Source organism: Streptomyces sp. ASQP_92 (genome assembly GCF_025399895.1).
Classification (GTDB): domain Bacteria; phylum Actinomycetota; class Actinomycetes; order Streptomycetales; family Streptomycetaceae; genus Streptomyces.
The window spans coordinates 115,344-346,029 of the sequence record NZ_JAODUA010000004.1; the positions used below are offsets into that span (position 1 = coordinate 115,344).

The following is a 230,686-nucleotide window of genomic DNA, read 5'->3' on the forward strand; positions in this document are numbered from 1 at the left end:
CGACTTGAGAGCATCGCCCTGCGCATGGGGGAACAAGTCGCGCGATGACCGTCGGCGATCCCGCCGCCCCCTCTCCGCCACGACGACCAGACAACTGGGCTCGGCATAACACTTTTTGCCCGCGAGATGCATCACTGAGCAATCCTCCGGGCGGCGCCACTTTTCTGTTACGAGACCGCGGGTTCGGAAGCCTCCCCTCAGTGGGGTGCTCTCCCCGCCGCTCACCATGACGTGGCGGCGTGGCGGGTTCCCCGAACTCCCGTTGGCGTATCCCCTGAAGAAAGCGGCCCCATGACGCGACACATCCACGCCCCCGGGGCGACCGGGTCACATGTCCCGCTCCGCGCCCGACCCGCGACGTATCCACCCGTACCGGCCGACGCCCACACGATCACGGCACCGTGCGTGCCCCAAGGCTCCCGAGGAGAATCATGAAGGGCATGCACCGGCTCGGCCGGCGTCGCCTGACATTGACGACAGGACTGTCGGCAGTGGCGGTGGTCGCCGGTGTCGTGACGCTGCTCCCCAGCTCGGCCGGAGCCGCCGCCCTGGGTACGCAGGCGGCCCCCTCGGGCAGGTACTTCGGCACCGCTGTGGCCGCCGGCAGGCTCGGCGACTCGACCTACGCGGGCATCCTCGACCGGGAGTTCAACATGATCACCCCGGAGAACGAGATGAAGTGGGACAGCACCGAACCCTCCCGCGGCACCTTCACCTTCGGCCCCGCCGACCAGATCGTCAACCACGCCACCGCACATGGGCAGCGCATGCGCGGCCACACCCTGGTGTGGCACTCACAACTGCCCAGCTGGGTCCGCTCCATCGGCGACGCGAACACGCTGCGCAGCGTGATGAACAACCACATCACCACCGAGATGAGCCACTTCAAGGGCAAGGTCTACGCCTGGGACGTGGTCAACGAGGCCTTCGCCGACGGCTCCTCGCAGCACCGCGGTTCGGTCTTCCAGAACGTGCTCGGCAACGGCTTCATCGAAGAAGCGTTCCGCACCGCCCGGGCCACCGACTCCTCGGCCAAGCTCTGTTACAACGACTACAACATCGAGAACTGGACCGACGCCAAGACGCAGGGCGTCTACAACATGGTCAAGGACTTCAAGTCCCGCGGCGTGCCCATCGACTGCGTCGGTCTCCAAAGCCACTTCGGCGCCGGCGGCCCGCCCGCGAGCTTCCGGACCACCCTGGCCAACTTCGCCGCCCTCGGCGTCGACGTCCAGATCACCGAACTCGACATCGCCCAGGCGTCACCGACCGCCTACGCCGACGCCGTCAACGCCTGCCTGGCCGTGGCCCGGTGCGCCGGCATCACGGTATGGGGCATCCGTGACCGCGACTCCTGGCGCAGCGGCGAGAGCCCCCTGCTGTTCGACAACAACGGCAAACCCAAGCCCGCGTACACCGCCGTCATGGATGCCCTCAGGACCGCCCCCGGTACCACCCCCGGCGGCGGGGCCGGTTCCGGCGGGGAGATCAAGGGTGTGCCCTCCGGACGCTGTATCGACATCAACGGCTCCACCACCGCCAGCGGCACCCAGGCACAGCTGTGGGACTGCAACGGACAGGCGAACCAGGCCTGGGCCTACACCCCGGGCAAACAGCTGATGGTCTACGGCACCAAGTGCCTGGACGCCAAGGGCTCCGGCAACGGCACCGCGGTGGTCATCTCGGACTGCGACGGCAGCGCCCGTCAGCAGTGGACCATCAACACCGACGGCACCATCGCCGGTGTCCAGTCCACGCTGTGCCTCGACGCGGTCGGTGCGGCCACGGCCAACGGCACCAAGATCCAGCTGTACTCCTGCTGGTCCGGCGGCAACCAGAAGTGGAGCGGCCCCTCGGGTACGCCGACCCCGACGAAGCCCGCGCCGACGGGTGGCACATGCGCCCTTCCGTCGACATACCGGTGGACGTCGACGGGTGTGCTGGCGCAGCCGGCGAACGGGTGGGGCGCGGTGAAGGACTTCACCACCGTCACCTACAACGGCAAGCACCTGGTCTACGCGTCGAGCGTGTCGAGCTCGTCGTACGGTTCCATGGCGTTCAGTCCGTTCACCAACTGGTCGGACATGGCCTCGGCCCGCCAGACCGGGATGAGCCAGTCCGCTGTGGCCCCCACGCTCTTCTACTTCGCGCCCAAGAAAATATGGGTGCTGGCCTATCAGTGGGGTGCGTGGCCTTTCATCTACCGCACGTCGAGCGACCCCACCAACCCCAACGGCTGGTCCTCGCCGCAGCCCCTGTTCACCGGCGGCATCCCTGGCGGCGCGCCGATCGACCAGACCCTGATCGCCGACGACCAGAACATGTATCTGTTCTTCGCCGGTGACAACGGCAAGATCTACCGGGCGAGCATGCCGATCGGGAACTTCCCCGGCACCTTCGGTTCGACGTACACGACGGTCATGAGCGATACGACGAAGAACCTGTTCGAGGCGCCTCAGGTCTACAAGGTGCAGGGCCAGAACCAGTACCTCATGATCGTCGAGGCTCGGGGGGCGAATGAGCAGCGTTACTTCCGCTCGTTCACGTCCTCCAGCCTGAGCGGGTCGTGGACGCCGCAGGCCGGCAGTGAGAGCAACCCCTTCGCGGGCAAGGCCAACAGCGGCGCCACGTGGACCAATGACATCAGCCATGGTGACCTGGTCCGCAACAATCCCGACCAGACCATGACCGTCGACCCCTGCAATCTGCAATTCCTCTACCAGGGCAAGTCCCCCACCGCGAGCGGCCCCTACGACCAACTCCCGTGGCGGCCGGGTGTCCTGACCCTTCAGCGCTGAGCTGATCTGCCCGTCCACGGCGATCGTGATGCGGAGCGGCCTGCCGGAGCGGAGACGAGCGGTCCACGGCTCGGGCAGCCGCACCCGCTGAGCGGTACTCACCGCATCGAGGAACCCCAGTCGTGCGTCGGCTGGGGTTCCTCTCCTCTCTCCTCCGCGTATTCGTGCGGCCCGGTCGGCGAGGGTCGTCGCCGTCGCCGGTGAACCGTACGGCGCGGGCGGCAACCTTTTCCGGAGCGGCGGCAACTGACGGGTGACACCAAGGCGATCACACCCACGGGTCGTCCAGCCCCGCAGGCCGCGGCGCACCTCTGATCCCGGCGGTCGCACGGGCAGGGCCGAAGCAAGGAGCAACCCCCATGAACGAGATGGATCCCACGGCCCATGGCCGCAGCGGGCACAGGCGCGCAGCGGGCGGGGGTGTGAGACGTACGCGTGGGCGCCACCGCCGGCGCTGGACCGCGCTGGGTCTGGCGCTGGGCGTGCCCGGCGTCCTCGGTCCCTACCTGCTGTTCGTGCAGGCCTCCTCGGAGGCCGCGACGGTGGATCCCGACACCTATTACACGTTGGTGTCCGTCCGCAGCGACAAAGCGATGGCCGTGCCCGGAGCGGACACCTCGGACGGCGCCTGGATACGGCAGTCGAGCCGCGTGGCCGGTGCCGCGAGTCAGCAGTGGCGGCTACGGGCGGTGGGGGACGGATACGTCGAGCTGGAGAATCGCGGCAGCCACAAGGTCCTCGGAGTGCGGGGCGGCTCCACGCAGCCGTCCGCCGCCGTCGAGCAGCAGACCGACCACGGTTCCGCCTCGCAGCAGTGGAAGGTCGAGGACGCGGGTGACGCCGCGGTGAAGTTCGTCTCCCGGACGAGCGGCATGGTGCTTGACGTGTGGGGAGGCTCCGTCGGCGAGGGTGTGCCGCTCATCCAGTACGCCGACCGGGGCAGTACCAACCAGCAGTGGCGGCTGGTGAAGGCGTCCGGCTCCGGCGGGTACACCTGGCACAACGCGCAGATCGTGGGCGGTGGTTTCGTCACCGGGCTGGTCTTCAACCCCTCCCGCAAGGACCTGCTGTACGCGCGCACCGACGTGGGCGGCGCGTACCGCTGGGACCCGACCGCCGGCCGGTGGACCTCGTTGACCGACTGGATCGGTGGGGCCGACTGGAACCTGCTGGGGATCGAGAGTCTGGCGACCGACCCGGCCGACCCGGACCGGGTGTACCTCGCGAGCGGCAGCTACACCAACGGCTGGGCGGGCAACGGCGCGATCCTCCGCTCCTCCGACCAGGGCAGGACGTTCCAGCGCACCGACCTGCCGTTCAAGCTGGGCGGCAACGAGGACGGCCGGTCCATGGGCGAGCGGCTGGCCGTGGATCCCGCCCACCACGGCACGCTCTATCTGGGCACGCGCAAGAACGGCCTGTGGCGCAGCACCGACTACGGCGTGACCTGGAGTCAGGTGAACGGCTTCCCGGTCAAGGACGGTGCGAGCAGTGGAGTCGGCCTGTCCTTCGTGACGTTCGGCCCGGCCGGCAGCAGGACGATCTACGTGGGCGTGGCGGACAAGAACACCTCCCTCTACCGCTCCACCGACGGCGGCAGCACCTGGCAGGCCGTCCCGGGCCGGCCCTCCGGCGAGCTGCCGCAGCACGGTGTGCTGTCCGGCGACGGCTCCCTCTATGTGACGTACACCAACACCCCGGGCCCGAACGGGGTGACGGGTGGGTCGGTGTGGAAGTACACGCCGTCCACCGGGGCATGGAAGAACGTCTCGCCGTCCAGCGGCACCTACGGCTTCGCCGGGCTTGCCGTCGATCCGCAGCACCCGTCCACGGTGATGGTCACCACCCTGGACCGGTGGTGGCCTTCGGACGAGGTGTACAGGTCGACCGATGGGGGTGCCTCCTGGAAGGCGCTCGGCGCGACCTCGAAGCGGGACAACTCCGCGGCGCCGTACGTGGGTTCCGGTATCGGGCACTGGATGGGCGCGCTGGCCATCGACCCCTTCGATTCCGGGCATGTGCTGTACGGCACCGGGTCGGGGATGTGGGGCAGCCGCGATGTCACCGCGGCCGACCGCGGGGGCGCCACGCACTGGACGGTCCCGGCCGAGGGACTGGAGGAGACCGTCGTGCTCGCACTGGCCAAGGCGCCCGGCCTCCCCCTGATCAGCGCGCTCGGAGACATCGGTGGGTTCCGGCACGAGGACCTGACCAAGGTGCCGTCCAAGGCACTCACCGAGCCGCTGTTCACCAACACCACGGGCATCGACTTCGCCCAGGCGAAGCCGGCGTTCATGGTCCGGGTCGGTCTCGGCGGCGCGCAGCACGGCGCGTACTCGATCAACGGCGGAGCCGACTGGACGCCGTTCGCCGTGCCTCCCGTCGGCGGTGTGGGCGCCGGAACCGTGGCGGTCTCCGCGGACGGCGGCACCGTGGTGTGGACGCCCTCGGGCCAGCACCCGTTCTACTCGACCAACCGGGGCTCGGCCTGGGCGCCGGTCTCCGGGCTGCCGAAGGACGCGACCGTGGTGGCCGACCGTTCGGCGGGCAACACCTTCTACGCCCTCAGCGGCGGCACCCTGTACGCCAGCACCGACGGCGGCAGGCACTTCACCGCCCGGACCACGGGGCTCGCCGAGGGCCGGCTCAGGGCGGTTCCGGGCGCCACCGGTGACCTGTGGATCGCGGGCGGGAGCAATGGGCTCCAGCACTCGACCAACGCCGGGGCGAGCTTCACCAAGCTCGGCGGCGTCGAGCAGGCGAGCGCCATCGGCTTCGGCAAGGCGGCGCCGGGCGCCGGCCACCAGGCTCTCTACCTCAGCGGAACGGTGAAGGGCGTCAGCGGGCTGTTCCGTTCCATCGACGGTGGTTCGAGCTGGCTGCGGATCAACGACGACCAGCACCAGTTCGGCGGCAGCGCGATCACCGTCGTCGAAGGCGACCCCGATGTGTACGGCCGGGTCTACCTGGGCGGCTACGGCCGGGGCGTGGTGTACGGCGACCTGTCCTGATCGCCTTGCGCCGGGGGCGGGCAGCGGCGTGTGCCGCCGCCCGCCGCGGTCGCGGCGATGCCGGAACCGGACCGGCAACCTTTTCGCCTCCGGCGGCCACTGAAGAGTGCGACGTCGACTCGATGCAATGAACGGATGGGCATGAGGACAACGAACCACCGCGCCCCGCGGCCACGGCGCGGACGCGGGCAGGCCTTCGGCATTCCGTTGGCGGTGTTGGCCGTCGGGGTTCTGGCCTGCGTGGGCGTCACGCTCCTCCCCAGCAGCGGCGCCGATGCCGGGCATCACACGGAGGCATCCGTCGCGGCTGCCCCGGCGAGCGTCCCGTCCCGTTCCGGTTCACCAGCCACGGCGCTCGGTGCCGCCACAGCATCGGCGCTGCCCCGCCCGGCGAGCCCGCGGCCGTCAGTCACCGGCATCCCGAGATCCGCCGCCTCCAGCACCCCTCGGCCGGCGTCCCTGGCGGGGCGGATCAAACCCGGGGTCGCCTACCGGGGAGTCGCGACCTCCTATGCCGCGGGGGACGGCGGGGGCTCCTGCCTGTACGGTCCGTCCAGCGATCTCATGATCGCGGCGATGAACCACACCGATTACGAGTCCGCCAAGGCGTGCGGGGCACATGTGCTGGTTCGCGCCGCCAACGGGTCGTCCATCACCGTGCGGATCGTCAACGAGTGCCCCCTGCCGTGCGCGCCCGGCCAACTCGACCTCAGCACACAGGCTTTCGCGAAACTGGCCGCGCCCTCCCTCGGTCGGATCCCCGTGAGCTGGACGCTGCTGAGCCCCGCCGCACCCGACATGATCTCCATCCGGTACAAGACCGGGTCCACCCGCTGGTGGTGCGGCATCCAGGTCATCGGCCACCGCAACCCGGTGGCGGCGCTCGAACTCAGAACAGCCGACGGCTGGCTCCCACTGCCCCGCACCGACTACAACTACTTCCTCTCCCCTGGCGGCAGCGGATGCGGCGGGGCGATCAGGGTCACCGACATCTACGGAGAACGACTCACCATCGACAAGATCGCGCTCAAACCCGACGTCGCGCAGCCGTCCGGCGTCCAGTTCACCCGGCGTTGACCGTGCTGCCCACCCACCATCACGGCTCCGCCCACGGGGGCGGCCACCATCCGGCCGCGCCGGCGTCCACAGGTGCGCTCGAGCCGGCTGTCACCGCGCACACCACAGGGAGAGGGCGACCGAGGGAGATGCTCCTCGATGACGCGTCCACGGAATTCCACGACTTCTTCGAACGCCACTACGCCGAACTAGCCCGTCTCGCCCACCTCCTGACCGGCGAGACGGACGCGGCCGACGATCTCGCCGCGGACGCCCTGGTCGCCCTGTGGCAACGCTGGGACCGATTCCGTACGGCCCACCACCCGCTGGCCTACGCCCGCGGCGTGGTGGCCAACCTGGCGCGCGAGCGGATCCGCAGCGCGGTCCGCGAGAGACGCCGGGTCGCGCTGTTCTGGTCCCGCAGCCCCCAAGAAGTGGACCCACCGGACGTGGCGGCCGTCCTGGACGTCCGTGCGGCGCTCGCCCGGCTGCCGTTCCGGAAACGGGCGTGCGTGGTGCTGCGCCACGCCTTCGACCTCTCGGAGAAGGACACCGCGATGGCACTGGGCATATCGGTCGGTACGGTGAAGAGCCAGACCTCTAAGGCAATGGCCGAGCTGGAACGCGCACTCGGCATCAGCGCGGCCCGGGAACTGACGCAGGGAAGGAGGACTCGGTGAACGAGGAGATCAGCCGAAGGCTGCGCGAGACCGCCGAGTCCCACCAGCCCGACCGCGCAAGGATGTTGGTGCGTATCGAGCGCGGCACGACCGGCGCCACCGTCCGGCACCGCACTCCCCCGATCACGAGATCACGGCCCAAGGCCGCCCTCGCCGGTCTCGTCACCGCCGGCATCCTGGCCACCGGCGGGGTCGCCGTCGCGGGCATCGTCGCAGGCCCGTCACCATCGGACACCGCTCCCGCGGTCCCGCCTCCGACCGTCCCCTCGCCAACCGCCACCCCGCGTCCCGCGCCGTCGGCGTCCCCCACCCCCACCGGCCCAACCCAGGCCCCCACACCCCGGACCAGTTCGCGTCCAGCTCCGCTCCCCAGCAGCCGGGCCCAGAACGGTCCGCTGTGGTCGGCGAGTTCGATGGGCCCGGACAACAACATCTACTGGGCCCAGAGCGACCTCATCCTCAAGACGGCCCAGCCGCTCACCTCGCTCACGGTGGAACTGCGCATCGCGCAGACTGGCGGAGTCAAGAACACCGGCAACTGGCGGACCCTGCCGAGCGACGACTTCACCGTCACGGTCCAGGAGGCCGACGGCGTACTGGTGTACCGCTGGGTCCTCAAACCCGGCCGCACCGTGCCGGCCGGACAACATGAGTTCGCCGCCCAGTACAACCACGCCATGGGCGCGCGCAGCACCACCGCCGACAACTACCGCGCCGACGCGCACGCTTCGCGCGGTCCCGCCTCGGTCTGGGGAGGATTCCCCGCGACACGTTGAGGCCGGCGGCAGTCCGGCCCGGAGCGCCGGGGGCCGGCCGTCACCGCCGCTGCTGTTCGACGATGCCCGCCCAGTCATCCGCTCCGCGACCGGCGGCGATCGCATCGTCGAAGACAGTACGCAGCAGTTCACCGACCGGCAGGGAGACGCCTTGATCGGTCGCCGCATCGAGCGCGAGGTGGAGGTCCTTGCGGCCCAGGGCCGTGGTGAATCCGGCCGGCTGGTAGCGCCGTTCGGCGATCATCGACCCGTAGCCGCTGTAGACCGGTCCCGGGAAGAGCGTCGACGTCAGCAGCTCCACCAACTGCCCGGGGTCGACACCCGCGCCCTCGGCGAGGCTGACGGCCTCGCCGAGTGACTGGATCGCGCACGCGATCAGGTAATTCCCTAGGATCTTCACGATGTTGGCCTGCTCCGGGCGGTCGCCCAGCCTCCAGGTCCGCGAGCCGATCACGTCGAAGAACGGCTGCACACGGTCGAGCAGCCCATGCTCGCCGGCCGCAAGGACATTGAGTGCCCCGGCTTCGGCGACCGGAACACGGCCGAAGACCGGGGCCGCGACATATCCGACACCGTGCTCGGCGTGCGCCGCGTCGGCCCGGCGCGCCAGGTCGGCACTCACCGTGGCGAGGTTGACGTGAACCGTCCCGCCCGGGGTCTGAGCGAGGACACCGGAGTCGAGGAACGTCTCAGCGACGGCCCGGTCGTCGGACAGGACCGAGAAGACCACGGGCGTCCGCATGGCCTCGGCCACGGAGGCGGCACGACGGGCGCCCAATGCGACCAGTCCGTCCGCGGGTTCATCGGAGCGGTTCCACACCACGACGTCGTGGCCGCTCTTCAAGAGATTGCGCGCGATGGGCCGCCCCATGGCTCCCAGACCGATGACTGCAATGCCGCTCACGCCGATCATCCCTTCCATCGAACCGTCCAAGACGGTTCAAGCGTGCCATGGCGTTACGATCGAAGCGAACCGCCTTAGGTGGTTCGGCGCGTGTCGTTGCTCACCGGGGAGGCTGGAATGACCGAGGACGTACGTCGTGTGTTCCGGATGGACAACGAGGTTCTGGCGTTCCGGTTCACCGCCACCGTCAGCGATCGCGCGGGCCGGACGCCGAGGGAGCGGCTGACCGATGCCGCACGGCTGAAGTTGTGGCTGGGAGCGGCGGGGCTCGGCGTCACTGAGGTGTCGCCCACCGGCCTGAAAGACGCCCTCGAACTGCGCGAGGCGATTTACCGGATCGGGTCGGCGATCGCCGCCGGTGAACGGCCGCGATCCAAGGACGTCCACATCCTCAACACGATCGCTGCGGCCGGGCACGCGAAGGCCGCCCTGGAACACGAACGCGCGGGATGGCATTTGACGAAGACGACGCCTGTCCGTGACGCCCTCGGGGTCCTGGCCACGGACGCCATCCGCATCCTCGGGGGCCCCGAACGCGACCGCATCAAGAACTGTGAAGGCCCGGGATGCGCGGGGCTGTTTCTCGACACCAGCCGGGGCGCCAACCGCCGCTGGTGCTCGATGAACACGTGCGGCAACAAGGTCAAGAAGTCACGAAGCGCCGCGAGGTGACGGAGGGGGACGCGTCAGCCGCGATCAGGCCGCGGCAACGATGGCCGAGGCCGCCGGATCCCGCCGGGCTTCCCATGGATCCGGGGCGCGGTCGCCCACACGGCTGAAGGCGTGTGGGCCGAACAGGTGGATACAGCGCGCCACGCGTGAGGACATCACCGGTGGTGTCGAGGCTGGGCCCGCTCTCCGCCCCCTTCGACACCTCACCAGGAGGTGCGCACCTCCGTGCGCCGATTCCTCAAGGCCGCATGCGCTGCCCTGGCCACCGCGGCCTGTCTGGCCGCCGCCGTCCCCGCCGCATCCGCAGCAACCGCCCCCTCCCCCGACGGCGCCGCCGAAGCGAGGACCACACGGTCGCCCGCGCCGCTCATCAGCCTCGGGGCCGTCAACTTCGGTGCGGCGCTGCTGGGTTCACTGCCCGATCCCGAGCGCTCCCCCGCCGGGGCCAACGACTTCTCGTGCAGGCCGGCCCCTGCCCACCCGTACCCCGTCATCCTGGTCCACGGCACCTTCGAGAACGCCTACGACAACTGGAGCGCACTCGCCCCGCGCCTCAAAAAGGCCGGGTACTGCGTCTTCGCCCTCAACTACGGCGAGGCCACACCCCACGCCCTGATGAAAGCCGTCGCCCCCATCTCCGCCTCGGCCCGGCAACTGGCCGCCTACGTCGACAAGGTGCTGACCGCCACCGGCGCGGAGAAGGCCGACCTCGTGGGCCACTCCCAGGGCGGCGGACTCCTGCCCCAGTGGTACCTCCGCTTCGACGGCGGCGCCGCCAGGGTCCACCAGCTCGTCGCCATCAACCCCAGCAGCCACGGCACCACCATCCTCGGCCTGGCCCACCTCGCCAACGCCGTCCTGGACGTGGCGGGACACGCCGGCAAACCGCTCGGCCTGGACAGTCCGGCCGCCAAGGACCAGACCGTCGGCTCCCCCGTACTCCAGAAGCTCTACGCCAACGGCGACACCGAACCCGGAGTGGCCTACACCACCATCGTCACCAGAACCGACGAGGTCGTCACCCCCTACACCCACCAGTTCCTCACCACCCAGCCCGGCGCCACCGTCGACAACGTCCTCCTCCAGAACGTGTGCCCACTCGAACTCACCGGCCACCTCGGCAGCCCCTACGAACCCAACGTCCACCAGCTCGTCCTCAACGCCCTCGACCCCGCGCACGCCACCTCCGTGCAGTGCGCCCTCCTGACAGTCCCCCTATAACCGCCCCGCCCCGCGCCGGGCACCCACAAACAGGCCGAACGCGCGCCTGCACAGGCTCTAGACCGAGACGCGCTGGGCCGCGAGGGAGGCGACCTCTTCCAGCTGGGCGTTCAGCTCGTCGGCCAGGCCCTCGGGCGCCTGGAAACCGTCCGGCCCGAGCAGGGCGTTGATGCCGGGGACGGCCACGCGGCGCTCGGTGGGGAGCATGCCGAGCCGCGTCAGGACGGGAAGCAGCATCTCGGCTGCCGGGGCGCCGCCGGTGGGACCCGCGCTGTAGCTGAGCAGGGCGACCGGCTTTCCGGCCCACTCCTTGTAGAGAAAGTCGATGGCGTTCTTGAAGGGCGCGGTGAAGGCGCCGTTGTACATGGGCAGGACGAAGAGGAACGCGTCGGCCGAGTCGACCAGGGCGCTCCACTCGCGGGTGTGCGGGTGGGCGTAGACACCGCTGGAGGCGTACTCGGGCTCGTCGAGGAAGGGCAGGGCGATCTCGGCAAGGTCGACGGAGGTGACCTCGAAGCCGCCGTGGGCACGGGCCTGGGCGCCGACCCATGCGGCGAGCGGGCGGCCCGAGGAGGTGGGGCGGGTGGCGGCGGAGACGATGTGCAGGTTGATCATGGGTGCGAACTCCCGTGAGGCGTAAACGAAGAAGGACAACCGTCTAGTGGTTGACGTGTCACCAAGCAAAGCCGCCAGTGCGTGATATGTCAACCAGGTAGATGACGTATCACCAACTTGTCTAGAGTGACCCCATGACCCCCTCTCCGAAGCCCGCACCGCGCTGGCTCACCGAGTCCGAGCAGCAGGCCTGGTACGCGTGGCGGCGGATGTTCCCCCTCGTCAACGCGGACATCGCACGTGATCTCACACAGGACAGCGGGCTCTCGGAAGCGGACTACGACGTGCTGTCGGTCCTCGGCTCGACCGACGGTCACCGCATGCGGATCAGCGCGCTCGCCGAGCTGATGCAGTGGTCGCGCAGCCGTCTGTCCCACCAGCTCACCCGCATGGAACAGCGCGGCCTCGTCCGCCGCGAGGAGGTGGCGACGGACGCCCGCGGTGCGGAAGTCGTCCTGACCGCCGAGGGCATCGAGGCGATCACCACGGCCGCCCCCCTCCACGTCGCATCGGTCCGCCGCCATCTGGTCGACCTCCTCACCCCCGAGCAGCTGCGCGTCCTGGCCGAGGTCGGCGAGCTGTTCCGTACCCGCAGGGGGATCGCCCGCAAGGGACCACCGGGCGAGGCGTGACAGAGAGCCTGTCGTGGAACAACCGGTCCGCCGGGAGATGTTTGAGGAGGTGCGGCCCTGGCAGACTTGGTCGCGAGCCGCGATCACCTCGCGTTCACAGAATCGGCCGCGTGGCCGCATTGCGGGTAAATGCGGCAGGGCGGCTTTCGCCGGCTAGGGAGATGGACGTGACGGGTCACGACGTGGGGGACGCCTCCCATCCAGGTCCTGCGACGGTGTCGGGCGCTTTCCTCGGCGCAGCTCTGGAGGACGTGCGGACCGCCGTCGTCGTCATCGACACCGACGGTCGCATCCTCTCGACCAACAGCGCCGCACACACCATGCTTGGTCACCGCTCCGAGGAGTTCCGGGGGCAGGACCTGCACGACCTGCTGCACCGCAACAGCCACGGGCACCCCGTGCCGCGCGTGCGGTGCCGGCTGAGAAGAGCCCTCCTGGCCGGCGTCACACAGCACGGGGAGGCGGAGTGGTTCGCCCGCAAGGACGGCACACTCGTCCAGCTCTCCTGGCTCAGCACACCGTGGTCGTCCGGATCGGGTGAGAGCGGCGCCTGGGTGGTGCTGTACGAGGCTGGAACCGACGCCGCGGACGGGCTGGACGATGTGCGTCCAGCACCTCTCACCGAGCTGGACCGCCTGGCCCTGCTGGCCGAGACGACCACACAGCTCACGTCCACCTTGAATGTGGACGACGCGTTGCGTCGCCTGGCGTCCCTCACCGTGCCCCGGCTCGCCGACTGGGCGGTGATCGATCTGCTCACGGATCAGGACGAAGTGCGGCGCGCTCTGGTGATGGAGCACAAGGAAGGCGTTCTCATCGAGCGCGAGGACCTGCAAGGCCCCATGCCTCCCGTGCTGGAGGACTCCCCCATGCCCCTCTCCCGGGCCCTGCGTGGGGCCGCGTCCTCACTGGCGGGCCCGGCCACCTATCAGGGCCCTCCCGACTCGGGCATCGCCGTGGAACAGGCCCGCCTCTTCACCGAGACCGGAATGCACTCCGCGATCATCGCGCCCATCCGGGGCCTGCGGAACGTACTCGGAGCCCTGACCCTGGGCCGCGCGGAACGGCCCGACGCCTTCACCTCCACCGACCTGCCGCTCTTGGAGGACATCACCCGCCGCGCGGGCCTGGCACTGGACAACGCGCGCCTGTACGAGCGCCAGCGCAAGGTCGCCGAAACCATGCAGCGCCACCTGCTGCCGCAGCTGCCGCAGGTGCCGGGGATACAGATGACGGCCCGCTACGTGCCCGCCCCGCACGCCTCCTACGTCGGCGGAGACTGGTACGACGCCTTCGCCCTCACGGAAGGCACCCATGCCCTGGTCATCGGCGATGTCGTCGGGCACGACCTCACGGCCGCGGCGGGAATGGCGCAGGTACGCAACATGCTGCGCGCCTTCGCGTGGTCCCGGCCACGGGACGCTCCCAGCGCCGTCGCCGCCCAGCTCGACGAAGCCCTCAAGAACATAGCCGAAGTGCCTATGGCCACCATGATCCTCAGCACCCTCGCCGTGGGGGACGACGGATTGTGGCGACTGCGCTGGACGAACGCCGGCCACCCTCCGCCCCTGCTGGTCGGGCACGACGGTCAAGCCCGCTACCTCACCGAAGGGCACGGCATTCTGCTGGGAGCCGGACTGAACACACCCCGCCCCGACGCAGTCACCGTCCTGCCACCTCGCAGCACCGTCATGTTCTACACCGACGGCCTGGTCGAGTCACCGCACCACTGCATCGACGACGGCCTGGACCGACTGCGCCGCCACGCGGCCGCCCTCGCCCACCGCCCCCTGGAATCGTTCTGCGACCTGCTCCTGGAGCAGATCCGCCCGAGCGACAATGACGACGACGTCGCCGTGCTCGCGCTGCGTACCCCCGCGGCCGGCCCAACAGATCAGGCGCCCGTGAACCTCCAGGTGGGTGCCCGCGACGAAGAGCTGCCCGGGGTCGGCGCCGCAGTTCCCCTGGGACTTGGCGGTAGCGCGATGGACCGGCGTCCTCACGGGGTCTCCTGGCTCAGCCGAACCTCTGGCAGGTACAGGTGATGTCAATGGGCCTCTTGGTCGTCCATGTATCGCCTTCGGCGCCGAAGTGGCGCTCGGTCACGGTGTCTTGACCGATGGTGGCCCTGCAACTCACCCCGGAATGCTGCGACTTGGCATGTCCGCACGCACGACAGGTGTCGCCGGTGTTGGGCCGCCAGCCGACGGGGTAGAACCCTCGGCAGTCGCAAGGGCCGTGGCCCTCCTCACTGTCGCAGTGGCCCTCCAAGTGGACCGTCCAAAGATGGCGGCACCGGCACCTCAACACATGATCGTCGCTCATTTCCCTCCGTCGCTTGCCCGTGCGGGCCCGGGTGGTCCGGCTGGTCAGCCACCAGAGTGCCAGCAGGAGGGAGGCCCTGGACAGGGTTTCTCAGGGGCCGACACTCGACGGGAGAGAGCAGGCATCGACCTCGAACCCGCCCTGGCTCGTGGGCGGCTCTCCCCGACACGACCCCGTCACGAGTTCATGCGGGCTTTCGCATCGCCGAGCAGATGCGCGACCCCCACCGACAGGCCATGGCCGATGTGGTGATCGAGGGCTGCGTTGATTGTGGGTCCCCTCCCTGCCGGATGTGCTCAAAACCGTGGCCGGGCCCCCACCATTGGCCTCATCATGCCGCTGCGACCGCGGACTTGACGAGCACACGGGTCCTCTGGGGAGCGATGTGTTGTGCGGGTGAGCAAGGGAAGCCTTTGGCACTCACGTTTACGGCCGCCACACGGCACGTACCGTGCTGATTCAGTAAGCCTGTTCATCGCCATCATGCTCTGCCCGTATCCGGCGGCGCTCCGGTCATTGGTGAAGGACACGGCCCGAGCCACCCCAGTCTGATGATCACGGTTGTCACACCCAAGGGTGACCAGCCCCACGCTCAGCTCGACTTCCTTCTCGGCGACTCGCTACGAAGAGCACTCCATGGCAGAGATCAACGAAGGGGTAACGATGCGCGCGCAAACGAAAAGACTGAATGTGGGCCTCGCGGCGCTGGCCGTACTTATTGCCATGCCGTCCGTTCCGGCCGCGGCGGCCCCAGGTCAGGAGCCCTGCCGCATCAACGCCGACGCCGCCGTCATCCACGTCGAACCGTCGAAGCGCGCCGCCCGGGCCGGCATCGGCTACCGCGATCAGAAATGCCTCTTCCACGGCTACACCCGGGATGTCGCCTGGGCGCACATCACGATGAAGGGCTCCGGCGTGGGCGGGTGGGTGGATCGCCACCTGATCTCCACTGCCAAGGAACAGCTCGCCCCGAGCTTCTGATGCGACAGGTTCCTCTTTTGATCGCTGCGTGCAGCGCGCTGCTCGCCACGGGGTGCGTCACGTTGTCCCCCCAATCCGCCCGGCACAACAGCCAGTTCGTGCCGACGGGCAACCGTGTCGAAACCGGGGCTCACGGGCCGGCGTGGCCCCAACCCGTGCAGCCACCCGCACGCGAGACCCTGGCCCCCGCCTACGGTCCCGCGCCCGACGGACCCACGACGGGCACACCCGCATCAGGCAGCACCAAGGCAGCGGGCCGGGCCCGTCGTGACCGCAGGCAACACGAGGCAGCCCCTCCTCGTCACCACACCAAGGAGCAGCACGCGGCCACCGACCGCTCAGCGCCCGCGCCCCATCCCCGCACCGCCCACCCCACGCCCACCTACGACGCCCGGGCCGTTTGCTCCTGGGCGCAGGGCACCGGGCTCGGCTCCTCCATCGTCCAGGCATGCCGCGAGCAGCTGAGCGGCCACTGACCCCTGGATGCGACCAGGACCACCTGTCTGCGAGGTGAGGGGCGGAGGCGGTGATGCTTCGAACTGCCAATCCCTGGTTGTCAATTGTTGCTGATCCAACGAGTCACATCGCTCGTTCTCCGCAGCCTCGCGGTCTCGGCCAGGTCGGCCACCACGCACACCGCATGCGTCCCCAGCGCGGGCGTTGGGCTGCCCACCGCGATACAGGTCGCTCCACTCGCCCTGGCGGCTTCGATGCCCGCGGCGGAGTCCTCGAAGATCACGGTCTGCGTCGGCGCTACCCCAAGGCGGCGACATGCAAGGAGGTAACCCTCGGGATCGGGCTTGCCGTGGGTGACGTCGTCAGCCGTGACGAGAGTCGCGAAGTAGGCGTCGATCCCCAGCCGGGCCAGGTGGTGGGTCGCATAGGCGAGGCCACCGGAGGTGACGAGAGCGGCGGGGATGCCTTCGTCGTGAAGCCGTTCCAGCAAGGTGCGTGCGCCGCGCATGAGCGGGGCCTCCGGCAGATCCCCCGCCTCTTCGAAGCGGCGTAGATCGCGACGGATGTCGTCCTGCGTCACGCCGGGCCCGAACCGGTGGAACTGCTCGGCGATGACATCCGCGCTGCGGCGCCCACCGAACGAGGTGAGCAGATCCGGAGTGCTGGCGATGCCGTGCGCGGTGAGGAGTCTCTTCCACAATTCGCGGCTGCGGGGTTCCGAGTCGATCAGAGTGCCGTCGAGGTCGAAGAGCGCCGCATCGGCCGTGAGGGGAGAAGGGATGGGACCTGGCAAGGGTTGGTCCTTTCGAATCGGGGCGGGGGCGGGGCTGGGTGTACGACCCCGGTGTGGGGATGCACCTTGTTGCCCGTGTCGTGTTCGGCGGAAGTGACGGGTGCAGGGGCGGCGGGGTGTCAGCGAGGTGGTGGGCGGCCGGAGTTGGTGGACACGACCGACTCCGGTGCTTCGACGGCCTCCATCGGCCGGGCAGGAGCTGGGTAGGTGTCGACCTCGGTGTCCAGTGCTGTGTGCACACAAGCGAGCCCTACGTGCACACAGGTGGGCTCGGCCATTCCGCGGATCAGGACGGCCACCATGGACCCGTTCGCCGCGAGGCTGTCGACGAGTACGCGGTATGTTCCGGAGGAGCATGAAGTAGCCCGCAACCAGGCCAAGTTGGCCGATGAACGCGGCCAAGCTCCATGGCCAGGCGGCCCCGGGGCGTTGTGCCACGGCCGGGTCCCGCACGGCGGCACCCTCTGAGCGGGCCACGTGCGAACAGAGTCCTCACGTGCGGTCCTTGAGAGAGGCAGTGAAGCCGGCCGAATCGTCGGAGTCGCTGTGGGCGCCACGGCCGGCATGGGGAGGGGCAGCGTCCGACCCGGCAACCGCGTGGTTTCGGCCGGTGGTGAGCAGGGTTGCTCCGAGCAGGGTCGCGAGAACCTGACATGCGGCGACCGCGAACAGGAGCGCGCCGGTACCAATAACGCTGACCGCGCCCGCAACGGCCGCGCCCGCGGCGGCGGTTGTGCTCTTCAGCCCGGCGCCCAACGTGAAGATCTGGGTGCGGAACGCCGTCGGCGCGTACCGTTCCCAAGCGGCGAGCAGCGCGCTGAAAAGTGGTCCTGTACACGCCCCGGCCAGCGCGAAGAGCGCCGCCGTCACCCCGAGCGCCGGATTGGTCGCGGCCAGGGCGAGAGGCAGCCCGGTCGCCCACCAGGCAGGCCAGCACCACGCGCTCGGGATGGGTGCCGGTCCAGGGCCGTACGGCATAGACGACCGACCCCATGAGCGCACCAACCGCGAACGCGGTCATCAGACCACCCGCTGCCCATCCCGCGGCGTACCGCTCGGCCAGCAGCGCGGTCAGTACGGGCAGGGCGCCGATGCCGATCTGGCCGACGCAGCTGGCCCATGTGACGGCACGCAGGGGCGGGTTCCTGACCAGTTCCAGCAGCCCGCCCGCAATATCTGCCCGGCGCAGCCGAGCGGAGCCCCCGGTCCGTGCCCTCCGACGGGCGAGGGGCAGCGTGAGCAGGATCAGCCCCGCGAGCACGGCGGCGGCCGCGAGTACGACAAGGGACGTCTCCGGGTTCACCGCCGCGGACGTGGCCGCGGCAACAGCCGGACCAAAGATGCCCGCCAGGTTGTACGAGGCCGAGTCGATGCTGAAGGCGGTACCCAGCCGGTCGGCCGGGACCAGTTCCCCGAGAAGGCTCGTCAGGCCGCCGGTGACAAGGGGGGCACAGCATCCGGCCGCCGCGCTGAGGGCGAGGGCGTAGACGGCGGGTAGGCGACCGACCGCGAGTGCGGTGGCGGCCAGACCGAAGCCGTAGGCGATCAAGCACGACGCGTGGAAGAGCGCCGTCGATGACGGACACGGTCCGCCAACGCGCCGAGCAGCGGGGCCGCCACGACGTGCGGGATCATGAGCGCCGCGACCAGCGCGCCGCCCAGGCCCGCGCTGTGCGTACGTCCCAGTGCGAGCAGGACGAGGGCGATGCGGGCGCCTTCGTCGGCGAGTCGAGCGGGTACGGCTACTGCTAAGTAATGCGCCAGGCGAGAAGCGGTCCGGGCGGGTTCGGCCGTTGTGGACATGTGCCCTCCTGCCGGGCTACGGGCGAGGTGCGATGGTGTCCCGGATCCGTTTGTACGGTGAGGGACTCGGTCTCGACGTCACCCCTCAAGGGTCTGATTCCACGATCTTGCTGATACATGCCGGGGAGCGCCACACTGTGGTCGTGGACTTCACTTTCGTCAGCGACGACCTGGCTCTGGACTTCGCCGCGACTTTGACCTGGCGCACCAGCTACCCCATCGAGCTTCTGGCCGAGCCGGCGGATCTGGCCGCCTGGGCCACCCAGTCGGGCCTGACCGAGCGCCCCGGCCGCGTGAGCCGCGCGGCGCTCGACCGCGCCCGTCTGCTGCGCGAGGCGATCTACCGTACGGCCGCCGCGGCAGAACGAGGGGACGAAGCCGACGCCGCTGACGTACGACTGATCCGCGACGAGGCCCGCGGCTCCCAGGTCACGGTGGCGCTCATCGCCCTCGGCGAGAGCGAGCGACGAGGCGACATCGGGGCGGTGCTGGCCACGGTCGCGACCCGGGCCGGCGAACTGTTCGGCGGCCCGAACCGACGTCTCGTACGCCACTGCGCCGGCGAAAGCTGCACCCGGTTCTTCCTGGACCGCTCGCGCACAGGAAGTCGCCGGTGGTGCGACAAGTCGTCGTGCGGGAGCCGGGCCAATGCCTCGGCCTATCGCCGCCGCAAGTCCACCGCGCTTCCTCCCGGGGGCAAGCAGGACCGCTGACCCGCGCCCCTACGCGGCCGCCTGGAATCGCCGACCGCTTGGCCGACTTCCTCACCCACACTCCGCGCCGCAGCCCGATCGAATCGGCCTTCGCCGTCACCGAGTTGCACGACGGCCACCGAGCGACCATCGGGTCACTCCGACTGATCAGCCGGTCGGTGTCACACGGCATACCCGCCTTCGCCGTGCGCATCGAAGCGGAAGGCAAGTCACTGGTGTACTCCGGGGGCACGGCACCATGCCAGAGCCTCACCGAACTGGCCGAAGGATGCGACGTGCTCTTGTGCCAAGCCGAGAGCGCACAGGCACCGACCGAAGGCAACCAAGTGCATCACACACCTGAGGACGCCGGCGAGACAGCCCGCACGGCGAGGGCCGGCCGACTGATCGTCACGCACGTCGGCCGCTTCCTCACGCCGCAGCAAGCGGTATCGCGTGCCTCGGCACGGTTCGACGGCCCCGTCGACTACGCCGCGCCCGATACCACCTTCCCGATCGGCTAGACCGAGGTCGCCCCGTCGGCGGCCGCCGACTGCCCCCCAGCGGGCGGGCCCACCGTGGGCCCGGATGGGGCGGGCCGGAAGTCGTCACCAAGGGGACGGACCGAGTGCCGCGTGCTCGAACAAGTGGGTTTCAACTGACCTTCTCCATACGGGAGTTGGGCCGTCGGTCCCTCATCGAACGTGCTTTCACGGGTCCGCTCCTCAAAACGCACATCGGCGCCCCGCAGATGCGCTTAGCTGTCGCCCTGCATCCCTCGCCCATCTGCTGGAGGCCTCCATGCATGTGCTGTGCCCTGCACCCGCCGGGGACGGACTTCGCGTACATCGCCCTGCTCACGCCTCCTGTTCGGCGTGCGGGGCCGTGGGGCCCGGCCGTACGCGATCGGAGAGTTGCCGATGAGTGTGTGGCGTGCGCGGATGACGGAACCCGCGGTCTCGGCAGCGGAGCAGGAGTTGTTCGGCGGGGCGCTGCGTTACGACGCGGCGTGGTCGGAGCACGAGCGGACACGCGTGGAAGTGACGTTGCTGTCGGCGTTGCGGTCGATGCCGCGTCTCGTCGGGGCGACGGTGAAACGGGCGTGGCGGGCGGACCGGTCAGGACTGGTGGTGCTGGGCATCGCGGAGATCGGCCAGGGCATCGCAGCAGCGGTCGGACTGCTGATCGTGAATACCGTCATGCACGCGCTGCTGGGCGGCGGGAGCGCGTCCGATCGGCTGCATCAGGCGTTACCAGCGGTCGCGGCGGGGGCGTGTGCGGCGGTGGTGCGGTCGTTGCTGGCCGGACTGTCCACGTCACGGGCGGGTCGGCTGGAGCCGCTGGTGGAGCGAATCGCGACCGTCCAGTATTTGCGGGCCGCGGCCGAGGTGGAGCTGGAGGCGATCGAGGACCCGCAGTTCAAACGGCTCATGGATGTGGCCCAGTTCGGGGTGGACGCTTCCCGGAGGATGATCTCCGCGTGCATCGCGGCCCTGAACGGGGTGATCAGCCTGGTGTCGGCGGCGGGCGTGCTGAGCGTCCTGGACGTACGGCTGCTCCCGATGCTCCTGCTGATCGCCGCCCCTCGGGCATGGGGAGCGATGCGGGTCGCGCAGGAGCGCTACGTTTCCCGGCTGACATGGATCGAGCATGTACGGGCATCTCGGCTGCTCGGCAATCTGCTGACCGAGCGGACGGCGGCGCAGGAAGTCCGGGTGCACCAGGTCGGGCCCTACTTGCTGACCAAGTACGAGCAGATGGCGGAGAGCGCCGAGTCGGAGCAGCGTCGTCTGGCGACCCGCAAGGCCATGATCGAGCTGGTCGCGGCCGGCTTGTCCGGCCTGGCGACGGCACTGACGTACGCGGCGGTGTACGGGATGATCACCGCCGGGTGGATGAGCCTCGCGGTGGCGGGCACCGCGATCCTGGCGATCCGGTCCGGATCGGCGTCACTGGGTTCCCTGGTGATGAACCTGAACCAGTTGAACGAAGAAGCCCTCTACGTCCGCGATCACGAGAACTTCGTGACCGGCGCCGCCAGACGCGCGCTCCCCACCGGAGGTGCCCCGCTCGCGCCCAGGCTCGGCGCGGTGGAACTGGAGAAGGTCTCCTACCGGTATCCCGACCGTGAGCAGGAGGCGCTGCACGAGGTGTCGCTCCGGCTGGAGATGGGCCGGGTGATCGCGGTCGTCGGCGAGAACGGGTCCGGCAAGTCCACGCTGATGAAGGTCCTTTCAGGCCTGGTGAACCCGTCATCCGGCACGATCCGCTACGGCCGACAAGACGTGGCCGACGTCGACCGCCGCGACGTCTTCGGACGGGTCGCCGTGCTCACCCAGGACTTCCAGAGGTGGCCTCTGACGGCCGCGATGAACCTGCGTATCGGACGGCCCGAGTACCAGCACTCCGAAGACGGGCTCACGGAGTCGCTTCGTCACGCGGACGCGGACCGCCTGTGGGAGAAGTTCCCGGCCGGCTGGCAGACGCTGCTCGGGAGAATGTTCCGGGGCGCCGCGGACCTGTCGGGGGGCGAGTGGCAGCGCATCGGCCTTGCCCGCACCCACCGGCGGACCGTCACACAGGACGCGGACAGCCTTCTGATCGTCGACGAGCCGACCTCCGCCCTCGACCCGGAGACCGAGATCGAAGCATTCCGCCGGGTACGCGCCCTGGCCTCGCCCCACCGCGTGGTCGTCCTGGTCACCCATCGCATGTCCGGGGTGCGGCACGCCGACGTGATCCACGTCCTGCACCAGGGGTGCCTGATCGAGTCAGGCAGTCACCAAGAGCTGATGGCCCGGCCCGGCGGTCGCTACCGGGCCATGTTCCTGGCCCAGGCGGCCGAGTACACCAACGCCCCGGACGACGACTCCGTGCCCCGCCCACGCCCGAGCACACGCTCCTCTCATGAGCAGCCGCAGTGAGGGTGGGGCATCGCGCGGGTCTGCACGAGGCGCTGCTCGCCACGGTGGAAGCCGAGCGGGTGCTGTTGAACGTCCACCCGGGCGGCAGCGCAGCGTCAGCCCCCTACCGGGCGTGGGGGTACCGCCCCGGGGGCCGGGCGCGGCCATGGGGGACGGGCACGACCATGGGGGACGGGCACGACCATGGGGGACGGGCACGGACCTCCGCGACGTGATGTTGCTCGACTTGCGCTGAAAGCGCCGCCCCGTCGGTGCGTTCCCACCCTCGACGACTCACCCGGCGCGGCACCTGACTGCGAGGTTGCCAGGGCGGCCGGGACTTCGACCTGGGGTTGAGACCGACGGAAGGCCATGGCGCTCCCGGACAGCGATGGTGTCGGAGTACCAGCGTGCCTGACTGTTGTCACGTTCAAGACCATCGGGCCCTGAGCTCCGGAGGGGTGCGGGGCGGTCGGGTTCGCGGGGGTCGCTATCTCGTGTGCGGTGGCGCCGGGGGTGTCGTATGGTGAATCGGTTCCTGTGCCGAGGTGTCGGTGGCAGTGACCGGACTCCCGTTCCATCTGTGTCGATCTTGAGGTGACCTATTAACCAGGCCATGTAGTCGTCCGCGTTCCCCACGTGCTGAGTTGTCGCACGTGTCCGGGGGCGGACGTCGCGCCGGCCTGAGTTGCGTCACCCTCCTCCGTTGTCTGTTTCCCCGGGTGCGGCTCTGCCGTCTGCCCCGGGTTTCGTGTTCTCCGGCCCCGGTGCGGCTGTCGGCAGGGCTCCCCCGATCCCTCTGGATCAGGAGTTCCCGTCATGTCTTCCTCCGCCCTCGAAAACGAGCCCCAGCACACCACCGAGCCACCGGGGCACGCGGTACCCCACCACCCGAAAACGGCCCTGGCGGCCCAGATCGCCTTCTTGGTGCTGCTGGTCGCCGAGCTCATGGACATCCTCGACCAGTCGGTCGTCCTGACCGCCCTGCCCGCGATCCAGGAGTCGACAGCTGCCGGGCCGGCCGCCGTGCAGTGGCTGACGACCGGATATTCGCTGCCCGTCGCGATCGGGCTGATCACCGGCGGGCGCCTCGGGGACCTCTACGGCCGGCGCAGGATCCTCCTCATCGGCACCGTCGTGTTCACCGCGGCCTCACTTCTGTGCGGCCTCGCCAACGGTCCCGGCCTGCTGATCGGCGCCCGGGCGATCCAGGGCGCGGGAGTGGCCCTGATGATTCCGCAGGTCCTGGCCACCCTCCATGTCACCTTCGAGGGGCAGAACCGCAGCAAGGCCTTCGGGCTGTACGGGGCGGTCCTCTCTCTTGCCAACGTCCTGGGCCCGGTGCTGGGCGGCCTGCTCACCGAGGCCGACTGGTTCGGGCTGTCCTGGCGGCCGATCTTCCTGGTCAACGTGCCCGTCGGCCTCGCCGTGATCCTGCTGGGGCGCAGGTTCATCCCCGAGTCGACCGCCGGGAAGGCGGGCCGGCTGGACCTGACCGGCATGCTGCTGTCCGCATTGGCCGTCGTTCTGATCGTCCTCCCGCTCAGCGAGGGCCATCTTCACCACTGGCCGCTGTGGTGCTTCATCCTGCTCGGCACAGGCCTCCTCGTCCTTGGCTTCTTCCTGCGTCACCAGCAGCGCAAGCAGGACGACGCACCCCTCGTACCGCTGTCGCTCCTCCGGGGCAGGCAGTTCTCCGGCGGACTCTTGGCGCAGCTCGTACTCGGCCTGCTGTGCGGGCTGTTCTTCATGACCTGGACCCTCTACCTCCTGCGCGGGCTGGGAATGAGTCCCTTCCACGCAGCCATCGCCTTCGTTTTGCTCTCCCTCGGAGAGCTGGCCGGCGCGACCGTCGCGGCGAAGAGCGGCGGACGCTTCGCCCGCCGGTTGCCCCAGGCCGGAGCCCTCATCGCGTTCGGCGCGATGGCCGCCTATGGGCTCCAGATCGAGCGGGCTCACGCGGACCTGACGCTCATGGCAATGACAACTCCGGTGGTCCTGATCGGCTTCGGCCTCGGCATGGTCAGCGGGCCGCTCGCCGACATGTCGCTGGCCAGGGTGCCGCACGGGAATGCCGGGGCCGCTTCGGGCCTGTTCAATACCGCCATGCACCTGGGCATCGCCCTGGGTACCGCGCTGACGGCCCTGGTGTTCTTCGCCGCCACCAGCGGTTCACCCGACGCCGAACTCAACCGCGATGCGTTCGCCTCCGTGCTGTGGTGGGTCGGCAGCTTCCTCGCCCTGATGTGGGCCCTGATGTTCTGCCTGCCCAAGGAGTCCAACAGCGTGGCGAGTTGAGCGCCTGGAGCCCGGCCGATGCGTTCGGCCGGGCCCCAGGGGCTCGGCCTTCCTCCGAGGAGCCGGGTACACACCGGGGCGCAGGAGCCGGTGTGCCCCTGCCGTCGGACGTTACGGACCCGGCCAGCGCCAAGGGCGTCCCCTCGGTCCGACGAGACGACCGTCGGCCATCGGCCGGGCCCACATCTCAGCCCCATGATCGGGATGGTTGGCCCGGTGGGTTTGGCATCTCCGGAAGGGGACATCCGTGGGGTGTTGCCATGCGGCCGGGCTCATCACATCGAGCGCGGCTCGTTTTAGTTGGTGAGTGAGGGTGTGCATATGCGTGAGGGACTGACGGGGCGACGTTCGGAGACGGCCGGGCGGCCCCAGGTGACATCAGCACCGCAGTGGCAGAACTTGTTCTTGGCACCCGCATGGGGGGACGACATCGCTGAGGACGTCGACACCGACTGGCAGCGGGTATCGGATGCCGCCCCGGTGACGCCCCGGCGCCGGGGCGGGCGCCGACACGGTGTGCCTGCTGCCTGACTGGGGGCCGGGCGGGCCTGGTGGCGGTGATCATCTAGTTCGGCAGCGAGCCGGGGCGTGCTGGCTGTGCCCTGCGTAGGCTCGCTGCCGCGGCCGTTTCGAAGCCCGGCATCATGCCGTGAAGGGCTTCTGCCGTCGCGCGAGCGTCCAAGTCGCGTGCCGAATGGCGGCATTGGGGACTTGGGGCTCAGAGCGGAGGGAGTCACCAACCCCTACGACGCCGACGCCAACAAAGGCCGCGTCACCGACGTCAGCCGCAATAACGCCTGAGGGCCGACCATGCGGCCTCCCCCTTCTCCGTCACCGCGTCGTTCTGGTCGCCCCACTCACGCCGCCGCTATGCGGGCGGGTCGGCCGATCGGGCAACTGCCGGATGATGGCTGCGACGCTCTGGGCCGATGGCCGATGGCCGATGGCCGCGGGCCACGGGCCGCAGGCCACGGGCCGCAGGAATCAACTGCCGGCTGGGCACACTCCCCCACATGCGGGTCCCGCCTCGCCCCCCAGGAAGATGCCAGCACCCTCCTGCCCGTCGGACCAGGAGACCTGATCAGCGTGCACCCTCCTGCCCATCGGATCAGGTGACCTGATCAGCGTCGCGCCGTCGGCCAGGCCGCCAGTGCCAGTTCGACGGCTGCGGTCAACTGGGCTGCTGTGGCCCCGTCTTGGGCTCGTTGCGACAGTCCCTGGAGGACGGCGGCGTAGTAATCCGCCAGGGCCCGAGGGCTCGCCTCGGCGGGCAGTTCCCCAGCGTGCTGTGCCTCCCGCAGTCGCGCCTCGAACCCGTCCACGTTCTTGTTGCGCAGATCGCGGAGGAACTCTCGCACCCCCGCATCCAGCGGGGTGACATTGGTTGCCGCGCTGATGGTCAGGCAGCCGGCCGGGTGCGACGGGTCCGGGTAGATGACGGCAGCCTCGCGCAGGATGCGCGCGAACGCCCCGTACGCTGTGGCCTCCTCCTGGAGCGCCACCCCCGCGAACGCACCGACAGGCGACCGGCCATAAGCGTCGACCACTTCCTCGAACAGGGACTTCTTGTCACCGAAGGCCGCGTACAAGCTCCCTGAGCGGATCCCCATCGCCTCGGTCAGCTCACCGATGGAAACGCCCTCATAGCCGCGTTCCCAGAACAGGCGCGTGGCCGCGGCGAGTGCAGCCGCGCGGTCGAAGGTGCGCGGGCGGCCGCGCTTGGGTGTCTCGGTCATGCGGCACATTCTAGAACGCTCGACCAAAAAACCGTGGTAGCTTCTTTCTTGGTCGATCACTCAACAAATGAAAGGCGGCCAACCACCGTGAGCATGCAGCGACTTGAAGGAAAGACCGCACTCGTCACCGGAGGCAGCAGGGGCATCGGACGCGCGATCGCGGAGCGGCTCGCCCGGGACGGCGCCCTTGTCGCACTCACCTACGCCCGCGACGAGAGCGCGGCACACGACACCGTGGACCGCATCCGAAAGGACGGCGGTCAGGCCTTCGCCCTCCACGCCCAGCTTGGCAGTCACGGCGACGCCGCCGCGCTGTGGTCAGCCTTCGACGCCCAGATCCCGCGCCACGCGCCCGAGCCGAGCGTCGACATCATCGTCAACAACGCCGGCATAGGACGCAGTGCGGACCTGGCAGCCCTGACCGAGGACGGCTTCGACGAGGCCTTCGCCGTGAATGTGCGCGCACCATTCTTCATCGTGCAAGAGGGGCTGAAGCGGTTGCGAGACGCCGGCCGGATCATCAACATCTCCAGCGGTGCGGCCCACCTGGCCATGCCGGAAGCCATCGCCTACGGCGCCACCAAGAGCGCCCTGGACAACTTCACCCTCAACCTCGCCAAGGAGCTGGGCGCCCGGGGCATCACAGCAAACTCGGTCGCGCCCGGGATCATCGACACGGACGCCAACGCCGGATGGCTGCGCGGCAATCCGGAGGCCGAGGCCAACGCGGCATCCCTGGCCGCACTGGGCCGGGTCGGACAACCGGAGGATGTCGCCGACATCGTGGCCTTCCTCGCCTCCGACGACGCGCGTTGGGTCACCGGCAAGGTGATCGACGCAACCGGCGGCTCCGGTCTGTGACCCTTGCCCCCGAATTCGCACCCCCCATAGCGACCTCCTCGCCGAGCGGACAACCCGCCCGGTCCGGTCAGACCGTCTTGACGACCGCGCCGGCGCGTTCGAGGGCCGTCACCTCGTCGGCGGGCGCCGTGGTGTCGGTGACGAGCGTGTGCAGGAGGTCCACGGAGCCCACATACGCGTAGGCGGTGTGACCGAGCTTGGAGCCGTCCGTCGCCAGGACGGTGCGGCGCGCGGAGGCGATGCTCGCCTTTTTCACTGCGGCGTCGTCGAGGTCGTAGGCGGTCATACCGTCGGCGGCGGTCAGGCCGCAGCAGCCGATGACCGCCGTGTCGAAGCGAAGAGCCGCCAAGGAGGCGAGAGTCAGGGGGCCGGTCAGGGCTCCCTCACCGGTGCGGGGCTGTCCGCCGGGCACGACGAGCTTGGCCGGGCCGGGTGTTTCGCCGAGCAAGTGGATGGCTTGCAGGGAAAGGGGCAGCACGGTGACGGGCCGCTCCCGAAGGAGGCGGGCGACCTCCAGGCAAGTGGTGCCGCTGTCGAGCAGGACCGTCTCGCCGTCGGCGATGAGCGCGGACACCTCGGCCGCGATCCGGCGCTTCGCGTCGACCGCCTCATGGGCCCGCAGCGCGAAGGGGGGTTCCTCGCCCCTGAGCAGCAGGGTGCGCGCCCCGCCACGGACACGTTCCAGAACGCCCTGCCCGGCGAGGATGTCCAGGTCGCGCCGGATGGTCATCTCCGAGGCTCCCGTCAGGCCGGCGAGGTCCTGGACCGTGGCGGCGCCGGAGTCCCTGACGATCTTGGTGATCAACCGGTGCCGATTCATGCTGCTGCTCATGCCGAAATTGAACACCACCTCATAACAAACAGGAAGAGCGTTCGTTCATGGCTGTTTCGAACATGCAGACTGTTCGTTATGGTGTCGGCATGGAACGTTCGGTTCGAGCCGCCCGCGCGGCGACCTATGTCTACTTCGTCCTGTGCGGCACCTTGATGGGCGCGTGGGTGGTGCACATCCCGGCCGTCGAGGAACGCGTGGGCATCAGCCACGCGACACTGGGCGGCCTGCTGGTGCTGCTGGGCGCCGGGGCCTTCGCCGGTATGCAGGCGGCCGGGCCGTTGACCGACCGTCTCGGCGCACGCGTCGTGATGCCCGTCGCCGGTGTGCTGTGCGGCGCGGCGCTGGTCCTGCCCGGCCTCGCCCGCGATCCGTGGACGCTGGCCGGAGCACTGCTCGTCTTCGGCTTCTGCAACGGTTGCCTGGACGTGAGCATGAACGCCCACGCCGTTCACGTGGAGAGGGCGTACGGCCGGCCTGTCATGTCGGGCTTCCATGCCACCTTCTCCGTCGGTGGCGTGCTGGCCTCGCTGCTCGGAGCATGGACCGCGAGCGCCGGCCTGGACCCGGTGACGAGCATGGGCGCCATCGGAGGGGCGAGCATCGTGATCGCCCTGGCCTCGGGACGCGCGCTGCTGCCCACCGCCCCCGCCTCCACTCGCTCCTCGGAGGACGAGGACGAGCAGGGCGAAGCGTCCACCCCTCTCGGGCGCCGCAGCGCCACCGGGCGTGTCTGGGTCCTCGCCGTGCTGGCTCTGATGGTCATGCTGTGCGAGGGCGCGGCCAACGACTGGAGTGCCCTGCACCTGAAGGACGTCCTCGGCGCACCGGCCGGCACAGCGGCCCTGGCGTACGGCACCTTCACCGCGGCCATGACCACCGGCCGACTTCTCGCCGACCGTCTCGTCGCGCGTTTCGGTTCCGCGGCGATCCTGCGCTACGGCGCCGCAACCGCCGCCGTCGGCATCACGACCGTGGCACTGACGCCGTGGATGTGGGCAGCGTTCGCGGGGTGGGCACTGTTCGGCCTGGGCCTGTCCGGTTGCGTCCCGCAACTGTTCAGCGCCGCCGGACATGCCGACCCCGAGGCCGCCGGGGCCAACGTCTCGCGCGTGGCCGGTCTCGGATACGTCGGCATGCTGGCCGGCCCCGCCGTCATCGGCTGGCTGACCCACCTCGTCGCCCTGAACTACGCCTTCGTCCCGCTGATCCTGCTGTGTGCAACTGTCGCCGCGGCGGCCGGAATCCTGCGCACCTCATCCGACCGCACCCACGAGAGCGAGCCGGCACACAGCGGTCCCTGACTGCCTGTGCGGCACGGATCCTGACCTCCGTGCCGCACAGGCTTCTCGCCACATCGCCCATGCACCCACCGCGACGCCACATCAACCGGCCGCCGAGACGGACCGTCTGCCACGGCTGCCTCAGGCAGGCGGCTGACGTACGCGGACGTAAGTGTTGGGGGGCCTACCGCATCATTTGGCGCCCAACGCTTCACTGGGCGCCTACCGCTTCTTGCGCCACGCGATGACGAGCGGAACGACAATGCAGACAACCGCCAGGGCGAAAAGAACAATTCCCAGTGTTCCACCGGGCGTTACCGAGGTACGCGCAAGGATCATCACTGACTCACTTCCACTTCCGGTGAGGGGCGGAATGACCGCCTAACGGTTCTTGGAGCGAAACGCGGCCCACACCGCGAGGCAGAAGGCGTCGACGCCAACGGCCACCATGAGTACGGGCCACGCTGCGCCCCAGCCGCCCTTGAATCCCAGAACGACCGCGAGCGCGTAGAGCAGCGCGGACATGACGATCACGATGACGGCGTTCCGCCTGACGGCGTTTCTTGATCCGTAGGCATGTTCAAACATTCTCGCCATCACGCTTCCCTTCGTCGTACGTCGTCCATGATTACGCTTCTGCCGAGGGGCGGAGAAGTGTGTTCTCCGCCCCTCGGGAGGACCGGCCGAACCAGCAACGCTGCTGGCAGGGCCGGCTGAACTCACTGAATCCGTGGGCTACTTCAGGGAGTCCTCAACCTTTCCTGAGACGTAGTCACCCGCGGCCGTGCTGGCATAGGCGCAGCCGACTTCGAGTGCCACCGCACCCGTTCCACCGGTGGGCAGTCCGGCGAAGCCTGCCGCGAACTGGCAGCCGCTTTCGATGGCGATGCCCGTCGCTATGCCTGCCGCCTGTCCCCACAGCGCGTCGGTGTCGCCCTCGAGGCCACTGGAGACCGCGTCGGTGACGTCCTTCACGTCTCCGGGCAGATCGGTGAGGCTGTAGAGGCCGCGCGGGTCGATGCGGTTGACGGGGTCGCCCTCGGCGTACAGGTAGGGGTTCTTCTCCTGGCCGGAGGGGTCGGGCTGGGTGAAGCGGCCGATGTTGGGGTCGTAGTAGCGGGCGCCCAGGTGGTAGAGCCCGGTCGGGTCCTGGTGGCCGCCGGCGAAGCGGTAGGGCTGCGGGACGGTCTCGGTGGTGGTGCGGGACACGCCTCGCGGGCTGTACGTGTACGTGTTGATCTTCGCCCCGGACTGGTCGGCGAGGCCGATCACCGAGCCGAGCGCGTCGGTCAGGTAGTAGTAGGCCTTGCCCCCGGTCGTCATGGAGTTCAGGGTGCCCCCGGGCTCCCGGTTGAATCCGGTGTCGACGCCGCCGGTGGTCTCCGCCGACAGGCCCAACGGGCCGTTGTGGAAGGTGGTTTGGCCCAGCTTGGTGCGCTCCGACTGGTCGGTCGAGGCGTACTGGCCGTCATAGGTGGTGCCGCCCACGGCAAGGGACTTCAGCTGGGAGTAGTCGGACCACTTCTCCGCGGTACGGGTGCCTTCCGGGGTGGAGGCCCCGGCGGTTTCGTTGCCGGCCTTGTCGTACGACCAGTTGGTGGTGGAGCCGTTCTTGCCGGTGATCTGCTGTGCGCCGTTCACCGTGTACGTGGTGCCGCGCGGGCAGCCGGGGTCGGTGCCCTGGGAGGTGAGGTTGCCGGCGAGGTCGTAGCAGTACTGCCAGGAGGAGTTGAGGGTGGTCCCCTTCTCCTCCTTGGCGTAGGAGAAGCGACCCGCCACGTCATAGGTGTACGACGTCTTGAGTCCGGCCAGGACGTCGGTGGCGGTGCGGATCTTCGAGCCGTCGGTCGCGCCCCCGGTCCCGTAACCGTAGGTGTAGGTCAGATGCGTGAGCGTGCCCTTGGGCGAGGTCGTCTTGATGGTGACGGGACGGTTCGAGTTGTCCACGTCCACGCTCTGCACGGTGTTGCCGGGGTACGTGGTGCTGGTGCGGGTGTCGTTGTTGTTGTAGCCGTACGTCGTCTTGCGCCCGGCCTGGTCCTTCAGCTCGACCAGGCGGTTGGCCTTGTCCCAGGTGTAGTCCAGGACGCCCGAGGGATCGGTGTAGGTGTCGACGTTGCCGTTGGCCGTGTAGGCGAGGACGGTCTGCGAGCCGTCCTGGAGGGTGCGGATCGTCTCGCGGGACAGCGCATCGAACTGGTAGGTCTGGGTGCCGGTGCGGTCGGTGCGCGTCGTCAGGTTGCCGTCGCCGTCGTAGGTGTACCGGACGGTGTCGTAGCTGCCGGTGTCGACCTTGATGACCCGGTCCCGGTCGTCATAGGTGTAGAGGGTGGTGACGCCGCGGCCGTCCTTGGAGTCGGTGACGCGACCCAGCGCGTCGTAGTGGTACGTCACCTTGCCGATCTGGGTGGGCGGGGTCACCGAGTCCAGGTTGCCCCGGGTGTCGTAGTGGAACGACGTCACCGAGTTCTGGGTGCCGCTCAGCTTCGTGGTGGCCTTGCAGCGCTGGCCCTGGAAACCGCCGCAGGTCGGGGTCGCCGGGTTGTAGTCGATGGTCGCGGAGCCGCCCCCGGTGCCGCTCTGCGCCACGGAGATCGTGTTGCCCACCGTGTCGTACCCGTAGTCCGTCTTGTCGCCGTCGGCCGAGGTGGCCGATGCGGGCACGTCCCGGCCCGCCTTCGTCGACCAGCCCGCCACCGTCGAGGTCGCCCCTGTCGGCAGTTTGGCGGAGGTCGGGTTGCCGCGGGTGTCCCAGCCGTAGGTGGTCACATTGCCGTTGCCGCCGCCCACCCCCATCGCGTCCGTCGCCGTCTGTGTGAGGTGGGCCTTGTAGGACTTGGACCGCTCGTGGGTGAGCGCGTCGGTGACCTTGGTGACCTCCCCGTCCCCGTTGTGCTCGAACGTGGTCGCGTACGTGAGGGGATCGGTCACGGTGGTCGTGCCCGCGCTGAAGCGGCTCGACGTGTCGTAGGAATAGGTGTAGGTGGGGGCGTCGCCGCCCGACCCGCCGAGTTCGATGAAGCGCCGCATCGAGGTGACGCGGCTTGCCGAGTCGTAGGTGAACACCGTCGCCCTGGACTCGGGCGTCGTCACCTTGATCAGCCGTCCGTCCTCGTCGTAGCCGTAGGACGTGGCGTTGCCGCTGGTGTCCCAGGACCGCAGGAGGCGGCCGGTTGTCGAGTCGGTGTCGTACTTGACGCTCCGGCCGCTGTTGTCCGTGGCGGTCCAGAGCGTGGCGCTCGTCTTGACGAGGTTGATGGTGCGGCCCGACCGGTCCTCCGTCAGCTTGAAGCCGGCGACATAGCCGTCAGTGTCCTTGTTGGCGGCGACGGAGATGGTGCCGTTGTTGCGGTCGGTCACCTTGGTGAGATCCCCGGACGCGTCGTAGGTGTCCTTGGAGCCGGACTTGCGGTCGGTGAGGGTGTAGGTGCCGTCACTGTTCTTCTTGAGGTCCTTGTCGTACCCGTCAGGCGTCGCGAGCGTGCCGTCGGCGTTCTTCGTGAAGCTGACGGTCGCCCCGGACGAGTCGTACCAGATGACTTCGCTGGTGAACCCGGTGTCCAAGCGGCGCTCGTACCCGGTCCACCAAGGGCCTGAGATCTGGCCGAAGGGAGCGTCGAAGGAGTTGTAGGTCCGGGTCAGCTGCAACGAGTCACCGACGCCGGCGATGTCGAAGTCGGTGGCGGCCAGCATCAGGTTGCCGGTGGAGTAGTCGATCCGCCCCACCAGTGAGTCGGTGATGCGGAAGTCGAAGATCTGGTGCCACGGCACAGCGCCCTGCCCCTCGGGCACGTACACCTTCACCGAAGGTGCCAGAGCCCCGGTGGCCTTCTGGCCCGCGAGGCGGGACTTCTGCCCGGCTTCCCACTGCCGCTGTTCGGGACTTGTCGCCGCCTTGCGCCGGTTCTGCGGTGGCTTGTTCTTCCCCACCTGCACGGCCGGCATGGTGGCGCGGCCCTTGTTCTGCCCCCACACCGAACCCTGCCCCGGGGCGGGGGCGGCCGCCAGCGCCGGCAGGGCGGACGCGCCCAGACCCAGCACCACGACAGAGGCGATCAGAGAATGTCTGGCTGTGAGACGCGCACGCCGAAACGGCATGCCGAAGGTACGCGAATGCACTGTCTTCCCCCCGTGTAGGAAGTCACACCTGGCAACCCCAACGGTCACCAGGGGCACACACATTCGCACAGGACTCACACAGAACTGCCGCCCCTTCCCCGGAAGTTGAGGCGCATCCCCGCAGGAATCGGCCCCTCCCCTTGCCGCTCTCATCGCCGGCCAAGAAGGGTGTATCGGACGATCCGCAGCGATACGCGGTCGCTGTTCCGGTGGGCATCGCGGCAAGCGAGACCAACACATCGGCTGAAAACCGCCCCCCGTCATCTCACGGGCCGCCTTGGACCGATGCACTCAGGGCGGCGACGGGATCTCTTTCTCCGCGAGGGCCGGGGCGCGGGGCATCAGGCGGAAGGTCGCCTCCTGGGTCTGCCGCCACTGCCACTGCCGGTGCCACTGCCGTTCAGGGGGATCAGGGTTTCCAGGTGGGCGCCCTTGACCCAGGCGCCGAGCAGGTCGCGGTGGACGGCCACGATGTTCTGCCGCAGGGCCAGGCCCATGGCGTCCTTGGTGAAGGTGCGGCAGGTGGTGACGAACAGGGCGACATCCGCGCCGTGTTCGAGGCGTGCGGTGCCGACGAACTTCTGCATGTCCTGCGACGGCACGCTGCGGTGCGGCGCGTACTTCTTGCACTGGACGACGAGTTTGCGGCCATCCGCCAGGTGGCCGACGACATCGGCGCCCAGGTCGCCGCTGCGGCCGCTGACGACGACCTTCGTGCAGCCGTCCCGGCGGCACAGTTCGGCGACGTACGCCTCGAACTCCTGCCACGACAGCGCGTCGACCTGCGCCATCGACAACTCCCGGGCCCTCGCCTCCTCCTGAGCCCGCCATTCGCGGTCCCGTGCGACCGCTGTGCGGTGCGCCCGCCACACCACCCATCCGGCTGCGCCCACCACGGCCACCGCCAACACCGTCACCAGGACCGGCCAGACCGTCGACCAGTGCGCGGCCAGCCACACCACCGCGATCGCCCCAAGGATGGAGCTCCACCCCTGGACTTGCCTGCGCGTCCGCTTCCTCATACGCAGAAGCCGTCGCTGTGCCGCCATGACTCCCCCACTCCCCCACCCTGCTCCGCAGTCTGCAAGCCCTTATCGCGGCCAGGCAAGAGGGCCTCTGTCCCGCGCGGCCGATCACATCGTTACGGCCCGCTGCCAGCGGGAAGGCAATCCCCCAGGCACACCGGCTGATCATCTCCCGACCCGCCTCGAAGCCACATCAGGCTGCCCGGCGTACCGTCCGCCGGGCGGGGTACCAGTTGGATCGCCGTACCGCCCTTCACCGCAGTGGCTCCCGGCCGTCATGCGCTTGGCCGCGCGAAGGGATGAGCCTCGTGAGGGTGGGCACACGACCCTCATGCACGGACACCATGCGCGTCCCGCCAACTCGCTCTTCGGCCTGATCCCCGCGACCGGCTCCTCCTCGGACGGACGAGCCGGCGTCAAACATTCAGGACCGGGCCGATTCAGGTTCACCGGTCGGCTGCGACGAAGGATCCTCGCGTACCGGGCGATCGACTTCCTGTCCACGCACATCCCAGGCGCTTCGGGCCCCGGCGAGGAGTGTCTGCTCCTCGTCCACATACGCCAGGTCGTCGGGCAGATTCACTATCAGTACTGCGACCGCTGCACCGAGGGGATCATCACCGCCGTCACCATCGACGAGCGATTCCGCAGCGCGGGCCTCGGCACCCGAGCACTTTCACATCTCCGCTCCTGTCACCCCGGCATCACCTGGGCCAGCACACCGAACTCCCGGATCACACGCGACCTTCTGCGCCGCATGCGCATCCCCACGGTCCCCGGGCAAACGCCGTGCGCGTGCGTACAACAGCCACTCTCCGGAGCGCCCCAGACCACATCTTCGTGACCGGCCGCCCCCTGGTTCCGGACGGCATGTCCGCCTCGACCAGGGGGCTGTAGACGTCGGTGTCGTAGTGCAGGGTGTCCTGCTCGGTCGTTCCCGTGGCGGTCACGACCTGTGCGGTGTCGCCCGGCGCGGCCCCAACTGATCCTGGCCCAGGCGGGTTTGCAGGCATGGCCGCAGTGCCCGCCAGCCATCGCTGTAGTGCTCTCGGACGCGCCGACAGACCGCTGATCAAGGGCATGCCTCCCGGCCTTTCCCCATGGCCGGGAGGCATGTGCAATTAGGCCCGGAGGTACGGCGGCTGCGCCCAGGAAGCGAATCCGGGTGTGGGCGGCGTGGGGTCGCACGGTCCGCGTTTCCAGCCTGGTCTGCGCGTGCCCCGCCCTTCTTCCGACCGCACCCGAGCCCATGCCGGCGAGGTGCGTGGACGCTTGTGGCCCAGGCCTCTTTCGGTCAGTGATCATGCCTTCCGCAGCGGCGGAGCGCCGAGCAGAGTTGGTCTTGCCACCGCACGCAAGACCTGGTGGCAGGTCGGCTCAGGTGACCGCTGTTCCTGCAGGACAGCTGTCGACGGACCCTCCGCCGTGTGCTTGGCCGCTGCCTTCTCTCTGGCAGTGCCGCCCTCACACGCCCACGAACTCCTCTCAACGACAACGCAATGGGGAACAACCATGCCTACGCACAAGACGACGACCCGTACAGCCTCTCTGTTGCTGGTCACGGCGATCGCTTCGGTCAGTCTCGTGACCGGAACCGCTCACGCTGACTCCGTCCAGTCCAGCTGGCAGTCGGTGACCTCGACCGGCACCTTGGGCAAGGGCGCGGCCGCAGGGGGCCAGGTGACCCGTCAGCAGGTGGTGGACCGCGCGAGGGACTGGGCGGTCAACGCGGTTCCCTACAGCAGAAACGGCCTCAACTCTCCGTACAGTTGGTACTCGGACGCCGCGACGGGCGGTCGCTACCGACAGGACTGCTCGGGACTGATATCGATGGCCTGGCAGCTGCCCGACAGTCGTAACACCTGGTCACTGCGCGACGTTTCGACGCAGATCAGCCGCTCGGACCTGAAGCCCGGCGACGCTCTCAACAACACCGACACCCACGTGATCCTTTTCGCCGGATGGAAGGACCAGTCGGCCGGCACGTTCTACTTCTACTCCGAGAGTGGCCGCAGCGTGCCCACCCAGCGCTACGTCGGCGACTTCAACGCCAGGATGCTGTCGGGGCACCCGACGAGCGGGTACCAGGCGTACCGCTACGACAAGATCGTCGACGGCTCCGTCACCTCGGACCCGGGCGGCAACCAGCCGAACGCGACTCCCGCCGTCGCATCCATCACCGGCCCGGCCAGCACCGCGATCGTGACCGGCGAGATCCCGCTGACCGCGTCGGTCGCCGAGAGCGTCGGAACCCCCACCGGTGCGGAGTTCTTCATCGACGGTGAATCCGCGGGCGTTGTCGACGCCTCCAGCGCCAACTACGCCGTCTCCCTTGACACCGCCGAACTGTCCGACGGCCCTCACACCCTCACCGTCCGGGCCAAGAACGGCGCAAGCCAGGCGGGTCCGATCTCGGCCGCCCGGGGGTTCTTCGTCGCCAACAAGGCGGTGCCGACCACGACGACCGGTGACTTCAACGGCGACAAGAAGGACGACATCGCGGTCCTCTACAACAACGGCCAGAACGCGGCGGGCAAGAACATCACCGCGCTGTGGACGTTCACCAGCACCGGAAACGGCTTCGGCGCCCCGGTCAAGGCCTGGGACAACGACAACGCGAGCACCGGCTCCTGGAACGCCGACCGCAGCAAGCTGACCGTCGGCGACTTCAACGGCGACGGCAAGGCAGACGTGGGCGTCCTCTACAACAACGGCGAGTCGGCCACCGGCAAGAACATCACCGCGCTGTGGACGTTCACCAGCACCGGAAACGGCTTCGGCGCCCCGGTCAAGGCCTGGGACAACGACGACACCACCACCGGTTCATGGAACTGGGACCGCAGCAAGCCCGTTGCGGGCGACTTCAACGGCGACGGCAAGGACGACCTCGGCGTCCTCTACAACGAGGGCCAGGACGTCGGCGGCGTCAACCACACCGCCTTCCACATCTTCTACGCCTTCGACGGTGGCATCCACGGACCCAAGCGGGCCTGGGACAACGACGACACCACCACCGGTTCATGGAACTGGGACCGCAGCAAGCCCGTCGCAGGCGACTTCAACGGCGACGGCAAGGACGACCTCGGCGTCCTCTACAACGAGGGCCAGGACGACAAGGGCGTCAACCACACCGCCTTCCACGTCGGCTACGGACGCGCCGACGGCATCACCGCACCAGAGCGAGCCTGGGACAACAACGACACCACCACCGGTTCGTGGAACTGGGAGCGCAGCAAGGCCGTTGCGGGCGACTTCAACGGCGACGGCAAGGACGACCTCGGCATCTTCTATGACGGCGGCCAGGACGGCGCCGGCGTGAACCACTCCGCCTTCCACATCGGCTACGGACGCGCCGACGGCATCACCGCACCCAAGCGAGCCTGGGACAACAACGACACCACGTCCGGTTCGTGGAACGCCGATCGCAGCAAGCTCGTGGCCGGTGACTTCAACGGCGACGGCAAGGACGACCTCGGCGTCCTGTACAACAACGGCGAGGACCAGCAGGGCAAGAACAACGCGTCGCTGTTCACCTTCAACGGCCGCAACGACGGTACGTACGGCATCTACGGGCCGGTGAAGGCCTGGGACAACAGCGCCTCCGGCAGCTGGAACTGGTACCGCAGCGACCTGGGCTGACCCCCTTCAGGGCTGCCGACGGTCCTCGCACCTCGAACGGGTGCGAGGGCCGTCGGCGAAGCGGCTCGGCAAGGTCGCACGGGGAGCCGCCTGTTACCCCGAATCCGCACAGGACGACGAGGGCTGCCAGTAGCGGCGGCTCGACAGGCGCTCCCGACTCCCCATATTCCTTCCGGCCGCCCCATCGGGCCGCCGCTCGCCACCAGGACTTCGTATGCCCCTCCCCCGCAAGCCCGCGGCGCTCATCACCCTCACCGCCGGCCTCGCCCTGTCCCTCATTGCGGCAGGCCCCGCGTCGGCCGCATCAGTGAGCACTTGGGACCGGGTGGCCCACTGTGAAAGCACCGACGACTGGAAGATCGTCTCTGCCAACGGCCTCTACTATGGCGGGCTTCAGATCAGCAAGCCCACTTGGGACGCGTACGGTGGCCAGAAGTATGCTGCCTACCCCCATCAGGCCACCAAGCAGCAGCAGATCCTCATAGCGGAGAAGATCCTTCGGGGTTCTGGTGCGAGTCAGTGGACCTGCGCGCGCGAGGCCGGCCTCACCAACGACGGAATCGACCCGTACCCGAGCCCCGTCCCGCCGGTCTCCGCCGTCACCGCCCCCGATACCCGTACCGTTCACGACGGTACGGTCACATTCTCCGCATCGGTGACTGATCAGGTGGGCACGCCGGTTTCCGCCACCTTCCTGGTCGACGGCGGTGACGTGGGCACGGTGACCGGATCCGGACCGACGTACAGCCTTGGCTTCGACAGCACAACGCTCGTGGACGGGCCGCACACTCTGGAGGTTCGCGCGGTCAATGACGCGGGCCAGACCGGACAGCCCTCGTCGAAGACGACCTTCTTCACCGCCAACCGCGCTGCGGCCACACAAACCACCGGTGACTTCAACGGCGATGGCAAGGACGACATCGCCATCCTCTACGGCAACGGACAGCAGACCGACGGCACCAACCAGACCGCCCTGTGGACCCTCCTCAGCAAGGGCACGGCCGGCTTCGCCGACCCGGTCAAGTCCTGGGACAACCTCGCTTCCGGCAGCGGCTCCTGGGACTGGAACCGCTCCAAGATCACCACGGGCGACTTCAACGGTGACGGCAGAACCGACATCGGCGTCCTCTACAACAACGGGCAGCAGACCAACGGCACCAACCAGACTTCTTTGTGGACGTTCAGCAGCAACGGCAGCGGCTTCGCGGCCCCCGTCAAGGCATGGCAGAGCACCGAAAGCTGGAACTGGGACCGTTCGAAGCTCACCGCCGGGGACTTCAACGGTGACGGCAAGAGCGATGTCGGCGTGCTCTACAACGTGGGGGAACAGGCGGACGGTTCACACCAGACGGCACTGTGGACGTTCACCAGCACCGGCAACGGCTTCACAGCGCCGCAGCTGAAGTGGGACAACAACGACCGCACCACCGGATCATGGAACTGGGACCGCTCCAAGGTCGTCGCAGGCGACTTCAACGGTGACGGCAAGAGCGACGTCGGCGTGCTCTACAACAACGGACAGCAAACCGACGGCACCAACAAGTCCGCCCTGTGGACCGCCACCAGCAACGGCAGCGGCTTCGGCGCACCGGTGAAGAAGTGGGAAAGCTCCGGCAGTTGGAACGCCGACTCCTCCAAGGTCACGTCCGGCGACTTCAACGGCGATGGCCGCACCGACGTCGGCGTTCTCTACAACTACGGGCAGGATGCCCAAGGAACCAACCGCACCGGTCTGTGGACCTTCACCAGCACGGGCACGGACTTCGGATCCCCGACGACGCAGTGGGACAGCAGCCGCACAGGCTCCTGGAACTGGTACCGCAGCGACCTGGCCTGAGGACCCGGATCCCAGCGCCTCGCCGCCGACTGAGATGCCCAGGAACACCGGCTGGTGGCCTTGGGCGTCTCGGCATGTGTTCGTCGGTCAGCGATTCTGGGTGCGGTCCGGGGAGTCCTCCGGCCGGTCTTGGGTCGTAGGGGCGGACTCCGTATGCCGGCCGTCGCCACAGCGGGGCAGGAAAGGGTGAATCCCCACGCGCTGCCCCTCGACGACTTCTCCACCGAGGTGATGCATCCGCTCTCGCAGGACCCACCCCGCGCGAAATCCTCGTGGACAACGTCCGCATGCACCGCTGGGCCGAGCGCGACGGCACGTACACCGGCCCGGTCGCCCAGCGCTCCCGGGCCCTGGCCATGCTCCCCCGCCGACAGGGCTGACGCCTGCCCGTTCCGATTCCCCAAGTACCAGTCGGCGAAGCGGTGTTCGTGCCCGGTGAGATTCTCGTCGGGGGTGGGAGTGAAGGCGGTGGAGTCCGGGCTGGTGGTGGTGTGGGCTCTTTATCCGCCGGTCACCCTCCCGGCCTCCCTATATTTCCCATCGAATTACTAGGGAAGCATTGACGGTCCGCCGATCCGGTGCGCAGGATGGGCCCATGGCCCCCTCACAGCAGCGACTCGTTCGCCGACTGCACGTCGACTTCGGTCACGTCACCAGTGCCGCCTGTTGCCACGCGTAGAGCACTGCGCTCACACGTGTCGGCCCGTAACAGGCGGTTGGGTCAAGGGACATACGCGGCTTCCCGAGCAGCGCGCGGTCCCAACGCCCCCTCTGCCTGACCATCTTGAGGAGACCACCGCCATGGGCGTTGCCACCGCGCCGTCCGTTCACGTTGACGTTCCCGTTCCCGTCACGGATGCCGACCGGATCGGGCCCAGCGGTGCGCACTGGCCGCGAGTGGCCCGCGAGACCGCCGACGATCTGGCCACGGACGCGGCGGCCAGGGAGCAGGCGGGCAAGGCCCCTTTCGACGAGGTGTCCCGTCTGCGTGAGGCGGAGTTGCTGACGCTCCTCATACCGCGCGAGCTCGGCGGAGGCGGTGCGGACTGGCCCACGGCCTGCGCCGTCGTCCGGGAGATCGCCGCCGCCGACGGCGCGGTCGGTCAACTGCTCGCCTGTCACTACTTCCTGTCGTGGAGCGCCCGGCTGTTCTCCGCGCCCGTCCTGGCCGCCGAGATCGAGCGGCAGACCGCGGCACAGCAGTGGTGCTGGGGTGGTGGACTCGGTGGCCAGGAGCTGCCGTTGACACTGACCAAGACGTCCGGTGGTTATGTGCTCGACGGCCGGCAGAGCTACGCCACCGGGGTCCTGGTCGCCGACCGTCTCGCCGTGCGGGCCGAGCGCGCCGACACGGGCGAACCCTTCGCGGTCGTCGTCGATGCCGCCCGTCTCGGCGTAGGGATCGACGGCGACGCCGACACCTTCGGCCAGCGGCTCGCGGCCGGCGGAAACGTGGAGTTCGATGCCGTGCCCGTCGCCGCCCACGACGTGCTCGGATCCCTGTCCACGGACGAGGACGTCCTGTCGCCCCGGGCCGCTCTCGCGTCGCCGATCGGGCGCCTCCTCTCGGCCCAGCTGCTGCTCGGCATGACCGAGGGGGTGCTCGCCGAAGCGCGTGAGTACAGCAGGAGCCACTCCCCCTGGCGTCCGGACTGGCCGATCGGGTCTCCCCAGGACCCGCAGGTCCTGACCACCTACGGAGAACTCACCGTCCTCGCCCGCTCCGCCTCCGCCCTCGCCGACCAGGCGCTCACAGCCGTGCACACCGGGCTGGCACGCGACGAGGATCTGACCTTCGACGAGTACGCGGAGATCTCCGTCCTGGTGGCCGTGGCCGAAGCCGCCGCTTCCAGGGCGGCGCAGGAGTCGACCACGCGCGCCCTGGACGTCATCGGCGCCCGTTCCGCGTCCGCGCGGCTCGGCTTCGACCGCTTCTGGCGCAACGCCCGGGCCCACACGCTGTACGAGCCCATCGCCCCGCGGCTTCGCGACGTCGGGGACTACTTCCTCAACGGCGCGCACCCTCCATTCGTCCTGCCTGTCCGCCCGTGAGGATCCGGAGCCACGCACGCGCGACGAGATCGCCGCCCACGCCGATCGGCACCGTACGGAATACTGCGGACATGAGGATCTCAGCCAGGGCCGACTACGCGGTGCGCGCCGCATTGCAGCTCGCCGCGTCACCGGATGCCGCGCCGCTGAAGGCCGAGGCCATCGCCGACGCCCAGAACATCCCGCACAAATTCCTCGAAGGCATCCTCAACGACATGCGCCGGGGCGGTCTCGTGCTCAGCCAGCGTGGCATCAACGGCGGTTACCGGCTGGCCAAGCCCGCCGAGTCCATCAGCATCGCCGACGTCATACGTGTCGTGGACGGTCCGCTGGTGTCCGTGCGCGGCGTACGCCCTCCGGAGCTGTCCTACACCGGGCCCGCCCAATCACTGCTCCCCCTGTGGATCGCACTGCGTTCCAACGTGCGGGAGATCCTGGACGGCGTATCCCTGGCCGATGTCGCGTCGGCCCAACTCCCGCCGTCCGTCGCCGCGTTGGCCGACGCTCCCGGAGCCTGGACCAACCCCTGAGGCGTCGAACCACTCACTGCTGGACGATCTCCTCCGCACCGAACCGCAGGGCGCAGTCCCACGTGTCGATGTCGCTGAACATCAACTGCACCAATTCGATGGACCACTTCCAGTCACAGTTCTTCACCCCGAACAGCGCGGCCAGCGTGTTCCTCAGGGGCATACCGATGTAGCGCCGCTTCAGACCCACGCGGGACGGGACTCGTACCGAGCCGAGATCCTCCGCCGTGACGTGGCCCCGTTCCACCAGCCACTCCTCGATGAAGGACTGGGTCACCGGCTGGCCCTTCTCCTTTGCCGCCTCCACGAGAGTGGTGCGCACGGCGTCGGCGGCGCCCGCTTCACCGAGGCCTGCCAGCCACTTTCCGAGCTCGGGGCGGAGGGCGAACGAGGTGTCGTTCGTCTGCCCGGAACTCTGCTGCTTGCGCCACGTGTCGATCTTCTCCATCGCGGCGTACTGCTCGTCGCCCGTGAAGTCGTCGTGGTCGGGGCCGCCGCCGAAGTTCCCCAGGTTGGCCGCTTGTCTGCCGGGCGAGCCGCTGCTGCTGATCATGGTGGCGTTGGACGTGCCGTCGGACTTCGGGAACGAGCCGGCCATGGTGTAGATGAGGCCGTTGAGGTCGTCCGGCGAGCTCAGGTCGAGGCCCATCTGGTCGGCCGTCGTGATGACGTCGTAGTAGTACAGGTGCGCGCCCGACTCCTTGATCGCGTTCTGTACGGTCTCGCTGAGCAGCACACTCTCGACGGAGTTCTCGACCACGTCGACGCCACCGAACTCGGCGAGCAGACCCGCGTGGGCCTCGCCCACGTTCCCGAGCCCGACCTGCCCGGTGACCCGGTCGCCCTTCAACTCCGTGAGCACCTGCCAGGCCTGCGCGAGGACGCGCTTGTCGGCGTCCAGGTTGTGGATGACCAGGCTGTCGAACCGGCCCTGGAACAGGGCGGCGACCCGTTCGAGGCGGGCGCGCAGCACTTCGGCCGACTCGCCCGTACGGACGTCGAACTTGTACAGGATCTCGTAGCTGTCGCGCGGCAGTCCGGCCAGCACCTCGGAAACGATCTCGGTGTTGCGGTAGCTCTCCGCCGTGTCGAAGCGCCGGTACCCCGCGTCGACGGCGCTGGTGAGCTGTTCCTTGCTGCGTCCGTCCACACCGAAGACCAGCCACGGCTTGGCCGTCTCGGACTCCGGGGAGTCGGCCGGCATCCGGGCGATCACCGGGGAACCCTGGTGCGTGGGGCCGGCAGCGGGCACGGTGGCGCGCTGGACCGGCGGCGAACCGGCCATCACCCGCCGGGCGTTGGCCTCCGCCGCGCGCTCGAACGTGTCCGAGGGATCCGAGACGCGCAGGCCGTCGCCCCGGTCGGTGCCGGTGACCGGCCCTTGGCGCTGCTGGATGACGTGGGTCAACTCGTGGGCCAGCGTGTGCTTGTCGGCACCGCTGTCGCCGATGACGACGTGGTCACCGCTCGTGTAGGCACGCGCCCCGACTTCGGCGGCCGATGCCTTGGCTTCGGGGCCGTCATGGATGCGTACGCCGGTGAAGTCGGCGCCGAGGCGGGCCTCCATGTCGGTACGGGTGTGGTCGTCCAGCGGACGGCCGGGCGCACGCAGCACATCGTGGACGGCCGAGCGTCGCTGCACCGCCGGGGCCTCTGCCTGACCGTGCTCCCGCTGCACTCCGCAACCGTCCGTGAGGACGTGCTGCTCCTGGGACCACCCGTGGCCGGAGTCTCGCAGCATCTGCACCACCGCGGCGTTGCCCGCGGCGCTCTGGAGTGCGAGGAGCCCGGTGGGTATCGCGCCCTCCGCGGCCGTTGGCGTGGCCGCGCCCTTGCGGGGCGTCCTGCTCCGGGGCGTCTGGGCCTGCTCGTTGGCGTGCATGGGGACCTCTCACGGGCGCGAGCCGGGACTGGGTTTCCCAGCCTATAGCCCGGCCTCTGGGCGGAGTAACTGCCCGTGAAATTCAGCCAATTCACCCCCAGACGTGCGGCCGGCCCCCTGAGGCGTTGTGATGAGTGGAGTCACCACGCTGCCGCAAGGGGCCCGCCTCGGCGAGTCCTCCCTGTTACCAGGGGTACCAAGCGCCGTTGTACCACTGCTCGTTGGCGTCGTCGTTGTGGTGATCCATGTCGAAGTCCGGCCAGTAGTTCTCGTTGTGGTTCTTCGGGTACGTCCAGATACCGGCGGACTCGTCGCAGATGTAGTCCCAGTAGCAGATGGACTTCACCGGCACATTGCCGAAGTCACGGTCGGAGCCCGAGAGCGGGGGGCCGATGACCCCGCCGAACGGCGCGGCGCTGCCGTTGGTCCCAGGACCACCCTGCCGCTTGGGGTCGGCGAGGAGGATGGCGTTGACGTTGCCGAACGTCCTCCAGTTCTCACTGATCCACACGTGCACCACGGCGGCGCCCATGGAGTAGCCGCCCATCTTGACGTGCTGCCACGGGCACGCGGCACGCTGCTCCCGTACCAGCCGGTTCAGTTCACCGACGCCCTGCCGGACGCTCGGGCCGCTGGGAACCTGGCTGAAGTAACTCACGTGCTGCTGGATGTTGCCGTGGAACCGGTCGTTGTCCCACGTGCTCCACGTGCCCCCGACGACGATCGTGTAGGTGCCGTCGCACGGTGCCGTTACCGCCTGGGCCGGGGATCCCTGCGCCAGTGAAAGCCCGGATGTCAGCACGAGAGCGGCTAACGCGGCCGCGATCCTGCCTTTTCGCATGCGGTTCTCCCTGTGTTGTGGGCCTGCCCGTCTGCCGCCCGACGCGGTGCACGGTCGGCCGAGTTCATGAACGACCGTGGCAGTGGTCGATGAAATCCCACTGAAACCCGCGAGCCGACGCCGAGTTGGGCGCCGGTCGTCAGCGGGCCACCCCGAGACACAGGGCACGCACGACGTCCGCCACCTCTCCGGCGCACTCGTTGGTGAAGAAGTGGCCGCCCCGGAACGTGTGCGTCCGGAGGGTGGCGGTCGTGTGCCGCTGCCACGCCTGGACGTCGGCGGGGTTGGTGAGGGGATCCGAGTCCCCCATGAGGGCGATGACGGGACACTCGATGGTGGCCCCGGGCTCCGGCCGGTAGCGGCCGTGGGCCGCGAGGTCGCCGCGGATGACGGGCAGGAAGAGGCCGCGCGCAACGGGATGGTCCAGGAGCCGGGAGTCGTCGCCCAGCGACCGGAGCAGTTCGACCAGCGGCTGGTCCGGGTCCCCGGTGCCGTCGCCGGGCGGCGCGATGGACGGCAGCCTGAGCCGGGACGGCGCGGGGTGCCCGGAGGCCACGAGGACGAGCCGCCGCTGATCGGCCGTCCTGCGGATGACCTCGTACGCCACGGCGGCTCCCAGGCTGTGCCCGAACAGGACGACGGACCCGCCCTCGTGCCACGCGGCGAACGCCTCGGCCAACTCGTCCGCGAGGGCGTGCACATCGGTGAAGGGCGGGCTGGACCGGCGGTCCGCCCGGCCCGGGTACTGCACGCAGGCCGGCCGCGCGGTGTCGGCGAGCCGGCCGGCCAGGCCCTGGTAGGAGTCGGCCGAGCTCCCCGAGTGCGGGAAGAACAGCAGCTGCGGGGACCCGGCGGGCGCCGTGGTGGGGAAGGGGCGGATGTGCGGGGCCAAGCCGGACGCGGTGTCAGATCGCATGGAGGCGTTCGAGCGTCCGCTTCAGCTCCTCGCGCAGGGTGCGCCCGGCGGTTTCGGCGTCCGCCCGCGCGATGGCCTCCACCAGCAGGGTGTGCCCGTCGTCGCCGTGGTTGGGGTCCCCCGAGCGCAGGTTGAGCAGTTCCACCAGGTCGATGAGACCCTGGCGCAGTACGGGGACGAACTCGGCGAACAGGCCGGTCAGTACGGGGTTGTGGGCGGCGGCGACCATGGCCGCGTGCAGGGCGATGTCGGCGTCGACGAACTCGGCGTTGCCCGCCTCCGCGGCGTCGCGGCGGTCGGCCAGCGCCTGGTTGAGGGCGACGAGGTCGTCGTCGGTGCGGCGCTGCGCGGCCATCTGCGCGGCCTCGACCTCGATGAGCATGCGCACTTCGTACACGTCGGTGACGGCCGCGCGCCGCAGGCTCGTGGGCCAGTCCTCCTGGGGCTTGGTGGCGATCACGAAGACCCCGGCGCCCTGGCGCGGCTGCACGAGACCCGCGCCGGCCAGCGCGCGCAGGGCCTCGCGCACGGTCGAACGCCCCACGCCGAGGATCTGGGCGAGCGCGTTCTCGCCGGGGAGCTTGGTTCCGACGTTCCACTCCCCCTGGGTGATCTGCTCGCGCAGCCGCTCAGTGGCCTGCTCGACCAGGGGAGTTGGCCGCAGTGCGCCCAATGGCATCCGACGTTCACCTTCGCTTTCACATCTCGGGTTGTCTGAGGTGTTGGATTGTGGTTACTGTACCCGGCATGTCGCTGTGCGAGCTTCTTCTTCTCGGTTGCCGCTGCGGGGCCTGAATCGACCGGCACCCCGCAGCGGGTGTCGAGACGTGCCGGTCACCAGTTGGCCGACCGAAAGTGGTTCCGTCTCATGGCTTCACCCCACACCCAGGCTTTCGCCACGCTGCGCACCCCGTCGGGCCCCGTTCCCGCGGGCGCTCCGGCGTGGAACCCGCAGCGGCCGAGCGCGATGCGGCACGAGCGGTACCGGCCCGCGCACGACCGGGTCGCGCTGCCCCTGACGGACCGGACCTGGCCGTCGCGCCGACTGGAGCAGGCCCCGCTGTGGGTGCCGGTCGATCTGCGCGACGGCAACCAGGCGCTGGCCGAGCCCATGGACACCGAGCGCAAGCGCCGGATGTTCGACCTGATGGTCACCATGGGCTACAAGGAGATCGAGGTCGGCTATCCCTCCGCCAGCCAGACCGACTTCGACTTCGTACGCCACCTCGCCACCAGCGGCGCCGTGCCCGAGGACGTGACCATCTCCGTCTTCACCGCCGCCCGCAATGACCTGATCGACCGCACCATCGCCTCCATCGAGGGGCTGCCGCGCACCGTCGTCCATCTCTACACCGCCACCGCGCCGGCCTGGCGCGACGTGGTCCTGGGCCGCTCCCGCACCGAGCTCCACGGGATGATCCTGGATGCCGCCGGTTACCTGATGCGGCGCGCCGAGGAGCAGAAGGGGGCCGACATCCGGTTCGAGTTCTCCCCCGAGGTCTTCAACCTCACCGAACCCGACTTCGTCCTGGAGGTCTGCAACAGCGTCACCGAGCTGTGGGACGCCTCCCCGGACCGGCCGGTGATCCACAACCTCCCGGCCACGGTGGAGATCGCCACGCCCAACGTGTACGCGGACCAGATCGAGTACATGGACCGCCATCTGGCGCGGCGCGACGCGGTGATCCTCTCCGTGCACCCCCACAACGACCGCGGCACGGGCGTGGCCTGCGCCGAACTCGCCGTCCTGGCAGGGGCGCAGCGGGTGGAGGGGTGTCTGTTCGGCAACGGCGAGCGGACCGGCAACGTCGACCTCGTCACGCTGGCGCTGAACCTGTACGCGCAGGGTGTGAACCCCATGGTCGACTTCTCCGACATCGACGCGGTGCGCGAGGTGGTGGAGCACTGCAACCGGCTGCCCATCCATCCGCGCCACCCCTATGTCGGCGAGCTCGTGCACACGGCCTTCTCCGGGACCCACCAGGACGCCATCTCCAAGGGCATGGCCCACCACACGAAGCGGGCGGCGGAGCTGGGCGTCCCGGCCGAGGAGGCGCCCTGGGAGGTTCCGTACCTGCCGATCGACCCGAGTGACATCGGGCGTACGTATGAGGAAGTCATCCGGATCAACTCCCAGTCCGGCAAGGGCGGCATCGCGCATCTGCTCCACACCCACCACGGCCTGGACCTGCCCAAGGGGATGCGGCCGGACTTCTCCGGCGCGGTACAGCGCGCCACCGACGCGAGCGGGCAGGAACTCTCGCACAAGGACCTGTGGGACCTCTTCCGCACGCACTACATCGCGCCGGCCCAGGACGGTCCCCTCGTCCTGAACTCGTGGAGCACCACCGAGACCGGGCCGGGTGAGCACCGGTTCAGCTGCGTCCTGAGCGCGAACGGTCAGGAACGTTCCTACGAAGGCACCGGCAACGGGCCGCTGTCCGCCCTCACCCAGGTCCTCGGCAGCGCCGGCGTCACCGTCGACATCCTCAACTACGCGGAGCACGCCACCAGCGTGGGGCCCGGCAGCCCCGCCGTCGCGTACGCCGAGTGCCGGGTGGACGGGGCCACGTTCTGGGGCGCCGGCTGGGACACCTCCATCCTCGCCGCGTCGGTGCAGGCCGTGCTCGCCGCCGTCAACCGGGCCGGACAGGCCGGACGGTGACCGACTCCCCGGTGTCCACCGCTCCCCCCGTGCTGCGTGTGGACGGTGTCGATCTCGTCCGCGACGGCAACCACATCCTGCACGACGTGTCCCTGACCGTACGGCCCGGCGAGCACTGGGCGTTGCTCGGGGCCAACGGCGCCGGGAAGAGCACCCTGCTGGGCCTCCTCGGCGCGCTCACTCATCCGACGCGGGGCACGGTCGAAGTCCTGGGCCACCGCCTGGGCCGGGTCGACATGCGCCAACTCCGTTCGTACGTAGGGCATGTGGACCCGCGCCACGCACTGCGCACGCCGCTGCGGGTCCAGGACGTCGTGCTGACCGGGCTGACCAACACCGTCGAACGCGTACCGCGCTGGAACCCGACGCCCGAGCAGGTCGCCACGGCCGAGCGCCTCATCGACCTGCTCGGTCTGGGAGAGCGGCGCTCCGCGCGCTGGCCCACGCTGTCCCAGGGCGAGCGGGGCAGAGCTCTCATCGCCCGCGCGCTCATGCCAAGTCCACGGCTGCTGTTGCTGGATGAGCCCGCGACCGGTCTGGACGTCGCCGGCCGGGAACAGCTCATCGAGCGGATCGACACACTCCAGGGGACCCATCCGGAGCTGTCGTCGGTACTGGTCACCCATCATCTGGAGGAGCTCCCTCCCGGCACGACGCACGCCATGCTGCTGCGGGACGGTCGCTGCCTCGCCTCCGGTCCGGTGGGCGCGGTCTTGACCAGTGATCAGGTCAGCAAGTGCTTCGACCATCCGATCCACCTCGACCGCGCCGACGGCCGGTGGAGTGTGCGAGCCCGCCGCCCGTCCATGCCGTAACCCGGCCGACAGCGGTCCGCCGGTGGGTGCGCCGACCTCGCGCGTCCCACCGGCAACACCCCTATGGCTGGGCGCCGTTGCGGCGCCGAGCCATCAGAACAGCGCCTTCTCGGCCCGCTCCACGGCGTTCTGGGCCAGGTCCCAGTCCCCGTCGAAGTGGTCGGCCAGAGCGTGCAGCCAGCGCTCGACGCCGAAGCCCACACAGCTCGTGGAGGCCGTACCGCCTCCCGCCAGCGTGATGGAGCAGCGCTCGCCGAAGAACGCGAAGTGGGCGTTGACCGAAGCGATGGCCATGCCCTGGTAGACGTACTCGTGCTTGACCGGGACGACCTGCTGGAAGGTGGCGCGGTCGCCGCCCTGGTCGTAGAAGGGGTCGGAGGCCGCGCGGCGCTCCAGCGGCAGGCCGATCTCGTCCGCCAGCGCGCCGACGAAGCCCCCGGATCGTTCGAGGTGGGCCGCCACCTGCTCCGGGGTTCCGAGGGCCACCACCTCACGCATCCGGAAGGCCTTGAGCCGGCGGAGCCCGTCGAAGTGGTCCTCGTTGCGGAAGCACTGCCCCAGCAGGGTCACCAGCTCGCCCTCCCGCGGAACCTGACGGTTCCGGTAGTGGAGGTAGACGCCGTAGCAGGCGCTGGAGGGCAGGGCCAGTGCGGCCGGGAGGAGGGCCTGGGGGCCGAAGGACCCCGATGCGGCCGCCTGCTCGATCCCTTCCGGGCCGGCGGCTTCGACATCCAACGCCCCCGCTACGAGGGCGAGTTGGGGGAAGTTCTGGTAGACGTCGAGTCCGGCGAGGTCGGCGACCGGCAGCAGCGGGGGCACCGTCACCGCCGTCGCCCCGATGGTTCTGGCCCATCGCGCGTAGATGTGGTCCAGCGTCTCGGCGAGACGCGTGGGCTCTGCGTCCAGCGATGCCAGGCCCTCTGACGCACTGACACCTGTTGCGATGCTCATCGAAGTTCCTCCACATGGGGTTGCGGCATCCGACGGGAGAGGCGCGCGGCGCCTCGAAGGGCGCGCGGGCACGGACGGGGCGGCGTGGCTGCCGGGACCAACGCACCTGAACAGCAAGGACTTTGCTGCCGCCCACATCGCTCGCTAAGGTAACACCTCTGAGGACCTGAGGACCTGAGGTCAACCGCCACTACACGGACGGAACGAACGGTTCGGATGAAAAAAGGGCAACTCGGCTTCTTGGCCGGTACACACGTGGTCAACGACCTTTACCAGGGCGCGATCCCCGCGATGCTGCCGCTCCTGATGTCACAGCGGCACTACAGCTACGCCGCGGTCTCCGGTCTCGCGTTCGCCGCCAGCGGCGTGTCCAGTCTGTTCCAGCCGCTGTTCGGGCTGCTGTCCGACCGCAAGCCGCGCTCCTGGCTGGTGCCCGTCGGGTTCGGAACGGCGGCTTTCGGCGTGGTGACGGCGGGTCTGGCCGGCACCTACCTCCTCACCTGGCTCTGCGTCGCCCTGGCGGGCATCGGCATCGCGGCCTACCACCCGCCGGCCACCAGCCAGGCCCGTGCGGCCGGTGGCTCCTCGCAGAAGGCCATGAGCGTCTTCTCCGTCGGCGGCACGGTCGGCGGCTCCCTCGCTCCCGCGCTGGTCACGCTGGTGATCGGCTCGCTGGGGTTCTCGAGCAGTTACCTCCTGGCGATCCCCGCCCTGGCCATGGTGGCGCTCTGGGTGCTGCGCGGGCCGTGGATGCGCTGGCGCGGATACACACCGGCGGCGCCCCTGGTCACCGGAGTCGCGGCCGGCGCCGGCGCGCGGGGCGGCGGCCGCACCGACGACTGGCGTGCCTTCGCGCGCCTGGTGGTCGTCATCATCGGCTGGTCGATCCCGTTCGTCACGGTCACCTCGCTGGTGTCCCTGCACGCCCAGCGCGACCTCGGCCAGTCCGCCGGGGCCGGCGCCACCGTCCTCACCTGCTACACGGCGGCCGGAGCGGTCGGCACCCTGCTCGGCGGCTGGGTGGGTGACCGCTACGGGCGGATGTCCTCGGTCCGGATCGGCTATCTCGTGGCCCTGCCCGCCCTGTTGGGGATCGCCTGGGCGCCGGTGTTCCCCGTGCTGGTGCTGAGCACGGTGGTGTTCGGCGCCGCGATGTTCCTGCCGTTCGCCGCCCAAGTGACCCTCGCCCAGGACTACTTGCCCAACCGTCCGGGCACGGCCAGCGGTCTGACCCTGGGCCTCGCCATGGCAGCGGGCGGTCTGTGCTCTCCCTTCTTCGGCTGGCTGGCCGACCGGGCGGGCCTGGGCGCCACGTTCTACGCACTCCTCGTCGTCTTCGTCGTTCCCGTCGCCCTGGCGCTGCGCCTGCCCGACCACAAGGCCGCCGCGCCCGAGCCCCCGTCCCCCGCGGCGGCCGACGCCACGGAGTTTTCCCGGAACACCTGAGGAAACCTCGCCCTCGTTATGCCTCCGCCACCCCCAACTGTCCAGTATTTGAAATGGCGTTGAGCAGGGCCGGAAGTACCACGTACGGTCGAAACAGATTCGGGAAACGCCGCCGAATGAAAGCCCACGGCCGGCGCTCGACTTTTACGTACCGTCAATTCGGCATGCGAGCACAGGGGGACCGATGAAGATTAACTGGGATGACCACGAGGAACTGAAGGCCGAAGGAATCGCGCTGGCCCGACGCTTCGCGTTCGGCCAGGAGATGTCCTGCCTCAAGGTCGTGGCCGACCAGTCCGGTGACCTGAACCTCCCGCCGCACTGGCACGAGAACGAGCAGTGGGTCGTAGTCACCGAAGGCTCCATTCGCTTCGTCTGCGAGGGGACCGAGTACGAACTCAATTCCGGTGACGTGGCCTACATCCCGGCGCGTTCACGGCATACGGCCACCTTCGTCGGAGAAGAGGGCGCCGTTCTCCTGGAATTCTCCGCCCCGCCGCGGCTCGACCTCGCCCCCGGGTCGATCGTCCCGTCCTCGATGAAGTTCGACTGAGCCGGGCAACGGCCAGCAACTGCATCGAACGGGGGTATCGATCATGAGCAGCATGTACGGCTCGACCAACGGGGAGGCGACCATCCATGACGCGTTCACGCGTGTGGCGCGCCAGTTCCCCGATCGCCCGGCCGTGGTCTCGGCCGCCGGCCCGACGACCTACGCGGAGCTGGCCGCCGAGGCCCGCCGCATCGCCCACCACCTGACCGGCCTCGGGGTCCGCCCCGGCAGCATCGTTCCCGTGGTGGCCCGCAGGTCGCCGGAGCTGACCGCGGTCATCCTCGGCATCCTGATGGCCGGCGGCGCCTACGGAATCCTCGACGTGCGGTGGCCGCCCGCGCGGATCGCCCAGTTCACGCACACCATGGACGCCCCGGTCGTCCTGGCGGACCCCGCGGGATCCACCGGTCTCGAACAGGCGGCGATCGACCACCTCACCTTCGACGAGCTGCGGGACCCGTCGGCGCGCCAGGGCGCCCCGTCCGGGCCGCTGCCCACGGTCGAACCCGACGCCTGCGCCACGGTCTTCTGGACCTCCGGAAGCACGGGCACCCCGAAGGCGGTGCTCTCCCCGCACCGGGCGACCACCCGGCTGTTCACTCCCGAGCCCTTCATGGAGTTCGGCGAGAGACCGGTGATGATCCACGCGGCCGCGGTGGCCTGGGACGCCTTCACCCTGGAGTTGTGGGGCATGCTGCTGACCGGCGGCACCGCGGTCGTCCACGAGGGCGACCTGCTGCTGCCACCGGCGATCCGCGCGTACGTCAGCGACTTCGGCGCGACCCACCTCTTCCTCACTCCGTCGCTCTTCGACGTGATCGCCGACGGCGACATCGACTGCCTCGCCGGTCTGCGCGCGGTGCTCCTCGGAGGAGACAAGCCGTCGCCCGCGAGCTGCCGCCGGCTCTTCGAGGCCCACCCCCACATGGAGTTGTACAACGGGTACGGCCCTGTCGAAGCGTGCGTGTTCGCCACCACCCACCGCATCACGGCCGCCGACACCGATGCGGCGGGCGGCATTCCGGCCGGCCGTCCCGTGCCCAGCACGGATCTCCATGTCGTACGGGACGGCACCCTCGCGCCCCCCGGCGAGACCGGCGAGATCGCCATCGCGGGCGCCGGACTCGCTCTCGGCTACCTGAACGCCCCCGAGCAGACCGCGGCCGCCTTCACGAACGTGCTGGTCGACGGCGAGGAGCGCCGGGTGTACCTGACCGGCGACCAGGGCTGGATCGACGACTCCGGCCGCCTGCGCTTCGCCGGCCGCACGGACGCCCAGCTGAAAGTCGCCGGGCACCGGATCGAGCCCGCGGAGATCGAGTCGGCGGCGCGCTCCCTGGGCAGCAGGCGCTCGGTCCTGATGCCGATCCCCGACCGCAGCGGAACCCCGCGCATCATCCTGTTCGCCGAGACGCCCGACACCGCCATGACGGAACAGGACATGCAGGGCCGGCTCAGAAAGCTGCTGCCCGCCTACATGGTGCCCGCCAAAATCCACTTCGTCTCCGCGATGCCGCTGCTGGAGAACACCAAGATCAACAAGCGCGAACTCTCGGCGCGTTTCGGCTACGTCTCCTGAAGCCGATTCCCCTCCGCCCGCGCCACCCTTTCCCACTGTCATCTGGCGATCCCGCATACAGGGAAGGACTCTTGTTTTGAGTACGCAAAGCCGCACGGAAGAGAAGTTTTCCTTAGCGCTGGAATCCATACAGAGCAAGCGCAGGATCGAACGGGTCATGGAAGCGGCGAACGCCCTCCTCGACAGGTATACGAAGCAGTACGAACCCGAAGAGCGCCTGCGCCTCGCCTTCGAACTCATTCGCCGCAATTTCACCGAAGAAGTCTCCCTTTCATTCGGTGACATCTCCTTCACGACCGATGAGAAGAACTCCGGCGGAGAGAGTGGCGGCAAGACCTCGTTCCGCTGCGACATCGTCGGTCCCGAAGGACGCTCGGGAACACTCACAGCATTTTACACAGCCCCCGGTTCCATGGGGCTCACGGATTCCGAATGGCTCGATGCGATGCGTCTGCTGGCCGGTATCAGCGGCTTGGGCGTCGGAGGGTACGTCACGTGCTCGGGGTAAGTACCGAAGAAATTCCCACGAGGCCGTCGGAAAACCCCGCGAGCCTGCTGGCGAGACCTTACTGGTACCGGGACTTGCCCCCGGGCACCGATGTGCACCGGCTCGACGAGGGGCTGTTCACCGTCACCGGGAACGCCGCCGTCCACGAGGTGCTCACCCACCCCGGGATCGTGGCCGAGCACCCGCTCAAGGCCAGCGCGCGGGCCTTCGGGCCCAATGTGCTCGATGCCGACGGCCCCGCCCACCGGGCCTTCCGCGCCCTGCTGGCTCCCGTTCTGTCCGCGGGCCGGATAGCGGAGTACAAGCAGACCCTGATGCCCCGGCTCATCGACGCGCTCGTGGACGCCGTCGCCGGGACCGAGACGGACGACTTCTACAACTCCTTCGCCCACAAGGTCCCTTACGGCATCGTGTGCACCATCCTCGGCATCGACCCGGCCCTGGAGGACCGCTTCCACGCGCTGACCCGCCCGCTGGCCCGGCTCCTGGACTATCCCACCGAGGAGACCGCCCAGACCCATGCCAATGTCAGCGAGCTGCTGCGGCTGATCGAGGAGCAGCGCGCCGGCGAAGCGGCCGACCCACGGTCCCTCCTGGAGACCATCGAACGGACCCGCGACCGCAAGGGCATCACCCTCACGGACAGCGAAGTGCGCTCGACGGCCCTGCTGTTCTTCCTCGCCGGTACCGAGACCAGCAGCGCGTTCATCACCTCGCTGGTGTACTGCATGGGCCGCTCCATCTTCGGCCTGGACGAACTCCGCGACGAAACGGCCCGGGACGAGTTCATCGAAGAGGTCCTGCGGCTGTACCCGCCGGTGCAGACGATCGTCCGGTTCGCGGCCGACGACGTGACGGTCCAGGGCGTCCCCATCCCACGGCACTCGGCGGTCCTCGCCTCGGTCGCCGGGGCCAACCGGGACCCGCGGATGTTCGACAACCCCGACCGGTTCCGGACCGGCAGGAGCCTGAAGGGCTCGATCCCCTTCGCGGTCGGGGCGCACGCCTGCCCGGGAGCGATGCTCGCCAAGGCGGAGTTCTCGCTGCTCATCGAGAGGCTCGTCGAGCGCTGCTCGGAGGTGGTCATCACCCGGGACCAACGGGCCATGGAGAGCCAGTCGTTCGCCCACCCGGCCGGCTTCTCCGTGCAGTTCAAGACCAAGTAACCGCATGACAAGCAAGAGAAAGAGGAAGCCGTGGAAAGCAAGATAGCGCTGCTCCGTGAGTGGCTCGGCGACCTGCACGAGGAGCCCGTCACCATCCAGGGCGACACGGACCTCGTCGAGTCGGGCGTGGTGACCAGTCTCCAGTTCGTCCAGATGGTGATCGAGATCGAGCGCCTGCACGGACAGAAGCTGGACCCGGGCGTCATCAACATCGAGTCCATGCGCACGCTCGACGCCATCAACACGACCGTGTTCCAGGCTGCCTGATGGGTTCGGACACGTCCCGTGTCGCGGTGGTCTCCGGTACCTCGTCCGGGATCGGTGCGGCCGTCGCGACGGAGTTCCTGAACCGGGGCTACACCGTCGTCGGCCTGTCCCGGCGGGGGAACCCCACGCTCGCGCAGGAGAAGGGCTACGTCGACTGCCTGGCCGATCTGCGGGACGACTCGGCCGTGCGGTCGGCGCTCGACTCGGTGTCGTCCACGACGGAGGGCGGTGTGCGAGCCGTGGTGCTCAACTCCGGTGTCTCGCCGGACCCGGTCGACCTCCGCAAGCTGGACTGGCAGGTGGCGGCCGACGCGTACGAGAACAACGTGCACACCGCCCTGAGCCTCATCCAGGCGACCGCCCCCCTGCTCGGGCGCGGCGGCGACGGTTCGCTCACCTTCGTCGGGGCGAGCCTGGCCAACGGCTACCAGCCCGACCGGTGGGCCTACGCGGCCAGCAAGGCCGCGATGACCGCCCTGATGCGGGCCTGCTCGGCCGAGTTCGCCGACGACGGCGTCGTGGCGAACGAGGTGCGCCCCGGACCGGTGGCAACTGCCATGACGCTGGCCGGACTTGACGGCGAAGTGAGCGACCAGGTCATCCGCGCCATCAACGAGGGCTTCGGTACGGACTGGCTCAAGGCACCGCGCACCGTGGCCGAATGGATCGTCTCCATCGCCGAGTTCCCGTCGAACGGGCCCACGGGCCAGGTCTTCAACTACAGCCGCAAGGTGCTGTGACCGGCCTCCCCCGCTTTCTTCTCACTCCGAGAAACCCATTCCGTAATCCTGAGAAAGGCATACAGCCATGTCCAACTACCCTTCCTCCGAGCAGCTCCTCGACCTGTTCAACTGGGCTTCGCCCGCCATGCTGGTGACCGACGCCGACGGCCTCGTCGTGCTGGCGAACAAGGCCGCCTCGGAGCTCCTCGCGGACCAGGCCGCCGCCGGCACCAAGCTCGCCGACGCCCTGGGCATCGACGGCTACACCGCTCTGCTCGCGGCCGGTGAGCCGGTCGAGAACCTGGACGCCACCTTCGTCAACGCCGACTTCCCGTCCGGTTACGCCAATGTCGGTTTCGGCGAGGTCGAGGGCAGCACCTACGGTTTCTGGGCGCTGCGCCCCGTCACGACGCACCCCACGCCCTCCTCGCAGGCCGGTGAGGGCAACTCCACCGCGCAGGCCTGGATCAACCAGGTCGACCGGTCCAGCGCGGCCTACACCCCGGTGGGCGACGACGCCGTCAAGTTCATCCAGGCGTTCTACGACACCTGCCCCGTCGCCATCCACCTCATCGAGGAGGACGGCACCGTCGCCCACGCCAACTGGAAGGACATCGCGATCGTCGGTGCCAGTGAGCAGCCGGACACCTACGTCGGTCACCACATCCGCCACATCTACGCCGACCAGGAGGTCGTGGAGGACTTCCTCGGCCGCTGGGGCGAGGACGCGCCGATCATCGACTTCCGCGCGGACTTCCTCAACAAGGGCGAGCGGGTACCCGTGGTGATCTTCTCCACCGCCAAGGTCGAGGACAACAAGCTCAAGAACACCCGCTGCTTCGTCTTCCCGGACAGCCACCCGGACCGCAAGCGCGACAAGGTCAAGGCGCTGGACCTCAACTTCTGATCCCAGCACACCACTTGTGCTGTTCGTCGCGAAACCCGGGCCCCGGCGGCCACTCGCCGCCGGGGCCCGGCCCTGCCCCGGAACCCTTGACTCATCTGGAGCACACCATGGCTGACACCACCACCGGGCGGGGCCGCTGGCTCAGCGGCTGGGATCCGGAGGACGAGGACGCCTGGGACAGAGGCGGCCACCGCATCGCCCGCCGCAACCTGATCCTGTCCGTTCTGGCCGAACACATCGGCTTCTCGGTGTGGACCCTGTGGTCCGTCCTCGTCCTGTTCATGTCCCCCGCCATCGGCCTCGGCTTCAACCCCGGCGAGAAGTTCCTCCTGGTCGCCACGCCGACCGTCGTCGGCGCGCTGCTGCGGCTGCCCTACAGCTACGCGGTGACCCGGTTCGGCGGGCGCAACTGGACCATCTTCGCCACCTCGATCCTGCTCGTCCCCGCGCTGCTCGCCCTGTACTTCGTCCAGCGCCCCGGCACTCCCCTGTGGGTGTTCCTGGTCATCGGCGCCACGGCCGGCGTCGGCGGCGGCAACTTCGCCTCGTCGATGACCAACATCACCGCGTTCTACCCCCAGCGCCATCAGGGCTGGGCCCTCGGGCTCAACGCGGGCGGGGGCAACCTCGGGGTGGCGGCGGTACAGCTCGTCGGACTCGCGGTCATCTCCCTCGCCGGCAACACCCACCCCTCCTACGTCGCGGCCGTCTATCTGCCCCTGGTCGTGGCCGTCGCGCTGCTCGCCGCGTGGAAGATGGACAACGTCGACGCCGTACGGACCGAGCCGGGTGCCCAGCGCGAAGCGGCCCGCCACCGTGACACCTGGTGGATCTCCCTGCTGTACATCGGCACGTTCGGCTCCTTCATCGGCTACGGCTTCGCCTTCGGCCTGGTCCTGCAGAACGAGTTCGGCTCCACCCCGCTCGAGGCCGTCGGCTACACCTTCCTCGGGCCGCTGCTCGGGTCGTTCTCGCGCCCGCTGGGCGGCCGGCTGGCCGACCGCAAGGGCGGCGCCCGCGTCACGTTGTGGAACTTCCTCGGCATGGCCGCCGGCACCGTGGTGCTCATCGTCGCCGCGAGCATGCACTCCTTCGCGCTGTTCATCGGCGGGTTCACCGCCCTGTTCGTACTCAGCGGCATCGGCAACGGGTCGACGTACAAGATGATCCCGGCGGTGTTCGCCAAGAAGGCCGAGGACGAGGTCACCTCCGGCCACGACGCGAGCGGGGCCTTCGCCCGCGCCCGTCGGCTGTCGGGCGCGGTCATCGCGATCGCCGGTGCGGTCGGCGCGCTCGGCGGCGCCGCCATCAACTTCGCGTTCAAGCTGTCGTACACGAACGGCTCCAGCTCCGGCATCCCGGCCTTCGTGGTCTTCCTCGGCTACTACGCCCTGTGCGTCGCGGTCATCCGGTTCGTCTATCTGCGTCCTGTGTCCACGGGCGGCGGGCATGCCGCGAAGAGCGCCAAGAAAGCCAGCCGTGTCTGAACTCCCCCCGCCGCAGCGGGAGGTGGCGACCCACTGCCCGTACTGCGCCCTTCAGTGCGGCACACGCCTGGGCGGTGACCGGGAGACCGGCGTCGTGGTGCGGCCCGCCGACTTCCCGGTCAACCGGGGCCGGCTGTGCCAGAAGGGGTGGACCGCGCCCCAAGTCCTGTCCGCCACCGACCGGTTGACCCGACCGCTGGTCCGCCGACGCGACGGCCGGCTCGCCGGTGCGTCCTGGGACACCGCCCTGGACACGGTGGCCGAGGGCCTGCGCCGGATCCGTGCCGAGCACGGCCCGGACGGCGTGGCGGTCTTCGGCGGAGGCGGGCTCACCAACGAGAAGGCGTACCTGCTGGGCAAGTTCGCCCGCGTCGCCCTGGGGACCAGCCAGATCGACTACAACGGACGTTTCTGCATGTCGTCGGCGGCCGCGGCGGGCAACGCGGCCTTCGGCGTGGACCGGGGCCTGCCGTTCCCGGTGACCGACCTCCGGGGCGCGCAGACGGTCCTGCTGGCGGGCGCGAACGTCGCCGAGACGATGCCGCCGCTGATGCAGCACCTCGACGGCGCCGAGCTGATCGTCATCGATCCGCGCCGGAGCGCCACCGCCCAGCGGGCCGCGCTGCACCTGCAACCCGCGCCGGGCTCCGATCTGGCTCTCGCGCTCGGCCTGCTGCACATCGCCGCCGTGGACGGTCTGCTCGACCGGAACTACATCCAGGACCGTACCCAGGGCTTCGATGCCGCGCTGCGGCGGGCGATGGACTGGTGGCCGGAGCGGGTGGAGGCCGTCACCGGAGTGCCCGCGAGCGACCAGCGCACCGCCGTGCGCATGCTCGCCGAGGCGCGCAGCGCCTATGTGCTGACGGGCCGCGGGGTGGAGCAGCACAGCACGGGCACCGACACGGTGGCGGGCTTCATCAACCTGGCCCTCGCGCTCGGCCTGCCGGGCCGTACGGGCAGCGGATACGGGTGTCTGACCGGGCAGGGCAACGGCCAGGGCGGCCGCGAGCACGGGCAGAAGGCCGACCAGTTGCCCGGATACCGGTCCATCACCGATCCGGCGGCGCGGGCCCATGTCGCCGGAGTCTGGGGCGTGGCGCCGGACGCCCTGCCGGGTCCCGGGCGCAGCGCCTACGAGCTCCTGGACGCCCTGGGCACCGACCAGGGCCCCCGGGGACTCCTGGTATTCGGGTCGAACCCGGCCGTCTCGGCCCCCCGCTCGGCGCGCGTGGCCGAGCGGCTCGCCGCCCTCGACCTGCTGGTGGTGGCCGACTTCGTGCCGTCCGAGACCGCGCTCATGGCCGACGTGGTGCTGCCCGTCCCCCAGTGGGCCGAGGAGGAGGGCACCCTGACGAGCCTGGAGGGACGGGTGCTGCGCCGCCGCGCGCTCCTTGCGCCGCCGGGGCAGGTACGCAGCGACCTCCAGGTCCTGCACGACCTCGCGGTACGCCTCGGCGAGCCCGCCGGCCGCTACCCCACGGTCCCGCGCGATGTCTTCGACGAACTGCGCGCCGCTTCCCGTGGCGGCAGGGCCGACTATTCGGGGATCTCCTACGACCGTCTCGACGCCGGGGAAAGCCTGCACTGGCCCTGCCCGGACGTGCCCGGCCCGCACCCGGGCACTCCCCGGCTCTTCCTCGACCGCTTCGCGCACCCCGAGGGCAGGGCGCGGTTCATCGCGGTGGAGCATCAGGGGCCGGCGGAGGACCTCAGCCCCCGCTATCCGCTCCACGCGACGACCGGCAGGGTCCTCGCGCACTACCAGTCGGGGGCGCAGACCCGCCGTGTGGCCGAACTCAACGAGGCCGCACCAGGGCCGTTCGTCGAGATCCACCCCGACACCGCGCTCCGGTCCGGGGTGGCCGACGCGGGCCTCGCCCGGATCGTCTCCGCGCGCGGCAGCATGACGGCCCGCGTCCGGGTGGATCCGACGATGCGCCTGGACACCGTGTTCGCGCCCTTCCACTTTCCCGGCGAGGGCCGGGCCAACCTGTTCACCCACCCGGCTCTGGACCCCCACAGCGGCATGCCCGCGTTCAAGGTGTGCGCCGTGCGGATCGAGCCCGTGCCAGGAGTCGCGCCGTGAATCGTGTCCTCGTCCTCGGCAACGGCCCGACAGCGCACCAGTTCGCGGACCGGCTCCGCCACCACGGGCACGAAGGGCCCCTCACTCTCCTGGGGACCGAACCCGGGGTCACCCACCACCAGGCGTTCCTCGACGCCCTGCTCGCCCCGGCGGACCTCCGGCTGCCGCCCCCGCCCGGCCTCGACGTCCGCACCGACACTCTGGTGACCGGCATCGACCGCGCACACTGCCGGGTGCGTGCACTGACCGGTGGCGCCGAGACCGTCTTCCCGTACGACACGCTGGTCCTCGCCTTGGAGGCACGCCCCTCGCTCCCCCGCCTTCCCGGCATCACCACCCCCGACGGACGCCTCGCCCCCGGGGTCGTCCTGCCGGGGACCGCGGCCGACCTCGACCGGGTCGGTGGCGAGAGCGCCGTCGTGCTCGGCGACGGCCCGCAGGCCGTGGAGTGCGCGAGCGCGCTGGCCGCCCGCGGCACCAGGACGACGCTGGTGTGCGCCCGCCCCCACCCCATGGAGGAGCGCCTGGGCGAGACCTGTGCCGCTCTGCTCAGCGAGGAGGTGGCGCGGGCCGGAGTCACCGTGCTCGGTGGCCGCACCGCCGTGCGGCACACCCCGGGCCGGCTGCACCTCGACGACGGAACCGTCCTGCGCGCCGACACCCTGCTGCTGTGCCCCGACACCGTCCCCGATGTTCAACTCGCCCTCACGGCAGGCCTGTTGACCGGCAGCGGGGTCGTTGTCGACGCTCAGCTACGCAGCAGCGACCCCCGCATCCATGCCGTCGGACCCGGCGCCGAACACGACGGGCGGGCGACGCAGGGCTCCGCTGCCGCCTTGGAGCAGGCCGACGCCGTCGCACGCATCCTCACCGGGCGGGGCGGGATGCACCGGGCGGCGCCGCCCGTGCTTCGGCTGCGCACCCGCGCGGCGGACGTGTGCTGCATAGGTTCGCCGGCCGACTTCGACGGCCCGGACACCCGCCTCGTCACCCTCGCCGACGCGGTCGAGCGACGGTACGCCCGGCTCGCGCTGCGGGACGAACGCGTCGTCGGCGCCGTTCTGTTGGGCCTTCCGCAGGCCATTGCTCCGATCGTGCGCTTCCATAGCCGGGGACAACAACTCCCCTACGACGTCTTGGGGTTGCTCCTGGGATGGCCGCCCAGGCCCGCGTCCGACGCGGCCGAGCCGGACGCCCAGGCGCTGGTGTGCCTCTGCAACAGCGTCACGGAGAATTCCCTGCGCCAGGCCTGGCAGGAGGGCGCGCGCACTGTTGCCGCACTCGCCACGGCGACCCGCGCCACGACGGGGTGTGGCGGCTGCGGCGACCGCGTACGTGAACTGTGCGCGGCATGGGCCCCCGGGCGCCGTACCGAACTGAAGGAAGCAGCGTGACCCGGACACTCGTCGTCGTCGGCCACGGCATGGTCGGACACCAACTAGTTGACCGCATAAGGTCCTTGGACCCCCAGGGCACCTGGCGGATCGTGATCCTGGGTGAGGAGCACCACCTCGCCTACGACCGCGTCTCCCTCTCCTCGTACCTGGACGGCAAGAGCAAGGGCGACCTGACCCTCGCGGGACCGGACCTCCTCCAGGACACCAGGGTGGAGATACGCCTCGGCTCCCCGGTGGTGTCCGTCGACCGTACGGCCCGCACGGTCAGGACCGCCTACGGCGACGACATCGCGTACGACGCCCTGGTGCTTGCCTGCGGCTCGCGCCCGTTCGTCCCCCCGGTCCCGGGGCGCGACCTCACGGGGTGCTTCGTCTACCGCACCTTCGACGACCTCGATGCCATCCGCGCGAACGCCCGCCCCGGACGCCCCGGCGTGGTGATCGGCGGCGGCCTGCTCGGCCTGGAAGCGGCCAACGCGCTGCGGCTGCTCGGGATGCGCCCGCACATCGTGGAGACGGCGCCACATCTGATGCCGGCCCAGCTCGACCCGGGCGCGGCGCGCGTCCTCCACCAACAGGCGTCCGACCTCGGCCTGCGGCTGCACTGTTCCACGGCCACCGCGTCGATCGAGGCCCACCCCGACGGCACGGTGCGTGCGGTGCGCCTCTCCGACGGAAGCCTCCTGGAGAGTGACCTGGTGGTGTTCGCCGCCGGCATCCGTCCGCGCGACGAGCTGGCCGCCCCTGCGGGTCTGGCGCTCGGCGACCGAGGCGGCATCGCGGTCGACGGCCGCTGCCGTACGCACGACGAGCGCGTCTGGGCGATCGGTGAATGCGCCGCCGTCGAGGGGCGCTGCCACGGTCTGGTCGCCCCCGGCTACCGCATGGCGGACAGTGTGGCGCGCCAGCTGATGGGCCACGACACCGAGCCCTTCGACGGTTCGGACACCACCACCACGCTCAAGCTCCTCGGGGTGAACGTCGCCGCCTTCGGCACCACCCGCCCCGCGGAGGGCGAGGCCTTTGACGTCGTCTTCGCGCAGGGCACCGCCCGGTACGCCAAGTTCTTCCTGCGGCGCGACAGCGGAGTCCTCCTCGGCGGAATGGTCGCCGGAGGCGCCGCCTCTCCCCTCGCCCTCGCATCGTTCGTCGGCCGACGACCGCCCGCGGACCTGGAACAACTCCTCGTCCCCCAGCTCCCCTTCCGTCCTTGAAGACCCTCTCCCCCCTGAACACCGCACCGAAGGAGTTCGCCTTGAAGACGATCGGATTCATCGGCCTTGGCACCATGGGCAGCCCCATGGCGGTCAACCTCGTCAAGTCCGGTTACACCGTGCTCGGTTGGAACCGGACGGACGGTCGACAGCAGCCCCTGGTGGAGGCGGGCGGCACAGTCGCCGCGTCGATCGGTGACGCGGTCCGCGACGCGGACGTGGTCATCACCATGCTGCCGGACTCCCCCCAGGTGAAGGAGGTCGCCTACGGCCCCGAGGGAATCCTGGCCCACGCCAGGCCCGGGACGTTGCTCATCGACATGTCCACGGTCGCGCCCCAGACCTCCATAGCCCTGGCCGAGCGGGCCGCCGAGCACGGTGTGCGTGTGCTCGACGCTCCGGTGGCGGGCGGTGAAGTGGGCGCGATCGAGGGCATTCTGTCGATCATGGCGGGTGGTGAGGCGGCCGACTTCGAGGCGGCCAGGCCCCTCTTCGAAGCCATGGGGAGGACGATCGTGCACTGCGGTTCGCACGGCTTCGGCCAGACCGTGAAGGCCGCCAACCAGCTGATCGTCGCGATCAACATGCAGGCCTGCGCAGAAGCCGTGGTGTTCCTCGAGAAGTCGGGTGTGGACCTGGAGAGCGCCCTCGACGTCCTCAGCGGCGGCCTCGCCGGCTCGAACGTCCTCACCCGCAAGAAGGGCAACTTCGTGGGCCGCGACTACACTCCTAGCTTCACGATGGGCCTCCACCACAAGGACATGGGCATCGTCACCGAGACCGCCCGCGCCATCGGCGCCGTCCTCCCGCTCGGCAGCACCGCCGCCCAGCTTCTCGCCTCCTCGGTGGCCCGAGGTGACGCGCATCTCGATCACTCCGCACTGCTGCGCGGCGTGCAACTCCTCAGCGGGTACGAGCAGTTGTGACCGGGCGGAGTCCACGAGGTCGGATCCGCGGTGCGAATCCGACCGGACCTCGGTGTCAGCCGGTGCCTTCGACGATGCGGAAGTCGCGCTCGACGCCGTCGGAGAGGGCGACCAGCGCCTCCTTGTAGGCGGCACTCTCGCGTGCCGCGACGGCCTGCTCGAAGCTGTCGAACTCGATCAGGATGGTGCGTTCGACGATTCCGGCGTCGTACGCCACGACCCGACCGTCACGGGCGAGGACCCGACCGCCCCCGGCCTTGACGGCCGAACGGGCCAGCTTGTTGTAGGCGGCCAGCTTCTCGGGGTCTGAGATGGTGCGGTAGACGCTGACCCAGTAGCCCTTGGGCATGGGACCTCCAGTGTTGGGATGAGTGTGACGCAGGGGTTGGTTGGTCTCGGACAGGCGTTTTCCGTCGGGGGGCGAGCGCGAGCGAGGCTTGTCCGCGTCGTGATCGCCGTGGGCGTCGTAGGCGTGTCCGCAGTGCCGGCCGCGGCCTGGGCAGAACCGGAACGTGGTCACGGTGTGGGGAAGCGGTGACCCCAGGGTTCCGGCTCCAGGAGGAGCCCGTTGGCCAGATGACTGATGGTTCGGTACCAGCCGATCAGGACGAGCAGTTCGAGTAGTTGAGCCTCGTCGTAGTGGGTGTGCAGGGCGTCCCAGGCGGACGGTGAGAGCCGGGTCGTGTCATTCAGTTCGTCAACGGCGTGCAGCAGTGCCGTGTGACGTGGTGACCAAGGAGCACTGGCTGTCACATCGGGCCGGGTGGTTGCCCGGAGCTGTTCCGGGGTGAGTCCCGCCTGCGGGGCCAGAGTCGCGGCGTGGACGCCCCACTCATAAGCGCAGGCTGATCGCGCGGTCACCCGGGCGATGACGATCTCCCGGTCGATGGCGGGGAGGAGCCCGTGGCCCAGCAGGCCGGCACCGAGGGCGAACATGCGAGAGGCCAGCTCCGGGTTGCGGTGCAGTACGCGGAAGAGCGCGAGTGGCCCGTGCGGCACACCCGGCGGCATCCATCGGCGCAGCGCCCGGTCGACGTCGGCGGTGTAGGGCGGGGCGAGCGGTTCGATCCGTGGCATCGCGGCACCTCCTGCTTCGATTTTCGAATCAGTATGATGCTTCGAGAACCGAAGCGCAAGGAGTGCGTATGGAAGCCAGAGCGCCCCGTCCGGGTGTGCCAGTGCGGGGGTCCGCATCGGGTCGTCCAGTGATGGCCGCACTCGACCTGCTCGGAAGGCGCTGGACGATGCGGATCCTGTGGGAGCTGAGTCAAGCTCCGGTCGGCTTCCGGGAATTGCAGCGCCAATGCGAGCGCATGTCCTCCAGCGTGCTCAGCACCCGGATCGAGGAACTGTCCGGCGCCCGCCTGCTCGTCCTGGACGGGGACGGCTACCGCCTCACCCCACTCGGCGAGGATCTTGTCGAGGCGCTGAGCCCACTGACCGCCTGGAGCCGGCACTGGGCCGAGGAGACAGGATCCGCGACGCCGGGAGATCCGGAGTGATCACCGGGTGAGCCGACCGGTCCGAGACCGGCGCGTCGACGAGGTGCGGAGCCTCGTCCTTGCGTGTGCGCGGCATGGCGGCCTCCGGTGTCGTTCCGATGCCGTCGCCCGTGAAGCGTGAGGTCTCGGCCTCACCATGTGACGTCACGACGCTCGGCCGGCGCACGACCCGGGCGAAGGCGCGCTTCTGGGCGCCCTCGGCTGGTTAATCGGTTGCACGCGGCCGGGGCGGGGTGTCGGATCCCGGCCATGACGATTGTGCTGAGTACGCCGACGGCCGACGGGGTGCGCGAGGCCGTCGCGGCGCTGCGGGAGTGGCAGGACGACGAAGCGCCGATGCAGCTGCATCCCGGGGACATCGGCTGGAACCACCGGTTCGGAATGGCCGAGACGGCCGCGGCGGTCCGGATGTGGAGCCGGGGCGGGCGGGTCCTGGCTGTCGGCATGCTGGATGCGCCGACGGTGGTGCGGATGACGGTCGCGCCCGACGCTTTCCAGGACGAGGACTTGGCGCGGCGGCTCGTCGAGGACTTCTCGCTGCCCGAGCGCGGCGTGCTGCCTGAGGGTGCGGTGTCCATCGAAGCGCCGCAAGGCCTGCTGCTGCACGACCTGTTGACCACGGAGGGCTGGGGTGTCGACGAGCCGTGGACGCCGCTCTTCCGCGACCTCGCCGAGGCGGTGGAGGATCCAGGTGTGCGGATCACGACGCTCGGCCCGGAGCAGGCGCAGGACTTCGCCGACGTCCTGCGGTCCGCGTTCAACACCACGAGGCCCACGTCGCAGTACCTGCACGAGTTGGCGGCAGGACCGTTCTTCGCCGATGCCCGCTGTCTGGGCGCGTACGACGACCAGGGCCCGGTGGCGGTGGTGACGGTCTGGTCGGCCGGCCCCGGTAAGCCGGGACTGGTCGAGCCGATGGGCGTCCACGCGGAGCATCGCGGCCGCGGCCACGGCCGGGCGATCACCGTCGCCGGGGCGGCCGCACTGCGGGAGTTGGGCGCATCGAGCGTGCGCGTGTGCACGCCGAGCTCCAACGTGGGCGGCGTCGCGACGTACAAGGCGGCGGGCTTCACGGCGAGGCCGGAGATCGCCGACCGGCTCAGGAAGGCCTGACGCCGGCCGGCGCCGCCTCCCCATCCAGCCCCGGCGTGCCACGATCACCCCCGCCTGGAAGCGGTTCGCGGGGTTCAGGTCCTCGTGGAGGCGGCTCATGCGGCGGCGCATCGTCCGGACCGACCAGCCCAACTGGCGTGCGATCGCCTCGTCCTTGCTGTGACCACCGCTCACCCGCACGTGTGCCCCGCTCCCTGCCCATGAGCGGGGCACACCGGCATGCGGGGCCGTCAGCAGCTCAAGTTGCCGCCGGCCGGGACACCGAGGATCGAGACGAAGCTCTGATACGCGTTGATCCGGCTCTGCACCTGCGCGGGGTTGCCGCCGTTGCACTCGATGCTGCCGTTGATGCTGCGGATGGTCTCACCGAACCCGGCGCCGTTGACCATGGCGTTGTGCGGGGTCATGGTGCCGGGGCCGCTCTGCGTGTTCCAGTACCACAGGCCGGTCTTCCAGGCGATGGCGGAGTCGCTCTGCACGAGGTTCGGGTTGTGCAGCAGGTCGATGCCGAGCGCGTCGCCCGCCGCCTTGTAGTTGAAGTTCCAGCTCAGCTGGATCGGGCCACGGCCGTAGTACGCGGACTGGCCGGCCGGGCAGCCGTAGGGCTGTGTCACGTCGCAGTAGTGCGAGTAGTTGGCGGTGTTCTGCTCGACGATGTAGACGAGCCCGCCGGTCTCGTGGCTGACGTTGGCGAGGAACGCCGCGGCCTCCTGCCGCTTGACCGTGTCGCTGCCGGTGTTCGCGAAGCCCGGGTACGCGCTGAGCGCGGCGGTCAGGCCGCTATAGGTGTAGAACGAGTTCCGGTTCGGGAACATCTGGTTGAACTGGGCCTCGCTGACCACGAACGATCCGCTGGACGGCGGAGTGGTCGGGCCACCGCCGCCGCAGGCACCCTGGTCGGCCCAGACGGCGGCGACGCCGGGCGTCTCGCCCTGAGTCCACCACTTGGCCTGCCAGTTGTGGCTGTTGTGCGAAGCGGACATCCCGCCGGTGTAGACCGAGGAGGAACTCCAGGCACCGGCGCAGGTGGCGGCGGCCGAGGCGGGGGATGCCAGCGGCACGAGGAGGGCGAGTCCCAGCGCGACCGCGAACGCGGTGAGAAGAGCGATGAGCCGTTGTCTCGACACGCGACCACTCCTTCTAGGAGTTGAGGGGGGATCACGGCAGACTCAAGCGGAATGGTCTGAACCTGTCAAGGTCCAGACCAATTTACGGCTCTCCCCGCGACCAGCGAACACAGTGCACCGCGCGAGCCGCATGCGTACGCTTCGTTCGCTCGGGTCAGTGCGCGTCGGCCTTCAACCACGGTGACGCTGACCATGCTTGACGGCGCGTCAGATAGCGGAGTGCAAGCATCCCAACAGCGGAAACCGCTCGAATCGCATGCGGGCGCCCTACCCGGATCGGCGCCGCGAGCCGTCGTCAGGAGCGTGCGATCCGGGCCGCGAGATAGGGCGCCGTGGCACTGCGGCGGGACCTCGCCACCTTGGCCGGCGGGCCCGCCGCGACCACCCGGCCACCCGCGTCGCCTCCGCCCGGCCCGAGGTCGATGACCCAGTCGGCCGTGGCGATCGTGTCCAGGTCGTGCTCGACGAGGACGACCGTGTTGCCTGCGTCGACGAGCCGGTGCAGTTGTCGCAGCAGCAGCGCGATGTCCGCCGGGTGCAGCCCTGCCGTCGGCTCGTCGAGCAGGTAGAGCGCGTGCCCGCGGCGGGCCCGTTGCAGTTCGGTGGCCAGCTTGATGCGCTGCGCCTCACCACCGCTGAGTTCCGTAGCGGGCTGGCCAAGACGCAGATACCCGAGGCCCACCTCGCGCAGCGTCTCCAGGCTGCGCGAGGCGGCCGGGACGGCGGAGAGGAACGTGGCCGCGGCGTCCACGGACAGCGACAGCACTTCCGCGATGTTCTTGCCGCGGTAGGTGACCTCCAGCGTTTCGGCGTTGTACCGGGCGCCCCGACACGTCGGGCACGGCGCGTAGGTGCCGGGCAGGAAGAGCAGTTCCACGGCGACGAACCCTTCGCCCTGGCAGGTCTCGCACCGCCCTTCGGGCACGTTGAAGGAGAACCGCCCGGCCGAGTAGCCGCGCGCCCTGGCCTCGTCCGTCGCCGCGTACAGCTTGCGCACCGCGTCGAACATGCCCGTGTACGTGGCCAGGTTGGACCGGGGAGTCCGGCCGATGGGCCGCTGGTCGACCAGGACCAGCCGGTCGAACGACTCGACGCCCGACGCGTCCTGGACATCGACCTCCAGGCTCGCCTCGTCGGGTTCCTCGGCCACGAGTCCGAGGTGGCCGCGGACGACCTCGGCGAGCACCTGCGTCACCAGTGTCGACTTTCCGGAACCGGACACGCCCGTGACCGCCGTCAGTACGCGGAGCGGCACATCGACGGAGACATCGTGCAGATTGTGGCGGGAGACGCCGCGCAGGCGCAGCCGGCCGTGCGGTGTACGGGGACGGTGATCGAGCGGCTGGGCGCGGCCGAACAGGTACTGGCTCGTGGCCGACTCCCCGACCCGTTCGAGCCCGGCGACCGGGCCGCTGTACAGCACGCGTCCGCCGCCCTCCCCCGCGCCGGGGCCAATGTCGACCACCCAGTCCGCGCGCCGCACGACGTCCATGTCGTGCTCCACGACGAACAGCGAGTTGCCCGCCGCCTTGAGGCGGTCCAGCACGTCGAGGAGCGGTTCCGCGTCAGCCGGGTGCAGCCCCGCGGACGGTTCGTCCAGGACGTAGACGACGCCGAAGAGACCCGAGCGGAGCTGGGTGGCGATCCGCAGGCGCTGCGCCTCGCCGGGTGACAGGGTCGTCGAGCGGCGCCCGAGACCGAGGTACCCCAGGCCCAGTTCCAGCAGTACGTCGATGCGTGCGACCAGATCCCCGCAGATCCGGACCGCGACCTCGGTCGTCTCCCCGGAGCGGGCGGAAGAGGTCGCGGCGTCGGCGGTGGACCGCTCTGCGACGGGCCGCAGGAGCGCCCCGACGTCGGTGAGCGGCATCGCGTTGATCTCGGCGATGGAGTGGCCGGCGAAGGTCACGGCCAGCGCCTCGGGCCGCAGTCCGCTGCCGTGGCATTCGGGGCAGGGCACACTCCTGACGAACCTCAGCGCCCGTTCGCGCATCCTCTCGCTCTTGGAGTCGGTGAGGACGTGCATGATGTGTTTGCGGGCGCTCCAGAACGTGCCTTGGTAGCCGTAGTCGACGCGGTCCTCCTCCGGCTCGATGTATACGGACGGTTGCTCGTCCGTGTACAGGAGCCACTCCCGGTCCTTCTTCCTGAGCCTGCGCCACGGCCGGTCGATGTCGATCCCCAGGCCGTTCACGACGCTGCGCAGGTTGGCACCCTGCCAGGCGCCCGGCCAGGCGGCGATCGCCCCCTCCCGGATGCTCAGGGAGGGATCCGGGACGAGCAGGTCCTCGGCCACGTCGTGCACGACCCCAAGCCCGTGGCACTCCGGGCAGGCACCGGCCGCGGTGTTGGGTGAGAACGACTCTGCTTCGAGGCGTGCGGCCCGGGGCGGATAGGTGCCGGCGCGCGAGTACAGCATGCGCAGCAGATTGGACAGCGTGGTGAGGGTGCCCACCGTCGAGCGCGAGCTGGGCGACCCGCGCCGCTGTTGGAGGGCCACGGCGGGTGGCAGTCCGGTGATTTCCTGTACATGCGGGGCGCCAACCTGCTGCAACAGCCTTCGGGCGTATGGTGCCACGGACTCGAAGTAGCGCCGTTGGGCCTCCGCGTAGAGCGTGCCGAACGCGAGCGAGGACTTCCCCGAACCGGAGACGCCGGTGAAAGCGACCATCGCGTCCCGCGGAACGTCGACATCGATGTTCCGCAGGTTGTTCTCACTGGCGCCCCGGACATGCACGAAGGGGTCGCTGGCGTCCCTGTTCACCGTTCCTGACTACCTCATCGCGCGGCGATCCGCGCGATGAGGTCCTGACCTTCACTGACATCGACAGCATCCTCTCAAGCCCCGTCCACTCCGCTTTCCCGGTCCGATGCGGGCCAGATGTAGGGCAAATCTTCCGGGGTGTCCGCGAAGAGAGGCCGATAGAATCCGGGGTCTTTTCGTACCAGCGCCGAACGGTGACTCAGATGGAATTCCGCTGAGCCCAGCCACAGCGGCAGTTCCCGCGCTCGGGCAAGCTCCTTCTGCACCCGTACGGAACCTCCTGGACGCCACCGGAGAAAGTCCTCCATCAGCGTGTCGGCACACGTGTCGACACGCCCTTCCGCCGTCCAAGCCCCGCAGATCTCCAGTCCGTAGCGGACCAGGGCTTCCTCGTATCCCGACCACATCCGCACGGCGGGATGGCGCCGCCAGCCGTATCCCGGAACCGTCAATCCGCGGAAAACCTGCAAGGCCTCGACACGTTGCTTACCAAGCCTGCGCTGGTCCAGAACCGCAGCCGAACGTCTGAAGTCCGGAAAGGGCAAGAAGGTCTGCATGGACCCCTGATATCACCTGCCGTCCGCCACGGTCAGGATTGACGATACGAACCACAAGCCGTCATAGGACCCGACGTGACCGACGAGGATCGCGACCCGTGCCGGCCTGCGCAGGCGTTGTCTGCGCCCCGCCGTGGGCGCGGCGCAGGCGTTGTCCGCGCCCCGCCATGTGCACGGCCACGGCCGACGCGTCCGCCTCCGCGTGAAATCGGTGAGCGCACAAGGGACCGGCCCCCGACGAAACGGGTAGGAGCGGGGTGACCGCCCGCGACCGAGGGAGAAGCCCCTGTGACCAGCGATGACCTGATTTCCCGGATCACCCGGCTCGAGACGCGCCTCACGGAGCCGACACCGGCCCCCTTGGGCGGACAGGTCAGCATTCCGCTCGATCCGATCCGCCACCATGTCTATACGGGCGATGGCGGACCCTGCACCACGGAGCTCTTCGGGCAGCGATGTGCCGAACCCTGCGACCGCCATGAACAGCCGCACCCCACATAGTTCCAGGTGGGCAGAGGGCCGGGTGGCCAGGTGCCCCGGCAGAGGATCCACGGAGGCGGCACCCGGTCCGGCACGCCCGGCCAACCCCCGTAAGCTCAAGAGGAGTTACCCGTCCCAATCTCCGCGGAGGCAGTGGCCGCCGGGACCTGATGGCGGCCGGGTCGCCGTTGGAGTGCCCTTTTCGCACAGGAGACATGTTTCGTGAACGATCGGCCCTTGACTCTCATGGCAGTGCACGCCCACCCCGATGACGAGGCAACCAGCACGGGAGGGATTCTCGCCCGGTACGCGGCGGAAGGAATTCGTACGGTCCTCGTGACGTGTACCGACGGCGGATGCGGAGATGGCCCCGGAGGAGCCAAACCGGGAGAGCCCGGGCATGATCCGGCTGCCGTCGCGGCCATGCGTCGCGATGAACTCAAGGCCAGCTGCGCGGTCCTGAAGATCAGTCATGTGGAGATGCTGGACTACGCGGACTCCGGCATGATGGGCTGGCCCACCAATGACGCCCCCGCATCGTTCTGGCGAACACCGGTGGAGGAGGGCGCGGCCCGTCTCGCGGAACTCATCCGTCACTACGAACCCGATGTGGTCGTCACCTACGACGAGAATGGTTTCTACGGCCACCCGGATCACATTCAGGCGAACCGCATCACCATGGCGGCGCTTGCCATGACCGCGCGGACACCGAAGGTGTACTGGACGACTGCTCCCCGCTCCATGATGCGGCGGTTCGGTGAAGTGATGCGCGAGTTCGACCCGAACGCTCCGGAGCCGGATCCCGCGCAGGCCGCCGCGATGGCGACCATCGGACTCCCGGACGAAGAGATCACCACCTGGGTGGACACGTCAGCTTTTGGCGCGCAGAAATTCGACGCGCTGGCCGCACACGCGAGTCAGGGGGAGAACATCTTCTTCCTGAGGATGGGCCAGGAGAGGTTCACGGAACTCATGGGTGTCGAGACCTTCGTACGCGTCCAGGACAGCACCGGGGCTGCCCTGCCCGAGGACGACCTGTTCGCCGGTCTGCGCTGAACGACGGGCCTCGGGCCAACGGCTGTCAGGGTGGCCGCGGCCGCCTGGCCGGGGGGGCGGCCCGGAGCCAGTTCCGTTCCCTTTCGGCCGGGGCCGGCCCGCCGGCCGGGGCAAGGAGCGGCGGCGGAGGCGATCCGACAGGATGGGCGCCATGAAGACCATCGCCTTCCCTCAGACCGAACTGCGGGCGTCCAACGTCGTCCTGGGACAGATGCGCATCACCGAACTCGGGGACGAGGACATCCGCACCCTTTACGGCAGCGCACGGGACGCCGGGATCAATGTTTTCGACCACGCCGACATCTACGGGCCTTCACGCCACGCTTGTGAGGAGCGCTTCGGGCAGGCCCTCCAACTCTCCGCCACCGAACGCGAGTCGATCGTCATCCAGAGCAAGGTCGGCATCCGGCCCGGCTTCTTCGACTTCTCCAAGGGGCACATCGTGCGTACCGTCGAGGAGTCGCTGGCGGCCCTGCGCACCGACTACCTCGACGTCCTGCTGCTGCACCGTCCCGACACTCTCGTCGAGCCCGAGGAGGTGGCCGCGGCCTTCGACGAACTGCACGCGGCCGGGAAGGTGGTGAACTTCGGGGTCTCCAACCACACGCCCGGACAGATCGAACTGCTCAAGACCGCGGTTCAGCGTCCACTGGTGGCCAATCAGGTACAACTCAGCATCACGCACTGCCCGTTGATCGCCTCGGGGATCGCGGCGAACATGGGCGGACTCGACCAGTCGCTCGACCGCGACAACGGCCTGCTCGACCACGCGCGGCTGCACGGCATCACGCTTCAGGCATGGTCGCCGTTCCAGAAGGGCTTCTTCGACGGGGTCTTCATCGGCGACACCGAGCACTTCCCGGAACTCAACTCCGTCCTGGACGAACTGGCCGTGAAGTACGAGGTGACCCCGACGGGTATCGCCGTCGCATGGATCACCCGCCATCCGGCGAACATGCAGGTAGTGCTGGGCACCACCAACCCGGGACGGGTGGCCGAGTCCGCGGCCGGCTCGGAGATCCCGCTCACCCGCGAAGAGTGGTACCGCCTCTTCAGCGCCGCCGGGCACGTCATCCCCTGAGAGTCCCTGCCTCCGGCCCTGGTGGACGTCACCAGGGCCGGACAAGCGGCGGCGAGGCACCCGCCCGCAACACGGCGGGCGCCGGTAGCGCAAGCGGTGGCCGGACCGGGCCGGGTCAGCTCCCGGAGCTGTTGAGGTTTTCGCGCACCTTGGCGATGGCGAAGCCCCAGCCCTGCTGGACGGTGGGCTTGGCGGGCACGGCGATCTCGTCGGGGTTGGTCAGCACGTCGAGGACGACCGGTCCGGGCTCGGCGAAGGCTCGCTCGACCGCTTCGGCCAGGTCCTCGGCGCGCTCCACGCGGATGCCCTTGATGCCCAGCGCCTGGGCGACCGCGGCGAAGTCCGGGTTGTCCAGGACGGTGCCGAACTCGGGGAGCCCCGCTTGTTCCTGTTCGAGCTTGACCATGCCCAGACGCTGGTTGTCGAAGACGACGAGCTTGATGGGCAGTCGCTCGGTACGGATCGTCATGAGGTCGCCGAGCAGCATCGACAGGCCTCCGTCGCCGCAGAACGCGACGGTCTGCCGGTCGCGGTCCAGGAGCTGGGCGCCGATGGCCTGCGGCATCGCGTTGGCCATGGAACCGAGGTTGTAGGAACCGATGAGTCGGCGGCTGCCGCGCATCTCGACGAAGCGGGAGAGCCACACGGTGGCCATCCCGGTGTCGGAGGTGAAGACGGCGTCGGCGTCGGCCGCGGCGTCCACCGCGGCGGCGAGCGCCTCGGGGCGCACGAGGTGGTCCCGGTTGTCGAACGCGGAGCGGACCTTGCCGATCAGGCCCTTGTCGTGACCGGGTGCGGCGAGGCGGCGCTGTCCGTCCTGCCAGTCGGCGAACTTCTTGCGCGCGGAGTCGAGGTGCGTTCGGTCCTCGCGGGCGGCGACGCGCTCCAGGAGCCCGCGCACGGTGGGGCCGACGTCGGCAGCGAGCGCCACGTCGACGGGCACACGCCGTCCGATGTGCTCGGCGACGCGGTCGACCTGGACGACCTTCTTGCCCTCGGGGTACCACTCCCGGTAGGGGAAGTCGGTGCCGAGGAGGACCAGGGTGTCGGCGTGGTCCATGGCGTGGGCGGCGGCCGGGTTGCCGATCAGGCCGGTCTGGCCGACCTGGAAGGGGTTGTCTCCCTCGAAGCCCTCCTTTGCCTTGAGGGTGACCACCATGGGTGCGGCGAGGCGGTCGGCGAGGGCGAGCACGTCGTCATGGGAGGTGCGGGCTCCGCGGCCGACGAGCAGGGTGACGTTTCCGCCGTCGTTGATGAGGCGGGCGGCCTCGTCGAGCGCGGGGTCGTCGGGCCGGTTCTCGGAGCGGGCGACGGAGAGCCGCACCGGGCGGTCGGCCGGCACTTCCTGGCCGCCGATGTCGCCGGGGACGGTGAGGACGGCGACGCCCCGCCGTCCGATGGCGGTGCGGACGGCGACCTCCAGGAGGGCCGGTAGCTGTTCGGGCGAGGTGACGGTGGCGCGGAAGACAGCGACATCCTTGAAGAGGAGGTCGTTGTCGACCTCCTGGAAATAGTCGGTGCCGACCTCGGAGAGGGGGACCTGCCCGGCGATGGCGAGCACGGGCGTGCCGCTCTTGGCAGCGTCGTACAGGCCGTTGAGCAAGTGCACGGAGCCCGGCCCGACGGTGCCCATGCACACGCCGAGCGTGTCGGTGAGCTGCGACTGCGCTCCGGCCGCGAAAGCGGCGGCTTCCTCATGGCGGCAGCCGACCCAGGAAAGGGTCTCAGAGGTCCGGATGGCGTCGGTGAACGGGTTGAGGGCGTCGCCGACGACACCGAAGACGTGCCGCACGCCGAGTTCCTCCAGCGCGTCGGTGAAGAGGCGGGCGACGGTACGAGACATGGGTGCACGGCCTTTCTGTGGACCGCGGGCCTGCGGGTCTGGCCTGCGGGGTCTTTCGGGATACGGGTGTCGGTCGGACAACCGGCGGCCCCGTCGCGAACGGCGCGACGGACTCAGGGTGGACAGGACGGCCGGGATGGTCAGCCGGTGAAGCTGTCCGGGTCGGCCGCCTTCCAGTCGGCGGCCCACCCGGCAGGTGGGTCCACCGTCAGCTCGCCAGGCTTCAGCCACTCGTAGAGTTCGGCATAGGAGCGGAATTCATCGGCGTCGGTGGCGCGGCGACGCACCAGATGCGGACCGAGCTCGCCGGGCTCGGAGGCACCCATGGCGGCCATGATCTGTAGGGCGCTGGAGACGGTCGCCTCCTGATAGCGCCGGACCCGCTCGGACTTGTCGTCGACGTCAAGGGCACGGGCCCGGCGCGGGTCCTGGGTGGTGACGCCGGTGGGGCAGCGGTTGGTGTGGCAGCGCTGGGCCTGGATGCAGCCGACGGCGAACATCATGGCGCGGGCCGCGTTCGTCCAGTCGGCGCCCATGGCGAGGCGTTTGACGATGTCCGCGCCGGTGGCGACCTTGCCGCTGGCGCCGACCCGGACGCGGTCGCGCAGTCCGGCGCCGACCAGCGCGTTGTGAACGGTGATCAGTCCTTCTGTGAGCGGCATGCCCAGGTGGTCGGCGAACTCCAGAGGGGCGGCGCCGGTGCCGCCTTCGGCGCCGTCGACGATGATGAAGTCGGGGGTGATGTCCTCGGCGAGCATCGCCTTGCACACGGCGAGGAACTGCGCACGGGAGCCGGGGCAGAGCTTGAAGCCGACCGGTTTTCCATCGGCGAGCTCCCGCATGCGGGCCAGGAACCGCACCATCTCGCGTGGGGTGGCGAAGGCTCGGTGGTACGGCGGTGAGATCACCGTTTCGCCTTCCGGGACGCCGCGGACCCGAGCGATCTCCGTATTGACCTTGCTCCCGGGCAGCACGCCGCCGATGCCGGGCTTGGCGCCCTGGGAGAGTTTCAGGGAGACGCACTTGACGGCCGGATGGGCGGCCTTCTCGCGGAACTGGTCCGGGTCGAAGTCGCCGTCCTTGGTACGGCAGCCGAAGTATCCGGTGCCGATCTCCCAGATGATGTCGCCGCCGGGGCGAAGGTGGTATTCGGACAGGCCGCCCTCACCGGTGTCATGGGCGAAGCCTCCACGTGCCGCACCCGTGTTGAGCGCAAGGACCGCGTTGGCGGAGAGGGAGCCGAAGCTCATCGCGGAGACGTTCAGCAGCGCCATGTCGTACGGCTGGGTGCAGTCGGGGCCGCCGACGCGCACGCGGGGCGCGTGCTTCGGCATGTCGACCGGCCGCATCGACGGCACCAGGAATTCGTAGCCCCGGCTGTACATGTCGCGCTCGCTGCCGAAGGGCTCTTCCGCGTCCACGCCCTTGGCCCGCTCGTAGACAATGCTGCGGGTGTCCCGGTCGTAGGGGCGGCCGTCGTAATTGCGCTCCACGAAGTACTGCTGGAGTTCGGGACGGATCGCCTCCAGGAGGAAACGGGCATGCCCCAGAACCGGATAGTTGCGCAACACCGAGTGACGCCGCTGCACCAGGTCGTAGCAGCCGACCAGCGCGATAGCACCTATCAGGCAACCCGCCAACCACCACCAGGGCGAGACGAACAACGCCGAGACCACTGCCGCGGCGGCACCCACAATGAGCAGGCCCACGGCCCCAAAACGCACCATGCATGTCCGCGTATCCGGGATCGCGGTATTCATGTGCGCCCCCATCGCGATTCCGGTGGCCGCGCCGACCGGCGAGGGGCGACGCCTCGGACACAACGGCGTCGCCGCCCCCGCCGCACAGAGCTGCCACGGGGCTGCCAGATCCCTAGCGAAGCATTACCCGCTCTCTGGCGCCCCGAGAGCCGTTTCCTGGGTGATGAAATCGGTCAGGGCAGTCATGTGACCTCCTCGCAGCAGCGCCTGGCGCTGCTGGTCGGCGCCTGTGCCCTCGCGCAGGAGCCGACTGATGAGGGGTTCGACGTGCCGAATGTCGCCGTGGTCCTGCAAGCCCGGAGTGATGTATTCGACGAGCCGGCTCAGCACGTCGGCCGCCGGCTGGGGGTGGCCCTGCGTGTCCAGGAGCGTGGAGGAGAGACCATGGCGGGCCGCGTGCCACATGGCCGCCTGGAGGACTTCGGGCCGAGCGGGCCGTAGGGGGACGCCGTCCTTGTGGTCGCGCAGTGCGGTGGCGGCCAGGGCCCGTACGATCCCGGCGAGCATGGTGGCGTCGTCGGCCCGGAGTTGGACGTCCATGCAGCGCACTTCCACGGTGGGAAAGCGCTCGGAGAGTCGCGCGTGCCAGTAGAGCTGTCCCGTGTCGCCGATGACGGAGGAGGCGACGAGCGCCCCGATGCTTTCTTCGTAGTCGGTGAGACCGTCGAAGTGCGGGGGCACGCCGCCCACTGGCCAGCGGCTGAACACCAGGGTTCGCCAGCTCGCGAAGGACGTGTCGCGCCCCTCCCAGAACGGAGAGTTCGCCGACATCGCCAAAAGCGTGGGCAACCAGACCCGGATCCGGTTCAGGACAGCCACACCGGTCTCCCGGTCCGGCACCCCGACATGTACATGCATCCCGTTGATCAGCAGCTCTTCCGCCATCCTGCCGCCCTGGCCATGGAGCCGTCCGTAACGGCGCCCGCCGGTGACGGGAACCTGGTGCTCCCCCACCAGCGGGGCCGACGCGGTCGCTGCCAGACGGCACCCGGAGCGCTCCGCGGCCGTGCTCAGCGCGTGGCGCAGGCGCAGCAAATGCCCGCCCACCTCCGTCAACTCCTGGCACACCGGGGTGGCGATCTCCACCTGAGCCTGCAACAGCTCGGGCTGGACTTCGCTCTCCTCTGCGACGCCGTCCAGGCCCGCAGCGCGACGTACCTCCTCCGACCGCGCGGCCGGCTGCCCGGTCGCCGGGTCCAGAAGCAGGTATTCCTCTTCAACTCCGACAGTGATCACGCAACTCGGATACCCGCTCCAGGGGATCCCTATCGGTCCGAATTGCCCTGAATGCGAATACGTCTGTCCCAACGGGGGAGCGGAACCATCAGGGTCAGCGGAGTGCCATTCTGGTCGCCCCGCGGCCGACCGGACGGTCCGCCGGCCATGCGTCGACCGCGTGCCATTCGGCTCGGACGGTCTTGCCGTGGGCGTGCGGCAGGACGTCGAGCGAGGAGGTGAGATCCTCGGCGATGTGCCATCCCATACCGCCGCCGACGGCGAGGTCGGGTCGACGCGGGGCGGGAGGAGCAGTGCTGGTGTCCTGGACATCGGCGGTGAGGACCGCGCCCTGAGTGCGGAGGCACAAGATCCAGTCGCCCCGTTCCGTATGGCGCACGGCGTTGCCCAGCAATTCGCTGACGACCAGCACGACAGCGTCGCGGTCGACCCACGGACAGGCGGCCCGTACATATTCGGCGGTGGCGTGGCGGGCCTCGGCAAGGTCTGCGGCGCGGGATTCGATGACGAGCACGGGATGCTTCCACCCTTCTTCCAGCAGCGAATGTTCTGCCGTGTCCGCCCATTGCCACTGCCACGGACTCGGCACCATCCAGTGCACCGCCCTGCGGTCCGCGCGGACATCGGCCATCGAGCCGGTCTCGGTCCCACCGCTTCGGGCCCTTGGTCCCGCATCGCCGAGCCACACGCATGGAGGTCGCCGGCGGACTGACGCGAGACGTTGCGCCTCCTCGCCCGGCACACGAGGCAGGCAGCCCTGCGTCACGAGTGGTTCGCCGACCTGCTCGGCGGCCGCCCGGCCCTGGGTCCGAACGGTCTCGCCGTGGCCGGGGCCACGCTCGCCGCCGTGTCCGTCACAATCGGGCCGCCCCCGTCGTCGTCATGACGATACGCAGGCACGAGACCAGGTGACGCTGTCTCCCGGACAGCCGAGCCTCCCACGGCGAACCGTGGTCAGGGCGGGCAAAAGACCGTTCGGAGGAGCGGGTGGCAGAATCACGGCACGTGACGAGACACGTGATGCGCTGCACCCCCTGCTGGGCGACCCGTTGTGACAGGGCGGGGTCATGACTGCGCGCCCTGTGCTGATCGTTGATGCGGCGAACGTCGTCGGATCCGTGCCCGATGGCTGGTGGCGCGACCGCAAGGGCGCGGCCGAGCGACTGCGGGACCGGCTCGCCGAGCGGCACTTCGACGAGGAGGTCGTCCTGGTCGTCGAGGGAGCGGCCCGGGATGTCGAGTCCGTGCCAGGGGTGCGGGTCGAGTCCGCGTCGGGCAGCGGGGACGACCTCATCGTCGAGCTCGCCGCCGCCCATGCCGACAGGCCCTGCACGGTCGTGACCGCGGACCGCGAGCTGCGCGAACGGGTCAGGGCGTACGGTGCCGAGTGTGTCGGACCTCGGACGGTCCGGCCCGTCTGAGGGCCGGTTCCGGGCGGACCAGGTGTGCTCGTCCCCGCGCGGCGTCGGGTCCGACGGGCGCGGCGCCCGTCTCTCCGCGGGACGGCTCGCCGGCCAGCTGCCGTCGGCGTGTCGGTGGCGGGGCGTCGCAGCCGAAACGGACCGGGAAGTCCCCCAACCTGATCGCGCGGTATGCAGAAGCCGTCGACTTCGGGCTGGGGCAGAAACCCGGACCATTCCCTCCTGGGCGCTACGGGGCAGGCCGGCCCGGCGGGGACCACGGCTGAGGGAGGGGCGGCGGTCCGTCGAGGGCTCCGCGGAGTTTCTCCTTGAGGGACTTCGGCGGCGCTTCCGCCTCCTTCCGCGCGTGCATGAGCCGCGCGATCGACACCCGGACATGACACTCCAGCTCCCGCTGCCTCACCGACACCACCCAGACGCCGTCCCGCCCGAGGAACGCCTCCCGGCCCGGTTCGTCACCATGCCGGGCGCGCAGAGCCAGTGCACGCGGGAGGTATTGCAGGGCCGCGTCCTCGGCCGCGGCCACCGCCGCCGCCTCGTCCTGGCCGATGCGGTACGTGCCCGCCAGCCTCCAGCGGTGCAGGCTCAGAGATACGCCGTCGGCGCGCTCGTTCATCCATGTGTCCTCCTCGATGAGGACATACCACTCGGGGGTCATGACGTACGTCTCCCTGCCTAGTCCGTGCGGGAGTTCATACTGGACCACGCCAGTCAGCGCCCAACGGTTACCCCGTCGCTGGCGGCGCGCAGACACCTGCTCCGCTTGCCCGGTGGCGCCCGGAGACAGCCCCGCGGAGGCGGCGCCATCCGCAGAACGAAGGACTACGCGCCACCCGGCCCGTGTCCGTGTCCGCCCGCGCCTCCACCTGCCCCGGCCCCTTCGACCGTGCCCACTTCACCGACCCTCACGCGACGTTCCCCGGGCTGCGCGAACAGGGGCCCGTCCGCCCGGCTGGCGCTGCGCGAGGCTGAGGTCCGCTTCGGCCTCACCGATGCGCGGCTGTCCGTCAACAAGGCGCACCCCATCGCGCAACTCCCCCTCGCCATCGCGGAGTCATCGCTGCCGTGACGCTCAAAGACCGGGCGCCGGCCGGTGCGAGGGGGGTGTGAGGCGGGCGCGGCAGGGCCGGTGAGCCCTCCCTCGGCCGTCACACCCTTCGGTCGCGCCGCAGCACCCGCAGGCTGTGGGCCTCCATCGGGAATTCGGCTTCTGCCTTGATCGGCGCGCTGTCCGCGTCCGCCGACGGGTCGGCGGTGTCCAGCACCAGCTGCCACTCCTCGCCGAACGCCGCCGGCGGCAGACGGAAGTCGATGGGCTCCCGGTAGCTGTTGAACAGCAGCAGGAACGTGTCGTCGGTGACCGGCCTCCCCCGAGCGTCGCGTTCCATCGGCTTGTCGGCACAGAGATACACCGCGAGGGCATGCGCGTCACCCCGCTTCCAGTCGTCGTCATCCATCTGGCACGCGTCGGGCCGCAACCAGACCACCTCGGCACGCTCGGGCGGGGTGTCGGGGGTCGGGCCCACGGGGAAGTGGCGGCGGCGCAGTCCGGGATGGGCGTGGCGCAGGGCGACCACGCGGCGCGTGAAGTCGAGCAGCCCGCGCCGTTCGTCATCCAACTCCCAGTCCACCCAAGAGAGTTCGTTGTCCTGGCAGTAGGCGTTGTTGTTGCCCCCCTGAGTACGTCCCAGCTCGTCGCCGTGGGCGAGCATGGGTACGCCCTGCGAGAGCAGGAGGGTCGCGAGCAGGTTGCGTTGCTGGCGCAGCCGCAGCTCCCGCACGCCCCGGTCGTCGGTCTCGCCCTCGACCCCGCAGTTCCAGGACCTGTTGTCGTCCGCGCCGTCCCGGTTGTCCTCGCCGTTGGCCTCATTGTGCTTGCTGTCGTACGAGACGAGGTCGCGCAGGGTGAAACCGTCGTGGGCCACCACGAAGTTGACGCTGGCACGTGGCCGTCGCCGGTCGTGCTGGTAGAGGTCGGAGGAGCCGGTGAGCCGGGACGCGAAGTCGGCCAGGGTGTCGTCCTCGCCTCGCCAGAAGCCTCGTACGGTGTCACGGTAGTGGCCGTTCCACTCCGACCACAGGGCGGGGAAGTTGCCGACCTGGTAGCCGCCGTCCCCGATGTCCCACGGTTCGGCGATCAGTTTGACCTGGCTGATCACCGGGTCCTGCTGGACCAGGTCGAAGAAGGCCGAGAGCCGGTCAACCTCGTGGAACTGCCGGGCCAGGGTGGCCGCGAGGTCGAAGCGGAAACCGTCGACGCGCATCTCGGTCACCCAGTACCGCAGGGAGTCCATGATGAGCTGGAGGACGTTCGGATGCCGCATCAGCAGGGAGTTGCCCGTGCCGGTGGTGTCGAAGTAGTGCGCCGGGTCGTCGTCGACGAGACGGTAGTACGCGGCGTTGTCGATGCCCCGGAACGACAGCGTGGGTCCCTGATCGTTGCCCTCGGCGGTGTGGTTGAACACCACGTCCAGGATGACCTCGATCCCGGCGGCGTGCAGCGCCTTGACCATCTCCTTGAACTCGACGACCTGTTGCCCCCGGGTGCCGCCCGCCGCGAAGCCGTTGTGGGGAGCGAAGAATCCGATGGTGTTGTAGCCCCAGTAGTTCGACAGGCCGCGATCGACGAGGAAGCCGTCCTGTGTGAACTGATGCACCGGCATCAACTCCACTGCGGTGACGCCCAGTTCCTTGAGGTGGTCGATCACCTCGGGGTGCGCGAGGCCCGCGTAGGTACCGCGCAGTTCCTTCGGCACACTGGGGTGACGCATCGTCAGTCCGCGTACGTGCGTCTCGTAGATGACCGACTCGTGGTAGGGGTGGCCCGGACGCCGGTCCCCCTCCCAGTCGAAGCCCCGGTCCGTCACGACGCCGAACATCCCGTGCCCGGCGCTGTCCAGGCCGTTGGGCGCCCCGGGGTTCTCCGGGTCGGCGCTGAGCAGCGAGGGGTCGCCGTCGAGTTGCCCGTCGACGGCGGTGGCGTACGGGTCGAGCAGCAGCTTGGCCGGGTCGCAGCGCAACCCGTCGGAGGGCCGGTACGGCCCGTGCACGCGGTAGCCGTACCTCTGTCCGGGGCCCACCCCCGGCAGATACGCGTGCCACACCGACCCGTCGGCGTCGGTGAGCGGAACGCGTCTCTCGTCGCCCGCGTCGTCGAACAGGCAGAGCTCCACCCGTTCGGCCACTTCTGAGAAGAGGGCGAAGTTGGTTCCGGCGCCGTCGTGAACGGCACCGAGCGGATAAGGACGGCCAGGCCACGTCTCCATGCGCGCATCAAAACACGACAGCCTCGACGGCACTCGCCCGACGCGGCGGTATGGAAGATCCTTGGCACAGGGCCACCGTGCTTGGCGGCAAACACCGACATCGGGCCGGACGTGATGAACCTGCCCAGAGAGCTGCGAGGCGCGCCGGGCGGCCGGGGCCGGTTCAGGCTTCGTCGCGGCGCGTGAGGAAGCCGTCGGTGAGCCTCCGGCAGTGCTGGTGGCCGGCAAGGCGCCACGTCTCGTCGGCAGCGGTTGTCTGTGCGACCCCCTCCTGGAGTTGCGGGAGAGCATGCGCTCGCAGAACAGCGCGCGTGGCAGCCCGATCGCCCACACGAAACGGACCGGCCGGTTGATCTGGTCCTCAGTGATCCGCTCCACCCGTTCGCCCTAGTTGGCAAGCCCATCCGTCTGGCGCGGCGCCAACCACCGCACCTGCCACGGCCACTGACGCCCCAGCCAGTGCCTTTGCAGACGCCTCAATGCCTCGACCCAAGACATAGGGGGCACCCCCGAGTATCACGCACTGTAATCGTTCGGAATGCGCTCCGACGGTGCTCTTGGTTTCCTGAACACACCCCGCTCTCCATAGTCCTGGAGGACTCATGAGCAGCCCAAAGGAATTCGGGGTGCGCCGCATGGAGCAGATGCGCGCCCAGGTCAAAGAACTCGGCCACGCCGCTGACCGGACCCTCGATCCCGAACTGCGTCGGCGTCTCGAAGCCAAGATCCAGCGCCTGCAGCAACAGTGCGAACAGAACACCGCCGCAGAGACTGGGTGACTCGAGCCATCGCGAATACGGCGGTGCTGGTGCGACCGGAGTGCCAATCCTGGCGCAGGTAGCGCCGGCCCCCTGATGCCAGGCCAGGCGGCGTGGTGCGGCCGACTCGCTAGCGGTGGTGGGGCCAGTTCGGGTCCTCCCAGCGGGCGGGGCCGGTCAGGCCGATGAGTCGTATGCCGTCAAGCACGTCCTCCGGAGCCCCCTGGGCCGCAAGCCGCGCAGGAGCGTGACGGACCAGCCAGGCCGCAAGCTCGGTGCGCAGGTCATGCGCGTTGGCCCGTGCGTCCCACGGAAGGCGATCGTCCAGAAGGTCGCACTTCCAGTGGGCCGCCGCGTCGGCCAGGTGCCGGTCGGCAACACGGTCTTCGAGCGCCTCCCAGGTGTCGAGCCACGGAGTGAGCGTGCCCGATGCCTCGGCACACAGCGCGAGGACCTCGTGCGCGGGGACGGCGGGATCCGGTTCGGCGAGGGTGTGAGCCCACCAGGCCCGTAGGAACTCCCACACCGCCGCGTTCTGGTGCGCAGACCACTGCCGCCAGTCGCCGTGAACGAACGAACGGCCGACCTCCTCCATGCCGAACGTGGGCTCTACGAGGCCACTGACCAGCGCCCTCGCGAATTGAGGCAGGATGCGGCGCAGCACCGCGCCGTGGTCCTTCCAGTCGGGAGCCTCCCAGGTGCGGCGCAGAAGGTCTGGGTCGAGCACCACCCCCGGCACCTTCAATTGCGCCAGCTCTTCGTCGCTGCCCCAGTGGCAGTCACACTGGGCCTCGTCGCTGCGGGCGGTCATTCCGCGAAAGGTGACGTCCAAGCCGTCGAGAGCACGTTCGAGTCGGAGCCGTGCGGGAGCGGCCTCGGGGTTCATCATGTCGGCACAGCCTCGGGGGGGACTCCGGTGGCTTCCGCCGACCGAAGATCGCAACCCTACGTGTCCCATCAGCCGTTGTCACGGCCGTCAGCCGATTTCCCGGCGGCCTGTGATGGGCGACCAGCCACAAGATCGGCGACGCGCCCGAGTCATGTGTCCGTCCACGACCGGGCCGTCCAGTATCGGGCCGGACCCCGCCGACAGCCGCGAGCACGCCAACATCCCTCCCCAACTCATCTTGTACGCCTACGCGTTGAGCACGTCAGGCCGGCGGCCGCATGGCCCAGCGGATGGCCCGGGTCATCCCGTGGCCCCCAAGCCGTACGAAGGTGTCCTCCACCACCGGGATGTGCGGCAGCAGCAGCTCCCGCCTGGCCCACCTGGGCAGCAGTCCGACGGCATTCGCGGCCAGGACCCCGTATGCGGGTCGGGCGACCCAGGGCAGCGGTGGTGTGAGCAGCAGGAAGCGCGCCGCCTCGCACGCGGCGGGGGTGGCGTGCAGTTCGGGACGGTAGGTGGTCAGGCGACGGCGCAGCGCGGGCAGATCGGTGGGGGCGTCCTCGGCCCCCAGCGCGCGGGCGACCCGTGCGGCCTCGGCGACGTACCGGTTGCTTCCCTCCTCGCCCAACGGGTGGGCCCCGAACCGCTGATGGGCGCCGAGGAAGCAGTACGCCTCGGCGGTGTACACCCAGGTCAGCAGATGCGGGTCGTCGGCACGGTAGGGCCGTCCGTCGGGGGCGGTGCCCCGGATCCGGGCATGCACGGCACGCACCTCGTCCACCGCGTGCTGAGCGTGCTCCTCGGTGCCGAACGTGGTCACGGCGAGGAAGGTGCTGGTGCGCTGGAGGCGGCCCCACGGGTCGCCCTTGTAGCCGGAGTGACCCGCTACCGCCGCCATGGCCAGCGGGTGCAGGGACTGAAGGAGCAGGGCGGCGATGCCGCCTATGAACATCGAGGCGTCGCCGTGCACCGTCCGCACCGGCGAGTCGGGGGCGAACCAGCGAGGGCCCGGCGTGTCATGGATACGGGCACGGTTGACAGGTCCTTCCGGCCCGGCCACGCGCGAGAAGAGGGCCGATCCGAGTCGTGTCCGTACCGTATCCACGAGCATGAGGCCAGTTCGCTCGCTGGACCGGGGCAGCGGGCGTGGTGCGGAAGACCGGAAGACCGGCACGGGAGGCACTCGCCATATCACGCGCCACACGGAGGGGGCGTCCTGCGACCGGGGGCTACCAGCGCTCGCTGCGCACCGCTCGCTGCCCCACCGCTCAGTGCTGCGAACGCTCGGCCAGTGTCGTGTAACCGAATTGCAGGACGTCCGCCACGGCAAGAGCGCTCAGCGCTCCGGTCACTGTGCGCGTGGCTTCCGGCCAGACGGTCCGGGCGCCGGTGAACGTGGTCACGATCCATACGCTCAGGCAGAACGGGCAGCTGAGCAATTCGCCCACCGTATGACGGCCCGGCTCCTCGCACGGGCTCTCGTTGAGCTCGGCGGGAGCGCCGGAGTCGTCCACCTCCGTGAACGGGGCCCGCAACGGGCGCGTCACCGTCGCCTTGCCGATGAGGCGGCTGAGCCGAAACGTGGCCGTCGCGGTGAGGAGCAGGTCCCACGGGTCGGGTGAGGCCGGCAGAGGCCGTCCGCGCCGACGGTGCACGACGGCCCACCCCGCCGCGTACCCGGCGAAACCGATCATCGCGCCCAGGTGGCCGCCATGGGACCGCATAGCTTGCAGTGGCCTCATCGAACTGCCTCGTTCTGCCGCTCGGGCACTCGTACGTCGTCGTGGATTCTGTGCAGCATCCCTACTGCCGGGGCGCTTACCCGGACCCGCCGTGCACACGCACGGACGGAGCGCATTCCGCGCCATAGGGGTGGGCGGAGGCGGGCGTCGCACCCCGTGCGGGGTGCGACGCCCCGGGGGTCAGACCCTGGCGGGGAAGCGTTCCCAGACGCGGTGTGCGCCCAGGAGTTGGCTGACCTGTTCGAAAGCGGTGTCTGCGGTGTCGGCGCGGACTACGCCGGGTGCGTCGGCGGGAATGCCCGCGCCGGGCAGAACGGCGTCGGCCCCGGCCCAGACAGCGAGGGCCTTGCCGTGACGGAAGGCTTCGTTCAGGAGGAGCAGAAGCCGGGGGTCGGTGGGTGCGGGGTTGGCGTCCGTCTTGGCGTCCCGTGCGGGGAAGGCGTCCGCGCCCACGGCCGGAACGCCGGCCACAAGGATCGCGTCGAACTCGATCGAGCGGGCCGTGGCGAAGGTGCGCTGGACCGTGATCGCGTCCTCCCCCGCTCCGATCGTGCCTCCGGCAGGAGCGATCACGAGGGGAACCATGCCCGCGGCGAGGACCGCCTCGCGTACGGACTTGACCCCGTCGAGGTCGGCGTCCGCGTCGGCCACGATGCCGATGATCCGGCCGTCGCAGGGCCAGACGCGTCCGAGCTGGGAGAGGGCGGGGCTGGGTTCAAGGTCGGCGAGCTGCCCGGCCGCGGCCGGCGCGGGGAGTCCGAGACCGGCTGCGACCTGCTCGCACAGCTGCGGGTCGATGTTGGCGAGCACCCGCAGGGCGCGCTCCTTGATGGCCTGTTCGTAGCACTTGCCGAGTTCGAAGGTGTACGCGGCGATGATGTGCTCCCGCTCGGGCGGGGTCATGCTGAGCCAGAACTGGCGCGGCTGGCTGAAGTGGTCGTCGAAGGAGGCCGGCGCCTCGCGGACCTTGCGGCTCTCCGCCACCGGCGCGGGCACCTCGATGAACGCTCCGGTGTCCGCTCCGGCGACGAAGGGGCAGCCCCCGTCGAGGCTGTTGGGGCGGTAGGGGGCGACACCCCGGTGCACAGCGGTCTGGTGCATTCCGTCGCGAAGCATGTCGTTGACGGGAGCGTGCGTCCGGTTGATCGGGAGCTGACCGAAGTTGGGGCCGCCGAGCCGGGTGAGCTGGGTGTCGACGTAGGAGAAGAGACGGCCCTGCATGAGCGGGTCGTTGGTGACGTCGATGCCCGGCACGAGGTGGCCGACGTGGAAAGCGACCTGTTCGGTCTCGGCGAAGTAGTTCGACGGGTTGGCGTTCAGCGTGAGCAGACCGATCGGCTGAACCGGTGCGAGTTCCTCGGGGACGATCTTCGTCGGGTCGAGGAGGTCGATGCCCTCGAAGGTCTGCTCGGGAGTATCGGGGAAGGTCTGGATGCCCAGTTCCCACTGCGGGAAGGCGCCGGCCTCGATGGCGTCGGCGAGGTCGCGCCGGTGGAAGTCGGGGTCGACTCCCGCGGCGATCTGCGCTTCCTCCCAGACCAGGGAGTGCACCCCGAGCTTGGGCTTCCAGTGGAACTTCACCAGCGTGCTCACACCCTCGGCGTTGACGAGCCGGAAGGTGTGGACGCCGAAGCCCTCCATGGTCCGGTACGAGCGCGGGATGCCGCGGTCGGACATGTTCCACAGGGTGTGGTGGGTGGCCTCGGTGTGGAGGGTGACGAAGTCCCAGAACGTGTCGTGGGCGCTCTGGGCCTGCGGGATCTCGCGGTCGGGGTGGGGCTTGGCGGCGTGCACGACGTCGGGGAACTTGATGGCGTCCTGGATGAAGAAGACCGGGATGTTGTTGCCCACCAGGTCGAAGACGCCTTCTTCGGTGTAGAACTTCGTCGCGAAGCCCCGCGTGTCGCGCACGGTGTCGGCGGATCCGCGGGAGCCCAGGACGGTGGAGAACCGGACGAACACCGGTGTCTCGGCGTCCTGGGCGAGGAAGGCCGCCTTGGTGACGTTGGCGGCGGTGCCGTAGGACTGGAAGACGCCGTGCGCGGCCGCCCCTCGGGCGTGCACCACGCGCTCCGGGATCCGCTCGTGATCGAAGTGTGTGATCTTCTCGCGCAGATGATGGTCCTGTAGCAGCACCGGGCCCCGCGGCCCCGCCTTGAGCGAATGGTCGGTGTCGTACAGCCGCGCACCCTGAGCGGTGGTCAGATACGCCCCGCTCTGCGCCATCCGCGCCTGCTCCGCCCCCGTCGGCTGGCCGGTGGGACTGACGGTCTCGGGGCCTCGCTGGTCCGGCTTGGGCGGCAGCGGTTCGGTCGGCGTGGTCGGTTCCTCGATCGCCGGGGAGACCGGGGACGGCTTCCCCGGAACCCCGTCCTGCGGGCCGCCGTCGCCGTCGCGCAGGGTGTCCACGACCTTCTTCGCCGCTGCCTTGATGGGATTCTGTTCGTTCACTCTGGCTCCTCGATGCGTACAGGATGGGCCGAACAAAAGCTTCTAAAGATAGACATATCGGCCCAGCGTAGGTTCGCAAGACGGCGTGTCCCCCGCGTTCCGCGCCTTACACCTTTGGGGAGTCGTTGTGGCCGAGATGGACGTCCTTCCGTACGGGAGGGCCTGGCTGAAGGCGGCCATGGTGGAAGACGGACCGCCCCCTGCCGGGTTGCCGACGCCGAGCACCCGGGTGGCGGCTGTCAGCGGGAGCCGCCCGACGCCGCCAGCATGAGTTCCCTGACGCGGTCGAGGTACTTGGGCACGCCCGCCACGGCTTCCGCGGTGTCCGGCATGCTGACCACCAGGTCGACGCGGTCGGGGAACCAGTTCAGCCACAGCGACACCCCGGCGGCACTGTCCGGGCCGGTCAGGACCCTCGCGTCCGCGCCGAGGTAGTCGCCGGCGCCCGGAGCGGACCGGGCGTCCACATAGGACGCCATGGGCGGGATGCTGGGGATGCCGTCGTCCGCCCCGTCGAGAAGCAGTTCGAGTGCCCGGTGCAACGGCACGTCGTATCCCTCGCGAGCCCGCTGGAAGGCCTGCTGCGCGACGGGAATCGCGTCGGCGAGCCGGGGCGAGGCGGACAGCCGGAACGAGAGCGGCACAAGATTGACGAGCCAGCCGTGCACGTGGAGCAAGCGAGGGTAGGCCCTGGTCGATACGGCTGTCAGTGCGCGGTAGGCGTCGTGCCCGGTGAACTCCCGCTGTACGAGCGCCAGGGCGGCGAAGAATCCCGCGGCGAGCCCGCCCCCGTGCCGGGCGCACTGAGCGCGGAACGCGCGTGCCTCGGCGTCCGTGAACACCGGGTACTCGAACCGGGTCGCGGACAGCAACTTGCCATGGCGGTTGCCCAGTTCGACCGGGAAGGCGGGGAACCCGCCGTCCTCGACGGCCAGGAAATCCGACCACGCGGCGAGCTCCGGCGCGGCTTTCGTCAGCGATGCGGAGCGCTGCGACTCATGGCGGTTGTGGTCCAGGTAGCCGGGCACCGAAGGCAGGTCGACCGGGGCGCCGGTGCGGGCCGCGTCGTAGCGGGCACGGAGTTCGTGGAAGAGCAGCGTCAGCGAGTGGCCGTCGGAATAGGCGTGGTCGATCGCGAAGTACACCGTGGATGCCGTGTCCCGTCGGATCACTCCCGCCAGCATTCCCAGCCGGCTCACCGCGGTCTGCTCGTCGATCCTCCGGTGCACATGGGCGCGCAGGTCACCCGAGTCACCGAACTCGCCCACGTGCACCGGGCGCATCGTGAGGGACTCGGGAGGTATGCGGAAGCCGACCAGGTCCTCGGTCTCCGGCTCGTACCAGGCGTGGAACGCCTCGTGTCGGCGTACGAGTCCCTGCCACGCGTGGGTGAGGGCGTCGATATCGGCCCGGCCCTCCAGGTCGAACGCCATTGCCACCCACGGCGATTGACGCCTGGCAGCGGCCCGCTGGGCGGCCGCCAGGCGGAGGTGCGCCCGCTGGAAGTGCGACGCGGGAACATCGTGCCGCACTGGAGCACGGTCGCCGGCCGGCCGGAACTCGACCACTTCGCCGGGATCGGGCCGCCAGGCGAGGATCTCGGTCATGCGCACAGTGGGTCTCCTTCTCCTTGGGGAACGGGCGGGCCGGCGGGCGAAGGTACGGCTTCGGCCGCCCGGTGACCCTCGGCCACGCGGGAGGCGGTGGCCGCGACGGCTTGGACGAAACGCCCGACGCCGGATCGCGCCACAGCCGTGTCGGGAAAGCGCGTCGACAGGTGCACTCCGCGGTCGCTCCTGGTCAGCCATACGTACACTTCGGCGGGGCTGTGGATCCGGCTGCGCAGCATGGCGTCCCGCTGGTGGGGCGGGCTGCCCGCCACGCGGCGTACGTCGAGGTAGGACACGACGAAGCGGGGATGGATCTCCGTGCGCAGCATTCGGCTGATGTGGGGCAGTGAACTCTCCGGCCCCGGTCCCCGGCGGCGTAGTTCGGCGGCGGCGAGGGCGACGGTGCCGGCGAAGTCGGCCCCGGGAGCCGCCGGGATCCGCACCGGATGCAGGCCGACGAACCAGCCCGGCGCCGACCGCCACTTGCCGGGCCGGGTGTTGGCGAGGCTTATCAAGGACAGGCACCGCTCGCCGGACACCCTCGCCGTGGCAAGAGCGAGGCAGGCGAGCAGCCCGGCCGCGGTCGTGCCCCCGGCCGCCCGTGACGCGGCGGCGAACCTCGTGGCCGCCGGGCCGTCGAGCAGCCAGCGGTAGGCGCTGCGCTGGGCGTTCGGTGACTCGGGGGCCCCGAGCGGGAGGGGGAAGGCGGGCGTCCTGCCGCGCGCGTCACCGAGCAGGGACCGCCAGGGGGCGGTGAGTTCGGGCTCGGCCGCCGGCGGAACGCTCACCGTGGTGCGTTCCTCGGCGGCGCAGTCCAGTGAGCGCTGACCGTTCGGGTCCTGCGCACGTCCTTCGAGGGCGTCCCGGATCTGCCCCGGGATCATGGCCAGCGTGTAGCCGTCCATGACGCCGTGGTCCGCGCCCAGGAAGACCGTCGTTCCGTCGGCGCCCTCGACAGTCGCGAAGACCACGTGCGGCCAGCCCAGTGGCTGGGTGTTCCGGTCGAAGAATGCCTCGATCTGCCGTTGCACCGAGGCGCCGTCGGCGAAGGTGCCGACGTCCTCCTGCCGGAGGCTGACGGCGCTCGCGGGAAGCGTTCGGCGCATACAGCGCCCAGGGGCCGGTATCAACCTGCTGCGCAGATGCTCGCAGCCGCGCAGCCAGGCCGAGAACGCGACACCCATGCGAATTCGGCCGGCCCGGCCCACTCCGAACGACACGCCGATCCAGGCCGGAGCCACGTGGCTCGGCCCCCACTTCGCGGCCGTACGCACGTGGTGCTCGTGGTTGAGCGCGGGCGGCCGGGCGTCGTCCGTCCAGGCCGAGGCTGCGGCGGTCGGCGTCCAGAACACGAGTCGGCCGGCGGGCACGGTACTGCCGCCCAATTCTGTGAATTCCAATGACTTACCGATCCGACACCATGGGACGTCGACCTTTCAGCACCATCACGATTCTCCCCTCGACAGATCCTTCATACGGCCTGCGAGAAGCTACCCGGGCTCGATGAAATGACAATGAAAGGAGGTGTTTTCGCTGATCACCAAGGCGCCCGGGGCGCCTTCGATGACATTCCTCTTGTTATGCGTCCAAGCGCGCTGCTAGCGTCCTCATCGCTATCGGAGAGCACCGCCGATTCCGCACCGTTTCATTCATTTGAACGGGCCGACGGAGGACAATTCATGAATGTAGGAGCAAGCACCGCATCCGACCGTTCCGTGGGTGGCGAGGAACCGTCCTCGGATTACGCCGCACTGCGTCGCGACCCGGAATACGCCGAGCTGAACCGCGCGCTGCTGGACCTGGTCCCGGCCGGCTCCGAGCGGGCCGTCCTCGATCTGGGGTGCGGGGACGGGGCCGTGAGCGAACAGCTGTTGTCGCGCGACCCTGCCATGACCCTGATCGGCGTGGACCCCGACCCGGCCCTGCTGAAGGCGGCACGGGCTCGGCTCGGCGATCGCGCCCGGTTCGCCGAGGGCGAGGCCTCCTCGGTCTCCCGACTGTTCCCACCAGGCACTTTTGACGTCGTCGTCCTGGCCAACTGCGTTCATCTGGTTCCGGACCTCGCCGCGGCGCTCGGCGCGATCGGGCAGGTCCTCAAGGGGGACGGACGCCTGGTGTTCAACTCGGCGTTCTACTCGGGCGCGGAGACGGCGGCCGACCTGCCGAGGTACGCCGAGTTGGTCGGCACGGCCCGCAGCACCGCCCGCAGGCGCGGGCTCCCGTTGACTCGCGCCGCCGCGGGGCGGCCTTCCGGGCTGCGCAGGACCGCCGGGGAGTACCGGGCAGCCCTTGCGGCGGCCGGGTTCAAGGCCGTAACCACCGAGCGGGAATTCGTCCTCGGCTCACGTTTCCTCGCCGCATTGTGTTCCACTCCGATGTTCGCGACCGCCGCACTGCCAGGAGTCGAGCGGCACACCGCCGCGGAACTGCTCACCGAAACGCTGCGAGAACTGCACGAGCGGGCCCCGTTCACCATCACGCGGCGCTGCGTCTACTTTTCGGCCACCCAGGCGTGAATCGCCCGACGAAAGGACACCGTCATGACTGAGGTATGGAACGTGGTCACCCGGGCCATCGCCGGAATACGGCCGGACCTCGGCGAAAACGGAACGGCCATCACCCGTGATTCCGCGCTGTTCTACGCCGCTGAGACCGGACAGCCGGTGCTCGGTCTCGATTCCATGGAGGCGCTGGAACTGATCACCGTCCTGGAGCAGGAATTCGGGGTTGAGCTGGCGGACACCGGCATCCGGATCGCCGACCTGCGCACGGCCGGAGACGTGGCCGACGCCATGGCGGGAGCCCTGTGACACCGCAGGGGGCGCGCCGGCGCGTGCTGGTGACCGGCATCGGCGTCGAGTCGTGCGCGGGCTCCACACCGGACGCGTTGTGGGAGGCCCTGTCCACGGGGCGTTCCGCGATCTCGCCACTGGAACTCGAAGCGCCCATGCCCTGCCAGGTCGGTGGCGTCATCGGCGCGTTCGATCCCCGCGAGCACATGTCCGCCCAGCAGGCCCGCCGCACCTCGCGCTTCCAGCAACTGCTGTTCGCCGCGGCGATGAAGGCCCGGGAGGACGCGCGGCTGCACACGGCACCGGAAGCCCTGTACGTCGGCACGGGCGGAGGCGGGCTCGACGAGACAGCACGCCTGGTGACCGTGATGAACCGCAGCGGGTGGCCGCGCATGGACCGGCTCGGGCTGCTCCGCCTGCTGCCCAACCAGGCGGCCGGGCTCGTCGCCCAGGAGCTGGGCATCGAGGGCCAGGTGCTCACCCTCTCGACCGCCTGCGCCGCTTCGACGGACGCCATCGGAGCGGGTCTGCGCGCGGTGCGTGACGGCCTCGCCGATGTGGTCCTCGTCGGCGGCGTGGAGAGCTGGCTGGACACGCCGGCTCTGGCGTCGTTCCGTCTTCTGGACGCGCTGTCCTTGCGGCCCGCGGCGGAGGCAGCGGTCGCGTCCCGGCCGTTCGACCGCGATCGCGACGGCATGGTGCCGGCCGAGGGCGCCGCCGTTCTGGTCCTGGAATCCGAGCGGTCGGCACTGCGCCGCGGCGCGACCGTGCACGGCGAGGTGCTGGGCGCCGCGTCCACCTGCGACGCACACCACCCCGTGGCACCGCGGGCGGACGGAGCGGTGGCGGCCAGGACGATCGAGCTGGCCTGCGCCGACGCGGGGCTCGATGTCTCGGCGGTGGACCTGGTGAGCGCGCACGGCACCTCGACACCGCTCAACGACCGGGCCGAGACCGCGGCCATCAAGCGGGCGTTCGGCGCTCACGCGCGTCACGTGGCGATCACGGCGCCCAAGTCGGTGATCGGCCACGCGTGCGGGGCGTGCGGAATCCTGGAGAGCGTGGGCGTGTTGCGCGCCATCCGGGAAAAGTACGTACCGCCCACCGCCAACCTGGACAACCCCGATCCCGGATGCGACCTCAACTACACCCCGATCGTGGGCCATCCCGCCACCATCGACGTCGCCATCAAGCAGAACTTCGGGTTCGGCGGCCACAACTCGGCGGTGGTGTTCGGGGCCGCCTGAACCGGACGCGCCGGGTCACTGTCATCCATGCGCCCCCATCCGACCGGCTCGCCCCGCGCCCGGAAGGGGGCGCCCGGCATCGTCCCCGCCCGCTGTCGCCCGCGCGGGGCACACCGCCGCTACAGCGGACCGGATGGCGGTGAATTCGGCACCCCCCGAACCTGACAGCGGTCCGCCCGGCGCCCCAGCGGCGTCGGTCGAGCCGCGATCACCGCCGACCGGTCCCGGCATGCGGGCCAACCCCGCGGCGCGGCACGGCAGTTGAAGCCGGTGCCGGAACTTGCCGATCCAGATGGATGCGGGCCATACCGCGATGTGCCCCGCCCGGCTCCTGCGGGATCCGGTCCCGGAGCGGCGGTCCAGCAACCGGGTGTTGTGGTGCAGCAGCCACGGCCCGAGCTCGAGCACGGCGAGCGCCGCCTCGACCACCAGGAACGGCCACAGCACGCGCGGGACGCCATGAGCCAGCGCGTATGCCATCCATGTCGCGAACAATGTGCGCGCGATGCCGTCGAGCAGTCCGTGCACCGCCAGTGGCCTGACGGCTCGCAACGCCGCACAGATGACCACGACAGACAGGCGACGCACTCCGCTAAGCGCCCGACACCGCCGAGCCATTGTCCGCACTGTTCGAGGAAAAGATCCACGTCGTCGACGCCCACCTGGCCGAACTCACAGCCCTGCGCACCGAACTCACCGAACGCGTCGGAACAAAATGCCCACTACAGCCCATCCCCCAGCCCCACTGAATCCCGAACGCTTCACACGCAGACAGCGCCACACTCGAGCAACCGCCCGTGGCCCGCGCGGCGCCGGCCGAGCGGACGGGCGGGCGGGCGGGGTCCAGTGTGCGATCAGGCGCGGCGGACAGCGGCGCGCCGCCGTGCTGCCGTGCTGCCGTGCTGCCGTGCTGCCGTGCTGCCGTGCTGCCGCGGACATAACGCAGCTATCTAGGTTGCGTTCCTACCTAGATGGTGATGGGATACACCCATGGCCGCAGACCGCAGATCCAGCTGGCTCAAGGGCGTCCTCGACCTCCTCGTCCTGTCCTGTCTCACCGGAGGCGAAAGCTACGGATACGAGATCGCCAAGGCACTCGCCACCGCAGGACTCGGCGAGATCAAAGGCGGAACGCTCTACCCCGTGCTCAATCGCCTTGAGGAAGCCGGCCTGGTGGTGGGCGAGTTCCGGGCGGCCGAACGCGGGCCGGGACGCCGCTACTACCGGCTGACCGACGAGGGGCGCCGGGCACTGGCCGAACAGGGCGATTCCTGGCGGGAGTTCCACTCCGCCGTCACCACCATGCTCACCAGCACACGTCCAGGGGGACCGGAATGAACACCACATACTTCGCCGAACTGAGCCGACACCTCACGGCCCGCGGGATGCCGGATCAGGAGGTCGCCGCCACCGTCGCCGATCTTTCCGGGTACCTCGCGGAGTCCGGATCACCCGACGCAGGCGAGGAGTTCGGGGCGCCGGACGTCTTCGCGGACCGGCTCACCCACCGCGACAGTGGCGAACGGCCGGGCGCCGGGGACGAGACGTGGAAGTGGACCAGCGACATCTACACCGACCGCCTGCTCCTGAACCAGTACGGGACCGAGGGCTGGGAAGTCGAGGGGATCGACTTCGCGGGCCGCTTCGTGTGCCGCCGCAGCCCCGGGACCGTGATGCGCTGGGAGTACCGGCGCGAGATCACGCAGGGCGCGAAGGTGCGCGAGGCGCTGACCGCCGAGCTCGCCCCGGACGGCTGGGAAGTGTGTGGCCGCTGGCTCTACATGACGTACTTCAAGCGACCGCTCGCAGCGACCGACGGCCCGGCCGCCGAACTGACCCACACGCCCGCCCCACCGGCCCGCCACGTGTTCTTCAGCGCCAAATACCGCGGCCTGATAGCCATGTTCGCGGTGTCCGTAGTCCTGCTCGTGCTCGGCATCGGCTTCGACGTCATCGACCTGGACCGACCTGGCGTCCACTACGGAATCCTGGCCGCGGCGGCCGTGGGCGGGCTGGCCGGCTGGTACGGGGTGAAGCGGGACATCACCCGCGGCACGCAGAGCCCGCACCACGCGAAGCAGTGACCGAACCCTAAGAATCTGTGCCGCCGAGCTTGTCCCTCTCCCCGGCGAGCTATCCGGGCATCCCTTCAAGGATGCATTCGGGCACGACCGGGTCGCCAATCCGCCGGGCCAGCTCGGCCCAGCGCAGCCGCCGCCAGCCGGGGCCCGGGTAGTGGGCACGACCCACGCCGCCTCCCGTGGCGATGCCCACGGCGTCCAGATCAATGCCTGCAACCTCGCGCCGCTGAACACTCCCGTCGGCCAGTCGCGCCTGATGGTACTCGTGGTACGACACGTCGGCCGGCCCCTCCTCGTGCTCATACATGGCGTTGAGCACCCACACGGCGTCAGGCATCGCCGGGGGCATGAACCCGGTGATGCCATCGCCGCAGAGCTCCAGCAGCCAATCGGTGGCCTGGGCGGGCGCGAGCGGCCACAGTTCTGACATCAGGTTCGATTCTTCGGACATACGTCCATGATCCCAAACGCGCACCGTCCCCACTAAGGGCCGATACTCCGCCGCCCGATTGCCACCAACGCCAACGCTGACGGGCCGATGCCGCTCCGGAAGTGGCGTCCGGTGAAGGGTGCGTGTCCGCTAGTCGTCGGTCGCATGGGACAGCGCTTCGGCGATCAAGCGCGTGGCGAAGTCGCGGTCGTCGGTGACCCGGTTGATGTGCTCCGCGAGCAGGAGCGCGGTGGCTTCGAGAGGAGTCATCTCCTCCGCGGTCCAATAGCCGTACTGCTGGCGCCACAGACGGGGGCTCAGGCCGGTGCCGGCGGCGACGAGCAGGCCGGCCATGGTGGGGATCGCCTCGGGGCGGATGCTCCTGGGCATCATGCGCATGGTGGCCACGACGCTCGGCACCACGTACTCGATGACATCCTTGCCCTGGGCTTCGTGGGCCTCCCTCAGCCACTTCATGAACATGAAGATGAGCGTGCAGGTGCCGTCCAGCAGGTCGTCGACGCCCTTGGGACCGAGCGAAGCGGTGAACTGGTCGGTGAGCTGCCGCTGTTGAGGGTCGCTCTCGGTCTTGCCGTCGTGGATGCCTCTGAGCTGAGAGTCGATCACCATGAGCGCTGCGCCCACATCACCGGCGGGAGCGTTTTTCGGGTCGCAGGACGATGACACAGAACCCTCCTCGGATGACCGCGGTGAGTAGTGCGGCGTGTCTGCACAGTAGTCCCCCGACCAGGCCGACGTCTGGCGAATCCCAACCCACTCGGGGCGACCTCGGAGCTGACGGCGCGGGAGGACGTCGGCTGGGGCGTGCCACGACCGCCAGTCTCTACTCGCGACTGGCGGCCGTGACGGTAGCCGCAGCGGTGAACGGGCGGTGCTGGAAGGCCGGTTGTTCGAGTAGGTGGAAGTCGAACGTGCCTCAAGGACTGCGCATACCTGCACCGCCAGGAAATCGGACTCCGCTGCACCACCCCCGACAAGGCCGACCAGGCTCGCAACGGCCGGAAGCCCGGCTCCCGCGTCGGCCCCCACCATGTTTCGACCCGGTTGACTACCGCGATCGCCCTGCGGTCGAGTGCGGGTCAACCGCCTTGAGAGGCACCGCGCCGCCGCCACGCGATACGACAAGTCGGCAGTCTGTTACGAGGCGACCGTCTTGGTCGTGGCCATCAACGAATGGCTGCAATCAGGGCACGTGACACACGGCGGCAAGGAGTCCGCGAGCGTGGGAGTGCGGTCACTCCCCGACTGTGTCGAGGAGGATCTGCGCCAGTTCGCGCGGCTGGGAGAACATCGGCCAGTGGCCGGTGTCCATCTCGATCAGTTTCCAGTCTTCGCTGACCAGTAGCTTCGCCACGTCATCACTTGGCTCGGGGTCACCGAGCGTGCACTTGATGTACGTCCCCGGGACGTCACCGAGCGGCCGTTCCAGCACGGCGGGCTCCGTCAGTGTCGCTCCCGGATGCGGCGTCGAGCCGCGCACGATCCGTGCGATGTGTTCATCGGTGAGACCGTGGCCCTCGAAGTGGGCCGCAGGCGCGACCGGCCAAAAGCCCCCGTTCTCGGCGATCACTGCCTTCACCGCCGCCCCGCCATCCGGCCAGGAGGAGACGAACGGTTCGCCATCGGCCGGAATGCTGGAGTCGACGAAGACCACGCCTGCCAGCCGGTCGCCGACCCGCCCGGCGGCCTGGCCGACTGGAATGCCCGAATAGCTGTGACCTACCAGGACGACGTCGCGCAGATCCTGACGTTCGATCTCGTCAACGATGTCCTCAACATGGGTCTGCTGTGTGGCCGGCACGCCTTGCTTCTCGGCGAGACCGGACAGCGTCAGAGGGTGGACACCGTGGCCGGCCGCTGTCAGATGCGGTACCACCTCATCCCACGCCCACGACCCAAGCCTCGCACCTGCAACCAACACATAATTCGCCATGGCCGCACCATAGCCAAGCGACCCAACAGCCGCTCCAGAAATACTTTCGGCACATGTCCTGGCCCCACGACCTGCAAAACCCCGCGCAGGCGTCCAGACCGAACCAATGGGCTCGCGTTGGACGTGTCGTGGTGTCACGAGACAGGTGCCGCCGGACCATGTCCCGCTTGAGGACAGCCAGGCGCCCAGGCGGCCGGTCGGCCGACGCCCCCGGGTCTCACCGGACCTGACCCTGCCACCGCCCCCGCCCCGTTGGGCTCAGTTCACGGCCTTCTTCACCAGGGCGCTGATGAACTGTTCGTCGGCCGCGGTCAGCTCCTTCAGGGCGTACGAGGTCGCCCACATCGCGCCCTCGTCGAGGGCGGCCAGATCGCTGAAGCCGAGCGTGGCGTACCGCGACTTGAACTTCTCCGCGCTCTGGAAGTGGCAGACGACCTTGCCGTCCCTGGCATACGCGGGCATCCCATACCAGAGCTTGGGCTCGAGGTCGGGAGCGGCGGTCTTGACGATGTCGTGGATCCGCTCGGCGAGGATCCGGTCGGCTTCCGGCATCTCGGCGATCTTCGCGAGCACGTCCTGCTCCGCCGCCGCTGCCTTCTCCGCCCGGGATGCACCACGTCGCGCCGCCGTCTTCTTCTGCTCGCGGGCGTGCTCCTTCATCGCGGCCCGCTCCTCGGCGCTGAATCCCTCGTACTTCTCCGCGGACTTCTCGGCGTTCTCGGCGTTCTTGGGGGACGACGTCGCGGACGGCAAAGCGGTTTCCTCTCGTTCAAGATGCGTCAGGGCGGCGCTGAAGTGCAGTAGAAGTACGGGGAGTTGGGGAGAAATACGGGATGAGAAGTCAGGACGCTGTGGGGGCGGGCATCGCTGCGTGCTGCCAGGTGAAGCCGTCCGGGTCGGTGAAAGCGTCGGCGGGACTGCCGAGGACGATGCAATGGGAGCCGGTGCCCTCGGCCGGGACTCCGAGGTCCTTGGCCAGAGCGCGGCGCTTGTACAGCGCCAGCTTGACGCAGGCGGACCGGCCCGGGGCGAACTCCGCATACTTGCCACCGAAGCTCTTGGCCACGGTCATGCCTCGGCTCACGTAGAACTGCTTGGTGGCCTTCACGTCCTCGACACCGAGCAGCAGGACGACCTCGTCGATTTCGCGGATGGCGGGCCCGGTGTCCTTCTTCGCCGAGGTAGCGATCTTCCAGATCGTCCCGTCCGGCGCCTGGACGACGCCGCCGTAACCCCACAGCGACTTCGCGGCCGGCTTCAGCACCGTCGCCCCGGCGGCCACGGCAGCGGCGACGAACCCGTCGACGGTGGAGGGCCCGGACACCGTGAGCGCCAGGGTGAAGCCGCGAAACCCGGTCGAGGGAGCCTCGGACGCCCGCACGTGTACGTACGCGTCCACTCCGAAAGCTCGGTAGAAGCGTCGGGCGGCATCGGGGTCGGCCACCTCGAGAGTGACGGACGCGAGGGTGGTGTGGGCTGCGGTGGAAGCGGTGGTTGCCATGTCCCTCACGCTAGGGGCTGAGCAGCGATCGGGGCTTCTCGATTCCTGCCCGGTTCCACCACCTGCCCATCCGTGCACATGGCATCCCCCTCCACCACGACCACTGACCGTCCCCGTCCTGTGCCGTCTCCTGCACGAAATACGCGCCCTCGCCCTGCCCATCAATGCTCCGTCATGTGGGGACGGGCTGTCGCTGGACAATCCGCGTGCACCCCTTGATCAGGGTGGTGAACACTGTGCTGATGAGCTTCACAACCTCCCCCACAGCACAGGAGCGAGCCCTTCGGCATGTAGCGGCGCTGGCGTCGGGCCCTCCGATGGACCCGACTCTGCGGGTGACCCTCAACTTCCACCCGGACCGTCTGCTCCGTGGCACGCCGATCCTGGAGGCCATGGCCGAGAGCGGCGTCTACCACTCGCAGTTCATCACCGGGACCAGCAATGGTGGCCTGACAGCGCATCCCGGCGGCGACCGGTGGCGCTGGGAGAGCCGGATCTTCGGCGGGGCGTACGACGAAGCGACCGCTCTTGAGCGGCCCGTATACGGAGCATTGAACTTCCGTCGCAAGCCGGTCGGTGGGGCGCCGCGGTTCGGCTCGGCCCACTTCCGGCTGACGGCCGAGACCCTGTCGCGGAGCACGTTTTGTTACCCGGACAGCTTCCTGGAGCCGTCGCATTTCGGTGTCGCAGCCCGCATGGGGCTTCTCGATCTTGCCCTTGCCGATGAGCAGGACGAGCTGGACGACTACATCGAGGCACAGGTGCACGGGCCGGTCCGCTTGCAATCGGTGGCGGAGGCGCTGGTCCTGGACCCCTGCTACCGAGGCACGACGGTCGAGGACGCGGCACTGCGTCTTGGCTGCCCGGTGGAGTGGCACCCGGGCTTCCGACTCGGGGTTGACGAACTCCGTCGCCACCCCGGCTACCGCGGCGAAGAGTATGTCGACCTGGGCTCGCGGATCGCGGTCGACGGCACGCTCGATCCAAAGATCGTCGGAGACGCTGCGCGCGCCGGCCTCTACGACCCCCAGGCCGTCAAGAAGGTGTGGCACTACCTGGCGCGATTCGGCTCTCTCTGGAGCGCCACAGACAGCCCGGTGGGCCCGGCCCCGGCCCCGGCCCCGAAGGAGGAGGCCGTACTCGATGGCCTTCGCTGAGGGGCTGGTGCGGGCGGGACTGCTCATCTACCGGCGGACCGCCGAGATCAGGCCGCCTGGACGCTCCTCGTGCTGCGGCGGGGTGCTGATCGGGCGCCCGTACGCGGCAGAGCGTTCGCGCAGGGTGTAGCTGTCGGCCTGCCAGCCGTGGCCGGCCAGCCAGCCCACCGGATCGTCGGGCATTTCCGAGATCCACATGGATGCCGCCGTCCCCGGCACGGCATCCGCGCCGAAGCGCTCGATCACGCCGCGCGAGCCCAGCGTCAGGCCCATCCAACTGCCTGGTGCCGACTGCGCACTCGTACGGGTCAGCAACAGCTCCACCGCATCCTCGGGCAGGTAGATCAGGAGTCCTTCGGCGATCCACACGGTTGGCAGCGCGGGGTCGTGACCCGCGGCGGCCAGCGCGGCCGGCCAGTCCTCACGCAGATCCACCGCGACCGGGATCCGTTCGCACCGCGCGACGGCCCCCTCTTGGCGCAGCACCGCGGCCTTGAAGTCCAGGGGGGCGGCGGTGTCGACCTCGAACAGCCGGGTGCCCTCGGGCCAGTCCATCCGGAAGGCTCGGCTGTCCATGCCGGCACCCAGCAGCACGACCTGCCGAACTCCGGACGCGCAGGCCTGCCGCAACAGATCGTCGAGGAACCGCGTCCTGATGACGATGGAGAACGAGACGGCCAGCCGGCGCCGGCGCGCGCCTTCGTCATCGGACACGTGCGGCGAGGATGGCCACAGGCCGCCCGCGGCGGCGAATGCCTGAGCCAGTGGGTCCCTGAACAGTGCGTCCTTGCGCTCGGTCTCCAGCGCCCGCACCCTGGCCACCCCCACCGCGGTGGCCCACACGCCCGACGGCTGCGCCTGCTGCTGCTCATGAGTCACTTCGCCAGCCTAAGTGACGGACTCAGCGGGCGAGCCAGCGGCGTGGGTCTGGTCCGAGGCGCGGCCCGCGGGGCAGCGGGCCAGCGGATCAACGGCCCGGGCGACCGGTAATCCGGCGGCCAGCCAGTCAGTCAGCCAGCCGGTCGACGGGTGTCCCTCCCTCCGATGGCCACCCCGCGCACAGGGCGGTCGCAGGCCTCGAAGGTGCCCGGGCGCTCGATGCCTCGGACCAGGGCCGGTCCCACGCTGGATCACTACGGGCCGGTGCGGGCGCGCCCCGTACCGCTGAGTTGTCGCCGGCCACAGCAGTCACGCGAACGACGGCCACCGGTCGGCGGCCCACTCCCGCCAATCCACCCAGCCGGGCGGCGGGCCTGCGACCATGCGGCCCTCCAGCTCTGCCGCATCGGGCTCCTCGAAGTGGGCCCGCCCGCTCAGGATGTCGGCTTCGGACATCGGCAACGTCTCCTCGGGGGCGGTCGCCCAGCGATGGGCGATACGAGCGCGTTGGGTCGCATCGTCCACCGGAAGGTAGACCATGCGGACATACGCCCCCTCGGCCTCCGTCAACCAGCGGATCGCAGACCGTTCTTCCCGCGACCAACAGCCGTAGTCCACAACGACGTTGGTGCCGAGTCTGACCGCCTCCAAGGCGAGCCAGAGCATCCGCCCCTCCAGCACGTCGCGCTTCCCATCCGCCTCCGCGTCGCCGAAGAGGGGAATCATCCAGTCGTCGGGCGTAAGGCGCAGCGCGCCGTGCTCCGCGGCGAGCTGCCGAGCACGCGTGGTCTTTCCGGCCCCTGGCAGGCCGACCATCAGAAACAACGTGGTCACGCCCAGATCGTGGCAGGCAAGCCAATAAGCCCACCACCGTTTTTATCGGCCCGACCACGGGCCGAGCTCCGGGGGAAGATCTTTGCTGTGCGGCCATTCCAGCACCCGGCACGGTCTCCTGGGAGCGTGGGCCGGGAGTGGTCGGGTGGCTGGTGCACGCCAAACCAAAGGTACCTACAGGGACTTGGGCAGCCTCGGGCACAACTCCCGGTAACCCACGGTCAGTTGCATGAGCAGGGCTCAACGGGCCTGTGACCCACCAACGTTGGGGGTGGCTGTGAGGATGAGACGCAGGATGTCCTCCATCTCTGTGCGGCTCGGGGGCTCGCTACCGGCGAGGGTGCTCAGGCTCAGCCCGTTGGCGGCCATGGAGGCGGCGCGGGCCGTGAGCGGATCGACGTACCGGGAAAGGGCGTTCACGGTCAGTTCCATGTACCGGTCGGCGATGGGCCGGAGCGCTGGGCGACGCATCGCGGCCACGTACAACTCGAACTCCATGACCTGCTGCCCGCGGTCTGTCGCGACACTGCTCAGCAGAGCGTCGGCAAGGAGTACGGAGAGCTGGTCAGGCGTGAGCTGCGGGCGCTGGGCCACCCACTCGTCGAGGTAGGCGGCGAAACGGTCGACGGAACGTTGGAGCGCGGCCTGGATCAGGTCGTCCTTGCTCGCGAAGTGATACGTCGTCGCACCCAGCGGCACACCGGCCTCCGCGGCCACGGCCCGGTGGGTCAATCCCTCGATACCGCGAGCGGTGATCACCCGCTCCGCAGCGGCCGTGACTTCCTCGATCCGCGCCTGTGGATCGTATCGGCGCCGGTCGGCGCCTCCCTGATTCGGCATGTCCGCACCCTTCCCAAGATCCCTGCTCGCGAAGGGAGAGGTTGCTTGCTGAACAATCGTATCAATTTTCCCCGGAAGCAGCAGGCGCGGCGACGCGGCAGCACCTGTGCCCCGGTCCAGCAGAATCCCCGCTGCCGTGTCGGCGACATGCGCCCGTCCAGCCGTCGCAGCGGGTACGGGATGCATAGCCTCATATCCGACATAAGGGGATCTATGGACAGAGGTGCGATACATATGTACTAATTGATGGGTGGGTGTCGGGCCGCCCGCCCGAGGCGATCAATCACCGGCACAAGGACCCGTGAATACGCCCCGGACACCGTCGACTGCCTCAAGGCGCACCACTGACCACCCCGGCCGTCGCTCCCCGCTCCCCTCACCGAAGGAGTCCGCAATGAAGACCACGAAGATCGCAGTCCTGGGTACCGGCGGCGGTGGCCGTGCGCACGCCGCCAAGCTGGCAGAGCTCGGCCACGAGGTGTACGTCGGAACTCGGGACCCCGGGGTCACCCTGGCCCGTACTGAGCCCGACATGATGGGCAACATCCCCTACAAGCAGTGGCTCGCCGACCACCCCGGCATCACCCTGCTCTCCTTCGCCGAGGCCGCGGCCGCCTCCGACGGGATCGTCATCAGCGGCATCGACGGCCACAACGCCGTCGCCGCCCTCACCGCCATCAGTGACCAGCTCACCGGCAAGACGCTCATCGACTACGCCGTCCCCTACCTCTACGGCGCCGAGATGGAACACCCCTGGCCCACCCCCTGGGGCACCATGCCGAAGATGGACCCGTGCGACACCGACAGTCTCGGCGAGCAGATCCAGCGCGCTCTCCCGCGGGTGAAGGTGGTCAAGTCCTTCGTCACTCAGGAGCAGGAAACCGTCGTCGACCCCAAGTCCGTCGGCGGCGGTGACCACACCATGTTCGTCGCGTCGGACCACGCCGATGCCAAGCGGGCCACCACCGACCTTCTCACGGCATACGGGTGGACCGACGTCCTGGACCTCGGTGACCTCATCGCCTCCCGGGGCATGGAGATGTACGCCCACATGCACAGCGCCATCGGCTTCGCCCTTGGATTTGGCACCCAGTTCGGCATCAAGGTCACCCGCTGATGCTTCCTCCCCTCGTTGAGTGAGTGGAGGTCTGTCAAGAGCGATTCGGTGAGGGGAGATCGATGCAAGCCGCGTGTACCGGCGCTCCGGGCATGGGCGTTCTCTCGTCAGCGCAGTACGAGCAACGGCTGGTCGCGTCGGGTGTGCAGCTGCCACAGTTCGTCGGCCACCGCATCCGGTTCGTGGCGAGCGCCGGGGCCGATCGGTCCCACCACTGTGAGCTGAGCGGCATACACCCCGGCGTCGCCGAGCGCGTCATGAAGCATGCGGACGTACGCCGACTCGGCCGCGTAGGCGATACCGGACACCGCGCGGTCGCGGTGCGGTTCGACAGCGGCGCCGCCGGTGGTGAACAACAGCGTGCCGCGGCCGCGACGACACATGTCGGCGGTCACCGTCCGGACCGCCGCCGTGGCGGCGACGACGCTGAGAGCCAACGCGTTCGCGACGTCCTGCGGTCCCGTGTCCAGTACTGGTTTGATCCACTCCAGGCTCGGTCGGGGGCTGAACAGCACCACCTCCGGAGGCCCGAGTCGCTCGCGCAGCGCGCCGAGGGCGGCGGACAGCGCATCTGCGTCGGTCACGTCCGCGGTCGCGGTGGCCGGGGCCGTGATCGTTGGCGGGAGTTCCGTGGTCAGGCGGGCCGCCAACTGCTCCAGGCGTTCGGCGTCACGTGCGATCAGGCCGACCGGATGCCCTTCCCGACCGAATCGGCACGCCGCCGCGGCACCCAGCCCGGCGCCTGCCCCGATCACCACCAACGCCCCTTTCGATGCGGGGATGTTCGCGTTCGCTATGCCGCTGTCGTCCTTCATTCCTGCTCCCCATCCGTGCTGTTGGCATCCCTGTTCATGGCATCCCTGCTGACGGCATCCGTGCTGATGGTCATCGATTCGCTGGCATCGATCTCGTGTCGCAACCGGTCCAGGCGAGCGCGGGCGCCGGCGAGCGCGTCCGAGCCGAGCAGGAGCCGCAGCGGCGGGTTCTCGCTGTCCACGGTGGCGGCGATCGCGGCCGCGGCGCGGAGTGGGTCGCCGGGTTGGTGGCCGCGACCACCGACTCGGCGTCGGTGACGTCCAGGCGCAGGGCGAGTGCGCGGTCACCGTAGGTGGTGGTAGCGATGCCGGTCACGCTCGCCGCGTCGCGGGCCGTGACGGCGACCCGGTCGCCGCGCCCGAGGGCGTGCTCGGCCAGCGCGCGTCCCAGGCCGCTGGAACATCCGGTGATCAGCCACACGGGCGTGTCCGTGTCCTCGGTGGCACAGCCGGCTTCGTTGAGTACTGCGACGGCTTCGTTCGTCATGCCGTGATTGCAACAGCGCTACGGCGCGGGTGCCACGCCCCCTTGAGGGTGGCTCTCGCAGGGTCAGGTTCGGCGGGAGCGGCCGCGAGCGGGAATGCCCCGAGCTCGGCGCAGTCCGCCGTGAGCGGCCACGGGGTCGATGGGCCGACCGCGAACAGGAGTGCCCCGCGCTCGGCGAAGTCAGCCGAGCGGGGTTGCCGGCTCAGCGGTGTTGGCCCCGGCGGAAGGGCCCGGGGCCCGCGCGGTGTCATCCACGAGCGGGACCGCGCGGTGCGGAAGCCGGTGCCGGTAAGGTCCGGGTGGATGCCCAGTGACGACAACCAGGACGACAACCGCCTCGGCTCCTTCCTGCGCAGCCGCAGGGAGCGGATCGACGCCTCCTCCGCCGGGGTGGTCACCCACACGCGGCGCCGCGTCAAGGGATTGCGCCGGGAGGAGTTGGCGCTGCTCGCGGGCATGAGTCCCTCCTACTACACCCGCATCGAGCAGGGCCGCGACCGTCACCCCTCCCGGGAGATCCTCGAGGCGCTGGCCACCGTGCTGCGTCTGGACGACACCGAGCGGAGCTACCTCTGGTCGCTGGTGGCGCCGTCACTCGCCCCGGCGGGTGACAGCGGGCCGGCCGCGGTCGACACCGTGCGGCCCGGAGTACTGGTGTTGCTGGAGCGGTGGGCCGACCTGCCCGCCTTCGTCGTCGGCCCCCGTCGCGACGTACTGGCCGGCACCAACCTCGCGGCCCGGGTCAACCCAGCGTGGAGTCCGGGGAGCAACCTGGTCGAGTTCACCTTCCTCGACCCGCGCGCCCGCACCACGTACATCGACTGGGAGGACATCGCTCTTCAGGCCGTCGCCGGTCTGCGCACCACCGCGGCGGCCCGGCCCGCGGAACTCGACGGATTCGTGGCGAGTTTGCGGGAGCGCAGCGAGACGTTCCGCGCCCTGTGGGACGCGCACGACGTGTACGCCCGAATGTCCGGCCGGAAACGGCTCGCGGTCGACGACGTCGGCACCCTCTCCCTCGACTTCGAGACGTTCGCGCTCGCCGGCACCGAAGGGCATGTGCTGTACGTGTACTTCCCCGTGCCCGGCAGCACGGACGACACGGCACTGCGGCGCCTCGCGGCCGAGGCCCGCGGGGAGGGAGAGCAGGGAGACGGGGGCCGGCCATGACGCCCATGGACCACGAGTCGCGCGCCTTCACGGCGACGACGGTCGCGCTGGGGCAGTCGTATCGTTCATCTCACCGATCGCCTGCCACAGTCGCCCCGCCCGCTCGTGGTGTTGGCGAGCCAGGTGATGGATTCCGGCGGCGGCATCCAGATCCCCGATCAGTTGCCAGCATGTGGCCTCGTCCTGGCGGTCGCCGTGTCGGTGAAACAGGGCCGCCGCCCGCTCCAGCACGGGAGCCGCGCGTTCCCGGTCGTCCTGGCCGGCGTATACGCGGCCGACTTCCAACAGCGTGTATCCGGTGCACCGTTCGTCGGCGAGGTTCTCGAACGTGGCCAGCGCCTGACCCAGGCAACTCAGTGCCTCGTCCGGGTCGCTGCGGCGATCGTGCAGTCGGCTGAACCGTCGCAGCACGACGGCCACACGGTGCTCGTCCTCCAACTCCCCGGCCAGGCGCAGGGCTCCGGTGAACCAGGACTCCGCCTCGTCGAGCTCGCCCTGCATGAGCCGCATCACGCCCATGGAGCACGACAGTTGGGCCTCGATGGACCGGTCGCCCTCACCGACCGCGATGGCCAGCGCCTCCTCGACGCGATCCAGTGCTTCGTCGTCACGGCCCTGTACCCGGCTGACCGTACTGAGCGTCGCCAACGACAACGCCTCGCCCCGTTTGTCCCCGGTGTCCCGGCACAGCTCGATGGAGGATTCGAGGGCACGCGTGGCGCGGTCGTACTCGTCCTGGTAGATGTGCAGTTGCCCGAGGCCGCGCAGCAGCACGGCTGCTCCCGGCGCATTGCCGGCGGCCTCGGCCGCGTCCAACGCGAGCCGGTGTCCGTGCTGCCAGTCCTGATACAGGCAGCGGTGGTCGTAATAGGTCGCCGTACCGGCGGCCAGCTCCCAGGCCAACTCGTCCAGGCCCCAGTCCACGGCCAGTTTCACCGCGCCGAGCAGGTTGTCGCGCTCCGCGTCGAACCAGCCGAACGCGTCGGCCATGAGCCGCTCCACGATGGCGTCGGGCAGCGACCGGCGGGGTGCCGAGCCGCGCGGGGCGGCGAGCAGGCCGCCCGGCAGCCGGTCCGTGCCGCGCCTGACCAGATCGAGCCAGACGGCCAGGACCCGGACGATCGCATCCCGCTTGTCCGCCGTCGCGAGCGGGGCGGCGATTTCCACGGCACAGGTCCTGATCAGGTCGTGCAGCCGGTACCGAGGCTCGCCGAGAGCGTCGGTGGCGACCAGCCGCACCAGGCTGGCGTCGACGAGGATGTCCAGCACCTCCTCCCCGTCCGGGCGGTCCAGGAGCGGGCCGACCACCCAACCGGGCAGGGTGTAGGCGCCGAGCAGGCCGAGCAGGCTCAGCGCGCGCACCGCGTCGGCCGGCAGCAGTCGCAGGCTCAGCTCGACGCTGGCGCGCACGCTGAGGTCCCCGATCCTCAGCTCGGCCAGGCGCCGCGACTCATCCTCGATCCGTTCCCGCAGCACCCGCAGCGACCAGGCGGGGCGGCCGGTGAGTTTGCCGCTGGCGATGCGGATCGCCAGCGGCAGGTTGCCGCAGCAGTCGAGGATGGCGTCGGCTTCGTCCGATTCCCGCTCGACCCGGTCGCGCCCCACGATTCCCGTGAACAACTCGCGCGCTTCCGGCGGGCTGAGCACATCCAGATCGATGTGCCGAGCGCCGGGGAGTTGTGTCAGCAGGGTGCGGCTTGTGATCAACACGGCACAACCGTCGGCTCCGGGCAGCAGCGGCAGCACCTGATCCGCGTGACCGGCATCGTCCAGTACCACCAGCATGCGGCGGTCCACCAGGAGAGACCTGTAGAGCGCGGCCCGCTCGAAGAGGCTGTTCGGGATCGCGCTGCCGGCGATCGAGAGGGCGCGCAGTGCCTCCGCCAACATCAGACCGGGGTCCCGCGGTTCGTCCGATGTCGCCGCGAGGTTGAGGTAGAGCTGCCCGTCCGGGAAACAATCGCTCGCCAGCCGAGCGGCGTGCGTCACCAAGCAGGATTTGCCGACGCCGGGTCCGCCCACGATGACGGCCACGGGTGCTCGCTTCGCCGTCGAGCCGTCGAGCAGCCCCGCGATCTCGGCCAGCGCGTCGGCCCGTCCCACGAAGTCCGGCACATCTAGAGGCAGTTGACGTACCGGCATCACCATGACCGGACCGGCGGCCACCACATCATGGTTCTGCGCCGATGGGTCCGAGGGGCGGTGTTCCGGTTCCGCAGCCCGGCCTGGGGACGGGGCCGTTGCCCGGTCTGGGGTCGGTTCCGCAACCCGGTGTGGGGTGTCCGGGGTCGGTTCCGCAACCCGGTGTGGGGTCTCCGAGGTCGGGCCCGTAGCCGGACCGGGAGCCGAGTCCGGAGCGCGCCCCAGATTGCGCCCCGGTGCCGAGTCCGGAGTCCGCTCAGGAGCCAAAAAGGGGATTGCCACCGGATCCGGAGCCGTCAGAGCGGGATCCGCGGTCAGGATGCGCTGATGCAGCGCTCGGAGGGAGGGAGCGGGGTCGACGCCGAGCTCGTCGGCGAGTGTGCGGCGCAGCCGTTCGTACGTCTGAAGCGCCTCACCCTGTCGCCGACACCGGTAGAGAGCGACCATCAGATGCTGGGCGACATCCTCGTCGTAGGGGTACTCCCGGACCAGGTAGGCCAGTTCGTCGATGACCTCCCGGTGACGCCCCAGGTCGAGTTCGATGGCCAGGCACTGTTTGTGCGTGGCCGCACGTCTCTCGTTCAAGCGCGCCGCGTCGATCTCCAGGGTCCGGCTGGAGATGTCCGCCAGGGCGCTCCCCCGCCAGCACGCCAGGGCCCGCCGCAGCGCGACCGCACTCGCGGCCGGGGCCGCATGCCGTTCGGCGAGGCGCCGCTCGTGATCGAACTCCAGCAGGTCGAGCTGGTCTCGCGCCACGTGGATCGCATAGCCGCCGCGGTGCGTACTGATCAAGGAGCGCGGAGCTCCGCAGTCGGCGAGGTTGCGACGCAACCCGGAAACGGCGTCCTGGACTTGGCGGATGGCGGTGGCGGGCGGGTCCGTATCCCACATCACGGCGACGAGCCGTTCCATGGAGACCGTGCTGTTGGCGTCGATCAGAAGCGCGGCCAGCATTTTGGCTTGCCGCGGACCGTTCAGCTGGACCGCACGTTCGGCGATCTGGGCATGTAACGGCCCCAGTAAGCCGAATTCCATGTTCCCCCCGGCACGTGACAATTGGCGCCCATCCCCCGGCTGACCTGGCACTAGGACGAATCTAGGACGGTCGACGGATGTGTGTCCATAGCGTCTCCGCTGCACGGCTCGGCCAAGGCGGGCCTCAGGACTCCGCGAGGAGTGGCTTCGTCGGGTGACCTCCGGCGTGTGCTCCCCCACGCACCGCCGCACGGTCCGCGCGCACCGTTGCACGGCTCCATACGCATTGCCGCACGACTTCCGATCGGCGAAACGACAGAAGGAGCACTGATCAGCCATGCTTCGTAACTGGAAGACCTTCGGCGCACTGGCACTCGCGGGGTGCTGCGCCACGATCGGCCTCGTCACGAGTTCGGCCGAGGCGCAGACGAAGCCGCACCCCACGGGTGTCATGGATTCGGGCTCGTACAACGACTCCGGCAGGACCGGAACCTACCAATTCGTGGCAAACAATTGGGACGGCCGTTACCAGCGCTATCAGCAATCGCTGGTCTGGGTCGCCGGGCAGGACGGCGGCAAGGACATGGCCCACTGTCTGCGGGGCAATGGCGGCGGCAACTGGTACGAGTCCTCGATCGTCGCGCGCAACGGCACGAACTCCTCGCACTACGACTGCACCAACAACGGCACCTACAACCAGGGGTTCGACCAGGTGGACGTCGACCTGAGCAACTGGTGACGGGTGTTTGAGCAGTGAACAGCGGCCCCGGTGCGCCCCGTTGGGACCGCGCCGGGGCCGTGCCCATCCCGTTCGAAGGAGGAGCCCGTGGCGAAGCTCGTCAAACACAAGGCCCTTGCGGTCACGGTGACCGTGATCGTTGCCGCGGTGGTCGCGGCGGGGTTCGCGTACTTTCCGTCCGACGACGGCCCGACAGCATCGGCAACGGCGAACACCCGCCGCTTCGTGCTGATCCTGGCCGGGGCCTCAGGCGCCTCGGAGTCGGGAAGGTTCGACCTTGAGGTTGCAGCGCGTACGGAAGCCCTGACTGCCGCATGCATGAAGTCGCACGGGTTCCAGTACCTGCCCAAGGACCCGCGCAGCGTGGTCGATGTCGAGGACGCATCGGACTTCACGAGCCTCGACTACGCACGCACGCACGGGTTCGGGATATCGGTCTTCCCGCATTTCGTGCCCGAAGCTCCGGAAACCAAGAAATACGAGAAGAGTCTCTCGGCCGCTTCTCTCAAGGCTCACGACTCGGCTCTGGCGGGGTGTGTCGACAACTCGCAGCGTACGGCCGAGAAGGAGTACGGCATCCCCGAGGCGAACTCCGTGTGGGCTCGGGTGGACGGTGAGGTGCAGCGAGACGGCCGCTACGAAGCGGCACTTGAGACGTGGCGAGCCTGTGCGGCGGCGGCGGCCGGCCATCCGGCGCGGTCCCGTCTCGCGCTCATCACGGACCTGCGCAAGCAATACACGTCCGTGATGGCCGCCCTCCGGACCGGGACTACGACGCCGTCCCAGGACCAACTGGCGGCGCTGGCTGCGAAAGCCCCCGCATGGCAGAAGTTCCACCGAGCGGAAATCGACGCAGCCGTGGCGACCTTCCCCTGCTCGCAGACCGCCGACCGGGCGTATGTGTCCACATTCATGGAGCACTTGAACCCCAGCGGCTGAGGTCGGCGAGCCTTGACGGACCACCACCAGCAGCAGCAACGAAGCGGTCAACTTTTCCGGAAGAGCCCTTCACAGACTGGCTGTTGACAGTGACTCCCACGCCAACAAAGGTAACAGCGGTGTGCGATACAGGGATTCATCGCTCGGCGTTCAAAGCACCGCCCCGCGGCACCCGTGGGCGCCGGACCAGCCGCCTGACACTCATCGGCGCCGCCCTCTGCCTTCTCGGTTCCACCTCTGCCTGCGGGCTTCTGCCGGAGCATCCGGCAGCGGACAAAGCCCTGACTCTGGGGTTGCGCGTCACCGGGTCACGGATCGAGGTCAAAGTCCCTCTGTGCCCGGGCAAACGCGTCTCCCACGTCGAAGTCTGGAAGCCCAGCGACGGCAAGGGCGGCGAAAGGCTGCTCTGGTGGGGCACCGGCCCCTCCGCACCCCGACAGGGAGCAAGCGCCGGCGTCATCCCCTTGTGGAGCGCCGTCGGCTATGCCAGTGCCTCTTCCGCACCACGCCCCTCGACCCTCTTGCCACAGATCGACATCTCCGTGGATTACGCCGGTGAGCACGATGGCGTCGGCGGCATCCTCGACACACGCCAGGCCTCCAACTCCGGCCTGAAACCCGGGCAGTACTGGACCACGCGAGACAGCTCCATGACCGGTAAAGAGATCGACGACCACCTTCGATGTCATCAGTACTCGTCTCCGGCCGCCGAACGGCCGTGACGCAGACGTCAGTTGACCGAAACCTGACGCAGCCTCAGTTACAAAGTGCCGCCGCCTGCGCCTTGCCCAGTCCCCCGCTCTCCGGGATCGGTCGCTCGTCCTTCAGTTCCGCGCCGAGGTCGTAGACATTGACGAGGACCAACTGCCGTTCGCCATCGGTGGTGATGAGGGACACGCTGGTGAAGCCGGGGCCGGCGCCGTCGGTCTCCCAGGCGCTGATCCGCTCGGTGTTCGGCCCCGAGCCACACGGCAGGTCCATGTGCTGCACGCCGAGCCCGTACGCCGGCGCTTTGGGGAACCGCACCGTCGTCAGGAGTTCGCGCTGCTGGGCGGGGCGCAGCAACCTACCGGTGAACAGGGCCCGGTGGAAGCGGGCCAGGTCGTCGACCGTGGAGATCATGGCACCGGCGGTCCAGTCGTACGACGGGCTGAACCGGGTCATATCGCGTCCCGCGAGGTCATAACCGTGCAGATGGGGACCGTGAATGGCGGGGTCGGTAACAGGGAAGGACGTGTCCTTCAGGCCGAGGGGGGCGAGGATCCGATGCCGGATTTCCGAGGGTGCGCTGTGATGTGTGACCGCCTCGATCACCAGGCCGGCGAGTAGGTAGTTGGTGTTGGAGTATGACCAGCCGCTGCCGGGGGCGAAGAGCGGCTTGTGCCGCACGGCGCGGGCGATCACTTGCCGAGGGGTGTAGACGTGGTCCCATTCCTGGCGCTCGAGGTAGGGGGCGAAGAACTCCGGCTCCTCGGTGGGGTCGTATATGCCCGAGGTGTGGTTGAGCAGTTGCCGGATGGTGATGTCCCTTCCGGCGTTGCCGTTCCCCTGGACCACACCCGGCAGCCATCTTTCTACGCTGTCATCGAGCGAGAGCCGCCCTTCGCCCTCCAGTTGCAGCAGCACCGTCGATACGAACGACTTGGTGTTGCTGGCGATCCGGAACCTCTGGTCCGGCCTCGCTCGCTCGCCGGTCGCCGTGTCCGCGAGCCCGGCCGCCACCCGTGACGCACGCTCTCCGCGCCTGGTATACGCCACGACACCGGGGAATCCGTCCGAGACCGTCTGCTCGACGGCCTCCGTGAGGCCGGCGGGCGGCGGGGCCGACACCCGATCCGCCGCGGCCGCCGGGAAGACCCCCGATACCGCCACCGCGCAAAGCCCCGCCACCAGTGTTGTCGCCCGCATACGTGCCTTCACCGATTGCCCCTGATTTTGTTGTCCGTTCCGTTGCAGTCTCAGCGTGCCGGTTCACACACGGGTCGCCCATCCAGCTGACGCCCGGGTTGCTACGGGGGTTCTCCCCACCCCCGCCCGCCACGCCCGCGCAGGGCGAAGTTCCCGGCCAACGTGCCGAGCCCTGGGCGGGACCCCACCACACCCTCAGCGTTTGACGAACGCGAGGAATTCACCGAGCTCCTTCGCCACGTCGCCCGGCACCTCGACGGGGAGAAGGTGCCCCACATCGGGGACGGTGGTGAGGACGGCACCCGGAATGTGCGGCAGGAGGTGGCGACGCAGGACGCTCGGCGGTTCGACCACGTCGTTCTCCGCCGCCAGCACGGCCACGGGAGCCGTGATGCCACGCACGGCATGTGTGATGTCCTGCGCGATACCCCGGAGTGGCCATTCCCGCCGCGCCTCGAATCCGGTCGCGAGACTGTCACGCTCCGCCGTAGCGCGCACCGCCTCGGAGAGAGGCGTAGCGGACAGGATGTGGTCGAGGGCGTGCCGCACCGTTTCGGGTGAGTCGTACGCGTGGGACAGACCTTGGCGGTACTCCTCGGTCACGGTGGCGGGAGGCTGGGGCGGGGCGGGTGCGATGAGGAACACACCGGCCAGACCGGCCGGCCTGCGAGCCGCGACGAGCTGACTCACCTTCCCGCCCATGGAGTGGCCGACAAGGATGAACGGGCCCGACACACTTACATCGACGACGCGGGCCAGGTCATCGGCGAGTTGGTCGAGGTGGTACGGGCCTGGCAGCGTCCGCGAGGCGCCCCAGCCGCGCTGATCGAACCGGACTGTCCGCTGCTCAGCGGGCAGATGGGCCAGCACACCGTTCCAGGTGTCGGCAGAGCCTCCCCAATAGTGGACGAATACCAGCGCCGTTCCGCTCCGGCCGCCGACCCGTACATCCACGCTTCCGCCCGACACCGAAATCTGCTTTGTGGTTTCCACCTTCACGCCACCTTTTACTTCACCGAGCGGGACGGTCACCTCCCGCGCTCACAGCCTGGGCCAGCCCCCTGGCTCGTTCGCCAGGTGCACACTTGACGCTAGGGGAGATGTCGTTCGCTCCCTGGTGAAAAGGAGCGCGGTACTTGTGAAAAGCGGACACCCCACTGTGCGGCAGCTGCACTACTCCCCCGCGGTCGGTTCGCCCCACGGCGTGGAGGTGCTTTCGTTCGCCGCGCTGCGCTCCATGGACGTCCAGCGCCATCGCGCACTGCCCCAACGCCCCGACTTCCACGTCCTCGCCCTGGTCGGCTCGGGCACCGGTCACCACGAAGCGGACTTCCGCTCGTACCCGCTCAAGGAGGGCAGCGCCATGTGGATCCGCCCCGGCATGGTGCACCGCTGGAGCGACATCGAGGAGTGTGGCGGCCCTCTGGTCCTCTTCCGGCCCGGCTTCCTCCCCGACCTGACCACCAAGGAGGCCACGGCCCCGACGTGCTGGCATCTCGGCCCGACACATCTGGGCCTGGCTCTGTACGCGGTCGAGCATCTCGTCCGTGAGCACGACACGGCGGCCCGCACTCCGCACCTGGCAGCCCCCGCCCTGCTGTCCCACCTGCTCGCGGCGCTGGTTCTGCGAGCGCTTCCCCATTCGCCCACCCCTGGGGACTCGCCCCGGTCCGACCAGGAGGCCGAGAATGTGTTCCGCGCCTACCAAGCCGCTGTCGAGGAACATTGCACCGACTGGCACCAAGTGGCTGACTACGCATCGGCATTGGGCTACGGCGTACGAACCCTCACCCGCGCCACCCGGGCCGCCACAGGCATGGGGGCGAAGGCCTACCTCGACCAGCGGATTCTCCTCGAAGCCAAAAGACTGCTGGCCCACACCGACATGCCGGTCAACGGCTGCGCCCGACGCCTCGGCTTCCGGGACGCCGGCAACTTCACCACGTTCTTCCGGCGCCAGGCAGCCGTTACGCCTGCGGCCTGGCGCACCGCTTACGGCACGGCCGGCGCCACGGGTCGGATGTAATCAGCACGGGGCGGCATCGCACACCCAGTCGTCGGCGCCGAGCGCACCGAACGGTCGCCTACCCCGCATCATCCTCGCGGTCAGCGGCTTCGTTGGCTCGCCCGATCTCGGCCATGTGGTCCTCCGCCCAGGTCCGCAGTCCCGCGAGGGCGGCTTCCAAAGACCGCCCCAGATCGGTGAGTTGGTAGTGAACACGGGGTGGCACGGTGGGCTCCACCCTGCGTGACACCAGCCCGTCGCGCGTCAGGCTCCGCAGTGTCACGGACAGCATCTTCTGCGAAACGCCGGGCATCCGACGCCTCAGCTCCGCGAAGCGCACCTCGTCGGGTGCGGCATCGGCGAGCGTCTTGACGGCCATGGACGTCCACTTCGTACCGATGCGGTCGAGCAACTGCCGCGTCGGGCAGTAGGGATCGAACACATCTCCCCGCACCCCGCGAGCGGCGGCGGTACGGGCTTCGCGGGGGGTCACCTGCGACTCACCACCTTCCGTGCAAGTGCCTTCTAGGAAGCGCTCGTTGAGTTACCTATCGTTCTGTGGTCACCAATGGTAACCATGTGCAGGAGTCATCATGCCCATCACCACCGCCGCACCCCACCTGCACCGCATCGCGACGAACGGCGTCCATCTCAACGTCGCCATCGCCGGGGATGGGCCTGCCGTTCTCCTGCTGCACGGCTTCCCGCACACGTGGCAACTCTGGGGCGACCTCATGGGTCGGCTGTCAGGGCGGTACCGGGTGATCGCGCCGGACCTTCGGGGCTTCGGTGCCAGTGAACGTGCCGCCGAGGGGTATGACGCGGGCACCCTCGCCGCCGATCTCGAAGGGCTGCTCGACGCACTGGACGAGCCCTCGGCGGCCGTGGTCGGCATCGACGCGGGCACCGCCCCCGCCGTCCTGCTCGCGCTGCGCCGACCCGGCCGCGTCCGACGCCTGGTGGTCATGGAGGCACTGCTCGGCCGCTTGCCCGGAGCGGAGCACGTCGTGGCGGGCGGTGCCCCATGGTGGTTCGGCTTCCACAGCGTCCCCGGCCTCGCCGAGACCGTCCTGTCCGGCAACGAGGCCCCGTACATCGACTGGTTCCTCGACGCGGGGACACTCGGACGAGGCGTACCCGACACCATTCGTGCAGCCTTCGTCCGCGCTTATACCGGGAGCGAAGCCTTGCGCTGTGCGTTCTCCTACTACCGAGCGCTACCGACCAGCGCGCAGCAGCTCCAGGACGCCGTGGTGACGGCGCGACTGATCATGCCCACCATGACCATCGGCTCCCACCCCGTCGGCACGGGGCTCGAACGCCAACTCCGCCCGATCACCGACGACTTGGTCGGCCATCAACTTAGGGACTGCGGCCACATCATCCCTCTCGACCGTCCCGACGCGTTGTTCGCGCTCCTCGCCCCCTTTCTCTCCGTCGATCTGCCGAGGTGACGTAAGGGGCTCTCCGTGAACCGTTCGCCGAGTAGAGGGCCCCACCGGCTTTCCGGGACTGCGAGTCGCTGGGCAGAAATGACGCGATGCTGCTCGTGGGTCATGCCAGTGTGAGGGCGTGACAAAGATCGGAACGGCAGATGTCTTTGCGGCCGCACGCCGCGGTAGGCGTGGGAGTCTCTATGCGTATCGGGTGCGTGGGTTGGACCGCAGCGCGGTAGTCCTGTGGATCGGTGGCGAATGCGACGAACCTGACCAGGTGTTGGTGTTGCCAGCAGCTGATCACTGTCAGGTGCCGGTGTTCATGACTGTTCGGCAGGCACGGGTGTATGTGAGGCGACAGGGGCGGAGGCTGGCCACCTCTGAGACCAACACTCTGGAGCTCACCCGTGTCCAGCATTGGCTGGAGGACCCCGGGCGCCGGGGCGTCCCCTCGGGTGCCGTGCTGGAGGCGTGGAACTTCTTCGAGGATCTGGCTCGAGGGCTCGACGAGGTCCACCGGCTGCCCCAGCAGAGCGCGGTGCATAACAGCGCGTACGAGAAACTTTTCGGCGACGAGTGCGTCGCATGGACTCCCACGGAGCAGCGCGCGGCACTGGAGCTGATCACGGCCGGGGTGGAGCTGTGGAACTCCTGCCCAGTGATCGTAAGGCCCGTCAGTTCGAGGGTCGCCTTCGGTAATGCCGTGCACACGGCGCGGCCCGGGGCTGCGGCGTAGCGGCCCTCGACCTGCGCGCGTGTGAAGGACTTGTCGTTCCGGTGGAAGCCGAGACGGGGGTTGAAGTCGCGGGCTTGGTCTGGGGCCCCGTCGTGAAGTGCCGACGGGCCGGACCAGATGACGTACAGGTCCGGCTCGTCGACCGTTGGTCTCTACAGGGCGAGTTGGTAATGGAGTGTCGTGTGGGTGGGCACGTAGCCGAGGCCGTCGCTGATGTGCCTCATGTGTGTGTTGCTGTCGGCGGTGTCGGTCAGGAGGCCGCCGAGATTCGGGTAGCGCGCGTGAGCTTGTCGGATCGACTCGGCCTTCATCCATCGGCCGAGGCCGTGTCCGCGGTGCTCGGGCAGCACACCGGTGCCGTAGTGCTGACCATCACCCGTGCCGCTGCCGGGGACGACGAGTTCTGTGAAGCCGGCGATCGAGTCGTCGGTCGTGTCGATGGCGACGACCGTGTGCAGGTGGTCGCCGCGGTCCTGAACGGCCTTCGCCGCGGCCCGGACCCGGTTCACATCCCAGGTCACCGCGCCGTAGTCGGCGTCTTCCACGGGCATGTCGTCCATGGCCCGGCGCGAGGCAGCGAACGTCTGGGCGAGGTCGTCGGGGACGGTTCCCTGCCAGGACGCCAGGCGGTAGCCGGGGTGCGGACGCTCGATGATCCCGGCGAGTGCGGTGGGGTCCACGTCGGCCAGGGGCAGGCGGGCGAACCTCAGAGTGAGCACCTTGCGGAACCCGTGGCTCGCCAGGAAGCGGTCGCCGGGTGATCCGGCCTCGGCCTGCGCGCTGACGCAGGACCGGGCGCTGTCACGTGCGGCGGCCAAGGCCGCGTCGAGGAGTCGGGAGCCGATGCCTTCGCAACGCTCCGCGGGGTGGACGTGGAGGGTCAATTCGGCCAAGTGCTCCTGCCCGCCGTCGAACAGGCGGAGAAAAGCCGTCCCGACAGGGATGGAATCGGCGTCGGATGCCAGCCATGCAAGGCGCCGGCCGTGTGCACCGTGAGCAGGGTCGATCAGTGGGGTGATGCGGAGGGACAAGGTGTCTCCGTCGTGAGGAGGTGGCAAAGGTCGGTACGCGGGCTCAACTGCTGGGCACTCCTGCGCATGTGCTCCACACCTCCTCGTCGACAGCACCGGTCCGGAACGAGATGGACCATCGGGTGAACCTAGCTGGCCGATCAACTCCTCCGCAAAGGGTTAACGGAAGACACCCTTGACGGAGGCCGCGCAGACCGGGCGCCACGGGCCACGCCGCACGGCCCCCTGACCGACAAGGTCCACCCGAGAGGCGGTCGCGGGGGTCAACTCCGGTGGAGTGATGGCGAGTTGATCAGGGCCAGCATGGCGCGGACCGAACCGGGCCGCTCAAGGGTTTACGCCCTCGCGTCACTCACCGCCCGCCACGCTGGGCGACGTCGCAGCACGCCGCCCCCACGCGGTGATCAGGCCCGGCGACAACGCGGCCAGCGACGGCGACGCCAACTCGGCCAGTGCCCGGTCGAGTTCGCCCGGGGGCAGCAGGGGGCTCGCTTCCAGAGCGTCGCGCATGCCGCGCCAGGTGTTCGCCCAGAAGGCCGTGATGGGGGCGTCGACGGTCAGTGGTGGCACCACGATCTCCGCTCCGACCTCCTGCAACCCCAACTCGTGCAACAGGTGGGGATAGCCCGTCACCCAGGTGATGTCCGTGCCGATCCGTTCCCGCAGGACTTCCCACATGGCCGCCATGACCCGCTGGTAGGCGCTGGGAGGCAACTGGGCCGTGGTCAGGTCGATGGCATCACCGACGACCAGCCGTCCACCGGGTGCCACCCAGTCCGCCAGGCGCCGCAGCACGTCAGCGTGTTCGGGCAGATGCATGAGGACGAAGCGGCAGTGGACCAGATCGAACCGCCCCGGCGCCAGCGTCGGGTCCGTGACGTCAGCGGTCATCGTGCGCACGCGGCCTTCGGGGCGGGCCCGTACGAATCGGGGGTCGCGGTCCAGGGCAAGGACCTCGTCGACCCCGGCCTCGTCGACCAGCCAACGACTGATCGTTCCGGTTCCGGCGCCCACCTCCAGGCATCGCCAACCCGGACCGACGCCGAGAGCGGTCAGCCGTGAACGGGTCACCGCGTCGTAAGCGAAGGCGCCGTAGTCGATGCGCTCGCCCTCGCCCTTGTCATCGGGCGTGAACAGGCCCGTCCCGTAGCGCCCGCTGTCCGCGGCGGACTCCGGCTCGCCCGCTCCTCGGGGACCATCTGCTCCGTCCACAGGATCTCCTTCCGGCAGGCTCACCTCCAGCTTGACCCTCCCGGCCGTGCCCCGCATGTCCTGCATGACGACGGCTCGGCGCCCCGAAGATCAGTCGCCCCGCGCCCTTCCCCTCTCAGCGAGCGATGGAGACGGCGAAGGGCGTGAAACCGCTGGAACGGATCACGTGCGGTACGAACAGGACCGCGGCCTCCGAGGCCCGCGAGGTCTCGATTCCTCCGAGGTCCGTGATCCAGTCCGACTGCCATCCGATGTCTTCGAGTAGCTGATGCACGGCTCGCTTCGCTTCCTCGTCCTGACCGGACAGGAAGGCGGTGGGCGGTTGGGTCAGCGCCGTGGGGGCGGTCATCACCGTGTAGAGCATGGTGTTCAGCGTCTTGACCACGTACGTGTAGGGCAGCGCCTGCTGAAGTTTCTCCCCGAGGCTCGAACCGGGGTACAGGAGGTCGGCGGGCAGGCCGTCCGGCCCGTCGGTGGTGGCGTTGGAGACGTCCACGAGGATCTTGCCCGCCAGCTCTTCCCGCAAAGCGGTGAGCCGTTCCAGGGAGCCTGCGCCCGGCGTCGCGTTGATGACGATCCGCGCTGTCCGGGCGGCCTCGGCGGCTGAGCCCGGCGAACGGTCCGCGACGGTCACCTGGTGCCCGGCTCGGGTGAGGGCTGCCGCCAGGCCGCCTCCGACGCGGCCGTTTCCGAGTACGGCGATGTGGGTCATATAGGTCTGGTCCTTCCCTTGCTGCTGGGGGCTCGTGCTACTGGGGGCTCGACGACTGCCGCGATGCCCCGAAAAAAGTGGAATGCGAATCCGCAAGCTGCTCATGGACACCTGAGGGGCTCCGGGCCCCGAGGGTCGCTCCTGGCCTCGAAACTCGAGCGCGGTCAGCGCGAAAGCGTGGCCACAGCGTCGGCATGTACGCCGGGCGCGGCGGCCAGCAGGCTTTCGCTGTCAGTCGTCCACGGGCGGCCCTCGGCGTCCGAGACCCGCCCCCCGGCCTCCTGGACGAGCAGCGCGCCGGGCAGCAAGTCGGCCCGGGCGCCCGCGAACTGCCAGAAGGCGTCCATCCGGCCGGCGGCCACGTTCAGCAGGTGCAGGGTGGCCGGCACCGAGGTACGCACCACGAGTGCGTCGAGGAGCATGGCCGTGATCGAGGAGCCTATGCGCCGCGTGACGGCTTCCGCTTCGTCGGGCCTGGCCTGACTCGTGGCCACCAGGGCGAGAGCGAGGTCCGTGGTCGGGGAGACACGCAACGGCCGACCGTCGAGCTGGGCGCCGCCGCCCGCGACCGCGGTGTAGGTCTCGCCGGTCAACGGCAGGTGGACCGCGGTGAGCACCGGCTGGTTCTCGCGTACGAGGGTGGCGGTGACCCCCCACTCCGGCAGGCCGTGCAGGTGGTTCACGTTGCCCTCGGCCGGATCGACGACCCACCACTCACCGGGAGGCAGCGCCCCGCCCGCCAACTCCTCCTCCACCCAACGCGCGCCGGGGCGAAGGGCGGCGAGTCGAGGACGCAGAACATCGAGGGCCGCTTCGTCGTTGGCGGCCAGCGCGCTCATCAGCTCCTCGCGCGTCCGGTAGGGCACCACGCCACCGAACCGCTCGCGCAGCGCCGAGCCCGCCGCCTGCACGGCCAGCACCGTCCCTGCCAGCAGCTCGGCATCGGACACCGCGTCGGACGACGTATCGACGCTTACGGAACCTGCGGTTACGGAACCTACGGTGTCGCCGATGCTTCGGATCGAGTCGGACATGGCAAGTCTCCATCTCAGCAAGGGTGTTGAGGGCCAGGGCGAACGGTTGGTCCCCCGCCCCACATCTCGAAGGTATGGGTGCGCGGACATAACCTCAAGTGCATGTCAGACACGCGTAGAGTGACTCCCATGCAACTGGATCTGAACCTTCTCGCCGCTCTCGACGCGCTCCTCGACGAAGGAAGCGTGGCCGGCGCGGCCGAGCGCCTGCATGTGACGGCCCCCGCGATGAGCCGTAGCCTCGGCCGGATCCGTAAGACGACCGGCGACCAGATCCTGGTGCGCACGGGACGCACCATGACCCCGACCCCCTACGCCATCGCCATTCGGGGACAGGTTCACGAACTCCTTCAGCAGGTCCAGGGCGTACTGGCGCCGAGCCGCGAACTCGATCTCACCACGCTGGAGCGGACGTTCACCCTGCGCTGGCACGATTCCCTCGTCGCGCTCGGCGGCCCCGCACTGCTCGCCGAGGTACGCAAGCAGGCGCCGGGCGTGCGGTTGCGCTTCATCGCCGAATCCAGCGTCGACACCCCGGAGTTGCGTCGCGGCGAGGTCGACCTCGAAGCAAACGCGAGCCGCCCGACCCAGTCCGACGTTCGCGGCGTACTCGTGGCCGAGACCGGGCACGTCGCCGTCGTACGGCAGGACCATCCGCTCGCCCGCGCCGAATCCGTCACCCTCACCCAGTACGCCGAGGCCGAGCACATCACCATTTCCAGGCGCGGGAGGTTCGAGAACGCGCTCGACGGCGCTCTGACCCAGCTCGGACACACGCGCCGCGTGGTGGCGTCCGCGCCGACCGAGGCGGCGGGCCTGGCCTTCGTGCGCGCGTCCGACCTCGTGGTCACCGCCCCCGAGTCGACGACCCGCTCAACGGCCGAGGACCTCGGCCTTGCGCTCCTCCTCCTCCCGTTCGAACTGCCTTCGGCGCCGGTGTACTTGTCCTGGCATCAGCGCTACGACACCGACCCCGCGCACGCGTGGCTACGCGAACTGGCCCGCACCGCGCTCTCCGAGTCGGCACGCTGAGCACCGATCCCGCGTGGTGCGCGTCGCCAGGAACGAGCGCGAGGCCCTTGCCGCAGGTGACCCTCGGTCACCCCGATCAACGCCCTCACCCGCCAGTAGCGGCTCGGCGCCGCCGCGGCCGCCTGTGGCGGGAGGCGGCCGCAGTGCCCTACGGCGGTGTGGGCGCCGGCGCTTGGGCGTGCAGCGCGCGGGCTGGTCGGCTGCTGGCACTCACCGTCCGTCAACTCGCTTGTGCGGACGTCTTGTTGGGCGCCATCGGCGGGCGACTCGACGATGACGCAGCGCGGCACCCCGGCCGCCGTGCCGGACTCCGCTACGATCCGCCCCGAGTCCCGCTCGCCCGGCACTCCCGCCACCGCAAGGAGACCCAGATGACCGTGTCCGACCGATACCGCACCGCTTGGGACGGCTTCTGGGGGCAGAGTTCGGGCCAGCCGGGCGAGCCCTTCTGGGACGCCGACCCGGCTGTGACCGCCCAGCGCGACCTCGACCATCTCACCCCGTACGCCGACCCCGCCCTCCCGATCGCCGACCTCGGGTGCGGCAACGGCACCCAGACGCGCTTCCTCGCGACCCGCTTCGCCCGCGCGGTCGGGGTCGATTTGTCGGCCGCCGCGGTGGCCCACGCCCGCCGGGCGGACGTGGCCGGAGCGGCCACGTACGAGCAGCTCAACCTCGCCGACCCGGCTCAGGCCGAGGCCCTGCACGCGCGCCTCGGCGACACCAACGCCTATATGCGGGCCGTCCTGCACCAGAGCGACACCGAGGACCGCCCCGCAGTAGCCGCCACGGTCGCCCGACTGGTCGGCTCGCACGGGCGCGCTCTCGTCCTGGAGCCGACCGGCGAGGCCAAGGAAATCATCGCAGCCATCGCCGCACAGGCCGGCGGGCCCTCCCTGAAACTGCGCCGCGTCAAGGAACACGATCTGCGTCCCGGCGAGGTCGCCGAGGGCGAAGTCGCCGACCTGCTGCGCGGCGCGGGTCTCACCGTCCTCGCGGAAGGCGCGACCGCCCTCACGATGAGCGAGACCCACCCCGACGGCACCCCGGTGGAACTCCCAGCACGCTGGTTCGTCGCCGGCCGCCCCTGACGGGATCCCTTCGACACACACCCGGTGTACGAGCCCGGGCGCTGCACTAGAGTCCGCTCATGGCCACCTCCCTCTCCGCCCCGTTCGGCACATTCGACGTTGCCCACCCCGCGCTCGACGTACGCGACGACCTCGCCGGACCCGTGGCCGCCGCCCTCACGCATTGGGACTCCCAAGAAGCGGCCCAGGCGGTCCTTTACGTGGACACCGATCCGGCCAAGGCCGACACCGCGGTCTTCGTCGAGGCGTACGACGTCCCGCTCGATGTCTCCGCGAACTGTGTCGTGGTCGCCGCCAAACGCGGTGGCGACACCACCCTCGCCGCGTGTCTCGTGCCGGCCGGCGCCCGGGTCGATGTGAACAACGCCGTCCGCAAGCACCTCGGTGCACGCAAGGCCTCGTTCGCGCCGATGGACGTCGCCGTCAGCGAGAGCGGAATGGAATACGGCGGCATCACTCCCATCGGCCTGCCTTCCTCGTGGCCGCTCCTCATCGACGCGGCGGTGGTGGACACGCCGTTCGTCCTGATCGGCAGCGGCCGCCGCCAAGGCAAACTGATCGCCCCCGGCTGGGCCCTGGCCCAACTCCCCGGCGTCGAAGTCCTCGAAGGCCTGGCGATCTGACACATCCCGCCTTTGCGATCCGGGCATCGGTAACGCTCCCCCACTGCACGCTCCCGCCCGCCACTTCAGATATCGAACGGGCTCAACCTCCCGGCCGGCTGAGGACAGCCAACAACGGGTGGCCCTGCCACAGGACGGACGGCAGCAGAGTGACGCCGTGTCCGGTCAGGTAGGCCTGTGTCTGCGTCGGGCAGTCTTAGATCAATGTGGTGCCTTCCCACCGGGGCGAAGGACAGCACCGCGGGCCCCTGCCAGGAGTGGGGCAGGGGCCCGCGAGGTGGCGAGCCGGGGAGGGCCGGGGCCTGCCCCTGGAGGGGCAGGCCCCGGCCGCCACGGCTACCGTCTACTGCCGGCCCGACAACCCGGCGTCACTTCAGGTGTCGCGTGAAGAACTGCGCGGCGGCCTCCCCCGCGAACTGCGGGACACCGGCGTGGCCGCCCATATTGGCGTTCAGCGTCTTCTCCTTGGAGCCGAAGGCGTCGAACAGGTCCAGGGCTGCCTGACGGTCGTTGCCTTCGTCGTCCCACTGCAACAGGACGTGCAGCGGAATGGTGACCCGGCGGGCCTCCTCCACGATGGCGCGCGGGACGAAACTCCCGGCGAACAGGACGGCGGCCGAGATACGTGGTTCGACCACCGCCAGCCGGGTCCCGATGGAGATCACTCCCCCTGAGTACCCGACGGGACCGCCGAGTTCGGGTAGCGACAGGAGGGCGTCCAGGGCGCCCTGCCATTCGGGTACCGCCTTGTCGACCAGGGGGAGGACGAGGGCGTCGATGATCTCGTCGGTGACCGGCTCACCGGCCTGCATCGCCCGGCGCAGGTCGGCGAGGGCCTGCTCGGCGGCGGGCGAGCGGGGCCGGTCGCCGCTGCCGGGGAGCTCGATGGTGGCGGAGGCGAAGCCGTCCGCCGCTGCGTGCCGGGCCCGGGCCACCAGACGGGGGTACGCCTTGCGCAGCCCGAGGGGAGGGGGGCCGAGCAGGATCAGCGGCGCCGGGGCGGACGGGGACGCGGACGCAGGCGTCCACAGGATGCCGGGGATCTCACCGAGAGTGAATTCGCGCTCGAGGACGGCGCCTTCGAGATGCTGTTCAGACGTGAATTGCATGATCGTGCCTTTCGGAAGTGCCATGGAACGGCGCTCCCGGACGATCTATCGCCCGACCGTGGCCCCAGAGGGGAGCACCCATGTCGATACTGCGTTCACGGGTACCACCTCCTCGGTCTCTTGCACGGCCTCCGGAAACGTAGCAGTGGTTGTCGGGGTTGCGCCAACGGTTTATCGCGGCGGCTCTGTCACTGGACATCTGCGGAAAACCGTTCGCCGAGCTCGCCCGGTACAGGTCATGATGCGCGCTTGTGACGATGATCAACCGACTGATGATCCAGGCCGGTGCTCGCAACAACGCCGAGTGGTGTGCGCCGATGAGCCGGTCGCACGGCGTGACCGGCGAGTTCGGAAGTCAGGCGTGGACCGTCCCGACCCGGCCACCCCTGTACTACCCGGACGCGGTGACGCTGGTGCCGGGGGCCGACACCGGCGCGCTGGTCGACCGCATCGACACCGCCGTCGCCGGGGCCGGCATCAAGGACAGTTTCGCCGACCTCGACCTGTCGGGGGCCGGTTTCGAGGTGTTGTTCCATGCGCAGTGGATACATCGCCCCGCGGGTCCCGCGGCCACCTCGTCCGACCTCGCGTGGGACGTGGTCGACGACCTGGACTCGCTGCGGGCATGGGCCCTTGCCTGGGATGACGGGGATGGCAACGCGGACCTTTTCCGGGCCGAATTGCTCGAGGATCCGGGCACGTCCCTGCTCGTGGGGTACTCCGCCGACGGCCAGGTGGCCGCCGGTGCTGTGGCAAGCCGCAGTGAGAGCGTTGTCGGGATCTCCAACGTCTTCGCGGTGGAGGGTGGCGCCGACCGAGCCTGGCCGGTGCTGCTTGACGCAGTGCATCGGCTCTTTCCCGCCCTGCCCGTGGTGGGCTACGAACACGGAGCGGACTTGGACGCCGCTGTCCGTCATGGGTTCGAGGCCATCGGCCCGTTGCGTGTCTGGCTGCACGGATAGCGGGTCGGCCGGTCACGTTCCGTCCCGCCCGGCCGGGCTACCGGGATGTCCTGGGCCCACCGCGGGCACCGCGCCCCGGACAAGGACTTCGTGCGGGAACATCGCCAACTACCGGCTCGTACCGAGCAGTTCACCCGAGCCGCCTGCCGAGCGGCGAAGCTCTACGGGAGTTGCTCCCACACGGTTCGGGTGAGTTCGTACTCGACTTCACCGTGCTCGGAGCCTTCGATCGCCTCCGGCCAGTCCCCGCTGAAGTTGCGGAGAAATGACAGGCCCGCCTTCTCCATCACACGCCGGGATCCCGTGTTGACCGCCATGGTGTTCGCCGTCACCCGCTCCACCCCGAGTGCCGTGAAGCCCTTGCGGATCAAAGCCCGTGATCCCTCGGTGGCGTAGCCGTTGCCCCAGGCCGCCTTGTTCAGCCGGTAACCGAGTTCTGCCACGGCGGGGTTGAGGTCGTCCAGGGGGCGGAGTTCGAACCAGCCCAGGAAGAGGCCGGCGGCCTTCTCCTCCGCGGCCCAGTAGCCCCGGGTCCCGAAGCACGGGTAGTCGTGGAGGAGCCTGGGGAGGGTCTGTGCCTGGATCGCCGCGCGGCTCGTGGGCCGACCGCCGTTGATGAAGCGCATGACGTCGGGGTCGTTGTCCAGTGCCAGCAGATGGTCGACGTCAGCCTCGGTGAACGCGCGCAGCACGAGCCGTTCGGTCTCCAGGAAAATGTTCATGCCCCGATCTTCATCACGGGCAGGCCGACCCACCACCGGATTTTCGCAGCAGGTCCGGCGCACAGGGCGGTGGTGGTTCGTGAACTTGACTACCGCAGTGCGGCGTTGCGCTGCCTGGAGGACCGCAACCACAGGGCCACGCACCAGGATGTGACCACCAGCGCGGCTGCCAACGCTGTGGGCCGCCACCCCCGGTAGATCCCCGCGAAGTCGGTGACGAATCGCATCGCGACGGTGAATACGGCCCAAATCGCCAACCCGCCAAGGGCGTTAGCCGCCCATCCCTGTCGTCGCATGGCGGTGAGCATATCTGTAGGCCGTCAGAGAACAGACCGGCAGGGATGAGGCCGTCAGACCGCGTTCTGGATCTGCCGTTCCGCCGCGCTCCCGACCGGGACGGGACCTTGTCCGTTGTCCCTCGCCTCCACCTGCCGTGACCGGTCGCAACCCCAGCAGCGCACGGACGTTGCCGGGCGCGGGTCGGCAAAAGGGCCCCACGTTTCGGATCATTGCGTGCGTTCACGAGCGACCGCGAGTGGGCGGTGGTCCTTCCAGGGTGAGGAGGTAGCCGTTCGGCGTCCTGAGCTGCACTGTCCAAAAGCCCCCCGGGTGCGGCTCAGGGCCGCGGAGGACCGTCAGCCCACGCCGCAGGGCGAGGTCGTGCACCGCGTGCACGTCCGAGACCTCGATCTGCCAGGCCAGGTCCCACGGTGGCACGCGGTACTGCGCCACCCGAGGTTTCTGCACCCCGAACAACACAGGCCCGCACCGCAGAGACGTAGAACCGGAATGGGTAATTTCGGCGGTAAAGCCCAACGCGGCATAGAACGCTACCTCCCCCTCGACATCGACCACAGGTAACACAGGCAGAAGACGCTTGAACACACTGCCTCCACGACACCGCACCAGAGGCGACAAAGCTACCCCACGTCCGGGCCACGTCCGCGCGAGCCCGGCCAGGTCGGCGCTACGGTCCCAGCACCGCATCTCAAGGGAGCCGTAAGGGTGACGAATTCTTTCCACTCACCCCGCCCTTGACCTTTTCCGCTTCGCCACCACGCCCTGACAGCGCCCAGGGCGTACAAACTCCGCGCCCTCTGCACGAGTGGACAAGCGGATGACTTAAGGGCGCTTACCAATACCATGAGGACGGAAAGGGGGCTGCAACGAATTGGGGATTCACGGCTCCGGCCGAACCCGGTGTCGCGCACGTCGAGGTCGGCGGGTCCTTCGGGTACTCGACATCACGCCGGACTTCGCCGTACGTCGGCTCGCCGGGAGGTCGCCCCAGCTGGACGGGCTCACCGATTCTCGCCAGTTCATGGGTCGGGTCCGCAACGACCCAAGGTTGAGCAACTCACCAATTCTCGATCAGAACGCGGACCAGCTCAGCTCACGCGCAGCGCCAGACGAGTTGACGCTTCAATATCTTTCGCTCCGGGAATTGCAGTCCTCTCCCGGTCGGCAATATGGCCGAATTACTCCCCCAAAGCCGAGAAGGAGAATCTTGGCGGGATCCCGCTCTTTACCGCGTACCGGGAGCGGACGAAGCTGTGGGGCGAACAGGTCACGCCAGCACGCTCCTCACAGGCACAATTTTCACGGCCAGGCAATTTTCGATCCATTGGCATTGCGGCCTGGAGTTGCACAACAGTCGCGTTATCGCTGTTTCGCCCGAACGCATCGTGCCCACCGGAGATACTGACCCGAAATATCCACCATTCCTCCATGAGCAACTTCTGCAACACCATCGTACAGATGAATTCTTCCACCATGGCGAAGTCGTGCGCCCCCATCTGCGCCGGACTGCGCCATCCATTTTCCAGTGCCACCATGCGCCAGCGGGGACGAGTACCTTTCCCCCGGCCGAGGCTATACGTTTTCCTGTTACCGAAGGCATATTCCACCAGCGGTTTTCACCGTTGAGAGGGACGCGCATGACGAGTCACGCAACCGAGCTCGATCTCGAAGTTCTGCTCCGCCGGGCCCTGGAGGCAACGGCCACGAGCGCGTGCTGGACGGTCGACGTGGACGAGACCTGGTGCCACCTCTCGCGCCCGTCCGGCATTCGACGTCAACAGGGCTGGAAACTTCACGTGTCCGCGACCGCGGCCTCGGCGCCGGAAGTCCTCGTGAAGGTTCTGGACGTGCTGCTGCGCGAGGAGTCGACATTCAAGTTCGCCCGGTCGCTCGAACAAGTCGGTGCGCTCAACTCCCGTGCCACGCCGCGGGGTAGTTCCGGAAAGTTCATCACGGTCTACCCGCCCTCCGACGACGAAGCTGCCCGTCTGGCGCTCGGCTTGCACAGGGCCACCGCGGGCCTCACCGGTCCCCGAATCCTGTCGGACCAGCCGTACGCCCCCCAAAGCCTGGTGCATTACCGCTACGGAGCGTTCGTCGGCCGGCGCAGGGTGTCCGAGCACGGCCTGCTCGTCTGGTTCATCGAGGATCCGGACGGAAATCCCGTCGAGGACAAACGGACCGGGCAGTACGCACCGCCGCCATGGGCGGTCAGTCCCTTCCCTGTTTCGGTGCCGCTTCCCCCGCAGCGGGAGAAGGCGGCGAGCAGCCCCGTCCTGCTCGGCGGCCGGTTCTCGGTCCGGGAAGCGATCCGGCACACGAACAAGGGCGGCGTCTACCGGGGCACGGACATGACCACGGGCGCTGCGGTGGTGCTCAAGGAGGCCCGGCCGCACGTCGACGGCGACGCGTCGGGCTTCGACGTCCGCGACTGGTTACGGGCCGAGGCGCGGGCGCTGGAAAAGCTCAAGGGCACCGGCCTTGCCCCCGAGCCGCTCGCGCTGTTCGAGACGGGTGGGCACCTGTTCCTCGCCCAGGAGGAAGTGCCGGGCGTGCCCCTCACCACATGGGTCGCCGAACACTTCCGTGACATCGGAAGCGAACGCTACCGAGCCGACGCGCTCGCCCAGGCCGGACGTTTGGTGGATCTGGTCGCCTCGGCGCACGCCCACGGTTGGGTCCTGAGGGATTTCACGCCCGGCAACGTCATGGTCCGCCCCGACGGGGAACTGCGCCTCATCGATCTGGAGCTCGCCGTCCTGGAGGGCGACCACATGCTCCCGACCACGGTGGGGACGCCCTGCTTCAGTGCGCCAGAACGCTTGGAGGGCGCTCCCGTCGCGCGGAGCGCCGACTACTACAGCCTCGGCGCCACGATGTGTTTCGTACTCGCCGGGAAGGTGGCGAACCTGCTGGTCGAGGAGCCGGCCACCCGGCCCGCGGAGGAACGGTTCGCCGACTGGCTGACCACCTGCGGCGCCATGCTGCGGCTGCCGGACGGCGTGACCGACGTGATCCTCGGGCTGATGAGGGACGACCCCGCCGAGCGCCTGGACCCGGCAGCGGCCCGAGAGGCCCTGCGCAAGGTGAACCCGGCGCGGCCCGTGCGCTCCGCACGCGAGCCTGCCCGTACCGGGGCGATACCCGACGCGACGCAGGTCGCGATCGCCGGAATCGTGAACCACCTCGTCGACTCCATGACCCCAGCCGACGACGGGCGGTTGTGGCCCGTGTCCACGCTGGCGGGCGAGGCCGGCCCCTGCACGGTGCAACAAGGCGCGGCAGGGGTGCTGGCGGTGCTGACCCGGTACTACGAGGTCACCGCCGATCCTCGCCTGCCGGAGCTCATCTCCACCGCGGGCCATTGGATCGCGGGGCGCGTCGACACCCGTTCCATACGTCCGGGCCTGCACTTCGGCGGTCGGGGGACGGCCTGGGCGCTGTACGACGCCGGGCGTGCCGTCGGCGACGACGAACTCGCGGACCGGGCCGTGGCTCTGGCCCTGGCGCCGCTGGAGTCGACCCCCAGCTACGACGTCACGCACGGTTCCGCGGGCAGTGGTCTCGCCGCCGTCCATCTGTGGCACCGAACCCATGACCCGCGTTTGGCCGACGTGATCGTCGCCGACGCCGACCGCCTTGCCGCCGCCGCACGGGCGGAGCCCGCCGGTGTGAGTTGGCCGGTTCCCGCGGAGGCCGTGTCCCAAGAGGCCGGCAAACGCTATCTCGGCTTCGCACACGGCACGGCGGGCATCGGATGCTTCCTCCTCGCCGCCGCGGCCGTCTCGAACCGGCGGGAGCACCTGCAACTGGCCGTAGCGGCCGGGGAATCCTTGGCGGCCGATGTCCTGATGGTCGGACGAACAGCGCAGTGGCCGGCCCAGGCCGGGGACGTGCCCACAGCCCCCTACTGGTGCCATGGTGCGGCCGGCATCGGTTCGTTCCTGATCCGACTCTGGCAGGCGACCGGGGACGAGCGGTTCGGCGACCTGGCCCACCATGCGGCCCGAGCGGTCATGGAGCGCGCCTCACGCGCCGCCCTCACCCAGTGCCACGGTCTCGCCGGCAATGGCGACTTCCTCCTCGACATGGCCGAAGCCACCGGCGACCCGGACTATCGCGTGATGGCCGACGACCTGGCCACCCTCATTGCCACCGAACGCGCACACCGCGGAACGCACGTCGTGTTCCCCAACGAACACGGCAGGGTCTCCACCAGCTGGAGCGACGGAGCCTCGGGAATCCTGGCGTTCCTGCTGCGCTCCCGCCACCCGAGCCCCCGGCACTGGATGATCCAGCAGCCGGGTTGAACGACAGCGGCCCCAGCGCCGTTGTCGACACCTCGCAGAGAAGGAGATTGGCATGGAAATCCAAGACCTTGAGGTTCTGGCCCACTTGCACGCCCTTCCGGAGACCGACCCGGTAGGCGTCGACGAGGCTCAGTTCGGCGGGACGTGCGCGTGCACCGGCCTGCTGACGCTTCTCAACACCGTCTGTGTCGGTGTGAGCTGTTCCTAGCCCATGAACCTCCGGTCGGTGGCCCGCCTCGGCGGCCGCCGACCGGAGCGACGGCCGCCGGGGCCGGCAGGCCTGCGGACGACACTCCCGTAGACAAGGACCGACCATGCGGCCCCAAGCCGAGGACGACGCCTCCACCCGAGCCGGCCGGCCGCCGGTCACCCTCATGAGCCCCGCTCGTCCGGAGCCCGAGAGCCCGTCCGCGTACGCCATCAGGACGCGGGGTCTGGTGAAGAGCTACCCGGCCCCCGGCGGAACCACCATCGATGCCGTGCGCGGGCTTGACCTGGACGTGCTGCGCGGTGAGACGTTCGCCTTCCTCGGCCCCAACGGCGCGGGGAAGTCGACCACCATCGCCCTGCTGTGCGCCCTGGCCCGTCCGACGGCCGGAGAGGCCACGGTGGCGGGCGTCGATGTGCTCAGGCAACCGGACCAGGTACGGAGACGGGTCGGGATGCTCTTCCAACACAGCGCTCTGGACCCGGATCTGACGGCCCAACAGTCTCTTTTCATTCACGCGCGTCTCTACGGTCTGCGTCGTCGCGACGCGCGCCTGCGCACCGCCGAGACCCTTGAACACGTCGGGCTCATCGACCGGCGGCGGTCCCCCGTACGCACCCTGTCCGGAGGCATGCGCCGCCGACTGGAGCTCGCGCGCGGCCTGTTGCACCGGCCGCAGCTCCTGTTCCTCGACGAGCCGACCACGGGACTCGACCCGCACGCCCGCGCTCAGATCTGGGACTACCTGCGCGTGCTGCGCGACCAGCACGGAAGCACGCTGTTCGTCACCACCCACTACCTGGAGGAGGCCGAGCACTGCGACCGGCTCGGCATCATCGACCACGGCCGGCTCGTGACGCAGGGTACGCCCGGCGTGTTGAAGGCCGCGATCGGGGACGACCGGGTGGCCCTGCGCACGAGCGACGACGCGACAGCACGTCGGATCATCGGCCGGACCGTGCCCGCAGGTCCCGCCATCACCCTGGACGGCGCGGGCGTGTCCTTGCGGCTGCCCGAGGGGAGTACGTGGATTCCCCGGCTGTGCGCGGCACTTGAGGACCACGGCATCGCGGTGCACGCCGCGTCCTCGGCCCCGCCGACGCTCGACGACGTCTTCTTCCACCACACCGGCCGCAGCATCCACACCCCCTGGTCGCCGCAGGCGCGGTCCGCCACGGCCCCGGGCACGGTGACGCCGGTTGCCGAGGAGGCCACATGACCGCGCCCACGCTGCCGGCCCCGGACGCCGCGACCCCGGACGGTCCCGGCGCCTGCGACGACACCGGCCGCGGGACGGCACCCCGACTGCGCCACGAACTGCGTGCGGTCCACGCCCTGGTCCACCGCGACTTGCTGCGCCTGGCGTCCCAGCCCGTCCACACCGCGCTGATGCTGGTCCAGCCGGTGCTGTACCTCTTCATCCTGGGCGGCGGCCTCGCCGCCCTGATCCCAGACGCCACGCTGGGCGTCGGCTACCAGACCTACCTGTTTCCCGGCGTCCTGATGATGACGGTGCAGACGCCGACCATCATGGTCGGCATCCGTCTGATCACCGACCGCCAGAGCGGCTATCTGCGGGAACTCCTGATGGCTCCCGTCAGCCGCCCCACCCTGCTCCTCGGAAGCTGCGCCGGCGGCACCATCGTCTCCACGGTCCAGGGCGCTGTCCTGCTCACACTCGTCGGCACCGTCGGCCTGCCCTATGACCCGCTCCTCCTGATGCTGCTCCTCGCCGGCATGATCCTGACCTCGTTCACCCTTACCGCGCTGGCCCTGGCCCTGGCCGTGACCCTCAGCCGCCCCGAAGTCTTCAACATGCTGCTCGGCCTGGTGATGATGCCGCTGGTGCTCCTGTCCGGCGGCTTCTTCCCCATCAAGAACCTGCCGGGCTGGGCCCATGCGGTGGCCGCGGTCAACCCGCTCGCCTACGGAGTGGACCTGCTCCGCCGGTGTATCGCGCTCCGGGTGCCGGGCGAGGCGGCCGGCACCGGTGTCCGGTGGTTTCACTGGCAGCCCCCGCTCCTCCTGGAAGGCGGCCTCCTGCTGGCCTGCGGGACCGGGGCCCTGCTCTGGGCCGCCCACCTGTTCAGCCGCCCCGAGTGACGCGCCAGTCGGCGCGGGGGACATGCCCGGTGCGGGGAGGGCGCTGGGTCATTCGGTCCAGGTCCAGTCGGCGACCTCCGGAAGGTCCGTGCCGTGCTCGCGGATCCAGGCATGGTGGCGAGTGCGGTGGTCTGTCATGGCCTGCCGGACACCGGCTGCCCGCGCGGCAAGGCCCGGAACGCGGTCGATGACGTCCATCACCAGGCGGAACCGGTCCAGGTCGTTGCGCACCACCATGTCGAACGGGGTCGTGGTGGTGCCGGACTCCTTGTAGCCGCGTACGTGCAGGTGGGCGTGGCCGGCGCGGCGGTAGGCGAGACGGTGGATCAGCCAGGGATAGCCGTGATACGCGAAGATCACCGGCTTGTCCGGGGTGAACAGCGCGTCGTACTCCAAGTCCGGCATTCCGTGCGGGTGTTCCTCGTGGGGCAGCAGCTTGGTCATGTCGACGACATTGACCACCCGCACCGCGAGGTCGGGCAGGTGCCGGCGCAGCAGGGCCGCGGCGGCGAGGACTTCCTGGGTGGGCACATCGCCCGCGCAGGCCAGGACCACGTCCGGCTCCCGTGAGCCGTCCTCCGTGCCGGCCCACTCCCAAATCCCGGCACCGCGTGCGCAGTGCGTGCGGGCTTCGTCGAGGGAGAGCCAGTCGAAGCACGGCTGCTTCCCCGCGACGATCACATTGACGTAGTCACGGCTGCGCAGGACGTGGTCGGCCACCGACAGCAGGGTGTTGGCGTCCGGGGGCAGATAGACCCGGACGACCTCCGGGCTCTTGTTCAGTACGTGGTCGACGAATCCGGGATCCTGGTGCGAGAACCCGTTGTGGTCCTGGCGCCAGACGTGGGAGGTCAGAAGGTAGTTGAGGGAGGGGATGGGCGCCCGCCACGCCAGTCGGCGCGAGGTCTTCAGCCACTTGATGTGCTGGTTGACCATCGAGTCGACGATGTGGACGAACGCCTCGTAGCAGGAGAAGAGACCATGGCGGCCGGTGAGGTTGTAGCCCTCCAGCCAGCCCTGGCAGAGGTGTTCGGAGAGGATTTCCATCACCCGGCCGTCCCGGGCGAGATGCTCGTCGGTCTCCAGGATCTCCGCCTGCCAGGCCTTGCCCGTAACCTCGAAGATCGCTTCCAGCCGGTTGGAGGCGGTCTCGTCCGGGCCCACCACCCGAAAGTCCCGGTGCTCGGCGGAGTCGGCCGCGACCCGGGCGAGCAGACCGCCCAGAATCCGGGTCGGCTCGTGCAGGGTGACGCCGCGCTTGTCGACCGGAACCGCGAAGTCCTCCAGGGGCGCGATGGGCAGGTCCCGGGTCAGCAGGCCACCGTTGGCGTGCGGATTGGCCCCCAGGCGCAGCTCGCCGTCCGGCACGCAGGCCAGGACCCGTTCGGTCGGGCGCCCGTCGGTGTCGAAGAGCTCCTGCGGCCGGTAGGAACGCAGCCATTCCTCCAACTGCCGTAGATGCGCCGGGTTTTCGCGCACGGTGGCGAGCGGCACCTGGTGGGAGCGCCAGGTCCCCTCGACCGGTACGCCGTCGACCACGGCCGGCCCGGTCCAGCCCTTCGGCGTGCGCAACACGATGACCGGCCACGCCGGGCGGCCGCCGCCTTGTGCCCTGGCCTGCTCGATCCCCTCCAGGGCTTGGTCCATGGCACGCGCCATGCTCAGATGCACCGTGTCGGGGTCGGACCCGGTCACGTGGATCGGCTGGTACCCGTAGCCCGTGAGCAGGGAGTCGAGTTCGGCCTGCGGGATGCGGGACAGGACCGTCGGGTTTGCGATCTTGTATCCGTTCAGGTGGAGGATCGGCAGGACGGCTCCGTCCCGGGCCGGGTCGAGAAACTTGTTGGAGTGCCAGGAGGCGGCGAGCGGACCCGTTTCGGCCTCACCGTCGCCGATCACACACGCGACCAGCAGGCCGGGGTTGTCGAAGGCGGCCCCGTAGGCGTGGGCGAGGGAGTAGCCCAGTTCGCCGCCCTCGTGGATGGAGCCGGGCGTCTCGGGCGCGACGTGGCTGGGCACCCCGCCGGGGAAGGAGAACTGGCGGAACAGCTTCGCCATGCCCGCCGCGTCGCGGCTCACGTCCGGATAGACCTCCGCATAGGAGCCGTCCAGCCAGGAGTTGGCCAGTACGGCCGGCCCTCCGTGGCCCGGGCCCCAGACACACATCGCGTCCAGGCCGCGCTCCTGGATCACCCGGTTGAGGTGGGTGTGGACCAGGTTCAGCCCCGGCGAGGTACCCCAGTGGCCGAGCAGCCGCGGCTTGATGTGCTCGGGGCGCAAGGGCTCGGTCAGCAGCGGGTTGGCCATCAAATAGATCTGGCCCACGGCCAAGTAGTTGGCCGCCCTCCAGTGCGCGTCCAGAGCTGCCAGGTCGACCTTGCGGTCGTTCGTCATGGTGACTCCTCCGTGTCGATGCTTCGTCGGGGGCGGGTACCACGCGTCGCTGACGCGCATGCGGCCCGTCAGCCGTGCGGACCCCCTCCTGAGGAATCCCGGCCACCGCCGGGCGGGACGCGTGGTGCGGTACGGAGTGCACCGCCGGGCGGGACGCGTGGTGCGGTAGGGAGTGGTGAACGGTGCCGGACTTCATGCTTGGGTGGCCCCGGCGCCGACGGGACCCAACCACCGGCAGCCGGCCCAGAGCACCGCGTCCCAGAGTGCCGCGCGGGCCGCCCCCCGACGACTTCCGGTCACGCCTCGACCGCGCCTTTCACCCGGTCGGCGGGCACGACCGCCACCAGGAACGCCCTGCGCGTGAGCATCCGACCCCGTGCGTGGCGTCAGGTCAGGGGTCCGGAGGCCACGGCTGCTCCGGAGAGGCCTCACGGGCCGGGTGGCGTCGGGCGTGAACCAGGATCAGGCACGGCCCATGCAGCCGTCGGCCTGGCGGGACGCGAACTCCCTTACAGCGCGCGGCCGTTCGGCCGGGTAGAGCGCGATCCCACCCGGAGCGAGCATCCCTTCGGCCTGGTGGGACGCGGCCTCAATCTGCGGCGAGCGTCCCTCCGGCCTCGTCGGCGGTGTTGCGTCGGGTCCCCGCAAGATGGATGTTGATGTAGCGGACGAGGGCCAGCGCGTCCTGCGGGGCGTCGGCCTGGAAGGTGACGCGTCGCAGGAGGCTGACTCCATCGAGGGCGATGCCCTCGCGGGCGAGGACGAAGACGAGGGTCAGGAAAGCGGACCGCGCGTTGCCGTCGTCGAATGGATGAAAGAAGCAGACGTCGAGATAGGCACGCGCGGCGCGGGCCGTCAGACCGAGAGGTTGGTCGGCGCCGGATGCGCTCTCTGCCAGACACGTTTCGAAGCGGACACGGGTGTCGGGCCCGATGCCGTAGCGCTCACGGCTCCCCTTGGCGAAGGCGGGCGCCCCGCGGAATGGGGGGCGTCGCGAAGTGGCCAGGACATGCTGCTGCCACCCACTGAGCAGGTCGAAGTCGAGCCGCGCTCCGCATGCCGCATCCGCCCGGAGCAGTTCGAGGGCGCTGAGCAGCCCCTCGGCGCGGGCAGGCTCGATGGCGGCGTCGAAGGCCTTGATGTCGTCCGCCGCGCCGTCTCGAAGGGGCACAACCGGTCCGTCCGCGCCCCCGTCCGCGATCTCGTGCCACGGCACCGACTCCCGTATCTCGAGCCAGCGTTGCAAGTGGTCCTGAGTCGGCGCGTCTGCGCGGAAACCGCCGCCCGTCGGCTGCACGGAGAGCGCGAGCTGCTCCGCGACGTCGTCGACCACCACCGCGTCAGGTCCGATCCAACTGTGGAAACGACCACCGATCGCCCCGTCGACCAAGCCCTCGGCCACGTCGGGCGCGACTCCCCAGCGATTGAGGAACCAGGTCAGCACTTGGCGACAGTGGCCCTGCCAGCCGCTGCCGCAGCCGGTGCGGTCAACGACCTGGAGGATCAGATTCCGCGCCGCCCGCTCCCATAGGATCCGCTGGCCTTCGATGTCGGCCAGGTCCAGCGGATACGCCTCGAACCAACCGGCAAGGTCTTCCAACCACTCACGCCACTCACGCAAGGCCGCTTCGACACGGGACAGCGTCTCTTCCGATGTGGTGATCGAGTCCTGTGGGCAGCACCAATTCCCTATCGGTCCCCCGTCGAAGTCACCCTCGTCGTGCGTCCAGCGCCACCCCGTGGTCCATCGGCCGTAGTGCTGGACGAGGGCGTAGGACATGGCGTTGGCCCACGACTCGGCCACCTCGTTGTTCCAGGTACTCAGCGCCGGGTCATCGAAAGGGACGTCCGGGCGGATCGGTACACAACGGGCCGGCCCGAGCGAGCGCACCGTCTGTGCCACGTCCGCCCCGTCGAAGGCGTGACGGGCGGGATCCACGTCATCCCAGGTCAGGAAGCGGGGAGCCAGTTCAACGATCACTGCACAAGCCTGCCACGCCCGCTCCGGGCTCCCATAGTGGTTTTCGCCGACTCAGGACTGCGCTGGGCCGGCGCGCCACGTCCACACGTCCATCGCTGGACTCACCACGTCGACCGCTGAACCAATGCCGTGGCTTTCGAGCGGCTGGGCGTCGGCACCCATTCCAGTCTGGGAGCGAGGACCGCTGCGCGCAGACCATGCCGTGCGCCTCTCAACTCCGTGGCGCTGGAGGGAAGTTGAGTTGAGAGTCAGCACGTTCGTCGCCAGGTCATAGAGATTAGCGTGGCAATCACCCATCTTTTCGGGCAGGGTGCCGAATGATGAGTGATGAGAACGAGATGACGTATGCCCGCTTCGACTCGATTGAGGGGTTGCTGCAACGGGGGCACGGCCTGGGTGTCGTGCGGGCGATGCAAGATCCCCCCATGGCTGCACCCTTCGTCTACGAGGGGGTCCGACATGACTGGCGGTACGACGGCACTGATCACCGCGCCCGCTACCTCGCCGGGCTGGTCCGGGATCTGAATCTGCCGCTGGCGCCGGTCGTGGCGCTGCTGGCCGGGGACGAGGGACAGAGCCGACGGGCTGTCGACGTGCTGGAACTGCTCGCCCTTGATGGCAACAACGAGGCGCGCGAGGCGCTCCGCTCCCATGTCCGGGAAGGCGCGCACTGGGTCTACGTATTGGAGTCGATCTCCGACGCTTGGCCCTTGGAGTGGTGGGAGGACCTGGGCGGGGTCGCGCGGGCCCGGATCGGCGGGGAGCCCGAGCTCCCGTGGTTGGACGAACCGTGGACGCGGTTCGGCATCGAGATCGAGAGGTCGGACCCGGGCCCGGCCGCTCACGACCTGAGCGGACTTGCGGACAGCGAGCTGCTGGACGTGCTGGCCGGCACCCGGCCCGAGGCCTGCAGCAGGGTCGAGGCCCTGCGCGAGCTGTCCCGCCGGGATCCCGTGGAGGGGCTGATTCCTCTGGTGCCCTCGCTCGTGATCGCTGGGGGCGACCGTCCGCTTCCTCTGCTCCGGCAGGCCGTCCGCCACCTCGGACCCTCGGCCGTACCGGCCGCGCGCAGCTGGGCGGAGGACGAGCGGGAGTGGCTGGCGCTGCTCGGCTCGGATGTCCTCGCCGATCATCTCGGCCCCGAGGTGCTACCCGCCCTCGTAGCCGAACTCGCCGGCCAATGGCGGGCCCGTGCGTGGTGCGGCCCAGACGCCACCGCGAACAGGCTTGTCCGCTTCGGACCGGCAGCCGCCGAGACGGTGCCGGGCCTCCGCCGGTTCTGGCTGCACACACCGCACTCCTATGAGCGGGCCGCCTATCTGGCGGCATGGGTAGCCATCGACCCGGACGGAGTGGGCCCCACCCTCACCGAATCCCTATGGGACGGCCAGGAACAGGTCCGACTGCTGGGAATCACCCACGCCCCGGACCGACCCGAAACCCTGGAGCGCATCGCGGCGCTGCGTGACGACCCGATGGAGGCCCCCGGCGTACGGGCAGGCGCCCAGGCAAGGCTCGCCACCACGGCGACCGCGGCCACTCCGTGTTCACCCTGACCCGCCCTGAGCCGGCCATACCCCCGCGGCGACTCCCGCTCTCTTGAACACGCCAGACCGCAGTTTCACGTCCCCTGGGAGCCCTGGCGGGCAGAACCCCGCGAACCGCGGTCCGGTGCGACCCGGCTTCGCCGATTACTTTCCGGCGGCCGCCCGGTCTACCCCTCGACGACAAAGGGAGCACACCATGCGCAAGATCATCGTTTGTACGTTCCTGACGCTCGACGGCGTCATGCAGGCACCGGGCGGTCCGGACGAGGACGCGGAGAGTGGCTTCGAGTACGGCGGCTGGCAGAAGGCGGTGTCCGACGACGAGGTCGGTGCGGGCATCGCCGGCTGGTACCAGCACTCGGACGCGATGCTGCTCGGCCGCAAGACGTACGAGATCTTCGCGTCGTACTGGCCGAGCGCCGATCCCGGCAATCCGTTCACCGACCGGATGAACAGCACGCACAAGTACGTGGCTTCACGGACCCTGACGTCCGTCGAGTGGCAGAACTCCACCCTCCTTGAGGGCGAAGTCGTCGATGCCGTACGCACGTTGAAGGCGTCCGACGGAGGCAACATCAACGTCGTCGGCAGCGGCGACCTCGCCCAGACCCTGATGCGGCACGACCTCGTCGACGAGTACCGGCTGACCATCCACCCAGTGATCATCGGCACCGGCAAGCGGCTGTTCGCCGAGGGAGCGATCCCCACTGCGCTGGAGCCGGTCAGCGTCTCGACCACGAAGGGCGGCACCGTCCTCGGGGTCTATCGGCCGAGCGGCAAGCCCACATACGACAGCTACTAATCGGGTACTGGCCGGGTACTGGCCTGGCGGCCGGACGCCGTCCTATTCAGTCAGGTCCGGCACCTGGCGCCACGCTTCGAACCTCCACAGGCCCACACCGCCTCCTGGCCATCGTCCTCCCCACCGCACTCCGGGCAGATCTCGAAGTCGGCCCGTTCCCCCAGCGTCCATCGGAAGCAGCACGGGCACGCGACAAGGCCGCTCGCGGTGTCGGACGAGGAACTCGGAGACGGGTTCATGAGGAGCCATGGGAACCATGTGGACTATGGGAGCCATGTGGGCCATGTGGGCCATCATTCTGGTCCCGCGGATGATCCACGAGAATCGTTCTGGGCGTGGTCACCGGCGGCCCCAGGACTTCGCGGCAACCACGTGACTGTGGTTGTCGCGGAGAGTGGCGGTGTCGCCGGCGTTGTTCCAGACGTAGTCTCGGCGCCCCTGGTAGACGTCGCGGGCGCTGTCCCGGCCGATTCCGGTGTGGACGCGCACCGATTGGTGGGCGGCCAGGCGCAGGTCGCGGAACGTGTAGGTGTGCCGCGAGCGGTCCGTCAGGGTCCATGCCTTCAGGTTCACCGCGCCCCGGCCGGTGTTGGTGACGGTGACCCATTCCGCGTTGAGGCTGCGCTGGGAGCGGTCGTCCTTGCCGGGGCTGTCGTACTGGATCACCCCGAGCACGATGGGCGAGCGCGGAACGGAGGCCTTGGCCAGGGCGGCGGCCGGGTGGGCGGTGGCCCCGGCCAGGCCGGCAGCAGCCACGCTGAGAGCGGCGGCGATGCGGGTAACGGTGCGAGACGACATGGAAGCCCCCCAATTCACGGCATCCCAACATGTGCGCGGGCAATGCCGGTTGGTGCGGAAGCCCGACCTGGTTCGGCCGGACACCCCACCATGGCGCCGACCCGTCGCCACCCGGGCGCAGAAGTTCACTGCGTAACAAAACGCGGGTTTTCGCACACCTTCAGCGATCACGGCGCACACGCCCCGGCGTGAGGAACCCCGTGGTGCGCCCTTGAGTGGTGTCCCAGGAGCAGAGGACAGACCACCCGCCGGTCGGGGCCCGCTCGGGGCCCGACCGGGCTGCCCCAGAAAGAAGTTGAGGGGGGTGTTAGTCTCGCCTGCCGGTTCTGGCGACGCGCGGGACGGGTAGTTCGAGTGACGGGGGTAGTACGACGTGGGGCGACCTGACGATCCGCCGGGGGAAACCCCGGCGCAGTTGAAGAAGCGCGCCGGTGACCTGCGCGAGTGTGCGCGTAAGGCCCGCGAGCTCGCCAAGCGGCTCGGTCCGCTCCTGGACGCCTCGGCGAAGAAGGCGGCGCAGCCCGATCCGGCGATCTGGCGGGGCCCGTTCGCCACCCAGTCGACGGGCACCTTGGTGAACCGCAAGGGTTCCGTCAACCAGATGGCGTCCGCGCTGCTCCAGGACGCGGGCCGCTGGGAGGCCGAGGCCAACAGCCTGGACGAGCAGGCGAAGGCGGCGGGCGCGAAGCCCAAGTCAGGGGCGGGGGCAGGCAATTGACCAGCCCCCTCGGCCCCATACCTTCCGTACCCGGAGTACCCGGAGTACCCGGAGCGGTGGCCCGATGACCGACTTCCGCGGCTTCGACACCGCCGAGATACGCACCCTCGCCTCCAGCCTGCGCAAGCAGGGCGATGACGCGCGGGGTCTCCACAAGGACCTGGCCTGGCTCCTCACCGAGGCGCAGCAGCTCCTGAATGGCAAGCCCGCCACCACGGACCCGCTGCTGAGCCCCTTGGTCGGGCAGGTCTTCACCTTCCCGTTCTTCGGCGGGCCCTCGTCCCTGCCGGGTGTGCTCGGTGGCGAGTTGGGCGACATGGCGGACTCGATGGAGCGACGCAGCAAGCAGCTGGACGAGGTCAAGGTCCTCATCGAGCACGGGTACGCCGTCGACCCCGCACTCCTCTTCGCCGACGAGGACGCTCCCAACGAGAAGGACATCACCGACGCGCTGAAGAAGTTCCACGAACTGGACGGGAAGGATTTCGGCACCAACGGCAACCGCGACGACCTGCGGAAGGTCCGCAGGATGCTGGAAGGCATGTCGGCCGCCGAACTGGACGCCTTCTTCGACAAGGTCCCCGAGGCCGACCTCAAGCGCTACAACGACCTGGTGAACGACACGGACGACAGCGGTTGGAAGTGGTGGGACGAGAACGGCCTCCCCGAGGGCGAGCGCCGCGACCACTTCAGCTCGATCCTGGCCAAGCTGGGCCCCTCGCACTGGGCGAAGGCGCAGGCCGCGTTCCCCGGGATGCAGCCGGGCTTCGACACCACGGACGCCTATCTGGACGGCCAGAACGCGCAGAACGGCGAACAGGCCAAGGGCATGCACTGGGGCGTCCCCAGAGAACCGCTGTTCGCTCCGGGCAGCGACGGCAAGGAGATCACGGCCTCCGACATCAAGCAGGGGCGTTTCGCCGACTGCTGGTACATCGCGTCGGTGACCTCGACCGCCCAGGTGAACCCGCAGTTCATCCGGGACGGCATCGTCCAGAACGCGAACGGCACGGTGAACGTGCGCATCTGGGACAAGGACGGCAACAAGCGCTGGGTGACCGTCACGCCCGACCTGCCACTGGACAAGAACGGCAACGTGATGGGTGCCTCGGCCAACGGTTCGACCTGGCCGGCGTACTACGAGAAGGCGTTCGCCCTCGTGTACGGGGGCGACGACGGCGGCGCACCGGACGGCAAGGGCGGGAACAAGAAGTACGACCGTGCGGAGCACGGGACGTACGGGGCGACCGAGTGGGACAACACGGACAAGGCGCCGCCGTATGTGACGGGACATGACTCGGACGGCATCAGCAACAACGTTCCGGCGCTCCGCAAGAGCTTCGAATCCGGCCATCCGATCATCGTGGCCACCGGCAGTGGCGACGATGCCAAGAAGCAGGGCAAGAACCTGTGGGGGGACACGTTCTCGACCCGGCACGTGTATTACGTGAAGGGCTTCCAGGGCGACAACATCGTCCTCGGCAATCCGTGGGGCCCGCCCAACCCGGACATCGTGGCCACGCCGGAGCAGTACAAGAAGTTCTTCAACAGTCCGCAGGCCCTGGAGGTTCCCAAGTGACAGCAGCCGTACGTTCCGCGCGTGCCGCCGTGTTGGCGGGATGCGTGGTGATGCTGGCGGCGGGCTGTGGCGGCGCATCCGGGTCGGCCGACTCTTCGGCCACGAAGTCGTCGATGTCCTCGCCGCCCAGCCACACCCCCGCTCCCCCGGCCGACAAGGGCCCCCAGTGTGAAGGCGCCGCGACCGCCAAGGGCCTGCACGTCCTGCGCGGCGGCTCGGAGGCGCTGCCCGGCGGGGCCGGTCCGGTGCTGTACAAGGAGGGCGGCTCGGACGGTACGCACCGTACGGCGACCCTGACCAACGGCACGGGCTCCGGCACCGCGCAGTCAGGGACCGAGTCCTGGCCGGTACGGACCGGCCAGTCCCTCGCAGTGCGCGGCAAGGCCTTCACCGTCTCCCAGATCTGCACCTACCGGGTCGTACTCACACCGAAGGACGGGACCACCGTGACCCAACCGCCCGTGCCCAACGCCGTGGACCCGCACTGGCCCGACCTGACGGACGGCCGTCTGCGTCTGCGCTGGCATGTCCCGAACACTGAGATCCACGGCGCGATCAGCGCGGTCCTCAAGGACGTCGCCGCCGACCCGGCCCGCGCCGACATCGCCGTCACGAGCCGCGCGGGTGGTGGCGCCAGTTACACGGACGCGCGCGTCGGCGACACCCTCGAATTCGCCGGCCGCCTTTGGAAGTTGACCGCGATCGACACGGGCGACGGCAATCCTTCGGGCGCGAACCCCAACTCGGGTTACGTGGACCTCCAGTTGATCGGCCCCTCCAGCTGACGTCCCGGATAACGGTTGGCGTGGTGCGGCCCCGACCTGCTGTTGTTGCGGTGAGCGGAACAGGTGCGCCCCGCTGTCCCGCTCACCGGAGACAGCCGCCGTCCTGGCGCGCCCGGAAATCCGCTGATCGGCTCGGAGGTCTCATGCCCCTGTCCATGGAATTGGTCGCGATAACGCTGGACTGCGCTGATCCGTTGGCTCTGGCGGCCTTCTATCAGCAGGCCACCGGCTTTGAGCCGCACCCCAAGTCGGATGCGGAGTTCGCCGGTCTCAACCGTGAGGACGGGCTCTTCATGGGTTTCCAGCGGGTCGAGGACTACCGGCCTCCGACTTGGCCGGGCAAGACCACTCCCCAGCAGCTTCACATCTGCTTCAAGGTCGCGGAGAGCCTGGACGAGGCCGAGGCCCGGCTGCTGGAGCTGGGTGCGGGCAAGCCCGACCACCAGCCGGACGAGGACACCTTGCGGGTCCTCACCGACCCTGCCGGGCATCCCTTCTGCATCGTCACACGCTGACTCACGTACTCGCCGCAGAGGGACGGGGCGGACGCCAACGCACGGGCTGACGCCCCGGCCGATGCTGATGAACGGGGCGCCGAGTGAGAGCGGTGGTCGGGTGCCGTGCCTGCTGCGATGTCACCACGCCAGAGCCCCCGTTGCGGTGTCAGCGGTGTCAGACCCTGGAGAGATGCTGGGTGAGGAAGTGGGCCGCGCGGTCGAGGGCCTGATCGGCTTCGTCGAGGGTGCCGGCGAAGCACTGGAAGACGTGGGGGGCGTCGGCGGTGACGTCGAGGATGACGTTCACTCCCGCCTGCTGGGCGCGGGCGGCGAGGCGGGTGGAGTCGTCGAGCAGGACCTCGTTGGCCCCGACCTGGATGAGCAGCGGGGGGAAGCCGGTCAGGTCGGCCGACACGGCGGGGCTGAGCAGGGGCTGCGAGGGATCCTGACCCGCGAGGTACATGGCGCCGGTGTGTTCCAGGGCGGCCTTGGTGAAGATCGGGTCGATCCCCTCCTTGGTCGTCATGCTCTCTCCGGTACGGGTGGAGTCCACACCCGGGGAGAACGCGACGATCGCGGCGGGCAGCGGGAGGCCCGCGTCGCGGGCGGCGAGGGCCGTGGTGATGGTGAAGCCACCGCCGGCGGAGTCCCCGACGAAGGCGATGGCCGACGGGTCCAGACCGCTGTCGAGAAGGGCGCGATAAGCGCTCAGGTTGTCCTCCAGGCCGGCCGGGAAGGGATGCTCGGGGGCCAGGCGGTAGTCCACCGAGTAGGCGGCGAATCCGGTCCTGGAGACGAGCTGCCCGGTCAGCGACAGCGCGGTGCGGGGGGAGCCGAAAACGAAGCCGCCGCCATGGAAGTACAGGATCGTGCCCGGGCGCTCCCCCGCGTCCGGCTCGACGTGCAGGGCGGGGCGGCCGCCGAGGGCCGTCTCGGTGGTGCGGATGTCGTCCGGCACGATCATCTGCGCCATGAGCGCCCGGAACCCCGCGCGCAGTTCCTCAGGGGATCGTTGGCCCTCGGGGCGGGGCCGGCGGAGTATCGCGTCGACCTTGGCGAGCTGTTCCTTGCTCATGAGTCTCTCTCCCGTCGCAGTACCTGTCGTCTACACTATATGCCGTGGCATATACAGAATCAGATGACACCATCGACCTCCAGGGATTTTTCGCCGACCTCGTCCGCTGCGAGACACGGCTGTACAACGCGCTGAACGTCCGCCTGCGCGAGCGGCACGGGATCGTCACGTCGCAGTACGAGTTCCTGCGCTTCCTGCGGGAGCACCCCGGTGCCCGAGTCGCCGACCTCGCCACGGAGTTCGCCATCGGCGTCGGCGCGACCAGTAAAAGCGCCGACCGCCTGGAAGCGCGGGGATGGGTCGTCCGTCAGGCCAACCCGGCGGACCGCAGGTCCCACCTGCTGGCCCTCACCGAGAAGGGTTCGCGCCTGCTCGCCGTGGCCGAGGACACCTTCACCGCGGGCCTGGGCGAGCTGCTCGCAAGCGCCCTCGCCCCATCGGCGACGGCCGCCACGGCCCGGACTCTGTCCCACCTGCGCTCCGTCCTCGAACGCGACCGGATCGGCAACCCCACGGGCTGAACCAGACGCCGGGGGCGGCACGTTGGCGAGAAGCGGGCGTGTCACAGCGGGCTGTGCTGGAGCGCGCCTGTCACGCCCCCACCTCCGGTCAGGCGACCTCCGCAGGGGCGGGTTCCTCGGCGGGGTGCTCCTCGACGGCGTGGGAGTGGGTGAGGCTCAGCGCGCCGCCGGCCGAGATCAGTCCGACGACGACGGCCAGCAGGGCGTAAGTGATCCGTTCGCCGTGGAAGAAGGACGCGACGAGGCCGCTGTCCCACGTTCCGGCGGGCAGCTGCGTGGTGACCAGGGCGGCGATGAGCGTGCCCACGACGGCGGTGCCGACGCTGGAACCGACTTCCTGGGCCGTGTCGTTGAGGGCGGCACCGAGCGAGGTGCGGTTGCTCGGCATCGCGTCGACGAGCGCGACGGCGCAGATCGTCATGACGGTGCGCAGGCCCACGGTCATGACGACCATGCAGCCCGCGATGGCGGCATACCCGTGGTCGACGCCCCACGAGAGACCGGCCAGCGCCCCGGCCAGGCAGGCCGCGCCCACGAGACAGGCGATGCGGTGGCCGAACCGGCGCGCGAGCCACTCGGACAGAGGCGTCGCGGTCAACATGGTCACGATGATCGGCAGGTTGGCCAGACCGGCCCGCACAGGGCTCCATCCGTAGGCGTACTGGAAGTGCAGGATCAGCCCGAACATGACGCTGGCCATCGCGATGGACGTGCCGATCTGCGCGATGACGGCGCCGCGGACGGTGCCGTTGCCGAACACCTTCAAGTCCAGCATGGGCGCAGCGCTTCGCCGTTCATGCCGTACGAACGCGATCGCGGCGGCGACAGCGCCGATGATGGACGCGAGGGTGAGCGCGGACAGCCAGCCGTGCTCGACACCGCTGGTCAGGGAGTAACAGGCGAGCCCGATCGTGGCGACGCTCAGGACGGCGCCCGGCAGGTCGAGCGCGTCCTTGGTGAGGTCCTGCGGCCGGTCGGCCGGGACGCCGAGCCGGACGCCGATGCACGCGATCAGCGCGATCGGGGCGTTGACGACCAGCAGCCACTCCCAGCGCGCGTGGGCCAGTGCGGTCCCGCCGAGCAGGGGCCCGAGGACGAAGCCGGACATGCCGACGATGATCATCACCGTCATGGCGCGCATCCGCAGAGCCTTGTCGTCGAACAGCCGGAAGACCAGTGAGTTCGTGATCGGGGCCATCGCGGCGGCGGCTATGCCGAGTGCGGCCCGCAGGGCGATGAGCTCGCCGGCCGTGGTCACCAGGACGACGCACAGACTCAGCGAGCCGAACACGGCGAGGCCGATCAGCAGTACTCGACGGCGTCCGAGCCGGTCGGCCAGCGATCCCGCGGTGAGCAGCAGACCACCGAAGGTCAGCGAGTACGCACCGGTGACCCACTGGAGTGCGGTCGTTCCGCTGCCGAGGTCGCGGCCGATGGTGGGCAGCGCGATCGACAGCAGGGTGTTGTCGACCATCTCGACGAAAAAGGCCAGGCAGAGGGCGGCCAGGGGAATCCACGCCGCGCGCAGGGAGGGATAGGCCCGTGAGGTGGTTGGAGGCGGGGCTGTGGTCATGGCGAGTCCTCTCAATCGAACGCCGTTCGGCTATCGAACAACGTACGATGAGCTACCATAGAACAAGGTTCGATACGATGCAAAGGGCGAGGGAGAAGCGATGGCCGACCAGCAGGAACGCTCCCGAGGAGGACGCCGTCGGGCCTCACACTCGATGGAGGCCGTCCTCTCCGAAGCGGTGGCGCTGCTCGACGAGGCCGGGGCACCGGCCTTGACGTTCCGGGCGCTCGCTCAGCGTCTCGGGGGCGGTGTCGCCAGCATCTACTGGTACGTGGCGAGCAAGGAGGAACTGCTCGACCGCGCCACCGACCACGTCATGGCCGCGGCACTGGCCGACATCGAGGCACTGCCGCGCACCGACGACCCGATCGACGACCTTCGCGCGATGGCCCTGACCCTGTTCGACGCGATCGTCCAACGACCGTGGCTGGGCGCCTACTTCATGCGCAACACCGATGTCCAGGGCAACACCCTGCGCGTGTACGAGAGGCTCGGCGAGCAGACCCTTCGGCTGAAGCTCAGTGCACGCCAGCGGTTCCACGCGGTGTCCGCAGTGGTGGGGTGCGTCGTCGGCTCCGCCGTCGACCTGGGGCAGGAAGCCCCCCAGGAGATCCTCGACGGCACCGTGAACCGCGACGAGTTCCTCGGCCGTTATGCCAAGGCGTGGCGGCAACTGGATCCCGAGGACTTCCCGTTCGTGCACGAGATCATCGACGAGTTCGACGGACACGACGACATCGACCAGTTCCGTGCCGCGCTGGATCTGACGCTGACGGGCCTGCGCCTGCAAGCCGGAGCCTGAGCCGAGCCGCACAGGCCGCGAGTCCCCGGAAGCCGCGCACAACGCAACCCCGCCGACAGCGGTGCTCCAAGCGGGACGACCGGCGAGGGCGCGCCCGTTCAGACCTCAATGCGCAGGCCGGGTGGTCCCGTTCGGGACAACCTCCTGTCCGCACAAGGACGTTGACCCGGGGGGTCGTCAACACGCCTGTGGCAGAACGGAGACATCACGGAAGGCCGGCTGTAACTCGGTGCGAGATACAAATATCTCCGACGCAACGCACCGCGCTACTTCTGGGGGAACACCGTGAAGCACACCCGCATCGCCGCTCTCGCCACCATCGGCATGGCCGCCGCCCTCTCGCTCACCGCGTGCGGTGGCGACGACTCGGCGCAGGGTTCGTCCCCCAAGGCCTCCTCGAACCCGTCCTCCTCGTCCTCGAACGGCGCCTCGAAGCCTGGGGACGGCTCAAGTGCCGGGAGCCCGGAAACCGGCAACACCGGCTCGGGCTCCGGCAAGGACGCCAAGACCCCCGCAGGTGCCACGAACGGCCAGGGGAAGGGCGACGGCAAGACGCCGTTCTGCAAGTCGGCGGACCTGGCCATCGACGCGAGGAACGCCGCGACCGACAAGGACTCCGGCAGGATCGACATCACCATGATCAACCGGGGTTCCACCACCTGCTCGGCCACCGGCTTCGCGGGCGTCGACATCAAGGACGCCGACCACACCTCGAACCCCATCGAACGCGGCCCCGCCCAGCCGCGCATCACCGTCCTCAAGCCCGGCGACGCCGCCGTCTTCGATCTCGCCTACACCATCGACCGGACCGGCAAGAGCCTCGCCCACCCCACCAACATCCTGGTGACGCCCCCCAACGAAACCCACACGGTCACCCTCAAGTGGCCCACGGGCGCCGGTCAGATCAAGGGCGCCTACACCGACGTACAGGTCTATCCCACCCACACCACCAACTGAGAACAGCGCACGCGGTAGTGGCGCTGGCCGGGGGATGCGGAAAACGCTCGGTCGGGAGGTCCCGGCCGAGCGTTTTCGTGTGTCTGGTGTCCGCCCGCGTCTGGAGACGCTGGGTGCGGCTCAGTACCAGTGGTGGTTCTGCCAGAAGTTCCAGGCGCCGACGGGGCTGCCGTAGCGGGAGTTCATGTAGTCCAGGCCCCACTTGATCTGCGTGGCGGGATTGGTCTTCCAGTCCGCACCGGCAGAGGCCATCTTCGACGCCGGAAGCGCCTGCACCAGACCATAAGCACCCGAGGAGGAGTTCGTCGCGGTGTGGTCCCAGCCACTCTCCTGCGAAACGATCTTGCTGAACGCCTCGAACTGCGCCGGGTCCTTGATCATCTGCTGGGCGATCGCCTTCGCGTTCACCGGAGCCGCCTGAGCGGGAACCGTCGCGAACAGAGAACCGGCGACACCCACGGCGACGACGGAACCCGCGAGAGTCTTCTTCGAAGCGGCGATACGGCGGATGACAGCGTTGGACACAGAGAAGCCTTCCCAAGGGAACAAGGACAGTCACCACACCCCCACAGACATGCGTGAACCACACACACCACACAAGGGGGACTCGTCAGCGGCGGGTGAAACACCCCGTGCCGCCCGGCGACTCATCCAGTTCTACGCACCCACCAGCCCCCTGGCAACGCCCCCCACCTACTACCCCACCCCCCGCCAAAGGACCTCCGCCCCACCAGCACAACAACCCATCACCCCAGGCCAGACCCCACACCCACCCTACCACACCACCAACCCCCACCCACTAACACAGACCGTATGTGACCTCCGACCTGTGGGCCGCCTCACCCCAAAAACGCCCGAATGTCACAGATTGCTACCATTCATACCCTTCAAGAGGCGTGGCCCCCGCCACACACCACCCCCGAATCAAAGGAATCCCCACCACCCCAGCACCCCATCGAGAGGCCCCCAGCGCTCGCCCACACGCCCAGGGGCCCGGTGCCGCCCGGTCGGCGGGAGGCGGGTCAGCTGTGTGCGAGGCAGCGCTTCAGCTCGTCGAGTTCGTAGAAGTAGCTGTGCTTGGCGACGGGCTCGCAGGACCACCTGAAGGCCGTCTCCTTCTCGTTGTAGAGCATGCGCACCAGGTAGGAGGCCGGCCGGTCCTTGGAGGGCTTGTTCGCGAACAGGTCCCACTGGATGTTCGCCGCCATCGGCGAGACCTCCGCGCCGCGCCACTGGCTGTTCCCGTAGGTGTACGGCCGGCCGGGCTCCGCGGGCGCGGTGCCGGCGGGAAGCCCCATCAGGGCGGCGAGTGGCTCGATCTCCTCGGCGTGGGTGAAGCGCAGGACCGCGCCGTTGGCACGAACGCCCTTCGCCTTGGCTTCCGCCTGGGCCAGGAGGTCGTCGAGGAGGACGCCCGCCATCTTGTAGGTGATCGTGCGTCCGCTGAAGGCGGGCCCCTTCCGGTAGAACTCCTCGGCGTCGTCGAGGTACGCGAACCACCGCGCGTCGCGGCGATCCAGGAAGGGGGTGAGGTCGACGGTCGGCGCCTCCACGCTCAGGTCGGGCGCCGCACTGTAGAGCTGGTACAGCGCACGGGCGAAGGAGACCTGCTCCTCCGTGGGCAGTGCCGTGACGAAGTCCGCCCGGAAGAGGCGCACGACGACCCGGTGGGCCGCTTCGGCGGTACGGGGGTCGCCGTCGATCCGGGTGAGAACCTCGGCAAGCTGGGGATCGCTCTTCACATACGCCTGGTAGTCGGCGTTCTGCGGCTGTTTGTGGAAGTACAGCAGGTCCTTGTCGGTGACCGGAGACCCGATCAGGTCCGCCAGTGCGGGATCGCCGGCGACCAGGCCGGCCGTGAACGCGTCGGCGCTCGCCACCGCGCGCGGCACCCCCGATGTCTCCACCACCACGGGCTCGTGCCGGGCGGCGATGCGCGCGAACAGGGACGGCAGCCGGCGCTCCATGCGCAGCGCGGTCTGCCGCTGCTCCTGGACACCGCGGGCGGAAAGACCTCCGTAGCCGAGCGTGGAGGCCGCGGCCAGCAGTGCCTGGACCTGCGGGCCAAGGCGCGCGCCGAGCCCGGTGAGCGCACCCCGGTCCTGTCCCTTGCGCAGCAGGGCCAGTACGGCGTCACCGTCGGCGCTGTCCGTCATGGCGCGGGAGCCGTGGCGGGCCACGTTCTCGGTGAAGACGGGCACGAAACCCTTCGGCGCGCGCTGGTAGCCGTCCGGACTTCCCTGCGGCATGTACGGCGCCTTGGTTCCGTACAGGTCGCGTTCGGTGTGTGAACCGCCCTGCCGCTGCGACGCGGACGCGGTGCCCGAGGTGAACAGCAGGCTCGCGGTCAGGGAGACGGCCACGGCGGCGGACAACGGTGCGGTGCGCTTCACAAAGGCCCTCCGGATCGGTCGGGCCACCGTTCGGGGGCCGCGGTCCGACGCACGCTGGCACGCGTACGAAGACCCTGGGCGGCGTCACACCTCAACCCGGGTGAAGAGAAGCTGAACGACCGTGGTCTTCGGACTTCCTCAGCGGCTGCCACAGCTTGCTCGCGCCCCTGACCGGCCACGCTCTTCGACCCCTGGCCCCAAGTCCCCTTTCCCTGGCCGGATTCGGCACCTGTCGTACGCACGCGGTATTGAAGTCCGCGCGCCGGGGCGGGATCCTGGGCGGCCTTACGTTCCCCAAACATCGCGAGGTGCGCCACGGTGAACGACCGCTCCACGGTGAGCTACGGGCCCGAACCCGATCAGGTCGTCGACCTCGTCGTCCCGGCCCGGGCGGCCGGACCCGTGCCCCTGGTGGTGCTGCTGCACGGCGGCTTCTGGCGCGCCCAGTACGACCGTCAGTACCTCGCGAAGGCGATCGACTCGCTCACGGCGGACGGGATCGCCGTCGCGAACGTGGAGTACCGGCGGACCGGGGCGGGCGGCGGCTGGCCCACGACGTTCACCGATGTCGCCGAGGCCCTCGACGTACTGCCCGCCCTCGTCGAACGCGCGTATCCGGGCCGCGTCGATCCCGACACAGTGGTGTACGTCGGGCATTCGGCGGGTGGACAGCTGGGGCTGTGGGCGGCGCTGCGGCACCGTCTCGCCCCGGGAGCGCCCGGATGGCGTGCGGATCCTGCCAAGGTGGCCGGAGTCGTGGCACTGGCCGCCGTGGCGGACATGGCCGAATCACATCGGTTGAATCTGGGCGATGGTGCGGTGGCGCATGTCCTCGGGGGCGGCCCGGACGACGTCCCCGAACGGTACGCGGCCGTCGACCCGGCCCGCCTCGGCGAGTTGGGGATTCCAGTGGTCCTCGTCCACGGTGAGCTGGACGAGATGGTGCCGGTGTCCGTTTCCCGCAGCTACCGGGCCGCGGCCGGGGGCACCCTCGTCGAGGTGCCGGGCGCGAGCCATGTGGACGTCGTCAGGCCCGGTTCCGCGGCCTGGGCCGCCGTTCGGGACGCGGTGCGTCAGATCCTGGACAAGGCGTGAGGCGTACGTGCTCAACGGCTGGGCGCTGCGGCCTCCTTGCTCGAGCGGAACATCTCCGCCACCAGGAAGGCGAGTTCGAGGGACTGCTGGGCGTTGAGGCGGGGGTCGCAGGCGGTCTCGTAGCGTCCGGCGAGATCGGCGTCGGCGATCTCCTGACCGCCGCCGAGACACTCCGTGACATCCTGACCGGTCAGTTCGACATGGATGCCGCCGGGGTGGGTGCCCAGATGCCGGTGGACTTCGAAGAAGCCGCGTACCTCGTCCACGATCCGGTCGAAGTGCCGGGTCTTGTAGCCGCTGGGTGAGGTGTGGGTGTTGCCGTGCATCGGGTCGCACTGCCAGATCACCTGGTGACCGCTGGCGGTGACCTTCTCCACCACCGTGGGCAGCACGTCACGGACCCGTTCGCTGCCCATGCGGGCGATCAGCGTCAACCGGCCCGGCTCCCCGTGCGGGTCCAGGCGCTCCACGTACTCGGCCGCCTGCTCGGGGGTGACATTCGGTCCGAGCTTCACCCCGATCGGGTTCGCCACCAGCTCGGCCAGCGCGACATGGGCCCCGTTGAGTTGCCGGGTGCGCTCCCCGATCCAGAGGAAGTGCGCTGACACGTCATGGAGCCGGGGCCCGTCGCTGGTGTCGAGGCGAAGCATCGACCGTTCGTAGTCCAGGAGCAGGGCCTCGTGGCTGGCGTAGATCTCCGTACCCCGTATCCGGGCGTCGTCGGCGCGGCAGGCGGACATGAAGCGCAGCCCCCGGTCGATCTCGGCGGCCACCACCTCGTACTTGCGGCCGGCCGGCGAGTCCCGCACGAAGTCCTTGTTCCAGTCGTGGAGTTGACGCAGGTCGGCCATGCCCGCCGTGTTCAGGGCCCGCACCAGGTTCATCGTCGCGCTCGCGTTGGCGTATGCCCGGATCATGCGCGACGGGTCGGGAGTGCGGGCCTCCTCGGTGGGCTCGGCGGAGTTGACCATGTCGCCCCGGTAGGACGGCAGGCCCAGCGCATCGGTCGCCGATGAGCGGGCTTTGGCGTACTGTCCGGCGATCCTCCCCACCTTCACCACGGGCAGGCTCGCCCCATAGGTCAGCACCACAGCCATCTGCAGCACGGTCCGGATGGTGGCGCGCAGATGGGTCTCGGTGTTCCCGGCGAAGGTCTCCGCACAGTCGCCGGCCTGCAACAAGAACGCCCGGCCGAGCGCCACTTCGGCCAAGCGCTCGCGCAGTTGGTCCACTTCGGCGGGTACGGCGATGGGCAGCGCGCTTTCCAGCACCGTCCTCACCTGCGACACCTGGGCGGGGTCGGGCCAGTCCGGTTGATGGGCGGCGGGACGGTCCAGCGCCTCGCGCAGCCGCCGTCGCAGTTCGGCGGGGAGTGACACGGCCCCCGGAGCCGGGTCCGCCGGTGGCGGTCCCACCAGGCCGAACACCTCATCGGAACGCACGGTACTTTTCATAGGCACCTAATTCGTCGATTGACGTCCATAAGCAGCACACCGGGGCGTCGCGCCCACATCGCGCGACACCTTGTTCGGGCGCGCCAGAAGTACACGCGCCTTCCGTTTCCGGCACGGGCCGGCATTGATTGAATCGGCGTGTCAGCAGCGCCGTCGGCAGTCGGCCGACGGCGGCTCTCTTGGAAAGTCGATCACAGAGGCGTGGCCACGGAGCCACGTGAAGCGAAGCGCCACCCCTTCCCCCAGGGTCCCCCGAAACGCGCTGCGTCAGATAGCGGCCAGGATAGCCAGCCCGCTCCGCGACGCGGAACGTACACGGTGACAACCAGCCACCGCGATCATGGCGAATAAGCCACGTGGCTTGTCGACGACCCCGCGAATCCCTGCGAAGTGACACCGAACCGGAATGCCGACAACACATTTCGGTCGAACCGGAGACCCCTTGTCAACAGCCGTGCGCCATGCAATGCTGCGGCATCAGCGGGGATGTTGACGGTTGCGGAGTATTACGATCCGTTTGACCGTGCCGATCTTCGCGTCGCATCCGTGGATAATCGCGTCGAATTGCCGGGTCTCCGACCACGGCGCCCGCACTGTGCACCACGTTGAAATGTCGATCTACATCTCCATGTCCATCTCAGGGTCGCGCGCACCGCATTAAACGCATGCGCGCCCAGTGATGCCGTCGTGTACTTATGAGAAGGGATATCGGCCCGCTCATCATGGCAACCGAGACACACGCACGCCCGAACGGCGTCACCGGCGATTCTTCGATAAGGCTCGCCGACAACCTCAGTACGCTCAGCAGATCGGATGTGGAACGACTGCGGGACGACAATGTTCGGGCCATGGTCGCGGCGTCGCTCAACAGCCCCTCGGTGCAGCGGCGTTGGTCGGCGCTCGACCAGGTGACCCACCCTTCCGAGCTGGCCCGGTTACCGATTCTGACGCCGCAGGACCTCGCCGGGGGCTGTCCGCCGGGGTCGGACGAATTCCTCATCGACGGCGGGGACGCGGGCCTGGTGATCCGCTCCAGCGGAACCTCGGGGCTCGACAAAGTCCTTTACCACTCTTGGGAGTTCACCCGCCAGGTGAATCGGCTCGGCGCCCGGGGCCTGCACGACGCCGCGGCCGCGCTGCCCCGCCGGGTCGCGAACTGCATGCACCCGGCGGAACTGGGCGGCGCCTTCACCTTCGTGCAGGACGTGCTCCAACTGGTCCCCGCCCTCGCCTTCCCACTCGGCAGCAAGCCCTCCGTGGCACACCTGGCCGAGCTGGTGAGCGAGCACGGAATCGACACGGTCGTCTCCTCCCCGTCGCACGGCGCCGAACTCGTGACGACCGAGGCCGCGCGCACGGTTCCGCACCTGCGGCGCCTGCTCTACCTGGGAGAGCCGGTCGGGCAGGTGCGGCGGGACGCGATCGCCGCCGCGGCCCCGGAGCTCGCGGTCCGTTCCTTCGCGTACTCGACGACCGAGACCGGTCCGATCGGATACCAGTGCGCGCATGTCGCCGCGACGGAACACCATGTGCACGAGGACGCGGTGGTGGTGGAGATCGTCGACGAGAGCACGGGTGAGCCCGTGCCCGCGGGCCGTCCCGGGGCGGTGCTCGTCACCCCGCTCACCACCACCGGGATGGCCCTGTTCCGCTACTGGATCGGGGACCGCGGCCGACTGGACCCGCCGGGGTGCGCGTGCGGCAGCCCGACACAGCGGCTGACGCTGCTCGGCCGGACCGGCCAGACGCTCATCGTGGACACCTGGAAGGTGTCGTCCGACCAACTCATGGAGCGATTGGCCGTTTTGGGTGTCGAGGACCCGGCGGACTGCCAATTTCAAGTGCTGTGGGAATTTCCCCATTACAGAGTGCGGTTGTTGCTCTCGCCCCGTACACCGGCGGGAATCACCACGGCCGCCGTCGCCGAGTCACTGCACGCAGCCCATCACATCCACCAGGTCATCGCCGGTCCGCGGTGTGTCGAATTCACGGTGGAACGGACGGGCCTGGACAAGTTCGCGCAGACCGAACGGAACAAAGTGCCGGTTCTCTACCAGAGGATGTGACATGCCCGTCGGCAATTCGGAGCAGCTCGAAGTGCTACGCGGAGAACTCGACCACATCGACGAACAACTTCTTGACATCATCAGGCAGCGCATCGAGTGCTGTGTGCGTATAGCGGACTACAAACGCGAGAACGACGTCCCCATGATGCAACCCCATCGCATCGGGATCGTGCAGCAAAGGGCGGCGGAGTACGGCGCGGCTCACGGTGTCGACCGTGATTTCCTCCGCCGCCTCTACGAAGTGATCGTCGATGAGACCTGCCGGGTGGAGGACCTGGTGATAGCCGGTCCCGCCGCCACCTCCCCGAAGGCCGGCGTCGGCGGTACTTCGGAATGAGCTTGACTACGGGGGAAAAGCTGGGATGCGTACACTCCTGATAGACAACTACGATTCATTCACCTACAACCTCTACCAATACCTCGGCGAAGTGAACGGCGTGCCGCCGACCGTCGTGCGCAACGACGCGAACGTTCACGACATCGACTTCGACGCATTCGACGCCCTGGTGGTGTCCCCCGGCCCCGGCCGGCCCGACCGGGAACGGGACTTCGGTGTGAGCGCGGCGGCCATACGCTCCAGCGGTCTGCCCACCCTCGGCGTCTGCCTCGGCCACCAGGGCATCAGCCACTTGTTCGGCGGCACCGTGGCGCACGCGCCGCTGCCGATGCACGGCAGGGTCTCGCCGGTCCTCCACACCGACGTGGACATCCTCAAGGGCCTGCCCTCACCGTTCTCGGTGGTGCGCTACCACTCCCTCGCGGTGACCGACATGCCCGAGGACCTCGAAACCATCGCCTGGACCCCGGACGGCGTCGTCATGGCGCTGCGGCACCGGACCGAGCCGATCTGGGGGGTCCAGTTCCACCCCGAGTCCATCGGCAGCGAGTACGGCAGGGAGCTTCTGAGCAACTTCCGTGATCTGGCGCTGAGTTGTGGCCGCAAGGGGCCGACGGCCGTCTCCGGGGCGGCGCGTGCCGCGTCACCGTCGATACGTACAACGACTGCCGCCGATGACACCCCGCTGCGGGTGCACGTCCGCCAGGTGTCCCACCTGCCCGGCGCCGACGCGGTCTACCGGGAACTGTTCGCGGACTCCGGGCTGAGCTTCTGGCTCGACAGCAGTTCGGTGATCGACGGGTTGTCGCGGTTCTCGTTCCTCGGGGCGGCCGACGGTCCGCTGGCCGAGTACATCACCCACGACGTCGCGGACCACACGGTCACCGTGCGAGGTGCCGACGGCCGGCCGCGGCGGATCCGGCAGCAGTTCTTCGACTACCTCGACGAGCGGTTACGCCGGCGTGCCGTGCCGACGCCCGAGGGGCTCCCGTTCGACTTCAACCTCGGCTATGTCGGTTATCTGGGGTACGAGTTGAAGGCGGAGACCGGCGGCCTGGCGGCCCACCGCTCCCCGACACCCGACGCGGCGATGCTGTTCGTCGACCGGCTCGTGGTCCTCGACCACCTGGAGCGCACCACCTATCTGCTCTGTCTCAGCGACGGCGAAGGAGCGGCCACCGGGCCGGACCAGGCCGAGTCCTGGCTGGCGGACACGGCGGACCGGCTGCGCGCGATCCCGTCGCGGGACACCACCCAGGAGGCGCCGCCGCCGGTGCTCACCGCGGTACCCGACCAGCACCAGCTCCGCCCGCGGCACGACAAGGAGGCCTACCTCAAGCGTGTCTCCCACTGCCTGGACGAGATCCGCGACGGGGAATCGTACGAGATCTGCCTGACCAACATGGTCGAGGCGGCCGGGGTGACCGACCCGCTGCGCACCTACACCCAGCTCCGCCGCATCAGCCCGGTGCCGTACGGGGCACTGCTCGACTTCCGGGACCTCGCGGTGCTGAGCGCCTCACCCGAGCGCTTCCTGTCCATCGGTGCCGACCGGGTCGCCGAGTCCAAGCCCATCAAGGGGACCCGGCCGCGCGGGGCGACACCCACCGAGGACGAGGCGCTGCGCGCCGACCTGTTCGGCCACGAGAAGGACCGGGCCGAGAACCTGATGATCGTGGACCTGGTCCGCAACGACCTCAACAGGGTGTGCGACGTGGGCAGTGTGCATGTGCCCGTGCTGTTCGACGTGGAGACGTATGCGCCCGTGCACCAGTTGGTGTCGACGATCCGGGGTCGGCTGCGCCCGTCGGAGTCCGCGGTGTCGTGCGTGCGGGCGGCGTTTCCGGGCGGTTCGATGACGGGGGCGCCGAAGCTGCGCACCATGGAGATCATCGACGGGCTTGAGGGCGGGCCGCGCGGTGTCTACTCGGGCGCGCTCGGCTGGTTCTCGCTCAGCGGTGCGGCCGATCTGAGCATCGTCATCCGCACGCTGGTGTCGGCGAACGGTCGGACCAGCTTCGGGGTCGGGGGCGCCATCGTGGCGCTGTCCGACCCGGAGGAGGAGTACACGGAGACGGTCGTCAAGTCGCGGGCGATGCTCGCGGCGGTGGCAGCGAGCACTTCCGCGGCAGCCGATGAGGATTCCACCCAAGTCGCCGCTCAACACGTCGAGTTGAGCCGGTGAACGCCGGTGCGCCGGGCCGGTGCGTCGTCGTCGGAGCGGGAGCGGTGGGCACCCTGTTCGCCCGGCTGCTCACCCGCTCGGGCGCCGATGTCCTGGTCGTCGACCGCGCGCCCGTTGGCCGCGAATCCTCCGCGCTCCCCCGGTTCCTGCGGGGCGATGTCACCGGCATCGGCGCGGAGTTGGCCCGGGAACTCGGCGCCGCGGACACCGTGTTCCTGGCCGTTCCCGAACAGGTCGCGCTGTCGGCGGTCAGGCCGCTGGCCGGGCTCCTTCGGCCCGGCACGCTGCTCGTGGACACCCTGTCGGTCAAGACGCCGCTGATCAAGCTGGTGCGCGAGGTGGCCGGCGCCCTGGAAGTGGTCGGTCTCAACCCGATGTTCGCGCCCTCGCTCGGCATCGAAGGGCGGCCGGTCGCCACCGTCGTCGTCAACGAGGGTCCGCGCGGCTCGGCGTTGCTGCGGCTCATCGAGGACTGGGGCGGCCGGGTGGTCCAGGTCGACGAACACGACCACGACCGGCTCGCCGCCGCGTCGCAGGCACTCACCCACGCGGCGGTCCTCGGCTTCGGTCTCGCACTGTCCCACCTCGACGTCAATATCGATGAGTTGAGCGCCATCGCACCACCGCCCGCCGCGATGCTGCTCGCCCTGCTGGCCCGGATCACCGCCGGTTCCCCGGAGGTGTACTGGGACGTACAGGCCGCCAACCCGCAGGCGCCGGCCGCCCGCGAGGCGCTGGCCCAGGGGCTGCGGCGGATCGCCGACCACATCGCGGACGTGGCCGACTTCGCGACGCTGCTCGACGAGTGCCGGGGATTCCTCGGCTCCCACGACGAGCACTACGCGGCCGCCTGCGCCCATGCCTTCACCGAGATGAACACCCCACGTTCCGCAGCGAGTTCATTTACTTCGCACCATCCCACGGGAGACGGGAGAGGCACGATGCCCCTCGCAGAGAAGGAGTCGAACCCAGCGAACTGGGTCGAGTCCCGGATCAGCAAGACCTCCGACTCGATGGACCGCGCCTTCAGCGAGGGCCTGACCGGCCATGTCGTGACCGAGCGCAGCGGCAAGCGGGTCCGCCTCCAGGACGGCTCGGAGTCGGTGGAGTTCGTCTCCTGCTCCTATCTCGGCCTGGAGGAGCACCCGGCCCTGGTCGACGCCGCCACCGAGGCGCTGAAGCGCTACGGCGCGCATCTGTCGTCGTCGCGGAACCGGATGCGCCCGGTCTACCTCGGTGAGCTGGAGGAACTGCTCTCGACGGTGTACCAGGGCAACAAGGCTGTCGCCTTCACCTCGGTGGGCAATGTCCACCTGGGGCTGCTGCCCCTCCTCGGATCCGGTGCGCTGCCCAGCTATCCGGTCTCCCCTCGCGGCGTCACGTTCATCGTGGACCGCACGGCCCACGCCTCGATGCAGGTCATCCGGGGCATCCTGGAGCAGATCGGCCCGCTGCACCGCTTCGACCTCGCCGATCAGGAGGCGCTCGCCCGCATCCTCGGGGACTGCGGCGCGGCCGGGCGCACACCGATCGTGCTGGTCGACGGCGTCGGCTCGATGGGCGGTCTGATCGACGTGGTCGGGCTGCGCGCGGCCCTCGAACCGTACGGCGGACATCTGTACGTCGACGACGCGCACGGCATCTCCATCACGGGCCCGCTGGGCGGCGGTTACGCCTTCGAGGAGTTCGGCGACCAGCTCCCGCCGAACGTGGTCGTGGCGGGCTCGCTGTCCAAGGGGTTCGGTGGGGCGGGCGGCTTCGCGCTGGTCCCCGCCGACGCCGATGTGCGCGTGCTGCGCAAGTTCGCGAACCCCCTGGTGTTCGGTCATTCGATCATGCTGCCCATGCTGGCCGCCGATGTCGCCGCCGCCCGACTGCACCTCAGCGGCGAGGTGGCCGCGCTGCAACAACGGCTGTGGCGCAACGCCGACGAACTCGACGCCCTCACCGGCGGCCAGTTGGTCAACGCCGGACTGCGCTCTCCGGTCCGGGGGGCGCACTACCCCACCGAGGAGGAGGGGTTCGCCGCGGCCAGGCGGCTGCGGGCGGCCGGCGTGCTGGTCCTGCCCGCCTTCTTCCCGACGGTGGCCAAGGGCACCGGTCTCGTCCGCCTCGCCCTGTCCGCCCTGCACGAGCGCGAGCACCTGGAGACCGCCGCCAAGGCCCTGGCGCTGGCCCCTGCGGGCGACTGACCAACCGTCACATCCACAGCCCGCCGCGCTCGTTCCTGCTCCCGCACCTTGCTTTCCCATCCATGAGGAGACAGCACTACCGTGACGATCACTCAGGAAGACAAGCAGTCGTACGACGTCATCGTTGTCGGCAACGGGGCGCTCGGCCTCTCGCTGGCACTCACGCTGGCCCGCCGGAAGATACGGGTCGCCCTGCTCGGGAAGCCGCACCGCCCGTGGGCCGCGTCCACCGCGGCCGGCGCGATGAACGGCTGCTTCGGTGAGGTCACCACCACCCTGGTGGCCAGTGAACACGGCCGGTACAAGCTGGAGATGGACATCCAGTCCCGCAAGATGTGGCCCGAGTGGTCGCAGCAGCTCGCCGAGGAGACCGGCCAGACCAACGTCCAGACCGCCGACGGCACGATCGTCCACCTCAACACGGTGGGCCACCCGGGCATCGACGAGGGCAACTACGAGGCGATCCGCACCGAGCTGGACCGCTACGACGAGCCCTATGAGGACATCGACCCGGCCGACATCGAGTGGATGGAGGCCCATGCGAGCCAGCGTTCGCTCAAGGCGTTCTTCATCCCGGGCGAGCACGCGGTGGACTCGCACCGCCTGCTCGACCAGCTCCAGGCGGCCTATCTGAGCACCGGCGGGGTGCTCATCGCCGAGCACGCCGTCCGGCTCGAATACGGCAACGGCAAGATCGACGGGGTGGTCCTGGAGTCCGGGGACACCCTCCGCGCGAAGGATGTCGTGCTCGCGGCGGGCGTCCGGTCCCAGGACCTCCTCGACACGGTGCCCGACATCGCGCGCCGGATACCCCGCCTGGTCAGCGGATACGGCGTGTCGGCGATGATCCAGACCGACGACAACACGGTGCCCCGCAGCGTCATCCGCACCCCCAACCGGGCGTTCGCCTGCGGTCTGCACATCGTGCCGCGCGGCGACGGCCAGGTGTATGTCGGCGCGACCAACATCATCTCGCCGGAGCCGATGGACACCCCGGTCCTGCGGGACGTCCAGTTCCTCCTCGACTGCGCGCACCGCCAGGTCCGTACCGGACTGTGGAACGGGGGGCTGGCCAAGTTGCAGGTCGGCAACCGGCCGGTCTCCCTGGACGCCTTCCCGCTGCTCGGCGAGACGGAGGGCCTGGCCGGCCTCTGGATGATGACCGGCACCTACCGGGACGGTCTGCACCTGTCCCCGCTGCTCGCCAAGGAGATGGCCGCCCGGATCCTCGGCGAGAAGCCGGAGCTGGACATCGACCGTTTCCGGCCGGTGCGGGCGCCGATCCAGCCGATGAGCCGCGAGGAGTCGGTGAATCAGGCCGTGACCCACATGCTGGCCACCGGTTGGGAGTACAACTGGCAGGTCACGGTCGACTGGCCGGTCATCGTGGAGTACAACATGCGCCCGTCGTACGAGAAGTGGGCGGAGGACTTCGACCCGCAGTTCACGCCGCCGCCCGAGCTGCTCGCCGCGTCCAGGATCCACCCGAGTCTGGTCAAGATGCTCCAGGACTACTACGAGGCCAGTCGCGCCGAGGCCTGATCCACCACGGTCCGCGGGGCGGTCGAGGCCGCCCCGCGGGCTGTCGCGTTTTCCCGCACGCCCGCTCCTTTCCGCCGGCTCCTACCGTTCCTCCCCGTTGACGACATGGAAGATCGAGGTCTTAGTGTCCGCACGCGATAGTGAACCGAACCAGATCCGACGTCGTGAGGTGCTGCGTTACAGCGGCGGGCTCGCGGTGGCGGCCGAAGCCCTCTGGCTGGCCCCCTCCCTGTCGGGCCCCGGCGGCCGGGCGGCGGCCGCCCAGAGTACGGACGGGGCCGCGCGGTCGGTGGCGGTGCACGAAGGCTCCAATGTCCGTGCGGTGATGTCGCCCGACGGCCGCACCCTGGCGATGGACGCGCTCAACTCGATCTGGCTGGTGCCCGCCGACGGCGGACAGGCTCGCCGACTCACCGACGACATCCAGGACTCCACGCAGCCCGACTGGTCGCCCGACGGGCGGAGCCTGGTCTTCCAGTCGTTCCGCGACGGCGTCTACAACCTGTGGCGGATCGACGCGGACGGCTCGGGCCTGCGCCGGCTCACCAGCGGCCCCGGCTACGACCTGGAGCCCCGGTTCTCACCCGACGGCAAGTACGTCGTGTTCGCCTCCGACCAGGGCGGCCGCAGCCGGATCTGTCTGTTGGAGCCGGCTACCGGCAAGATCCGCGCACTCGTGGACGAGGGCCACGCCTACACCATGCCGTCCTGGTCGCCCGACGGCTCCCGTGTGCTCTACGTCGTCGACTTCTCCGTCATCGAGGCCGTCGACGTCGCCTCCGGCCGTCGCGAACAACTGGTCACCGCCGAGGGCGACACGACCTTCTACGGACCCCAGCTCGCCCGGGACGGCAAGACCCTCGGATACACCCGGGTGAGCGGACCCCGAGGCGAACTCGTCGTCGCAGGCGCGGTGGTGAGCGGGGACGAGGACGTGTCGCCGTTCGCGCCGGGTTGGCTGTCCACCAAGGAACTGCTCTACACATCCGACGGGAAGATCCGCCGCCGTGAACTCGGGGGCGGCGTACGGGACATCGCGTTCACCGCGGTCGTGCCGCTCGCGCACCGGAACTACCGCCGCAAGGTAAGGGACCTCACCGCCACCGGCCCGTTCGACGTCAAGGGGATAGCCGGCCCGGTGCTCTCGCCGGACGGCAGCCGGATCGCCTTCCGGGCGCTCAACGCCCTGTGGCTGCTGAGGATCGGCGGCCGGCCCCAAAAGATCGTGTCGGACGGCTACTTCGCCACGGATCCCGACTGGTCGCCGGACGGGCGCTCGCTCGTCTACGTCAGCGACCGGGCGGGCACCGCCAACCTCTGGCGCTACGACCTGGCCTCCGGCCGCTCCGAGCGCCTCACCGACCTGCCCAACGCCCAGCTCACGCCCCGCTGGTCACCCGACGGCGCCAAGATCGCGTACCAGGACGAGAGCGGCGCGACCTGGGTCTTCGACCTCGCGGCCAAGGCCGCGACGAAGGTCCTGCCCGCCATGTACCAACCGGGCAGGCCGAGTTGGTCTCCCGACTCCACCCGCCTTGCGCTCGCCGCGATCCGGCCGTACTCCCAGCGCTCCCGCGCGGGTCACAACCAGATCCTCACCGTCGATCCGCACGGCAACCAGATCCGGTACGAGGCCGTGGCGACCGACCGGTCCATCGCCACCCGGGGCGACGACGGCCCCGTGTGGACCGGCGACGGGAAGTACTTCGTCTTCGCGATGGAGAGCCTGGCATGGCGGGTACCGGTCGACGCGAGCGGCCACATCACCGGCGCGCCCAGCAGACTCACCGACGAGGTCACCGACTCGATCTCGGTGAGCGCGGACGGCCGGACCGTCCTCTACCTCTCCAACGGCACCCTGCGCACGGTCTCCATCGACGGCGGGCGCCCGCGCACCGTCCCGGTCAACCTGTCCTGGCGGGCGGCCGACCGGCCCGAGCGGGTCGTGGTGCGCGCCGGAGCGATCTGGGACGGCACCAGCACCGGGCTGCGCCGCGATGTCGACCTCGTGATCGAGGACGGGAAGATCGCGGCGATCGTGCCCCGCGGCGCCGGACACGGTGGCCGGGTGGTCGACGCGTCCGGGCTCACCGTCATGCCGGGCCTGATCGACACCCACAACCACTGGCACATCCGGGGTCGCCAGTGGGGCGACCGCGCCGGGCGGCTCTGGCTGTCGTACGGCATCACCACCAGCCGCTCCCCCGGCGACCCCGCCTACCAGATGGTCGAGACGCGGGAGGCCCTGGCGAGCGGCTCCCGCGTCGGCCCCCGGTACCTGGGTACCGGAGAGGCGCTGGACGGCACGCGCGCGTACTACAACTTCATGCGGCCGGTGTTCACACCCGAGCAGCTCGAACGGGAGCTGGAGCGGGCCCGCGGCCTCGACTACGACCTCGTGAAGTCCTATATGCGGCTGCCGGTGTCGTTCGAGAAGCGCGTGGTGTCGTGGGCGCACGACCGGGGCATCCCGGTGACCTCCCACTATCTGTATCCCGCCGCCCACACGGGACTTGACGGCATGGAGCACACCGGCGGCGGCAACCGCCTGGGGTACTCGCGGACGCTGAGCTACGCCGGCGGGCGCACCGCGTCGGACTCCGTCGCGATCCTCGCCGCGAGCGGCATGTGGATCTCGACGACGACGATCTTCGCCAGTGAGCTCTTCGTGGGCGACCGCTCGCTGATCGACGACGACCGGACCAAGGTGCTCTATCCCGACTGGGAGTACCAGCGGCTGCTCCAGAAGGCCGCGGACGCCGACGGCGGCCCCGGGTCCGACGTCAACCACGCGTGGACCATGGGCGACGCGGAGATGCTGCTGCGGGTGCACCGGGCCGGCGGCCTGGTGGTCGCCGGGACCGACGCCGCGCTGGACGACGTCGGCATCAGCCTCCACCAGAACCTGCGGGCGATGGTGAAGTACGGCTTCACGCCCCGCGAGGCGCTGACCACGGCGACCGGCAACGCGGCCAGGTGCCTCGGCATCGACGACAAGGTGGGAACCATCGCCGTCGGCAAGCTCGCCGACCTCGTCCTCGTCGAGGGCGACCCCCTGCACGACATCCGGGCGGCGGCCGCCGTGAGGACCGTACTGGTCGGCGGCCATGTGAGAACCGTGCCCGAACTCCTGGCGCCCTTCGGTAAGTTGGGAGCCAAGGACGCGGCCGCCCCCGGTACACGAGTCCGTGCCGACGCTCCCACCGCCCTCCCCCGCGACGACCACTACTGGCACGAGCCGGAGTGGGCGCACAACGGCTGCTGCCGGGCCCGATAAGGAGATTGTGCTCATGCGCTCGTACCGCGACCTGGTGAAAGTGCCAGGTGCCGCGGCCTTCGTGGCCGCCGGGTTCATCGGTCGGATACCCATGTCCATGCGGACGCTCGGCTGTCTGCTGATGGTCGAGGCGCTCACCGGTTCCTACACGCTCGGCGGCGCGGTCGCCGGGGCGTTCGGCCTCTCCAACGCCTTCACCGCGCCCTTCCTCGCCCGCCTCGCCGACCGCCGCGGCCAGCGACCGGTCATCCTGTGGTCGACGCTCGTCCACGCCTGCGGCATCCTCGGCCTCGTCCTGGCGGCGGAGTCGGGGATGCCCTCCTGGACGTACTTCCCCATCGCGATCCTGGCGGGGGCATCGGCGCTGCCGCTGGGGTCGCTGGTGCGGGCCCGGTGGAACGCCGTGCTCGACGACGGCAAACGCATGCAGACGGCGTACGCCCTGGAAGCGGTGCTCGACGACGTCGTGTACATCGTCGGACCGCTCCTGGTGGTCTGGCTCGCGGTCGACATCTTCCCGAGCGCCGGCCTGATCGGCGCGATCACGCTGACCGTGGGCGGCTCACTGGTCATGGCGACGCTGCGGCGCTCCGAACCGACGATCCACCCGGACGCGGACCAGCCACGGATCGGCGTGATCCGGATGCGCGGGATGCCGCTCCTGACGTTCGGCTACCTCGCCACCGGAACCCTGCTCGGCACGGCCGACGTGGCCGTCCTCAACTTCGCCGACCAGCACGGCCGATCGGGGATGGCCGGTCTGCTGCTCGCGCTGATGATCGTGGGCAGCATGGTCGCCGGGTTCGCCTTCGGGATGGTGCACTGGAAGCTGCCGGTGGTCCGTCAACTCCTGGCCACCAACGTGCTGTTGTGCCTGACGATGGCGCCGCTGGTGTTCGTCGATTCGATGGCCGCCATGTACGGGTTCGTCATCCTGTCCGGCGTGGGTATCTCACCGGTCCTCATCACCGGCAGTTCGGTGGTCGGCTCGATCGTGCCGCGCCAGGCGCTCGCCGAGGGCTTCGCCGTGGTGGGCAGCGCGCTCACGCTCGGCATGTCCGCCGGAAACGCGATCGCGGGTACGCTCGCCGATCTGGGGGGCAGCCGGCTCGCGTTCACCTTCGTGGTCGGCTTCGGGGCGCTGGCCGCGCTCACCACCGCCGTCGGCGGCCGCTCGTTCACCCCGGCCCCCGAGGAACCCGCCTCGATCACCGCAACGGTCATGGAGTAACCGAATGATCAGCCTGGGCCATCCGATCACCACCGCGCATCTCGTACTGCGTCCCTTCGTCGAGGACGACCTCGACGCGCTGTACGACATCCAGCGCCGCGAGGACGTCAACCGCTACCTGTACTCCGCGCCGCGCACCCGTGAGGAGGTTCGGGAGAAGCTTCTCGAACGGATCACCTTCACCAAGCTGGAGGACGAGGGCGACACCCTGCTCCTCGCGGTCGTCCTGCGCGACTCCGGCGCCCTCATCGGCGACGTCAACCTGCACTGGACGAGCCGGACCCACCGCCAGGGCGAGATCGGCTACGTCCTGCACCCCGACCACCGGGGCCGGGGCTATGCCGCCGAGGCGACCAGGCCGCTCCTCCAACTGGGCTTCGAGAAACTCGACCTGCACCGGATCGTCGGCCGCCTCGACGGCCGCAACGCGGCCTCGGCACGCGTCCTGGAAAAGCTGGGCATGCGCCGCGAGGCACACCTGGTGGAGAACGAGTTCGTCAAGGGCGAATGGACCGACGAGATCATCTACGCGATCCTCGCCCGCGAATGGCACCCCGACAACTGACGTCCGTCGTACGGCACTTGGGCCGCCACCCCGCGACTGCGGCGTGGCGGCCCAAGTGGTGTGGGGCCTGTGGGGGCCTCCTCCTCCCGCCTCCTACCGCTGCGGCCACGCGACTGTGGTCTCGACGGGTCCGGAGTAGTCGATGCCCAGAACGCCCCAGCCGTACAGTTCACGGACCCGGGCGAGGAACCACGTAGCGCCCTCCGCCGAGCGGGCAAGACCCTTGCGCGGGTCGGACCACAGGTCTCGGACCTTGTCCTGTACGCGCGGGTCGAGTTCCCAGCCGTCGAGCCGGATGCGGCCCTCGTCGTCCGTGACGAGGGGTGTGGTGCCGGTGAGTTGGTCCCACAGGTCCTGGGCCTGTTGAGCGGTGGTGCGGAAGGCTTCACCGAGGACGGTACGCAGGAACGCGGTGTAGAGGGCGATCGAGGGGATGGCGCTGGATGCCTGGGTGACGGCGGCGCCGGCGACGACGGTGAAGGCGCGGCCTCTGCCGGCGAGGACGCCGGTATTCAGATCGCGGCCGGTGCGCTCAAGGTGTTCCTTCGCGGCACCGATCGTGCCTTCGCGATAGATCGGGGCGGTCAGTTCCGAGCCGATGTAGGTGAGGGCGGCCGTGGTGAAGCCGTCGGCCAGCAGATCGTGATCGGCGAGGGCCTGGACCCACAGGTGCCAGTCGCTGCCTCCCATGACCTGTTCGGTCGCCTGCTTCTCCTCCTCGGTCGCGGGTTCCAGGCGGATGCTGGTCACCTGGGGGACGTGGTCGGAGAAATCCAGCGCGGGTGCCTCGTACGGCCGACCGAGCGGCTTGATCACCGAGTGGTGGACGCTCCCGGTCGCCGGGTCGGTACGGCGTGGCGCGGCCAGGCTGTAGATGAGGTGGTCGACCTTCCCGAAGCGCTCCCGCATGAGGTCCAGCACCTCGGCCTTGCCCTTGTCGGAGAAGGCGTCGGTGTTGACGAACACGACATCGTGTCCCGCCTCTTCGGCCAGGCGGGCCGCGGCGGCGGTGCGGTACCAGCCGGCGCCTGCCGTACGCCGTTCGGTTTCGGGAGCCTCGTAGGCGACGCCAATGCCCCGGATGTTGTGCCGCCGGAGCCCGGTCAGGAGCGTGGCCAGACCGTAGCCCGCGCTGTGGCCCAGCAGGAGCACCACGGGGCCGGGGCCCGGGCCGGTGGGGCGCGCGGGGATCTCCTCCCACATGCGGGTGACCGTCGCGGCGGACCCGGTGGGATGGGAGTTGACGATCAGGAAACCGCGTTGCTTGGGGTCGATCTTCCGGAGGCTCACGCAGTGGGGTCCGTTCCGCTGTCGAGGTGGGTGGCGATGGTGCGGCGCACGAGGCCCGGAGGCGGCCCATCGGCTCGTGTGGGACGGCGGCGTGCCTGCGCTCTTCCCGGGGATGATCAGTCCGGCCTGGGCCGGGCCGCCGGTGCCGGGATCGCGCTTCGGGTGTGCGGTGTCCAGGAGCGTATCCGCCCACGTGGCAGCGGTGGTTGCGACGGCGCTACCGAGAATCCGCCCGGCGGTTGTCGGGTCCGGCATTGACGGGTGCCACTCATTCACCGGCCGGCCGCGCCGACCCGGCGGCAGGGTGCGAGGGCTCAAGAAGCCACGTGGGCAAGGAAATCGCAACTTCGACATGGCCCGGCGATGCGGCTACCTTCACGTGCGTTCGGCGGTCGCTCGGAGGCCCTTGCGGGCTGAGCCGCCCATGACGAGATGGGCCGCCCCACCCCGACCTCCATGCGAAAGCCACCGAACCGGCCCACACCAGGCAGCCCCGACCAGAAAGCGACGCATGCCCCGTCTTGCTCTGTACACATTCGGCGTCCTGAAGTCACCTCTCGCCGACCCCTCGCCCCTCACACGTGAGTTCCAGGACAGTGCCGAGCCCATCTACCAGGAGATCGGCCAACACCCCGGACACCTCGGCCGTGCCGTACCGCTGGAAGGCAGCAGGGGCTCACACTTCGAGTTGGACTGGGGTGCGTGGGGAGAGTTCGAGGTACCGACCTGGTACGACAAGGGCCGTACCGTGGATACCACCGCCCTGGCTGCATCCCTCTCGCTCTGGACCGGCTTGCGCCCCGCCTTCGACGCCGTCTACACCGGCCTGCACCGCGCGGCTCTGAACAGGCGTTACGACTGGTTCGAGAGGACGGCACACCCGAGTCACGTGTTCTGGTGGGTGTCCGACGCCGTGATACCCACCTGGCAGGACGGGGTTTCCAGGTTGGAGCACCTCCACGGCAACGGCTCCGCGCCGCGCGCCTTCACCTTCCACCAGCCGTTCTCCGAGGACGCAACTCCCCTCAGCATCAAGGGACTTGGGCCTGATAGCCAACCGGCTGGCTGACGGAGAACCCCGCCTCCCCCGTCGGCCCCAGCGGGGAGCCGGAGCGGGCAGACCTGCCGTTGCCTGAAAGGTCCGCACGCCCCGGCTCGTATCCGGGCACGGCCCCGCGGCCGTGAGATGTGACTACTTGGGCATCAGGACGGAGTCGATGATGTAGACCGTGGCGTTGGCCGTGGGCACATTGCCGCAGACGACATTGGCACTGTCATTGACCTTGTACGCGGTGCCCGAGCCGGACGTAGTGACCTTGCCCTTCTCCAGGGTGTCGAAGGAGCCGTTCTCCAGCTGCTGCGGGGCGAGCTTCTGCCCGACCACGTGGTACGTGAGGATCTTGGTCAGGGTGGCCTTGTCGTTGAGGACCTTGTCCAGATCGGCCTTCGGAATCTTCGCGAACGCGTCGTTGGTGGGAGCGAACACCGTGATGTTCTGGGCGTTGTTGAGGGTGTCGACCAGGCCCGCCTTCTTCACCGCGGTGACCAGGGTGGACAGCGCCGGGTTGTGGGACGCGGCGGTGGCGACCGGGTCCTTGGCCATCCCGTCGAAGCTGCCCGCACCGTCCTTCGGCACCGACGCACACGCCGCACCGAACGGCTTGTCCGTCATGGGCGCGTCGCCGCCGGCCGAAGGCTGCGCATTGGAGGGCGCGGCGGACTCGGACGACGAGGAGGCGTTGTCCTTCTTGCTGTCATCACCTCCACAGGCGCTCAATGCCAGGGGCAGGACGGCGGCGGCGGTGACGGCGATCGCGGTACGACGGAAACTCAGGGCATACATGGCTTCTCCTGTGAAGTGATGTGAGGCAGGCCCTCGGGGGCCTGGCCCGCACGGGTAGGGGACGGATCGTGGTGGTTGGCCTGGGATGGGACGGTGGGGCGCGGTCAGTCCACGGTGATCACCACCGAGTGCCAGCCGCTGGCGCCGTCCGGGATGGTGGGTGTGCGCTGTTCGGTCTGTACCTGGCCGGTGCGGTCGGTGGCCCGGACCGTCAAGGTGTGTCCGCCGGTTGTGGCCTTCCAGGGCAGGGACCACTGGCGCCAGGTGTCGGTGGTGTCCTCGGTCGCGAGGTCGGCCCGCATCCAGGGGCCGTCGTCGACCCGCACTTCGACGCGGTCGATCCCGCGGTGCTGGGCCCAGGCGACCCCGGCGATCATCACCGTGCCTGCCGTGGGGCGGGCGAACGGTTTGGGGGTGTCGATACGGGACTCGGTCTTGATCGGCGCCTTCTTCGCCCAGGACCGCTTGACCCAGTACGAGTCGTACGCGTCGAACGTGGTCAGCTCCAGGTCCTGGAGCCACTTGCATGCCGAGACGTATCCGTAGAGACCGGGTACGACCATGCGGACCGGGAATCCGTGCACGAACGGCAGGGGCTGGCCGTTCATGCCGAGGGCCAGCATCGCGTCGCGGCCGTCCATGATGTCCTCGACCGGGCTGCCGATGGTCATGCCGTCGACCGACCGTGCCACCAGTTGATCGGCCGGCCCTCCACGGGACGGCGGCCGTACCCCGGCCTCCTTGAGCAGCTCGGCCAACGGCACCCCGATCCAGCGGGCGTTGCCCGCATACGGGCCGCCGACCTCATTGGACACGCAGGTCAATGTGATGTCCCGCTCGATCAGTTGGCGCTTGAGCAAGTCCTGATAGGTGAACGTGAGGGGACGGCCGACACCCTTGCCGTGGATCTTCATCCGCCAGGAGGTGGCGTCGACTTTGGGGATCACCAGGGCGGTGTCGACGCGGTAGAAGTCGCCGTTGGGGGTGATGAACGGGCTGATACCCGGGATGTGCAGGGCCGCACCGGACGGGATCGGCCGGGCCGCGGAGGCGGGGCTCGGCAGCAGCACCCTGTTGCGGGAGGCCACCGCTCCTTCACCTCGGGAGCTGTTCAGTGACCTGCCGAGCAGACCCGCGCCGGCCGAGGCCGCCGCCGCCGCGCTCGCGGCGATGACAAACCCGCGCCGGTCCCAGCCCTCGGGCGCGGTGGGGGCCCGCACGGGCCCTGTGGAGGTCCGTCCATCGGGGTCGGAAGCGCCGTATGTTCCGGTCGGGCTGCCGGGGCGTGCGGTGAGCCGGCCGATCAGGACATACAGCAGCCCCGCCCCCGCCAGCGATCCCACCACCGACGGCAGAGCGTCCGCCGCGCTCGTCGAATCGGGACGGCCGGTCGCGGCCAGCGCTCCCACGACCCCGAAAAGGAGCACCCCGGCGGCACCAATGCGCCGAAAGCGCAGTGCCAGCACGCCGAGCACCAGGGCCAGCAGGGCCAGGACGGCGAGGATACCGAGCTGGAGGACGAGCTTGTCGTTGGTGCCGAAGTGACGGATCGCCCAGTCCTTCAGCGCGGGCGGCGTGCGGTCGATGGCCGCGCCGCCCACCGCGATCACCGGTCCGGACTCGGGCCGCACCGCGGCCGAGACCAGTTCCGCGACGGCCAGCGCGGCCAGGCCGGCGAGCAGTCCGGACAGGGCTGCGAGCGGAAGGCGAACGCCTTTGCTCAGAAGTTTCATCACGGCTCTTATTCGGAGCCGATGGGCGGGGGGATTGGCCGTTCATCCCAACGAGTTACGTCAGATGTACGGCTGACGGGGGGCGTTGGCCCTCTCGGTCGGCATAGGCGCAGGTGAATGGCCATTTGCCGACTGCCGTTCGCAGTCCGCAGTCCACCGTGCTCGTGCGCCGTCCGCCGTCCGCATCAGGCTGGGCCGCCCGCCCGCTGGAGTGGCCCCCGGCCCTGGAACCGGCCGCCTCACGATCGTGACCGGACGCACCGCGACCGGACGTACAAAGATTTTCCGCTCGCCCACCAATCCTCCCGCCGCGCGGTTTCGAATCACCGTCGTAACCACGAACTTCCGGGAGGATCGCCGGGTGAAAGAGACCGTGCACATCAGCGGAGCGCGGCAGGTCGGACCCGATCTGCCGGAGCTCCTGGCCAGGGCCGCGCGCGGCGACGAGCAGGCGTTCTCCTCGGTGTACGACGCGGTCATCCATCCCGTCTTCGGCCTGGTGCGCAGTGTGCTGCGCGACCCGGCGCAGTCGGAGGAAGTGGCGCAGGAGGTGCTGGTCGACGTGTGGCGTACGGCGGCCCGCTACGAGCCCGAGCGAGGAGGCGTCATGAACTGGGTGCTCACCCTCGCCCACCGCCGGGCCGTGGACCGGGTCCGCTCCGCCCAGGCGTCGGCCGAACGGGAGAACAAAGCGGCCCTGCTCGCCCGGACACCCGCCTTCGACGAGGTGAGCGAAGAAGTCGAGACGCGCCTGGAGCGTGAGTCCGTACGCCGCTGTCTGCGCACCCTGACGGAGCTGCAACGCGAGTCGGTCACCCTCGCCTACTACCGGGGCCTGACCTACCGCGAGGTGAGCGAACTGCTGTCCGTGCCGCTCGGCACCATCAAGACCCGGCTGCGCGACGGTCTCATCCGGCTGCGCGACTGCCTGGGGGTGACCGCGTGACCGCCGCCGACCTGCACACCCTGACCGGCGCCTACGCGCTGCACGCGCTCGACGACGAAGAACGCGAAGAGTTCGAGCGCCACCTCGCCGCCTGCGAATCCTGCACCCAGGAAGTCCGCGAACTCACCGCCACCGCAGGGCGTTTGGGCCTCGCCATGACGGCCACTCCCCCCGCCACCCTCAAGGCGGACGTCCTGCGCACGATCAGAACCGTCCGCCAGGACCCGCCTCCCACCAGACCTCTGGGCCGGACCACAGGGCGTGCCGGCCGCAGGCGTACCGCATACCGGTTCGCACTGGCCGCCTGCCTGGCGGCGGCCATCGGGTCCGGCGGTATCGCCGCGTGGCAGCATCAGCAGGCCGACACCGCGCGGGATCAGGCGCAGTCGGTCCGGCGTCAAGCGCAGCAACTCGCCGACGTCCTGGCGGCCCCCGATGCCAAGGCGAGCACCGGTCAGCTACAGGGCGATGCGAAGGGCACTCTCGTCGTCGCCCGCAGCCGCGACCAGGCCGTGTTCCTGGCCTCCGGGCTCTCCCTGCCCCCCGCCGGCAAGGTCTACCAACTCTGGTTCGCCGACGGGGGCGGGATGCGGTCCGCCGGGCTGATGGACCCCGACCGGACGACCGAGGCGGTCCTGCTGTCCGGCTCCGTCGGCCGGGCGTCCGGGATGGGCATCACCGTCGAGCCGACAGGCGGCTCGACCCAGCCCACCTCCACTCCCCTGGCGCTCATGGCGATCCCCGGGGCCTGAGGCACACCGTCGGCCGCGGCGGGCTGAGGAGAGAGACGGCGGTTGGCACCGGTGCGGCCGACGGCGCAAGCGCATGCGACGGGGATGAGGGGTGGCTTTTGGGACGACGCGGTACGCAATCGGCGTAGAGCGGCGGGCAACAGCCGGGGCCGGTGCGTTCACGGATTTCGGGGGTGCGATGATGAGCCGCTCCGATCGGGTCGCCGGCCCCATCGAGGCCTTCCGCGGGTCCGCGCCCGCGACGAACGGGTGCCCGGTCCGGGCACTTTTCGTGGAACGTTCCCTGGGAGGGACCCGTGGCATTCAAGCGCGCCGTCACCGTCACCGCCGCCACCGCGACAGCCGTGCTTCTGGCCTCCGGAAGCGCCTACGCCTGCACCATCGGTGACTTCACCGCGAAGGCGACGTGCGACACCAGCACGGGCAAGGCCCGGGCCGCCATCACCATCACGGACAAGGACCCTTCCGGCAAGCCCGCGGACATCAGCGTGCGCATACGGATGGCGGTGGGCACCGACGGTGAGACGGTCGGCACCGGGCACATCGCGCACCCCACCGCGGCGGGTGTCAGCACGACGATCCTGGTGCCCTGGATGCAGGGTTACCAGTGGAACGTGTATGTGACGGCGGGGGACCTCAAGGAAGAGCGGTTGACGAACCTGCCGGTCTCCCCCGACAGCCCCTGCGTGGCCACCTCCGCCTCCTCCTCCGCCTCCGCCCACCCCTCCGGCGCCCCGTCCCGCCCGGGCCCCGGCCACTCGGCATCGCCGTCCGCCGCGGCGACACCGGCCTCGGCGCCCGGAACGTCGACGTCCCCGCTCCCCTCGGCGTCGGCGTCCGCGCCGGCCGCGGGCACCGGGCTCGCCGAGACCGGCGGCGGTAGCAACACCGTCCTCATCGGCGGAGCGGCCGCCGTGGTGATCGCGGGCGGAGCAGGCGTGCTGTTCGCGGCGCGACGCCGCGGCGCAACGACACGCCGCTGACGGCACCGCGCGGCTGCTCCGGTGACCCCGCCCTCGGACCACCGGGGCGGGGCGCCACCTCCCCATCCGGGCGCCGAAAACACCGTCCACGCCGTCACACCGGGCCGCCATGCGCGACTGGCACCCTGAGGGCCTGCGCCTGGCCGAACAGCAGGACACGGCCGGCTGCCCTCCTCCGCAGTTCAGGGCGCGATCGGCCGGTACGTCAACGCCTCATCAACAATCCCCTCCGCGGACACCTCTTGTTGAGCGTCGGAGGGGTGGAAGACGAGGTCACTCACCCGGGGATGCGGCACGTTCGCCTCAAGGACTCGCAGGTAGTAGTCGATCTCCGGGTCAGCCGTCAGAAGTCGGCGAACGATCTCGACGAGCTCTTCCCGGGTGATGTCCGCGACCCGGGGCCGCGCCGGCCTGGCCGCCTCCCTCGCAAACTCCTCCAGGCTCCTGCTGCCGTCGTACCCCGCGAAGTCGAGAGCATCGTAATCGTGCCCAGTCATCGCCTTGAAGGCAGCAATCGCATCGCTTGCCGCGTCCGAGCCGGCTTCCAACAGGCCGGCGATCCGCCCCACCTCGGCGCTCAGCTCATCCAACCGCTGTCGGCTCACGGGCGGGGGCAACAACTCCGGTCTCAGGTCCATGGCTGGAATTATGTCCACCAGGGCCTGCACGACCGTCGCCGGAGAGATTGAGTGGCTTCAGTAACGGCCCCAACCGCCCCATTCCCAGGATCCGTTGGGGCAGATACACCCACCGTCCTGGATCTTTTGGAAGCGTCAGCGAAGGCGGTCGGGCGAGGGGAACCGAGTGATCTGCTGGTCGAGCCAGGTGTACGTCTCCAGATAGGACAGGTAGCCGGCCTGGGCGAAGACCAGCACCCCGCCGATGGGCCGACCCTCGGCATCGAGGATCTCGGCCTCGGCGACGACGGGACTGTCGGCGACGGGAGCGGCGGGGTCGATCATGGGTGAGACAACCTCAAGGCGCGATTGATGCGGCCGACCTGGCGGCCTGCTCGATCTTCGCGCGGTAGGCCGCGCGGGCTTCCTCGTCGACCTGCTTCGCGTGTTCGGCGCGCAGCCCGGTCCGGCCGTCGAGGCCCTCGCGCAGGATGTCGGCGTGACCGGCATGCCGCATGGACTCGCCGAGGACATGAACCATGACGGCGAACAGGTTCGTATGGAGATACGGCTCCGGCCACCACGGCACGTGGCCCGGGGCGTCAAGGGGAAGCTCGTTGATCGTCGCGTCCGAGTGTTTCCACGTGCGCCGACAGAACTCGATGATCTGATCGCGCGTCTCGTCCTCGCTCGCCCATAGATCGCTGCCGTCGTGGTCCTGCCACCGGGGCAGCGGTTCAGGGGAAGGGCGGTCGAAGACCTCGCCGAAGTATCTCGCCTCGACGCAGGCCACGTGTTTGACGAGTCCGAGGAGGTTGGTCCCACTCGACGTCAAAGGCCGGCGGGCGTCGTATTCCGACAAGCCATCGAGCTTCCACAGCAGCGCCTCGCGCTCCCGTCGCAGTCTCCCGTGCAAGTTGTCCTTCGCGAAGTCATCGATCATGCGGCATGAGCCTGCCATGGGCTGCTCGTGGCCTCAACATCCGTACGTGGTTCGCAATGACTGGCAGAGCCGAGGCCCCGCCGTATGGCGTTGAGTCGATGTCCCTCGGACAGGCACCTACCACCCGCGAGCGGCGCCGGGTCCTGCCGGCAAACCGCTCGGCCGGGAAACCCCGGCCGAGCGGCGCTGCGTGCGTCAGATCGGCGTGGATCAGCCCGGGTCGGTACCGCAGACGTAGTACGCCTTGCCGAGCCCCTTGACCGCACCGGTCAGCAGACCGACGGCGGCGCCCGCCGCCGCGCCTTCAGGGCCTGCGGCAGCGCCGACCGAAGCACCGGTCCCCGCGGCGCCCAGCAGTGCGGACAGGACCGCGCCCTCCCCCATGCTCTTACCGAGGATTTTCGCCATGCATTTGTTCCACTCTTCGGAGTTCCTCGGGTGCTCCTTTTCGGGAATCGGCCATATCGCGGGGCGCACCGCGCCCATCGGCCTCATCGAGGTGTATCCCGGGGTGGCGGCGTGTGTGAACCCGGCGTTCACGACGCCGGTGGACGCGATGCCGGTGGACGCGACACCCGTGGACGCGCCATTGAACGAAGCGGCCTTGGCGGCCGGGGCCGCAGCCGCCTTCACGGGGGTGTAGCTGACGGCGGGCATGGTCATCGAGCCGTCGATGGTGTCACCGGGCGCGTTGTCGATGGTCTGCGTGACGACGTTGCCGGACATGGTCAGACCGACCGAGTGGGTCGTCCCTTTGGTGTCCACGACGGTGCTCGGCCTGATGGTGCCGATGGTGTTTCCCGTGGCGGTGTCGGTGAGCTTCAGCTTGTTGGGGCCGTCCTGCGAAGCGGTGGTGCCGTCGGGGAGGTCCGGGGTGAACGAGGCCTTCGTGGCCATGGTCAGCGCCGGCGCGTCAGCGCTCGTCACGTTCGTGGTGCCGGGCTGGTTCGGGCTGGTGTGGGCCACGTACATCGTGGAGCCGGCCGCCGAATTGATGACGGGGACGGTCACGGTGGCGTCCGTCGTCCACGGCTGGTTGTCGGTGTCGAACGTCCACGTACCCGTGACCTTCTTGCCGACGGCCGCGAAGTCGACCCATCCGTAGTTCTTGGGGGGCACGGTCACGGCGATGCCGTTGATGGTCGACTCGTCGGACTGGTAGGTGGTGGTCGTCATGAGCTGGGTGGAAATCATGGCCTGGACCGGGACGGACACCCCGACCGCGGACGACAGGCCCACGCCGAACGACTGCTCCCAGCCGGAGTGGTAGATGGTGGTGAAGACCTGCGTCACCTTGTCGCCGGTGTCGTTGTACCAGACCGACGACGCGGGCTGACGGGGCAGCGCCTCGGGCTGGCCCTCCGACTTCTCCGTCCACGAGCACGTGGCGGTCTTCCGGGAACACAGGGAGCTGTAGTAGTCCAGGGCGAGCTGCCTGGCCTCGGCCGCCTTCGCGGCGGGGACCGTCCACTCCTGTCCGGCGGAGCCGTTGCAGGGGTTGGGCTGGGCGAGGATCCCCCACAGGTGGAGACCGCCCCGGTTGTCCATGCAGTATTCGGTGCCGGTCGACTCGTCACGGCGCACGATGCCGAACGTGTTGGGCTTGCCGTCGACGGGGCGGAAGTTCCACTGCTCGCCGTCCTTACCGCAGGATTGCTGCTGGGCGGGCTGGGTGGCGTAAATACATTTTCCGCTGGACGTGCTGGCGATGTTGAACGTGCCGGGGGCGCCGAGCTTGATCAGTCGGAAGCCCGTGTAGTTGGTGCCGTCCGGGGTGACGGAGATCTGGTTACCGTCGTTGTTGCCCGTAGCGTTGAGGGTGCCGTCACCATTGGTGAACGTGTAGGTGTCCGTCGCGGCCGCGGCCGGTGTCGCCGCGCTCGCCGGGATCGCGGCCAACAAGGGACCCGCGAGGGCCAGCGCGACGACAGGCGCTCTCAGAAGTCTTGCGGCTCTCGCCATTCGCTTGTACATGATTTCTTCCCCTGGTCTCGGACGGCGCTTGAGGGACGCTCACGCCGTCTGCACCCGAGGAATTGATTCGAGCCCGGCAGGGCTCGGCAGCAACCCCGAGCCACCGACCGAGCGCACTCGCTGGTATTCGGGAACACATCGGTGCAGCAGCATGTGACAGGTCCCGGTGGCACCGTGTCGAAGGCGTTGGCCAGACGTTAGGTCACGCCCGTGAAATCGCGGTGAAACGCGGTCCGAAGAGGGGCGACGTCCCGATTCCTTTGACGGGTTCTCAGTCCTCGACCAGACGCGCTGTTACGGTATTCCGGCCGCCAAGTCAGGCCATTTGGCGCTCACTTCAATTGACGGGGGTCCCACGTGAAGCTTCGCCATGTCCGGTCCATAGCCGTGTTCGCGGTGGTTCTCGTCGCTCTGACGGGGGGACGTCGTTCGGGGGGAGGTGGGTGCGGACACCACGGCGGTTCGGGGTCCGGTTCCAGCTCGTCGAGCGACGACGTCGGGACGTCCGGCGCCGGTGACAGCAGCGGCGGAAGCGTCAACGGCGGTACTGACAGCGGGAGTTCGACTCCAGTGCCGTCCCCGACCCGCAGCAGCACCACGTATGGCGAGTACGACGTCACGATCGACAGCTGCGAACTGAAGCGCAAGACCGACGTCACCGGCGAGGTCACGTATACGTACCGCGTCACCAACGGCAATACGGAGCGGTCGGCGAGCTACACCGTGAGGCTGGCCTACCTGCGCAGTTCGGACCGCCAGGTGCTGAACGCTCCTACGCTCACCGTCAAGAACCTCGCCCCAGGACAGACCGCGGTGAACACGGTCACCGACGTGGCCACCACCCCTGACACCGACATGCGCACCCTGGCGGGAGAGTGCATCGTCAGCCGGGTCGAGAAGACGAATCTCTGAGCACGGCACCTCGCCGCCGGCTCCGACAGGCGGCCGCGAGCCCGTCTCTCCGCCGATCCCGCCACCTCGAAAACGTGCACAACACCGCGGGCCCCGGCGGCCGTTGAGATGGCGTCGCCGGGGCCCGCGTGTACGTGTGTCAGACGGCGGAGAGCGGGAGCGCCGTACCCGGGTACGGGCCGTACGACTCGTCCGTCGAGCTCTCGTTGGCGCACATGAGCAGCAGGATGACCATGCCGAAGAACGGGATGAGGTTGACCAGGACCACCCAGCCGGACCGGCCGGTGTCGTGGAGACGGCGGACGGTCACGGCGAGGTTCGGCAGGATCGTCGCGACCGTGTAGATGACCACGGGCGCCATGCCCAGTCCCAGCTCCGGCCCGCCGAAGTAGAGCGCGACGCTGATGATCGAGTCGATCAGCACGAACATCCAGAACTCCGCGCGCGTGGCACGGCCTCGGAACGTCGCATACTTTTTCAGCACGTCAATGTAGTAATGCATGATTGATCCCCCCACGGGACAGCTTGCTGAACCTGCCTCAAGCGGACAAGCCAAGGGGAGGAACGTAAGGCACGGATAAAGGACTGGTCAAACCGCTATTCGTTCGGCGCCCAGACCCGCCCCACCCCCCGGAAACTCTCCAGGACCTCCAGGAGCCGACGCGCGCCCGTCCTGTTCGCGGGGAGTGCGTCGGCGGCGCTCTGCGCGGCGGGGCCGTCCGTGAGGCGTCCGAGCAATTCGCCCACCGGGACACCCGGTCCGCTCAAGAGGTCCAGCATGCGGGTCACGCACCGCGCGTCCAGCGCGGTGGTCACCGCGTGACCGTTGGTCGCGCATACCCGCGCGTCCTCGGTCTCGCCCCACAGCACCGGTGTGACCGCGCGCACGAGCGTCTCGTCACGCAAAGTGCGTGGCTCCTCGGGCGGGGGCGTCGGACGCAGGCCGCCCGCCGTCCAGGTCCGCAACGACTGCACGACGGCCCGGTCCCGCATACGCGCCGTCTCGGTGTACGTGCCGAACGCGCTGAGCGCCTGATCGAGGGCGGCGGGCAGGCCGGGCGTCGCCGCGTCGGGGACGGACAGCGAGGCCGGAACGGCGGGCAGCCGTGCGAGCGCGGCGTCCGGGTCCATCAGGGATCGGGCGTCGTGCTCCACGAGCAGGTCGTCGAGGTCGTACACCGCGCGATGGTTCTCCCGGGGCACCCCCACGTTGACACTGGTCGCCATCGACTTCCCCACGCTTTCACCCACGTGGTAGTGACTGGCCGGCCAGTACAGCAGGTCCCCGGGCTCCACCTCCGCGGAGAAGGAGTCCTGGAGGTAGGGCTCGTAGTCGAGGACCGTGGTCGCCGCGTGGGTCCATGGCCGCCGCGTCCAGAAACGCATCCGTTTGCGGCCCTGGACCGCGAAGAGAAAGGTGGCGAAGCGGTCCTTGTGCACACCGACCGGCGTGTGCTCATACGTACCGTGGAAGAGCGTGGTGATCGCTCCCGTGGTCGGCAGGCCCACGTGTTCCCACAGCCCCGCGAAGAACGAGCGCTCGCGTTCCCACTGCGCGGCGTGGAAGGTGTGGAAGGCGTGCACCATCAGGGCGTAACCGTCCGAGCGCACCTGTGCGTCCGTGGTCGCCAGGCGCCTGCCGTAGCCCGTGAACGTACGGTCCGAGGCCCGAGGCAGCCAGCTTTCGGGAGCCGTCTGCTGGAAGCGTCCGACCGCGAACTGGGCGTGCGGCGGGATGAGATGGGGATCGGGGGCCTCGGTCGCGCGCAGCGCCGCCTGGAACACCTCGTTCTCGTCGAAGGGCGTCGGCTGCACGGACTTGTACAGCACCGCCTGCCGGTCCCAATGACGCGAGATGAATTCAGCCCAGGTGAACCGCTCTTCGACGATGACCTGGTGTCCCTTGTGCCGCGCGCTCCCCGTCACAGCCCTGCCTCCTCGTCCAGCAGCTCGATCGCTCGCAACCCGGCCAGCTTGGCGACGAGGGAGAGGACGGCCGTGTTGTTCTCGTCGGCACCGACCGTTCGACAGAGCTGAGCCACCGTCAGATCACGACCCGGGACGAGTTGTTCGGCGATCCGGGCTCCCGCCGAGCCGCCTACGGGAAAGGCATGCCCCTCGGCGGCCCAGATCCAGCGATGTGGCCCGTCGGGTATCCGGATGATCTCGCGCACCACCTTGATGCGGCACCCGGGGGCCGGGGGTGCGGTCGGGCGGGGTGGGGGCGCGGGGTCGACCCCGGCCGACGAGCGCAGGGCGGCCCACCGCACCCGGAGCGCCCGCGCCAGGTGCTCGTCCTTCATCGCCGCCCCGGCGGCCTCGCCGACGTCGGCGAGTGCCTGCGCGACGGGGGCCATGCCGTCGGATGCCGTGGGGGCGGGGAAGGGCAGCAGGGGTACGGATCCGTCGTGGCCGAGGCGGTCGTGTACGGCGTCCGCGAGCAGCGTCCTGACCGCGGCCATGGCCAGGCGCGGCGCCCGGGGCACATGGACCCGCAGTGTCACACACCGCTCCGCATGACGTTCCCGGCTGCGGTAGCCGTCCGGCCAGTACAGCAACTCGCCGGCACAGGCGGCGAGTTCCACGGGTTGGCCGCCCGTGCCCGGCCACAGGGTCGCCTCCAGGGTCCCTTCGAGGACCCAGATCAGCACCGCGTGCTCGGAAGGTGCGCTCATGCCCCGGTCCCAGGTGAACCGTCGCGCCTCGGTCAGCTCGGCTTCCACGGGCAGGCACGGATGGCCGACCGTGCGCCACAGTCCGGTCAGCGCGTCCCGCACCGCCGCCCACAGGGCGTAATCGAGATGGAGCGGCCGGTGCACGCTCAGCAACAACCCCGGAAAGCCCAACTCCCTTTCCGCGCGGGCGAGATACCGCTCCGGATCGGCGTCGTTCGCACCGGGGAGCAGCCGCCCCGGCGCGCCCAGCCATCCGCGCGAGGTGTGGAGACGCACCTTCGGCAGCGCGCCGTAGACGGTGCCCACGCGGAACGGCTCGGCGGCTTTCACCACCAGCTCATGGACCCGCTCGGCCGACGCGGGCGCCGGGACGGTGAACCGGCCGGGCCGGCGTCCCCAGCGGTCTCTCGCGAACTCGTCCCATTTAACGTGCTGTTGACTCTTGTCGCTCATCGCGCGGGGCCCCCGGCCGCGGGCGCGAAATGCTCGCGCAATCGCTGGGCGTATGCGTTCAGCGGGCCGAGCCCGACCCCGGCCCGGCGTTGGTCGACGCGGGGGGCGTCCTCGATCGGGCAGGGCACGAGCTCCCCCGCCACGCTGCGGAATTTCGTCCCGTACACCTGCTCCCGCCCTTCCGCCCAGCGCAGTGCGTCGGTCAGGTACGCCACCTCGCGCCACGGCACATCGCCCTCCGCCGCGGCCCGCTCGACCAGACGCAGACAGCGCCGCTGGAAGTCGGTCCGGTCCACCAGGTGCTGTACCAGCCGGCTCGCCACGGCCGCGGCCTCGGCGCCCACGAGTCGCCGCCCCGGCCATCCGTGTTCCGCGATCACTCCGTCGAGCCAGTCGGCGCCGGTGTCGGTCAACTTCCGTAGTTTGCGCTCCAGTTCCGTGTCCGTGAAGCCGCCCGCCGCCCAGGGTTCGCGCAGGGCGGCGTCCAGTCGGGCGAGGCGTTGCAGGCGTTCCCGTATGCCGTCGGACGGACGCGGCACCTGTGTGTCCCCCGCGGGCATGTCGGTCGGCTCGTCCCTCTCCTCGATGCGCAGCCGGAGTGTGGTCCTGTCCCATGAGTAGGTGATCCGGCGTTTCGTCTCGGTCCAGTCGAAGGACACCTCGCCGTCGTGCGGACCCCGCAGGGTGATCCGGACGCCGTCGTCCTGGAGTGAGACGTAGGGCCCGTCCAGGTCGGCGAGGACATGGGTGACGGCGTCGCGCAGCGCGATTCCGAGGCCCGCGAGGTCGAGCCTGCGGCCCTCGCGTACGGCGGGTGCGGGCGGCCCGGCGCGGCCGTCGTCGGGCTCCGGCAACCGCGCCTCGACGGCGCGGCCACTCAGGGGGTCCAGTGCCCGCAACGGTCCGCCGTCGGCACTCCGGAAGAAGTACGGCACGTCGCCCCGCGCCAGTTGGGACCGTTCATCGCGGGCGAAGGCGGCGGTTGCCTCGTCCGGGCCGGCCCCGAGGAAGTCGGCATACTCCCGGGTGGGCCGTGCGAGGACGCGTACGACATGGCCGGGGGCGCGCTTCGCGAGGAACTCCGCGATGTGCTCACGGTTGCGGCACATCAGGGTCCAGGCGTCGAACATGCCCCGCAGCATCCTGCCCAGGTACGGCCCGTACCCGACGCGTCCCCGCGTGTCCGCCACCACCGACGGGGTCCAGGTGCGCGCGAGGGGCCGCGTCCTGGGGGCCAGCCGCAGCACCCCGTCGCCACCCTGGGTCCAGCACGTCGGCGGGCCGTCCAGGTCGCACCAGCGGGGCACGTTCTCCAGGCCCACATGATGGTGTCCGACGCCGAGCGGGCCCTGGACGAGTCCGGTGCCGGACAGCCGGTCCAGGTCGGTGAAGTACACCTCCAGGTCCACCGGGTACAGCAGGGGGCCGTCGTCCCCCGGGCGGCTCCCGGCCGGAAGGTTGGGCCCCATGAGATCGGCGATCCCGAACGCGAAGGCGGAAGCGGCCAGCGCGCCCGCCCGGCGCCAGAAGGCTGCGGCTCGTATCGGGTCCAATACCGGTCCGCGCAGGGCGAGTTCGCCTTCGGCGCGCAGGTCGCCGGTCGATGCGGGCGGCTCGATCCATTCGTGCCAGGAGTAGGCGTCGGCGCCCCGGCCCATCCGGCACCGCAGTACCGGGAGGCGTACCGGCCCGGACGCCGGGGGCAGTGCGTTGAGCAGTGCGAACACGGAATCGGGCGGGGCTCCTTCGGCGCTCTCGGCGAGGAAGAGCACCTCGCCGGAGGCCGGCCGCGGCTTGTAGGCGAGCCTCCCGCCCCCGGCGAACTCGACCCGCAGCACCCGCCCGCCGCCGTTGTGTGTCTCGTCGCCCTGCGCCCGCACTCCGGTCACCAGGCCGTCGAGCCCCGGCACATCGGGCAGGCCGGAGGTTCGATCGTGAGCGAGGCGGGTCAGAAAGAGGTCGAGGCACTGCTCGAACTGGGCGACGCGCGATGCCGTGAAGTCGGCGGCCCTCCGGGCGGTGCGGGTCACGCACGCCTCGAAGAGTTCCGTGGTCAAAGGGCCGAACAGCTCGGCGTTGGTGACGTCGAGGACCCCGGGGGCGACCCTGCCGCTCTGCTGGGGCGCCGTCCGCCGACACCAGGTGTCGAGCCGTTCGAGCGCCGTGGTCAGAGGTGTGAAGCGGTCGTCGGTCAGGGCGTTCGCGAGGGCCTCGGCCTCCGCGCGGCCGCCGAGGTGGCGCACGATGCGGACGGTTCCGTCCGGGCCGTCCGCCACGACGGGCGGGAACATTCCTTTGGCGCCCCCCGCAGCGATGGACTCCAGCAACGTCCGTACAGCGGAAGGGTGTTGACGATACCGCGTTGTCGTCGGCACCTCTCCGGCGCTCAGCTCACACAAGGATTCCGGCATCGCACTCCCCCACCTGTCCGCGCCCGGCCACGGCCAGGTAGATACGGGCGGCGCCGTCACAGACGGACGGCACCGCCCTTGATGCGTGTCAGAGGGTCACTCCACGATGCAGTAGACCCGTATGCAGGTGCTGCCCTGCGCGGCACGCGTCGGCGCGTCCTGCGGGAGCTCCTGCTCCAGATCGCCGATCACCAGGTCGAACACATCGTCGGCGACCGGCGCCGCGCTCGGGGAGTCCTGGACCGCAACAGTGTTCATCGCTTCCTCCTGACACATCAGTGACACACGAAACCACTCCGATCGGATGTCCCGGTCAGAGATCTTGGTCGCACGGAGTAACTGCCGTAGATCACAGGGTCTTTGGCGCGTGTAAGCCTTCCAATGGCCCATGCACCTGTCAAGAGTTCGTTTGCGTGCGCTTCTCCCTCGGGCACGGCTAAAACCCCGCCGCGGAAATTGGGGCTCGCTTTTGGACAGACTCCCGGCCATCGGCACGATCAAGAAGCCGGGCGGTCCGCGCCGGGCTCTCACAGCGCCACGATGCAGTGCGTGAACAGCGGGAATTCGTCGCCCGACCCACCGCCGCGCAGGAGCGAAGTCCTTGTTACTCCCTGGTGTGCCTGTGCTGTCACCAGGGGCTGGAGGGGCCAAGGGGCGCGCGGTGGCGGCAAGCGGGCACGGGACCGGAGCGGCGGATCACGTCTCAAAGCCGAGCACAAATTGCGCACACCCTCTCTACATATGGGCATCGTTGGTCTAAGTTGACCGTGCTTCAGCTCCTCGGAGACGAGGCGACCAATAGTGATCTACAGGTCCGGCGCTGTGGACGGCCAGTAACCATGCCCTGGCACCGGCCGCGGGGGTGATCAATTCTTGGGTTCGCACAGGGGGCCCCGGGTGCGGGGAACACCCGGGGTTTAGGGGGTTTGGTTTCCCACGACTGGCAATTCCGGCAGGCCATGCGGCCCGCTTCCGCCGGTGTGGGTGTTCAGGGGCACTGGAACAGCCGAAATGTCATGCCAAGGGCATGGGTTTCGTGGGGGAGGCAGTGCGGGAGGCGGGGGCCTCCCAGGGGGAGGAACAGTGTTGCGCGAACCCTACGAACCACTGGCGACCTGGGGGGTCGTATGCGGCAGGGGGGATTAGTCAGCCCGTTTCCGTCGACGCGCAGACGTCTGACGAACGGGGTCATCAGCCGGCCCGCGATGGACTGGGAGCAGCGGTATCGCCGTACCGTCATCACCGGCGACGCCCTGGCCACGTCTTTCGTGGTGATGGCGATCGGGCTCTTCTTCGGGGGCCGTGACGCGGCCAACTGGCACGAGAAATGGGGCATCCTCTCGTTCGGCACCGAACTGCTGGTGCTGGGGACGCTGGTGGTGGGCCGGGCCTGGACTCCGGCCGTGCTCGGCCAGGGCGCCGAGGAATTCCGCCGGCTCGGACGCGCTCTGTCCACGTCCGCCGTGGTCCTCGCGCTCCAGGGCATCGCGCTCACCTCGCGCAACATCAAACTCTGGATCTTCGTCGCGATCCCCGCGATCGCTCTGGTCACCATGACCGAGCGCTACCTGCTCCGCCTCTGGCTGCACAAACGACGCAAGCAGGGCCAGTGCCTGCGGCCGGTACTCGCCGCCGGGAGCCCGGAGTCCGTCCGCGATCTGATCATCCGTACCCGCAAGTTCCCGCATCTGGGCTGGCGGGTGGAGGCGGTGTGCACGACGGACGGCCTCGGTGTCGATGGTGACCAGCTGGCCGGAGTGCCGGTCGTCGGCCCGCTGACGGACATCGCGGGCCACGTTCGTCGCGACGGCTACCGGGTCGTGGCGGTCACGCCGGACCCGCACTGGTCGCCCGAGCGGTTGCAGCGCTTGGCGTGGAACCTCGAAGGCAGTGACGTGGAGATGGTCGTCGCGCCCGTCCTCATGGAGGTGGCGGGGCCGAGGCTGCACGTCGACGCGGTGCTCGGGATTCCGCTGCTGCGCGTGAGCATGCCGACCTTCACCGGGGGGCGCCGAGCGGTCAAGGAGGTCGTCGACCGGTTGGGCGCGGCGGTTCTGCTGATGCTGTTCACGCCGTTGATGGCGCTCGTCGCGCTGCTCGTCCTCGTCGACAGCCGGGGTGGCGCGTTCTACCGCCAGCGCAGGGTGGGCAAGGACGGCCGCGAGTTCACCATCCTCAAGTTCCGCACCATGGTGGCCGGAGCCGACAGCGCGCGGGCCGAACTGGCCGACCGCAACGAGGGCGCGGGGCCGCTGTTCAAACTGCACCGGGACCCGCGGGTGACCCGGGTGGGTGCGGTACTGCGCCGCTACTCGATCGACGAACTGCCGCAGCTGTTCAACGTGCTCACCGGATCGATGTCGCTCGTCGGCCCGCGGCCACCGCTGCCCGAGGAGTCCGCGGCGTACGGGCCGGACATCCGGCGGCGGCTGCTGGTCAAGCCGGGGCTCACCGGGCTGTGGCAGATCAGCGGACGCAGCGACCTGCCGTGGGAGGAGGCCGTCCGCCTCGACCTGCGGTACGTGGAGGACTGGTCGCTCGCCCTGGACACGGTGATCTTGTGGAAGACGCTGCGTGCGGTGCTGTACGGGCAGGGGGCCTACTGATGCGCGAACGGTGTCGTCCGGCGGGCCCATGGCCCGCGGGCCGGGGCGGTCTGCCTGGGGAGAGGGACGAGACATGAGGGTCAGCGTCTTCGGGCTCGGCTATGTGGGCTGTGTCTCGGCCGCGTGCCTGGCCAGTGTGGGGCACGAGGTCATCGGGGTGGACGTGAACCAGGTCAAGGTCGACCTGGTCAACGAGGGCAAGGCACCCGTGGTCGAGGAGCGGATCGCCGAGCTCACCGCCGACATGGTGCGGGCCGGGACGCTGCGCGCCACCGGCGACGTGCGGGAAGCGATCATGGGCAGCGAGATCTCGCTGATCTGCGTGGGCACCCCGTCGGAGCCCAACGGCAGCCTGTGCACGACCTACTTGGAGCGGGTCACCGAACAGATCGGCGCGGCACTGGCCGAGCGGGGCGGACACCAGACCATCGTGTTCCGCAGCACCATGCTCCCGGGCACCTGCCTGAACCTGCTGGTGCCCATCCTGGAGAAGTACGTCGGCGGCACGGCCGGGGTGAGCTTCGGAGTGGCGGTCAACCCGGAGTTCCTGCGCGAGGGCACGAGCGTGCGGGACTTCTTCGACCCGCCCAAGACCGTCATCGGCGAGCTCGATCCGGCGAGCGGCGACGCGGTGGCGGCGCTGTACGAGGGGCTGCCCGGCGAGGTGTTCCGGGTACCGATCCCGACGGCCGAGGCCATCAAGTACGCGGACAACGCGTTCCACGGCCTGAAAATAGGCTTCGCGAACGAGCTGGGCGCGGTGTGCCGGGCGCTCGGGGTGGACTCGCACGAGGTGATGGACGTGTTCCTCGCCGACCGCAAGCTGAACATCAGCCCGGCCTATCTGCGTCCCGGCTTCGCCTTCGGCGGCTCGTGCCTGCCCAAGGATCTGCGCAGCCTCGTGCACGCGGCGCGGCGGGCCGACGTGTCGGTGCCGATCCTCGCGCATGTGCTGCCCTCCAACTCCGACCATCTCCAGCGGGCCGTGGAGCTGGTCGAGCGCACCGGCAAACGCCGGGTGGGGCTGTTCGGGCTGTCCTTCAAACCCGGCACCGACGACCTGCGCGAGAGCCCGCTCGTCGAGTTGGCGGAGAGACTCTTCGGGCGGGGATACGACCTGCGGATCTACGACGCCAACGTGAGCCTGTCCCGGCTGATCGGCGCCAACCGCGAGTACATCGAGACGCGCCTGCCCCACCTCGCCCAGTTGCTGGCCAACTCCGTGGACGACGTCCTTGAGCATGCCGAGGTGTGCCTGGTCGGCACCCGGGACCCGGCCGTGCTGGCCGCGCTGCCCCACGGCGGCCCGGTGCTCATCGACCTCGTCCGCCTGCCCGACGCCGATGCGCGCCGCGCCGAACCCGGGTATGTGGGCCTTGCCTGGTGACGCGAAGGTGGGCGAGGGACGGGGCCGGCGCGCGCTGGTCCTGGTGGAGAACCTGTCCGTGCCGTTCGACCGTCGGGTGTGGCAGGAGTGCACGACGCTGCGCGAGGCGGGCTGGACGGTGGACGTCATCTGTCCCCGGGGGCGGACTCGGGACACGGAGGCCGAGGCAGTGATCGATGGGGTGCGGATCCACCGCTATCCCCTGCGCGCGGCCACCGGGGGTCCGGCCGGCTATCTGCGGGAGTACGGAACGGCGCTGTGGCACACGGCCCGGCTTGCCCGCAGGGTCGGCCCGGTCGACGTGGTCCACGCCTGCAACCCGCCCGACCTGCTGTTCCTGCCGGCCCTGTGGCTCAAGCGGCGCGGCGCCCGGTTCGTCTTCGACCAGCACGACCTGGTGCCCGAGCTGTACCTCTCCCGGTTCGACCGCGGCGAGGACCTGCTCTACCGCGCCGTGTGCGCCCTGGAGCGGCTGACCTACCGGGCCGCGGACGTCGTGCTCGCCACCAACGAGAGCTACCGGGACGTGGCCCTGAAGCGCGGCGGCCGACGGCCGCAGGACGTGTTCGTGGTGCGCAGCGCCCCCGCGAGCGACCGCTTCCAACCGGTGCCGCCCGAGCCGGAGTTGAAGCGGGGGAAGCCGCATCTGCTGTGCTACCTCGGCGTCATGGGCCCGCAGGACGGTGTCGACTACGCCCTGCGTGCCCTCGCGAAGCTGCGCGACGAGTTCGGACGCAGCGACTGGCACGCGGTGTTCATCGGGGCCGGTGACGCCTTCGACGCGATGGTGGGGCTGTCCGAGCGGCTCGGCCTCAGCGGACAGGTGCGGTTCACGGGGCGGGTGCCGGACGCCGATCTGGTACGCCATCTCTCCACCGCGGACGTGTGCCTCTCCCCCGACCCGCGCAATCCGCTCAATGACGTGTCGACCATGAACAAGGTCCTGGAGTACATGGCGATGGGCCGGCCGATCGTCTCGTTCGACCTCAAGGAGGCCCGGGTCTCCGCCGGTGACGCCGCCGTCTACGCACCCGCCAACGACGAGGCCGAATTCGCCCGGCTCATCGGGGAGTTGCTCGACGATCCGGACCGGCGGGCCCGGATGGGGAAGATCGGCCAGGAGCGGATCGGCGGGGAGCTCTCCTGGCGGAACTCCCAGCGTTCACTGCTCGCGGCCTACGCGGCCGCCTGCCGCGACCGCGCCGTCCCGGCGTCGGACGCCCCGGCGGGCCGCCGAAGGAGAGGGCCGCGCCGTTGAGCGATGACACCGTACGCCTGGTCACGATCGGGCGGATCCTCCGTCGGCGTCGGCGGTTTCTGGTCATCGTCGCCGTGGTGGGCGCGCTCGCCGGCTTCGGCGCCTCGCTGCTGTTTCCGCCGCGCTACACGGCCTCCGCGTCGGTCCTGCTGCCGGGACAGTGGGAGGAGCGCGAGCTGTTGACCCAGTCGGAGATCGCGGCCAGTTCGGCGGTGGTGGACCGCGCGGCGGACGCCCTCGGCTGGACGGACGTCAGCCGGGGCGAGTTGCGGAACGCCGTGAGCTCCCAGGCCTCCAACGGGAACATCATCAAGATCTCCGCCACGGCGGACCGCCCGCAGCGCGCGCAGCAACTCTCCGACCAGGTGGCCCAGCAGTTCGTCTCCTTCGCCGCGCGGATCGCGGGCAGCACCGCCGACTCGGACCCGACATCGGGACCCGAGGCCCTGCGCAAGCAGGTCGCGGAGACCAATCAGCACATCAGCGACCTCGCCAGGGCGGCCGATCCCGGCCAGACCGTGGAGAGCGTGCAGGCGCGCACCGATCTGGAGAAACTGCGCGCCGGGCTTCAGGAGGCCATGAAGAAGCTGGAGTTGGCCGACCAGACGGCCAGCAAGGCCGGCATGGTCGTCATGGGTCCCGCGGCCCGCCCGAGCGCCCCGGCGGCGCCGACCAGAACGCAACTTGTCATCGTCGGGGCGCTGTTGTTCCTTCTGCTCGCGGTCGCCGGCCATCTCGCCGCCGCGCGGATGAACCGCCGACTGCGTACGCCCGCGGAGATCACCGCCGCGCTCGGCTCATCGCTGCTGGGGACGGTCGACGTACCCCAGGAACGTCCCGCGCACCGGCCCCGAGGACGGGGGGCGAGGGCTCGGGTCGGCCGGCTCCTCGGCCTCGACACCCGATGGGACATCGCGATCCCTCGGACGTGGGCCGGCGAGGCCGAACTACGGATTCGCTACCGGCGGATCTGCGCTCATCTGCGCCGTCAACTGCCTTCGGCGAAGCGTCTGTTGGTGGTCGTGTCGGGCGGGGACGACGTCGCCCGCCGGGCCGCGGAGCATCTCGTCATCGAGTCCGGGAGTGACCCGCTGCTGCGGATGGTGGAGGTCTCGGTGTCCCAGCCGATGGTGCCGGACCGGGACACCGAGTCCGGCGCCCTGGTCGTGCTGAGCGCGGGCAGCCGCAGCGCGGAGGAGCTCGCGGACATCGCCGGGGCGTGTACGGACGGCGGGCATGCCCTCGTCGGTGTCGTGGTCGCCGGTCCGGTCCGGGCCCCGTCGGCCGCTCAGCCACCGGATCACCGAGCCCCCGAGCTCGCGGTTCGCCAGCACGCGGCGGGGGGTTCTGTGTGACGACGAGCAAGACGCCGGAGTCGTCGGCAGCCGTTCCGCTCCTCGACCTGCACGCGCTGATCGCGGCGGTCCGCAGGCGCCGTCGCCTGTGGTGTTCCATGGCACTGCTCGGGCTGCTGCTCGGCGCGGCGGTGGCGGTCCTGCTGAAGCCGCCGCCGACCGCGGTCACCAAGGTGCTCGTCGCGCACGAGAGCGACCAGCCCAACGACCCGGGCACGCTCATCCGTACCGATGTCGCGCTCCTCGGCACCACCCGGATCGCCGGCGCGGCCCTGAAAGCCCTCAACTCCCCTCTCCGCGCCGAGGACTTCATGGGGGACTACACGGCCACCGGCCTGACCAACAACCTGCTGCAAATCACCGTGACGGGCGCCGGCGACGCGCAGGCGGTGGCGCGCGCCAAGGCGCTGGCGGACGCTTTCATAGCCGACCACGCGCAGCGGATGAAGGCGGCCTCGGACGCCGAGGCCAAGGCGCTGCTCGACCAGCGGGACCGTATGCGAAGCGAACTGGCCCAGGTCAACAAGGAGATCGGGACCCGGGCGCCGGGCAACGATCCGAAGGCGTCGGCGAGCATCGAGTCGCTCTTCGCGCACCGCGCCGAACTCAGCTCGCGCATCACCGATTTCGACCAGCGCGCCGCGGAGGCCCGCACCGGAATGCCCAAGCTGGTCGCCGGCACCCAGATCGTGGACGCCCCCCGCGCGGTGCCGCACTCGGTGCCGAAGGCGGCGCTGACCGACGCCGCGATCGGGCTCGTCCTCGGGCTCGTCCTGGGGCTCGCCCTCGCGGCCGTCGGATCGGTGGTCGCGGATCGTCCCGTGCTGCGTAGGGAGATCGCCGCGAATCTGGGCGCCTCGGTCATCGCCGAGCTGCCCCGCCGCACGGGCAGGCGGTGGCGGCGCCGACCGGGCCGGACGGCGGAGGAACGACTGACCGCGACCGTGGTCCGGGCCGTGCGCGGCGCCGGGGAACCGGTCTCGCTCCTGGAACTGGGCTGTGCGCACAGCACGAGCCTGATCGCCCTGAACGTCGCCAGGGCGCTGGCGGTGGACGGGCCGGTGGCCGTCATCGACGGTCTGCCCGGCCCCGAGCTCGCCGCGATCCCTCGGGAACCGGGAGATCCGGCCGTGGTGAGCGGCGAGGACGCCTCGGGCCTGGCTCAGCGGACGCGCCGGCTCGGCGTCGGCTCGGTCGCGCCCGGGACGGCATGGCTGGACCTGCCCCACCTCGGTGCCCAGACCGTACTCGTGGTGCGCGCCGGGCACGCCGGAGCCGCGTGGCTGCACACCGTGGCGCGACAACTCACGGACCAGCGCATCCCGGTGATCGGTGTGGTGGTGGTCGACCCGGATCCGCGGGACCGCACCGACGGCACGCTGTGGGACGGGCTGTACACCGCGCTGCGCGGCCATCACGAGCGGCTGGCGCGGCGCAACGGGACGGGACCGCCGCGCGCGGAGCGGACGGCGACACCGCCGGTACGGGTCCCGGACAGCGACCAGGAGGCGGGCTAGACATGTGTGGCATCGCAGGCACGTACCGGTGGCCGGACGGGAAGCTCGTGACCGACCGGCTCACGGACGTCCTCACCCATCGCGGTCCGGACGGCGCCGGCCGCTACAGCCATCCCCTGGGGGACGGCGAGGTGCACCTGGGGCACCGCCGGCTCGCCATCCTCGACCTGTCCGAGACCGGCGCCCAGCCCATGGTGTCGGGCGGCCTGGCCCTGACGTACAACGGCGAGCTGTACAACTCACCTGAATTGCGTGCCGAGTTGACGGCCAAGGGGGTCCGCTTCCGCGGCACCTCCGACACCGAGGTGTTGCTGGAGGCCTGGCGGCACTGGGGCACGGACTGCCTGCCCCGGCTGCGCGGCATGTTCGCGTTCGCGGTCTTCGACGAGCGGACCGGTGAGCTGGTGCTCGCCCGCGACCAGCTCGGCGTCAAGCCGCTGTTCCTGCTCCGGCGCGGGGCGGGCCTCGTGTTCGCCTCCGAGCTCAAGGCGCTCGCCGCCGTGGACGGCGCCCGCCTCGAGGTGGATCACACGGCCCTGGTGGCCTCGCTCCTGTACTACTGGGTGCCGGATTCGCGCTGTGCGTTTCGCGAGGTGGAGAAGGTGCCGCCGGGGAGCTGGCTGAGGTGCCGTCCCGACGGGCGGGTGGAGCGCGGCCGGTTCTGGAACCTGAGGGACGTGGCCGCGGAAGGGCGCGAGCGGGCCCTGGCCGGTGAGCGGCCGGACCTGGCCGCCGTGGTCGAGGAGTCGACGCGGCGGCACCTGCTCTCGGACGTGCCGGTGGCGACCTTCCTGTCCGGCGGTCTCGACTCCAGTCTCCTCACCGCGCTGGCCAGCCGCCACCAGCCCGGGATCTCCGCCTACACGATCGGGTTCCGCGCCGAGGACGCCAAGTTCGAGGCGATGCCGGACGATCTGCGGTACGCCCGTCAGGTCGCCGAGCGGTTCGGCGTCGAGCTGCACGAGATCGAGATCGCTCCGAACGTGCTCGACCTGCTGCCGCGCATGACGTACCACCTGGACGAGCCGATCGGTGACCCCGCGGCGATCAACACCTTCCTCATCTGCTCGGCAGCGCGGGAGGCCGGGGTCAAGGTGATGCTGTCGGGGATGGGGGCCGACGAGCTGTTCGCCGGGTATCGCAAGCACCTGGCCAATGTGCTGGCGCTGCGCTACCAACGGGTCCCGCGGCCCCTGCGGCGCGGGCTGTCCTCGGTCGTGGACCGGCTTCCGGTCGCCACCTCCCGCAGGGGATACCGGTCGGTGCGCTTCGCGAAGCGGTTCCTCTCCTTCGCCGACCTGCCGGAGGAGACCGCCTTCAGACGCAGCTACACCCTGTACGACCAGGAGGAGTTGCTCGCGCTGGTCAATCCGGACCTCTCCGGGGCCGTGCAGGACGTGCTGACCGAGCACGCGGACGTCTATCAGGACAACGACCTCGACGACTTCGTCAACCGCATGTGCCTGGGCGACACACGGATGTTCCTGCCGGGCCTGAACCTCGCGTACACCGACCGGTCGAGCATGGCCGCCTCGACGGAGGTGCGGGTGCCCTATGTGGACGTCGAGGTGGTGAAGGCGGCGTTCGCGATCCCGGGCGACCGCAAGATCGTGGGGCGGCAGAGCAAGGCCGTCCTCAAGGAAGCGGCCGGCTCGATCCTGCCCCGGGAGATCGTCCACCGGCCCAAGGGCCTGTTCAGCGCCCCCTTGCGCGCGTGGATGAGCCGGGATCTTGCGCCGCTGGTGCGTGAGGTGGTGCACGACGGGGTGCTCGTGCGTTCCGGGTTGCTGCGCCGCGACGCGCTGGCGCGGATGGTCGCCCAGGACGCCGCCGGGCAGCGGGACTACTCCAAGCATCTGTGGCATGTGCTGACCCTGGAGCACTGGTACCGCGAGGCGACCTCCGGTTCCGGTGGGAGCACGCGCGCGGCGGGCACGCAAGACGGCATAGGAACAAGGGGACTTGGGTGAAACAGGTAGTGCAGAACTACAAGAGCGGCGAGCTGGCGGTGCTCGACGTGCCGGTGCCGGGGTGCAAGCCGGGCGGTGTGCTGGTGCGCAGCGCCTACTCGCTGATATCCACCGGGACCGAGCTCATGAAGGTGTCCGAGGCCGGCATGTCGATGCTGGGCAAGGCCCGCTCCCGCCCGGACCAGGTGGCCAAGGTCATGCAGAGCGTGGCCACCAACGGGGTGCCCGCCACCTACCGCAAGGTGATGGGGAAGCTGGACTCCTATACGCCACTGGGCTATTCGCTGTGCGGGGTGGTCGAGCAGGTCGGCGCCGGCATCGACGAGGTGAAGGTCGGCGACCTGGTCGCCTGCGCCGGGAACGAGCACGCGCTGCACGCCGAGCTGAACTGGGTGCCGAAGAACCTCTTCACCCCGGTGCCGGACGGTCTCGCGCCGCGGCACGCGGCCTTCGCCACCGTCGGGTCGATCGCGTTGCAGGGCGTCCGGCGCGGCGAGCCGCAACTCGGCGACGTGGCCCTCGTCATCGGTCTCGGTCTGATCGGGCAGCTGGTGGTGCAGCTCCTGGCCGCCTCGGGAGTCCGGGTCGTGGGGGCCGACCCCGACCCGGCGCGCTGTGAGCTCGCCGAACGCACGGGGGCCGTGGCCTGCGGGGATCCCGCGTCCGCTGCCGTCGAGGTCGCCGTCGCCGAGCTCACCGGAGGCCATGGCGTGGACCAGGTCTATCTGGCCGCCGGCGGCGCGAGCAACCAGCCCGTCGAGCTGGCCGCGCGGCTGTGCCGGGACCGCGGCCGGGTCGTCGACATCGGCAAGTGCCGCCTCGACCTGCCGTGGAACGCGTACTACGAGAAGGAACTCGACGTCCGGTTCTCCCGCAGTTACGGTCCCGGGCGCTACGACCCGGAGTACGAGCTGGACGGGCGGGACTACCCGATCGGCTACGTCCGCTGGACCGAGCGGCGCAACCTGGCGTGCTTCCTCGACCTGCTGTCCCGGGGCCGGGTCGACGTGGAGCCCCTGGTCTCCCACACGGCCGACTTCGCCGACGCCGTCTCGACGTACCGGCGTCTGAAGGACGGCGATCTGAAAGCCGTGGCCGTGCTGTTCCGCTACCCAGGCCACGCGGCCGAGGCGGGCGCCCCGACGGCGGCGGTGCCCTCGGTACGACGCCGCGCCGACGCCGCCGCCCCGACCCGGGCCGCCACCGGGCCGGTGCGGCTCGCGTTCGTCGGCGCGGGCACCTACGCGACGTCGATGCTGCTGCCGCACCTGACCCGGCGCGACGGCGTCGAGTTGTCGACGGTCGTCACCATGACCGCGCTGTCCGCGGCCAACGCGCAGCGCAAGTTCGGCTTCGCCGGGGCCACCACCGATCTGGACGCCGTGCTCGGCGACCCGGCCATCGACGCGGTGTTCGTGGTCACCCGGCACAGCTCGCACGCCGAGCTGACGCGGAAGGCGCTGCTCGCCGGCAAGGCGGTCTTCGTGGAGAAGCCGCTGGCGCTCACCGAGGAGGAGCTCGCCCGCGTGCTCGCGGCGGTGGAGGAGTCCGGCAACGACCGGTTGCAGGTCGGCTTCAACCGCCGCTTCGCGCCCCTGCTGCGGGAGGCACGGCAGCGGTTCGGTACCCGCACCGGCCCGGCGAGCCTGCGCTACCTGGTCAACGCGGGCCGGCTGCACCAGGGCAGCTGGTACCTCCAACAGGGCTCCGAGGGCTCGCGGTTCACGGGTGAGGGCGGCCACTTCATCGACACGGCGAGCTGGCTGCTCGGGGCCGATCCCGTCTCGGTGTACGCGCTCGAGACCTCCGGCGGCGACGACCTCCAGGTCGTGCTGCGCTACCCGGACGCATCGACCGCCACCATCAGCTACGTCACCACCGGCGCGCCCGGCTTCCCCAAGGAGACGCTGGATCTGATCGCGGACGGCAAGGTGCTGCGGCTCGACGACTTCGTACGTGCCTCGGTGTACGGCGGCAAGCGCTGGGTCAGTTCGCGGCTGCCCAAGGCGCGCGACAAGGGCCAGTCGGCCGAGCTGGCGGCGTTCGTGCGGGCGGTGCGCACCGGTGGTCCGATGCCGGTGCCGCTGGAATCGCTCGTCGCCACCACGACCGCCACTCTCGCCGTACGGACCGGCCTTGCGTGCGGTACGCCCGTGACGTTGGCGAGCACGCGGTGACCCTGGGCGCGAGCTGGTATCTGCGGCGCCTGTCCCGGATGGGGCCGCGGGAGATCTGGGGCCGGGCGGGCGACGCGGCGCGCAGGCGGCGCTGGCGGTCGGCGCTGCCCGACTGCCCCCGTACGACCGGCTGCCGGTTCCGCACAGCGCTGCCCGCGGGGGCGGCCTTCGCCGTGCCGCCGGACGCGGCGAAGCGTCTGGTCGTCGAGGCGGACCGGCTGATGGCCGGGCACGTCGCGTACTTCGGGGTGGCCCGCGACGACCTGGTCGACCCGGACTGGTGGTACGACCCGAAGACGGGGCGCCGGGCCGGGCACGGCTACGCCTTCGACGTGCCGTACCGCGACGAGAGCGCGGTCGGGGACATCAAGCAGATCTGGGAGCTGTCCCGGCACCAGTATCTGACGGTGCTCGCCGCCGCCTACGCGATCACCGGGGAGGACCGGTACGCCGAGCGCGTTGCCCAGCACCTGCGGTCGTGGTGGTCGGTCAACCCGCCCTTGCGCGGCGTGCACTGGATCAGCGGTATCGAGCTGGGCATCCGGCTCCTCTCCTGGGTGTGGATCCGCCGGCTGCTTAATGGCTGGCAGGGCGCGCCCGCGCTGTTCGAGAACAACCCGGTGGCGGTGGAGCAGGTCTGGCACCATCAGCGCTGGCTCGCCGCCTTTCCCAGCCGGGGGTCCTCGGCCAACAACCACGTCATCGCCGAGGCGGCCGGGCAGTTCGCGGCGGCCTGCGCGTTCCCGTGGTTCCCCACCTCGGCGCGCTGGCGGTTCGGCGCGCTCCGGTCCCTCGAACGGCATCTGCGGGCCAACACCTTCGACTCCGGCCTCAATCGCGAACTGGCCACCGAGTACCACGGTCTCGTCCTGGAACTGGGTCTGGCCGCGGTGGCCGAGGCGGACGCGTCCGGTGTGCCGGTCCCCGGCTCCGTCCGCGATGTGCTGCTGCGGATGACCGACGCGCTCGCGGCCGTCGTGGACAGCCGGCTGCGGCCGCCGCGCCAGGGCGACGCGGACGACGGCCACGGTCTGGTCGTGGACGGCGCGGGCACCGACCGCTGGGCCTCCCTGCTGGCCACCGGCGAGGCCGTGTTCGGCCGGCTCGACTGGTGGCCGACGGTCACCGGCACCGATGTGCGCACCCCGCTGCTCGCCGCGCTCATCCGGCCGCGCCGGTCGAAAACGACCGCGCCGGCCGCGGCCCGTCCGTCGACCCGGCCCGACCACTTCCCCGACGCGGGCCTGACCATCCTGCGCGGTCCTGGCGAGATCTGGTGCCGCTGCGACGGCGGCCCGCACGGCTTCCTGTCCATCGCCGCCCATGCCCACGCGGACGCGCTGTCCGTGGAGGTCCGGCACGACGGCGTCGACGTGCTCGCCGACCCGGGCACGTTCTGCTACCACGGACAGCCCGAGTGGCGGCGCTACTTCCGCTCGACCCTCGGCCACAACACCCTGCAACTGGACGGCGCCGACCAGTCCGTCTCCGGTGGCCCGTTCCTGTGGACCCGGCACGCCCGCAGCCGCGTCCTGGGCCTGGACACCTCCGATACGGGAGTGGTCCGCTGGTGTGCCGAGCACGACGGCTACCGGGGCTCCGTGCACCGCCGCCGGGCCGAACTAGCCGACGGGGAGCGGGAGTTGCGGATCGTGGACGAGGTGCGGGGCCCGCGCCGGGCTATGCGTCTGGCGTTCCATCTCGGCCCGCTGATCACCGCGGACCTGTCGGGAAACCGGGCGGTGCTCACCTGGACCCGGGACGGTGAGGGGCGCTCCGCGACGCTCGACCTGCCGGAACAGCTCTCCTGGCGAGCGCATCGCGGCGAGAGCGATCCCCCGCTGGGCTGGTACTCCCTGGGTTTCGGGCGCAAGGAACCCTCGACCACCCTGATCGGCACCGGCTTCGCCGACGGCTCACAGAGGTTCGCCACCGTCCTCGGGTTCCACGGCCGGGGGGCCTCGTGAGGATCGAGTGGCGGCGGTGGGCACGGTCGGCGGCGCCGCTGGTGCTGGTCCTGCTCGCGACGACCGCCTGTACGAGTACACCGGACGAGCCGACGAAAGCGACCGGTACCTCCGCCGCGTCCGGTGCGCCCTCCCTGTCCGTGGCCCGGGTCTGCGCCAAGGCGCCGGCCGGCCCGGCGAAGGCTCCGGCGGGCGCGGTGCCGGTCGATCCCGCGGTGGTCGGCGACCTCGCCGCCAAGACCAAGAGCAGCCCCCCGAACAGCACGTTCTGGCTCGCCTCCGGCACGCACCGGCTGGAACCGGACCGCTATGCCCAGGTCATCCCCAAGGACGGGGACAGCTACCTCGGCGCGCCGGGCGCGGTGCTCGACGGCCGCAAGACCAATCAGTACGCGTTCGGCGGCGCGGCCCGCGACGTCTCCCTCCGCTTTGTGACCGTGCAGGGTTTCGTCGCGCCGCAGAACGAGGGCGTGGTCAATCACGACTCGGCCGACGGGTGGGTCATCGAGCACACCACGATCCAGAACAACTCCGGCGCGGGCCTGATGGCCGGAGTCCGCCAGCAGGTCCGGACGAGCTGTCTGCGCGGCAACGGGCAGTACGGCATGAACGCCTACAAGACCGGCGCCACCCTCACCGGCCTGGTGCTGGACGGCAACGAGATCGTGGGCAACAACACCGACGACTGGGAGCGACGCAGCCCCGGCTGCGGCTGCACGGGCGGCGTCAAGTTCTGGGCGGTCAACGGCGCCGATCTGCACGGTAATTGGGTGCACGACAACCGCGGCACCGGATTGTGGGCGGACACCAACAACAACGACTTCCGCATCGAGAACAACGTGGTCGAGGCCAACGACGGTGCCGCGCTGATCTACGAGACCAGTTACAACGCGGTCATCCGCGACAACTCCTTCCTGCGGAACAACTGGGTCGAGGGCCGCAAGTTTGCCGACCGCGGTGACACCTTCCCCTATCCGACCGTCTACCTGTCCGAGTCCGGCGGGGAACCGCGGGTCCATGCCCGCACGGACAAGATCGAGATCTACCGGAACACGCTGGAGAACAACTGGTCCGGAATCACCCTGTGGGAGAACGCCGACCGGTTCTGCAACAGCCCGGCCAACACCTCGTCCGGCGACTGCACGCTGCTGGTGCCGCACTCCGATCGCTGTGCGCGCCCGGCGATCGCGAGCGCGCCGCTCTACACCGACTGCCGCTGGAAGACCCAGCGCGTGGACATCCACGACAACCGCTTCGTCCTGGACCCCTCCGTCGTCAAGTGCACGGCGAAGTGCGACCGCATGGCGCTCCTCGCCAACTACGGCACCTATCCGGACTGGTCGCCGTACCAGGGCGAGCGGGTGGCCAAGGCGATCACGCTCAAGCAGGACAACCGCTGGCACAACAACGTGTATGTCGGGCCGTGGAAGTTCGTCGCCGAGGATCCGAGCCGGGTGCTCGACTCCGGGCAGTGGCAGGGCACGCCGTACCGGCAGGACACGGGCAGCACCTTCGCGCCACGGGCCGGTGGTTGACATGGGTGGGGACCCGCGAGGCGGCGGGCCGACGGACGGATCCGCCGGCACCGGGGCGCGCCCCGCCGCTCCGCCCAGGCTCGTCGGGGTGGTCTGGGGGCTGCTGATCCTCAACACGCTCGGCTCCGCCGGGGCGGTGACCATCGTCCCGTTGCCCCGGTCCCTCATCCAACTGGTCACCATGGGTTCACTGGTCGCCGCGTTCGCGCTGGCGCTGGCGCTCAATCCGCGCCTGCGGGTGCGCGCCAGTGCCCCGCTGTTCCTGCTCACGATGCTGCTGGTGTCGAGCGTGATCTCCAGTGCGCATTTGGAGGCCGGGTTCGGCGCCCTGTTCCGGTGCTTCCGGCTCGCCCTCTTCGTCGGCACGCTGTGGCTGCTGAGCCGGTGGTGGGGCGGCATGACGCTCGTCAGGCCCCACATCCGGATGTACTTCGCGGTGCTCGGATCGGTGGCCGTGGGGCTGGCCGTCTCGCCGGGCGCCGCGCTGCCCGGGCTCTACGGGGGGCGGCTGGTGGGCGCGTTGTGGCCGCTCACACCGCCGCAGATCGGCCAGTACGCCGCGGTGATCACCGGGCTCACCGTGCTGCTGGTCCTTGGCCGTCGCACCGACCGCACCAGCGCGCTGGTGGTCGTCATACCCTCACTCGTCCTGCTCGCGCTGACCCACACCCGGACGGCGACGCTCGGCCTGCTGATCGGCTTGGCCCTGGCCATCGGCTCGCTCGTCATGACCAGTCCCGCCGCCCGCCGCCTGTTCACCTGGACCGTGCCGTGCGCAGCGGTGGCGGCGGTCGGATTCAGCTCCGCGCTCCAGACGTGGTTCCTGCGCGGGCAGAGCAAGGAGAACTTCTCCAACCTCACCGGCCGGGCCAAGGTCTGGGACGCCCTGCTCGCGGCGCCCCGGACGACCGGGGAGCGGGTGTTCGGCGTGGGCCTCGGCGACAAGTCGTTCGGCGGCCTGCCGATCGACAACAGCTGGCTCGCCGTCTACACCGAGCAGGGCCTGGTCGGCATCGCCCTGGTGGCCGCGCTCATGCTCGTCCTCGCCGGGGTCGCGCTGCTGCGGCCACCGTCCCTCGAACGAGCCTGCGCGATCTTCCTGATCAGCTACTGCGCGATCGCGTCGTACACCGAGGCCGGCCTCGGCGACGCGTCACCGTATCTGCTCCATCTGACACTGGCCGCCTCCCTGCTCGCGACGCCGGCCACGCCCCTGCCGCTCGCGACGCCCCACGGCCCGCGACGACGCGTCCCGCGCTGGGCCGAGGACCGGAGGTGACCGCGCCCATGCACGTTCTCGTGGTGCACAACCGCTACTCCTCGGCGCAGCCGAGTGGGGAGAACAACGTCGTCGACCAGGAGGTGGAGCTGCTGCGCGCGGCCGGTCACCGGGTCGAGGTGTTCGAGCGGCGCAGCGACGACATCTCCGGCCTGTCCCTGCTGGGCAAGGCGGCGCTGCCGCTCCGTGTGCCCTGGAATCCGTCGGTCCGCGCCGAGCTCTCCGCCCGGCTTCGCGGCGAACACCCGGACGTGGTCCACGTCCACAACGTCTTCCCGCTGCTGTCCCCGGCGGTCCTCGCCGCGTGCGCGGATGCCCGGGTGCCCGCCGTCGCCACGCTGCACAACTACACCCAGGTGTGCCCGCCCGGCACGCTGCGCCGGGACGGCCGCCCCTGCACCGAGTGCGTCGGGGCGACGCCGCTGCCCGCCGTCCGGCACGGCTGTTACCGCGGCTCCCGCCTCGCCACGGTGCCGCTCGCGGTCAGCCTGGCGGTCAACCGGCGGCGCTGGTGGTCCGGCGTGGAGCGTTTCCTGTGCATCTCCGCGGCCCAGCGTGACGTCCTGGTACGGGCCGGCATGCCCTCCGAGCGGCTGGCGGTGAAGCACAACTTCGTGCCGGAGCCGGGCATTCGACGGGCGGGCGCGGGCGAGCACCTGCTGTATCTGGGGCGGCTCGCGGAGACCAAGGGCGTACCGCTGCTCATGGCCGCCTGGGACGAGCTGGCCGCCGGTGGCGGTGTGGGCGTGCCACTCGTGGTCGCCGGCGCCGGGCCGCTGGAGGGGGAGGTCGCCGCCTGGGCGGCGGGCCGGGACGACGTGCGCTACGTCGGCCTGTACGACCCGGCCCAGTGCCGACAGGCCATCGCGCGAGCGGTCGCGGTGGTGGCTCCCTCGACCTGGCAGGAGGCGTTCGGCCTGGTGGTCGTGGAGGCGATGGCGGCGGGGGTCCCCGCCGTCGCCGCCGGTCACGGCGCCTTCGTCGAGCTCGTCGAGGACGGCGTGGCCGGGCTGCTGCACCGGCCGGGCGAGGCCGCCTCGCTCGCGTCCTGTCTGCGCCGCATCACCGCCGAGCCGTCCCGCAACCGGGAGATGGGCCGGGCGGCCCGGCGCCGTTACGAGCGGGATTTCGGCCCGGCCGTCGGGCTGGAGCGCCTGCTGGAGGAGTACCGCACCGCGATCGCGGGACGGTCGGAACGCATGGGGGGCAGCACATGACACGATGCCGACTCTGCGGCTCGACGGCGCTGGCAAGCGTCGTCGATCTCGGGGCGACACCACCGTGCGAGAGCTTTCTCGCCGCGGACGAACTGGACCGGGCCGAGCCCGCGTACCCGCTGCACCTGCGGGTCTGCACCGACTGCTGGTTGGCGCAGATCCCGCCGCTGATCACGCCGGAGGAGACGTTCACGCAGTACGCGTACTTCTCCTCGTACTCGACGTCCTGGGTGGAGCACGCGCGCACCTTCGTCAACGATGCCGTGCGGCGCCTCGCTCTTGGCGCCGACTCCTTCGTGGTCGAGGTCGCCAGCAACGACGGATATCTGCTGAAGCACCTGGTGGACCGGGGGGTCCGCTGCCTCGGCATCGAACCGTCGGTGAACGTCGGCGCCGCGGCGCGGGACGCGGGCGTGCCCACGCTCACGGAGTTCCTCGCGCCGGCGACCGGCGCCGCCGTCCGCGCCGAACACGGCCCCGCGGACCTGGTCGTGGCCAACAACGTGTACGCGCACATCCCCGATGTCGTCGGGTTCACGCGGGGGCTGCGCGCTCTGGTGGCCGACGACGGCTGGGTCTCCATCGAGGTCCAGCACCTGCTGACCCTGATGGAGGAGAACCAGTACGACACCATCTACCACGAGCACTTCCAGTACTACACGGTCGCGTCCGCGATCCGGGCCCTGGCCAGCGGTGGACTCGCGCTCGTGGACGTCGAGTTGCTGCCCACGCACGGGGGATCCATCCGGCTGTGGGCCCGGCCCGCCGAAGCGGCCGGGGAGCCGTCCCCGGCGGTCGCCGATGTGCTGGCCCGCGAGAAGGCCGCCGGGCTCCAGGAGCTGTCCGGCTACGGCGAGTTCTCCGCCCGCGTCGCCAAGGTGCGCCGGGATCTGCTGCGGTTCCTCATCGAGGCGGCCGAGCGCGGTGAGACGGTCGTCGGCTACGGAGCCCCGGGCAAGGGCAACACCCTGCTCAACCACTGCGGCATCCGGCCCGACCTGCTCCCGTACACGGTCGACCGCAACCCGTACAAGCACGGCAGGTTCACGCCCGGCACCCGCATCCCGATCCTGCCGCCCGAGCAGATCGGCATCGACCGGCCCGACTACGTCCTGGTCCTGCCCTGGAACCTGCGGGCCGAGCTGGTCGAGCAACTCTCCTTCGTCGGCGCCTGGGGCGGCCGGCTGGTCTTCCCCATCCCGGAACTGAGCATTGTCGAGGTCACGCCATGAAGGTCGTTCTGTTCTGCGGCGGTTATGGGCTGCGCATGCGCCACGGCGCCTCCGACGACATGCCCAAGCCGATGGCCATGGTCGGCCCGAGGCCGCTGATCTGGCATGTCATGCGCTACTACGCCTACTACGGGCACACGGAGTTCATCCTGTGCCTCGGCTACGGGGCCCATCACATCAAGGACTTCTTCCTCAACTACGAGGAGACGACGTCCAACGACTTCGTGCTGCGCGGCGGGCAGACCGAGCTGCTGTCCACCGACATCTCCTCTTGGACGATCACCTTCGCGCAGACCGGCATCGAATCGCCGATCGGGGAGCGGTTGCGCCGGGTGCGCCACCACCTGGACGGCGACGAGATGTTCCTCGCCAATTACGCCGATGTGCTCACCGACGCGCCGCTGCCGCAGATGATCGACCGGTTCTCACGCCGCGACGCCGGTGCGTCGATGATGGTGGTGCCGCCGCAGTCCTCGTTCCACTGTGTGGAGTTGGGCGAGGACGGCCTGGTCGGAGGCATCACCGCGGTGAGCGAACTGCCGCTGTGGGAGAACGGCGGCTACTTCGTGCTGCGCCAGGAGGTGTTCGACCACATCCCCGAGGGCGGGGACCTGGTGGCCGACGGCTGTGCCCAACTGGCCAAGCGGGGACGGCTGGTGGCCCACCAGCACCGCGGTTTCTGGAAGCCGACCGACACCGTGAAGGAGCGGGCCGCGCTCGACGCCGCCTACGCCCGGGGCGAGCGTCCCTGGGCCGTGTGGGAACGTGACGGCGCGGCAGCGGGCATCGAGGCGGGGACCCGTTGATCCGGCTCGGCGCCGGGCGCCCGGAACGGCTCGTCGCGGTGGGCGCGCACTGCGACGACATCGCCATCGGCGCCGGCGGCACGCTCCTCGCGCTGTGCCTCGCCCGGCCGGGCATCCGCGTCGACGCCCTGGTGCTGTCCGGCGGCGGCAGCGAGCGGGAGCAGGAGGAGCGGGCCGCGCTCGACGCCTTCTGCCCCGGCGCGGACGTAGATGTGACCGTCCTCAAGCTGCCGGACGGACGGCTGCCGGCGCACTGGGACGAGGCCAAGGCCGCGGTCGAGGAACTGCGCTCGCGGACCGAGCCCGATCTGGTCCTCGCCCCCCGCACCGATGACGCGCACCAGGACCACCGGGGCCTGGCGAAGCTCCTGACGACCGCCTTCCGTGACCATCTGGTGCTCGGCTACGAGATCGTCAAGTGGGACGGCGACCTCGGCCGTCCCACGGCCTACCAGCCGCTGACACCGCAGGTCGCGGAATGCAAGGCGGCGCTGCTGTCGGAGCACTACCCCTCGCAGCGGCACCGGCCCTGGTTCGACCGGGAGGCCTTCCTCGGTCTTGCCCGGATCCGCGGCATCGAATGCCATGAGCGCTATGCCGAGGCGTTCGCCGTCACCAAACTCGTTCTCGATCTGGGGGATTGAACCGTGCGCGTACTGCTGACCGGACACCAGGGCTACCTGGGCACCGTGATGGCCCCGGTGCTCAGGGCCGCCGGGCACGAGGTCGTCGGCCTCGACTCCGGCCTGTTCGCCGACTGTGTGCTCGGGCCGCCGCCGGTGGACCCGCCGGGGGTCGGGGCTTCCCCGGCCGGAGCGGCGCCGAGCACCTGGGGCCGGGTGGATCTGCGCGACATCACGGCCGAGCACGTGGCGGGCGTGGACGCCGTGATCCATCTGGCCGCGCTGTCCAACGACCCGCTGGGGTCGCTGGCGCCGGAGCTCACCTTCGACATCAACCACCACGCGTCCGTACGCCTCGCCACCCTGGCCCGCGACGCGGGAGTGCGGCGCTTCCTGTACGCCTCGACCTGCTCGGTGTACGGCGCCGCGGGCGGTGACGAGCTGGTGGCGGAGGACGCCCCGCTGCGCCCGGTGACGCCATACGCCGAGTCCAAGGTGAGGGTGGAGGACGATCTGCACGCGCTGGCCGACGGCGATTTCAGCCCCGTCTGCATGCGCAACGCAACCGCCTTCGGCTACTCACCCCGGCTGCGCGCGGACATCGTGCTGAACAACCTGGTGGGCCACGCCCTCCTGTCCGGCGAGGTCCTCGTGCTCTCCGACGGCACGCCCTGGCGCCCCCTGGTGCACGCCGCCGACATCGCACGGGCCTTCACGGCCGCGCTGACCGCGCCACGGGAGGCGGTGCACGACCGGGCCTTCAACATCGGCAGCGAGATCAACAACGTCACGGTCGCCGAGATCGCCGAGCAGGTCGCCGAGGCGGTCGCCGGCTCGCGGGTGGTGATCACCGGCGAGAACGGCGCGGACCCGCGCTCCTACCGCGTGGACTTCTCCCGCTTCCGCGCCGCCGTCCCCGGCTTCGACTGCGAGTGGACGGTGAAGCAGGGCGCCCTCGAACTCGCCGACGCCTACCGCGAGTTCGGACTGACGCGGGAGGACTTCGAGCGGCGCTTCACCCGCCTCGCCGTCCTGCGCGCGGCCTCCGAGGCCGGCACGGTCGACGAGACACTGCGGTGGCGCCGGTGACCGCGCTCGGCGAGGAGATGCACACGCTGGTGGAGCGGCTCTATCCGCTGTGCCGCAGCATCACCGGGGACGGGGTGCGCGCCACCCTCGCGATCATCGACGAGTACATCCCGCTCCAGGTGCACGAAGTGCCCACCGGTACACGGGTGTTGGACTGGACGGTTCCGCAGGAGTGGAACATCCGGGACGCGTACATCGCCGACGCGGCGGGCCGCCGGGTCGTCGACTTCGCCGCGTCCAATCTGCATGTGCTCGGCTACAGCGTGCCGGTGTCGGCCACCATGTCACTGGCCGAGCTCCGCCCCCATCTGCACACCCTGCCGGACCAGCCCGCCCTGGTGCCGTACCGCACGAGTTACTACAAGCCGCAGTGGGGGTTCTGCCTGGCCCAGGACGCCCTGGACGCGCTGCCGGACGGCGAGTACGAGGTGTGTGTCGACTCCACGCTCGCCGATGGCCATCTCACCTACGCCGAGCACGTGGTGCCCGGCCGGGTCGCCGACGAGGTGATCGTCTCCTGCCATGTGTGCCACCCCTCGCTCGCCAACGACAATCTGGCCGGCATCGCGGTGGCGGTGTTCCTGGCGCGGGCGCTGGCGGAGCAAACGCCTCACTACACTTACCGGTTCCTGTTCGCGCCGGGCACCATCGGAGCGATCACCTGGCTGGCCCGCAACGCGGAGCGGGTGGAGCGCGTCAAGCACGGCCTGGTGCTCGCCTGCGCCGGCGACCGGGGGAACCTGACGTACAAGCAGAGCAGAAACGGCGACGCGGAGATCGACCGGGTGATGCGGCACGTCCTGCTCGCGTCCCAACGCCCGCACACGGTCAACGAGTTCACTCCCTACGGCTATGACGAGCGGCAGTTCTGCTCCCCCGGCTTCGATCTCGGTGTGGGCTCGCTCAGCCGGACGCCGTACGCGGGTTATCCCGAGTACCACACCTCGGCGGACGACCCCGGCTTCGTCCGCCCCGAGGCCATGGCGGACACCCTCGCCGTGTGCCGCGAGGCGTTCGCCGTCCTCGACCGCAACCGCCGATACGTCAACCTCAGCCCTTATGGCGAACCGCAGTTGGGCCGGCGGGGCCTTTACGACTCGCTCGGCGGCCGCAGCGATGCGAAAGAGGCCGAGATGGCCATGTTGTGGGTGCTCAACTACTCCGACGGCGAGCACAGTCTGCTGGACATCGCCGAGCGGTCGCGGCTGCCGTTCGACGCGGTCGCCGCCGCGGCCGGCGCCCTGCATGATGCCGGGCTGATCAAGGCATGACGCCCATGGCCGAAACGGAGGAGACGACAGCGCCCGGGGGTGCCCGGCGAGCCGTCGTCGGCCGCCTGTCGTGGGGGCTCGCCGACCAGGCCGCCTCCAGCGTCTCCAACTTCGCCGTGGGCATCTACGTGGCCCGCTCGCTCGGCCTGACCGCGTTCGGCGTGTTCAGCCTGGCCTGGGTGACCTACGGCGTGGTGCTCAGCGTCTCCCGGGGCCTCGCCACCGACCCGCTCGTGGTGCGCTTCAGCGGCGTACCGGAGGCGTCCTGGCGTACGGCGGTGGCCCGTTCGGCCGGCACCTCCCTCGCCGTCGGCGCCGCGATCGGCGCGGCGTGTCTGGCGGCCGGACTGGCTCTGGGCGGTGGCGTGGGGCCCGCGTTCGCCTGCCTCGGCGTCATGCTGCCGGGCTTGTTGGTGCAGGACGCGTGGCGTTACGCGTTCTTCGCGGCCGGCGCGGGGCGCAAGGCGTTCGTCAACGACCTCGTCTGGGGCCTCGCGCTCGTTCCGGCCCTGGTGATGGCGGCCCGCGTGGACACCGTCGCCGCGTTCGTGCTCGCCTGGGGCGGATCCGCCACGGTGGCCGCGGCCTACGGCTCCTTCCAGTCCGGTATCCGGCCCCGGGTGGGCGAGGCGCGCCTGTGGCTTCGCGAGCAGCGCGACCTCGGCTACCGGTATCTGGCCGAGAACGTCGGTGTCAGCGGTGCGAGCCAACTGCGGGCGTACGGTCTCGGCGCGATCGTCGGGGTCGGCGCGGTCGGTGTGGTCCGGGGCGCCGAGCTCCTCCTGGGCCCGTTCATGGCGCTGCTCATGGGCCTTTCCCTGGTCACCGTCGCGGAGGCGGCACGGGTCCTGCGACGGTCCCCGGACCGGCTTCGCGGCTTCTGCCTCCTGCTGGGCGGCGGGCAGGCCGTCGCCGCTCTGCTCTGGGGGGCCGCGCTGCTGCTCATGCCGGACAGGATCGGCGAACTCGCGCTCGGCGACGTCTGGAGTTCCGCGTCGGCGCTGATCGTGCCGATCACCCTCGGTGTCGCGGGCGCCGGGCTCGGCACCGGCGCGGCGGCCGGCCTGCGCGCGCTCGCCGCGGCCCGCCGCAGCCTGCGCTGTCAGCTCTTCGCCTCCACCTGTTACGTCGTCGGCGGGCTCGGCGGGGCGGCCGCGGCCGACACGGCCGGCTCGGCCTGGGGCGTCGCCGCCGCAACGGCCTGCGGCTCCGTCATGTGGTGGCTCCACCTGCGCTCCGCCCTGCGCGAGCACCACCACTCCATCCGTGAAGTGAGGACGCCTTGACCACCTCTCCCCGGTTGAGCATCGGCCTGCCCGTCTACAACGGCGAGCAGTACCTCGCCGAGTCGCTCGACGCCCTGCTCGGCCAGACCTACGAAGACTTCGAGCTGGTCATCTCCGACAACGCCTCGACCGACGGCACGCAGGCCATCTGCCGCGCCTACGCGGCACGGGACGCGCGCATCCGCTACCTCCGGCTGCCCCGGAACATCGGCGCCGCACCCAACCACAACCATGTGTTCACCCAGTGCCGCGGCGAACTCTTCAAGTGGGCATCGCACGACGACCTGTACGCCCGCGATCTGCTGCGGCGCTGTGTGGCGGCGCTCGACGAGCGCCCGGAGGTGATTCTCGCCCACTCCGAGCAGGCGGTGATCGACGGCGACGGCAAGGTCAAGGTCCCCTACCGGTACGGGCTCGCCACGCACTCGCCGCACGCCCCGGAGCGCTTCCGCAGCCTGCTGTTCGAGCCGGGCGGCGACGACTTCTACGGGGTGATGCGCGCCGATGTGCTGCGCCGGGTCAAGCCGCACGACAGCTACCACCACGCGGACCGCACGTTCGTCGCCGAGATCACCCTGCACGGCCCCTTCCACCAGGTGCCCGAGCTGCTGTACTTCCGCCGCGACCACCCCGACCGCGCCGAGCGCGCCAACCCTTCGAAGCGTTCCCGCTGCGTCAATCTGGACCCGCGCCGGGCGGGCCCGCTGCATCCGACACCCCGGCTGCTCGCCGAGTACGTCGGGGGGTTCGCCTCGGCGATCAGGCGGGCGCCGCTGTCCTCGGCGGACCGGCGCGCCTGCTACGGACAACTGGCCGCGTGGATGACCAGCCGGCTCCGGCCCGGCGCGGGTGAGCGGGTCGAGGACCGCGTCCCGGTCGACCCGGCCGGGCTCGGCGTCGACGTCGACGCCCTCGTCGCGGGCAGGGAGGGACGGCAGGCATGACGTCACCGGATCAACTCCCGCTGCGTGTGGGCGTGTTCGGGCTGCTCGGCTCCGGCAACCTCGGCAACGACGGATCCCTCGAGGCCGTGCTCGGCCATCTGCGCGCCGAGCACCCGGAGGCGGTCGTGGACGCGCTGTGCGGCGGGCCCGAGACCGTCGCCAGCCGCTACGGGATTCCCGCGACGCGGCTGCACTGGTACCGCGCGGAGTACCGGACCGCTTCCCGTCTGGGTGCGATCGCGGCCAAGGGGCTCGGCAAACTCGTCGACGCCGCGCGCACCGCGGCCTGGGTGCGGCGGCACGACGTGGTGATCGTGCCGGGCATGGGCGTCCTGGAGGCGACGCTGCCGCTGCGTCCCTGGGGTTTCCCGTACGCGCTGTTCCTGCTCTGCGCGAGTGGCCGGCTGCTCGGCAACCGCGTCGCGCTGGTGGGCGTCGGCGCCGCCCCGATCGCCAGCCGGCCGACCCGGGCCCTGGTGCGCTGGTCGGCGCGGCTCGCCACATACCGCTCGTACCGCGACGCCCTGTCCCGTGACGCGATGCGGGCCATGGGCGTGGACACCGCGCGCGACGAGGTGTATCCAGATCTCGCGTTCGCCCTGCCGACGCCACGCGCGAGCGCACCCGCGGGGCCGCCGGGCGCGGTCTGCGTCGGTGTCATGGACTACCACGGCAGCGACGACGACCGCGCCCGCGCCGAGGCGATCCATCGGCGCTATCTCGACGGGACGACCCGGTTCGTCCGCGCGCTGGTCGAGGACGGCAGGCCGGTCCGGCTGATCGTCGGCGACGAGGTGGATCGTCCGGTGGTCGCCGCGATCCTCGCCGCGGTGCCCTCCCCGCTGGTCACCGCCGCCGAAGCATCCTCCCTCTCCGACCTGATGGCGGAGACGGCGGCCGCCGACAGTGTGGTGGCGACGCGCTACCACAACCTGGTCTGCGCCTTGAAGGTCGGTACGCCGACGCTGGCGCTCAGCTACGCGGCGAAGAGCGACGCGCTCATGGACCGGATGGGCCTGGCCGCCTACTGCCACCCGGCCCGCGAGGTCGACGCGGACCGGCTCCTCGATCAGTTCCGGTCCCTGGAGCGGAGATCGGCGGAGCTGCGCCAGGTACTCGCCGAACGCAACCTCGTCGCCCAACGCCAACTCGACCGCCAGTTCGCCGAGTTGACCGAGGTCCTTTTCCCTACGACGGAACGCACGCACATCCACGCCCTGCCGGAGGTTTCATGAAGGCGATCGAGGTCCCCGAGATCGACGGCGCGTATCTCTTCGAACCGACGCCGTATGCCGACGAACGCGGCTTCTTCTGCCGCACTTTCGACGCCGACGTCATCCGTGCGGTGGGCCTCGACCCGGCCGCCTTCATCCAGGACAGCGTGTCCCGTTCGGTACGGGGCGTACTGCGTGGCCTGCATCTGCGCTCGGGCGCCGGTGAGGCCAAGCTGGTGCGGTGCTCGCACGGCGCGATCTTCGACGTCGTCGTGGACCTGCGCCCCGACTCCCCCACCTATCGCGGTGTGGCGTCCTTCGAGCTGTCCGGCGAGACACAGGTGACCCTGTACATCCCGGCCGGGTGCGCACACGGCTTCCAGGCGCTGACCGAGACCGCCGACACCTCGTACCGGATCGACCGCCCGCATGATCCGGCCGAGGACGTGACGATCGCGTTCGACGACCCGGAGCTCTCCATTCCCTGGCCACTGCCGGTCACATCGATGTCCCAGCGGGACCGGCAGGCGCCGACGCTCGACGAGGCCCTCAACCAAGCCCTCAAGCAAAGGGAGAGGTGAAGCCGGCGTGGACACCGAGCTGCCCCAACCCACCGATCTGCCCCAACTCACCGAAGACAGCGGGGAGTTCCGCCTCCCGCGATCACGACTGGCGAACGAGCGGCTGCACGCCCTGATCCCCGGCGGCGCACACACCTACGCCAAGGGCGACGACCAGTACCCCGAGCATCTCGCCCCGGTCATCAGCCACGGCCGCGGTGCCCATGTGTGGGACATCGACGGCAACCGCTATGTCGAGTACGGCTCCGGTCTGCGCTCGGTCAGTCTCGGCCACGCCCACCCCCGCGTGATCGAGGCGGTGCGGCGGGAACTCGACCGCGGCAGCAACTTCGTCCGGCCGTCCATCGTGGAACTGGAGGCCGCCGAACGCTTCCTCGCCACCGTGCCGACGGCGGACATGGTGAAGTTCGCGAAGAACGGTTCCGATGTCACCACCGCGGCCGTCCGTCTCGCGCGCGCCGTCACCGGGCGGCCGCGGGTGGCCATCTGCGGCGACCATCCGTTCTTCTCCGTCGACGACTGGTTCATCGCCACCACGCCGATGTCCGCGGGCATTCCGGCGACGGCCGCCGAACTCACCGTCGCGTTCCCCTACGGGGACCTGGCCGCCACCGAGGAGTTGCTCACCCGGTACCAGGACGAGGTCGCCTGCCTCATCCTCGAACCCGCCACCCACACCGAGCCACCGCCCGGATACCTCGAAGGCCTGCGCGCGGTGGCCGACCGGCACGGCTGTGTCCTGATCTTCGACGAGATGATCACCGGCCTCCGCTGGTCCGCGGCGGGCGCCCAGGGCCTGTACGGCGTCGTGCCCGACCTCTCCACGTTCGGCAAGGCGCTGGGCAACGGATTCGCCGTGGCCGCGCTGGCGGGGCGGCGCGAACTGATGGAGCGGGGCGGCCTGCGCGACACCCGCGACCGCGTGTTCCTGTTGTCCACCACCCATGGTGCGGAGACACACTCACTGGCCGCCGCCATGGCCGTGCAAGCCACCTACGTCCAGGAAGGCATCACCGCTCAACTGCACGCACTGGGCGAGCACTTGGCGGACGGCGTCCGCGACGCCGCGGACGCCATGGGCGTCGGCGACCACATCGTCGTACGGGGCCGGGCCAGCAACCTGGTGTTCGCCACCCTCGACCAGCACGGACAGCCCTCGCAGCCCTACCGGACCCTGTTCCTGCGGCAGCTCCTCGCCGGCGGTGTGCTGGCCCCGTCGTTCGTGGTCAGCAGCGCACTGAGTGAGGCCGACATCGACCACACCGTCGACGTGGTGGCCCAGGCATGCGCCGCGTACCGCAAGGCACTCGACGCCGACGACCCCGCCCCTTGGCTGAGGGGACGACCGGTGAAGCCCGTATTCCGCCGCCTGGCGTGACGCGACCGGGCCTTGATGGTGCGTCAGGGGCCTTTGATTACGGGCCACTTGACCATCCGGTCGACCACCAACCCCACCACCGGCACCACCACCAGCGCGGTGCACCAGCCACCCAGGACGTCGGTCGGGTAGTGCGCTCCCAGCGCTACCTGAGCCCAGCCCATGGCGGCGCCGGCCACCAGCGCCACGCCGCCCACGAGCAGCGTTCCGGCCGCCCTGCCGAGCCCGAGCCGGCCGGCCGCGAGCAGCGCCGCCATGAGGGCGAGCGCGGTGAGGAAGGCGGTGTGTCCGCTCGGGTAGGACAGATTGCCGCCGTGGATGGTGCGCCCCACAAGGTGCTTGCCCAGCGTGGCCGCCCCCACGGTCGCTCCGACACCGACCACGATGAACACCGCCGCACGCGACGACCTGACCAACAGACAACCGGCCAGGGCGGCCGCCACCAGCACAGCGGATCCGGTGGGCTCCCCCAAGGAGTCCAGGGCCAGGGCGACTTGGCGCCACGACGGCGACACGTCGTCCGCCAGGGGCCGCGCCCACAGATCAAGCCCGCCCGGGCTGTCATGGCCGGAGTAGAGGACGCCGAGCAGGACCACCACCACCGCGGCGAGCACCGCGACGATTGCGAGCCATGCACGCAATGGCGCGGGCACTATCGCGGACGCCCCGACGGGCCGCGACCGGCCGGTCATGCGCCCACCGCGTTCGGCCGCCATGCCGTGGTTCGCCGCACCGCCCCGGTCATCACGACGAGCATCCCCTCACCCTCCCCACCCGGACGGGTATCGACCACCCGGCCGCGCCCGGACACGAGGGAGCCTATTGCGGGGCGAGCAGGGCGCGAAAGGATGTCGGCGCGTCGTCACCGACGCAGACGCGGCGCACTGGACCAGGCTCGACGCCGTCGGCAGGCCGCAACCCCGCACCGTCCGCCAACTAACGTGACAAGCAGAGCAGTTACTCCATCGCCGCGAGGCCAGCCACTCCGTAGAGTCGTGGTCGACGACGGGGGTCCGGCGCGCGGTGGTGAGGAGGCACGGTGATCACATGGCGGAGGGTGACCGAAGAGGACTTCGGGCTGCTGCGGAGCTGGCTCAGGGAACCGCACGTGGCCCGTTGGTGGTGTCACGAGACCTCCGCGGAAGCGGTCGCTCGTGACTTCGGGCCGGCGGCGCGTGGTGAGGAGCCGTCAGAGGATCTGCTGGTCCTGCTGGACGGTGTGCCGGTCGGCCTGGTGCAGCGGTGCCGGTTCGCGGACTACCCCGAATATCTCGCGGAGCTGGCAGGGCAGGTGGACGTTCCCGAAGGGGCGGTCAGCATCGACTACCTTCTCGGCGACCCGGCACGCGTGGGGCAGGGACTCGGCCCCCGCGTCATCCGGGCGATCGTGCGGGCCACTTGGACCGACCACCCGGACGCGTCGGCCGTCGTCGTTCCCGTCCACGCGGACAACCGCGCGTCGTGGCGTGCCCTCGAAAAGGTCGGACTGCTCAGGGTCGGCAGTGCCGAACTGGCCCCTGACAACCCGGCCGACAGCCGCGCCCACTACGTGTACCGCATCACCAGGCCCACGAGTGAGGCCCAGCACGACAGCCCTGGCTGACCCGGCTCACGCCTACGGCACCGGGCACCGCGTCAACCGGATACGCAACCGCCGCACGCGGCGGGCAACGAAGCCGAAGGTGTAGGTGACCCGCTCCTCGACCAGTACGGGCCTGGCGGACCACAGGGCCGACAGCATGAGCTGCGCTTCCATACGGGCCAGGGGCGCGCCGAGGCAGAAGTGGGCGCCCAGGCCGAACGCGAGGTTGCGGCCCCCGCGTCGGAGGTCCAGGCGGTGGGGGTCCGGGTAGACCAGGGGGTCGCGGTTGGCGGCGTTGAGCATCAACGTGAGAATCGTGCCCCGGGGGACCGGCGTCCCGCCCACCCGGGCATCGGTCAGGGCGGTGCGCACGGCGATGTGGACGGGCGGTTCGAACCGCAGCAGCTCCTCGACAGCCGTCGCCATGGCATCGGCGTCGGCATGGGTGGCGTCGAGGACGCTGCTCTCCTCGGGATGGGTGAGCAGGGTGTGCAGGCCGTTCGCGATGAGCCCGACCGTTGTCTCGTAGCCCGCCGCGATGAGCTGTCCGCAGGTCGCGACGGCCTCGCTCAGCTTGACGGGGTCGTCCTTGCGCGCGATGCCCCGGGCGAGTTGGCCGATGACGCTGGTGGCGCGGTCGTCGGGCGCACGCCGCAGGAGTTGGGTGAAGGTGCGGACGAAGTCGGTGCGGGCCCGGGTGATGGCGGCGCGGGCGGCGGGATCGGTGGCCTGCTGCGGGTCCATGCCGCGCACGAGGAGTTCCGCCATGTCCACGAAGTGGTGCTCGTAGCCGGGTGGCAGGCCCAGGACGTCGGAGAGGACCGAGGCGGCGAGCGGCCGGGCGAGGTCGGCGACCACGTCCACTTCCCGTCGCTGCCAGGCCTTGCCGGCGAGTTCGTGTACGTACTGCTCGATCCTGGGTGCGAGCCGGGCGCCGGCCCGCGCGGTGAAGGCTCCGCTGACCCTGCCGCGCTGGATGTCGTGGTCGGGCGGGTCGGTCAGGAGGAAGGACCGGGCGGGCACGCCATAGGCGGTGATGTCACGAGCGGTGGCGGCGCCGTGTCCGAACCGGGGATCGCGCAGCACCTCGGCGCACTCGGCATGACCGAGGAGGACCAGCGCGCCTGACGGGGTGCGGTGAACGGGGCCGGATCTGCTGCGCAGAGGTTCGGTGAACCCGTTGGGATCGGCTCGGTAGGCCTCGCTGGCCGTGTCGCAGTTCACTTGCTGCGCGATGAGGTCGGGCCAGGAGACCGGGTCTGCGATGCGCGTGTTCTGCATGACGTGTGACTGTAGGGGCCGCTCCGCTCCCGGCCGTCGAGCCACGTCGCGCCGTGCGTCGGCATTCGAAGGTATTCGCCTGCCCTTCCTTTGGCCGCATGTGGTGCCCGGGTCGGCCGCGCCGTCGGTGGTTCGCTGGCCCCATGGCTGAATTCATGGCGGTCGAAGGCCGTCCCCGGGACGCGGCGGAACGGGCGGGAGGGCTGACCGCGCGGCGCCGGTGGGCGGCCGCGCTCACCGTGTGCCTGGGGCTCTTTCTGCTCGGGCTGGATCTGACCGTGCTGAATGTGGCCGTCCCCGACCTGCGGGACGACCTGAACGCGAGCATGCGGCAGACCCAGTGGATCGTGGACGCCTATGTACTGGCCCTGGGCGGGTTGGTGCTGACCAGCGGAGGGCTCACCGACCGCATGGGGCGACGGCGCGCGTTCGTCGCGGGCCTTGTCGTCTGCGCCGTCTCCTCGGCCGCGGGCGGCCTCGTCCACTCCCCCGGGCAGATCATCGCCACCCGCGCCGGCATGGGCGTGGGCGCCGCTCTCCTGATGCCGGCGACGCTGTGCATCATCACCGACCTCTTTCCCGACCCCGCACCACGCCGCGGTGCGATCGCCCTGTGGGCGGCGGTCGGAGGTCTGGGCGGTGCCTGCGGCCCCGTTGTCGGCGGCCGGCTGGTGGAAACGACGTCCTGGCGTGCCGCCTTCTGGGTCAACATTCCCATCGCCACCCTCGCCCTCATCCTGGCGCTGGCACTTGTCCCCGCCGACCCGCCCCGTTCCTCCCCCGCACATCCCCGCTTCGACGTGCCGGGCGCCGTGCTTTCGGCGAGCGGGCTGCTGGTCCTGGTGTGGGCCGTCATCGAGAGCCCCGGCCGCGGCTGGACGGATCCGCTCACGCTCTGCGCCTACGCGGTGGCGGGGCTGCTGCTCGCCGGTTTCCTCGTCGTGGAACACCGCAGCGACGCGCCGGTTCTGCCGTTGGCCCTGGTGCGTCCGGCGCGGGTCAGTACGGCGGCCCTGGCGCTGGCCATGATGTCGTTCGCTCTGTTCGGCGCGCTCTTCGTGGTCACCCTGTATCTCCAGGGGGTGCTGGGTTACACGCCCTGGCAGGCCGGGCTGCGGGTGCTGCCCCTGCCCGCCGGGCTCATGGCGGGCGCGGCGGTGTCGCTGTGGGTCACGTCCCGCCGCGGTGAGAAGAGCAGTGTGCTGCTCGGGCTCATCACCGTGGTGGGCGCGTTCGGGTTCCTGTCGTACACGTCCACCGGGTCCGGCTACGGACGTCTTCTGGTCTTCCTCGTCCTGAGCGGTGCCGGCGCGGGGCTGACCGCGGCGGCCACAACTGCCTGCGTGATGAACGCCGTTCCGCCGTCACATGCCGGGCTTGGCTCGTCGGTCAACGACGCCACCCGTCAGGTCGGTGCCGCGCTCGGCGTCGCCGTACAGGGCTCCCTTCTCTCCAGCACGTACACCAGTCGGCTCGACGACACCTTCGCGCACGCCCGCGCTCCCCTCCCCCCGCGGATCGCGAACGCCTCGGACAACGTGCTGTCGGCCGCGGCGATCGCCCGTCGGCTGCCGCCGGGAGCACGGGAGCGGCTGCGCGCGGCGGCGGCGGACGCGTTCGTGCACGGGATGTCGCATGCCGCGCTTGCCGCGGCCGCCGTGACGCTGGCTGCGTTCCTCTTCACCCTGTTCCGGCTCCCGGGCCGCGCCCCGGCCGAGGCGGCCTCAAGTGGTCCGCCAGTTCAGTGATTTTGGCGAGCGGGCGGGTGTCCCGGGCGTGATGCGGGGGCGTCGCCGATATCACAGGGGGCGTCGCACGGTCCGTACCGGCAGAAAGGCCGCCTTGACCACCTCAGAAGTCACCTTCACCGAAGAGTCGCTCAAGACCATCGTCGTGGAGGAGTTCGAGATCTCCGCCAGCCAACTGACCGAGGACGCCACCCTCGAAGAACTCGGCCTCGATTCGCTGGGGCTTCTGGAACTCCTGGTGGCCATCGAAGCGCAGACGCACAAGGAGATCTCCAGCCTCGACCTGCCGATCTCCCCCAGCACCCCGTACCACGAGGCCGCTCGCGTCGTCACCCGGGCCGTGGCGGAGGCACCCGTCGTCGGCTCCGGCGATCTGGTCACGGGGTGAAGGACACCATGCGGATCGCCGTCACCGGCCTGGGCCTGGTCACGGCGGCCGGCGTGGGCGTCCCCGGCACCTGGGAGCGGCTGTGTTCAGGCGTACCGACCTCCGCACCCGACCCCGACCTGGAAGGCCTGCCGGTCACCTTCGCCTGCCGGGTTCCCGCGGCGCCCCTCAAGGCGGCGGCGCCCGGACTCGCCTGGCGTACCGACCCGTTCATCCGATTCGCCGTGGCCGCCGCCCGTGAGGCCGTCGCCGACGCGGGTCTGGACCAGAGCGCCTGGGACGCACCCCGGGTGGCTGTCGTCATCGGCGTGGGCGGCACCTCGAACGACTTGACGCCGAAGACGAGCGCCGCCCTGGCCGCACGCCGCTTCCAGGCGATTCCCCCCACCCTCGTCCCGCGCAGCGCGCCCAATATGGCCGCCGGGTACGTCGCCATGACGCTGGGCGCCGAGGGGCCCAACCTGTGCACGAGCACGGCCTGCGCCTCGGGGGCGACCGCCATCGGCACGGCCGCCCTGCTGCTGCGGGCGGGCATGTGCGACATCGCCGTCGCCGGCGGCAGCGAAAGCATCAGCCCCGTCACCGCAAGCGCCTTCTGGCGCATGGGCGCACTCTCCACCCGCGGCCACGATCCGGCCGGCGCGTCCCGCCCCTTCGACTCCGACCGGGACGGATTCGTCCTCGGCGAGGGAGCGGGCGTCCTCGTCCTCGAACGGGCCGCCGACGCCCGCGCCCGCCGGGCGCGGCCCTACGCCCTGCTCACCGGGTACGGGGCGAGCGCCGACGCCCACCACGCCACCTCGCCGCACCCCGAGGGCGCGGGCGCGCAGCGCGCGATGCACACCGCCCTCGCGGACGCCGGTCTGTCCCCTCAGGACATCGACCACGTCAACGCGCACGCCACATCGACCCTCCTGAACGACCGCATCGAAGCGCACGCGCTGCACGCGGTCTTCGGCACACCGCCGCCGGTCACGGCCGGCAAGAGCGTCCTGGGCCACACCCTCGGCGCCGCCGGTGCCGTCGAGACCGTGGTGGGCGCCCTCACCCTGCGCCACCAGCTCATCCACCCGACCGCCAACCTCGACCGGCTCGACGACGGCATCGACTTGGACGTCGTGACGAAGCAGGCCCGACCCGCCCGCATCGAGGCGATGATCACCACGTCGTACGGCTTCGGGGGGCAGAACGCGGCGCTGGTCCTGCAACGCTGCTGAACCGGTCGACGCGGGTCAAGCCGTCGGGCGGTGCCGGACTGGTTGTGCGCCGGACACCCGCGCCTGAGGGGCCTGCCGCCCCAGCTCGGTGACGAGGCTCGAGGAGACATGGGCCAGGGCGGGATCCGCGGCGAGGAAGACCGTTTCGACTCCGGCCAGTTCGTGATTCATCCGGGCCATCGGCATTTCGTAGTCGAGGTCGGCCACGCCTCGGACTCCTCGGATGACGACGTCGATTCCGGCTCGACGGCAGTAGTCGACCAGCAGCCCGCCCGTGTGGGAGTCGACCGTGACGTTGCTCAGGTCGCATGCTGCCGCGCGGAGCCGGTCCAGCCGTTCAGCGACGGGGAAGCGACCGGTCTTGCTCGCGTTGAACATCACGCACACGACGACCTCGTCGAACAAGTGGGCCGCACGGCGCAGAACATCCTGGTGCCCTTGAGTGACCGGGTCGAAGGATCCTGGGAAGAGGGCTCTCATGATCGCGAAGACTAACAACGGGCCATACTTGGTGGGGAGATGGGCCTTCTTGCCGTGCGGGGGGCCTGGGAGACTTGCCCCCCTGATCGAGCTTCATATGCTCGACCACATGACCGATGACTCCACCGCAACAGCAACCCCGCGATCCCGCGGCCGGACCGTCCTGGCTGTCGTCCTGACCCTGGTCATCACGGGACTCGTCTGGGCACCCGTCTGGTACTTCTTCGGATGGCACTCGTGGGGCATCGCATGGCTCGCTTCGAAGGCCGCGGCCAAGGCGGTTGTCCTCGGGCCGCCCCTGGTCGCGGGGGCGGCCATGTGGCTTCGCCAGATGTACAAGAAGCGACGCTCTGATCAGCCCGAGGACGACCAACGAGCCTGAGTCACCTTCGACCGGGTCCGGCGGCTGTGCCTCCTGTTCGCGGCCTCCTGTTCGCGGCCTCCTGTTCGCGGCCTATGGCTCGCGGCTGGGCCACACGGGCCCTTCCTCGGTCCAGACGACGCCCTTGTTGCGGCAGAGACAGAAAGGGTGGCCGATGGGGTCCGTGTAGACGCGGAAACCGTAGCCTTCGGGGCCGACGCAGTCCCGCTGCAAGCTCGCGCCGAGGGCCAGGACGCGGCGCTGCTCGGCCTCGATGTCGTCGACTTCGAAGTCGAGGTGGAACTGCTTGGGGTGCTCGCTGTCGGGCCACCTGGGAGCGCGGTAGTCCTCCACCTTGATGAAGGCCAGTTCGATCTGACCGAACTGGATACCGGCCCAGTGCGCGTTACTGCTCTCCTTGACCGGGAGCCCCGTCACTTCGGCGTAGAAGGCCGCCAGCTTCATCGTGTCCGGACAGTCGATGATGAAGTCGGTGAGTCGTAGCATCCCGCGATCTTGCCACAGGTGCAGCAGGAACGAACGAGCCGGACCTCGGTCAAGGGCCCGGCTGAAGGCAGCCGGGCCCTTGCCCCATCAGGAATGACGCCGGTCGGATCACCTGCGGAAGGGGCCCGGTCGAATCACCGGCGGTGGAGGCCCCGTCGAATCACGGCGGTGAAGCGAGCCCCAAGTCATCAGCCTTGGGCCACGCCGCCCGCCCTCAGCCGACGATGGCGACCGGGCCGTCCCAGGCGTCGCGGTCGACGGTGATGGTGTAACCGCCGCGGGATTCCTTGCTGTTGACCATGTACTGATGGGCGCGGCTGTGATCCGTGTACAGCTTGCTCGACCAGGGCCAGTCGCTGGTGGTCGTGTTGAGGTTGTCCCACTTCGCGTACCAGAGGTTGCCCGGCAGATCGGTGCGGTCGGTGGCGGTGGCGACGGCGTTGGCGCTGGAGGAGCTGAACCCGTAGTAGCCGGCCCGGTACGTCTTGGCCCGCAGGGTCTTGGTGAACGCGCGGACGTAGGCCAGAACCGCGTTGTTGCACGACACGTTCTTGGTGTCGTACGACTCCATGTCCAGGTAGATCGCGCTGCCCTGCTTCATGCCGAGCGCGGATGCCTTGGCCACCGCGTCCGCGCCGTCGGAGGCGCCGAGGGAGGAGGCGTTGGACGCCGTCATCTTCTCCGGGCTCGATCCGGTCTGGCAGAACGGCTGGGCACCCACATACAGCGGGATGAGCTTCCATCCCTGCGCGGTGACGGTCTTCACCCAGGGTGCGGTGAGGTTCGGCTGGGCGCAGCCCCGGTTCTTGCCGCCGACGTAGACGGCCGCCGCGCCGTACGAGCCGCCCTTCCAGGCGTTCATCGCGCTCGCGGAGGGAGCGGCGCACGTGTCGAAGGCGAGTCCGGTGAAGGTCTTCTGCGCGGGCCATGCCGTGGTCGCCGACGCGCTCTGCGCGATGATGCCGCCCGTCGCGGCTACCGCGACACCGGCTGCGCCCCAGGCGATGTACCGGTTTCTCTTGGAGAGTCGGTGCGCTGGCTTGCGCGGCTTGTCGGACATGTGGTCCCCACCCCTTGCTTGCTGCTTCTGCTGTCGATGTGTGGCTACGGCTACTACCGCTGGTGCGGCGCGACATGTGCGTCGACACCACGTCCTCGGTCGGCACCCCGTCCCGCACCGGCCCCGATGGGGCACCACAGGTTAGCCAGCGCGTTCGGTTTCTTGCGGCTTCCGTGATCCTCCCCCGCACAAGTCTTGGTCAAGGTAGCGCAAAGCCCGTGCGGCTCGCCGCGAGTCCGGTCGATGAAGCCGCCGGCGGGGCGCACCGCGAGCTCAGAGTTGTCTGGCGGGCCAGTCCAGGAGGCGGGCGCCGATGACGGCCGTCTGGAGGGTGTAGCGGTGGAGCGGGTCGGCCGGATCGGCTCCGGTGAGTTGGTGGATGCGCTCCAGGCGGTAGGTGAACGCGCGCACGCTCAGGGTGAGTCGGCGGGCCGCCTCGGCCGCGACGCAGCCGGAGTCGAAGTAGGCGGTGAGGGTTTCCAGCAGCGGCTGTACTCCGCCGCGGGCCTTTTGGAGGGGGGACAGGACGCTGCGCACGAGGTCGGCCATGGCCTGCCGGTCGCGGGTCAGGACCGGGAAGACCAGCAGGTCGGCGGCGCGCAGCACGGGGCCGTCGAGATTCATGCGCTCGGCCAGGTCGAGGGCGTTGAGCGCTTCCTCGTAGGAGTGGGCGACGCCCCCCGCGCCGGGCTGGGAGCGGCCGATGGCGACTCGGCCGCCGTCCGTCACGGCGTGCGCCTGCTTGGCGAAGTACAGCAGCACCTCGTCCTGGTCGGCCGGGGCGATGCAGACGAGTCGGCCGTCCTTGGTGACGTACAGGATGCGGCGGTTGCCGAAGCGGCCGAACAGCGCCTGCTCCAGGCTCTGCGTCACGGGGTGCGCGTCGTCGTAGCTCCCCGGGCCTTCCGCCACGGCGACGGCATGGGCGTGGGAGAGGAGCAGCCCGAAGCGTTCCGCGCGCTCGGCGAGAGTGCCGGGGTCGCTGCGTCCGTACAGCAGGTCGTCGATGAACCCCCGGCGGGCCGCCTCCTCTTGGCGTACGGCCAGGAACTGGGCGCGCTCGTGTCCTTCGGCCAGCGCGTCGACGACCTGGCCGAGCGCGCCCAGGACGTGGTCGAAGGCGGCGCGCGGAAGGTCGGGACAGTCCCTGCGGGTCATCGCCAGATGCTGGTGGACCAGAGCGCGCAGCCCGTGTCCTGCCTCGGCGGCCCGCTCGCCCAGGGCGCGGCGCGACTCCAGTTCGTCGCGGGTGAGCCGGCGACCGGTGGCGCAGACCTCGGCGAGGATGCGGTCGTAGCCGTCGAGATAGTCCTCGGGTATGTCCCGGCCTGCCACTGGCTCCCCCTGGAATTGTCGTGCCGGTAGCGGCTTCTTGACGCACTGCCTACGTCTTGTTGACGCGGCGGCGTCAAGGGTGCCAGACCCAAATCCCGCGTCCGCACCCGGCATCGACGGCCCGTGAAGATTGCCGGGATCCGGCAGTGCGCTCCGGCGTGATCGCTGGCCAAGATGGCCGGGGGGAACACGGGGGATGGCTCCGGTGCCGGGGTGCGGAAACGCGCCCGGCACCGGGTCCCCGCGTCCCGGCCGTCTTGCGGGCCGCGAACGAACGGGGGGACAGGGTGGAGGAGTTCCTCGGTGCCGCCTTCGGATTTCCCGCGGCGCTGTTCAGTGCCGCCCTGGTCGTCGTCGTGGTCTTCTGGCTGCTGGTGCTGTGCGGCGCCGCCGATCACCACGCGTTCAACGGGGACGCGCACGGTGATGTGTTCGGGGCCGGCTCGGTGCCGGTCAGCGTGCCCGTGTCGCTGATGATCGGGATCGCCTGGTTCACCAGTCTCACCGGTTCCGTCCTGCTGCGCCGCTCCGGGGCGGGCGGCGGCGCCCTGGCCCTCCTGAAGCTCGGGGTGCTGGGGGTGGCTCTGCTGCTCGGCTGGGCCGTGACCCGGTGGGTCGGCCGCCGTCTGCGGCGCCTCTTCCCGGACCAACCCCCGCCGTCCCGGCTCGACTTCATCGGCCTGACGTGCACGATCCGTACCGGCTCCGTGTCCGCGACCTTCGGCCAGGCCGAGGTCTCCGCGGCCGACGGATCGTCCGCGCTGGTGCAGGTCCGCCAGAGCGGCGCGGAACCCTTGCGCCTCGGCAGTACGGGCCTGCTGTACGCCTTCGACGACGACGGCGAGTTCTTCTGGGTCGCGCCCTACGATCCGGCGCTCGACCCGCGCGCCTCCACCTGATCCCCGCCCGCTCCGGCCGGTCGCCGATCTTCACTCCATCTGTCCCAAGGACGTCTCATGGATGCCATTTCCCTGGGCATCGGCGTACTCGTCGCCGTTGTCCTGCTCATCGCGATCACACTGCTCCTGGTGGTCGGCAAGCTGTTCCGGAAGGTGGAGCAGGGCCGGGCGCTGATCATCTCCAAGACCAAGAAGGTCGATGTCACCTTCACCGGCGCGGTGGTGCTGCCGGTGCTGCACAAGGCCGAGTACATGGACATCTCGGTCAAGACCATCGAGATCCGCCGCACCGGACGCGAGGGCCTGATCTGTCAGGACAACATCCGGGCCGACATCCACATCTCGTTCTTCGTCCGGGTCAACAAGACCGTCGAGGACGTCATCAAGGTGGCCCAGTCGATCGGTACCCAGTGCGCCAGCGACAAGGTCGCCATCCAGGACTTCTTCGCGGCGAAGTTCTCCGAGGCGCTCAAGACGGTCGGCAAGCAGCTCGACTTCGTCGACCTCTACACCAAGCGCGAGGAGTTCCGGGACCGGATCATCCGGGTCATCGGCACCGACCTCAACGGCTACCACCTCGACGACGCCGCCATCGACTTCCTCGAACAGACCCCGATGACCCAACTGGACGCCGCGAACATCCTCGACGCCCAGGGCATCCGCAAGATCACCGAGTTGACCACCGTCGAGCACGTACGCACCAACGAGTTCCAGCGCACCGAGGAGAAGGAGATCACCCGGCAGAACGTGGACGCCCGGGAGACCATCCTGGAGCTGGAGCGGCGCCAGTCCGAGGCCGAGATCAAGCAGCGCCGGGAGGTCGAGACCCTGCGGGCGCGCGAGGAGGCCGCGACCTCCAAGGTGCAGGAGGAGGAACGGCTCGGCGCGCAGAGCGCGTTCCTGCGCACCGAGGAACAGCTCGGGGTGCAGCGGGAGAACCAGGCCCGGGAGATCGCGGTGGCGCAGAAGAACCGCGAGCGGGTCATCGCCGTCGAGAACGAGCGCATCGAGAAGGACCGGATGCTCGAAGTCATCGGCCGGGAGCGGGAGACCGCGCTGTCCTCGATCGCCAAGGACAAGGAGGTCGAGTCCGAGCGCCGCGAGGTCGCCGATGTGGTCCGGGAGCGGATCGCCGTGGACCGCACGGTCGCCGAGCAGGAGGAGTCGATCAAGAAGCTCCGCATGGTCGAGGAGGCCGAGCGCACCCGGCAGGCCGTGGTCATCGCCGCCGAGGCGGAGGCCCAGGAGAAACTCGTCAAGGACATCAAGGCGGCGGAGGCCGCGGAGGCCGCCGCCAAGCACCGCGCGGCCGAGCAACTCACCCTGGCCGAGGCCCGGTTGAAGTCCGCCGATCTCGACGCCCGCGCCAAGCTGCGGCTCGCCGAGGGCGTCCAGGCGGAGTCGGCCGCCGAGGGACTGGCGCAGGTCCAGGTCCGCGACAAGGAGGCCGAGGTCATCGAGAAGGCCGGCCGCGCCGAGGCCGAGGCCACCGGGGCCCGGCTGAAGGCGGAGGCCGAGGGGGCCCGCCTCAAGGCGCTCGCGGTCGCCGAGGGCACCCAGGCACAGGCGACGGCCGACGCCGCGATGATCGGCGAGAAGCTGAAGGCGGAAGCGGCCGGGCTAACGGAGAAGGCCGCGGCCATGGCGGCCCTCGACGACGCCTCGCGCGGGCACGAGGAGTACCGGCTGCGCCTGGCCGCCGAGAAGGACATCCGGCTCGCCTCTCTCGACACCCAGCGCCACGTCGCCCAGGCCCAGGCCACGGTCCTGGCCGCCGGCCTGGAGAACGCCGACATCAACATCGTCGGCGGCGAGTCCGTCTTCTTCGACCGGCTGGTCTCCTCCATCGCGCTGGGCAAGGGGGTCGACGGCTTCGTACAGCACTCCGAGACCGCGCAGGCGCTGGCGAAGCCATGGCTGGACGGGAGTGCCAGCTTTCCCGAGGACCTGACCCGGATGCTCGGCTCGGTCTCGACCGGGGATGTGCAGAACCTGACGGTGTCCGCACTGCTCATGAAGCTGATGCAGTCCGGCGGCGACCGGGCCGGACAGCTGAGTGAACTCCTGGACCGCACAGGGCAGTTGGGGCTCACCGACCTGCCGGTGTCGACGCCGGCCGGCCCGCTCGACGGCGCCGCCACGGTCTGAGTCGGCGATAGGGGGCCCGCCCGTCCCCGGTCCCATCGAGTCACGCCCCGCACAGCAGGGGTGGGTGCCGAGCACCCGGCACCCACCCGGCTCGCACCCCCCGCCCCTCTCTTACATCCGCGGTTACGCATTCGCAGGGAGCCCCACGATGAACAGCACGTCCCCCTCGTCCCCCGTGGACGCGGGCACCCATGAGGTGCTGCGGGACCGTCTGGCCGCGCAGGCCGCCGAACTGGCCCGCCGGGCCGAGGCGCTCAACGCCCGCCGCGCCGACGAGTTCGGCTCCACCGAGCTGTCCCTCGTCGCCACCGAGCAGCTCCGAACCGAGGAGCCCTGCGTACCCCGTGACATCGTCGCGGTCGGCGGCCACCTGCTGTTCGGCTCCACCAAGGCGCTCGACCCCACCTCCGGGACGGCGGTGGGTGATGTCTTCGCGCTCCACGACCGCGACCTGACACGGCTGCCCGACGACGCCGTCCCCGGGCTGCTCGACGACCCCGCCTTCGTCCGCGAATTCACCGCCCTGTACCGCTACTACCGCGAGGCGCGCCTCCTCCGGCTCCGCCATGTGGAGGGCAAGCTGCTCGCCGTCTTCCGGACCGGGGAGACCGGCGGCGACATCCGTGTGCTGCGCTGGGCCCTGGACGCGGACGGCCGGGCCGCCTTCCTGGACGCCCGGGGCGAGCGCAACCATGTCTTCCCGCCCTCCCACGACTTCGCGTGGACCGCCGCCACGCGCGAGGACCACGTCCTCGGCCGGCACCCCCATGTCCGCGTGGGCGGCGAGCTCTTCGTCTCGGCGGTCGGCGGCGCCCTGACCGTCAAGGTCGAGGACGACACCGAGACGGGCGAGGGGATCCACTCCGAACCGGTCGAGGAGCCGTTGCAGTCGCTGGCCGACGCGGACATCGAGTACGCGTATGTGGGAGGGCTGATCCTG

Annotated in this window: 200 protein-coding genes and 4 pseudogenes (1 of these 204 running past the window's edge); 123 read left to right on the forward strand and 81 right to left on the reverse strand. The window is 69.8% G+C overall.

What is annotated here, in order from left to right:
- Window positions 1-431: 431 nt before the first annotated feature.
- The 5 genes from N4G70_RS12515 (at window position 432) to N4G70_RS12535 (ending at window position 8,321) form a co-directional block, all read left to right on the forward strand.
- Window positions 432-2,798 carry a non-reducing end alpha-L-arabinofuranosidase family hydrolase gene (locus N4G70_RS12515; RefSeq protein WP_261712661.1) on the forward strand — a complete coding sequence of 789 codons (2,367 nt, stop codon included), beginning with the start codon at window positions 432-434 and terminating at the stop codon, window positions 2,796-2,798.
- A gap of 422 nt (window positions 2,799-3,220) precedes the next feature.
- A complete protein-coding gene (locus N4G70_RS12520) occupies window positions 3,221-5,809 on the forward strand; it encodes an RICIN domain-containing protein (protein ID WP_399035184.1) in 2,589 nt (862 codons plus the stop codon).
- Window positions 5,810-5,950: 141 nt separating this feature from the next.
- The gene (locus N4G70_RS12525) at window positions 5,951-6,886 is read left to right on the forward strand and encodes an expansin EXLX1 family cellulose-binding protein (protein WP_261712663.1); all 936 of its coding nucleotides are present in this window, start codon (window positions 5,951-5,953) and stop codon (window positions 6,884-6,886) included.
- A 128-nt stretch (window positions 6,887-7,014) separates the two neighbouring features.
- Complete coding sequence (locus tag N4G70_RS12530; protein WP_261712664.1) at window positions 7,015-7,545, forward strand: SigE family RNA polymerase sigma factor; 531 nt, start codon at window positions 7,015-7,017, stop codon at window positions 7,543-7,545.
- On the forward strand, window positions 7,542-8,321 hold the full coding sequence (locus N4G70_RS12535; protein ID WP_261712665.1) for a hypothetical protein: 780 nt from the start codon (window positions 7,542-7,544) through the stop codon (window positions 8,319-8,321). The genes N4G70_RS12530 and N4G70_RS12535 overlap by 4 nt, the downstream gene beginning before the upstream one ends.
- 40 nt (window positions 8,322-8,361) lie before the next feature.
- On the opposite strand, the gene N4G70_RS12540 is transcribed toward N4G70_RS12535, so the two are convergent.
- Window positions 8,362-9,255, reverse strand: a complete 894-nt coding sequence (locus N4G70_RS12540; RefSeq protein WP_261712666.1) for an NAD(P)-dependent oxidoreductase — start codon at window positions 9,253-9,255, stop codon at window positions 8,362-8,364.
- An 87-nt stretch (window positions 9,256-9,342) separates the two neighbouring features.
- Between N4G70_RS12540 and N4G70_RS12545 the strand changes: the two genes are divergently transcribed.
- Window positions 9,343-9,897: an ABATE domain-containing protein gene (locus N4G70_RS12545; protein WP_261712667.1), complete on the forward strand. Its 555-nt coding sequence runs from the start codon at window positions 9,343-9,345 to the stop codon at window positions 9,895-9,897.
- A gap of 225 nt (window positions 9,898-10,122) precedes the next feature.
- Window positions 10,123-11,118: a triacylglycerol lipase gene (locus N4G70_RS12550; RefSeq protein ID WP_261712668.1), complete on the forward strand. Its 996-nt coding sequence runs from the start codon at window positions 10,123-10,125 to the stop codon at window positions 11,116-11,118.
- A gap of 57 nt (window positions 11,119-11,175) precedes the next feature.
- On the opposite strand, the gene N4G70_RS12555 is transcribed toward N4G70_RS12550, so the two are convergent.
- Window positions 11,176-11,733, reverse strand: a complete 558-nt coding sequence (locus N4G70_RS12555; RefSeq protein ID WP_261712669.1) for an NADPH-dependent FMN reductase — start codon at window positions 11,731-11,733, stop codon at window positions 11,176-11,178.
- 134 nt (window positions 11,734-11,867) lie between these two features.
- Here N4G70_RS12555 and N4G70_RS12560 point away from each other — a divergent pair, with 134 nt between their 5' ends.
- The 4 genes from N4G70_RS12560 to N4G70_RS12575 all read left to right on the forward strand — a co-directional run bounded on the left by N4G70_RS12560 (window position 11,868) and on the right by N4G70_RS12575 (window position 16,147).
- Window positions 11,868-12,365, forward strand: coding sequence for a MarR family winged helix-turn-helix transcriptional regulator (locus tag N4G70_RS12560; protein ID WP_261712670.1), 498 nt, complete (start codon window positions 11,868-11,870; stop codon window positions 12,363-12,365).
- 161 nt (window positions 12,366-12,526) lie between these two features.
- Window positions 12,527-14,410 carry a SpoIIE family protein phosphatase gene (locus N4G70_RS12565; RefSeq protein WP_399035192.1) on the forward strand — a complete coding sequence of 628 codons (1,884 nt, stop codon included), beginning with the start codon at window positions 12,527-12,529 and terminating at the stop codon, window positions 14,408-14,410.
- A gap of 916 nt (window positions 14,411-15,326) precedes the next feature.
- Window positions 15,327-15,671, forward strand: coding sequence for a hypothetical protein (locus N4G70_RS12570; RefSeq protein WP_261712671.1), 345 nt, complete (start codon window positions 15,327-15,329; stop codon window positions 15,669-15,671).
- A 155-nt stretch (window positions 15,672-15,826) separates the two neighbouring features.
- A complete protein-coding gene (locus N4G70_RS12575) occupies window positions 15,827-16,147 on the forward strand; it encodes a hypothetical protein (RefSeq protein ID WP_261712672.1) in 321 nt (106 codons plus the stop codon).
- A gap of 80 nt (window positions 16,148-16,227) precedes the next feature.
- Here N4G70_RS12575 and N4G70_RS12580 read toward each other — a convergent pair whose 3' ends face one another.
- From N4G70_RS12580 to N4G70_RS12595, 4 genes and pseudogenes are all read right to left on the reverse strand, one after another.
- Complete coding sequence (locus tag N4G70_RS12580; protein WP_261712673.1) at window positions 16,228-16,920, reverse strand: HAD family phosphatase; 693 nt, start codon at window positions 16,918-16,920, stop codon at window positions 16,228-16,230.
- A 119-nt stretch (window positions 16,921-17,039) separates the two neighbouring features.
- On the reverse strand, window positions 17,040-17,291 hold the full coding sequence (locus N4G70_RS12585) for a hypothetical protein (protein WP_261712940.1): 252 nt from the start codon (window positions 17,289-17,291) through the stop codon (window positions 17,040-17,042).
- Window positions 17,292-17,412: 121 nt separating this feature from the next.
- On the reverse strand, window positions 17,413-17,898 hold the full coding sequence (locus N4G70_RS12590; protein WP_261712941.1) for a hypothetical protein: 486 nt from the start codon (window positions 17,896-17,898) through the stop codon (window positions 17,413-17,415).
- A gap of 58 nt (window positions 17,899-17,956) precedes the next feature.
- Window positions 17,957-18,469 (reverse strand): annotated as a pseudogene (locus N4G70_RS12595) (MFS transporter); the annotation flags it as partial.
- Between the two features lie 26 nt (window positions 18,470-18,495).
- Between N4G70_RS12595 and N4G70_RS12600 the strand changes: the two are divergent.
- From N4G70_RS12600 to N4G70_RS12625, 5 genes and pseudogenes are all read left to right on the forward strand, one after another.
- On the forward strand, window positions 18,496-18,672 hold the full coding sequence (locus N4G70_RS12600) for a hypothetical protein (protein WP_261712674.1): 177 nt from the start codon (window positions 18,496-18,498) through the stop codon (window positions 18,670-18,672).
- Window positions 18,673-18,866: 194 nt separating this feature from the next.
- Window positions 18,867-19,436 (forward strand): ABATE domain-containing protein, encoded by a 570-nt coding sequence (locus N4G70_RS12605; protein ID WP_261712675.1) that lies wholly within the window; start codon window positions 18,867-18,869, stop codon window positions 19,434-19,436.
- Window positions 19,437-19,453: 17 nt separating this feature from the next.
- Window positions 19,454-19,939: pseudogene (locus N4G70_RS12610) on the forward strand (MBL fold metallo-hydrolase); the annotation flags it as partial.
- Between the two features lie 417 nt (window positions 19,940-20,356).
- A complete protein-coding gene (locus N4G70_RS12615) occupies window positions 20,357-22,339 on the forward strand; it encodes an ABC transporter ATP-binding protein (RefSeq protein ID WP_261712676.1) in 1,983 nt (660 codons plus the stop codon).
- A 798-nt stretch (window positions 22,340-23,137) separates the two neighbouring features.
- Entirely contained in the window at window positions 23,138-24,616 is a 1,479-nt protein-coding gene (locus tag N4G70_RS12625; RefSeq protein ID WP_261712677.1) for an MFS transporter, read from the forward strand.
- Window positions 24,617-25,737: 1,121 nt separating this feature from the next.
- On the opposite strand, the gene N4G70_RS12630 is transcribed toward N4G70_RS12625, so the two are convergent.
- A complete protein-coding gene (locus N4G70_RS12630; protein ID WP_261712678.1) occupies window positions 25,738-26,352 on the reverse strand; it encodes a TetR/AcrR family transcriptional regulator in 615 nt (204 codons plus the stop codon).
- A gap of 93 nt (window positions 26,353-26,445) precedes the next feature.
- Between N4G70_RS12630 and N4G70_RS12635 the strand changes: the two genes are divergently transcribed.
- On the forward strand, window positions 26,446-27,213 hold the full coding sequence (locus N4G70_RS12635) for an SDR family NAD(P)-dependent oxidoreductase (protein ID WP_261712679.1): 768 nt from the start codon (window positions 26,446-26,448) through the stop codon (window positions 27,211-27,213).
- Between the two features lie 67 nt (window positions 27,214-27,280).
- Here the strand turns inward: N4G70_RS12635 and N4G70_RS12640 are convergent, their stop codons facing one another.
- Complete coding sequence (locus N4G70_RS12640; RefSeq protein WP_261712680.1) at window positions 27,281-28,045, reverse strand: DeoR/GlpR family DNA-binding transcription regulator; 765 nt, start codon at window positions 28,043-28,045, stop codon at window positions 27,281-27,283.
- A gap of 89 nt (window positions 28,046-28,134) precedes the next feature.
- Between N4G70_RS12640 and N4G70_RS12645 the strand changes: the two genes are divergently transcribed.
- On the forward strand, window positions 28,135-29,349 hold the full coding sequence (locus N4G70_RS12645; protein WP_261712681.1) for an MFS transporter: 1,215 nt from the start codon (window positions 28,135-28,137) through the stop codon (window positions 29,347-29,349).
- 360 nt (window positions 29,350-29,709) lie between these two features.
- Here the strand turns inward: N4G70_RS12645 and N4G70_RS12650 are convergent, their stop codons facing one another.
- The 3 genes from N4G70_RS12650 to N4G70_RS12660 all read right to left on the reverse strand — a co-directional run bounded on the left by N4G70_RS12650 (window position 29,710) and on the right by N4G70_RS12660 (window position 34,496).
- The gene (locus tag N4G70_RS12650) at window positions 29,710-29,925 is read right to left on the reverse strand and encodes a hypothetical protein (RefSeq protein WP_261712682.1); all 216 of its coding nucleotides are present in this window, start codon (window positions 29,923-29,925) and stop codon (window positions 29,710-29,712) included.
- 138 nt (window positions 29,926-30,063) lie between these two features.
- Window positions 30,064-33,273, reverse strand: a complete 3,210-nt coding sequence (locus N4G70_RS12655) for an RHS repeat-associated core domain-containing protein (RefSeq protein WP_261712921.1) — start codon at window positions 33,271-33,273, stop codon at window positions 30,064-30,066.
- Window positions 33,274-33,788: 515 nt separating this feature from the next.
- Complete coding sequence (locus tag N4G70_RS12660) at window positions 33,789-34,496, reverse strand: restriction endonuclease (RefSeq protein ID WP_261712683.1); 708 nt, start codon at window positions 34,494-34,496, stop codon at window positions 33,789-33,791.
- A gap of 307 nt (window positions 34,497-34,803) precedes the next feature.
- On the opposite strand from N4G70_RS12660, the gene N4G70_RS12665 reads away from it, so the two are divergent.
- From N4G70_RS12665 to N4G70_RS12690, 6 genes and pseudogenes are all read left to right on the forward strand, one after another.
- Entirely contained in the window at window positions 34,804-35,316 is a 513-nt protein-coding gene (locus tag N4G70_RS12665) for a hypothetical protein (protein WP_261712684.1), read from the forward strand.
- A 668-nt stretch (window positions 35,317-35,984) separates the two neighbouring features.
- Window positions 35,985-38,111, forward strand: a complete 2,127-nt coding sequence (locus N4G70_RS12670) for an FG-GAP-like repeat-containing protein (RefSeq protein WP_261712685.1) — start codon at window positions 35,985-35,987, stop codon at window positions 38,109-38,111.
- A 214-nt stretch (window positions 38,112-38,325) separates the two neighbouring features.
- Entirely contained in the window at window positions 38,326-39,948 is a 1,623-nt protein-coding gene (locus N4G70_RS12675) for a transglycosylase family protein (protein WP_261712686.1), read from the forward strand.
- A gap of 156 nt (window positions 39,949-40,104) precedes the next feature.
- A pseudogene (locus tag N4G70_RS12680) lies at window positions 40,105-40,328 on the forward strand (oxidoreductase); the annotation flags it as partial.
- Between the two features lie 421 nt (window positions 40,329-40,749).
- Entirely contained in the window at window positions 40,750-42,000 is a 1,251-nt protein-coding gene (locus N4G70_RS12685; RefSeq protein ID WP_261712687.1) for an acyl-CoA dehydrogenase family protein, read from the forward strand.
- A 71-nt stretch (window positions 42,001-42,071) separates the two neighbouring features.
- Window positions 42,072-42,530, forward strand: a complete 459-nt coding sequence (locus N4G70_RS12690; RefSeq protein WP_261712688.1) for an Rrf2 family transcriptional regulator — start codon at window positions 42,072-42,074, stop codon at window positions 42,528-42,530.
- Window positions 42,531-42,543: 13 nt separating this feature from the next.
- On the opposite strand, the gene N4G70_RS12695 is transcribed toward N4G70_RS12690, so the two are convergent.
- From N4G70_RS12695 to N4G70_RS12710, 4 genes are all read right to left on the reverse strand, one after another.
- Window positions 42,544-44,412, reverse strand: a complete 1,869-nt coding sequence (locus tag N4G70_RS12695; RefSeq protein WP_261712689.1) for an aldo/keto reductase — start codon at window positions 44,410-44,412, stop codon at window positions 42,544-42,546.
- 184 nt (window positions 44,413-44,596) lie between these two features.
- Window positions 44,597-45,253, reverse strand: a complete 657-nt coding sequence (locus tag N4G70_RS12700; RefSeq protein WP_261712690.1) for a cutinase family protein — start codon at window positions 45,251-45,253, stop codon at window positions 44,597-44,599.
- Between the two features lie 139 nt (window positions 45,254-45,392).
- On the reverse strand, window positions 45,393-46,169 hold the full coding sequence (locus N4G70_RS12705) for a thioesterase II family protein (RefSeq protein WP_261712691.1): 777 nt from the start codon (window positions 46,167-46,169) through the stop codon (window positions 45,393-45,395).
- The gene (locus tag N4G70_RS12710; protein WP_261712692.1) at window positions 46,159-46,848 is read right to left on the reverse strand and encodes a FadR/GntR family transcriptional regulator; all 690 of its coding nucleotides are present in this window, start codon (window positions 46,846-46,848) and stop codon (window positions 46,159-46,161) included. The genes N4G70_RS12705 and N4G70_RS12710 overlap by 11 nt, the downstream gene beginning before the upstream one ends.
- A 189-nt stretch (window positions 46,849-47,037) precedes the next feature.
- Between N4G70_RS12710 and leuA the strand changes: the two genes are divergently transcribed.
- Window positions 47,038-48,834, forward strand: coding sequence for a 2-isopropylmalate synthase (gene leuA, locus N4G70_RS12715; RefSeq protein WP_261712693.1), 1,797 nt, complete (start codon window positions 47,038-47,040; stop codon window positions 48,832-48,834).
- Window positions 48,831-49,649 carry an ABC transporter ATP-binding protein gene (locus tag N4G70_RS12720; RefSeq protein WP_399035207.1) on the forward strand — a complete coding sequence of 273 codons (819 nt, stop codon included), beginning with the start codon at window positions 48,831-48,833 and terminating at the stop codon, window positions 49,647-49,649. The genes leuA and N4G70_RS12720 overlap by 4 nt, the downstream gene beginning before the upstream one ends.
- 93 nt (window positions 49,650-49,742) lie before the next feature.
- Here the strand turns inward: N4G70_RS12720 and N4G70_RS12725 are convergent, their stop codons facing one another.
- Entirely contained in the window at window positions 49,743-50,600 is an 858-nt protein-coding gene (locus N4G70_RS12725) for a hypothetical protein (protein WP_261712695.1), read from the reverse strand.
- Window positions 50,601-50,840: 240 nt separating this feature from the next.
- Between N4G70_RS12725 and N4G70_RS12730 the strand changes: the two genes are divergently transcribed.
- The 13 genes from N4G70_RS12730 (at window position 50,841) to N4G70_RS12790 (ending at window position 64,861) form a co-directional block, all read left to right on the forward strand.
- On the forward strand, window positions 50,841-52,046 hold the full coding sequence (locus N4G70_RS12730) for an MFS transporter (RefSeq protein WP_261712696.1): 1,206 nt from the start codon (window positions 50,841-50,843) through the stop codon (window positions 52,044-52,046).
- A gap of 184 nt (window positions 52,047-52,230) precedes the next feature.
- Window positions 52,231-52,599 carry a cupin domain-containing protein gene (locus N4G70_RS12735; protein WP_120719781.1) on the forward strand — a complete coding sequence of 123 codons (369 nt, stop codon included), beginning with the start codon at window positions 52,231-52,233 and terminating at the stop codon, window positions 52,597-52,599.
- 43 nt (window positions 52,600-52,642) lie between these two features.
- Window positions 52,643-54,178: an amino acid adenylation domain-containing protein gene (locus N4G70_RS12740; protein WP_261712697.1), complete on the forward strand. Its 1,536-nt coding sequence runs from the start codon at window positions 52,643-52,645 to the stop codon at window positions 54,176-54,178.
- Between the two features lie 76 nt (window positions 54,179-54,254).
- Complete coding sequence (locus tag N4G70_RS12745) at window positions 54,255-54,686, forward strand: hypothetical protein (protein WP_261712698.1); 432 nt, start codon at window positions 54,255-54,257, stop codon at window positions 54,684-54,686.
- A 74-nt stretch (window positions 54,687-54,760) separates the two neighbouring features.
- Window positions 54,761-55,852, forward strand: a complete 1,092-nt coding sequence (locus N4G70_RS12750; RefSeq protein WP_261712699.1) for a cytochrome P450 — start codon at window positions 54,761-54,763, stop codon at window positions 55,850-55,852.
- Window positions 55,853-55,882: 30 nt separating this feature from the next.
- A complete protein-coding gene (locus N4G70_RS12755; protein ID WP_261712700.1) occupies window positions 55,883-56,119 on the forward strand; it encodes an acyl carrier protein in 237 nt (78 codons plus the stop codon).
- Window positions 56,119-56,859 carry an SDR family NAD(P)-dependent oxidoreductase gene (locus tag N4G70_RS12760; protein ID WP_261712701.1) on the forward strand — a complete coding sequence of 247 codons (741 nt, stop codon included), beginning with the start codon at window positions 56,119-56,121 and terminating at the stop codon, window positions 56,857-56,859. Before N4G70_RS12755 ends, N4G70_RS12760 begins: the two co-directional genes overlap by 1 nt.
- A gap of 67 nt (window positions 56,860-56,926) precedes the next feature.
- Window positions 56,927-57,748 carry a PAS domain-containing protein gene (locus tag N4G70_RS12765; protein WP_261712702.1) on the forward strand — a complete coding sequence of 274 codons (822 nt, stop codon included), beginning with the start codon at window positions 56,927-56,929 and terminating at the stop codon, window positions 57,746-57,748.
- Window positions 57,749-57,855: 107 nt separating this feature from the next.
- On the forward strand, window positions 57,856-59,235 hold the full coding sequence (locus tag N4G70_RS12770) for a nitrate/nitrite transporter (RefSeq protein ID WP_261712703.1): 1,380 nt from the start codon (window positions 57,856-57,858) through the stop codon (window positions 59,233-59,235).
- Window positions 59,198-61,324: a molybdopterin oxidoreductase family protein gene (locus tag N4G70_RS12775; protein WP_399035216.1), complete on the forward strand. Its 2,127-nt coding sequence runs from the start codon at window positions 59,198-59,200 to the stop codon at window positions 61,322-61,324. Before N4G70_RS12770 ends, N4G70_RS12775 begins: the two co-directional genes overlap by 38 nt.
- Complete coding sequence (locus N4G70_RS12780) at window positions 61,321-62,718, forward strand: FAD-dependent oxidoreductase (RefSeq protein ID WP_261712705.1); 1,398 nt, start codon at window positions 61,321-61,323, stop codon at window positions 62,716-62,718. The genes N4G70_RS12775 and N4G70_RS12780 overlap by 4 nt, the downstream gene beginning before the upstream one ends.
- Window positions 62,676-63,935 carry an NAD(P)/FAD-dependent oxidoreductase gene (locus N4G70_RS12785; protein ID WP_261712706.1) on the forward strand — a complete coding sequence of 420 codons (1,260 nt, stop codon included), beginning with the start codon at window positions 62,676-62,678 and terminating at the stop codon, window positions 63,933-63,935. Before N4G70_RS12780 ends, N4G70_RS12785 begins: the two co-directional genes overlap by 43 nt.
- Before the next feature lie 14 nt (window positions 63,936-63,949).
- Window positions 63,950-64,861, forward strand: a complete 912-nt coding sequence (locus N4G70_RS12790) for a 2-hydroxy-3-oxopropionate reductase (protein WP_261712922.1) — start codon at window positions 63,950-63,952, stop codon at window positions 64,859-64,861.
- Window positions 64,862-64,916: 55 nt separating this feature from the next.
- On the opposite strand, the gene N4G70_RS12795 is transcribed toward N4G70_RS12790, so the two are convergent.
- Together N4G70_RS12795 and N4G70_RS12800 are read right to left on the reverse strand one after the other, a co-directional pair.
- Complete coding sequence (locus N4G70_RS12795) at window positions 64,917-65,210, reverse strand: DUF1330 domain-containing protein (protein WP_261712707.1); 294 nt, start codon at window positions 65,208-65,210, stop codon at window positions 64,917-64,919.
- 167 nt (window positions 65,211-65,377) lie between these two features.
- A complete protein-coding gene (locus N4G70_RS12800) occupies window positions 65,378-65,938 on the reverse strand; it encodes a carboxymuconolactone decarboxylase family protein (RefSeq protein WP_261712708.1) in 561 nt (186 codons plus the stop codon).
- 68 nt (window positions 65,939-66,006) lie between these two features.
- Here N4G70_RS12800 and N4G70_RS12805 point away from each other — a divergent pair, with 68 nt between their 5' ends.
- Complete coding sequence (locus N4G70_RS12805; protein WP_261712709.1) at window positions 66,007-66,363, forward strand: helix-turn-helix domain-containing protein; 357 nt, start codon at window positions 66,007-66,009, stop codon at window positions 66,361-66,363.
- A gap of 249 nt (window positions 66,364-66,612) precedes the next feature.
- A complete protein-coding gene (locus N4G70_RS12810; RefSeq protein ID WP_261712710.1) occupies window positions 66,613-67,476 on the forward strand; it encodes a GNAT family N-acetyltransferase in 864 nt (287 codons plus the stop codon).
- 230 nt (window positions 67,477-67,706) lie between these two features.
- Here the strand turns inward: N4G70_RS12810 and N4G70_RS12815 are convergent, their stop codons facing one another.
- The 3 genes from N4G70_RS12815 to N4G70_RS12825 all read right to left on the reverse strand — a co-directional run bounded on the left by N4G70_RS12815 (window position 67,707) and on the right by N4G70_RS12825 (window position 71,924).
- Complete coding sequence (locus N4G70_RS12815; RefSeq protein WP_261712711.1) at window positions 67,707-68,603, reverse strand: glycoside hydrolase family 19 protein; 897 nt, start codon at window positions 68,601-68,603, stop codon at window positions 67,707-67,709.
- Between the two features lie 295 nt (window positions 68,604-68,898).
- Window positions 68,899-71,367, reverse strand: a complete 2,469-nt coding sequence (gene uvrA, locus N4G70_RS12820) for an excinuclease ABC subunit UvrA (RefSeq protein ID WP_261712712.1) — start codon at window positions 71,365-71,367, stop codon at window positions 68,899-68,901.
- Window positions 71,368-71,441: 74 nt separating this feature from the next.
- Window positions 71,442-71,924 (reverse strand): MSMEG_6728 family protein, encoded by a 483-nt coding sequence (locus N4G70_RS12825; protein WP_261712713.1) that lies wholly within the window; start codon window positions 71,922-71,924, stop codon window positions 71,442-71,444.
- 288 nt (window positions 71,925-72,212) lie between these two features.
- On the opposite strand from N4G70_RS12825, the gene N4G70_RS12830 reads away from it, so the two are divergent.
- From N4G70_RS12830 to N4G70_RS12840, 3 genes are all read left to right on the forward strand, one after another.
- Window positions 72,213-72,425 (forward strand): hypothetical protein, encoded by a 213-nt coding sequence (locus N4G70_RS12830; RefSeq protein WP_261712714.1) that lies wholly within the window; start codon window positions 72,213-72,215, stop codon window positions 72,423-72,425.
- A gap of 201 nt (window positions 72,426-72,626) precedes the next feature.
- The gene (locus N4G70_RS12835; RefSeq protein ID WP_261712715.1) at window positions 72,627-73,460 is read left to right on the forward strand and encodes a PIG-L family deacetylase; all 834 of its coding nucleotides are present in this window, start codon (window positions 72,627-72,629) and stop codon (window positions 73,458-73,460) included.
- A 151-nt stretch (window positions 73,461-73,611) separates the two neighbouring features.
- Entirely contained in the window at window positions 73,612-74,541 is a 930-nt protein-coding gene (locus N4G70_RS12840; RefSeq protein ID WP_261712716.1) for an aldo/keto reductase family oxidoreductase, read from the forward strand.
- Window positions 74,542-74,656: 115 nt separating this feature from the next.
- Here N4G70_RS12840 and N4G70_RS12845 read toward each other — a convergent pair whose 3' ends face one another.
- The 4 genes from N4G70_RS12845 to N4G70_RS12860 all read right to left on the reverse strand — a co-directional run bounded on the left by N4G70_RS12845 (window position 74,657) and on the right by N4G70_RS12860 (window position 80,011).
- Window positions 74,657-76,384 carry a thiamine pyrophosphate-dependent enzyme gene (locus N4G70_RS12845; RefSeq protein ID WP_261712717.1) on the reverse strand — a complete coding sequence of 576 codons (1,728 nt, stop codon included), beginning with the start codon at window positions 76,382-76,384 and terminating at the stop codon, window positions 74,657-74,659.
- 140 nt (window positions 76,385-76,524) lie between these two features.
- Window positions 76,525-78,111, reverse strand: coding sequence for an FMN-binding glutamate synthase family protein (locus N4G70_RS12850; RefSeq protein WP_261712718.1), 1,587 nt, complete (start codon window positions 78,109-78,111; stop codon window positions 76,525-76,527).
- Window positions 78,112-78,267: 156 nt separating this feature from the next.
- Window positions 78,268-79,380: a glutamate--cysteine ligase gene (locus tag N4G70_RS12855; protein WP_261712719.1), complete on the reverse strand. Its 1,113-nt coding sequence runs from the start codon at window positions 79,378-79,380 to the stop codon at window positions 78,268-78,270.
- A gap of 94 nt (window positions 79,381-79,474) precedes the next feature.
- Window positions 79,475-80,011 (reverse strand): ATP-binding protein, encoded by a 537-nt coding sequence (locus tag N4G70_RS12860; protein WP_261712720.1) that lies wholly within the window; start codon window positions 80,009-80,011, stop codon window positions 79,475-79,477.
- A gap of 81 nt (window positions 80,012-80,092) precedes the next feature.
- Here N4G70_RS12860 and N4G70_RS12865 point away from each other — a divergent pair.
- Both N4G70_RS12865 and N4G70_RS12870 read left to right on the forward strand, forming a co-directional pair.
- A pseudogene (locus N4G70_RS12865) lies at window positions 80,093-80,230 on the forward strand (TetR/AcrR family transcriptional regulator C-terminal domain-containing protein); the annotation flags it as partial.
- 217 nt (window positions 80,231-80,447) lie between these two features.
- The gene (locus tag N4G70_RS12870; protein ID WP_261712721.1) at window positions 80,448-80,801 is read left to right on the forward strand and encodes an NTP pyrophosphohydrolase; all 354 of its coding nucleotides are present in this window, start codon (window positions 80,448-80,450) and stop codon (window positions 80,799-80,801) included.
- Window positions 80,802-81,030: 229 nt separating this feature from the next.
- On the opposite strand, the gene N4G70_RS12875 is transcribed toward N4G70_RS12870, so the two are convergent.
- Window positions 81,031-81,459 (reverse strand): hypothetical protein, encoded by a 429-nt coding sequence (locus N4G70_RS12875; protein ID WP_261712722.1) that lies wholly within the window; start codon window positions 81,457-81,459, stop codon window positions 81,031-81,033.
- A gap of 228 nt (window positions 81,460-81,687) precedes the next feature.
- Between N4G70_RS12875 and N4G70_RS12880 the strand changes: the two genes are divergently transcribed.
- Entirely contained in the window at window positions 81,688-81,870 is a 183-nt protein-coding gene (locus N4G70_RS12880; RefSeq protein WP_261712723.1) for a hypothetical protein, read from the forward strand.
- Between the two features lie 79 nt (window positions 81,871-81,949).
- Here N4G70_RS12880 and glgX read toward each other — a convergent pair whose 3' ends face one another.
- Entirely contained in the window at window positions 81,950-84,067 is a 2,118-nt protein-coding gene (gene glgX, locus N4G70_RS12885; RefSeq protein WP_261712724.1) for a glycogen debranching protein GlgX, read from the reverse strand.
- Between the two features lie 602 nt (window positions 84,068-84,669).
- On the opposite strand from glgX, the gene N4G70_RS12890 reads away from it, so the two are divergent.
- The gene (locus tag N4G70_RS12890) at window positions 84,670-84,846 is read left to right on the forward strand and encodes a DUF6381 family protein (protein ID WP_261712725.1); all 177 of its coding nucleotides are present in this window, start codon (window positions 84,670-84,672) and stop codon (window positions 84,844-84,846) included.
- A gap of 109 nt (window positions 84,847-84,955) precedes the next feature.
- On the opposite strand, the gene N4G70_RS12895 is transcribed toward N4G70_RS12890, so the two are convergent.
- The 6 genes from N4G70_RS12895 to N4G70_RS12920 form a co-directional block, all read right to left on the reverse strand.
- Window positions 84,956-85,636: a hypothetical protein gene (locus N4G70_RS12895; protein WP_261712726.1), complete on the reverse strand. Its 681-nt coding sequence runs from the start codon at window positions 85,634-85,636 to the stop codon at window positions 84,956-84,958.
- Between the two features lie 340 nt (window positions 85,637-85,976).
- Window positions 85,977-86,825 (reverse strand): oxygenase MpaB family protein, encoded by an 849-nt coding sequence (locus N4G70_RS12900; protein ID WP_261712727.1) that lies wholly within the window; start codon window positions 86,823-86,825, stop codon window positions 85,977-85,979.
- A gap of 157 nt (window positions 86,826-86,982) precedes the next feature.
- The gene (locus tag N4G70_RS12905) at window positions 86,983-87,456 is read right to left on the reverse strand and encodes a DUF1360 domain-containing protein (protein WP_261712728.1); all 474 of its coding nucleotides are present in this window, start codon (window positions 87,454-87,456) and stop codon (window positions 86,983-86,985) included.
- 180 nt (window positions 87,457-87,636) lie between these two features.
- On the reverse strand, window positions 87,637-89,907 hold the full coding sequence (locus N4G70_RS12910; RefSeq protein WP_261712729.1) for a catalase: 2,271 nt from the start codon (window positions 89,905-89,907) through the stop codon (window positions 87,637-87,639).
- Between the two features lie 239 nt (window positions 89,908-90,146).
- Window positions 90,147-91,514, reverse strand: a complete 1,368-nt coding sequence (locus tag N4G70_RS12915) for a condensation domain-containing protein (protein WP_261712730.1) — start codon at window positions 91,512-91,514, stop codon at window positions 90,147-90,149.
- Window positions 91,511-92,902, reverse strand: coding sequence for a hypothetical protein (locus tag N4G70_RS12920; protein WP_261712731.1), 1,392 nt, complete (start codon window positions 92,900-92,902; stop codon window positions 91,511-91,513). The genes N4G70_RS12915 and N4G70_RS12920 overlap by 4 nt, the downstream gene beginning before the upstream one ends.
- A gap of 294 nt (window positions 92,903-93,196) precedes the next feature.
- On the opposite strand from N4G70_RS12920, the gene N4G70_RS12925 reads away from it, so the two are divergent.
- Genes N4G70_RS12925 through N4G70_RS12935 form a run of 3 tightly spaced genes read left to right on the forward strand, consistent with a single transcriptional unit; the run spans window position 93,197 to window position 95,556 of the window.
- Window positions 93,197-94,033, forward strand: coding sequence for a trans-aconitate 2-methyltransferase (locus N4G70_RS12925; RefSeq protein ID WP_261712732.1), 837 nt, complete (start codon window positions 93,197-93,199; stop codon window positions 94,031-94,033).
- Window positions 94,034-94,057: 24 nt separating this feature from the next.
- Window positions 94,058-94,327, forward strand: a complete 270-nt coding sequence (locus N4G70_RS12930) for an acyl carrier protein (protein ID WP_261712733.1) — start codon at window positions 94,058-94,060, stop codon at window positions 94,325-94,327.
- 23 nt (window positions 94,328-94,350) lie between these two features.
- Window positions 94,351-95,556: a beta-ketoacyl synthase gene (locus tag N4G70_RS12935; protein ID WP_261712734.1), complete on the forward strand. Its 1,206-nt coding sequence runs from the start codon at window positions 94,351-94,353 to the stop codon at window positions 95,554-95,556.
- A gap of 21 nt (window positions 95,557-95,577) precedes the next feature.
- Here the strand turns inward: N4G70_RS12935 and N4G70_RS37140 are convergent, their stop codons facing one another.
- A complete protein-coding gene (locus N4G70_RS37140) occupies window positions 95,578-96,084 on the reverse strand; it encodes a hypothetical protein (RefSeq protein ID WP_399035235.1) in 507 nt (168 codons plus the stop codon).
- An 89-nt stretch (window positions 96,085-96,173) separates the two neighbouring features.
- Here N4G70_RS37140 and N4G70_RS12945 point away from each other — a divergent pair, with 89 nt between their 5' ends.
- The 3 genes from N4G70_RS12945 (at window position 96,174) to N4G70_RS12955 (ending at window position 97,640) form a co-directional block, all read left to right on the forward strand.
- The gene (locus N4G70_RS12945; protein WP_261712735.1) at window positions 96,174-96,305 is read left to right on the forward strand and encodes a hypothetical protein; all 132 of its coding nucleotides are present in this window, start codon (window positions 96,174-96,176) and stop codon (window positions 96,303-96,305) included.
- A gap of 241 nt (window positions 96,306-96,546) precedes the next feature.
- Window positions 96,547-96,894 carry a PadR family transcriptional regulator gene (locus N4G70_RS12950; RefSeq protein ID WP_261712736.1) on the forward strand — a complete coding sequence of 116 codons (348 nt, stop codon included), beginning with the start codon at window positions 96,547-96,549 and terminating at the stop codon, window positions 96,892-96,894.
- Window positions 96,891-97,640 carry a hypothetical protein gene (locus N4G70_RS12955; protein WP_261712737.1) on the forward strand — a complete coding sequence of 250 codons (750 nt, stop codon included), beginning with the start codon at window positions 96,891-96,893 and terminating at the stop codon, window positions 97,638-97,640. The genes N4G70_RS12950 and N4G70_RS12955 overlap by 4 nt, the downstream gene beginning before the upstream one ends.
- A gap of 49 nt (window positions 97,641-97,689) precedes the next feature.
- Here the strand turns inward: N4G70_RS12955 and N4G70_RS12960 are convergent, their stop codons facing one another.
- The 5 genes from N4G70_RS12960 to N4G70_RS12980 form a co-directional block, all read right to left on the reverse strand.
- A complete protein-coding gene (locus N4G70_RS12960; RefSeq protein WP_261712738.1) occupies window positions 97,690-98,088 on the reverse strand; it encodes a hypothetical protein in 399 nt (132 codons plus the stop codon).
- A gap of 129 nt (window positions 98,089-98,217) precedes the next feature.
- A complete protein-coding gene (locus N4G70_RS12965) occupies window positions 98,218-98,754 on the reverse strand; it encodes a hypothetical protein (protein WP_261712739.1) in 537 nt (178 codons plus the stop codon).
- A 568-nt stretch (window positions 98,755-99,322) separates the two neighbouring features.
- The gene (locus N4G70_RS12970) at window positions 99,323-100,021 is read right to left on the reverse strand and encodes an alpha/beta fold hydrolase (RefSeq protein WP_261712740.1); all 699 of its coding nucleotides are present in this window, start codon (window positions 100,019-100,021) and stop codon (window positions 99,323-99,325) included.
- A 258-nt stretch (window positions 100,022-100,279) separates the two neighbouring features.
- Window positions 100,280-100,681 (reverse strand): iron chaperone, encoded by a 402-nt coding sequence (locus tag N4G70_RS12975; protein WP_261712923.1) that lies wholly within the window; start codon window positions 100,679-100,681, stop codon window positions 100,280-100,282.
- Between the two features lie 181 nt (window positions 100,682-100,862).
- Window positions 100,863-101,522, reverse strand: a complete 660-nt coding sequence (locus N4G70_RS12980) for a glyoxalase (protein ID WP_261712741.1) — start codon at window positions 101,520-101,522, stop codon at window positions 100,863-100,865.
- A 242-nt stretch (window positions 101,523-101,764) separates the two neighbouring features.
- On the opposite strand from N4G70_RS12980, the gene N4G70_RS12985 reads away from it, so the two are divergent.
- Window positions 101,765-102,679 (forward strand): DUF3626 domain-containing protein, encoded by a 915-nt coding sequence (locus tag N4G70_RS12985; protein WP_261712742.1) that lies wholly within the window; start codon window positions 101,765-101,767, stop codon window positions 102,677-102,679.
- 27 nt (window positions 102,680-102,706) lie between these two features.
- Here N4G70_RS12985 and N4G70_RS12990 read toward each other — a convergent pair whose 3' ends face one another.
- From N4G70_RS12990 to N4G70_RS13000, 3 genes are all read right to left on the reverse strand, one after another.
- Window positions 102,707-103,522, reverse strand: coding sequence for a class I SAM-dependent methyltransferase (locus N4G70_RS12990; RefSeq protein ID WP_261712924.1), 816 nt, complete (start codon window positions 103,520-103,522; stop codon window positions 102,707-102,709).
- 345 nt (window positions 103,523-103,867) lie between these two features.
- Window positions 103,868-104,392: an ATP-binding protein gene (locus N4G70_RS12995; RefSeq protein ID WP_261712743.1), complete on the reverse strand. Its 525-nt coding sequence runs from the start codon at window positions 104,390-104,392 to the stop codon at window positions 103,868-103,870.
- 240 nt (window positions 104,393-104,632) lie between these two features.
- On the reverse strand, window positions 104,633-105,232 hold the full coding sequence (locus tag N4G70_RS13000) for a TetR/AcrR family transcriptional regulator (protein ID WP_261712744.1): 600 nt from the start codon (window positions 105,230-105,232) through the stop codon (window positions 104,633-104,635).
- 394 nt (window positions 105,233-105,626) lie between these two features.
- Here N4G70_RS13000 and N4G70_RS13005 point away from each other — a divergent pair, with 394 nt between their 5' ends.
- Window positions 105,627-106,349 carry an NADPH-dependent F420 reductase gene (locus tag N4G70_RS13005; protein ID WP_261712745.1) on the forward strand — a complete coding sequence of 241 codons (723 nt, stop codon included), beginning with the start codon at window positions 105,627-105,629 and terminating at the stop codon, window positions 106,347-106,349.
- A 107-nt stretch (window positions 106,350-106,456) separates the two neighbouring features.
- On the opposite strand, the gene N4G70_RS13010 is transcribed toward N4G70_RS13005, so the two are convergent.
- Window positions 106,457-107,164 (reverse strand): SDR family NAD(P)-dependent oxidoreductase, encoded by a 708-nt coding sequence (locus tag N4G70_RS13010; protein ID WP_261712746.1) that lies wholly within the window; start codon window positions 107,162-107,164, stop codon window positions 106,457-106,459.
- Between the two features lie 70 nt (window positions 107,165-107,234).
- On the reverse strand, window positions 107,235-107,651 hold the full coding sequence (locus N4G70_RS13015; protein ID WP_261712747.1) for an SDR family NAD(P)-dependent oxidoreductase: 417 nt from the start codon (window positions 107,649-107,651) through the stop codon (window positions 107,235-107,237).
- 303 nt (window positions 107,652-107,954) lie between these two features.
- On the opposite strand from N4G70_RS13015, the gene N4G70_RS13020 reads away from it, so the two are divergent.
- Window positions 107,955-108,821 (forward strand): helix-turn-helix transcriptional regulator, encoded by an 867-nt coding sequence (locus N4G70_RS13020; protein WP_261712748.1) that lies wholly within the window; start codon window positions 107,955-107,957, stop codon window positions 108,819-108,821.
- Window positions 108,822-108,848: 27 nt separating this feature from the next.
- On the opposite strand, the gene N4G70_RS13025 is transcribed toward N4G70_RS13020, so the two are convergent.
- Complete coding sequence (locus N4G70_RS13025; protein WP_261712749.1) at window positions 108,849-111,998, reverse strand: BTAD domain-containing putative transcriptional regulator; 3,150 nt, start codon at window positions 111,996-111,998, stop codon at window positions 108,849-108,851.
- A gap of 277 nt (window positions 111,999-112,275) precedes the next feature.
- Here N4G70_RS13025 and N4G70_RS13030 point away from each other — a divergent pair, with 277 nt between their 5' ends.
- From N4G70_RS13030 to N4G70_RS13040, 3 genes are all read left to right on the forward strand, one after another.
- Window positions 112,276-112,677 carry a hypothetical protein gene (locus N4G70_RS13030; RefSeq protein WP_261712750.1) on the forward strand — a complete coding sequence of 134 codons (402 nt, stop codon included), beginning with the start codon at window positions 112,276-112,278 and terminating at the stop codon, window positions 112,675-112,677.
- A gap of 87 nt (window positions 112,678-112,764) precedes the next feature.
- The gene (locus N4G70_RS13035; RefSeq protein WP_261712751.1) at window positions 112,765-113,616 is read left to right on the forward strand and encodes a hypothetical protein; all 852 of its coding nucleotides are present in this window, start codon (window positions 112,765-112,767) and stop codon (window positions 113,614-113,616) included.
- A gap of 119 nt (window positions 113,617-113,735) precedes the next feature.
- Window positions 113,736-114,338 carry a hypothetical protein gene (locus N4G70_RS13040; protein WP_261712752.1) on the forward strand — a complete coding sequence of 201 codons (603 nt, stop codon included), beginning with the start codon at window positions 113,736-113,738 and terminating at the stop codon, window positions 114,336-114,338.
- Between the two features lie 34 nt (window positions 114,339-114,372).
- On the opposite strand, the gene N4G70_RS13045 is transcribed toward N4G70_RS13040, so the two are convergent.
- Both N4G70_RS13045 and N4G70_RS13050 read right to left on the reverse strand, forming a co-directional pair.
- Window positions 114,373-115,524 carry a serine hydrolase gene (locus N4G70_RS13045; protein WP_261712753.1) on the reverse strand — a complete coding sequence of 384 codons (1,152 nt, stop codon included), beginning with the start codon at window positions 115,522-115,524 and terminating at the stop codon, window positions 114,373-114,375.
- Between the two features lie 195 nt (window positions 115,525-115,719).
- Window positions 115,720-116,523, reverse strand: a complete 804-nt coding sequence (locus N4G70_RS13050) for an alpha/beta fold hydrolase (protein ID WP_261712754.1) — start codon at window positions 116,521-116,523, stop codon at window positions 115,720-115,722.
- Between the two features lie 139 nt (window positions 116,524-116,662).
- Here N4G70_RS13050 and N4G70_RS13055 point away from each other — a divergent pair, with 139 nt between their 5' ends.
- Window positions 116,663-117,550: an AraC family transcriptional regulator gene (locus N4G70_RS13055; protein WP_261712755.1), complete on the forward strand. Its 888-nt coding sequence runs from the start codon at window positions 116,663-116,665 to the stop codon at window positions 117,548-117,550.
- Window positions 117,551-117,608: 58 nt separating this feature from the next.
- Here N4G70_RS13055 and N4G70_RS13060 read toward each other — a convergent pair whose 3' ends face one another.
- Entirely contained in the window at window positions 117,609-118,022 is a 414-nt protein-coding gene (locus N4G70_RS13060; protein ID WP_261712756.1) for a helix-turn-helix domain-containing protein, read from the reverse strand.
- Window positions 118,023-118,122: 100 nt separating this feature from the next.
- Here N4G70_RS13060 and N4G70_RS13065 point away from each other — a divergent pair, with 100 nt between their 5' ends.
- Both N4G70_RS13065 and N4G70_RS13070 read left to right on the forward strand, forming a co-directional pair.
- Window positions 118,123-118,983, forward strand: coding sequence for an alpha/beta hydrolase (locus N4G70_RS13065; protein WP_261712757.1), 861 nt, complete (start codon window positions 118,123-118,125; stop codon window positions 118,981-118,983).
- A 304-nt stretch (window positions 118,984-119,287) separates the two neighbouring features.
- Complete coding sequence (locus N4G70_RS13070) at window positions 119,288-119,701, forward strand: hypothetical protein (RefSeq protein WP_261712758.1); 414 nt, start codon at window positions 119,288-119,290, stop codon at window positions 119,699-119,701.
- Between the two features lie 152 nt (window positions 119,702-119,853).
- On the opposite strand, the gene N4G70_RS13075 is transcribed toward N4G70_RS13070, so the two are convergent.
- The 4 genes from N4G70_RS13075 to N4G70_RS13090 form a co-directional block, all read right to left on the reverse strand.
- A complete protein-coding gene (locus tag N4G70_RS13075; protein WP_261712759.1) occupies window positions 119,854-120,732 on the reverse strand; it encodes a GNAT family N-acetyltransferase in 879 nt (292 codons plus the stop codon).
- Between the two features lie 348 nt (window positions 120,733-121,080).
- A complete protein-coding gene (locus tag N4G70_RS13080; RefSeq protein WP_261712760.1) occupies window positions 121,081-121,944 on the reverse strand; it encodes a class I SAM-dependent methyltransferase in 864 nt (287 codons plus the stop codon).
- 115 nt (window positions 121,945-122,059) lie between these two features.
- Window positions 122,060-122,656 (reverse strand): NADPH-dependent F420 reductase, encoded by a 597-nt coding sequence (locus N4G70_RS13085; protein ID WP_261712761.1) that lies wholly within the window; start codon window positions 122,654-122,656, stop codon window positions 122,060-122,062.
- 164 nt (window positions 122,657-122,820) lie between these two features.
- The gene (locus N4G70_RS13090; RefSeq protein WP_261712762.1) at window positions 122,821-123,690 is read right to left on the reverse strand and encodes a 3'(2'),5'-bisphosphate nucleotidase CysQ; all 870 of its coding nucleotides are present in this window, start codon (window positions 123,688-123,690) and stop codon (window positions 122,821-122,823) included.
- A gap of 129 nt (window positions 123,691-123,819) precedes the next feature.
- Here N4G70_RS13090 and N4G70_RS13095 point away from each other — a divergent pair, with 129 nt between their 5' ends.
- The 3 genes from N4G70_RS13095 to N4G70_RS13105 all read left to right on the forward strand — a co-directional run bounded on the left by N4G70_RS13095 (window position 123,820) and on the right by N4G70_RS13105 (window position 126,436).
- The gene (locus N4G70_RS13095) at window positions 123,820-124,722 is read left to right on the forward strand and encodes a LysR family transcriptional regulator (protein WP_261712763.1); all 903 of its coding nucleotides are present in this window, start codon (window positions 123,820-123,822) and stop codon (window positions 124,720-124,722) included.
- A 371-nt stretch (window positions 124,723-125,093) separates the two neighbouring features.
- Window positions 125,094-125,813 (forward strand): methyltransferase domain-containing protein, encoded by a 720-nt coding sequence (locus tag N4G70_RS13100; protein WP_261712764.1) that lies wholly within the window; start codon window positions 125,094-125,096, stop codon window positions 125,811-125,813.
- Window positions 125,814-125,872: 59 nt separating this feature from the next.
- Entirely contained in the window at window positions 125,873-126,436 is a 564-nt protein-coding gene (locus N4G70_RS13105; protein WP_261712765.1) for a YbaK/EbsC family protein, read from the forward strand.
- 368 nt (window positions 126,437-126,804) lie between these two features.
- Here N4G70_RS13105 and N4G70_RS13110 read toward each other — a convergent pair whose 3' ends face one another.
- Entirely contained in the window at window positions 126,805-127,545 is a 741-nt protein-coding gene (locus N4G70_RS13110; protein ID WP_261712766.1) for an alpha/beta hydrolase, read from the reverse strand.
- A gap of 257 nt (window positions 127,546-127,802) precedes the next feature.
- On the opposite strand from N4G70_RS13110, the gene N4G70_RS13115 reads away from it, so the two are divergent.
- On the forward strand, window positions 127,803-128,507 hold the full coding sequence (locus N4G70_RS13115; RefSeq protein ID WP_261712925.1) for a hypothetical protein: 705 nt from the start codon (window positions 127,803-127,805) through the stop codon (window positions 128,505-128,507).
- A 161-nt stretch (window positions 128,508-128,668) separates the two neighbouring features.
- Here the strand turns inward: N4G70_RS13115 and N4G70_RS13120 are convergent, their stop codons facing one another.
- Together N4G70_RS13120 and N4G70_RS37145 are read right to left on the reverse strand one after the other, a co-directional pair.
- Window positions 128,669-129,229, reverse strand: coding sequence for a GNAT family N-acetyltransferase (locus N4G70_RS13120; protein WP_261712767.1), 561 nt, complete (start codon window positions 129,227-129,229; stop codon window positions 128,669-128,671).
- A gap of 519 nt (window positions 129,230-129,748) precedes the next feature.
- The gene (locus tag N4G70_RS37145) at window positions 129,749-130,216 is read right to left on the reverse strand and encodes a VOC family protein (protein ID WP_399035356.1); all 468 of its coding nucleotides are present in this window, start codon (window positions 130,214-130,216) and stop codon (window positions 129,749-129,751) included.
- Window positions 130,217-131,166: 950 nt separating this feature from the next.
- On the opposite strand from N4G70_RS37145, the gene lanL reads away from it, so the two are divergent.
- The 4 genes from lanL (at window position 131,167) to N4G70_RS13140 (ending at window position 136,150) form a co-directional block, all read left to right on the forward strand.
- Complete coding sequence (lanL, locus tag N4G70_RS13125) at window positions 131,167-133,839, forward strand: class IV lanthionine synthetase LanL (protein ID WP_261712768.1); 2,673 nt, start codon at window positions 131,167-131,169, stop codon at window positions 133,837-133,839.
- A 52-nt stretch (window positions 133,840-133,891) separates the two neighbouring features.
- A complete protein-coding gene (locus N4G70_RS13130; RefSeq protein ID WP_162952397.1) occupies window positions 133,892-134,047 on the forward strand; it encodes a VenA family class IV lanthipeptide in 156 nt (51 codons plus the stop codon).
- Between the two features lie 106 nt (window positions 134,048-134,153).
- Window positions 134,154-135,266 (forward strand): ATP-binding cassette domain-containing protein, encoded by a 1,113-nt coding sequence (locus N4G70_RS13135; protein WP_399035254.1) that lies wholly within the window; start codon window positions 134,154-134,156, stop codon window positions 135,264-135,266.
- On the forward strand, window positions 135,263-136,150 hold the full coding sequence (locus tag N4G70_RS13140) for an ABC transporter permease (RefSeq protein ID WP_261712769.1): 888 nt from the start codon (window positions 135,263-135,265) through the stop codon (window positions 136,148-136,150). Before N4G70_RS13135 ends, N4G70_RS13140 begins: the two co-directional genes overlap by 4 nt.
- 48 nt (window positions 136,151-136,198) lie before the next feature.
- Here the strand turns inward: N4G70_RS13140 and N4G70_RS13145 are convergent, their stop codons facing one another.
- Window positions 136,199-138,544, reverse strand: a complete 2,346-nt coding sequence (locus N4G70_RS13145; protein WP_261712770.1) for a phosphoketolase — start codon at window positions 138,542-138,544, stop codon at window positions 136,199-136,201.
- Window positions 138,545-139,133: 589 nt separating this feature from the next.
- On the reverse strand, window positions 139,134-140,525 hold the full coding sequence (locus N4G70_RS13150; RefSeq protein ID WP_261712771.1) for a Fic family protein: 1,392 nt from the start codon (window positions 140,523-140,525) through the stop codon (window positions 139,134-139,136).
- Window positions 140,526-140,950: 425 nt separating this feature from the next.
- Here N4G70_RS13150 and N4G70_RS13155 point away from each other — a divergent pair, with 425 nt between their 5' ends.
- Window positions 140,951-142,081: a hypothetical protein gene (locus N4G70_RS13155; RefSeq protein WP_261712772.1), complete on the forward strand. Its 1,131-nt coding sequence runs from the start codon at window positions 140,951-140,953 to the stop codon at window positions 142,079-142,081.
- A 187-nt stretch (window positions 142,082-142,268) separates the two neighbouring features.
- Entirely contained in the window at window positions 142,269-142,874 is a 606-nt protein-coding gene (locus N4G70_RS13160; protein ID WP_261712773.1) for a dihydrofolate reductase family protein, read from the forward strand.
- A gap of 339 nt (window positions 142,875-143,213) precedes the next feature.
- Here the strand turns inward: N4G70_RS13160 and N4G70_RS13165 are convergent, their stop codons facing one another.
- The gene (locus tag N4G70_RS13165) at window positions 143,214-143,672 is read right to left on the reverse strand and encodes a lamin tail domain-containing protein (protein ID WP_261712774.1); all 459 of its coding nucleotides are present in this window, start codon (window positions 143,670-143,672) and stop codon (window positions 143,214-143,216) included.
- Window positions 143,673-144,045: 373 nt separating this feature from the next.
- Here N4G70_RS13165 and N4G70_RS13170 point away from each other — a divergent pair, with 373 nt between their 5' ends.
- The 4 genes from N4G70_RS13170 (at window position 144,046) to N4G70_RS13185 (ending at window position 147,269) form a co-directional block, all read left to right on the forward strand.
- Window positions 144,046-144,390, forward strand: a complete 345-nt coding sequence (locus N4G70_RS13170) for a hypothetical protein (RefSeq protein WP_261712775.1) — start codon at window positions 144,046-144,048, stop codon at window positions 144,388-144,390.
- Window positions 144,391-144,454: 64 nt separating this feature from the next.
- Window positions 144,455-145,969, forward strand: coding sequence for a C2 family cysteine protease (locus N4G70_RS13175; protein WP_261712776.1), 1,515 nt, complete (start codon window positions 144,455-144,457; stop codon window positions 145,967-145,969).
- Window positions 145,966-146,754 carry a hypothetical protein gene (locus N4G70_RS13180; RefSeq protein ID WP_261712777.1) on the forward strand — a complete coding sequence of 263 codons (789 nt, stop codon included), beginning with the start codon at window positions 145,966-145,968 and terminating at the stop codon, window positions 146,752-146,754. The genes N4G70_RS13175 and N4G70_RS13180 overlap by 4 nt, the downstream gene beginning before the upstream one ends.
- A 143-nt stretch (window positions 146,755-146,897) precedes the next feature.
- Window positions 146,898-147,269 carry a VOC family protein gene (locus N4G70_RS13185; protein WP_261712778.1) on the forward strand — a complete coding sequence of 124 codons (372 nt, stop codon included), beginning with the start codon at window positions 146,898-146,900 and terminating at the stop codon, window positions 147,267-147,269.
- A 157-nt stretch (window positions 147,270-147,426) separates the two neighbouring features.
- Here the strand turns inward: N4G70_RS13185 and N4G70_RS13190 are convergent, their stop codons facing one another.
- The gene (locus N4G70_RS13190; RefSeq protein ID WP_261712779.1) at window positions 147,427-148,326 is read right to left on the reverse strand and encodes an alpha/beta hydrolase; all 900 of its coding nucleotides are present in this window, start codon (window positions 148,324-148,326) and stop codon (window positions 147,427-147,429) included.
- 44 nt (window positions 148,327-148,370) lie between these two features.
- Between N4G70_RS13190 and N4G70_RS13195 the strand changes: the two genes are divergently transcribed.
- Window positions 148,371-148,847, forward strand: coding sequence for a MarR family winged helix-turn-helix transcriptional regulator (locus N4G70_RS13195; RefSeq protein WP_261712780.1), 477 nt, complete (start codon window positions 148,371-148,373; stop codon window positions 148,845-148,847).
- An 88-nt stretch (window positions 148,848-148,935) separates the two neighbouring features.
- On the opposite strand, the gene N4G70_RS13200 is transcribed toward N4G70_RS13195, so the two are convergent.
- The gene (locus N4G70_RS13200; protein ID WP_261712781.1) at window positions 148,936-150,420 is read right to left on the reverse strand and encodes an MFS transporter; all 1,485 of its coding nucleotides are present in this window, start codon (window positions 150,418-150,420) and stop codon (window positions 148,936-148,938) included.
- A 154-nt stretch (window positions 150,421-150,574) separates the two neighbouring features.
- Between N4G70_RS13200 and N4G70_RS13205 the strand changes: the two genes are divergently transcribed.
- The gene (locus N4G70_RS13205; RefSeq protein WP_261712927.1) at window positions 150,575-151,222 is read left to right on the forward strand and encodes a TetR/AcrR family transcriptional regulator; all 648 of its coding nucleotides are present in this window, start codon (window positions 150,575-150,577) and stop codon (window positions 151,220-151,222) included.
- Between the two features lie 285 nt (window positions 151,223-151,507).
- Entirely contained in the window at window positions 151,508-152,179 is a 672-nt protein-coding gene (locus N4G70_RS13210; RefSeq protein ID WP_261712782.1) for a DUF4232 domain-containing protein, read from the forward strand.
- A 120-nt stretch (window positions 152,180-152,299) separates the two neighbouring features.
- Here N4G70_RS13210 and N4G70_RS13215 read toward each other — a convergent pair whose 3' ends face one another.
- A complete protein-coding gene (locus N4G70_RS13215) occupies window positions 152,300-152,704 on the reverse strand; it encodes a transglycosylase SLT domain-containing protein (protein ID WP_261712783.1) in 405 nt (134 codons plus the stop codon).
- A 497-nt stretch (window positions 152,705-153,201) separates the two neighbouring features.
- A complete protein-coding gene (locus N4G70_RS13220) occupies window positions 153,202-154,572 on the reverse strand; it encodes a histidine phosphatase family protein (protein WP_261712784.1) in 1,371 nt (456 codons plus the stop codon).
- A gap of 318 nt (window positions 154,573-154,890) precedes the next feature.
- On the opposite strand from N4G70_RS13220, the gene N4G70_RS13225 reads away from it, so the two are divergent.
- Entirely contained in the window at window positions 154,891-155,667 is a 777-nt protein-coding gene (locus tag N4G70_RS13225; protein ID WP_261712785.1) for a S9 family peptidase, read from the forward strand.
- An 11-nt stretch (window positions 155,668-155,678) separates the two neighbouring features.
- Here the strand turns inward: N4G70_RS13225 and N4G70_RS13230 are convergent, their stop codons facing one another.
- The gene (locus tag N4G70_RS13230; RefSeq protein ID WP_399035360.1) at window positions 155,679-157,046 is read right to left on the reverse strand and encodes a class II 3-deoxy-7-phosphoheptulonate synthase; all 1,368 of its coding nucleotides are present in this window, start codon (window positions 157,044-157,046) and stop codon (window positions 155,679-155,681) included.
- Window positions 157,047-157,936: 890 nt separating this feature from the next.
- On the opposite strand from N4G70_RS13230, the gene N4G70_RS13235 reads away from it, so the two are divergent.
- The 8 genes from N4G70_RS13235 (at window position 157,937) to N4G70_RS13270 (ending at window position 170,516) form a co-directional block, all read left to right on the forward strand.
- Window positions 157,937-159,187 (forward strand): phenylacetate--CoA ligase family protein, encoded by a 1,251-nt coding sequence (locus N4G70_RS13235; RefSeq protein ID WP_261712786.1) that lies wholly within the window; start codon window positions 157,937-157,939, stop codon window positions 159,185-159,187.
- A gap of 1 nt (window position 159,188) precedes the next feature.
- Entirely contained in the window at window positions 159,189-159,524 is a 336-nt protein-coding gene (locus tag N4G70_RS13240) for a chorismate mutase family protein (RefSeq protein ID WP_261712787.1), read from the forward strand.
- 25 nt (window positions 159,525-159,549) lie between these two features.
- Window positions 159,550-161,709 carry an aminodeoxychorismate synthase component I gene (gene pabB / locus N4G70_RS13245; protein WP_261712788.1) on the forward strand — a complete coding sequence of 720 codons (2,160 nt, stop codon included), beginning with the start codon at window positions 159,550-159,552 and terminating at the stop codon, window positions 161,707-161,709.
- A complete protein-coding gene (locus N4G70_RS13250; RefSeq protein WP_261712789.1) occupies window positions 161,706-163,901 on the forward strand; it encodes an aminotransferase class I/II-fold pyridoxal phosphate-dependent enzyme in 2,196 nt (731 codons plus the stop codon). The genes pabB and N4G70_RS13250 overlap by 4 nt, the downstream gene beginning before the upstream one ends.
- An 81-nt stretch (window positions 163,902-163,982) precedes the next feature.
- Entirely contained in the window at window positions 163,983-165,443 is a 1,461-nt protein-coding gene (locus N4G70_RS13255; RefSeq protein WP_261712790.1) for an FAD-binding oxidoreductase, read from the forward strand.
- 169 nt (window positions 165,444-165,612) lie between these two features.
- Entirely contained in the window at window positions 165,613-168,720 is a 3,108-nt protein-coding gene (locus N4G70_RS13260) for an amidohydrolase family protein (protein ID WP_261712791.1), read from the forward strand.
- A 13-nt stretch (window positions 168,721-168,733) separates the two neighbouring features.
- Window positions 168,734-169,951: an MFS transporter gene (locus N4G70_RS13265; RefSeq protein ID WP_261712792.1), complete on the forward strand. Its 1,218-nt coding sequence runs from the start codon at window positions 168,734-168,736 to the stop codon at window positions 169,949-169,951.
- A gap of 4 nt (window positions 169,952-169,955) precedes the next feature.
- A complete protein-coding gene (locus tag N4G70_RS13270) occupies window positions 169,956-170,516 on the forward strand; it encodes a GNAT family N-acetyltransferase (protein WP_261712793.1) in 561 nt (186 codons plus the stop codon).
- A gap of 93 nt (window positions 170,517-170,609) precedes the next feature.
- On the opposite strand, the gene N4G70_RS13275 is transcribed toward N4G70_RS13270, so the two are convergent.
- Complete coding sequence (locus N4G70_RS13275; protein WP_261712794.1) at window positions 170,610-171,806, reverse strand: enoyl-[acyl-carrier-protein] reductase FabV; 1,197 nt, start codon at window positions 171,804-171,806, stop codon at window positions 170,610-170,612.
- A gap of 511 nt (window positions 171,807-172,317) precedes the next feature.
- Between N4G70_RS13275 and N4G70_RS13280 the strand changes: the two genes are divergently transcribed.
- Window positions 172,318-172,875 (forward strand): DUF3291 domain-containing protein, encoded by a 558-nt coding sequence (locus tag N4G70_RS13280; protein WP_261712795.1) that lies wholly within the window; start codon window positions 172,318-172,320, stop codon window positions 172,873-172,875.
- Between the two features lie 123 nt (window positions 172,876-172,998).
- Here N4G70_RS13280 and N4G70_RS13285 read toward each other — a convergent pair whose 3' ends face one another.
- Together N4G70_RS13285 and N4G70_RS13290 are read right to left on the reverse strand one after the other, a co-directional pair.
- On the reverse strand, window positions 172,999-173,649 hold the full coding sequence (locus N4G70_RS13285) for a fasciclin domain-containing protein (protein WP_261712796.1): 651 nt from the start codon (window positions 173,647-173,649) through the stop codon (window positions 172,999-173,001).
- A 104-nt stretch (window positions 173,650-173,753) separates the two neighbouring features.
- On the reverse strand, window positions 173,754-175,382 hold the full coding sequence (locus N4G70_RS13290) for a molybdopterin-dependent oxidoreductase (RefSeq protein ID WP_261712797.1): 1,629 nt from the start codon (window positions 175,380-175,382) through the stop codon (window positions 173,754-173,756).
- Window positions 175,383-175,743: 361 nt separating this feature from the next.
- On the opposite strand from N4G70_RS13290, the gene N4G70_RS13295 reads away from it, so the two are divergent.
- The 3 genes from N4G70_RS13295 (at window position 175,744) to N4G70_RS37010 (ending at window position 178,063) form a co-directional block, all read left to right on the forward strand.
- A complete protein-coding gene (locus tag N4G70_RS13295) occupies window positions 175,744-176,328 on the forward strand; it encodes a sigma-70 family RNA polymerase sigma factor (protein ID WP_261712798.1) in 585 nt (194 codons plus the stop codon).
- Complete coding sequence (locus N4G70_RS13300; protein ID WP_261712799.1) at window positions 176,325-177,080, forward strand: anti-sigma factor; 756 nt, start codon at window positions 176,325-176,327, stop codon at window positions 177,078-177,080. The genes N4G70_RS13295 and N4G70_RS13300 overlap by 4 nt, the downstream gene beginning before the upstream one ends.
- Before the next feature lie 296 nt (window positions 177,081-177,376).
- Window positions 177,377-178,063, forward strand: coding sequence for an LAETG motif-containing sortase-dependent surface protein (locus N4G70_RS37010; protein ID WP_315904249.1), 687 nt, complete (start codon window positions 177,377-177,379; stop codon window positions 178,061-178,063).
- Between the two features lie 182 nt (window positions 178,064-178,245).
- On the opposite strand, the gene N4G70_RS13310 is transcribed toward N4G70_RS37010, so the two are convergent.
- The 4 genes from N4G70_RS13310 to N4G70_RS13325 all read right to left on the reverse strand — a co-directional run bounded on the left by N4G70_RS13310 (window position 178,246) and on the right by N4G70_RS13325 (window position 181,585).
- Complete coding sequence (locus N4G70_RS13310; protein WP_261712800.1) at window positions 178,246-178,701, reverse strand: bacteriocin immunity protein; 456 nt, start codon at window positions 178,699-178,701, stop codon at window positions 178,246-178,248.
- Between the two features lie 135 nt (window positions 178,702-178,836).
- The gene (locus N4G70_RS13315; protein ID WP_261712801.1) at window positions 178,837-179,025 is read right to left on the reverse strand and encodes a hypothetical protein; all 189 of its coding nucleotides are present in this window, start codon (window positions 179,023-179,025) and stop codon (window positions 178,837-178,839) included.
- Between the two features lie 13 nt (window positions 179,026-179,038).
- A complete protein-coding gene (locus tag N4G70_RS13320; RefSeq protein WP_261712802.1) occupies window positions 179,039-179,623 on the reverse strand; it encodes a DinB family protein in 585 nt (194 codons plus the stop codon).
- Window positions 179,624-179,833: 210 nt separating this feature from the next.
- A complete protein-coding gene (locus N4G70_RS13325) occupies window positions 179,834-181,585 on the reverse strand; it encodes an RICIN domain-containing protein (protein ID WP_261712803.1) in 1,752 nt (583 codons plus the stop codon).
- A 582-nt stretch (window positions 181,586-182,167) separates the two neighbouring features.
- Here N4G70_RS13325 and N4G70_RS13330 point away from each other — a divergent pair.
- Window positions 182,168-182,509 (forward strand): hypothetical protein, encoded by a 342-nt coding sequence (locus N4G70_RS13330; protein WP_261712804.1) that lies wholly within the window; start codon window positions 182,168-182,170, stop codon window positions 182,507-182,509.
- A gap of 139 nt (window positions 182,510-182,648) precedes the next feature.
- Here the strand turns inward: N4G70_RS13330 and N4G70_RS13335 are convergent, their stop codons facing one another.
- The 5 genes from N4G70_RS13335 to N4G70_RS13355 all read right to left on the reverse strand — a co-directional run bounded on the left by N4G70_RS13335 (window position 182,649) and on the right by N4G70_RS13355 (window position 188,306).
- Window positions 182,649-183,011: a DUF805 domain-containing protein gene (locus N4G70_RS13335; RefSeq protein WP_261712805.1), complete on the reverse strand. Its 363-nt coding sequence runs from the start codon at window positions 183,009-183,011 to the stop codon at window positions 182,649-182,651.
- Between the two features lie 95 nt (window positions 183,012-183,106).
- Window positions 183,107-184,435 (reverse strand): cupin domain-containing protein, encoded by a 1,329-nt coding sequence (locus N4G70_RS13340; protein ID WP_261712806.1) that lies wholly within the window; start codon window positions 184,433-184,435, stop codon window positions 183,107-183,109.
- Complete coding sequence (locus tag N4G70_RS13345) at window positions 184,432-185,637, reverse strand: hypothetical protein (RefSeq protein ID WP_261712807.1); 1,206 nt, start codon at window positions 185,635-185,637, stop codon at window positions 184,432-184,434. The genes N4G70_RS13340 and N4G70_RS13345 overlap by 4 nt, the downstream gene beginning before the upstream one ends.
- Window positions 185,634-187,928: a type 2 lanthipeptide synthetase LanM gene (locus N4G70_RS13350; protein ID WP_261712808.1), complete on the reverse strand. Its 2,295-nt coding sequence runs from the start codon at window positions 187,926-187,928 to the stop codon at window positions 185,634-185,636. The genes N4G70_RS13345 and N4G70_RS13350 overlap by 4 nt, the downstream gene beginning before the upstream one ends.
- Window positions 187,929-188,144: 216 nt before the next feature.
- Window positions 188,145-188,306, reverse strand: coding sequence for a hypothetical protein (locus N4G70_RS13355; RefSeq protein WP_261712809.1), 162 nt, complete (start codon window positions 188,304-188,306; stop codon window positions 188,145-188,147).
- 869 nt (window positions 188,307-189,175) lie between these two features.
- Here N4G70_RS13355 and N4G70_RS13360 point away from each other — a divergent pair.
- The 21 genes from N4G70_RS13360 (at window position 189,176) to N4G70_RS13460 (ending at window position 216,740) form a co-directional block, all read left to right on the forward strand.
- Window positions 189,176-190,654: a sugar transferase gene (locus N4G70_RS13360; RefSeq protein WP_261712810.1), complete on the forward strand. Its 1,479-nt coding sequence runs from the start codon at window positions 189,176-189,178 to the stop codon at window positions 190,652-190,654.
- A 73-nt stretch (window positions 190,655-190,727) separates the two neighbouring features.
- Entirely contained in the window at window positions 190,728-192,041 is a 1,314-nt protein-coding gene (locus N4G70_RS13365) for a nucleotide sugar dehydrogenase (protein WP_261712811.1), read from the forward strand.
- A complete protein-coding gene (locus tag N4G70_RS13370; RefSeq protein WP_399035282.1) occupies window positions 191,998-193,299 on the forward strand; it encodes a glycosyltransferase family 4 protein in 1,302 nt (433 codons plus the stop codon). Before N4G70_RS13365 ends, N4G70_RS13370 begins: the two co-directional genes overlap by 44 nt.
- Window positions 193,296-194,654, forward strand: a complete 1,359-nt coding sequence (locus tag N4G70_RS13375) for a Wzz/FepE/Etk N-terminal domain-containing protein (protein ID WP_261712813.1) — start codon at window positions 193,296-193,298, stop codon at window positions 194,652-194,654. Before N4G70_RS13370 ends, N4G70_RS13375 begins: the two co-directional genes overlap by 4 nt.
- Window positions 194,651-196,171 (forward strand): Wzz/FepE/Etk N-terminal domain-containing protein, encoded by a 1,521-nt coding sequence (locus tag N4G70_RS13380; RefSeq protein WP_261712814.1) that lies wholly within the window; start codon window positions 194,651-194,653, stop codon window positions 196,169-196,171. Before N4G70_RS13375 ends, N4G70_RS13380 begins: the two co-directional genes overlap by 4 nt.
- Before the next feature lie 2 nt (window positions 196,172-196,173).
- Complete coding sequence (gene asnB / locus N4G70_RS13385) at window positions 196,174-198,141, forward strand: asparagine synthase (glutamine-hydrolyzing) (protein WP_261712815.1); 1,968 nt, start codon at window positions 196,174-196,176, stop codon at window positions 198,139-198,141.
- The gene (locus N4G70_RS13390) at window positions 198,138-200,318 is read left to right on the forward strand and encodes a bi-domain-containing oxidoreductase (RefSeq protein WP_261712816.1); all 2,181 of its coding nucleotides are present in this window, start codon (window positions 198,138-198,140) and stop codon (window positions 200,316-200,318) included. Before asnB ends, N4G70_RS13390 begins: the two co-directional genes overlap by 4 nt.
- Window positions 200,319-200,356: 38 nt before the next feature.
- A complete protein-coding gene (locus tag N4G70_RS13395; RefSeq protein WP_399035363.1) occupies window positions 200,357-202,285 on the forward strand; it encodes an alginate lyase family protein in 1,929 nt (642 codons plus the stop codon).
- On the forward strand, window positions 202,282-203,820 hold the full coding sequence (locus N4G70_RS13400; RefSeq protein ID WP_261712817.1) for a right-handed parallel beta-helix repeat-containing protein: 1,539 nt from the start codon (window positions 202,282-202,284) through the stop codon (window positions 203,818-203,820). The genes N4G70_RS13395 and N4G70_RS13400 overlap by 4 nt, the downstream gene beginning before the upstream one ends.
- Window position 203,821: 1 nt before the next feature.
- The gene (locus N4G70_RS13405; protein WP_261712818.1) at window positions 203,822-205,099 is read left to right on the forward strand and encodes an O-antigen ligase domain-containing protein; all 1,278 of its coding nucleotides are present in this window, start codon (window positions 203,822-203,824) and stop codon (window positions 205,097-205,099) included.
- 8 nt (window positions 205,100-205,107) lie between these two features.
- Window positions 205,108-206,316 carry a glycosyltransferase gene (locus N4G70_RS13410; protein ID WP_261712819.1) on the forward strand — a complete coding sequence of 403 codons (1,209 nt, stop codon included), beginning with the start codon at window positions 205,108-205,110 and terminating at the stop codon, window positions 206,314-206,316.
- Window positions 206,313-207,548, forward strand: a complete 1,236-nt coding sequence (locus N4G70_RS13415; RefSeq protein ID WP_261712820.1) for a class I SAM-dependent methyltransferase — start codon at window positions 206,313-206,315, stop codon at window positions 207,546-207,548. The genes N4G70_RS13410 and N4G70_RS13415 overlap by 4 nt, the downstream gene beginning before the upstream one ends.
- Entirely contained in the window at window positions 207,545-208,354 is an 810-nt protein-coding gene (locus N4G70_RS13420; protein WP_261712821.1) for a glucose-1-phosphate cytidylyltransferase, read from the forward strand. The genes N4G70_RS13415 and N4G70_RS13420 overlap by 4 nt, the downstream gene beginning before the upstream one ends.
- Window positions 208,351-208,998, forward strand: coding sequence for a PIG-L deacetylase family protein (locus tag N4G70_RS13425; protein ID WP_261712822.1), 648 nt, complete (start codon window positions 208,351-208,353; stop codon window positions 208,996-208,998). Before N4G70_RS13420 ends, N4G70_RS13425 begins: the two co-directional genes overlap by 4 nt.
- Window positions 208,999-209,001: 3 nt before the next feature.
- On the forward strand, window positions 209,002-210,066 hold the full coding sequence (locus tag N4G70_RS13430) for an NAD(P)-dependent oxidoreductase (RefSeq protein WP_261712823.1): 1,065 nt from the start codon (window positions 209,002-209,004) through the stop codon (window positions 210,064-210,066).
- Window positions 210,054-211,337, forward strand: a complete 1,284-nt coding sequence (locus N4G70_RS13435; RefSeq protein ID WP_261712824.1) for a DUF4910 domain-containing protein — start codon at window positions 210,054-210,056, stop codon at window positions 211,335-211,337. The genes N4G70_RS13430 and N4G70_RS13435 overlap by 13 nt, the downstream gene beginning before the upstream one ends.
- On the forward strand, window positions 211,334-212,623 hold the full coding sequence (locus N4G70_RS13440; RefSeq protein ID WP_261712825.1) for a hypothetical protein: 1,290 nt from the start codon (window positions 211,334-211,336) through the stop codon (window positions 212,621-212,623). Before N4G70_RS13435 ends, N4G70_RS13440 begins: the two co-directional genes overlap by 4 nt.
- On the forward strand, window positions 212,620-213,567 hold the full coding sequence (locus N4G70_RS13445) for a glycosyltransferase family 2 protein (protein ID WP_261712826.1): 948 nt from the start codon (window positions 212,620-212,622) through the stop codon (window positions 213,565-213,567). The genes N4G70_RS13440 and N4G70_RS13445 overlap by 4 nt, the downstream gene beginning before the upstream one ends.
- Window positions 213,564-214,802 (forward strand): polysaccharide pyruvyl transferase family protein, encoded by a 1,239-nt coding sequence (locus tag N4G70_RS13450; RefSeq protein WP_261712827.1) that lies wholly within the window; start codon window positions 213,564-213,566, stop codon window positions 214,800-214,802. Before N4G70_RS13445 ends, N4G70_RS13450 begins: the two co-directional genes overlap by 4 nt.
- Window positions 214,799-215,362 carry a dTDP-4-dehydrorhamnose 3,5-epimerase gene (gene rfbC / locus N4G70_RS13455; RefSeq protein ID WP_261712828.1) on the forward strand — a complete coding sequence of 188 codons (564 nt, stop codon included), beginning with the start codon at window positions 214,799-214,801 and terminating at the stop codon, window positions 215,360-215,362. Before N4G70_RS13450 ends, rfbC begins: the two co-directional genes overlap by 4 nt.
- Window positions 215,363-215,369: 7 nt before the next feature.
- Window positions 215,370-216,740, forward strand: coding sequence for a glutamate-1-semialdehyde 2,1-aminomutase (locus N4G70_RS13460; protein ID WP_399035294.1), 1,371 nt, complete (start codon window positions 215,370-215,372; stop codon window positions 216,738-216,740).
- Between the two features lie 23 nt (window positions 216,741-216,763).
- On the opposite strand, the gene N4G70_RS13465 is transcribed toward N4G70_RS13460, so the two are convergent.
- Window positions 216,764-217,432 (reverse strand): phosphatase PAP2 family protein, encoded by a 669-nt coding sequence (locus tag N4G70_RS13465; RefSeq protein ID WP_261712829.1) that lies wholly within the window; start codon window positions 217,430-217,432, stop codon window positions 216,764-216,766.
- A 347-nt stretch (window positions 217,433-217,779) separates the two neighbouring features.
- Here N4G70_RS13465 and N4G70_RS13470 point away from each other — a divergent pair, with 347 nt between their 5' ends.
- Window positions 217,780-218,343, forward strand: coding sequence for a GNAT family N-acetyltransferase (locus N4G70_RS13470; protein ID WP_261712830.1), 564 nt, complete (start codon window positions 217,780-217,782; stop codon window positions 218,341-218,343).
- 12 nt (window positions 218,344-218,355) lie between these two features.
- Here N4G70_RS13470 and N4G70_RS13475 read toward each other — a convergent pair whose 3' ends face one another.
- The gene (locus N4G70_RS13475; protein ID WP_261712831.1) at window positions 218,356-219,603 is read right to left on the reverse strand and encodes a cytochrome P450; all 1,248 of its coding nucleotides are present in this window, start codon (window positions 219,601-219,603) and stop codon (window positions 218,356-218,358) included.
- A 143-nt stretch (window positions 219,604-219,746) separates the two neighbouring features.
- Between N4G70_RS13475 and N4G70_RS13480 the strand changes: the two genes are divergently transcribed.
- From N4G70_RS13480 to N4G70_RS13490, 3 genes are all read left to right on the forward strand, one after another.
- The gene (locus tag N4G70_RS13480) at window positions 219,747-221,351 is read left to right on the forward strand and encodes an MFS transporter (protein ID WP_261712832.1); all 1,605 of its coding nucleotides are present in this window, start codon (window positions 219,747-219,749) and stop codon (window positions 221,349-221,351) included.
- Window positions 221,352-221,445: 94 nt separating this feature from the next.
- The gene (locus N4G70_RS13485; RefSeq protein ID WP_261712833.1) at window positions 221,446-221,739 is read left to right on the forward strand and encodes a phosphopantetheine-binding protein; all 294 of its coding nucleotides are present in this window, start codon (window positions 221,446-221,448) and stop codon (window positions 221,737-221,739) included.
- A gap of 8 nt (window positions 221,740-221,747) precedes the next feature.
- Window positions 221,748-222,956 (forward strand): beta-ketoacyl-[acyl-carrier-protein] synthase family protein, encoded by a 1,209-nt coding sequence (locus tag N4G70_RS13490; protein WP_261712931.1) that lies wholly within the window; start codon window positions 221,748-221,750, stop codon window positions 222,954-222,956.
- Window positions 222,957-222,971: 15 nt separating this feature from the next.
- Here N4G70_RS13490 and coaD read toward each other — a convergent pair whose 3' ends face one another.
- The gene (gene coaD, locus N4G70_RS13495; protein WP_261712834.1) at window positions 222,972-223,436 is read right to left on the reverse strand and encodes a pantetheine-phosphate adenylyltransferase; all 465 of its coding nucleotides are present in this window, start codon (window positions 223,434-223,436) and stop codon (window positions 222,972-222,974) included.
- Window positions 223,437-223,545: 109 nt separating this feature from the next.
- Here coaD and N4G70_RS13500 point away from each other — a divergent pair, with 109 nt between their 5' ends.
- Window positions 223,546-223,818, forward strand: coding sequence for a hypothetical protein (locus N4G70_RS13500; protein WP_261712835.1), 273 nt, complete (start codon window positions 223,546-223,548; stop codon window positions 223,816-223,818).
- Window positions 223,819-223,890: 72 nt separating this feature from the next.
- Here N4G70_RS13500 and N4G70_RS13505 read toward each other — a convergent pair whose 3' ends face one another.
- The 3 genes from N4G70_RS13505 to N4G70_RS13515 form a co-directional block, all read right to left on the reverse strand.
- Window positions 223,891-224,304 (reverse strand): VOC family protein, encoded by a 414-nt coding sequence (locus N4G70_RS13505; RefSeq protein ID WP_261712836.1) that lies wholly within the window; start codon window positions 224,302-224,304, stop codon window positions 223,891-223,893.
- Window positions 224,305-224,518: 214 nt separating this feature from the next.
- Window positions 224,519-225,364 carry a glycoside hydrolase domain-containing protein gene (locus tag N4G70_RS13510; protein ID WP_261712837.1) on the reverse strand — a complete coding sequence of 282 codons (846 nt, stop codon included), beginning with the start codon at window positions 225,362-225,364 and terminating at the stop codon, window positions 224,519-224,521.
- 273 nt (window positions 225,365-225,637) lie between these two features.
- Entirely contained in the window at window positions 225,638-226,699 is a 1,062-nt protein-coding gene (locus tag N4G70_RS13515; RefSeq protein ID WP_261712838.1) for a CdaR family transcriptional regulator, read from the reverse strand.
- Window positions 226,700-226,986: 287 nt separating this feature from the next.
- On the opposite strand from N4G70_RS13515, the gene N4G70_RS13520 reads away from it, so the two are divergent.
- From N4G70_RS13520 to N4G70_RS13530, 3 genes are all read left to right on the forward strand, one after another.
- The gene (locus tag N4G70_RS13520) at window positions 226,987-227,598 is read left to right on the forward strand and encodes a hypothetical protein (protein WP_261712839.1); all 612 of its coding nucleotides are present in this window, start codon (window positions 226,987-226,989) and stop codon (window positions 227,596-227,598) included.
- Between the two features lie 57 nt (window positions 227,599-227,655).
- Window positions 227,656-229,746, forward strand: coding sequence for a flotillin family protein (locus N4G70_RS13525; RefSeq protein ID WP_261712840.1), 2,091 nt, complete (start codon window positions 227,656-227,658; stop codon window positions 229,744-229,746).
- A gap of 148 nt (window positions 229,747-229,894) precedes the next feature.
- On the forward strand, window positions 229,895-230,686 hold the 5' end (the start) of the coding sequence (locus tag N4G70_RS13530) for a DNA repair ATPase (RefSeq protein ID WP_261712841.1). Its footprint extends 4,086 nt past the window's final position; 792 of the gene's 4,878 nt are visible here — the first part of the coding sequence; the start codon lies at window positions 229,895-229,897; the stop codon falls past the right edge of the window.

Bases quoted from the DNA above. Each gene is read 5' to 3' on its own strand.
- N4G70_RS12515 (WP_261712661.1), top strand. From the start codon at position 432: ATGAAGGGCATGCACCGGCTCGGCCGGCGTCGCCTGACATTGACGACA.
- N4G70_RS12525 (WP_261712663.1), top strand. From the start codon at position 5,951: ATGAGGACAACGAACCACCGCGCCCCGCGGCCACGGCGCGGACGCGGG.
- N4G70_RS12530 (WP_261712664.1), top strand. From the start codon at position 7,015: ATGCTCCTCGATGACGCGTCCACGGAATTCCACGACTTCTTCGAACGC.
- N4G70_RS12545 (WP_261712667.1), top strand. From the start codon at position 9,343: ATGACCGAGGACGTACGTCGTGTGTTCCGGATGGACAACGAGGTTCTG.
- N4G70_RS12555 (WP_261712669.1), bottom strand. From the start codon at position 11,733: ATGATCAACCTGCACATCGTCTCCGCCGCCACCCGCCCCACCTCCTCG.
- N4G70_RS12560 (WP_261712670.1), top strand. From the start codon at position 11,868: ATGACCCCCTCTCCGAAGCCCGCACCGCGCTGGCTCACCGAGTCCGAG.
- N4G70_RS12565 (WP_399035192.1), top strand. From the start codon at position 12,527: ATGGACGTGACGGGTCACGACGTGGGGGACGCCTCCCATCCAGGTCCT.
- N4G70_RS12570 (WP_261712671.1), top strand. From the start codon at position 15,327: ATGGCAGAGATCAACGAAGGGGTAACGATGCGCGCGCAAACGAAAAGA.
- N4G70_RS12590 (WP_261712941.1), bottom strand. From the start codon at position 17,898: ATGCCGTACGGCCCTGGACCGGCACCCATCCCGAGCGCGTGGTGCTGG.
- N4G70_RS12600 (WP_261712674.1), top strand. From the start codon at position 18,496: ATGACGGACACGGTCCGCCAACGCGCCGAGCAGCGGGGCCGCCACGAC.
- N4G70_RS12615 (WP_261712676.1), top strand. From the start codon at position 20,357: ATGACGGAACCCGCGGTCTCGGCAGCGGAGCAGGAGTTGTTCGGCGGG.
- N4G70_RS12625 (WP_261712677.1), top strand. From the start codon at position 23,138: ATGTCTTCCTCCGCCCTCGAAAACGAGCCCCAGCACACCACCGAGCCA.
- N4G70_RS12630 (WP_261712678.1), bottom strand. From the start codon at position 26,352: ATGACCGAGACACCCAAGCGCGGCCGCCCGCGCACCTTCGACCGCGCG.
- N4G70_RS12635 (WP_261712679.1), top strand. From the start codon at position 26,446: ATGCAGCGACTTGAAGGAAAGACCGCACTCGTCACCGGAGGCAGCAGG.
- N4G70_RS12640 (WP_261712680.1), bottom strand. From the start codon at position 28,045: ATGAGCAGCAGCATGAATCGGCACCGGTTGATCACCAAGATCGTCAGG.
- N4G70_RS12645 (WP_261712681.1), top strand. From the start codon at position 28,135: ATGGAACGTTCGGTTCGAGCCGCCCGCGCGGCGACCTATGTCTACTTC.
- N4G70_RS12650 (WP_261712682.1), bottom strand. From the start codon at position 29,925: ATGGCGAGAATGTTTGAACATGCCTACGGATCAAGAAACGCCGTCAGG.
- N4G70_RS12655 (WP_261712921.1), bottom strand. From the start codon at position 33,273: ATGCCGGCCGTGCAGGTGGGGAAGAACAAGCCACCGCAGAACCGGCGC.
- N4G70_RS12660 (WP_261712683.1), bottom strand. From the start codon at position 34,496: ATGGCGGCACAGCGACGGCTTCTGCGTATGAGGAAGCGGACGCGCAGG.
- N4G70_RS12665 (WP_261712684.1), top strand. From the start codon at position 34,804: ATGCACGGACACCATGCGCGTCCCGCCAACTCGCTCTTCGGCCTGATC.
- N4G70_RS12670 (WP_261712685.1), top strand. From the start codon at position 35,985: ATGCCTACGCACAAGACGACGACCCGTACAGCCTCTCTGTTGCTGGTC.
- N4G70_RS12675 (WP_261712686.1), top strand. From the start codon at position 38,326: ATGCCCCTCCCCCGCAAGCCCGCGGCGCTCATCACCCTCACCGCCGGC.
- N4G70_RS12685 (WP_261712687.1), top strand. From the start codon at position 40,750: ATGGGCGTTGCCACCGCGCCGTCCGTTCACGTTGACGTTCCCGTTCCC.
- N4G70_RS12690 (WP_261712688.1), top strand. From the start codon at position 42,072: ATGAGGATCTCAGCCAGGGCCGACTACGCGGTGCGCGCCGCATTGCAG.
- N4G70_RS12695 (WP_261712689.1), bottom strand. From the start codon at position 44,412: ATGCACGCCAACGAGCAGGCCCAGACGCCCCGGAGCAGGACGCCCCGC.
- N4G70_RS12700 (WP_261712690.1), bottom strand. From the start codon at position 45,253: ATGCGAAAAGGCAGGATCGCGGCCGCGTTAGCCGCTCTCGTGCTGACA.
- N4G70_RS12705 (WP_261712691.1), bottom strand. From the start codon at position 46,169: ATGCGATCTGACACCGCGTCCGGCTTGGCCCCGCACATCCGCCCCTTC.
- N4G70_RS12710 (WP_261712692.1), bottom strand. From the start codon at position 46,848: ATGCCATTGGGCGCACTGCGGCCAACTCCCCTGGTCGAGCAGGCCACT.
- leuA (WP_261712693.1), top strand. From the start codon at position 47,038: ATGGCTTCACCCCACACCCAGGCTTTCGCCACGCTGCGCACCCCGTCG.
- N4G70_RS12725 (WP_261712695.1), bottom strand. From the start codon at position 50,600: ATGAGCATCGCAACAGGTGTCAGTGCGTCAGAGGGCCTGGCATCGCTG.
- N4G70_RS12735 (WP_120719781.1), top strand. From the start codon at position 52,231: ATGAAGATTAACTGGGATGACCACGAGGAACTGAAGGCCGAAGGAATC.
- N4G70_RS12740 (WP_261712697.1), top strand. From the start codon at position 52,643: ATGAGCAGCATGTACGGCTCGACCAACGGGGAGGCGACCATCCATGAC.
- N4G70_RS12760 (WP_261712701.1), top strand. From the start codon at position 56,119: ATGGGTTCGGACACGTCCCGTGTCGCGGTGGTCTCCGGTACCTCGTCC.
- N4G70_RS12765 (WP_261712702.1), top strand. From the start codon at position 56,927: ATGTCCAACTACCCTTCCTCCGAGCAGCTCCTCGACCTGTTCAACTGG.
- N4G70_RS12770 (WP_261712703.1), top strand. From the start codon at position 57,856: ATGGCTGACACCACCACCGGGCGGGGCCGCTGGCTCAGCGGCTGGGAT.
- N4G70_RS12775 (WP_399035216.1), top strand. From the start codon at position 59,198: ATGCCGCGAAGAGCGCCAAGAAAGCCAGCCGTGTCTGAACTCCCCCCG.
- N4G70_RS12785 (WP_261712706.1), top strand. From the start codon at position 62,676: ATGGGCCCCCGGGCGCCGTACCGAACTGAAGGAAGCAGCGTGACCCGG.
- N4G70_RS12795 (WP_261712707.1), bottom strand. From the start codon at position 65,210: ATGCCCAAGGGCTACTGGGTCAGCGTCTACCGCACCATCTCAGACCCC.
- N4G70_RS12800 (WP_261712708.1), bottom strand. From the start codon at position 65,938: ATGCCACGGATCGAACCGCTCGCCCCGCCCTACACCGCCGACGTCGAC.
- N4G70_RS12805 (WP_261712709.1), top strand. From the start codon at position 66,007: ATGGAAGCCAGAGCGCCCCGTCCGGGTGTGCCAGTGCGGGGGTCCGCA.
- N4G70_RS12810 (WP_261712710.1), top strand. From the start codon at position 66,613: ATGACGATTGTGCTGAGTACGCCGACGGCCGACGGGGTGCGCGAGGCC.
- N4G70_RS12825 (WP_261712713.1), bottom strand. From the start codon at position 71,924: ATGCAGACCTTCTTGCCCTTTCCGGACTTCAGACGTTCGGCTGCGGTT.
- N4G70_RS12840 (WP_261712716.1), top strand. From the start codon at position 73,612: ATGAAGACCATCGCCTTCCCTCAGACCGAACTGCGGGCGTCCAACGTC.
- N4G70_RS12845 (WP_261712717.1), bottom strand. From the start codon at position 76,384: ATGTCTCGTACCGTCGCCCGCCTCTTCACCGACGCGCTGGAGGAACTC.
- N4G70_RS12850 (WP_261712718.1), bottom strand. From the start codon at position 78,111: ATGGTGCGTTTTGGGGCCGTGGGCCTGCTCATTGTGGGTGCCGCCGCG.
- N4G70_RS12860 (WP_261712720.1), bottom strand. From the start codon at position 80,011: ATGGCCGATGTCCGCGCGGACCGCAGGGCGGTGCACTGGATGGTGCCG.
- N4G70_RS12870 (WP_261712721.1), top strand. From the start codon at position 80,448: ATGACTGCGCGCCCTGTGCTGATCGTTGATGCGGCGAACGTCGTCGGA.
- N4G70_RS12875 (WP_261712722.1), bottom strand. From the start codon at position 81,459: ATGACCCCCGAGTGGTATGTCCTCATCGAGGAGGACACATGGATGAAC.
- glgX (WP_261712724.1), bottom strand. From the start codon at position 84,067: ATGGAGACGTGGCCTGGCCGTCCTTATCCGCTCGGTGCCGTTCACGAC.
- N4G70_RS12890 (WP_261712725.1), top strand. From the start codon at position 84,670: ATGAGCAGCCCAAAGGAATTCGGGGTGCGCCGCATGGAGCAGATGCGC.
- N4G70_RS12895 (WP_261712726.1), bottom strand. From the start codon at position 85,636: ATGACCGCCCGCAGCGACGAGGCCCAGTGTGACTGCCACTGGGGCAGC.
- N4G70_RS12900 (WP_261712727.1), bottom strand. From the start codon at position 86,825: ATGCTCGTGGATACGGTACGGACACGACTCGGATCGGCCCTCTTCTCG.
- N4G70_RS12905 (WP_261712728.1), bottom strand. From the start codon at position 87,456: ATGAGGCCACTGCAAGCTATGCGGTCCCATGGCGGCCACCTGGGCGCG.
- N4G70_RS12915 (WP_261712730.1), bottom strand. From the start codon at position 91,514: ATGACCGAGATCCTCGCCTGGCGGCCCGATCCCGGCGAAGTGGTCGAG.
- N4G70_RS12925 (WP_261712732.1), top strand. From the start codon at position 93,197: ATGAATGTAGGAGCAAGCACCGCATCCGACCGTTCCGTGGGTGGCGAG.
- N4G70_RS12930 (WP_261712733.1), top strand. From the start codon at position 94,058: ATGACTGAGGTATGGAACGTGGTCACCCGGGCCATCGCCGGAATACGG.
- N4G70_RS12950 (WP_261712736.1), top strand. From the start codon at position 96,547: ATGGCCGCAGACCGCAGATCCAGCTGGCTCAAGGGCGTCCTCGACCTC.
- N4G70_RS12955 (WP_261712737.1), top strand. From the start codon at position 96,891: ATGAACACCACATACTTCGCCGAACTGAGCCGACACCTCACGGCCCGC.
- N4G70_RS12960 (WP_261712738.1), bottom strand. From the start codon at position 98,088: ATGTCCGAAGAATCGAACCTGATGTCAGAACTGTGGCCGCTCGCGCCC.
- N4G70_RS12970 (WP_261712740.1), bottom strand. From the start codon at position 100,021: ATGGCGAATTATGTGTTGGTTGCAGGTGCGAGGCTTGGGTCGTGGGCG.
- N4G70_RS12975 (WP_261712923.1), bottom strand. From the start codon at position 100,681: ATGAAGGAGCACGCCCGCGAGCAGAAGAAGACGGCGGCGCGACGTGGT.
- N4G70_RS12980 (WP_261712741.1), bottom strand. From the start codon at position 101,522: ATGGCAACCACCGCTTCCACCGCAGCCCACACCACCCTCGCGTCCGTC.
- N4G70_RS12985 (WP_261712742.1), top strand. From the start codon at position 101,765: ATGAGCTTCACAACCTCCCCCACAGCACAGGAGCGAGCCCTTCGGCAT.
- N4G70_RS13000 (WP_261712744.1), bottom strand. From the start codon at position 105,232: ATGCCGAATCAGGGAGGCGCCGACCGGCGCCGATACGATCCACAGGCG.
- N4G70_RS13005 (WP_261712745.1), top strand. From the start codon at position 105,627: ATGAAGACCACGAAGATCGCAGTCCTGGGTACCGGCGGCGGTGGCCGT.
- N4G70_RS13010 (WP_261712746.1), bottom strand. From the start codon at position 107,164: ATGAAGGACGACAGCGGCATAGCGAACGCGAACATCCCCGCATCGAAA.
- N4G70_RS13015 (WP_261712747.1), bottom strand. From the start codon at position 107,651: ATGACGAACGAAGCCGTCGCAGTACTCAACGAAGCCGGCTGTGCCACC.
- N4G70_RS13020 (WP_261712748.1), top strand. From the start codon at position 107,955: ATGCCCAGTGACGACAACCAGGACGACAACCGCCTCGGCTCCTTCCTG.
- N4G70_RS13025 (WP_261712749.1), bottom strand. From the start codon at position 111,998: ATGGAATTCGGCTTACTGGGGCCGTTACATGCCCAGATCGCCGAACGT.
- N4G70_RS13030 (WP_261712750.1), top strand. From the start codon at position 112,276: ATGCTTCGTAACTGGAAGACCTTCGGCGCACTGGCACTCGCGGGGTGC.
- N4G70_RS13045 (WP_261712753.1), bottom strand. From the start codon at position 115,524: ATGCGGGCGACAACACTGGTGGCGGGGCTTTGCGCGGTGGCGGTATCG.
- N4G70_RS13065 (WP_261712757.1), top strand. From the start codon at position 118,123: ATGCCCATCACCACCGCCGCACCCCACCTGCACCGCATCGCGACGAAC.
- N4G70_RS13070 (WP_261712758.1), top strand. From the start codon at position 119,288: ATGACTGTTCGGCAGGCACGGGTGTATGTGAGGCGACAGGGGCGGAGG.
- N4G70_RS13085 (WP_261712761.1), bottom strand. From the start codon at position 122,656: ATGACCCACATCGCCGTACTCGGAAACGGCCGCGTCGGAGGCGGCCTG.
- N4G70_RS13090 (WP_261712762.1), bottom strand. From the start codon at position 123,690: ATGTCCGACTCGATCCGAAGCATCGGCGACACCGTAGGTTCCGTAACC.
- N4G70_RS13095 (WP_261712763.1), top strand. From the start codon at position 123,820: ATGCAACTGGATCTGAACCTTCTCGCCGCTCTCGACGCGCTCCTCGAC.
- N4G70_RS13100 (WP_261712764.1), top strand. From the start codon at position 125,094: ATGACCGTGTCCGACCGATACCGCACCGCTTGGGACGGCTTCTGGGGG.
- N4G70_RS13105 (WP_261712765.1), top strand. From the start codon at position 125,873: ATGGCCACCTCCCTCTCCGCCCCGTTCGGCACATTCGACGTTGCCCAC.
- N4G70_RS13110 (WP_261712766.1), bottom strand. From the start codon at position 127,545: ATGCAATTCACGTCTGAACAGCATCTCGAAGGCGCCGTCCTCGAGCGC.
- N4G70_RS13115 (WP_261712925.1), top strand. From the start codon at position 127,803: ATGATCAACCGACTGATGATCCAGGCCGGTGCTCGCAACAACGCCGAG.
- N4G70_RS13120 (WP_261712767.1), bottom strand. From the start codon at position 129,229: ATGAACATTTTCCTGGAGACCGAACGGCTCGTGCTGCGCGCGTTCACC.
- N4G70_RS37145 (WP_399035356.1), bottom strand. From the start codon at position 130,216: ATGCGGTGCTGGGACCGTAGCGCCGACCTGGCCGGGCTCGCGCGGACG.
- lanL (WP_261712768.1), top strand. From the start codon at position 131,167: ATGACGAGTCACGCAACCGAGCTCGATCTCGAAGTTCTGCTCCGCCGG.
- N4G70_RS13130 (WP_162952397.1), top strand. From the start codon at position 133,892: ATGGAAATCCAAGACCTTGAGGTTCTGGCCCACTTGCACGCCCTTCCG.
- N4G70_RS13135 (WP_399035254.1), top strand. From the start codon at position 134,154: ATGCGGCCCCAAGCCGAGGACGACGCCTCCACCCGAGCCGGCCGGCCG.
- N4G70_RS13140 (WP_261712769.1), top strand. From the start codon at position 135,263: ATGACCGCGCCCACGCTGCCGGCCCCGGACGCCGCGACCCCGGACGGT.
- N4G70_RS13145 (WP_261712770.1), bottom strand. From the start codon at position 138,544: ATGACGAACGACCGCAAGGTCGACCTGGCAGCTCTGGACGCGCACTGG.
- N4G70_RS13155 (WP_261712772.1), top strand. From the start codon at position 140,951: ATGGCTGCACCCTTCGTCTACGAGGGGGTCCGACATGACTGGCGGTAC.
- N4G70_RS13160 (WP_261712773.1), top strand. From the start codon at position 142,269: ATGCGCAAGATCATCGTTTGTACGTTCCTGACGCTCGACGGCGTCATG.
- N4G70_RS13165 (WP_261712774.1), bottom strand. From the start codon at position 143,672: ATGTCGTCTCGCACCGTTACCCGCATCGCCGCCGCTCTCAGCGTGGCT.
- N4G70_RS13175 (WP_261712776.1), top strand. From the start codon at position 144,455: ATGACCGACTTCCGCGGCTTCGACACCGCCGAGATACGCACCCTCGCC.
- N4G70_RS13185 (WP_261712778.1), top strand. From the start codon at position 146,898: ATGCCCCTGTCCATGGAATTGGTCGCGATAACGCTGGACTGCGCTGAT.
- N4G70_RS13190 (WP_261712779.1), bottom strand. From the start codon at position 148,326: ATGAGCAAGGAACAGCTCGCCAAGGTCGACGCGATACTCCGCCGGCCC.
- N4G70_RS13200 (WP_261712781.1), bottom strand. From the start codon at position 150,420: ATGACCACAGCCCCGCCTCCAACCACCTCACGGGCCTATCCCTCCCTG.
- N4G70_RS13205 (WP_261712927.1), top strand. From the start codon at position 150,575: ATGGAGGCCGTCCTCTCCGAAGCGGTGGCGCTGCTCGACGAGGCCGGG.
- N4G70_RS13240 (WP_261712787.1), top strand. From the start codon at position 159,189: ATGCCCGTCGGCAATTCGGAGCAGCTCGAAGTGCTACGCGGAGAACTC.
- pabB (WP_261712788.1), top strand. From the start codon at position 159,550: ATGCGTACACTCCTGATAGACAACTACGATTCATTCACCTACAACCTC.
- N4G70_RS13265 (WP_261712792.1), top strand. From the start codon at position 168,734: ATGCGCTCGTACCGCGACCTGGTGAAAGTGCCAGGTGCCGCGGCCTTC.
- N4G70_RS13270 (WP_261712793.1), top strand. From the start codon at position 169,956: ATGATCAGCCTGGGCCATCCGATCACCACCGCGCATCTCGTACTGCGT.
- N4G70_RS13280 (WP_261712795.1), top strand. From the start codon at position 172,318: ATGCCCCGTCTTGCTCTGTACACATTCGGCGTCCTGAAGTCACCTCTC.
- N4G70_RS13285 (WP_261712796.1), bottom strand. From the start codon at position 173,649: ATGTATGCCCTGAGTTTCCGTCGTACCGCGATCGCCGTCACCGCCGCC.
- N4G70_RS13290 (WP_261712797.1), bottom strand. From the start codon at position 175,382: ATGAAACTTCTGAGCAAAGGCGTTCGCCTTCCGCTCGCAGCCCTGTCC.
- N4G70_RS13310 (WP_261712800.1), bottom strand. From the start codon at position 178,701: ATGGACCTGAGACCGGAGTTGTTGCCCCCGCCCGTGAGCCGACAGCGG.
- N4G70_RS13315 (WP_261712801.1), bottom strand. From the start codon at position 179,025: ATGATCGACCCCGCCGCTCCCGTCGCCGACAGTCCCGTCGTCGCCGAG.
- N4G70_RS13320 (WP_261712802.1), bottom strand. From the start codon at position 179,623: ATGATCGATGACTTCGCGAAGGACAACTTGCACGGGAGACTGCGACGG.
- N4G70_RS13325 (WP_261712803.1), bottom strand. From the start codon at position 181,585: ATGGCGAGAGCCGCAAGACTTCTGAGAGCGCCTGTCGTCGCGCTGGCC.
- N4G70_RS13335 (WP_261712805.1), bottom strand. From the start codon at position 183,011: ATGCATTACTACATTGACGTGCTGAAAAAGTATGCGACGTTCCGAGGC.
- N4G70_RS13345 (WP_261712807.1), bottom strand. From the start codon at position 185,637: ATGAGCGACAAGAGTCAACAGCACGTTAAATGGGACGAGTTCGCGAGA.
- N4G70_RS13350 (WP_261712808.1), bottom strand. From the start codon at position 187,928: ATGTTCCCGCCCGTCGTGGCGGACGGCCCGGACGGAACCGTCCGCATC.
- N4G70_RS13355 (WP_261712809.1), bottom strand. From the start codon at position 188,306: ATGAACACTGTTGCGGTCCAGGACTCCCCGAGCGCGGCGCCGGTCGCC.
- N4G70_RS13360 (WP_261712810.1), top strand. From the start codon at position 189,176: ATGCGGCAGGGGGGATTAGTCAGCCCGTTTCCGTCGACGCGCAGACGT.
- N4G70_RS13365 (WP_261712811.1), top strand. From the start codon at position 190,728: ATGAGGGTCAGCGTCTTCGGGCTCGGCTATGTGGGCTGTGTCTCGGCC.
- N4G70_RS13370 (WP_399035282.1), top strand. From the start codon at position 191,998: ATGCGCGCCGCGCCGAACCCGGGTATGTGGGCCTTGCCTGGTGACGCG.
- asnB (WP_261712815.1), top strand. From the start codon at position 196,174: ATGTGTGGCATCGCAGGCACGTACCGGTGGCCGGACGGGAAGCTCGTG.
- N4G70_RS13395 (WP_399035363.1), top strand. From the start codon at position 200,357: ATGGGGCCGCGGGAGATCTGGGGCCGGGCGGGCGACGCGGCGCGCAGG.
- N4G70_RS13405 (WP_261712818.1), top strand. From the start codon at position 203,822: ATGGGTGGGGACCCGCGAGGCGGCGGGCCGACGGACGGATCCGCCGGC.
- N4G70_RS13410 (WP_261712819.1), top strand. From the start codon at position 205,108: ATGCACGTTCTCGTGGTGCACAACCGCTACTCCTCGGCGCAGCCGAGT.
- N4G70_RS13415 (WP_261712820.1), top strand. From the start codon at position 206,313: ATGACACGATGCCGACTCTGCGGCTCGACGGCGCTGGCAAGCGTCGTC.
- N4G70_RS13420 (WP_261712821.1), top strand. From the start codon at position 207,545: ATGAAGGTCGTTCTGTTCTGCGGCGGTTATGGGCTGCGCATGCGCCAC.
- N4G70_RS13440 (WP_261712825.1), top strand. From the start codon at position 211,334: ATGACGCCCATGGCCGAAACGGAGGAGACGACAGCGCCCGGGGGTGCC.
- N4G70_RS13450 (WP_261712827.1), top strand. From the start codon at position 213,564: ATGACGTCACCGGATCAACTCCCGCTGCGTGTGGGCGTGTTCGGGCTG.
- rfbC (WP_261712828.1), top strand. From the start codon at position 214,799: ATGAAGGCGATCGAGGTCCCCGAGATCGACGGCGCGTATCTCTTCGAA.
- N4G70_RS13465 (WP_261712829.1), bottom strand. From the start codon at position 217,432: ATGACCGGCCGGTCGCGGCCCGTCGGGGCGTCCGCGATAGTGCCCGCG.
- N4G70_RS13475 (WP_261712831.1), bottom strand. From the start codon at position 219,603: ATGCAGAACACGCGCATCGCAGACCCGGTCTCCTGGCCCGACCTCATC.
- N4G70_RS13480 (WP_261712832.1), top strand. From the start codon at position 219,747: ATGGCTGAATTCATGGCGGTCGAAGGCCGTCCCCGGGACGCGGCGGAA.
- N4G70_RS13490 (WP_261712931.1), top strand. From the start codon at position 221,748: ATGCGGATCGCCGTCACCGGCCTGGGCCTGGTCACGGCGGCCGGCGTG.
- coaD (WP_261712834.1), bottom strand. From the start codon at position 223,436: ATGAGAGCCCTCTTCCCAGGATCCTTCGACCCGGTCACTCAAGGGCAC.
- N4G70_RS13500 (WP_261712835.1), top strand. From the start codon at position 223,546: ATGACCGATGACTCCACCGCAACAGCAACCCCGCGATCCCGCGGCCGG.
- N4G70_RS13505 (WP_261712836.1), bottom strand. From the start codon at position 224,304: ATGCTACGACTCACCGACTTCATCATCGACTGTCCGGACACGATGAAG.
- N4G70_RS13510 (WP_261712837.1), bottom strand. From the start codon at position 225,364: ATGTCCGACAAGCCGCGCAAGCCAGCGCACCGACTCTCCAAGAGAAAC.
- N4G70_RS13525 (WP_261712840.1), top strand. From the start codon at position 227,656: ATGGATGCCATTTCCCTGGGCATCGGCGTACTCGTCGCCGTTGTCCTG.